This is a genomic window from Aeromicrobium duanguangcaii (genome assembly GCF_024508295.1).
Classification (GTDB): domain Bacteria; phylum Actinomycetota; class Actinomycetes; order Propionibacteriales; family Nocardioidaceae; genus Aeromicrobium; species Aeromicrobium duanguangcaii.
In genome coordinates this window covers 2,711,435-2,942,120 of sequence record NZ_CP101990.1, presented here as the reverse complement: position 1 = coordinate 2,942,120, position 230,686 = coordinate 2,711,435, and the positions used below count along the sequence as shown (strand labels likewise).

195 protein-coding genes, 1 tRNA gene, 3 rRNA genes, 2 pseudogenes and 3 riboswitches (2 of these 204 cut by a window edge) are annotated in these 230,686 nt (G+C 70.3%); of the genes and pseudogenes, 138 read left to right on the top strand and 63 right to left on the bottom strand.

The window, feature by feature from the left end:
• The 4 genes and pseudogenes from NP095_RS14380 to NP095_RS14365 all read right to left on the bottom strand — a co-directional run.
• Positions 1-363: pseudogene (locus tag NP095_RS14380) on the bottom strand (DUF6994 family protein); its annotated part reaches 210 nt to the left of the window's first position; the annotation flags it as partial.
• A 50-nt stretch (positions 364-413) separates the two neighbouring features.
• Complete coding sequence (locus NP095_RS14375; RefSeq protein ID WP_232418527.1) at positions 414-1,304, bottom strand: GIY-YIG nuclease family protein; 891 nt, start codon at positions 1,302-1,304, stop codon at positions 414-416.
• A 297-nt stretch (positions 1,305-1,601) separates the two neighbouring features.
• Entirely contained in the window at positions 1,602-2,258 is a 657-nt protein-coding gene (locus tag NP095_RS14370) for a hypothetical protein (RefSeq protein WP_232418528.1), read from the bottom strand.
• A 166-nt stretch (positions 2,259-2,424) separates the two neighbouring features.
• A complete protein-coding gene (locus NP095_RS14365; protein ID WP_232418529.1) occupies positions 2,425-4,620 on the bottom strand; it encodes an ABC transporter permease in 2,196 nt (731 codons plus the stop codon).
• A 146-nt stretch (positions 4,621-4,766) separates the two neighbouring features.
• On the opposite strand from NP095_RS14365, the gene NP095_RS14360 reads away from it, so the two are divergent.
• The 9 genes from NP095_RS14360 to NP095_RS14320 all read left to right on the top strand — a co-directional run bounded on the left by NP095_RS14360 (position 4,767) and on the right by NP095_RS14320 (position 15,315).
• Positions 4,767-5,405 carry a TetR/AcrR family transcriptional regulator gene (locus tag NP095_RS14360; RefSeq protein WP_232418530.1) on the top strand — a complete coding sequence of 213 codons (639 nt, stop codon included), beginning with the start codon at positions 4,767-4,769 and terminating at the stop codon, positions 5,403-5,405.
• A 40-nt stretch (positions 5,406-5,445) separates the two neighbouring features.
• Entirely contained in the window at positions 5,446-5,751 is a 306-nt protein-coding gene (locus tag NP095_RS14355) for a hypothetical protein (RefSeq protein ID WP_232418531.1), read from the top strand.
• Between the two features lie 75 nt (positions 5,752-5,826).
• Complete coding sequence (locus NP095_RS14350) at positions 5,827-7,563, top strand: acyclic terpene utilization AtuA family protein (protein ID WP_232418532.1); 1,737 nt, start codon at positions 5,827-5,829, stop codon at positions 7,561-7,563.
• A complete protein-coding gene (locus NP095_RS14345; protein WP_232418533.1) occupies positions 7,560-8,711 on the top strand; it encodes an acyl-CoA dehydrogenase family protein in 1,152 nt (383 codons plus the stop codon). The genes NP095_RS14350 and NP095_RS14345 overlap by 4 nt, the downstream gene beginning before the upstream one ends.
• A 104-nt stretch (positions 8,712-8,815) precedes the next feature.
• Positions 8,816-9,859, top strand: a complete 1,044-nt coding sequence (locus tag NP095_RS14340) for a winged helix DNA-binding domain-containing protein (RefSeq protein ID WP_232418534.1) — start codon at positions 8,816-8,818, stop codon at positions 9,857-9,859.
• Positions 9,856-11,454, top strand: coding sequence for an acyl-CoA carboxylase subunit beta (locus NP095_RS14335; protein WP_232418535.1), 1,599 nt, complete (start codon positions 9,856-9,858; stop codon positions 11,452-11,454). Before NP095_RS14340 ends, NP095_RS14335 begins: the two co-directional genes overlap by 4 nt.
• Before the next feature lie 32 nt (positions 11,455-11,486).
• Positions 11,487-13,394: an acetyl/propionyl/methylcrotonyl-CoA carboxylase subunit alpha gene (locus NP095_RS14330; RefSeq protein WP_232418536.1), complete on the top strand. Its 1,908-nt coding sequence runs from the start codon at positions 11,487-11,489 to the stop codon at positions 13,392-13,394.
• Positions 13,391-14,554 carry an acyl-CoA dehydrogenase family protein gene (locus tag NP095_RS14325; protein ID WP_232418537.1) on the top strand — a complete coding sequence of 388 codons (1,164 nt, stop codon included), beginning with the start codon at positions 13,391-13,393 and terminating at the stop codon, positions 14,552-14,554. Before NP095_RS14330 ends, NP095_RS14325 begins: the two co-directional genes overlap by 4 nt.
• A 14-nt stretch (positions 14,555-14,568) precedes the next feature.
• Positions 14,569-15,315, top strand: coding sequence for an enoyl-CoA hydratase-related protein (locus NP095_RS14320; protein WP_232418538.1), 747 nt, complete (start codon positions 14,569-14,571; stop codon positions 15,313-15,315).
• Positions 15,316-15,387: 72 nt separating this feature from the next.
• Here the strand turns inward: NP095_RS14320 and NP095_RS14315 are convergent, their stop codons facing one another.
• Together NP095_RS14315 and NP095_RS14310 are read right to left on the bottom strand one after the other, a co-directional pair.
• Entirely contained in the window at positions 15,388-16,200 is an 813-nt protein-coding gene (locus NP095_RS14315) for a hypothetical protein (RefSeq protein ID WP_232418539.1), read from the bottom strand.
• Positions 16,201-16,358: 158 nt separating this feature from the next.
• Positions 16,359-16,580: a hypothetical protein gene (locus NP095_RS14310; protein ID WP_232418540.1), complete on the bottom strand. Its 222-nt coding sequence runs from the start codon at positions 16,578-16,580 to the stop codon at positions 16,359-16,361.
• 193 nt (positions 16,581-16,773) lie between these two features.
• Here NP095_RS14310 and NP095_RS14305 point away from each other — a divergent pair, with 193 nt between their 5' ends.
• From NP095_RS14305 to NP095_RS14280, 6 genes are all read left to right on the top strand, one after another.
• Complete coding sequence (locus NP095_RS14305; RefSeq protein ID WP_256766100.1) at positions 16,774-20,796, top strand: NHL repeat-containing protein; 4,023 nt, start codon at positions 16,774-16,776, stop codon at positions 20,794-20,796.
• A 193-nt stretch (positions 20,797-20,989) separates the two neighbouring features.
• A complete protein-coding gene (locus tag NP095_RS14300) occupies positions 20,990-23,401 on the top strand; it encodes an Ig-like domain-containing protein (protein ID WP_232419530.1) in 2,412 nt (803 codons plus the stop codon).
• A gap of 82 nt (positions 23,402-23,483) precedes the next feature.
• Positions 23,484-25,571 carry a HelD family protein gene (locus NP095_RS14295; RefSeq protein WP_232419531.1) on the top strand — a complete coding sequence of 696 codons (2,088 nt, stop codon included), beginning with the start codon at positions 23,484-23,486 and terminating at the stop codon, positions 25,569-25,571.
• The gene (locus NP095_RS14290) at positions 25,568-27,082 is read left to right on the top strand and encodes a metallophosphoesterase family protein (protein WP_232419532.1); all 1,515 of its coding nucleotides are present in this window, start codon (positions 25,568-25,570) and stop codon (positions 27,080-27,082) included. The genes NP095_RS14295 and NP095_RS14290 overlap by 4 nt, the downstream gene beginning before the upstream one ends.
• Before the next feature lie 38 nt (positions 27,083-27,120).
• On the top strand, positions 27,121-28,302 hold the full coding sequence (locus NP095_RS14285; RefSeq protein ID WP_232419533.1) for a hypothetical protein: 1,182 nt from the start codon (positions 27,121-27,123) through the stop codon (positions 28,300-28,302).
• A 159-nt stretch (positions 28,303-28,461) separates the two neighbouring features.
• A complete protein-coding gene (locus NP095_RS14280) occupies positions 28,462-30,333 on the top strand; it encodes an anthranilate synthase family protein (RefSeq protein WP_232419534.1) in 1,872 nt (623 codons plus the stop codon).
• Positions 30,334-30,335: 2 nt separating this feature from the next.
• Here NP095_RS14280 and tatC read toward each other — a convergent pair whose 3' ends face one another.
• On the bottom strand, positions 30,336-31,151 hold the full coding sequence (gene tatC, locus NP095_RS14275; protein WP_232419535.1) for a twin-arginine translocase subunit TatC: 816 nt from the start codon (positions 31,149-31,151) through the stop codon (positions 30,336-30,338).
• A gap of 4 nt (positions 31,152-31,155) precedes the next feature.
• Positions 31,156-31,389 carry a twin-arginine translocase TatA/TatE family subunit gene (tatA, locus tag NP095_RS14270; protein ID WP_232419536.1) on the bottom strand — a complete coding sequence of 78 codons (234 nt, stop codon included), beginning with the start codon at positions 31,387-31,389 and terminating at the stop codon, positions 31,156-31,158.
• 150 nt (positions 31,390-31,539) lie between these two features.
• Here tatA and NP095_RS14265 point away from each other — a divergent pair, with 150 nt between their 5' ends.
• From NP095_RS14265 to NP095_RS14255, 3 genes are all read left to right on the top strand, one after another.
• A complete protein-coding gene (locus NP095_RS14265; protein ID WP_232419537.1) occupies positions 31,540-31,773 on the top strand; it encodes a twin-arginine translocase TatA/TatE family subunit in 234 nt (77 codons plus the stop codon).
• A 362-nt stretch (positions 31,774-32,135) separates the two neighbouring features.
• Positions 32,136-33,728, top strand: a complete 1,593-nt coding sequence (locus tag NP095_RS14260) for a flavin monoamine oxidase family protein (RefSeq protein WP_232419538.1) — start codon at positions 32,136-32,138, stop codon at positions 33,726-33,728.
• A gap of 41 nt (positions 33,729-33,769) precedes the next feature.
• On the top strand, positions 33,770-34,474 hold the full coding sequence (locus NP095_RS14255) for a Rid family hydrolase (RefSeq protein WP_232419539.1): 705 nt from the start codon (positions 33,770-33,772) through the stop codon (positions 34,472-34,474).
• A 71-nt stretch (positions 34,475-34,545) separates the two neighbouring features.
• Here NP095_RS14255 and NP095_RS14250 read toward each other — a convergent pair whose 3' ends face one another.
• From NP095_RS14250 to NP095_RS14220, 7 genes are all read right to left on the bottom strand, one after another.
• Complete coding sequence (locus tag NP095_RS14250) at positions 34,546-35,982, bottom strand: S1C family serine protease (RefSeq protein WP_232419540.1); 1,437 nt, start codon at positions 35,980-35,982, stop codon at positions 34,546-34,548.
• A gap of 171 nt (positions 35,983-36,153) precedes the next feature.
• Positions 36,154-37,557, bottom strand: a complete 1,404-nt coding sequence (locus tag NP095_RS14245) for a sensor histidine kinase (protein WP_232419541.1) — start codon at positions 37,555-37,557, stop codon at positions 36,154-36,156.
• The gene (locus NP095_RS14240; protein ID WP_232419542.1) at positions 37,554-38,246 is read right to left on the bottom strand and encodes a response regulator transcription factor; all 693 of its coding nucleotides are present in this window, start codon (positions 38,244-38,246) and stop codon (positions 37,554-37,556) included. Before NP095_RS14240 ends, NP095_RS14245 begins: the two co-directional genes overlap by 4 nt.
• A gap of 15 nt (positions 38,247-38,261) precedes the next feature.
• The gene (locus tag NP095_RS14235; RefSeq protein WP_232419543.1) at positions 38,262-39,131 is read right to left on the bottom strand and encodes a fructosamine kinase family protein; all 870 of its coding nucleotides are present in this window, start codon (positions 39,129-39,131) and stop codon (positions 38,262-38,264) included.
• Between the two features lie 74 nt (positions 39,132-39,205).
• Positions 39,206-39,685 (bottom strand): low molecular weight protein-tyrosine-phosphatase, encoded by a 480-nt coding sequence (locus NP095_RS14230; protein WP_232419544.1) that lies wholly within the window; start codon positions 39,683-39,685, stop codon positions 39,206-39,208.
• Positions 39,686-39,694: 9 nt separating this feature from the next.
• Positions 39,695-40,075 carry a phage holin family protein gene (locus tag NP095_RS14225; RefSeq protein WP_232419545.1) on the bottom strand — a complete coding sequence of 127 codons (381 nt, stop codon included), beginning with the start codon at positions 40,073-40,075 and terminating at the stop codon, positions 39,695-39,697.
• Positions 40,076-40,085: 10 nt separating this feature from the next.
• Positions 40,086-41,042, bottom strand: coding sequence for an EamA family transporter (locus NP095_RS14220; RefSeq protein WP_232419546.1), 957 nt, complete (start codon positions 41,040-41,042; stop codon positions 40,086-40,088).
• A 63-nt stretch (positions 41,043-41,105) separates the two neighbouring features.
• On the opposite strand from NP095_RS14220, the gene NP095_RS14215 reads away from it, so the two are divergent.
• The 5 genes from NP095_RS14215 to NP095_RS14195 all read left to right on the top strand — a co-directional run bounded on the left by NP095_RS14215 (position 41,106) and on the right by NP095_RS14195 (position 46,779).
• Positions 41,106-42,167 (top strand): histidinol-phosphate transaminase, encoded by a 1,062-nt coding sequence (locus NP095_RS14215; protein WP_232419547.1) that lies wholly within the window; start codon positions 41,106-41,108, stop codon positions 42,165-42,167.
• 111 nt (positions 42,168-42,278) lie between these two features.
• On the top strand, positions 42,279-43,313 hold the full coding sequence (pdhA, locus tag NP095_RS14210) for a pyruvate dehydrogenase (acetyl-transferring) E1 component subunit alpha (protein WP_232419548.1): 1,035 nt from the start codon (positions 42,279-42,281) through the stop codon (positions 43,311-43,313).
• Positions 43,304-44,263: an alpha-ketoacid dehydrogenase subunit beta gene (locus NP095_RS14205; protein ID WP_232419549.1), complete on the top strand. Its 960-nt coding sequence runs from the start codon at positions 43,304-43,306 to the stop codon at positions 44,261-44,263. The genes pdhA and NP095_RS14205 overlap by 10 nt, the downstream gene beginning before the upstream one ends.
• Positions 44,263-45,465: a dihydrolipoamide acetyltransferase family protein gene (locus NP095_RS14200; protein WP_232419550.1), complete on the top strand. Its 1,203-nt coding sequence runs from the start codon at positions 44,263-44,265 to the stop codon at positions 45,463-45,465. The genes NP095_RS14205 and NP095_RS14200 overlap by 1 nt, the downstream gene beginning before the upstream one ends.
• A 42-nt stretch (positions 45,466-45,507) precedes the next feature.
• Positions 45,508-46,779: an MFS transporter gene (locus NP095_RS14195; protein WP_232419551.1), complete on the top strand. Its 1,272-nt coding sequence runs from the start codon at positions 45,508-45,510 to the stop codon at positions 46,777-46,779.
• Positions 46,780-46,869: 90 nt separating this feature from the next.
• Here the strand turns inward: NP095_RS14195 and NP095_RS14190 are convergent, their stop codons facing one another.
• From NP095_RS14190 to NP095_RS14175, 4 genes are all read right to left on the bottom strand, one after another.
• The gene (locus NP095_RS14190; protein WP_232419552.1) at positions 46,870-47,760 is read right to left on the bottom strand and encodes an oxidoreductase; all 891 of its coding nucleotides are present in this window, start codon (positions 47,758-47,760) and stop codon (positions 46,870-46,872) included.
• A gap of 99 nt (positions 47,761-47,859) precedes the next feature.
• The gene (locus NP095_RS14185; protein ID WP_232419553.1) at positions 47,860-48,627 is read right to left on the bottom strand and encodes a maleylpyruvate isomerase family mycothiol-dependent enzyme; all 768 of its coding nucleotides are present in this window, start codon (positions 48,625-48,627) and stop codon (positions 47,860-47,862) included.
• Positions 48,620-49,129 (bottom strand): hypothetical protein, encoded by a 510-nt coding sequence (locus tag NP095_RS14180; RefSeq protein ID WP_232419554.1) that lies wholly within the window; start codon positions 49,127-49,129, stop codon positions 48,620-48,622. The genes NP095_RS14185 and NP095_RS14180 overlap by 8 nt, the downstream gene beginning before the upstream one ends.
• 291 nt (positions 49,130-49,420) lie before the next feature.
• Positions 49,421-51,289, bottom strand: coding sequence for an acyl-CoA dehydrogenase (locus tag NP095_RS14175; protein WP_232419555.1), 1,869 nt, complete (start codon positions 51,287-51,289; stop codon positions 49,421-49,423).
• Positions 51,290-51,654: 365 nt separating this feature from the next.
• Between NP095_RS14175 and NP095_RS14170 the strand changes: the two genes are divergently transcribed.
• On the top strand, positions 51,655-52,575 hold the full coding sequence (locus NP095_RS14170) for a LysR family transcriptional regulator (RefSeq protein ID WP_232419556.1): 921 nt from the start codon (positions 51,655-51,657) through the stop codon (positions 52,573-52,575).
• Position 52,576: 1 nt separating this feature from the next.
• Here NP095_RS14170 and NP095_RS14165 read toward each other — a convergent pair whose 3' ends face one another.
• Positions 52,577-53,308: a sulfite exporter TauE/SafE family protein gene (locus tag NP095_RS14165; protein ID WP_232419557.1), complete on the bottom strand. Its 732-nt coding sequence runs from the start codon at positions 53,306-53,308 to the stop codon at positions 52,577-52,579.
• 118 nt (positions 53,309-53,426) lie between these two features.
• Positions 53,427-54,179 (bottom strand): enoyl-CoA hydratase, encoded by a 753-nt coding sequence (locus NP095_RS14160; RefSeq protein WP_232419558.1) that lies wholly within the window; start codon positions 54,177-54,179, stop codon positions 53,427-53,429.
• 23 nt (positions 54,180-54,202) lie between these two features.
• Between NP095_RS14160 and NP095_RS14155 the strand changes: the two genes are divergently transcribed.
• From NP095_RS14155 to NP095_RS15270, 3 genes are all read left to right on the top strand, one after another.
• Complete coding sequence (locus tag NP095_RS14155) at positions 54,203-55,093, top strand: alpha/beta fold hydrolase (RefSeq protein WP_232419559.1); 891 nt, start codon at positions 54,203-54,205, stop codon at positions 55,091-55,093.
• 37 nt (positions 55,094-55,130) lie between these two features.
• Positions 55,131-55,204 (top strand) — tRNA-Gly (locus NP095_RS14150).
• A 136-nt stretch (positions 55,205-55,340) separates the two neighbouring features.
• A complete protein-coding gene (locus tag NP095_RS15270) occupies positions 55,341-55,877 on the top strand; it encodes an acyltransferase (protein WP_304523561.1) in 537 nt (178 codons plus the stop codon).
• 282 nt (positions 55,878-56,159) lie between these two features.
• Here the strand turns inward: NP095_RS15270 and NP095_RS14140 are convergent, their stop codons facing one another.
• Positions 56,160-56,579 (bottom strand): universal stress protein, encoded by a 420-nt coding sequence (locus tag NP095_RS14140; RefSeq protein WP_232419560.1) that lies wholly within the window; start codon positions 56,577-56,579, stop codon positions 56,160-56,162.
• Positions 56,580-56,702: 123 nt separating this feature from the next.
• Between NP095_RS14140 and dcd the strand changes: the two genes are divergently transcribed.
• The 7 genes from dcd (at position 56,703) to NP095_RS14105 (ending at position 62,731) form a co-directional block, all read left to right on the top strand.
• Positions 56,703-57,281: a dCTP deaminase gene (gene dcd / locus NP095_RS14135; RefSeq protein WP_232419561.1), complete on the top strand. Its 579-nt coding sequence runs from the start codon at positions 56,703-56,705 to the stop codon at positions 57,279-57,281.
• A 4-nt stretch (positions 57,282-57,285) separates the two neighbouring features.
• Positions 57,286-58,095 (top strand): HAD family hydrolase, encoded by an 810-nt coding sequence (locus tag NP095_RS14130; protein ID WP_232419562.1) that lies wholly within the window; start codon positions 57,286-57,288, stop codon positions 58,093-58,095.
• A gap of 56 nt (positions 58,096-58,151) precedes the next feature.
• A complete protein-coding gene (locus tag NP095_RS14125; RefSeq protein ID WP_232419563.1) occupies positions 58,152-59,081 on the top strand; it encodes a hypothetical protein in 930 nt (309 codons plus the stop codon).
• Between the two features lie 74 nt (positions 59,082-59,155).
• On the top strand, positions 59,156-60,061 hold the full coding sequence (locus NP095_RS14120) for a pseudouridine-5'-phosphate glycosidase (protein WP_232419564.1): 906 nt from the start codon (positions 59,156-59,158) through the stop codon (positions 60,059-60,061).
• Entirely contained in the window at positions 60,058-60,927 is an 870-nt protein-coding gene (locus tag NP095_RS14115; RefSeq protein ID WP_232419565.1) for a carbohydrate kinase family protein, read from the top strand. The genes NP095_RS14120 and NP095_RS14115 overlap by 4 nt, the downstream gene beginning before the upstream one ends.
• A gap of 92 nt (positions 60,928-61,019) precedes the next feature.
• Positions 61,020-61,940 (top strand): ABC transporter ATP-binding protein, encoded by a 921-nt coding sequence (locus NP095_RS14110; RefSeq protein ID WP_232419566.1) that lies wholly within the window; start codon positions 61,020-61,022, stop codon positions 61,938-61,940.
• Positions 61,937-62,731, top strand: a complete 795-nt coding sequence (locus NP095_RS14105) for an ABC-2 transporter permease (protein WP_232419567.1) — start codon at positions 61,937-61,939, stop codon at positions 62,729-62,731. Before NP095_RS14110 ends, NP095_RS14105 begins: the two co-directional genes overlap by 4 nt.
• A 67-nt stretch (positions 62,732-62,798) precedes the next feature.
• On the opposite strand, the gene NP095_RS14100 is transcribed toward NP095_RS14105, so the two are convergent.
• The 3 genes from NP095_RS14100 to NP095_RS14090 all read right to left on the bottom strand — a co-directional run bounded on the left by NP095_RS14100 (position 62,799) and on the right by NP095_RS14090 (position 67,742).
• Positions 62,799-65,924, bottom strand: a complete 3,126-nt coding sequence (locus NP095_RS14100; protein ID WP_232419568.1) for a heterodisulfide reductase-related iron-sulfur binding cluster — start codon at positions 65,922-65,924, stop codon at positions 62,799-62,801.
• 94 nt (positions 65,925-66,018) lie between these two features.
• Positions 66,019-67,200: an MFS transporter gene (locus NP095_RS14095; RefSeq protein ID WP_232419569.1), complete on the bottom strand. Its 1,182-nt coding sequence runs from the start codon at positions 67,198-67,200 to the stop codon at positions 66,019-66,021.
• Positions 67,197-67,742, bottom strand: coding sequence for a DUF4916 domain-containing protein (locus NP095_RS14090; protein ID WP_232419570.1), 546 nt, complete (start codon positions 67,740-67,742; stop codon positions 67,197-67,199). Before NP095_RS14090 ends, NP095_RS14095 begins: the two co-directional genes overlap by 4 nt.
• Positions 67,743-67,898: 156 nt before the next feature.
• Here NP095_RS14090 and NP095_RS14085 point away from each other — a divergent pair, with 156 nt between their 5' ends.
• From NP095_RS14085 to NP095_RS14010, 16 genes are all read left to right on the top strand, one after another.
• On the top strand, positions 67,899-70,082 hold the full coding sequence (locus NP095_RS14085) for a PT domain-containing protein (protein WP_232419571.1): 2,184 nt from the start codon (positions 67,899-67,901) through the stop codon (positions 70,080-70,082).
• 76 nt (positions 70,083-70,158) lie between these two features.
• Positions 70,159-70,268, top strand: a riboswitch (TPP riboswitch).
• Positions 70,258-70,851: an ECF transporter S component gene (locus NP095_RS14080; protein ID WP_232419572.1), complete on the top strand. Its 594-nt coding sequence runs from the start codon at positions 70,258-70,260 to the stop codon at positions 70,849-70,851. (Overlaps the previous riboswitch by 11 nt.)
• The gene (locus tag NP095_RS14075) at positions 70,848-72,197 is read left to right on the top strand and encodes an ABC transporter ATP-binding protein (RefSeq protein WP_232419573.1); all 1,350 of its coding nucleotides are present in this window, start codon (positions 70,848-70,850) and stop codon (positions 72,195-72,197) included. Before NP095_RS14080 ends, NP095_RS14075 begins: the two co-directional genes overlap by 4 nt.
• Positions 72,194-72,868 (top strand): energy-coupling factor transporter transmembrane component T family protein, encoded by a 675-nt coding sequence (locus NP095_RS14070; RefSeq protein ID WP_232419574.1) that lies wholly within the window; start codon positions 72,194-72,196, stop codon positions 72,866-72,868. The genes NP095_RS14075 and NP095_RS14070 overlap by 4 nt, the downstream gene beginning before the upstream one ends.
• Before the next feature lie 121 nt (positions 72,869-72,989).
• Positions 72,990-73,991 (top strand): DUF6801 domain-containing protein, encoded by a 1,002-nt coding sequence (locus NP095_RS14065; protein ID WP_232419575.1) that lies wholly within the window; start codon positions 72,990-72,992, stop codon positions 73,989-73,991.
• 61 nt (positions 73,992-74,052) lie between these two features.
• On the top strand, positions 74,053-75,036 hold the full coding sequence (locus NP095_RS14060) for an ABC transporter ATP-binding protein (protein ID WP_232419576.1): 984 nt from the start codon (positions 74,053-74,055) through the stop codon (positions 75,034-75,036).
• A gap of 2 nt (positions 75,037-75,038) precedes the next feature.
• Entirely contained in the window at positions 75,039-75,812 is a 774-nt protein-coding gene (locus tag NP095_RS14055; protein WP_232419597.1) for an MlaE family ABC transporter permease, read from the top strand.
• A gap of 10 nt (positions 75,813-75,822) precedes the next feature.
• The gene (locus NP095_RS14050; RefSeq protein WP_232419577.1) at positions 75,823-76,641 is read left to right on the top strand and encodes an MlaE family ABC transporter permease; all 819 of its coding nucleotides are present in this window, start codon (positions 75,823-75,825) and stop codon (positions 76,639-76,641) included.
• Positions 76,641-77,957 carry an MCE family protein gene (locus tag NP095_RS14045; protein ID WP_232419578.1) on the top strand — a complete coding sequence of 439 codons (1,317 nt, stop codon included), beginning with the start codon at positions 76,641-76,643 and terminating at the stop codon, positions 77,955-77,957. The genes NP095_RS14050 and NP095_RS14045 overlap by 1 nt, the downstream gene beginning before the upstream one ends.
• On the top strand, positions 77,954-79,039 hold the full coding sequence (locus NP095_RS14040; protein WP_232419579.1) for an MCE family protein: 1,086 nt from the start codon (positions 77,954-77,956) through the stop codon (positions 79,037-79,039). Before NP095_RS14045 ends, NP095_RS14040 begins: the two co-directional genes overlap by 4 nt.
• Positions 79,030-80,016: an MCE family protein gene (locus tag NP095_RS14035; protein WP_232419580.1), complete on the top strand. Its 987-nt coding sequence runs from the start codon at positions 79,030-79,032 to the stop codon at positions 80,014-80,016. The genes NP095_RS14040 and NP095_RS14035 overlap by 10 nt, the downstream gene beginning before the upstream one ends.
• Positions 80,016-81,215, top strand: coding sequence for an MCE family protein (locus NP095_RS14030; RefSeq protein WP_232419581.1), 1,200 nt, complete (start codon positions 80,016-80,018; stop codon positions 81,213-81,215). Before NP095_RS14035 ends, NP095_RS14030 begins: the two co-directional genes overlap by 1 nt.
• Positions 81,215-82,321: an MCE family protein gene (locus NP095_RS14025; RefSeq protein ID WP_232419582.1), complete on the top strand. Its 1,107-nt coding sequence runs from the start codon at positions 81,215-81,217 to the stop codon at positions 82,319-82,321. Before NP095_RS14030 ends, NP095_RS14025 begins: the two co-directional genes overlap by 1 nt.
• Positions 82,318-83,586 carry an MCE family protein gene (locus NP095_RS14020; protein ID WP_232419583.1) on the top strand — a complete coding sequence of 423 codons (1,269 nt, stop codon included), beginning with the start codon at positions 82,318-82,320 and terminating at the stop codon, positions 83,584-83,586. The genes NP095_RS14025 and NP095_RS14020 overlap by 4 nt, the downstream gene beginning before the upstream one ends.
• On the top strand, positions 83,553-84,104 hold the full coding sequence (locus NP095_RS14015; protein ID WP_232419584.1) for a hypothetical protein: 552 nt from the start codon (positions 83,553-83,555) through the stop codon (positions 84,102-84,104). The genes NP095_RS14020 and NP095_RS14015 overlap by 34 nt, the downstream gene beginning before the upstream one ends.
• Positions 84,101-84,604, top strand: coding sequence for a hypothetical protein (locus tag NP095_RS14010; RefSeq protein WP_232419585.1), 504 nt, complete (start codon positions 84,101-84,103; stop codon positions 84,602-84,604). Before NP095_RS14015 ends, NP095_RS14010 begins: the two co-directional genes overlap by 4 nt.
• Before the next feature lie 10 nt (positions 84,605-84,614).
• Here NP095_RS14010 and NP095_RS14005 read toward each other — a convergent pair whose 3' ends face one another.
• Complete coding sequence (locus tag NP095_RS14005; RefSeq protein WP_232419586.1) at positions 84,615-85,328, bottom strand: class E sortase; 714 nt, start codon at positions 85,326-85,328, stop codon at positions 84,615-84,617.
• 133 nt (positions 85,329-85,461) lie between these two features.
• Here NP095_RS14005 and NP095_RS14000 point away from each other — a divergent pair, with 133 nt between their 5' ends.
• The 5 genes from NP095_RS14000 to map all read left to right on the top strand — a co-directional run bounded on the left by NP095_RS14000 (position 85,462) and on the right by map (position 90,692).
• Complete coding sequence (locus NP095_RS14000) at positions 85,462-85,920, top strand: MaoC family dehydratase (protein WP_232419587.1); 459 nt, start codon at positions 85,462-85,464, stop codon at positions 85,918-85,920.
• Between the two features lie 3 nt (positions 85,921-85,923).
• A complete protein-coding gene (locus NP095_RS13995) occupies positions 85,924-87,144 on the top strand; it encodes an acyl-CoA dehydrogenase family protein (RefSeq protein ID WP_232419588.1) in 1,221 nt (406 codons plus the stop codon).
• A complete protein-coding gene (locus tag NP095_RS13990; RefSeq protein ID WP_232419589.1) occupies positions 87,141-87,926 on the top strand; it encodes an SDR family oxidoreductase in 786 nt (261 codons plus the stop codon). Before NP095_RS13995 ends, NP095_RS13990 begins: the two co-directional genes overlap by 4 nt.
• A 74-nt stretch (positions 87,927-88,000) precedes the next feature.
• On the top strand, positions 88,001-89,899 hold the full coding sequence (locus tag NP095_RS13985; RefSeq protein ID WP_232419590.1) for a hypothetical protein: 1,899 nt from the start codon (positions 88,001-88,003) through the stop codon (positions 89,897-89,899).
• Positions 89,900-89,921: 22 nt separating this feature from the next.
• Positions 89,922-90,692 carry a type I methionyl aminopeptidase gene (gene map / locus NP095_RS13980; RefSeq protein ID WP_232419591.1) on the top strand — a complete coding sequence of 257 codons (771 nt, stop codon included), beginning with the start codon at positions 89,922-89,924 and terminating at the stop codon, positions 90,690-90,692.
• Here map and NP095_RS13975 read toward each other — a convergent pair.
• A complete protein-coding gene (locus tag NP095_RS13975) occupies positions 90,673-92,040 on the bottom strand; it encodes an amidase (RefSeq protein ID WP_232419592.1) in 1,368 nt (455 codons plus the stop codon). The two genes, map and NP095_RS13975, sit on opposite strands and share 20 nt — an antisense overlap.
• 120 nt (positions 92,041-92,160) lie before the next feature.
• Here NP095_RS13975 and NP095_RS13970 point away from each other — a divergent pair, with 120 nt between their 5' ends.
• Complete coding sequence (locus tag NP095_RS13970; RefSeq protein ID WP_232419593.1) at positions 92,161-92,745, top strand: DinB family protein; 585 nt, start codon at positions 92,161-92,163, stop codon at positions 92,743-92,745.
• Positions 92,742-93,344 (top strand): DinB family protein, encoded by a 603-nt coding sequence (locus NP095_RS13965; protein ID WP_232419594.1) that lies wholly within the window; start codon positions 92,742-92,744, stop codon positions 93,342-93,344. Before NP095_RS13970 ends, NP095_RS13965 begins: the two co-directional genes overlap by 4 nt.
• 13 nt (positions 93,345-93,357) lie before the next feature.
• Here the strand turns inward: NP095_RS13965 and NP095_RS13960 are convergent, their stop codons facing one another.
• Positions 93,358-94,308, bottom strand: coding sequence for an FKBP-type peptidyl-prolyl cis-trans isomerase (locus NP095_RS13960; protein WP_232419595.1), 951 nt, complete (start codon positions 94,306-94,308; stop codon positions 93,358-93,360).
• 31 nt (positions 94,309-94,339) lie between these two features.
• Between NP095_RS13960 and NP095_RS13955 the strand changes: the two are divergent.
• From NP095_RS13955 to NP095_RS13935, 5 genes and pseudogenes are all read left to right on the top strand, one after another.
• Positions 94,340-95,889: pseudogene (locus NP095_RS13955) on the top strand (NCS2 family permease).
• 599 nt (positions 95,890-96,488) lie between these two features.
• Positions 96,489-98,008, top strand: a 16S ribosomal RNA gene (locus NP095_RS13950).
• Between the two features lie 336 nt (positions 98,009-98,344).
• Positions 98,345-101,452: ribosomal RNA gene (locus tag NP095_RS13945) — 23S ribosomal RNA — on the top strand.
• Positions 101,453-101,548: 96 nt separating this feature from the next.
• Positions 101,549-101,665, top strand: a 5S ribosomal RNA gene (gene rrf, locus NP095_RS13940).
• Together the 16S, 23S and 5S rRNA genes form the textbook arrangement of a ribosomal RNA operon.
• A gap of 92 nt (positions 101,666-101,757) precedes the next feature.
• On the top strand, positions 101,758-102,795 hold the full coding sequence (locus NP095_RS13935; RefSeq protein ID WP_232419606.1) for a tetratricopeptide repeat protein: 1,038 nt from the start codon (positions 101,758-101,760) through the stop codon (positions 102,793-102,795).
• A 69-nt stretch (positions 102,796-102,864) separates the two neighbouring features.
• Here the strand turns inward: NP095_RS13935 and NP095_RS13930 are convergent, their stop codons facing one another.
• From NP095_RS13930 to NP095_RS13910, 5 genes are all read right to left on the bottom strand, one after another.
• On the bottom strand, positions 102,865-103,311 hold the full coding sequence (locus tag NP095_RS13930; protein WP_232419094.1) for a DUF3817 domain-containing protein: 447 nt from the start codon (positions 103,309-103,311) through the stop codon (positions 102,865-102,867).
• Between the two features lie 46 nt (positions 103,312-103,357).
• On the bottom strand, positions 103,358-109,228 hold the full coding sequence (locus NP095_RS13925) for a prealbumin-like fold domain-containing protein (RefSeq protein ID WP_232419095.1): 5,871 nt from the start codon (positions 109,226-109,228) through the stop codon (positions 103,358-103,360).
• Between the two features lie 117 nt (positions 109,229-109,345).
• Positions 109,346-109,933 (bottom strand): acetoacetate decarboxylase family protein, encoded by a 588-nt coding sequence (locus tag NP095_RS13920; RefSeq protein ID WP_232419096.1) that lies wholly within the window; start codon positions 109,931-109,933, stop codon positions 109,346-109,348.
• Positions 109,930-111,345, bottom strand: a complete 1,416-nt coding sequence (locus tag NP095_RS13915; RefSeq protein ID WP_232419097.1) for a flavin-containing monooxygenase — start codon at positions 111,343-111,345, stop codon at positions 109,930-109,932. The genes NP095_RS13920 and NP095_RS13915 overlap by 4 nt, the downstream gene beginning before the upstream one ends.
• Positions 111,342-111,923 carry a TetR/AcrR family transcriptional regulator gene (locus tag NP095_RS13910; protein ID WP_232419098.1) on the bottom strand — a complete coding sequence of 194 codons (582 nt, stop codon included), beginning with the start codon at positions 111,921-111,923 and terminating at the stop codon, positions 111,342-111,344. The genes NP095_RS13915 and NP095_RS13910 overlap by 4 nt, the downstream gene beginning before the upstream one ends.
• 58 nt (positions 111,924-111,981) lie before the next feature.
• Here NP095_RS13910 and NP095_RS13905 point away from each other — a divergent pair, with 58 nt between their 5' ends.
• Positions 111,982-113,652, top strand: a complete 1,671-nt coding sequence (locus tag NP095_RS13905; protein ID WP_232419099.1) for an FAD-dependent oxidoreductase — start codon at positions 111,982-111,984, stop codon at positions 113,650-113,652.
• Positions 113,653-113,715: 63 nt separating this feature from the next.
• On the opposite strand, the gene NP095_RS13900 is transcribed toward NP095_RS13905, so the two are convergent.
• The 4 genes from NP095_RS13900 to NP095_RS13885 form a co-directional block, all read right to left on the bottom strand.
• Positions 113,716-116,151: an ABC transporter permease gene (locus tag NP095_RS13900; RefSeq protein ID WP_232419100.1), complete on the bottom strand. Its 2,436-nt coding sequence runs from the start codon at positions 116,149-116,151 to the stop codon at positions 113,716-113,718.
• On the bottom strand, positions 116,148-116,924 hold the full coding sequence (locus NP095_RS13895) for an ABC transporter ATP-binding protein (RefSeq protein WP_232419101.1): 777 nt from the start codon (positions 116,922-116,924) through the stop codon (positions 116,148-116,150). Before NP095_RS13895 ends, NP095_RS13900 begins: the two co-directional genes overlap by 4 nt.
• 85 nt (positions 116,925-117,009) lie before the next feature.
• Positions 117,010-117,636, bottom strand: a complete 627-nt coding sequence (locus NP095_RS13890) for a response regulator (protein WP_232419520.1) — start codon at positions 117,634-117,636, stop codon at positions 117,010-117,012.
• 56 nt (positions 117,637-117,692) lie between these two features.
• A complete protein-coding gene (locus NP095_RS13885) occupies positions 117,693-118,886 on the bottom strand; it encodes a sensor histidine kinase (RefSeq protein ID WP_232419102.1) in 1,194 nt (397 codons plus the stop codon).
• Positions 118,887-119,082: 196 nt separating this feature from the next.
• Between NP095_RS13885 and dnaK the strand changes: the two genes are divergently transcribed.
• The 4 genes from dnaK (at position 119,083) to NP095_RS13865 (ending at position 123,079) form a co-directional block, all read left to right on the top strand.
• On the top strand, positions 119,083-120,921 hold the full coding sequence (dnaK, locus tag NP095_RS13880; RefSeq protein WP_232419103.1) for a molecular chaperone DnaK: 1,839 nt from the start codon (positions 119,083-119,085) through the stop codon (positions 120,919-120,921).
• Positions 120,918-121,496, top strand: coding sequence for a nucleotide exchange factor GrpE (locus NP095_RS13875; protein WP_232419104.1), 579 nt, complete (start codon positions 120,918-120,920; stop codon positions 121,494-121,496). The genes dnaK and NP095_RS13875 overlap by 4 nt, the downstream gene beginning before the upstream one ends.
• 84 nt (positions 121,497-121,580) lie before the next feature.
• Positions 121,581-122,711 carry a molecular chaperone DnaJ gene (gene dnaJ / locus NP095_RS13870; RefSeq protein WP_232419105.1) on the top strand — a complete coding sequence of 377 codons (1,131 nt, stop codon included), beginning with the start codon at positions 121,581-121,583 and terminating at the stop codon, positions 122,709-122,711.
• Positions 122,708-123,079, top strand: coding sequence for a heat shock protein transcriptional repressor HspR (locus tag NP095_RS13865; RefSeq protein WP_283251807.1), 372 nt, complete (start codon positions 122,708-122,710; stop codon positions 123,077-123,079). Before dnaJ ends, NP095_RS13865 begins: the two co-directional genes overlap by 4 nt.
• A gap of 6 nt (positions 123,080-123,085) precedes the next feature.
• Here the strand turns inward: NP095_RS13865 and NP095_RS13860 are convergent, their stop codons facing one another.
• Both NP095_RS13860 and NP095_RS13855 read right to left on the bottom strand, forming a co-directional pair.
• Positions 123,086-123,733: a hypothetical protein gene (locus NP095_RS13860; RefSeq protein ID WP_232419106.1), complete on the bottom strand. Its 648-nt coding sequence runs from the start codon at positions 123,731-123,733 to the stop codon at positions 123,086-123,088.
• A 53-nt stretch (positions 123,734-123,786) separates the two neighbouring features.
• On the bottom strand, positions 123,787-124,941 hold the full coding sequence (locus tag NP095_RS13855) for an MFS transporter (RefSeq protein ID WP_232419107.1): 1,155 nt from the start codon (positions 124,939-124,941) through the stop codon (positions 123,787-123,789).
• Positions 124,942-125,065: 124 nt separating this feature from the next.
• Here NP095_RS13855 and NP095_RS13850 point away from each other — a divergent pair, with 124 nt between their 5' ends.
• From NP095_RS13850 to NP095_RS13765, 18 genes are all read left to right on the top strand, one after another.
• On the top strand, positions 125,066-126,481 hold the full coding sequence (locus NP095_RS13850; protein ID WP_232419108.1) for an amidase: 1,416 nt from the start codon (positions 125,066-125,068) through the stop codon (positions 126,479-126,481).
• Positions 126,482-126,590: 109 nt separating this feature from the next.
• The gene (locus tag NP095_RS13845) at positions 126,591-127,844 is read left to right on the top strand and encodes an amino acid ABC transporter substrate-binding protein (RefSeq protein ID WP_232419109.1); all 1,254 of its coding nucleotides are present in this window, start codon (positions 126,591-126,593) and stop codon (positions 127,842-127,844) included.
• Positions 127,845-127,890: 46 nt separating this feature from the next.
• On the top strand, positions 127,891-128,769 hold the full coding sequence (locus NP095_RS13840; protein WP_232419110.1) for a branched-chain amino acid ABC transporter permease: 879 nt from the start codon (positions 127,891-127,893) through the stop codon (positions 128,767-128,769).
• Complete coding sequence (locus NP095_RS13835; RefSeq protein WP_232419111.1) at positions 128,769-129,908, top strand: branched-chain amino acid ABC transporter permease; 1,140 nt, start codon at positions 128,769-128,771, stop codon at positions 129,906-129,908. The genes NP095_RS13840 and NP095_RS13835 overlap by 1 nt, the downstream gene beginning before the upstream one ends.
• Complete coding sequence (locus NP095_RS13830) at positions 129,908-130,681, top strand: ABC transporter ATP-binding protein (RefSeq protein ID WP_232419112.1); 774 nt, start codon at positions 129,908-129,910, stop codon at positions 130,679-130,681. Before NP095_RS13835 ends, NP095_RS13830 begins: the two co-directional genes overlap by 1 nt.
• The gene (locus NP095_RS13825) at positions 130,662-131,444 is read left to right on the top strand and encodes an ABC transporter ATP-binding protein (protein WP_232419113.1); all 783 of its coding nucleotides are present in this window, start codon (positions 130,662-130,664) and stop codon (positions 131,442-131,444) included. The genes NP095_RS13830 and NP095_RS13825 overlap by 20 nt, the downstream gene beginning before the upstream one ends.
• Before the next feature lie 30 nt (positions 131,445-131,474).
• Complete coding sequence (locus NP095_RS13820) at positions 131,475-132,905, top strand: MmgE/PrpD family protein (protein WP_232419114.1); 1,431 nt, start codon at positions 131,475-131,477, stop codon at positions 132,903-132,905.
• Positions 132,906-132,980: 75 nt separating this feature from the next.
• Positions 132,981-133,754: a FadR/GntR family transcriptional regulator gene (locus NP095_RS13815; RefSeq protein ID WP_232419115.1), complete on the top strand. Its 774-nt coding sequence runs from the start codon at positions 132,981-132,983 to the stop codon at positions 133,752-133,754.
• A 201-nt stretch (positions 133,755-133,955) separates the two neighbouring features.
• The gene (locus NP095_RS13810) at positions 133,956-134,501 is read left to right on the top strand and encodes a MaoC family dehydratase (RefSeq protein WP_232419116.1); all 546 of its coding nucleotides are present in this window, start codon (positions 133,956-133,958) and stop codon (positions 134,499-134,501) included.
• Complete coding sequence (locus tag NP095_RS13805) at positions 134,498-135,754, top strand: CaiB/BaiF CoA transferase family protein (protein ID WP_232419117.1); 1,257 nt, start codon at positions 134,498-134,500, stop codon at positions 135,752-135,754. Before NP095_RS13810 ends, NP095_RS13805 begins: the two co-directional genes overlap by 4 nt.
• A gap of 20 nt (positions 135,755-135,774) precedes the next feature.
• Entirely contained in the window at positions 135,775-136,935 is a 1,161-nt protein-coding gene (locus NP095_RS13800) for an acyl-CoA dehydrogenase family protein (RefSeq protein ID WP_232419118.1), read from the top strand.
• A complete protein-coding gene (locus NP095_RS13795; protein WP_232419119.1) occupies positions 136,935-137,780 on the top strand; it encodes an HpcH/HpaI aldolase/citrate lyase family protein in 846 nt (281 codons plus the stop codon). The genes NP095_RS13800 and NP095_RS13795 overlap by 1 nt, the downstream gene beginning before the upstream one ends.
• Entirely contained in the window at positions 137,777-138,790 is a 1,014-nt protein-coding gene (locus tag NP095_RS13790; protein WP_232419120.1) for an LLM class flavin-dependent oxidoreductase, read from the top strand. Before NP095_RS13795 ends, NP095_RS13790 begins: the two co-directional genes overlap by 4 nt.
• Positions 138,791-138,827: 37 nt before the next feature.
• Complete coding sequence (locus NP095_RS13785) at positions 138,828-139,886, top strand: M4 family metallopeptidase (RefSeq protein WP_232419121.1); 1,059 nt, start codon at positions 138,828-138,830, stop codon at positions 139,884-139,886.
• On the top strand, positions 139,847-140,131 hold the full coding sequence (locus NP095_RS13780; RefSeq protein ID WP_232419122.1) for a protealysin inhibitor emfourin: 285 nt from the start codon (positions 139,847-139,849) through the stop codon (positions 140,129-140,131). Before NP095_RS13785 ends, NP095_RS13780 begins: the two co-directional genes overlap by 40 nt.
• An 81-nt stretch (positions 140,132-140,212) precedes the next feature.
• Complete coding sequence (gene ppc / locus NP095_RS13775) at positions 140,213-142,999, top strand: phosphoenolpyruvate carboxylase (protein ID WP_232419123.1); 2,787 nt, start codon at positions 140,213-140,215, stop codon at positions 142,997-142,999.
• Between the two features lie 115 nt (positions 143,000-143,114).
• On the top strand, positions 143,115-143,612 hold the full coding sequence (locus NP095_RS13770; RefSeq protein WP_232419124.1) for a hypothetical protein: 498 nt from the start codon (positions 143,115-143,117) through the stop codon (positions 143,610-143,612).
• Positions 143,606-144,547: a hypothetical protein gene (locus tag NP095_RS13765; RefSeq protein WP_232419125.1), complete on the top strand. Its 942-nt coding sequence runs from the start codon at positions 143,606-143,608 to the stop codon at positions 144,545-144,547. Before NP095_RS13770 ends, NP095_RS13765 begins: the two co-directional genes overlap by 7 nt.
• Here NP095_RS13765 and NP095_RS13760 read toward each other — a convergent pair.
• Entirely contained in the window at positions 144,540-146,105 is a 1,566-nt protein-coding gene (locus tag NP095_RS13760) for an AMP-binding protein (RefSeq protein ID WP_232419126.1), read from the bottom strand. The two genes, NP095_RS13765 and NP095_RS13760, sit on opposite strands and share 8 nt — an antisense overlap.
• Positions 146,106-146,206: 101 nt before the next feature.
• On the opposite strand from NP095_RS13760, the gene mmuM reads away from it, so the two are divergent.
• Together mmuM and NP095_RS13750 are read left to right on the top strand one after the other, a co-directional pair.
• Positions 146,207-147,064, top strand: a complete 858-nt coding sequence (mmuM, locus tag NP095_RS13755; RefSeq protein ID WP_232419127.1) for a homocysteine S-methyltransferase — start codon at positions 146,207-146,209, stop codon at positions 147,062-147,064.
• A gap of 10 nt (positions 147,065-147,074) precedes the next feature.
• Positions 147,075-147,695 carry a PaaI family thioesterase gene (locus NP095_RS13750; protein WP_232419128.1) on the top strand — a complete coding sequence of 207 codons (621 nt, stop codon included), beginning with the start codon at positions 147,075-147,077 and terminating at the stop codon, positions 147,693-147,695.
• A gap of 4 nt (positions 147,696-147,699) precedes the next feature.
• Here the strand turns inward: NP095_RS13750 and NP095_RS13745 are convergent, their stop codons facing one another.
• Positions 147,700-148,551, bottom strand: a complete 852-nt coding sequence (locus tag NP095_RS13745; protein WP_256766146.1) for a 3-hydroxybutyryl-CoA dehydrogenase — start codon at positions 148,549-148,551, stop codon at positions 147,700-147,702.
• 107 nt (positions 148,552-148,658) lie between these two features.
• Between NP095_RS13745 and NP095_RS13740 the strand changes: the two genes are divergently transcribed.
• The 3 genes from NP095_RS13740 (at position 148,659) to NP095_RS13730 (ending at position 155,394) form a co-directional block, all read left to right on the top strand.
• Positions 148,659-149,048: a hypothetical protein gene (locus tag NP095_RS13740; protein WP_232419129.1), complete on the top strand. Its 390-nt coding sequence runs from the start codon at positions 148,659-148,661 to the stop codon at positions 149,046-149,048.
• A 108-nt stretch (positions 149,049-149,156) separates the two neighbouring features.
• Positions 149,157-151,991, top strand: a complete 2,835-nt coding sequence (locus NP095_RS13735) for a 5'-nucleotidase C-terminal domain-containing protein (RefSeq protein ID WP_232419130.1) — start codon at positions 149,157-149,159, stop codon at positions 151,989-151,991.
• Between the two features lie 73 nt (positions 151,992-152,064).
• Positions 152,065-155,394, top strand: coding sequence for an ExeM/NucH family extracellular endonuclease (locus tag NP095_RS13730; RefSeq protein WP_232419131.1), 3,330 nt, complete (start codon positions 152,065-152,067; stop codon positions 155,392-155,394).
• 52 nt (positions 155,395-155,446) lie between these two features.
• Here the strand turns inward: NP095_RS13730 and NP095_RS13725 are convergent, their stop codons facing one another.
• Entirely contained in the window at positions 155,447-156,289 is an 843-nt protein-coding gene (locus NP095_RS13725) for a class I SAM-dependent methyltransferase (protein WP_232419132.1), read from the bottom strand.
• Between the two features lie 144 nt (positions 156,290-156,433).
• On the opposite strand from NP095_RS13725, the gene NP095_RS13720 reads away from it, so the two are divergent.
• On the top strand, positions 156,434-157,102 hold the full coding sequence (locus NP095_RS13720) for a winged helix-turn-helix transcriptional regulator (protein WP_232419133.1): 669 nt from the start codon (positions 156,434-156,436) through the stop codon (positions 157,100-157,102).
• Here NP095_RS13720 and NP095_RS13715 read toward each other — a convergent pair.
• Both NP095_RS13715 and NP095_RS13710 read right to left on the bottom strand, forming a co-directional pair.
• Positions 157,089-157,577 (bottom strand): SixA phosphatase family protein, encoded by a 489-nt coding sequence (locus tag NP095_RS13715; protein WP_232419134.1) that lies wholly within the window; start codon positions 157,575-157,577, stop codon positions 157,089-157,091. The genes NP095_RS13720 and NP095_RS13715 overlap by 14 nt on opposite strands.
• Before the next feature lie 56 nt (positions 157,578-157,633).
• Positions 157,634-159,001 (bottom strand): FAD-dependent oxidoreductase, encoded by a 1,368-nt coding sequence (locus NP095_RS13710; protein WP_232419135.1) that lies wholly within the window; start codon positions 158,999-159,001, stop codon positions 157,634-157,636.
• Between the two features lie 144 nt (positions 159,002-159,145).
• Between NP095_RS13710 and NP095_RS13705 the strand changes: the two genes are divergently transcribed.
• Entirely contained in the window at positions 159,146-159,610 is a 465-nt protein-coding gene (locus tag NP095_RS13705) for a VOC family protein (RefSeq protein ID WP_232419136.1), read from the top strand.
• A gap of 28 nt (positions 159,611-159,638) precedes the next feature.
• Here the strand turns inward: NP095_RS13705 and NP095_RS13700 are convergent, their stop codons facing one another.
• A complete protein-coding gene (locus tag NP095_RS13700; RefSeq protein ID WP_232419137.1) occupies positions 159,639-159,863 on the bottom strand; it encodes a hypothetical protein in 225 nt (74 codons plus the stop codon).
• A gap of 219 nt (positions 159,864-160,082) precedes the next feature.
• Between NP095_RS13700 and NP095_RS13695 the strand changes: the two genes are divergently transcribed.
• The 7 genes from NP095_RS13695 (at position 160,083) to NP095_RS13665 (ending at position 166,447) form a co-directional block, all read left to right on the top strand.
• Positions 160,083-160,559 carry an FMN-binding protein gene (locus NP095_RS13695; protein ID WP_232419138.1) on the top strand — a complete coding sequence of 159 codons (477 nt, stop codon included), beginning with the start codon at positions 160,083-160,085 and terminating at the stop codon, positions 160,557-160,559.
• A gap of 7 nt (positions 160,560-160,566) precedes the next feature.
• The gene (locus tag NP095_RS13690; RefSeq protein ID WP_232419139.1) at positions 160,567-161,400 is read left to right on the top strand and encodes an FAD:protein FMN transferase; all 834 of its coding nucleotides are present in this window, start codon (positions 160,567-160,569) and stop codon (positions 161,398-161,400) included.
• Positions 161,397-162,875 carry a ferredoxin--NADP reductase gene (locus NP095_RS13685; protein ID WP_232419140.1) on the top strand — a complete coding sequence of 493 codons (1,479 nt, stop codon included), beginning with the start codon at positions 161,397-161,399 and terminating at the stop codon, positions 162,873-162,875. Before NP095_RS13690 ends, NP095_RS13685 begins: the two co-directional genes overlap by 4 nt.
• 38 nt (positions 162,876-162,913) lie before the next feature.
• A complete protein-coding gene (locus NP095_RS13680; RefSeq protein ID WP_232419141.1) occupies positions 162,914-163,327 on the top strand; it encodes an OsmC family protein in 414 nt (137 codons plus the stop codon).
• 55 nt (positions 163,328-163,382) lie between these two features.
• Positions 163,383-164,633: a glycosyltransferase family 4 protein gene (locus NP095_RS13675; RefSeq protein ID WP_232419142.1), complete on the top strand. Its 1,251-nt coding sequence runs from the start codon at positions 163,383-163,385 to the stop codon at positions 164,631-164,633.
• Positions 164,620-165,333 carry a class I SAM-dependent methyltransferase gene (locus NP095_RS13670; protein WP_232419143.1) on the top strand — a complete coding sequence of 238 codons (714 nt, stop codon included), beginning with the start codon at positions 164,620-164,622 and terminating at the stop codon, positions 165,331-165,333. Before NP095_RS13675 ends, NP095_RS13670 begins: the two co-directional genes overlap by 14 nt.
• Before the next feature lie 133 nt (positions 165,334-165,466).
• On the top strand, positions 165,467-166,447 hold the full coding sequence (locus tag NP095_RS13665) for a prenyltransferase/squalene oxidase repeat-containing protein (RefSeq protein WP_232419144.1): 981 nt from the start codon (positions 165,467-165,469) through the stop codon (positions 166,445-166,447).
• Between the two features lie 84 nt (positions 166,448-166,531).
• Here the strand turns inward: NP095_RS13665 and NP095_RS13660 are convergent, their stop codons facing one another.
• Genes NP095_RS13660 through NP095_RS13650 form a run of 3 tightly spaced genes read right to left on the bottom strand, consistent with a single transcriptional unit; the run spans position 166,532 to position 170,844 of the window.
• Positions 166,532-167,680, bottom strand: coding sequence for a zinc-binding dehydrogenase (locus tag NP095_RS13660; protein ID WP_232419145.1), 1,149 nt, complete (start codon positions 167,678-167,680; stop codon positions 166,532-166,534).
• Positions 167,677-169,149: a flavin-containing monooxygenase gene (locus NP095_RS13655; RefSeq protein WP_232419146.1), complete on the bottom strand. Its 1,473-nt coding sequence runs from the start codon at positions 169,147-169,149 to the stop codon at positions 167,677-167,679. The genes NP095_RS13660 and NP095_RS13655 overlap by 4 nt, the downstream gene beginning before the upstream one ends.
• Before the next feature lie 54 nt (positions 169,150-169,203).
• Positions 169,204-170,844 carry a GDSL-type esterase/lipase family protein gene (locus NP095_RS13650; RefSeq protein WP_232419147.1) on the bottom strand — a complete coding sequence of 547 codons (1,641 nt, stop codon included), beginning with the start codon at positions 170,842-170,844 and terminating at the stop codon, positions 169,204-169,206.
• 76 nt (positions 170,845-170,920) lie between these two features.
• Here NP095_RS13650 and NP095_RS13645 point away from each other — a divergent pair, with 76 nt between their 5' ends.
• From NP095_RS13645 to NP095_RS13615, 7 genes are all read left to right on the top strand, one after another.
• The gene (locus tag NP095_RS13645) at positions 170,921-171,553 is read left to right on the top strand and encodes a class I SAM-dependent methyltransferase (RefSeq protein ID WP_232419148.1); all 633 of its coding nucleotides are present in this window, start codon (positions 170,921-170,923) and stop codon (positions 171,551-171,553) included.
• 121 nt (positions 171,554-171,674) lie between these two features.
• Complete coding sequence (locus tag NP095_RS13640; protein WP_232419149.1) at positions 171,675-172,142, top strand: PTS sugar transporter subunit IIA; 468 nt, start codon at positions 171,675-171,677, stop codon at positions 172,140-172,142.
• Entirely contained in the window at positions 172,139-172,411 is a 273-nt protein-coding gene (locus tag NP095_RS13635) for a PTS sugar transporter subunit IIB (RefSeq protein ID WP_232419150.1), read from the top strand. Before NP095_RS13640 ends, NP095_RS13635 begins: the two co-directional genes overlap by 4 nt.
• Before the next feature lie 32 nt (positions 172,412-172,443).
• The gene (locus tag NP095_RS13630; RefSeq protein ID WP_232419151.1) at positions 172,444-173,937 is read left to right on the top strand and encodes a PTS ascorbate transporter subunit IIC; all 1,494 of its coding nucleotides are present in this window, start codon (positions 172,444-172,446) and stop codon (positions 173,935-173,937) included.
• Positions 173,938-174,069: 132 nt separating this feature from the next.
• On the top strand, positions 174,070-176,658 hold the full coding sequence (gene clpB, locus NP095_RS13625; protein WP_232419152.1) for an ATP-dependent chaperone ClpB: 2,589 nt from the start codon (positions 174,070-174,072) through the stop codon (positions 176,656-176,658).
• Positions 176,659-176,780: 122 nt separating this feature from the next.
• Entirely contained in the window at positions 176,781-177,794 is a 1,014-nt protein-coding gene (locus tag NP095_RS13620) for a hypothetical protein (RefSeq protein WP_232419153.1), read from the top strand.
• Positions 177,795-177,856: 62 nt separating this feature from the next.
• A complete protein-coding gene (locus NP095_RS13615; protein ID WP_232419154.1) occupies positions 177,857-179,278 on the top strand; it encodes an NAD(P)/FAD-dependent oxidoreductase in 1,422 nt (473 codons plus the stop codon).
• 14 nt (positions 179,279-179,292) lie between these two features.
• Here NP095_RS13615 and NP095_RS13610 read toward each other — a convergent pair whose 3' ends face one another.
• Entirely contained in the window at positions 179,293-180,042 is a 750-nt protein-coding gene (locus tag NP095_RS13610; protein WP_232419155.1) for a helical backbone metal receptor, read from the bottom strand.
• Between the two features lie 25 nt (positions 180,043-180,067).
• Between NP095_RS13610 and menB the strand changes: the two genes are divergently transcribed.
• Together menB and NP095_RS13600 are read left to right on the top strand one after the other, a co-directional pair.
• A complete protein-coding gene (gene menB / locus NP095_RS13605; RefSeq protein ID WP_154596456.1) occupies positions 180,068-180,889 on the top strand; it encodes a 1,4-dihydroxy-2-naphthoyl-CoA synthase in 822 nt (273 codons plus the stop codon).
• A 163-nt stretch (positions 180,890-181,052) separates the two neighbouring features.
• Positions 181,053-184,283, top strand: a complete 3,231-nt coding sequence (locus tag NP095_RS13600; protein ID WP_232419156.1) for a M14 family metallopeptidase — start codon at positions 181,053-181,055, stop codon at positions 184,281-184,283.
• Between the two features lie 57 nt (positions 184,284-184,340).
• Here the strand turns inward: NP095_RS13600 and NP095_RS13595 are convergent, their stop codons facing one another.
• Genes NP095_RS13595 through NP095_RS13580 form a run of 4 tightly spaced genes read right to left on the bottom strand, consistent with a single transcriptional unit; the run spans position 184,341 to position 188,240 of the window.
• Complete coding sequence (locus tag NP095_RS13595; protein WP_232419157.1) at positions 184,341-185,138, bottom strand: ABC transporter ATP-binding protein; 798 nt, start codon at positions 185,136-185,138, stop codon at positions 184,341-184,343.
• The gene (locus NP095_RS13590; RefSeq protein WP_232419158.1) at positions 185,135-186,175 is read right to left on the bottom strand and encodes a FecCD family ABC transporter permease; all 1,041 of its coding nucleotides are present in this window, start codon (positions 186,173-186,175) and stop codon (positions 185,135-185,137) included. The genes NP095_RS13595 and NP095_RS13590 overlap by 4 nt, the downstream gene beginning before the upstream one ends.
• Entirely contained in the window at positions 186,172-187,203 is a 1,032-nt protein-coding gene (locus NP095_RS13585) for a FecCD family ABC transporter permease (RefSeq protein WP_232419159.1), read from the bottom strand. The genes NP095_RS13590 and NP095_RS13585 overlap by 4 nt, the downstream gene beginning before the upstream one ends.
• Positions 187,200-188,240 carry an iron-siderophore ABC transporter substrate-binding protein gene (locus NP095_RS13580; protein ID WP_256766098.1) on the bottom strand — a complete coding sequence of 347 codons (1,041 nt, stop codon included), beginning with the start codon at positions 188,238-188,240 and terminating at the stop codon, positions 187,200-187,202. Before NP095_RS13580 ends, NP095_RS13585 begins: the two co-directional genes overlap by 4 nt.
• A gap of 92 nt (positions 188,241-188,332) precedes the next feature.
• Here NP095_RS13580 and NP095_RS13575 point away from each other — a divergent pair, with 92 nt between their 5' ends.
• A complete protein-coding gene (locus NP095_RS13575) occupies positions 188,333-188,821 on the top strand; it encodes a MarR family winged helix-turn-helix transcriptional regulator (RefSeq protein WP_232419161.1) in 489 nt (162 codons plus the stop codon).
• A 71-nt stretch (positions 188,822-188,892) separates the two neighbouring features.
• Here NP095_RS13575 and NP095_RS13570 read toward each other — a convergent pair whose 3' ends face one another.
• Complete coding sequence (locus NP095_RS13570) at positions 188,893-189,651, bottom strand: hypothetical protein (RefSeq protein WP_232419162.1); 759 nt, start codon at positions 189,649-189,651, stop codon at positions 188,893-188,895.
• A gap of 104 nt (positions 189,652-189,755) precedes the next feature.
• Positions 189,756-191,648 carry an acyl-CoA dehydrogenase family protein gene (locus NP095_RS13565; RefSeq protein ID WP_232419163.1) on the bottom strand — a complete coding sequence of 631 codons (1,893 nt, stop codon included), beginning with the start codon at positions 191,646-191,648 and terminating at the stop codon, positions 189,756-189,758.
• Between the two features lie 59 nt (positions 191,649-191,707).
• On the opposite strand from NP095_RS13565, the gene NP095_RS13560 reads away from it, so the two are divergent.
• From NP095_RS13560 to NP095_RS13525, 8 genes are all read left to right on the top strand, one after another.
• Positions 191,708-192,481 (top strand): endo alpha-1,4 polygalactosaminidase, encoded by a 774-nt coding sequence (locus tag NP095_RS13560; protein WP_232419164.1) that lies wholly within the window; start codon positions 191,708-191,710, stop codon positions 192,479-192,481.
• Positions 192,482-192,496: 15 nt separating this feature from the next.
• Positions 192,497-192,616, top strand: a riboswitch (cobalamin riboswitch).
• A 70-nt stretch (positions 192,617-192,686) separates the two neighbouring features.
• The gene (locus tag NP095_RS13555; RefSeq protein WP_232419165.1) at positions 192,687-194,243 is read left to right on the top strand and encodes a prenyltransferase/squalene oxidase repeat-containing protein; all 1,557 of its coding nucleotides are present in this window, start codon (positions 192,687-192,689) and stop codon (positions 194,241-194,243) included.
• Positions 194,240-195,097: a hypothetical protein gene (locus NP095_RS13550; RefSeq protein WP_232419166.1), complete on the top strand. Its 858-nt coding sequence runs from the start codon at positions 194,240-194,242 to the stop codon at positions 195,095-195,097. The genes NP095_RS13555 and NP095_RS13550 overlap by 4 nt, the downstream gene beginning before the upstream one ends.
• Positions 195,098-195,136: 39 nt before the next feature.
• A riboswitch (cobalamin riboswitch) is annotated at positions 195,137-195,216 on the top strand.
• A gap of 92 nt (positions 195,217-195,308) precedes the next feature.
• Positions 195,309-196,454, top strand: a complete 1,146-nt coding sequence (locus NP095_RS13545) for an energy-coupling factor transporter transmembrane component T (RefSeq protein ID WP_232419167.1) — start codon at positions 195,309-195,311, stop codon at positions 196,452-196,454.
• Complete coding sequence (locus NP095_RS13540; RefSeq protein ID WP_232419168.1) at positions 196,451-198,052, top strand: ABC transporter ATP-binding protein; 1,602 nt, start codon at positions 196,451-196,453, stop codon at positions 198,050-198,052. The genes NP095_RS13545 and NP095_RS13540 overlap by 4 nt, the downstream gene beginning before the upstream one ends.
• Positions 198,049-198,864, top strand: a complete 816-nt coding sequence (locus NP095_RS13535) for an ECF transporter S component (protein ID WP_232419169.1) — start codon at positions 198,049-198,051, stop codon at positions 198,862-198,864. The genes NP095_RS13540 and NP095_RS13535 overlap by 4 nt, the downstream gene beginning before the upstream one ends.
• On the top strand, positions 198,861-199,496 hold the full coding sequence (locus tag NP095_RS13530) for a hypothetical protein (protein ID WP_232419170.1): 636 nt from the start codon (positions 198,861-198,863) through the stop codon (positions 199,494-199,496). Before NP095_RS13535 ends, NP095_RS13530 begins: the two co-directional genes overlap by 4 nt.
• A 52-nt stretch (positions 199,497-199,548) precedes the next feature.
• Positions 199,549-200,079 (top strand): bifunctional adenosylcobinamide kinase/adenosylcobinamide-phosphate guanylyltransferase, encoded by a 531-nt coding sequence (locus NP095_RS13525; protein ID WP_232419171.1) that lies wholly within the window; start codon positions 199,549-199,551, stop codon positions 200,077-200,079.
• Positions 200,080-200,088: 9 nt separating this feature from the next.
• On the opposite strand, the gene NP095_RS13520 is transcribed toward NP095_RS13525, so the two are convergent.
• From NP095_RS13520 to NP095_RS13505, 4 genes are all read right to left on the bottom strand, one after another.
• Positions 200,089-200,691 (bottom strand): DNA-3-methyladenine glycosylase I, encoded by a 603-nt coding sequence (locus NP095_RS13520; RefSeq protein WP_232419172.1) that lies wholly within the window; start codon positions 200,689-200,691, stop codon positions 200,089-200,091.
• Positions 200,688-201,467 carry an adenosylcobinamide-GDP ribazoletransferase gene (locus tag NP095_RS13515; RefSeq protein WP_232419173.1) on the bottom strand — a complete coding sequence of 260 codons (780 nt, stop codon included), beginning with the start codon at positions 201,465-201,467 and terminating at the stop codon, positions 200,688-200,690. Before NP095_RS13515 ends, NP095_RS13520 begins: the two co-directional genes overlap by 4 nt.
• Positions 201,464-202,483, bottom strand: a complete 1,020-nt coding sequence (gene cobT, locus NP095_RS13510) for a nicotinate-nucleotide--dimethylbenzimidazole phosphoribosyltransferase (protein WP_232419174.1) — start codon at positions 202,481-202,483, stop codon at positions 201,464-201,466. Before cobT ends, NP095_RS13515 begins: the two co-directional genes overlap by 4 nt.
• A 146-nt stretch (positions 202,484-202,629) precedes the next feature.
• A complete protein-coding gene (locus NP095_RS13505) occupies positions 202,630-203,457 on the bottom strand; it encodes an SCO6745 family protein (RefSeq protein WP_232419175.1) in 828 nt (275 codons plus the stop codon).
• A gap of 92 nt (positions 203,458-203,549) precedes the next feature.
• On the opposite strand from NP095_RS13505, the gene NP095_RS13500 reads away from it, so the two are divergent.
• The gene (locus tag NP095_RS13500; protein WP_232419176.1) at positions 203,550-204,167 is read left to right on the top strand and encodes a TetR/AcrR family transcriptional regulator; all 618 of its coding nucleotides are present in this window, start codon (positions 203,550-203,552) and stop codon (positions 204,165-204,167) included.
• A 97-nt stretch (positions 204,168-204,264) separates the two neighbouring features.
• Here NP095_RS13500 and NP095_RS13495 read toward each other — a convergent pair whose 3' ends face one another.
• Positions 204,265-204,852 (bottom strand): inorganic diphosphatase, encoded by a 588-nt coding sequence (locus NP095_RS13495; RefSeq protein ID WP_223111068.1) that lies wholly within the window; start codon positions 204,850-204,852, stop codon positions 204,265-204,267.
• Between NP095_RS13495 and dacB the strand changes: the two genes are divergently transcribed.
• The 13 genes from dacB to NP095_RS13430 all read left to right on the top strand — a co-directional run bounded on the left by dacB (position 204,807) and on the right by NP095_RS13430 (position 217,223).
• Positions 204,807-206,189 carry a D-alanyl-D-alanine carboxypeptidase/D-alanyl-D-alanine endopeptidase gene (gene dacB, locus NP095_RS13490; RefSeq protein ID WP_232419177.1) on the top strand — a complete coding sequence of 461 codons (1,383 nt, stop codon included), beginning with the start codon at positions 204,807-204,809 and terminating at the stop codon, positions 206,187-206,189. The two genes, NP095_RS13495 and dacB, sit on opposite strands and share 46 nt — an antisense overlap.
• 121 nt (positions 206,190-206,310) lie before the next feature.
• Positions 206,311-208,767 (top strand): DEAD/DEAH box helicase, encoded by a 2,457-nt coding sequence (locus NP095_RS13485; protein WP_232419522.1) that lies wholly within the window; start codon positions 206,311-206,313, stop codon positions 208,765-208,767.
• 48 nt (positions 208,768-208,815) lie between these two features.
• Positions 208,816-209,856: a zinc-dependent metalloprotease gene (locus NP095_RS13480; RefSeq protein ID WP_232419178.1), complete on the top strand. Its 1,041-nt coding sequence runs from the start codon at positions 208,816-208,818 to the stop codon at positions 209,854-209,856.
• Positions 209,832-210,800, top strand: coding sequence for a tRNA lysidine(34) synthetase TilS (gene tilS, locus NP095_RS13475; protein ID WP_232419179.1), 969 nt, complete (start codon positions 209,832-209,834; stop codon positions 210,798-210,800). The genes NP095_RS13480 and tilS overlap by 25 nt, the downstream gene beginning before the upstream one ends.
• Positions 210,801-210,930: 130 nt before the next feature.
• Entirely contained in the window at positions 210,931-211,485 is a 555-nt protein-coding gene (gene hpt / locus NP095_RS13470) for a hypoxanthine phosphoribosyltransferase (RefSeq protein ID WP_232419180.1), read from the top strand.
• A gap of 51 nt (positions 211,486-211,536) precedes the next feature.
• Positions 211,537-213,555 (top strand): ATP-dependent zinc metalloprotease FtsH, encoded by a 2,019-nt coding sequence (ftsH, locus tag NP095_RS13465; RefSeq protein WP_232419181.1) that lies wholly within the window; start codon positions 211,537-211,539, stop codon positions 213,553-213,555.
• A gap of 9 nt (positions 213,556-213,564) precedes the next feature.
• Positions 213,565-214,128 (top strand): GTP cyclohydrolase I FolE, encoded by a 564-nt coding sequence (folE, locus tag NP095_RS13460; RefSeq protein WP_232419182.1) that lies wholly within the window; start codon positions 213,565-213,567, stop codon positions 214,126-214,128.
• A 64-nt stretch (positions 214,129-214,192) separates the two neighbouring features.
• The gene (gene folP / locus NP095_RS13455; protein WP_232419523.1) at positions 214,193-214,996 is read left to right on the top strand and encodes a dihydropteroate synthase; all 804 of its coding nucleotides are present in this window, start codon (positions 214,193-214,195) and stop codon (positions 214,994-214,996) included.
• Positions 214,989-215,396: a nuclear transport factor 2 family protein gene (locus NP095_RS13450; RefSeq protein ID WP_232419183.1), complete on the top strand. Its 408-nt coding sequence runs from the start codon at positions 214,989-214,991 to the stop codon at positions 215,394-215,396. The genes folP and NP095_RS13450 overlap by 8 nt, the downstream gene beginning before the upstream one ends.
• The gene (gene folB / locus NP095_RS13445) at positions 215,393-215,770 is read left to right on the top strand and encodes a dihydroneopterin aldolase (protein WP_232419184.1); all 378 of its coding nucleotides are present in this window, start codon (positions 215,393-215,395) and stop codon (positions 215,768-215,770) included. The genes NP095_RS13450 and folB overlap by 4 nt, the downstream gene beginning before the upstream one ends.
• Positions 215,767-216,330: a 2-amino-4-hydroxy-6-hydroxymethyldihydropteridine diphosphokinase gene (folK, locus tag NP095_RS13440; RefSeq protein WP_232419185.1), complete on the top strand. Its 564-nt coding sequence runs from the start codon at positions 215,767-215,769 to the stop codon at positions 216,328-216,330. Before folB ends, folK begins: the two co-directional genes overlap by 4 nt.
• Positions 216,331-216,337: 7 nt before the next feature.
• Positions 216,338-216,832 (top strand): DUF3180 domain-containing protein, encoded by a 495-nt coding sequence (locus NP095_RS13435; RefSeq protein WP_232419186.1) that lies wholly within the window; start codon positions 216,338-216,340, stop codon positions 216,830-216,832.
• 85 nt (positions 216,833-216,917) lie between these two features.
• Complete coding sequence (locus tag NP095_RS13430; RefSeq protein WP_232419187.1) at positions 216,918-217,223, top strand: hypothetical protein; 306 nt, start codon at positions 216,918-216,920, stop codon at positions 217,221-217,223.
• A 3-nt stretch (positions 217,224-217,226) separates the two neighbouring features.
• Here the strand turns inward: NP095_RS13430 and NP095_RS13425 are convergent, their stop codons facing one another.
• Positions 217,227-218,930: a glycosyltransferase gene (locus NP095_RS13425; RefSeq protein WP_232419188.1), complete on the bottom strand. Its 1,704-nt coding sequence runs from the start codon at positions 218,928-218,930 to the stop codon at positions 217,227-217,229.
• Positions 218,931-218,986: 56 nt separating this feature from the next.
• On the opposite strand from NP095_RS13425, the gene NP095_RS13420 reads away from it, so the two are divergent.
• From NP095_RS13420 to NP095_RS13410, 3 genes are all read left to right on the top strand, one after another.
• Complete coding sequence (locus NP095_RS13420; RefSeq protein WP_232419189.1) at positions 218,987-221,218, top strand: CDP-glycerol glycerophosphotransferase family protein; 2,232 nt, start codon at positions 218,987-218,989, stop codon at positions 221,216-221,218.
• Positions 221,215-222,990, top strand: a complete 1,776-nt coding sequence (locus NP095_RS13415) for a glycosyltransferase (protein ID WP_232419190.1) — start codon at positions 221,215-221,217, stop codon at positions 222,988-222,990. Before NP095_RS13420 ends, NP095_RS13415 begins: the two co-directional genes overlap by 4 nt.
• Before the next feature lie 245 nt (positions 222,991-223,235).
• The gene (locus NP095_RS13410; protein WP_232419191.1) at positions 223,236-225,338 is read left to right on the top strand and encodes a CDP-glycerol glycerophosphotransferase family protein; all 2,103 of its coding nucleotides are present in this window, start codon (positions 223,236-223,238) and stop codon (positions 225,336-225,338) included.
• Here NP095_RS13410 and rfbA read toward each other — a convergent pair.
• Positions 225,315-226,178: a glucose-1-phosphate thymidylyltransferase RfbA gene (rfbA, locus tag NP095_RS13405; protein ID WP_232419192.1), complete on the bottom strand. Its 864-nt coding sequence runs from the start codon at positions 226,176-226,178 to the stop codon at positions 225,315-225,317. The two genes, NP095_RS13410 and rfbA, sit on opposite strands and share 24 nt — an antisense overlap.
• A gap of 61 nt (positions 226,179-226,239) precedes the next feature.
• Between rfbA and rfbB the strand changes: the two genes are divergently transcribed.
• Genes rfbB through NP095_RS13385 form a run of 4 tightly spaced genes read left to right on the top strand, consistent with a single transcriptional unit; the run spans position 226,240 to position 229,554 of the window.
• Complete coding sequence (gene rfbB / locus NP095_RS13400; RefSeq protein WP_232419193.1) at positions 226,240-227,235, top strand: dTDP-glucose 4,6-dehydratase; 996 nt, start codon at positions 226,240-226,242, stop codon at positions 227,233-227,235.
• Between the two features lie 10 nt (positions 227,236-227,245).
• The gene (locus NP095_RS13395) at positions 227,246-228,547 is read left to right on the top strand and encodes a sugar nucleotide-binding protein (RefSeq protein ID WP_232419194.1); all 1,302 of its coding nucleotides are present in this window, start codon (positions 227,246-227,248) and stop codon (positions 228,545-228,547) included.
• Positions 228,548-228,557: 10 nt separating this feature from the next.
• Positions 228,558-228,920, top strand: coding sequence for a sterol carrier family protein (locus NP095_RS13390; RefSeq protein WP_306173261.1), 363 nt, complete (start codon positions 228,558-228,560; stop codon positions 228,918-228,920).
• 10 nt (positions 228,921-228,930) lie between these two features.
• Positions 228,931-229,554: a peptidylprolyl isomerase gene (locus tag NP095_RS13385; RefSeq protein ID WP_232419195.1), complete on the top strand. Its 624-nt coding sequence runs from the start codon at positions 228,931-228,933 to the stop codon at positions 229,552-229,554.
• A 10-nt stretch (positions 229,555-229,564) separates the two neighbouring features.
• On the opposite strand, the gene NP095_RS13380 is transcribed toward NP095_RS13385, so the two are convergent.
• A protein-coding gene (locus tag NP095_RS13380; protein ID WP_232419196.1) for a long-chain-fatty-acid--CoA ligase crosses the window boundary here: on the bottom strand, positions 229,565-230,686 show its 3' portion. The gene runs 429 nt beyond the window's last position; the window shows 1,122 of its 1,551 coding nt (coding positions 430-1,551); the start codon falls outside the window, past its right edge; its stop codon occupies positions 229,565-229,567.

Sequence of the window (230,686 nt, the reverse complement as noted above, 5' to 3'; positions counted from 1 at the left end):
CTCGAAGAAGTCCGTGTATCGGTTTAACGTCTCCCCAAGTGGACTCGGCAGGCCGCAATAGTGACGGCGGATGCACTCGAGAGTTAGGTCCATGCGGTCCTTGATGTGCGGGTGGAATCCTCGCGCGCCGTTCAGTGTCTGCTTTCCGTCGACTCGCTGGCCGGGCCAGATGATGAAACCGCCGACCGTGTACGCGAGGTGGACAAAGCTCTCGATGCTCGCTGGGTCGGCACAGCCGATGATCGGCTGCATCGCTGCCTGCGTCGTGAACGTTGGGATGATCGAGTCGCTGGAGAGCCAGAAATCGCCCTTGTCGGATCGATGGTGCAGGTAAACGCCCGGCGTGTCGGTGTGGAGTTCGAACGTCGAGCCGCACGTCGAAGTCGGTGTCGATCGTCATGGCCGAGTGCCGATCAGTTCCGGTTCAAACCGAATTCGCGCGTCAGCAGGCTCTCCTTGAAGTGCGACTCTGCTGCGTTGACCTCGGACGCCGGCGTGCTCGGACCGAAAACTCGAAGGATGCTGAACACGAAGTGGCGAGCGTGCACGGTCTTCGCGACGTCACCACCCACACTCTCGTAGGCAAGTTCGCGCAAGCCGACGTTTCCGCCGTGCCCGTCCTTGGCGTAGGCCGTCCAGCGTCCGAGGATCCGCTCGGCGCCGTCAGCCTTGCCCACATACTGCTTACCGTTCGTCGAGTCGGTGATCAGGTAGATGCCCTGGACCTCCCGCAGCGCGGATCGCCAATCCTCATGCCGGTGGCTCTCAACCATTTCCTGTAGCTCGTGGAAGGTCAGGCGCACGCCGTCGAACCCGGGGAAGGGGACCTTGTCGCGGTCGGCGATCTCCAGCACGGGCAGCCTCGCGGCACTCGCTGCCCTGCGGTGCCAGTTACGTGGACTGTTCCACTCGACGACGAGTCGGCCCGCCAAGGGAGCGAGGAAATCGCTGGGGCCGAGGTCGAACGTTCGGTGCGTGTCGTCACGGAGCTCGGTTAACTCGCCTCGGTTCTCGAACGTGCCGAAAAGACGGGACCGCTTCTGCCCGTCAGCGATGAGGATCACCCAGTAGCGCGGGGGATCCGCCGGGAATCGCCTGGTCAGCACGCTCTGCTGACGCGTGTAGGCGAGGACGCGCTCCAGTCCCAGGTCCTCGGGACCCCGGAGTCCGTCGTGTGAACCGGGATTGAAGCTGTGCCGGATGACATGGATGTCCTCGAGCGCGATCGGCGGATCGTGTTCGCCGCCGAGGCCGACGAAGATGTGTCCAAGCTTCAATGAAGCGGGCTGCGAGGGCGTTGTCACGGAGGCCGTCGAGGCAGGGTGTAGCACGCCGTCAGGCTAAGCGGCGGAAGCTCCTCGGTGCGGAGGTTTTGATGCCTTTACGAGTAGAGCAACTACTTCGTTCTGGAGAGGATCTTGTCTCCGGCCACAGGACTACCTTCGAACGCGGCCGAGTCTGAGGTCCGCTCATGCTGACGGGAGGTTACCCGGGCAGTCGCCAGTTGGGTCGGAAGCGAATCCGCGCAACGTCTGTGACTCGACGAACTCGCCGCGAAGGCACGAAGCGCCCGGCAAGCCACCGTGCGCTTCGTGCTGGGGTCACTTCCGTGAGTACTTCACCCGCGGCGTGAACGTCTTCTTGTACGGCAGGTGATCGATGCGAGCCGGTGTGTACTCGTGGTAGCCGAACTCGTCGATCTGCCCGGACTGGATGGTCCGCACGTTCACCCGGACGTACTTCGGGTGGTACAGGCAGCCCTTCTTCGGCTTGACGTGAACGACGACCTTGCCGGCCTCGAGGTCGTACCGTTCGCGCACCGTCTTGCCGCACTTCCCGGCGAACGGGTAGGTCCGCCAGCTGGTGCGGTGCTTCTTCGACCCCGTGAGCGCGCGGAAGCCGCCGTCACCCGGGATGCCGACCTCTTCGGCGAACTCGGCACCGCGCGAGCGGTGGTTCGTGTCGAGCAGCAGGCGGAACTCGCCCACGGGGGTGGACTCCGACTCCCAGTCGACTGCCTTCATCTTCACGGTGATCCGCACGCCCTTGGCGTTGTTGACCACCTTGACCTGGTAGAGGTCGAGGGCGCTCGACCCGCCGCCGAGCGGATCGGTCGTGGCGCGCTCCTGTGCCTGGGCGGTCGGCGCCCCGGCGAGCAGGCCCACCGCGATCGCAAGCGAAAGCAGAAGGCTGCGGATGAATGGACGGTTCGTGCCTGAGGCGCGGTGGACGTTCGTGGTCGCTCGATAGCTGGGCATGGGATTCTCCATCTTCGTGAGCCGCTGGTGTCGTCGATGGAGAGACGGTCACGAGCGAATTCGTACGCCCTGCGGTGCGGACAACCGAAGGAGGACCCAGAAGATTGGGGAGGATCGCAGTCACTGAATGACCGCAATCCTCCCCAATGAGACTCGAGCCGACCGCTCAGTTCCGGCGGCGCGACCCCGGGCGGCGCGGTTCAGCGCCGGCGACGACGAGGTCGTCCTCGGTGTCGACGGGTGCCTTCGCCTTGCCCCGCTCGGGCATGTGGCGCGGGCCCAGGGGCGCCGGCGGGCGCGCCCCGTTCCGGTTAAGCCAGGGATCCACGACGAGGAAGTTCACCGCGAGGCCGACCAGGCCCCAGATCGCGATGACCATGACGTCGCGACCGATGCCGACTCCGTCCAGATAGACCGCCGAACGGGCGATGTCGACGGCTGCGGGCAACGGCAGGATGTCGGCGAGCGGACGGAAGAACTCCGGCACCATGTAGAGCGACAGGCCGCCGCCGGAGGCCGGCACGCCGGCCAGCATCACGACGATCATCACCGGGACCAGGCCACCCAGTCCGAAGACCCGGATCACCGCCGCGCTCGCCCAGGCGACGGCGAAGACCGTCAGGGCGCCGAAGCCGATCAGCTCGAGGGCGTGGCCGTTCACGGCGCCGATCAGGACGTCGTAGAGGAACCAGAGCCACACCGAGATCCCCACGGACCAGCCCGCCACTAGCGGCAACAGCTGGCGCGTGCGGGTCAGGTCCGGGGCGCCACCGCGCATCACGGCGAAGAACAGGAAGCCCGCCATGATCCAGCCCATGCCGACGTACAGGCTGTTGCTGCCGTTGACGTCGTCGTCGCTCAGCGGGGCGATGTCATCGTGCGCCAGCTCAGAACCCGACCCGGCGGCGACGGCGTCGAACATCTGCGTGACGGCCGACTGCTGACTGGAGCCCGCGCCACCGGCCGTGACCAGCGTCGGATCCTGACCGGCCGCCGACGGCAGCACGTAGGCCGCCACGATCTCCTGGCTGCGGACCAGGTCCTCGGCCTCGGCCGCGGAGTCCACGACCCGCAGGTCGACGAACTCGCCGAGCTGCGGCTCGACGCCGTCGACGAAGGCACCGGCCTGGGCGGCGGGGCCGACCACGGCGACGGGCATGTCGGCGACCTTGGCCTCGTGCATCGAGAAGCTCATCAAGGTGACGACCGTGATCATGATGGCCAGCGGGAACATCGCGACCGCCACCAAGCGCGTGCGGTAGGGCGCCACGGGACCTCCCGGCAGGGCGGCCAGCGGTGCGTCCGGCTCGGTGTAGAGCGGGCCGCCCACGACGAGGTGGCCGGAGCGGCGCTCCTTCACGATCGCCAGGGTGAGCGCGACGACCAGCCATGCGGCGAGCGTCAGCACGTGCCTGCCGAAGCCGTCGCCATCGAAGTAGATGACTGACCGGAGCGCCTCACCGGCGGCAGGCAGCGGCAGGATCTCGTGCAGCCACTGGAAGAACTCGGGCATGGTGTGGACCGACATCGCCAGGTTCGACGACGGGACGCCGAAGATCACCCACATCAGCATGCCCAGGAGGACGGCGAACGGTCCGAGCACCTTGGTGAACAGCAACTGCGAGACGCCCACCGCCGTCACCGCGAGCGTTCCGACGCCCAGGAACAGCGGGTAGTGCCCGTCCACCGCTCCGACGAGGGGTCCCAGGATGAGCCAGATCAGCGAGCTGGTCAGGGCGCCCCAGCCGACGGCGATCGGAAGGAAGCGCCGCACGCGCAGCAGGTTCGGCAGGCCGGCGAGGAGCGTGCTCAGCGGCACGTATCCGGCCAACATCATGCCCATCGCCGCGAACAGCACCATGGTGCCCGTGCCGTCGGACTCCGGCAGGGGCACGAGGTCGTTGGTCTCGACCTGCCACCCGTTGGCGACCGCTGCCGGCACGAGGAGCTTGTCGACGGTGGTGGCCTGCGAGGCACCGGAGGCCATGGCGTGGTGAACCTTCGCGACCGTGCCGGTCACCGGGATCTCGATCGCGCCGCCGATCTCCTGGTCACGGATCAGCTCCGCAGCCGCCGCGGCGTCATCGACGCGGCGAACGTCGAGGGCACCGTCGGAGTCGGCCTCGAGCTTGTCGGCGAACTGTTGCGCGACCTCGCCCTGACCGACGACGGCGACCGGAAGGTCGCGCGGGTGCGGGTTGTGCATCGTCCCCATGTACGTCGCGTACATCATCGTGACGATCAGGAACGGCATGACGAACAGCGCGATGAGGCGGCCCTTGCGCTCAGCCGGCGTCTCCGGCGGGGGCGGCGGGTACTTCTCGTGGGCGCGCGGCTCGGCCGTCGCTGGGGTTGCTGACACAGGTGACTCCTCGGATCGCGCGTGGGCGCGAAGGGTGAAAGGGGGACGGCCGGTGGAACGGCCACGTCCCAGCGTAAGGCACTTGGCTTAATTCGGCGGGGTCTCGCTAGGGTTGTCCTCGTCACCTCGGCTCGCGGAAGGAACTCATGGCGCGCCCCAACGCCCGGAATCTCCTGCTCGACGCCGCCGAGCGCCTGTTCGCCGAGCACGGCATTTCGACGGTCTCGGACCGTCAGATCGCCGACGCCGCCGGCAACACCAACCACTCGGCGGTGAGTTACTACTTCGGTGGTCGTCGCGGCCTGATCGAGGCCCTCCTCGAACGGCACCAAGCAGGTCTCGAGCCACGTCGTCGCGCGATGTTCGAGGAGTCGGACTCGTTGCTGGGCGACATCCGGTCAGCGGTGATCCCGCTGACGTCGGCCTTGGCGGAGCTGCCGACGCCATCCTGGCGCGCGCGCTTCCTCGACCAGGCGCTCCACGACCCGCCGACGGCCGAGCTGCTGCGGTCCGGGCCGTTGGGCAACCCGATGGCAGGCGCCGTCGCGCGCTCCGTCGTCCAGCGGCTGGCCCACCTCGACGCGAACGTGGTCCGGGCGCGGGCCCAACTGACGGCACAGATCATCAGCACCACGTGCGCGCAGATCGAGGAGCTCGCCGAGCAGTCCGGCCAACCGGCGCGCTGGGCCGAGGCGGGCACCTTCTTGTGTGACGCGCTCGCCGGACTGCTGCAGGCGCCCATCACCTCGGACATGGCGGCAGACAACTCACGGCCCGACGTGTGAGAGTGAACCCACTCGCGCCCCGTGTCGTCCAGGAGGATGCATGAGCTCTCGCAGCACCCTGACCCGAGCCGCTGCCGGCGCGCTGCTGGTGAACGCCGTGCCCCACGGCGTCGCGGGCCTGATCGGTCGGCCTTTCCCCACTCCCTTCGCCGACCCTCCCGGCAGAGGCCTGTCCGGGCGCGTGCCGAATCTGGCGTGGAGTGCAGCCAACCTGGCGCTCGGCGCGGCTCTGCTGCGTGGCCACGACGGATCGGCCCGCGAGAAGAAGGTCGTGGCGGTGAGTGGGGCTGCGACCGCCGTGGCGCTGACTGCCTACTTCGGGAGCCTGGACCTCGGTACGGACTGACGGTCGCCGGGAACGAAGCTGTGGAAACTAAAAAGCAGGCTTGACTGTTTCTTTGTGACGCGGGACACTCGTCCCGTGCGTACTCTTCGTGTCGGCAACTGCTCGGGCTTCTACGGCGATCGCTTCTCGGCGATGCGCGAGATGCTCGAGGGCGGCGAGCTCGACTACCTCACCGGCGACTACCTCGCCGAGCTGACGATGCTGATCCTGGGCCGCGACCGGATGAAGGACACCGATCTCGGGTACGCCAAGACGTTCCTCAAGCAGCTGACCGAGAACCTCGCGCTGGCGAAGGAGCGCGGCGTCAAGGTCGTCGCCAACGCCGGCGGCCTCAACCCGGCCGGCCTGGCCGACGCCATCCGCAAGGTCGCCGCCGAGCAGGGCGTCGAGGTCTCCGTTGCGCACGTCGAGGGCGACGACCTGGTGGCGCGCTCGGCCGAGTTCGGCTTCGGTGACGCGCTGACCGCCAACGCCTACCTCGGCGCGTTCGGCATCGCCGAGGCGCTGCAGGCCGGCGCCGACATCGTCGTCACCGGCCGCGTCACGGACGCCTCCGTCGTCGTCGGGCCCGCGATCGCCGAGTTCGGCTGGGGGCGCGAGGACTTCGACCGGCTCGCCGGCGCGGTCGTGGCAGGCCATGTCATCGAGTGCGGCGCGCAGGCGACGGGCGGCAACTTCAGCGGCTTCCTCGACATCGACACCACCCGGCCGCTCGGCTTCCCCATCGCCGAGATCAGCGAGACCGGCGACGTCGTCATCACCAAGCACGAAGGCACCGGCGGCGCGGTCACGGTCGACACCGTCACCGCGCAGCTCGTCTACGAGATCCAGGACCAGCGGTACCTGAACCCCGACGTCGTGGTCGACCTGACCAGCATCGACCTGGCCGCCGACGGCGACGATCGCGTGCGCATCTCCGGCGTCCGCGGCGGTGCGCCGCCGGCGACCACGAAGGTCTGCCTCAACGCGTTCGGCGGGTTCCGCAACAACGTGGAGTTCGTCCTGACCGGCCTCGACATCGAGGAGAAGGCCGCCTGGGTGCGCCGCCAGATCGAGACGGCCCTGGCTGGCAACCCGCCCGCCGAGATTGTCTGGGACCTCGCGCGCACCGACCACCGCGACCCGGCCTCCCAGCCCGAGGCCGCCGCGATCCTGCGCTGCCACGTCAAGGACGCCGACCTGAACTTGGTCGGCCGCGGCTTCAGCGGCGCCGCCGTCGAGGTCGCCCTCGCGTCGTACCCCGGCTTCACGATGACCGCGCCTCCCGGCCGCGGCGCCCCCTACGGGATCTACCGCGCGGCGTACGTGCCGCAGGCCGAGGTGCCCCACGTGGTCGTGCACGCCGACGGCTCGCGCACGGAGATCGCCCCGCCCGCCGTCACGGCCGACCCTGAGAGCCACTTTTGGAACCGGATCCACGCAAGTTCGGCAGAGAATGGTGGATCCGTTTCCAAAAGTGGCGAGGGGCGGCCGAGCGCGCTGGGCCGCCTGGTCCACGCGCGCTCGGGCGACAAGGGCGGCAACGCCAACGTCGGCGTCTGGATCCCCTCGAGCCACCCGCGCCGCGAGCAGGCCTACGCCTGGCTCGAGACCTTCCTGACCGAGGATCGCGTCCGCGAGCTGTTGCCCGAGGCGGCCGACCTGGCGATCGACGTCCACCCGCTGCCGAACCTGTCCGGCATCAACCTGATCCTGCACGGCCTGTTGGGGGAGGGCGTCGCCTCGTCGACGCGCTTCGACCCCCAGGCCAAGGCGCTCGGCGAATGGCTGCGCGCCCGCATCGTGACCATCCCCGAGGAGCTGCTCGCATGAACCCCTGGAACACCGACGAGCGGCAGGCGCTGCGCCAGGCCGTCGAGGCCTTCACCCGCGCCGAGATCGCGCCGCACCTCGCCCAGTGGGAGGACGACGGCGAGCTCCCGCGCGAGCTGCACCGCAAGACCGCCAAGGCGGGCTTCCTGGCCGTCGGGTTCCCCGAGGAGGTCGGCGGCGACGGTGGCGACATGATCGACGCCGGCATCGCCACCGAGGCGATGCTCGCCGCGGGCGGATCGACGGGCCTGCAGGCAAGCCTGTTCACCCACGCGATCGCAACGCCGCACATCATCGACTCGGGCAACGCCGACCTGATCGACCGGTACGTCCGCCCGACGCTCGCCGGCGAGATGATCGGCGCCCTCGGCGTCACCGAGCCCGGCGGCGGCTCCGACGTGGCCAACATCCGCACCCGCGCCGTCCGCGACGGCGACCACTACGTCGTCAACGGCGCCAAGACCTTCATCACCAGCGGCGTGCGCGCCGACTTCGTGACCACCGCCGTCCGCACGGGCGATGAGGGCCACGGCGGCATCAGCCTGCTGGTCATCGACAAGGACACGCCCGGCTTCACCGTCGGCCGCAGCCTGCGCAAGATGGGCTGGCACTGCTCCGACACCGCCGAGCTGTCCTTCGAGGACGTGCGCGTCCCCGTCGAGAACGTCGTCGGCGAGGAGAACAGCGGCTTCTACCTGATCGCCCAGCAGTTCGTCGGCGAGCGGATCAACCTCGCGACGCAGTCCTACGCCACCGCGCAGCGCGCCCTCGACCTCGCCGCCGCGTACGCCAAGGAGCGCGAGACGTTCGGCAAGCCGCTCATCGCCCGGCAGGTCATCCGCCACAAGCTGGTCGAGATGCACTCGCGCACGGCCGCCGCCCGCGCCCTGACCCGCGAGGTCGTCGAGCGCGCCGTCGACACCCCCAAGTCCGACCCGACCCTGATCCTCGACGCTGTCGTGGCCAAGAACCAGGCCGTCGCCTGCGCCGAATACGTCGTCCACGAGGCCGTCCAGATCTTCGGCGGCATGGGTTACATGCGCGAGTCCGAGATCGACCGCCACTACCGCGACGCCCGCATCCTGGGCATCGGCGGCGGCGCCACCGAGGTCATGAAGGACCTCGCCGCGAAGCTGCTGGGGTACTGAGTGACTCCCAACCGCCCACCCTCGAGCCACTTTTGGAAACGGATCCACGCGTTTTCGTCCGTGGACGGTGTCACCGTTTCCAAAAGTGGAGAGGGGTGGCGGACATGAGCCCAGCACAGGTCCGCGGAGAGCGGATGGCTCGGCAACGGTTGATCGGCGAGCCGTTCCCGGACCTCGCCACGTGCGTCGGAACCCTCGGCGCGGTGCAGTTCCAGGAGTTCGAGGACTCGCTGTGGTCGCTGGCCCGGCGCACGAAGGACAAGCCCTCACGTGAGGCGATCGCCACGGAGATCGCCGAGGGCTCGCTGGTGCGGCACCACGTGCTGCGCCCGACGTGGCACGTCGTCCGCGTCGAGGACCTCGGCTGGATGCTCGACCTGACGGCCGACCGGATCCGCGCGCAGTCGCGCCCGCAGCTGCGGTCCACCGGTCTGCTCGAGGACCGCGACCGGTTCGTCGCCGTGGTCGGCCAGATCGTCGAGGCCGCGGACGCCCCGCTGACCCGCAAGGAGATCGGAGCGGCCCTGGCCGAGCGCGGGGTCGAGCTCAAGGGCATGGCGCTCGGGCACGTCACGATGGGCGCCGAGCTGGACAAGGTCGTCACGACCGGCCCTCGCCGCGGCAGCTGGGACACCTTCGTTCCCTACGCCTCGCGCATCCCGGCCAGCGACCTCGACCGCGACGAGGCGCTCGTCCGTCTCGCGTCGATGTACCTGGCCGGCCACGCGCCCGCCACCGCCCGCGACTTCGCCTGGTGGGCCGGCCTGACCCTCACCGACGCGCGGCGCGCGTTCGAGCAGGTCGAGCCCGAGGCGTTCGACGCGCCCACCTCGGACGGCACCACGTTCCTGCTGAGCCTCTTCGACGAGCTCGTCATCGCCTACCAGGACCGCTCGCACTACGAGGTGCCCACGGCGCGCGACGGAGTCATCGACGTCTGGGGCGGCAACCTGGCCCTGATCGACGGCGTCGTCGCCGCGACCTGGCGTCGCCTCAAGCCCACGCGCAAGGCCGACCCGGTCCTGCTCGAGATCACCCCCGTGCGAGCCCTCTCGCCCACCGACCGCGAGCGCATCGAGTCCGATGCCGCCTCGCTCATCGACCACCTCGACACCACCGTCGACCTGCAGTGGAAGGACGCTTCATGAGTGCAGTCAGGACCGCCGTCGACCCGACGTCGGCCGCGTACGCCCAGAACCGGGAGGCGGCGCTCGAACGCGTCGCCGACCTCGCCGAGCAGCACGCCAAGGCGCTGGCCGGCGGCGGCGAGAAGTACGTGGACCGTCATCACAGCCGAGGCAAGCTGACCGCGCGCGAGCGCATCGAGCTGCTCGTCGACCCGGACGCGCCGTTCCTCGAACTGGGCGCGCTGGCCGGCTGGGGCACCGACTTCACCGTCGGCGGCTCGATCATCACCGGCATCGGTGTCGTCGAGGGCGTCGAGTGCATGATCATCGCCAACGACCCCACGGTGAAGGGCGGCTCGTCCAACCCGGTCACGGTCAAGAAGGGCTTCCGCGCCGCGCAGATCGCGGCCGAGAACCGGCTGCCCACGATCAACCTGGTCGAGTCCGGCGGCGCCGACCTGCCGACGCAGAAGGACATCTTCATCCCCGGCGGCGCCAGCTTCCGCAACATCACGCAGGCCAGTGAGGACCGCCGTCCCACCGTGGCGCTGGTGTTCGGCAACTCCACCGCCGGCGGCGCGTACGTGCCCGGCATGAGCGACTACGTCGTCATGGTCGACGGCGGCGCCAAGGTCTTCCTCGGCGGCCCGCCGCTGGTGAAGATGGCCACCGGCGAGGAGTCCGACGACGAGTCGCTCGGCGGCGCGCAGATGCACGCCAAGCAGTCCGGCCTGGCCGACTACCTGGCCGTCGACGAGCGCGATGCGATCCGACTCGGCCGCCAGATCATGCGTCGCATCAACTGGCGCAAGGCCGGCCCCGTCCCCGCCTCGGTCTACAGCGAGCCGCTGCTGGACCAGGAGGACCTGCTGGGCATCGTCCCGACCGACCTCAAGGTGCCGTTCGACCCGCGTGAGGTCATCGCGCGCCTGGTCGACGGCAGCGAGTTCGACGAGTTCAAGCCGCTCTACGGCCAGAGCCTCGTCACCGGGTTCGCCCAGCTGCACGGCCACCCGATCGGCATCCTGGCCAACGCCCAGGGCGTGCTGTTCAGCCAGGAGGCCCAGAAGGCCGCGCAGTTCATCCAGCTGGCCAACCAGATCGACACACCGCTGCTGTTCCTGCACAACACGACCGGCTACATGGTCGGCGCCGAGTACGAGCAGGGCGGCATCATCAAGCACGGCGCGCAGATGATCAACGCCGTCTCCAACAGCAAGGTCCCGCACATCTCGATCGTGATGGGCGCCTCGTACGGCGCCGGTCACTACGGGATGAGCGGCCGCGCCTACGACCCGCGCTTCATGTTCAGCTGGGTCGGCGCGAAGTCGGCAGTCATGGGCCCGGCGCAGCTGGCCGGCGTCATGGAGATCGTCGCCCGCCAGTCCTCGGAGTCCAAGGGCATCCCGTTCGACGCCGAGGGGTTCCAGGGCATCAAGGACCTCGTCGAGCAGCAGATCGAGGAGCAGTCGCTGGCGTACTTCACCAGCGGCCTGGGCTACGACGACGGCGTCATCGACCCGCGCGACACCCGCACCATCTTGGGCATCTGCCTGTCCGCCATCGCCAACGCGCCCGTCGAGGGCGCCCGCGGCTACGGGGTGTTCCGCCTGTGAGCGCCTCCACCGTCCAGCAAGGAGTCAACCCGGTGACCATCAGAAGAATCCTCGTCGCCAACCGTGGCGAGATCGCCCGCCGCGTGTTCCGCACGGCCCGTGACCTCGGCATCGAGACGGTCGCCGTGTTCTCCGACGCCGACGCCGACATGCCCTTCGTGGCCGAGGCGGACCTCGCGGTGCGCCTGCCCGGCAGCGCGCCCTCGGAGACCTACCTGCGCGGCGACCTCGTGATCGACGCGGCACGCCGCACCGGCGCCGACGCGATCCACCCCGGCTACGGCTTCCTGTCCGAGAACGCCGCCTTCGCCCGTGACGTCGAGGCGGCCGGGCTGGTCTGGATCGGCCCGAGCCCGGAGTCCATCGACGAGATGGGCAGCAAGATCCGCGCCAAGGAGATCATGGCCGCGGCAGACGTGCCGATCCTCTCGGTCGACGTCGCCTCGGCGACCGACGCCGACCTGCCGCTGCTGGTCAAGGCCAGCGCCGGCGGCGGTGGCCGCGGCATGCGCGTGGTCGAGCGCCTCGAGGACCTCGACGGCGAGCTTGCCAAGGCGCAGGCCGAGGCCCAGTCCGCGTTCGGCGACGGCACCGTCTTCGTCGAGCCGTACCTGCCGCGTGCCCGTCACGTCGAGGTGCAGATCCTGGCCGACACGCACGGCACCGTCTGGGCCGTCGGCGACCGTGACTGCTCGATCCAGCGCCGTCACCAGAAGGTCGTGGAGGAGGCGCCCGCGCCGAACCTGTCCGACACCGCACGCAAGACGCTGCACACCGCGGCCCGTGCGGCCGCCGAGGCCGTGAGCTACCGCGGCGCCGGCACGGTCGAGTTCCTCGTCGACGGCGACCGGGTCTTCTTCCTTGAGATGAACACCCGGCTGCAGGTCGAGCACCCCGTCACCGAGCAGGTGCACGGCATCGACCTCGTCGCCGCGCAGATCGCGATCGCCGAGGGCAAGCCGCTCGAGGGCGAGGTCTCCGCGCCGCAGGGCCACTCGATCGAGGTGCGCCTCTACGCCGAGGACCCGGCCGACGACTGGTCGCCGCAGACGGGCACGATCCGCACGTTCGACTTCCCCGAGACGGTCCGCGTCGACTCCGCGGTCGAGGTGGGCAGCGTCGTGGGCATCCACTACGACGCGATGATCGCGAAGGTCATCGCGCACGGCCCCGACCGCACCACCGCGCTGCGCATCCTGGTCGACGCCCTGCGTCGCTCGAGCGTGCACGGTGTCACGACGAACCGGTCGGCCCTGCGTCAGATCCTCGAGGCCCAGCCGGTGCAGGACGCCGACCTGTGGACCTCGATGCTGGAGGAGCACGCCGACGCGTGGATCACGACGGAGGCCGGCGATCCGCTGGTGCCCGTCGCGGCGGCGCTGGCCGAGGCCACGATCGCGGCCGCCTCCGGACGGGTGCTTTCGCGCATCCCCGCCGGGTTCCGCAACGTCCCGAGCCAGTCGCTCACCCGCGAGTACGAGGGCCACGAGCCCGTGCGGTACCGCAGCGCGGCCGGCCGGCTCACGGTCGACGGCGTCACCCTCGTCTCGATCGACACGTTCGGCTCCGCGGCCGAGGTGCTGCTCGAGGCCGACGGCGTCACCCGCCGCTACTGGGTAGAGACCGGCGAGAAGCACGTCGACGTCGACGGTCCGGAGGGTTCGACGAGCCTGACCCCCGTGCCGCGCTTCGTCGACCCGGCCGACGTCGTCGCCGAGGGCTCGCTGCTGGCGCCCATGCCGGCCGCGGTCACCGCGGTCCAGGTCGCCGACGGCGATCGCGTCTCGAAGGGCGACCCCGTCGTCGTCCTCGAGGCCATGAAGATGCAGCACACCATCACGGCGCCGTCCGACGGCGTCGTCAGCAACCTGGCGGTCACCGTCGGGCAGCAGGTCGAGGCCGGAGCCGTCCTCGCCGTCATCGAGGAGGAGCAAGAATGAGCAACTTCACCGAGTCCGAGGAGCGTCGTGAGCTGCGCAAGGCCGTCGCGGCCCTGGGCGCCAAGTATGGCGAGCACTACTTCTACGACGCCGCGAACTCCGGCCGCAAGACCACCGAGCTGTGGTCCGAGGCGGGCAAGCTGGGCTACCTCGGCGTCTCGATCCCCGAGGAGTTCGGTGGCGGTGGCGGCGACATCGGCGACCTCGCCGCAGTGTGCGAGGAGCTGGCGGTCGCCGGCTGCCCGCTGCTGTTGATGGTGGTCTCGCCGGCGATCGTCGGCACGGTCATCGCGCAGTACGGCACGCCCGAGCAGAAGCAGCGCTGGCTGCCCGGCCTGGCCGATGGCACCGAGACGTACGCGTTCAGCATCACCGAGCCGGACGCCGGGTCGAACTCGCACAACCTGGTCACCACGGCCACGAAGACCGAGGACGGCGGCTGGATCCTCAAGGGCGGCAAGACCTACATCTCCGGCGTCGACGAGGCCAGCCACGTGCTGGTCGTCGGTCGCACGGCCGACGCCAGGAGCGGCAAGCTCAAGCCCGCGTTGTTCATGGTGCCGACCGATGCCGAGGGCTTCAACGCCCAGGAGATCGAGATGGGCATCACGAGTCCCGAGAAGCAGTTCACCCTCTTCTTCGACGACATCCGCCTGCCGGCCGACGCGCTGGTCGGCAGCGAGGACGCCGGCCTGGAGCAGCTGTTCGCCGGTCTCAACCCCGAGCGCATCATGGCCGCCTCGATGGGCACGGGCACCGCGCGCTGGGCGCTCAACAAGGCCGTCGCCTACGCCAAGGAGCGCGACGTCTGGGGCAAGCCGATCGGCGCGCACCAGGCGATCGCCCACCCGCTGGCGCAGCTGCACATCGACATCGAGATGACGCGACTGCTGACCCAGAAGGCCGCGGCGCTCTACGCCGCGGGCGACCTGATGGGCGCCGGCGAGGCCGCCAACATGGCCAAGGTCGCCGCCGGTGACGCGGCCGCCCGGGCCGTCGACACGGCGATCCAGACCCACGGCGGCAACGGCCTGGCGAACGAGTACGGTCTCGTGCAGGCCCTGGCCGCGTCGCGCCTGTCGAACATTGCGCCGGTGAGCAAGCAGATGGCCCTCAACTTCGTGGCCCAGTTCTCGCTCGGCCTGCCGAAGTCCTACTGAGTCGGAGGAGCACCATGACCGAACTCGTCCACCTGGACGTCGCGGACGGCGTCGCGACGATCACCCTCGACAGTGAGCACAACCGCAATGCGCTGAGCCGTCAGCTCGTCACCGAGCTGGGGGCGCACCTCGAGGCCGCCGAGGCCGACGCAGACGCGAAGGTGATCGTGCTGCGCTCGGCTCACCGCGTGTTCTGCTCGGGCGCCGATCTGTCGGAGGCGGCGGAGGGCTCGATGCAGCAGGGCGCGGCAACGCTGATCGACCTGCAGCGCCGACTGGCCACGAGCGCGAAGCCGGTCGTGGTGGTCCTCGGCGGGCCGGTGCGCGCCGGCGGTCTGGGGCTGGTCGGCGCGGCCGACATCGTGCTGGCCACGCGGCCGGTCACGTTCGCGCTGACCGAGGTCCGGCTGGCGCTCGCGCCGGCGGTCATCAGTGCGTCGTTGCTGCCGCGGCTGTCCCCGCGTGCCGCGTCCGAGCTGTTCCTCACGGGGCGCAAGTTCGACGCGGCCGAGGCCGCCGAGATCGGCCTGGTCACCCGGGTCGTCGAGGACGGTGAGCTCGACGCGGCGCTGCAGAGCGTGCTGGCCGACCTCTCGCTGGGCTACCCGCAGGGATTCCGTGAGACGAAGGCACTGCTGAACCACGACCTCGTCGAGCGCATCGACCGGCTGGGCGACCAGCTGGCCGAGCAGTCGGCGCGGCTCTTCGGCAGCGACGAGGCCCGCGAGGCGATGCTGGCCTTCTTGTCCCGCAAGGGCTGAACCTGCTGAGACGACGAGCGCCCCTCCCCTGGTCGGGGAGGGGCGCTCGTCGTCTAGGGGTCGGGCGGAACCTCAGAGAGGCAGGACCGCCTGGGGCAGCGCGTTCACCGAGCAGTGCACTCGGGGCTTGATCAGGCCGGCACTCTGTGCGGCGTTGTCCGTGTTCTCGTCCACCATCATCGCGACGAGACTGCTCTGACGCTTGATCGGCCAGCGCGTCTCGACGACTCCGGAGTTGCCCGAGACCATCTTGACGGAGAAGCTCTCCGGGTCGTCGGTGATCGAACGCCCCTGGAACACGTAGACCATGGCCTGGTTGGCCGTCGGAGCCTCGACCGCGAGACCTGCGACGAGCGCATCGCATGAGCGGCCGGTGTCGATGAACAGGTAGCCGTCGTCATTGTGCTGGGTCGGGACGTAGGTCGGGGCGTGGACCTTGCCGTCGATGCGCAGCGAGCCGCGCGTCAGGCCGTCGGTGGCAGCGCTGGCGCCGGCATCGAGCCAGCGCCAGCCGACGAATCCGCGGGCGGTGCTCGACCCGGCGCGGGCCTTCTTCGACTTCGGCGCGACGACGCGCAGGTACTGCTGTCCGGCGGTGGTCACCGGGACGGTCGTGGCGTAACGACGCTTCGAGGTCGTGGTGATCTTTCGGACCGTCTTCCAAGCGCCGCCGCCGACCTTGCGCTGGACGAGCAGGCGCTTCTTCGCGGCCTTCGGGCCGGAGACCTTGCCCGAGATCGCGATGGTCTGACCGACGTCGGCAACGGAGCGGGAGGTGGAGATGCTCAGCTTGAAGGTGGGCTTCTTGGCGGCGTGGGCAGTGGCGGGCGCCAGGGTGAGGACCAGTCCGGTCGTCACTGCGATGGCAAGGGCGCGGGTGCGCATCAAGGGGATCCTTCGGGTTGGGGAACACACAGCGGCGCCAGCCTTGCAGTGTTTCCCCTGTGGCGGGTGTGAAACACGGAGTTACGGGGAGGGTCACCTGACGAGGGACGCCCTCCCGGCTGGGAGAGGCGTCCCTCGGTCTCGCAGTGGTCAGGGACCTACTTCGCGGTGAGGCGGTTCACCGCGCAGTGCATGGCCGGGTTGACCGCCGTGACGACGCCCGCGCCGGCGTCCATGCCGAACCAGTAGCCGCCCTTGATCGTGTACCGCAGGTTCTTGGCCGGAGCGTTCGCCGCCACGGCGTGCTCGGTGCCGTTGCCCCAGCCCGGAGTCGAGTGGAAGGTCGTGACGGACGCGTCCTCGTTGATGCCGTCCTTCACGCCGAAGCCGCCCTTGAAGACGTCGCACCTGTCGTTGGTGGTGAAGGTGGCGCGTCCACCGGACGTGAGTGTTCAATAAAACTATCCCGGGAGAAACATGCGCCACAGCAGAAACGGAGATCTCTCTCCACTTTGTGAAGAGAGATACGGGAAAACGCTCTCGGGGGCATCACTCGCCCCGTAGGTTCATCGGGTGCTCTCTTCGCCCACGCGCCCCGTGAGTCCCCGCGCGTCACGCCGCGGCTCGCGTCCGCTCGCTCTCCTGCTCGTCCTGCTCACGGTTCTCGCCGGTATGGTCTCGACCTCCGCGCCGGCGCAGGCCGCGAGCGGGCCGATCTCGATGGGTTCCTTCGGCTCCTCAGGTTCCGGTGCGGGCCAGTTCTCCGGCGCGAATGACCTGGCCGTGGGGCCCAACGGCCACGTCTACGTCGCCGACGCCGCCAACCAACGCATCCAGGAGTTCACGTCCGAGGGCGCGTTCGTCCGCAGCTCGGTGCGCAGCTACTTCGTGAGTGCAGTGACGGTCGGCTACGACGGCCAGGTCTACGCAGTGGACTCCATGGGCTCGGTCTTGAAGTACGCCTCGGGCCTGCAGAGCTACACCGAGATCCGCAGGTCGGGCGGCGCCTTCGGCATCGCGGTGGACCGCGCCGGCAACCTCTACGTCACCGACACGGGCGCCTCACGCATCGAGAAACTCGATTCCAGTGGGCGGCTGTTGGCCACGTGGAGCAAGGCCACGGGCGACTCCCGATCCTTCTCCAGTCCCTATGGCATCGCCGTGGACGGCGCAGGCTCCGTCCATGTCGCCGACTACGGGAACGCGAGAGTGGTGAAGCTCGACGCCAGCGGCGCCTTCGTGTCCGAGATGACCCAGGTCGGTGGCGGCTCGCTCGCCGGGCCGTACCGGGTGGCGGCGGATGGACAGGGGCGCATCGCGGTGACGGACATCGCCCGCGCCCGCGACAGCGTGTCGGTGTTCTCCGCCGACGGTGCGCTGGAAGCGACCTGGGACCCGTCGGGGCCGACATACGGGGTGCCGTACGGAGTGGCATTCGGCTCTGACGGAACGATCTACGTGCTCAACTTCTACATCGACGCGGTGCAGATGTTCCGCCTGTCCCCTGCCTTCGGCGCGTTCACGCCCCAGATCGCGGGTTCGGGTCGGGTCGGTGACACGTTGACGGTGTCTGCGTCGACGACGCCGGAGCCGGCCTCGTGGGCCTACGCATGGACGGTCGCGGGCAGTGCCGACGTGCGCTCGAACACGACCACGTTCACGCCCACCGCGGCCGACCAGGGCAAGACGGTCACGGTCTCGGTGACGGCGAAGGGCGCCGGCGGCGATCCGGAGGATCGAACCGAGACGGCCACGAAGGCGATCACGGGCAAGGTGATGGACACGACGGTGACCATCGTCGACTCCACGCCGGATTCGGCGCCCACGTCCGGCGACGTGCTGACCGTGAAGGCCGACGAGTCCACGCTTCCCGCAGGCGCGACCGAATCGGTCCGCTGGGGACGCCTGGCTGGCCAGGACTGTGTCGTGGCAGGCGCCGCCGCCGACGAGTACACCGTCGTCGCCGGGGACGCGGGAGCGACGCTCTGCGCCGAGGTGACCTATGGGGCGGCCGGCCACGAGTCGTTCACGAAGACCGCGACGGCGAGCTCCACCGCGGTCGGCGCGTTCACCATGGCGTCCTCGGCGATCGACGCGAAGGCGCCGGTCGTGGGCCAGTCGGTCACCGCGTCGATCGATCTGGCTGACGCACCCGCGGGCGCGAAGGTCACGTCCTGGCAGTGGGGTGTCGTCGCTGGCGGCGACTGCGTGGCCATCGCCGGTGCGGACGAACGGACCTTCGCCGCGGACGTGTCCGACTTCGAGAAGGTGCTGTGCCTGACGGCGACTGTGAGTGCGCCGCACCACCTCGACGCGCAGGTGACCGTGACCGTGGGTGCGGTGGGTGCCGGCACGTTCGGGCAGGCACCGACGGTCACCCTCTCGGACTGGGCCCAGGTCGGTGTGGAGCTGTCCGCCGAGGTGACCGGCGGCGACCCCGCCGGCGCCGATCGCGCGTACCAGTGGAACCTGGATGGTGACCCGATCGACGGTGCGACGCAGGCGGCCTTCACGCCGCGTGCCTCCGACGAGGGCCACGATCTGTCCGTGACGGTCACCTCGACCGTTCGCGGATACGTCGCTGACGTGACCACGTCGAACCAGGTGAAGATCGCGGCAGGTCGCCTGAGCGTGCCGGAGCCGACCTTCGACACCGCGCACCCGAGGGTGGGCACGGCGGTGTCGCTGCCGGTCGACCTCGCCGAGGCGCCCGAGGGCGCCGAGGCGCACTGGCAGTGGGGCACCCGCGACGGTGCCGAATGCGTCGCGATCGGCGGTGCCGAGGGTGACACGTTCACGCCGACCTCTGCTCAGGTCGGTGAGCCCCTGTGCGTGGTGGTCAGCGTCACGGCGCCGGGCTACGAGCCGATGGAGGCGATCTTCACGGTCGAGAACGCGGTGGTGCGAGGCACGTTGCCCGCGATGAGTGCTGTGTTGAGCTCGACGTCCCCGAAGGCTGGCGCGACGTTGACGGCGTCGCTGCTGGCCGGCGAACTGCCGGCGGGCGCGACGACGCGGGTCACATGGGGTCATGCGTCGACCGCGGAGGATTGCCGGCCCGACGAGGTCGCCGCGTCGTTCGAGGTCACTGGTGCGATGGCTGGCGGTGTGGTGTGTGCGCTGGTGGAGGTGACGGCCCCCGGTTATGCCGAGTGGTCGACGGTGTTGAGTGCCGAGGTGGAGAAGGGCCTGCTGCAGATCGCGGCGCCGGTGCTGAGCACCGACCGTCCGGCGGTGGGTGTGGCCGTGTCGCTGCCGGTGGATCTGTCCGAGGCGCCTGAGGGTGCTGAGCTGGTTCGGCAGTGGGGCGTGGTCGATGGCACGGAGTGCGTCGCGATCTCCGGTGCGACGGGTGAGTCGTTCACCCCGACCGCGGACCAGGTCGGGCAGGTGCTGTGCGCTGATGTGTCCGTGACCGCTGCGAGGCACTTCGCGTTCGAGATGACTGTGATCGCCGAGAACGCGGTGGTGCGAGGCACGTTGCCCGCGATCCGTGCGGCACTGAGTTCGACGTCCCCGAAGGCTGGCGCGACGTTGACGGCGTCGCTGCTGGCCGGCGAACTGCCGGCGGGCGCGACGACGCGGGTCACATGGGGTCATGCGTCGACCGCGGAGGATTGCCGGCCCGACGAGGTCGCCGCGTCGTTCGAGGTCACTGGTGCGATGGCTGGCGGTGTGGTGTGTGCGCTGGTGGAGGTGACGGCCCCCGGTTATGCCGAGTGGTCGACGGTGTTGAGTGCCGAGGTGGAGAAGGGCCGGCTCGAGGTCGCGGCGCCGGTGCTGAGCACCGATCGTCCGGCGGTGGGTGTGGCCGTGTCGCTGCCGGTGGATCTGTCCGAGGCGCCTGAGGGTGCTGAGTTGGTTCGGCAGTGGGGCGTGGTCGATGGCACGGAGTGCGTCGCGATCTCCGGTGCGACGAGTGAGTCGTTCACCCCGACCGCGGACCAGGTCGGGCAGGTGCTGTGCGCTGATGTGTCCGTGACCGCTGCGAGGCACTTCGCGTTCGAGACGACCGTGGTCGCCGAGAACGCGGTGGTGCGAGGCACGCTGCCCGCAATCCGTGCGGTGGTCAGCCCGATGGCGCCGAAGGTCGGCACGAAGCTGACGGCGTCGACGTTCTCGACGGCTCTGCCGGCCGGCGCGAAGACGACCGTCTCGTGGGGTTACGCCGTGCAGGGCGCGACGTGCCGCCCGGCGAAGGCTGCGGTGTCGTTCTCGGTGACGAAGGCGATGGCCGGGCGCACGGTGTGTGCGCTGGTGACGGTGACGGCTCCCGGCTACGCCGACTGGTCGACGGTCGTGAAGACGGGACTGGTCAAGGAGACCGCGAAGGTCACGGTGTCGCCGAAGAAGGTGCGGGGTGCGGCGAAGTTCACGATCCGTGCCCAGGGGCTGGCTCCGGGCCAGCGTTACCGCATCTCGCTGCGGACCAAGAAGGTCACCGGCAAGGCCGACTCCCACGGCCGGATCGTGCGCAAGATCCGGTACAAGGCCGGTCTGGTCTCCAAGAAGCGTGTCATCACGGTCCGCGGGTACGACTCGCGCGGCAAGGTCGACTACGTGAAGAAGGTCAAGGTCGTCCACCGCGCGAAGTGACCCTCCGCGAGGCGCCCCGCGAGCCCAGCCGTCCCCCCTCGGCGGCCGGGCGCTCGCGGGGCGCCGTCGTTGGTGAGACCCCCCGTCCGCCCCTGATACATCGGGGTGGTCACCCGGGCCGAATGTGAGTACGGTCACATGTAAACATCAGTGACAGGCTGGCCTCGGGAGCCTGCGGGAGCCAGGAGTCGTCGTGTCGCCAGTCAAGTCCTTCATCGCCGCCGTTGTACCCGCGGCCACCGTCGCCGCCACGCTGACAGCGGTCCTCGGCGGTTCCCAGGCGCAAGCTGCTGCCGGCGACCTGCCGGTCGGTCCGGGCGAGTTGGCGACGAACCTGCTCTACGACTGCCACGTCGAGTCCGGCGGCCTGGACCTGGGAGTTCGCCCGGTCGTCGTGACCCCGTCGGTGACGTACCCCGAGACCGCCGCACCGGGTGACGTGCTCCCCGCCCGGGCGCTCGACATGTCCGTGGTGCTTCCCGACTTCATCAGGCAGGCCTCGTACGACCTGCTGGGTGCGAGGTCGTTCGAGGGAGAGGCCGACGGTGTCCAGTTCGCCATCGAGACCGCCGGCCGCTGGTCCGGTCTGCCGCCGACCTCGCTGACGATTGCGCGGGCCGACCTGCCTGCATCGGGGAGTTGGACGCTGGACGCCGAGGCCACGGTGCCGGCGATCACCGTGCCCGACGATGCTCGCGAGGCGCTCTGGCTGGGACTGCCGAGGACCTTCGCCATCGCCGGATCCTTCGTGTCGGCTGACGGCGGCAGCATCCCCACGTCGCTCACATGTGAGGCCCCGGAGGATCACACCATCGGCGGTATCCGCGTCGCAGGGGCGACCAACCCGACGCCCCCGACGGACCGTCCGACGGTCAACCCCACGACCGAGCCCGTGCCGTCCGATCCGACGACCGACCCGTCCCCGGACCCCACCGATCCCACCGACCCGCCGACTGACCCGACGGACCCGACCGATCCGCCGACCGACCCGGTGCCCGGGCCCGGAGGAGCGGTCCCGGTCGGACCCGGGACGTTGTCCCGAGCCGCTTCCTACCAGTGCGCGGTGACCGCGGCAGGTCTGAACTTGGGCACCCAGGCCTTCTCCCTCGCGGCCACGGCCGACTACCCCGAGACCGCGGCGCCCGGGGACGTGTTGGCGGCGCGTGAACTGACGGTCCGGTGGACGTCGAGCGAGCGGCTGCGGCAGTCCGTGGCGCTGTTGCTCGGGGCGACGGAGGCGGAGGGGACCGCTGCCGATGCGGCGCTGTCGGTCACCACTGCGGGCCGGACCACCGAGCTCGAGCCGACCGCGCTGGCATTCTCGCGGGCGTCCGTCTCCGAGACGGCCGACCCGCCGTGGACGATGCAGGGCACCGCCACGATCCCGGCGATCACCGTCCCGCAGGACGCCACCGGCGCGGTCTGGCTGGGGCTGCCGGACAACTTCACGATCACCCAGGTCTTGTACAAGGCGGACAACTCGACGTACCCGATGGTGGCGACGTGCGCCGCCGGTCAGGACCGCCTGCTCGGCGGCATCGCGCTGGCCGGTCAGACCGCCCCGGAGCCGCCCGTCCTCGATCTCCCGAGCCAGCCGACCGAGCCGACGCCGCCGACCGAGCCGACGCCGCCGACCGACCCCACCACGCCGCCGTTCCCCACGGACCCGCCCGGTGAGCCCGGCGGCGAGGTGCCCATGGGGTTGGGTCAGCTCTCACGGACGATCACGTACCGCTGCGAGACGATCGTCGGTGGCCTGGTGCTGGGCACCCAGGACGTCGCGGTCACGGCGACGACGGACTATGGGGCGTTCCAGGGCGACTCGCTGCCGGGAAGCCCCTTGTTCCTGCGTCTTCACATGCCGGAGCTGCTGCGTGGCGCCGTCACCGACATCGTGGGCGGACGCGAATCCTCAGGTTCGATCACCGGGATGCCCTTGACGGTGACGTTCAACGGGGCCCCGTTCGACGCTCCAATGCGACCCCTGCAGTTCCCCTTGAGTCCCGTGCCCCAGCAGGTGGGCGAGCCGTGGGTGTTGGCGGGACAGGGCGAGATCATGCCGATGACCCTGGGCGGTGTGGCCGGCGTGGTGACGTTCGGCCTGCCAGCCACGTTCCGTCTGGATCTCTCGCTGAACACGGCCAGCGATGAAGTCCCGTCGTCCGTGAGCTGCACGGGACCCAGTGACCGCCTGATCCGGGCCTTCGAGGTCGACGAACAGCCGACCGATGGACCCACGCCCGGGCCGACGACCGAACCGAGCACCGTGCCGACGACCGAGTTCACGGTCGAGCCGACCACCGAGCCGACCACGGCTCCGACCAGTGGTCCGGTCCTGCTGGCGCCGACGGTCAAGGTCGGCGCCCTGAGTCTGTGGCGCTCGGCGGTCTTCACCGTCGGGGTGTCGGCGAAGGGCACCGTCCCGACCGGCACCGTGACGGTCCGGCTCGGTGACAAGACGGTCGCGAAGGGCCGGGTCTTCCTGGGCGTGAGCATCCTGACGGCGAGCAACCTGCCGAAGGGTCAGCACTCGTTCTCCATCACCTACAGCGGCGACGCCAAGGTCGCGGAGAAGACGGTGACGAAGGTCCTGCGCATCAACTGAGCCCGAAGCGTGGCGATGGGGGCGACCGGCTGGCCTGCGGTGCCTAGAATGGAGAGTTCCCCCATGCCAGCGAAGGACGTTGATGAGCAACCCCTCACCCGATGAACGCGAGCTCGAGCACGAGCAGGCGTACGTCGACACGGTCTACCAGCGGCTGGAGGAGTCCACCAAGGTCGCCCAGTCGCTCGTCGTCGAGGGCCTGGCTCGGGGCCACATCGGCCACGAGGGCGGTCTGGTCGAGCGCGACGCGATGGTCTACCAGGCCTCGCGCCGGCTGAGCGCCCTGCACGCCGCCCACGACGGGCTCGTGTTCGGCCGCCTCGACCTGAACGGCGGCGACGCCCGGTACATCGGTCGCATCGGCGTGCGCGACGAGGACCGCGAGATCATCCTCGTCGACTGGCGTGCTCCGGCTGCCGCCGTGTTCTACCAGGCCACCGCCCAGGATCCGGCCGGCGTCGTCCGGCGTCGGGTGCTGCGCTGCCGCGGCGACCGCGTCGTCGGCATCGAGGACGAGCTGCTCGACGCCGAGGCGGCGCCCGACGACATGGTCGTGATCGGCGAGGGTGCCCTGCTGGCCAGCCTCAGCCGCGCTCGCGACAGCTCGATGCACTCGGTCGTGGCCACGATCCAGAAGGAGCAGGACGAGGCCATCCGCGCCCCTGCTCGCGGCGCCACGATCATCGGCGGCGGGCCCGGAACGGGCAAGACCGTCGTCGCGCTGCACCGCGCGGCCTACCTGCTCTACACGGACCGTCGTCGCTTCGAGTCCGGCGGCGTCCTGGTGGTCGGCCCGTCCGGCGTGTTCATGAACTACATCGAGCGCGTCCTGCCGAGCCTCGGCGAGACCAGCGTCGTCCTGCGGTCCATCGGCGAGGTCGTCGACGGCATCCGCGCGACCCGTCACGCCTCGCCCGAGATGGCGGCCCTGCTGGGGTTGGCCCGCATGGCGCAGGTGCTGTCCCGCGTCGCCCGGTCGCCGCAGGCCGGCGCCCCTCACCGCTTCGACCTGTTCTACCGCGACGACCGGCTCGTCCTCGAGGCCTCCGACCTGGCGCGCATCCGGCGCCGGCTGCTGTCGAACGGCCTGCCCAACACGACCCAGGCGGCCGCACGTGAGGAGCTCGTCAAGGCCCTGTGGGAGCGCGTCACCGGCGACCGCGGTCTCGATCGCGGCGAGGAGGCGTTCGCCGATCAGCTCGACGGCGACCTGACCTTCGAGACGTTCGTCGACGCCTGGTGGCCCGAGCTCGATCCGGTCGAGGTCTGGCGGTCGGTCCCATCGCGCCTGGGTGAGGTCGCGTCCGATCTCTTCACGTCCTTCGAGCAGCAGGTCCTGCGCCGCGAGTGGGCCGACCAGCCCACGATCGAGGACATCCCGCTGATCGACGAGCTGCGCCATCTCCTGGGCGAGGCTCCCGAGCGCGCTGAGGACGACTGGGCCACGCCGAAGCAGATGATGAGCTTCGAGGAGCGCGAGCGCGAGGACCGGGTCCAGGCCACCGGGAGCATCGACGACCTGGGCTACGCGCACGTGCTGGTCGACGAGGCGCAGGACCTCTCGCCGATGCAGTGGCGGATGCTCGGCCGCCGCGGCCGCACCGCCAGCTGGACGATCGTGGGCGACGAGGCGCAGTCGTCCTGGCCGGTCCCCGCCGAGTCGGCCGCCGCGCGCGACGAGGCGCTCGGCACGATGCCGGTCCACCGCTTCCGGCTGTCGACGAACTACCGCAACTCCGCCGAGATCTACGAGTTCGCCGCCCGGGTGGCGACCCACGCGATCGAGCGCCCCGACCTGGCCGAGGCCGTCCGTCGGACGGGCGTCGATCCGCGCCACGAGGTCGTCGCCGCCGGCGAGCTGCTCGCCCGCGTCGCCGCCGAGGCCGCCGAGATGCTCGCGCAGGTCGAGGGCACCGTCGCCGTCGTCGCCCCGGCGGGCCGTCTGGCCGAGGTCACGGCAGTCGTGCCGGCCGACGACCGGCTCCGCGTGCTGGAGCCGCTCGACACCAAGGGCCTGGAGTTCGACGGCGTCGTGCTGGTGGACGCCGATGGCGTCGTCGCCGAGGCCGCGTCGGGCTGGCGCACGCTCTACGTCGTGCTGACCCGCGCGACCCAGCGCCTCGTCACCGTGGGCACGTCCCGCCGGTGGCTGGACCGGGTGGCCGAGTGAGCCGTGCCCTCGCGGCGCTCGCCCTCGCGGTCGTCGGCCTGGTCGTGGCGGGGCCCGTCACCGCGGCGACGTTCCTCGACAGCGAGCGCGTCGTCACCATCGGCGCGCACAACGCGACGGCCAGCCCCACGTTCGACGGCCACGTGACGATCGTGGCCGGGCCGCTGCTGCCCGAGCTGCGCATGCTCTCGGACGCGCCGCTGGGGGTCGGCGCCGAGGTCGTGCTGCGCGACAGCCCCGACACCGACCTGCAGCGCGTGCTGGCGCAGGACGCCGCGATCGCCAGCCAGCCCGAGGGCGAGATCGCCGCCATGACGTCCGAGATGACGCAGATGGCCCTCGCGGCGCTCCGGCGCGGCGTCGCCGCCGGTGTCATCGCGATGGTCATCGCCGGCGGTGTCTGGTGGGCCCTGGGCCCGCGACGCCGGCGCGAGCTGCGCGAGGCGTGGCCGCCCGACCCCCGCCCCGCGCTGGTGCTGGGCGTGCTGGGATTCGTCGTGCTGGGCGCGGCGCTGGCCTATGCGCAGGACCCCGACACCGAGCGCGAGGTGGCCTGGGTCCCGATCCGCCAGGAGTTCCCCGAGCTGCCCGACGAGCCACGCCTGGACCGGGTCGAGATCTCGCGCGGGGCGGCCACCGCCACCAGCAAGGCCATCGTCCAGGGCGCGCTCGACACCTACCAGGCGTCGCTGTCGTTCTACTCCGACCTGACCGAGAAGACGCGGGGCATCGCCGTCCGCGCCCCCGAGGACGGGCAGACCACCGCACTGGTCGTCACCGACCGCCACAACAACGTCGGCATGGACCCGGTGGCCCGTGAGGTCGCCGACGCCGCGAACGCGTCCTTCGTGATCGACCTCGGCGACGACACCTCGAACGGGGCCTCGTGGGAGGCCTTCAGCATCAAGTCGCTGCGCCAGACGTTCGCCGACCTGCCGATCGTCGCCGTGGCGGGCAACCATGACACCGGCGACCACGTGCTGGACGAGATGGAGCGCCGCGACTTCATCGTGCTCGACGGCGAGCCCGTCGAGGTCGAGGGCGTGCGCATGCTCGGCGAGAGCGACCCGCGCAGCTCGGGCCTGACCGCCGGCTACAACGGCAACGAGGACGACAACATCGCCGCCATCCGCGACCAGAACACGGCGCTGGCCGAGACGGCGTGCGAGGACGGTGATGTCAGTCTGCTGCTCACCCACAGCGCAGCCTCGGCGAAGGCGGCCGTCGCTCAGGGCTGCGTCGACCTGGCGATCAGCGGCCACCTGCACCGCCAGGAGGGACCCGTCAGCACCGAGGGGCCCAACGGCACGTCGACCCGGCTGACGATCGGCTCCACCGGCGGCGCGGTGTACGCGTTCGCGCTCGGCACGAAGCTGCGCCGCGACGCGCAGGTGGCCGTGCTGACCTTCGAGGACAGCCGGGTCGTCGGACTGCAGGTCGTCACGTTCAAGCCCGGCGGCGTGATCGACGTGGGCGACTACACGACACTGCCGGTGGCGGCCACTCCCTGATGGGCGGCGCCACCGCGCCAGGGATACCTTCGATTGACGTGACCCTCCGTTCGAGCTTCCACTTCCCGCCTGGTGCGCGGGTGCTGCACATCGGCCCGCACAAGACGGGGACGACCTCGGTCCAGCGGTCCCTGCACGACGCGCGCGACGAGGTGGCGGCCCAGGGGTTGCACTACGCCGGCGCGACCAGCCAGCCGATCGACGAGGTCCTGTCGATGCTCGCGCGCGAGAACCCCCGGCCGCCGTTCGATGCCCCGTCCACCGACCGGCCGTGGCGCCGCCTGGTCAAGGAGGTCAACGCGCAGCAGGACCGGACCGTGCTGGTCAGCAGCGAGTTCTTCGCGGACGCCCGCGAGTCCGCCGTCCGCCGCGCCGTGGCCGAGCTCGGCGGGGACGACCCCTATGTCCTGGTGACCCTGCGGCCGTTGCCGCGGATCATGCCGTCGCAGTGGCAGCAGTACGTCCAGAACGGCATGAAGACCGGCTACGGCAAGTGGCTCAAGGCGATGCTGCGCGAGCCCGAGACCACGACGCTGACGCCGTCGTTCTGGTGGCGCCACCGGCACGACCGGCTCGTCGCCCGCTGGGCCGAGGTCGTCGGGCCGGACCGGGTCGTCGTCGTGGTGCTCGACGAGTCCGATCCCGAGCAGCTGCTGCGCGACGTCGAAGGGCTCTTCTCGTTGCGGGCCGGGACCCTGCCCACTCCGGTCGTGGACAACCGCTCCCTGACCTGGCCCGAGATCGAGCTGCTGCGCGAGTTCAACCGCCAGTTCGCGAAGTCGGGCCTGCCCCGCACGGTGCACCACCACGCCATCCGGTTCGGCGTTGCGCGGTACCTCCAACAGCGCACCCCCGCGCCGGACGAGCCGCGCCTGCTGACGCCGCGCTGGGCCGCGCGCGAGGCGGCCGAGCTGGGCGGCCGGATGGGTGAGTGGATCGCCGCGAGCGGAGTCCAGGTCGTCGGGGACCCCTCGACCTTGGGCGCCATGCCGACGTCCGGTCTGCGGCCCAAGGGCGCCCGGACGCCCGACCCGATCCTGCCGCCGGAGCTGGGCGCCGCGGCGCTGATGGGCCTGGTCCACGCCAGCGGTCTGCCCGAGGTCGTCGGACGCGGCAAGGTTCCCGAGGCGATGCTCGGCGCCCAGCCGGTGCCGACCGCCGGGTTCGCACGCGCCACGTGGCGCCGCGCCCGCGATCGGGTGCGTCGTCTCGTCGACTGACTCCGCCCGCGAGCGCCCCGCCGGGACGGGTACGCTGACGCCATGTCGACGTCCAGCAGCTGGTGGCACCTCCGCTAGGAGGACTGTCGACGTACCCACGCCCAGACCCCCACATGGCGGTCTGGGCGTTGTTCGTCCGACCGCGGGAAGAAGACCACGATGACGCACCAGATCCTTGACGACCTGCTGGCCCAGCCCGCGTTCGCCCTGATCCGTGGGCGCGAGAACGACCGGGTCACCCTCATCGGTGGCCCGCGCCTCGACGTCGAGAAGTTGGCCGAGGTGCCGCTGGCCCAGGGTGCCGGCCCGGCGTGGGACCACCTGGTGCTGGTGCCCTTCGCGCAGGTCGCCGAGCGCGGGTTCGAGGCGCACCAGGACGGCACCCCGCTGTCGGTGATCGAGGCGCGCCTCAACGAGGACGTCGCCCTCGCGGATCTCCTCGAGGTGCTGCCGTCGGGCGAGATCGAGCTGGCCGACCGCGGCGGGTTCGAGACCTCGGACGAGGAGTACGCGGCGATGGCCCGCCGCATCATCGACGACGAGATCGGCCAGGGCGAGGGCGCCAACCTCGTCATCGGACGCCGCTATCGCGCCACCGTCGCCGACTGGGGTCACGCGGCGGCGCTGTCGGTGTTCCGCCGGCTGCTGGAGCGCGAGCGGGGCGCGTTCTGGACCTTCTGCATCTTCACCGGCGACCGCTACCTGATCGGCGCCAGCCCCGAGCGGCACGTCAGCCTCGACGCCGGCCAGCTGCGCATGAACCCGATCAGTGGCACGTTCCGCATGCGCGGTCTCGAGACCCATGCCGAGCGCAAGCGTGAGCTGCTGAAGTTCCTGTCCGACGAGAAGGAGATCTACGAGCTCTTCATGGTCGTCGACGAGGAGCTCAAGATGATGTGCGACCTGTGCCACGAGGGCGGCCTCGTGCTCGGTCCGTATCTCAAGCCGATGAGCCACCTCGTGCACACCGAGTACCTGCTGGCCGGCCGCACCGACCGCGACCCGCGCGACATCCTGCGCGACTCGATGTTCGCCGCCACGGTCACGGGCAGCCCGGTCGAGAACGCCTGCCGCCTGATCAAGCAGTACGAGCCGCAGGGCCGCGGCTACTACGCCAGCGTCGCGGCGCTGATCGGCCGTGACGAGCAGGGCGCCCCTCGCCTCGACGCCCCGATCCTGATCCGGACCGCCGACGTCGACCTCGACGGGAACCTCACCGTCGCCGCCGGAGCGACCCTCGTGCGCGACTCGGACGCCGAGTACGAGACGAAGGAGACCTGGGCGAAGGCATCCGGTGTCCTGAGCGCCTTCGGCCTGGTCGAGTCCGCGCCCGAGCCGGTCGAGGGCTTCGACGCCTTCACCCGCGAGGACGACGTGCTGATCGCGCTCGGGTCGCGCAACCAGCGACTCAGCCAGTTCTGGCTCAGTGACCAGTCCGGCACGCCCCGGGTGCCGTCGCTGTCCGGCAAGCGGGTCGTCGTGCTCGACGGCGAGGACGACTTCGTCAACATGCTGTCGCACGTCTTCGGCGTCATGGGGATGACGACCGACATCGTCCGCCACGACGAGTGGACCGAGAGCGCGCTCGACGACCACGACCTCGTGGTGATCGGTCCCGGCCCCGGCGACCCACGCGATGGGGACGACCCCAAGATCTCCGTGCTGCGACGGGCCACCCGCCGGCTCCTGGACCGCGGCCAGCCGTTCCTCGCGATCTGTCTGGGGCACCAGACGCTCTGCGACGCGCTCGGGCTGGACCTGGTCTACAAGGACATCGTCTTCCAGGGCACGCAGAGCGCCCTGCCGGTGCTGGGCCGCACCGAGACGGTGGGCTTCTACAACACCTTTGTGGGCCGCGTCCCGGAGTCGGGACTGCCGCAAGGCGTCACGGTCGAGAGTGATCCCGAGTCAGGGGACATCCACCTCGTCGCTGGCCCGCACTATCGCGGCATCCAGTTCCACGCCGAGTCGATCCTGACGCAGAACGGCTACGGCATCCTGCGCGAGCTGACCGAGGCGCTGCTGGGCTGAGCTCAGAGCGTGGCGTCCGTGGCCACCGCGCCACGCCGCTCGCGCACCCGGACGATCACCTCGGCGACGCCGTACAGCACGACCATCGGCATGGCGAGCATCGCCATCGTCACCGGGTCGACCGTGGGGGTGGCGATTCCGGAGAACGCGAAGATGCCGGTGATGATCCACGGCCGGGCATGCACCAGCTGCGGCGCGGTGATCAGGCCGAGCTGGTGCAGCATCACGATGACGACCGGCAGCTGCGCCGCGACGGCGAACACCAGCATGATGCGCAGCGAGAAGTCCAGGTAGTCCGCGCCGGTGAGCAGGGACTCGGCGTTCTGGGGGACGAATCCCACGAGGAACTCGATGGCGCGCGGCAGCAGCAGGTAGCCGAACCAGGCGCCGCCGAGGAACAGCGGCGCGCAGATGACGCTGAGCTTGAGCGCCGCGCGCTTCTCGCCGTGGTGCAGCGCGGGCACCACGTAGGCCCAGACCTGCCAGATCCACCATGGGCTCGCCAGCACGAACCCGGCGACGAGCGACACCTTCAGCTGGAACTGGAACGCCCCGCCGATCCCGGTGAAGACGAGGCTCGTGTCGATGCCCTGCGCGGCGAGGACGGGCTTCACGTCGGAGTACGGGGCCACGAGCCAGGTGAAGATCGGCTCGTACGCGAGCCATGCCACGACGGTGCCCAGGGCCATCGCGATGACGGCCCTGACCGAGCGGCGGCGCAACTCGCGCAGGTGGTCGGTGAAGGTCATCGCCGCGCCGGGCTGTTCCGTGGCCGAACGGCGACGGAACGTGGCCCGGAGCGTGTCGACGGCGGACAAGGGTTCAGGAACGCTGGGTGGTGGGTTCGACGACCACGTCGGCCGTGATCGGATCGACGTCCGTGGCCGACCGGGTGTCGGCCTTCGCCGGCAGCTCGTCCGGCTGGGTGACCTCGGACTTGAAGATGCGCAGGGCCTGTCCGGTACCGCGGGCCAGCTCGGGCAGCTTGCGACCGCCGAAGAGCAGGACCACGACGCCGACGATGATGAGCAGTTCGGTGGGGCCGAGGTGAGGCATGGAATCTCCATCCGTGGTGGGTGTGCCCTAGCCACGCTAACCAGCGCCCCGGACAGCGGGTTTCATCGTCGAGACGATCGCGTGAATCCTGTGTTTCTCGGCCGTCTCGGCCTTGCGGATGCAGTAGCGGACCGTGTTAGCGTCACTCGCATGTTCGGACTCGGCCCGCTGGAGCTCGCGTTGCTCGCCTTCGTGGCTCTCGTGGTGTTCGGCCCTGAGCGGCTACCGCACATGGCTCGCACGGCCGGCCGCACGATCCGTGACCTCCGTGAGCATTCGCAGCGGCTGCGCGACGACTTGGAATCCCAGATCGATCTGGATCTGAAGGCCGATCTCGACCTCGACGAGTACTTCTCGACCGACGAGGACGCCCGGCGACGCTGACCGTCCCGGCCCGCAGTCCCGCCCGGCCGCGCCTTCGCGGTCCGGTCGTCCCTCCCGCCACCTGGCGACGTGGTCCGTCGCTGCCCACGGACGTGCCCGCCGCGTGCCCCGCGTGACGTTCATGTTTCCTCGGCGGACCCGCCCGAGACGGTCACCAGGTGACCACGCCTCGACGTTTCCCGTGGAATCCGAGTCGATCTCGTGTCTCGCTGACGGCCTGCGCCAGGGTAAGCGACTGTTTACCCGCGCGGCATCTGGGAGTGCGGCGGGCGAAACGGCGCCTCCATAACTTCCTGTTCGTCCGGGTGGATGTTCTCGGGCGACCTTTCGCGCAGTCAAGGACTCGGTCCAGGAGGAAACACATGCAACAGACACGGAGAGACTTTCTCCAGAAGGTCGGCGTCGCCGGTGGCGCCGGCGTCATGCTCCACACGATGGGCTCGTTGGGCATGACCTCGGCGGCCCAAGCCACCACCCCGCCGTTCAACCCACTCAAGCCGGGTTCGCTGGGGCGCCATGGTCGCAAGAGCGTGGTGATCCTCGGCGCTGGCGTCGCGGGCCTCACTGCCGCATACGAACTGCTCAAGGGCGGCTATGACGTCACGGTGTTGGAGGCCAAGGAGCGGCCCGGTGGCCGCGCCTGGACCGTCCAGGGTGGCGACAAGGCGACGGACACCCTCGGTCAGACCCAGCGCGCCGGATTCAGCCGGGGCCAGTGGATGAACGCCGGTGCGGGGCGTCTGCCACAGCACCACATCACGGTCGACTACTGCCGCGAACTGGGGGTCGAGCTCGAAACGTTCGTCAACCAGAACGCCCACGCCTACCTGTGGCGCTCGGGGGATCACAGGTTGTCGGGACAGGCGATTCGGCACCGCGAGGCCAAGGCCGACACGTACGGCTACGTGGCCGAGCTGCTGGCCAAGGCGACCGACCAGGGTGCGCTCGACCAGTACGTGACGGCCGAGGACAAGGAACGCATCATCTCCTTCGCCCAGAGTTTCGGATCGATCGGCCCCAAGGTTCCCGGCGATCCAGCCGCGAGCTTCAAGTACACCGGCAGCGGCCGTCGCGGCTACTCGGTCGAGCCCGGTGTCACTGCCGGTACGCCGACCGCTCCGTTCAGTCTCACCGACGTGTTCGCCAGCGGCATCGGCAACTACTTCTCCTTCGAGAGCGGCTGGGACCAGGCGATGCAGATGCTCCACCCCAAGGGTGGCATGCAGGCGATCTCCGACGCGTTCGTCCGTGCCATCGGCCGGCACCGGGTGAAGTTCAGCGCGGTGGCCACGTCGCTCAAGAACACGCCCACGGGCGTCGAGGTCGTCTACCAGCAGGGTCAGTTCCAGCGCAAGATCGCGGCGGACTTCGCGATCTGCGCCGTCCCGCCGCAGATCGCCGCGAAGATCCCCAGCAACCTGCCGACGGAGGTCATCACCGCGCTCCAGGCGCCGACGATCACCAACGCGGGCAAGATCGGCATCGAGTACTCCCGCCGGTGGTGGGAGCTCGACCACCAGATCTACGGCGGCATCACCAACGCGAACAACGAGCTCGGGAACATGTGGTACCCGAGCGGGGGCTTCCAGAGCAAGCGCGGCGTGATGATCGGCTACTACAACACCGGTTCGAGCGCCAACACCTACGGCGCGCTCACGCCGAAGCAGCGGTTGGCCAAAGCGCTCGAACAGGGCGCGGAGATCCACGGCGATGCCTACCGGCAGAACGTCGCCTCGGCGTTCAGCGTCAACTGGTCGACCGTCAAGCACATCGAAGGCGCCTGGGTCGGCTGGCGGTCGCGCACCGACGGCAACTACGACCGCCTGGTCGCCCCGACGAAGAACGTCTACTTCGCCGGTGACTGGCTCTCGCACACCATCGCCTGGCAGCACGGCGGCATCGTGTCGGCGCGCGCAGTCGTCGAGCAGATCCATCAACGGGTCACGGCCCGATGACGCCGCCTCGTCCGTTCCGGTCCACCACTCAGAGGAGATCCATGTCCACACGCAAGATCGGGTTCATCGCCGCCGTGATGGCGCTCGTGCTCGTCCCGGGCACCGCCGTTGTCGCCGCATCGGTCAAGCCCGACCCGCCGAAGCCCGGAACGACGTCCTCCGTCCTGCCGGAGGGCAACGACAACCCGCAGATCTCCAATGGCGTCGCGATCGGCAAGGACACGCCGACCTACAAGACCAGTGGGCTGGGTCCGTCCGGCCTGAACTCGGCGGCACCTGCCGGTACTCCGGAGCGCTACGTCGACACCGAGGTGTTCCCCGGCGGGGTGCTGCCGGAGGGAGTCACGGTCACCGAGGCGCAGGCGATCAACGTCATGCGGCGCATCGGTGAGAATCTGCAGGCCCAGGGCCTGGACTTCGACGACGTCTACGCGATGCGCGTGTTCGTCGCGTCGCCCGACGGCACGACGGCGGACTTCAACGGATTCAACCGCGGCTACCGTCAGTACTTCGCGAACACCTCGGTGTCGACCGGCAAGCCGATCGACGTGCGTCTGGGCACCGCGCCGGCCGCCCCGCCCTTCGTCGCGACGTCGGCACGTCCGTCGCGGTTCATGGTCCAGGTCGCGAACCTGCCGGTCGCGGGCTGGCTGGTCGAGGTCGAGGTGGATGCCGCCTACCCGAAGGAGGTGAAGCGCAAGCCTCGGTTCAAGCGTCACGGGCACTGGTGGGGTCGTTGGTGGTGATCCACCCGTCCTGACCTGAAACGGGCCCCTTCACCGATCGGTGAAGGGGCCCGTCTCGTGCCGCTGGTCGCTCAGTCCTGAGCCTTGGCGGCCGCGCCGTTGTCGCTGCCGAGCTTGACCTTGATGTTGCGGGTCTTGCCGTCGCGCAGCACGGTCAGGTCGATCGTGTCGCCCGGCTTGTAGCCGCGGACCGTGGCGACCAGGGCGCCGTTGCTCGAGATCGGGTTGCCGTCGACCTTGGTGACGACGTCCCCGGCCTTGAGGCCGGCCTTCTCGCCCGCGCTGCCGGCGGTGACCTCGCTGATCTCGGCGCCGGTCGTCGTCACCTGGTCCTCGCTGGTGGCGTTGCTGACCTGGACGCCGATCTGGGCGTGCTCGACGGTCTTGCCGTCGAGGATCTGCGAGGCGACGCTGTTGACGAGGTTGATCGGGATCGCGAAGCCCAGGCCGACGGAGCCGTTGCCGTTGCCGCCGGTGTTGATGGCCGAGTTGATGCCGATGACGTTGCCCTGGATGTCGACGAGCGGGCCGCCGGAGTTGCCGGGGTTGATCGCCGCGTCGGTCTGGATCGCCGGGAACGTCGTGGTCGTGCCGCCCGAGCCCGAGCCGTCGCCGGGCGAGACCGGTCGGTTGAGGGCCGAGACGATGCCGGTGGTGACGGTGGACTCCAGGCCGAACGGCGAGCCGATGGCCACCACCGTCTGGCCGACCTTGACCTCCTGGGAGTTGCCCAGGGTCGCGGTGGGCAGGTCGTCGACGTCCTCAGCCTGGATGACGGCCACGTCGGTCGCGACGTCGCGGCCTACGATGCGGGCCTTGGCGTTGGTGCCGTCGTTGAAGGAGACGGTGATGGAGCCGCCGTCGGCAGCCGCCTCGATGACGTGGTTGTTCGTCAGGATGGTGCCGTCCTTGCTGATGACGACGCCGGTTCCGGTGCCGGACTCGCCACTGCCGGTGACGTTGATCTTGACCGTGGCGGGCAGGACGGCCTCGGCGGCGGCCATGACGTCGCTGGTGGTCTGGGACGACGAGACCGGCTTGTCGAGGGTCGTGCCCGTGTTGCTGGTCGTGGAGGTGTCGTCCTCCATCGCGGCGTAGATCGCGGCGCCGCCGGCGGCGGAGGCGCCGGCCAGGAGCACGACACCGGTGGCGGCGGCGACCAGGCGGCCGGCACGGCGCTTGCGGCGCGGCTGCGGTGCCACGGGAGCGGTGCCGGTGCCGGGGTCCTGAGGGCCGCCGGGGCCCTGGGGTCCGCCGCCGAAGGCGACGGTCGGCTCGTTCACGGGCGCGGTCGGCTCGTTCATGGCGACGGTGGGCTCGTTCATGGCGACGGTGGGCTCGTGGTCGGGAGTCGGCTGGTCGGGGGTCGAGGTATCGCCGGCGGGAGCGTCCTGCGCACGCGGCTCGGAGAAGGGCCAGCCACCGGACGCGCCGGTGGGCTGCGACTCCTGCGGTGCCGTCGGCGGGACGTACGGACGGTCGGCGTACGGATCACGCTGGTCTGTCATGGTTACGCCTTCCTGCGATGACCTGAGAATCAGTTGTGAACACGCTGGGGGCCATCTCTGAAGGCGGGCGCGGGGCGCGGAGGCGGGGCAGCAGTGGGCTCCCGTCCATTGCCTCATGGGGCCGGGACGCGAGCAACCGCAGGGATCGGCGGCTCGCGGTCGTCGCGACGCTCACTCCTCGTCCAACGGCACGCTGAAGGTGAAGGTGGCGCCGTGCCCGAACTCGGAGGTGACGTCGACCGATCCGCCGTGGCGATCGGCGGCGCGCTTGACGATCGCCAGCCCCAGTCCCGAGCCGGGGAGCGTCCGGGCCTCGGTGGAGCGGTAGAAGCGGTCGAACACGTGCGGCAGGTCCTCGGCGGAGATGCCCGGCCCCTGGTCGCTCACCGTGACGGTGCCCCGGCTCATGCGGACCGTGACGGTGCCGCCCGGCGGGCTCCACTTCACGGCGTTGTCCAGCAGGTTCGTGATGGCGCGCTCCAGCAGTCGGCTGTCGCCCAGGATCCACGAGGAGTCCAGCAGCACGTCGAACGTGACGGAGCTGGCCCGCAGCTGCACGCGGTCGACGGCACGCTGGACGACCTCGGCCAGGTCGAGGGGCTCGGGGTCGCGGTGCAGCGGCTCGTCGCGCGCCAGCTCGGTCAGATCGCTGACGAGTGTGGTCAGCTCGTCGAGCTGGGCTCCGATGTCGTCGAGCAGCTCACGATGGGCGGTGGCGTCCAGCTGCCGCTCGGACTGTCCGCTGGCCTGGCGCAGCAGGTCCACATTGGTCCGCAGGCTGGTCAGCGGCGTGCGCAGCTCGTGGCCTGCGTCGGCGATGAGCTGTCGCTCACGGCGCTGAGTGTCGTCCAGGGCCAGCAGCATGGCGTTGAACGAGCGGGTCAGCCGCGCCAGCTCGTCCTCCGTTCCGCCGACGTCGATCGGCGTGAGGTCGCGCGTGGCCGCGACGCGCTCCGTGGCCGCCGTCAGCCGTCGGACGGGGCGCAGTCCGTTGCCGGCCACGGCCCACCCGGCGACACCGGCCAGGATCATGCCCGAGAGCGTCGAGAGGATCAGGACGACCTGCAGGCGATCGAGCGCCCGCCGGGTCGACTCCATCGACTGGGCCAGCACGAAGGCCCGGCCGGGGCCCGCCTGCACGGCCACGACGCGGTAGGTGACGCCGTCGACGTGCGCGGTGCGGGCGGAGTGGTTCACGAGGCCGAGGGCCACCTCGCGCTCGCGGTTGTCGTAGGGGAACGCGTCGGCCGAGTGGACGAGGAACTCGCCGCCTCCGCTGCGGATGGTCAGCAGTTGGATGCCGGCGATGGCCAGCAGGTTCGCCTCGTTGGTCGTCAGATTGCGCGGGGTGTACCCGGCCTCGACCGCCTGGTTGGCGCGCTTGAGCATCGAGTCGTCCAGGGCGCCGATGATCTCCTGGCGCACCAGGACGAAGACGCTGATGCTGATGATCGTGAGGACGGCGGCCACGGCGGCGGTCGTCAGCAACGCGACGCGGCCGGCCAGCGACAGGCGGGTGGTGATCGGCTCGAACAGCGTGTGTGCCCGCTCGTGGACACGCTCCAGCACGTTCACGGCGGGGTCTCGCGCAGGACGTAGCCGACGCCGCGCACGGTGTGCAGCAGCCGGGACTCACCCTCGGCCTCGAGCTTGCGGCGGACGTATCCGACGTAGACCTCGAGGGAGTTGGCGGTGGTGGGGAAGTCGAATCCCCACACCTCCTCGAGGATGAACGACCGTTCCAGCACCCGCTTGGGCCGCTGCATGAACAGCTCCAGCAGGGCGAACTCCGTCCGGGTCAGCGAGATCGGTCGCTCGCCGCGGCGCACCTCGCGGGTGACCGGGTCGAGCGTCAGGTCGGCGAAGGTCAGCGCGGGCTCGTCGTCGAGCTCCTCGCGCGACCGGCCGACGCGGCGCAACAGGGCGCGGACCCGAGCCAGCAGCTCCTCCAGCGCGAACGGCTTGCTGAGGTAGTCGTCGGCGCCGGCGTCCAGGCCGTCGACCCGATCACTGACGGCGTCGCGGGCCGTCAGCACGAGGATCGGCACGTCGTTGCCCGCGGCGCGCAGGGCACGGGTGGCGTCCAGCCCGCCGAGCCGGGGCATCATCACGTCCATGACGATCGCGTCGGGAGCGGACTGGGCGACCTTCGCCAGCGCCTCGGCCCCGTCGGAGGCCACGTCCACGGCATAGCCGTTGAACTCCAACGAGCGCCGCAGCGAGTCACGCACGGCGCGGTCGTCGTCGACGATGAGAATCCGCATGCTCCGCCTCCGCTCCTACGACTTGCCGTCGAGCAGGCTCTGGGCCGCAGCGGCGGCACGGGGACCGTAGGCCCCACCGAACATGACGGCGTGGACGAGCAGCGGATGCAGCTGGTGCAGCGGCACGCGATCCATCCAGCCCTCCTGCAGGGGCGCGGCCTCGTTGTAGGCGTCGAGGATCCGCTGCAGGTGAGGGGCGCCGAACAGGGCCAGCATCGCCAGATCGGTCTCGCGGTGTCCGCCGTGGACGGCCGGGTCGATGAGACGGACTCCGTCGGCGGACCAGACCAGGTTGCCCGACCAGAGGTCGCCGTGCAGCAGCGCCGGCGGCTCCGGATCGGCGGTGAGGGACGGCAGCTGCTTCATCACGCGCTCGATGACCGCGGCCTGTTCCAGTGACAGGGCGCCACGATCGACGGCGGCCTTCACGTACGGCATGACGCGGCGGCTGGCGTAGAACTCCTCCCACGTCGGCAGCGGGCGGTTCGGCAGCGGCGCCAGCCCCACGTAGCCGTCGTGCTCGGCGCCGAAGCTGCTGGCGCCGGCGCCGTGCGTGGCGGCGAGTCCTCGGCCCAGGCCCTCGGCCAGGTCGGCGGACGGCTTGGCCGGCTCGATCCAGTCCAGGATGATGCACTCGTCGTTGGCCGCGAGGACCTCGGGGACGGGCACACCGCCGGCGACGCCCAGCCGGCGCAGGCCCTCGGCCTCGGTCGTGAAGAAGCGGGGCGGCGCCTGGGGCCGGGTCTTGATGACGGCGCTGCGTCCGTCCGTCAGCCGCAACCGCGTCGTCGTGCAGATGTCACCGCCGGCCACGGAGGTCGTCGAGACCACCGCGACGTCCAACAGCGACTCCGCCAGTGCAGCGGTTCCAGCCATACGTGCCATGCCTGAAACCTACCGGCTCGGCGCCAGCGGCGAGGTCACAGTGGTCACTGCCGCCCCGCACCGCAGGAGGCTCCCTACCGGGACTCGGCCAGGTACCGGACGATCCCGTCGGTGGTGCGCTCAACCATCTTCAGCACCTCGTCGAAGCCCTCGGGGCCGCCGTACCAGGGGTCGGGGACCTCGGCGTCCGGCGTCTTCGCCTCGGGGTCGAACGAGCGGTACATCCGGACCTTGGCACGGTCCTCGTCGCTGCGGGCGAGGGCCAGGACGTCGGCATGGTTGCTGGCGTCCATCGTCAGGATGAGGTCCTGCTCGCCGAACCAGTCCGGGGTGAAGTTCCGCGCTCGGTGCCGCGTGGCGTCGTACCCGGCGGCGGTCAGGGTGGTGGCGGCCCGCTCGTCCATCGGCTGTCCGACGTGCCAGTCGCCGGTGCCCGAGGACGAGACGACGACGTCGTCGATCCCGGCCTCGGCCAGGCGATGCTCGAGGACGACGTCGGCCATGGGGGAGCGGCAGATGTTGCCCAGGCAGACCAGTGCGACGCGGCGGGTCATGGGCTCCACTCAGTCCGAGATGATCGCGGACAGGATCGACTGGCAGATCGACACCACGATCGCCGCCAGGACCGCCCACCAGAAGCCGTCGAGAACGAACTCGACGCCGAACTGCGAGGTGATCCACTCGGTCAGCAGCAACAGCAGCGCGTTGATGACGACCAGCAGCAGGCCCAGGGTCAGCACGATGAACGGCAGCGAGATCAGCTTGACGACCGTGCCGACGAGCTCGTGGACGATCGTGAAGATGAGGCCGACGGCGGCCAGGGCGAGGACGCGGTTCAGCGTCGTCTCACCGTCCTCGCCGATGCTCATGTGGCTGCCGAGGATGAGGGCGGACAGCCCGAGCGCGAGGCTGCTGACGAACCAGGTGGACAGGAAGCGTTCCATGCCCCTCACCCTAGAGCGTCGGAGGCAGTTCGTCGTCCGGCGTGTGACGGGCGGTCTGGGCCAGCACGATGCCGCCGATCACGGCGGCGACGCCTGCCGTCTGGACCGGGGACAGCGACTCGGCGAACCAGACCCAGCCCACGATGACCGCTACGACCGGCTCGAGCATCGCGATGACGGACGCCTTCGCGCTGGACAGGTCGCGCAGGGAGGCGAGGTAGAGGAAGAACGGGACGACCGTGCCCGTCACGACCACCGACGTCATCGCCAGCCACGCGGGGACGGTCAGGTGGTCGAGCCGGCCCAGCATGGACGCCGTCGTGCCCAGTGCGCTCGTGCCCTCCCAGCCGCCGAGCACGTTCATGACGATGGCGCCGATCCCGAAGGACCACACGACGGTCTGCAGGGCCGAGAGCGGCTCGGCGGACGTGGCGGTCAACTCCTCACCGATCAGGAAGTAGGCCGCGAAGCACACCGCCGCGGTCAGCGCCACGAGCACGCCGATCCCGTCCAGCTCGAGGCCGCCCCAGACCTGCCCGACGAGGGCGAGCCCGACCAGCGCCAGGGCGATCGCCGGCCACACCCGGGGGTGGACCCGCTCGTGCCGCACGAACCGCGCCCACAGCACGACCAGGACCGGCGCGAGGTACTCCAGCAGCAGGGCCACGCCGATGGGCAGGCGGACGATGGCGATGTTGTAGGTCCATTGCACGAAGGCGACGCCGACGACGCCCAGCGCCAGCACCAGCAGGAAGTCGCGTCCGCGCGGCCGGCGCAGCGCCGAGCGGTCGAAGGCCACGGCGATCGCGAAGAACACCAGCCAGGCGAAGGTGACGCGGATCGTCGTGTAGGTCGCCACCGGCAGGCCCGCCTCGATCGGGATGCGGGTGACCCCGGCATTGATCCCGAAGAAGACCGCGGCGGTGACGACGAGGGCGAGCCCACGGCGCGGGTGGGGCTGTGACACCTGTCAAGTGTGGCACCGGACTGCGGCGGACACGCAGTGACTCCACGGTCGTACGCTCGGGGTATGTCCGAGCCCCGTCCCCGACCGGTCCTGGCCACGATCCCGGCGTATCGTGCCGGGCTGCCCTCGACGAACGAAGAGCACAAGCTCTCCAGCAACGAGAACCCCTTCCCGCCGCTGCCCGGGGTCATCGAGGCCGCCGCCGTCGAGCTGGGCCGGATGAACCGATACCCCGATCCGGGCGTGACGGCTCTCGGCGAGGTCCTGGCCGAGCGCACGGGGCTGACCCCCGACCACTTCGCCTTCGGCACCGGCTCGGTGTCCGTGCTGTTCGCGCTCCTCGACGCCTGGTGCGGACCCGGCGACGAGGTCGTCTACCCGTGGCGCTCGTTCGAGGCCTACCCGATCGCGGTCGACCTGCCCGGCGCCACCTCCGTCCGGGTTCCGTTGACCGCCGACCACCGGCACGACCTGCCGGCCATGGCCGCTGCGATCACCGACCGCACCAAGGTCGTGCTCGTGTGCACGCCCAACAACCCGACCGGCACGGCGGTCGGCGCCGAGGAGTTCGACGCCTTCATGGCGCAGGTGCCCGGGCACGTCGTCGTGGTCGTGGACGAGGCCTACCTGGAGTTCGTCCGCGATGCCGAGGCGATCGCCGGCGCCGACGCGCTCGTGCAGTACCCCAACGTGGTCGTCCTGCGGACGTTCTCCAAGGCGTACGGCCTGTCCGGCCTGCGCGTCGGCTACTCGATCGCCGACCCGGTGATCACCGAGTCGATCCGCAAGGCTCTGCCGCCGTTCGGGGTCAGTGACGTGGCCCAGGCCGCCGCGCTCGCCTCGATCACGGCCGAGGCCGAGCTCGCCGTGCGGGTCACGTCCGTCGTCGACGAGCGCACCCGCGTCCTCGCGGGACTGCGCGAGCAGGGCTGGGACGTGCCCGACTCGCACGCCAACTTCGTGTGGCTGCCCCTGGGCGACCGCTCGGCCGACTTCGCCGAGCACGTCCGGCCGATCGCGGTGCGCCCGTTCCCCGAGGGAGTGCGCGTGTCGATCGGCACGCCGGAGATCAACACGACCTTCCTCGAGCGCGCCGCGACATTCCTGCGGGAGACGCCTGCCTGATAGCCTCGGAGCAGATGTGATGCCTGTCACATCAGTGCCCCACGACTCACCACCTCGAGTCAGGGGCACGTCCACAGGGCGGCGATCCCGCCCTCGGCACAGGAGGCAGTCATGGGCCTACCCATCTCCCAGACCCTGGCGCCCGACGGCGAGCTCGTCGCAGCGCACGACTTCACGACCGACGACCTGCGCGCGTTCCATCGCGACCTCGTCCTCGCCCGGCGCATCGACACCGAGGCGTTCGCACTGCAGCGGCACGGCGAGCTGGGCCTGTGGCCCCCGATGCTCGGCCAGGAGGCCGCCCAGATCGGCAGCGGCCGCGCTCTCGCCCCCGACGACTTCGTCTTCCCGTCCTACCGCGAGCACGCCGTCGCGTGGTGCCGTGGTCTCGACCCGGCCCTGTTGCTGGCCATCTTCCGCGGCACGAGCCTGGGTGGCTGGGACCCGGCCGACCACAACATCGCCCTGCCGGCGATCATCATCGGCGCCCAGACGCTGCATGCCGTCGGCTACGGCATCGGCCTGACGCTCGAGGGCAAGGAGGACGCCGTCGTCGCGTACTTCGGCGACGGGGCCACCAGCCAGGGCGACACCAACGAGGCGTTCGCGTGGGCCGCGTCCTACAACGCCCCGGTCGTCTTCTTCTGCCAGAACAACCACTACGCGATCAGCGTCCCGCTCGAGCGGCAGACCCGGGTGCCGATCGCCCAGCGTGCCGACGGCTTCGGCTTCGAGGGCGTCCGCGTCGACGGCAACGACGTGCTCGCCGTTCACCAGGTCACCTCCGAGGCGCTGGCGAAGGCTCGCGCCGGTGGGGGTCCGACCCTCATCGAGGCGATCACCTACCGGATGGGAGCGCACACGACCTCCGACGACCCGAGCCGCTACCGCGACGCGCACGAGGCCGAGTCGTGGGCCGAGCGCGATCCACTCCTGCGGCTGCGGTCGCTGCTCGAGCGGACGGACCCCGGTTTCGCCGACTTCGACGCCGAGGTCCAGGCCGAGGCCGAGGAGCTCGGTGAGCACCTGCGCCAGGTCTGCGGCGAGCTGCCCGATCCCGATCTGGCCGAGCTCTTCGAGCACGTCTACGACCAGATCCCACCCGAGCTCGTCGCCCAGCGTGAGGAGGTCCGGTCATGGAGCTGAGCATCGGCAAGGCCCTCAACGCGGGCCTGCGCGCAGCGATGGAGAACGACCCCAAGGTCCTGCTGCTCGGTGAGGACATCGGCCGGCTCGGTGGCGTCTTCCGCGTCACCGACGGTCTGCAGAAGGACTTCGGCGACCAGCGCGTCATGGACACGCCGCTGGCGGAGTCGGCGATCGTCGGCGCTTCGGTGGGACTGGCGTACCGCGGGTTCAGGCCCGTGGTCGAGATCCAGTTCGACGGCTTCGTCTACCCGGCCTACGACCAGATCGTCAGCCAGGTCGCCCGGCTGCGCTTCCGCAGCGAGGGCGCGGTCGCGATGCCGATCGTCATCCGCATCCCGTACGGCGGCGGCATCGGCGCGGTCGAGCACCACTCCGAGAGCCCGGAGGCGCAGTTCGTCATGACGCCGGGCCTGACCGTCGTCTCGCCGTCGAACCCGCACGACGCCTTCTGGATGATCCAGCAGGCGATCGCGTCGGACGATCCGGTCGTCTTCCTGGAGCCCAAGCAGCGCTACTGGGACACCGGCGAGGTGGGTGACGAGCCCGGCCTCGGCCTGCACGAGAGTCGCGTCGTCCGCGACGGTGACGGCGTGACGGTCGTCGGCTACGGACCGGTCGTGAAGACCTGCCTGGCGGCCGCCGACGAGTCCGACGTCCCGCTGGAGGTCGTCGACCTGCGGTCGCTGTCGCCGCTGGACCTCGGCCCGGTGTACGAGTCGGTGCGCCGCACCGGTCGCGTCGTGGTGGTGCACGAGGCGGCTCGCACGCTGGGCCTGGGCGCCGAGCTCGCGACCCGGATCACCCAGGAGTGCTTCTACTCGCTGGAGGCACCCGTCCAACGCGTCACCGGCTACGACCTGCCGTACCCGCCGTGCCGGGTCGAGCACGACCACCTGCCCAGCGTCGAGCGGATCCTCGACGCCGTGGCCGTCACGGGGGAGTTCTGATGAGCGACAGCCCGCAGGTGTTCCGCCTGCCCGACGTGGGGGAGGGCCTCACCGAGGCCGAGATCGTGACGTGGCACGTCGCGGTGGGCGACGAGGTCAAGGTCAACGCCCCTCTGGTGGACATCGAGACCGCGAAGTCGATCGTCGAGCTGCCCAGCCCGTTCGCCGGGACCATCGGCGCGCTGCTCGTGCAGGAGGGCGAGACGGTCCAGGTCGGCACGGCGATCGTGCACATCGGCGGCGGCGGGGTGCCCCTGGCGGAGCCGCTCGTCGAGGCCCCGGCTGCGGAGGAGAGGCGCGAGGTCCTCGTCGGCTACGGCCCCAGCTCGGGCCGGCGCCGCACCCGCAACCGCGTCCGGAACGGCACCGTCGGATTGTCACTGCGCGTGCTCGCCAAGCCGCCGGTGCGCAAGCTGGCCAAGGACCTCGGCATCGACCTGTCGAAGGTGCCGTCCCGTGGTGATGCGGTGACCCGCGCCGAGGTCGAGGAGTTCGCGCGGCTGATGTCCGGGGCGGCCACGACGGCGGCTCCGGTCTCGGGCGTCCGTCGGGCGACCGCCGAGGCGATGATCGCGTCCGTCCAGGTGCCCCAGGCCACCGAGTGGGTGACGGTCGACGTCTCCGCGACGGTGGAGCTCCTGGTCCGGCTCAAGGCCGACCGCCGCTTCGATGGCGTCAAGGTCACCTCGACGCTGCTCACGGCCCGCGCGGTCTGCCTCGCGCTGGCGCGCACGCCGGACCTGCACGCGCGCTGGAACGAGTCCACCATCGAGCACCCGGCGTCGATCGGCCTCGGCATCGCCGCCGCGACCGATCGAGGACTGGTCGTCCCCGTGGTCCGCGAGGCCGAGCGCCTGCCGCTGGTCGACCTCGGTCGGGCCATCGACGAGCTCGTCGCGACCGCTCGTGCCGGACGGATCCAGCCGGACCAGATGTCGGGCGGCACCTTCACCCTCACGAACGTCGGGGTCTTCGGCGTCGACGGCGGCACGCCGATCCTGCCGCCGGGCCAGTCGGGGATCCTCGCGCTCGGGCAGGTGGCGCGTCGTCCCTGGGTCGTCGAGGAGCAGGTCGTCCCGCGGTGGGTCACGACGCTAGCCGTCACGTTCGACCACCGTGTCGCCGACGGCGAGCAGGCCTCGCGGTTCCTGGCCGATGTTGCGACGATCCTGGCCGACCCGGCGATGGCGCTCGCCTACTGATCCCACGCGACGTGCCCTGCGGCACGAACCTAGGATGGGCGGGTGAGTGTCCAGGAGCAGAATCACCGGGGCGCCTACCTCGTCTGGCTGGTCGGCCTGGCCGCCTACCTGGTCGCCGTCTTCCACCGCTCGTCCCTCGCGGTCGCCGGTCTGGTCGCCTCCGAGCGCTTCGACATCAGCGCCGCCCAGCTCTCGACCTTCGTCATGCTGCAGCTGCTGGTCTATGCCGGCATGCAGATCCCCGTGGGTCTGGCGGTCGACCGGTTCGGCCCGCGCGCGGTGATGCTGGCCGGCGCCGTCGTGCTGACCCTGTCGCAGGCGGCGTTCGCGTTCTCGGAGTCCTACGCGACCGCGCTGGCGGCGCGCTTCTTCGTCGGCATGGGCGACGCCATGACCTTCGTCTGCCTGCTGCGCCTGGTGAACGCCTGGTTCTCGCCGGGGAAGGTTCCGCAGATCACGCTGCTGACCGGTCCGATCGGCCAGCTCGGTGCGATCATCGCGGCCGTCCCGATGACCTGGGCCCTGAGCCAGCTGGGCTGGACGAAGGCCTATCTGCTCGCCGCGGGCTTCGGTCTGGTCATCACGGTCGCCGTGCTCGCGTTCGTCCGCGATGAGCCGAAGGCGCGCTCGGTGCGCGGCGCCGCGCTGTCATGGACCAACATCCGCACGTCCCTCGGCGCCTCGTGGGAGCACCCGGGCACCCGGCTGGGCTTCTGGATGCACTTCGTCACCCAGTTCAGCTCGACCGTGCTGGGGTTGCTGTGGGGCTACCCGTTCTTCGTGCGCGGTGAGCACACCTCCGAGACGTTCGCCGGCACGCTGCTGACCCTCATGGTCGTCGCGGTCATGATTGCCGGGCCCGTGCTGGGCCGGCTCATCGGCAACTACCCGTGGCACCGGTCGACGATCGTCCTGACGATCGTCTCGGCGATCGTGGTGGTCTGGACGGCCGTGCTGGCCTGGCCCGGTGACGCCCCCGGCTGGCTTCTCGTCGTGATGGTGATCGTCGTGGGCGTCGGCGGACCCGCCTCGATGATCGGCTTCGACCTCGTGCGCACGTCCAACCCGATCGACCGGCTGTCGACCGCGACGGGCATCGTCAACCAGGCGGGCTTCCTCGCCAGCCTCATCACGGTCATCGCCGTCGGCGTGATCCTCGACCTCACGGGCCAGAACTTCAAGGCCGCGATGAGCTTCCAGTACGTGCTCTGGGCGCTCGGGCTGCTCCAGGTGTGGCGCTACCGCGTGAAGACCCGCGCCCGCATGGTGCGCGACGACCCGGGCCGCTGGGCCCGGTACACCAGGATCGGCTGACCCTCCCGTCCCCAGATTTGCTCCCCTTCCGACCTTTGAGAGGGGCCCAAAGGTGGAATTCGGAGCAAATCTCGGGGGTGGGGGAGGGTGTCAGGCGACCTTGAAGACGACGCCGGTCGCGGTCTCGCTGGCGGACCACACCTCGGCCGCCAGCTCGGGGTCGCGTGCGGCGGGGGTCATGCCGACGAGCCGGGGGCGGCCGCGGGTCTGGCGGAAGCCGTCGGGACCCAGGTACTCGCCGCCGGTGAGCGACGGGTCGGTGGCCGCGCGCAGCGAGGGCCACGCGCCGGCGCGGGCCGGCTGCAGGAAGGCCGTCGCGAGGCTGTGAATCGCGATGCCGCTCGGCTTGGTCAGGTTGGTCGAGCTCAGGCCCGGGTGCGCGGCCACGGACACGACGTCGAGGCCGGCCGCCTTCACCCGGCGATCGAGCTCCTTCATGAACAGCAGGTTGGCCAGTTTGGACTCCGCGTACGAGCGCCACTTCTTGTAGCGGCGCGGATCACCGTTCGGCTCCAGCGAGCGCAGGTCGAGCTCCTTCGTCATGGAGTGCGCCAGGGACGAGACCGTCACGATGCGGGTGGAGCCCTCGCGCAGGAGCGGCCACAGCGTGGCCGTCCACGCGAAGTGCCCGAGGTGGTTGGTCGCCATCTGCAGCTCGAAGCCGTCCATCGTGCGCGTGAACGGCGGGATCATCACGCCGGCGTTGTTCACGACGATGTCGAAGCCGCGACCGGCGTCGACGACGCCCTGGGCGGCGGCGATCGTGCCGGGCAGGTCCGCGAGGTCGAGGCTCACGACCTCGATGTCGCCGAGCTGGGCGACGGTGGCCGCGGCCTTACGGTCGTCGCGGGCGGTGATGACGACCTCGGCGCCGTGGCGCAGCAGCTCGCGCGCCGTCTCGGTGCCGATTCCGCTCGTGGCCCCGGTGATCAGGGCGCGGCGGCCCGTCAGGTCACCGATCGCGGACGTGTCCCAACCCATGTTCTCTCCGATCTCGTCGGGGCAACGCCGCGAGCCGCGGCGCCGTCCTCCCGCCGGGCCCGAACCTACCGGCGGCTGACTCGTCGCGCTCGGCGTCGGTCAGGTGGTGACGGCCATCGCGCCCAGGACGCGCGCGGCCAGCTCCGGGTCGCCGTCGACCTCGACCGTGACGTCGTCGGGACCGCGGCGGCCGCCGCCCAGCACCGTGAAGGCCTCGGTGTCCATCGTCAGGGTCGTGGTCGGATCGGCGCCGCTCCGGCGGGCGCGGCCGTCCTCGCCGACCTCGACGGTGGCGTCCACCGGGACCGGGCCGGTGACGATCCAGCGGACGACGCTGCCGATGGGCGCCTTCGCACGGCGACCCAGGATGTACGGCAGCGCGGCGGCGAACGTCGCCGTCGTGACGTGGGCGCCGATGTCGTCGAGGCCGCCCGGGATGCCGACGGCGCGGCGGATGTCCTGCTCGTGGGTCCACAGGTCGATGGCGCGGTTGCGCAGCGCCACCTCCCAGGTCCACTCGACACCGGCCGGGGTGTTGACCGCCATCGCCTGTGGATCGGGCAGTTCCGCCAGGGTCTCGGCCCGCCGCTCGACCAGGTCGGTGAGGTCCTTCTTCAGCTGCTCGACAGGGACGTCGCGCAGGGCGGCGACCCCGGCGTCGGTGTAGTCGCCCGGCACGGCCGCGCCGCCGACGGGCGTGGTCTCGCCCTCGACCATGACCCGCTCGAGGTGCACCAAGTGCGCCAGCACGTCCTTCGCGGTCCAGCCGGGCAGGTCCGTCGGGACGTCCCAGTTATCGGGCTCGAGCGCCAGGACGGCGGCGACGGACTGACGCCAGGCGTCGAGGTAGGGGGACAGATCAGTCATGGGCTAACGTCCTGCGCGTCCGAGCGGTCAGGGTGGCGCCGGCCAACCCCAGTCCCGCGATGAAACCGGTCCAGGCGATCGCCTGTCCGGTGCCGACCCGGCTCGAGAGATCCACCACGGCGGTGCCGTAGCGAGCGGTGTCGGTCTGACCGTCCTTGGGCTTGCAGACGATCCGGGTCTGGTCGGGGGCGTCGGACAGCACGCCCAGCAGGTGCCAGCGGCTGCCGTCGCTGTCGACCACGATGTCGACGGTGGCCGCGGGTACCGGAATGCGCTTCTTGCCGGACCGGGCGACGCAGCGGATGTCGCGTTCGGCCTGCGGCAGGTCGGTCAGGACGGCGAGGTCGTCGTCACCGGCGGACTGAATCGGCTGGCCGACCGGAACGACCTCGGCGTCGCGCAGAGGATCCCACGCCGATGCGGCGAACGCGGTCCCGGCGACCCAGGCGAGCGCCGCGATCAGCGCCGCGACGAGGTACCAGCGTCGTCGGGTCAGGTGCACCTCGTCAGCCTAGAGGGCCGCCGCCGCGATCTCGTTGAGGCTGGGTCGGGAACGCCGCGCTTGGTACGTCGCGCCCATGAGTCGCCTACGTCGGCCTCGCGACGCACTGTTGAGCCCGCCGGCCTGACCGTCGCTCGTCCCCTCCCTCGCCACTTTTGGAACTGGATCCACGTTCCACGGGCCGATCGACGTGGATCCGGTTCCAAAAGTGGAGTCGGGGTGAGGAACGTCCCCCCAACGCACGAGCGGCGCGCACCCATCGGGTGCGCGCCGCTCGAGTGAGTCAGTGGCTCAGAAGGCCGCTTCGTCCAGCTCCATGACGTCGAGGTCGACGGCCTCGGCCATCGCGCGCTCGGCGGCCAGGCGGGGCAGGACGGTCTTGGCGAAGAAGGACGCCGCGGCGACCTTGCCCTCGTAGAACGACTTGTCCGCACCGGTGGCGCCGGCGTCGAGCTTGTTCTGGGCGACCTCGGCGCCGCGCAGCAGCAGCCAGGACACGACCAGGTCACCCAGGACGTAGACGAGGCGCGTCGTGTTCAGCGCGACCTTGTAGACGTTGCGGGCGTCGCCGTTCTCGTCGGCCGGGTTCGAGGCCATGAGGTCGTTGAACATCGCCGTGATGACGGCGGTGGTGTCCTCGAGGCCCTTGGCCAGCAGGTCGCGCTCGACCTTGAGGCGGCCGTTGCCCGACTCGCTGTCGATGAACGACTTGATCTGGTCGGACAGGTAGCCCAGCGCGCGGCCCTGGTCCTTCACGATCTTGCGGAAGAACAGGTCCTGGCCCTGGATCGCCGTGGTGCCCTCGTAGAGGGTGTCGATCTTGGCGTCGCGGACGTACTGCTCGAGCGGGTACTCCTGCAGGAAGCCCGAGCCACCGAAGGTCTGCAGCGACTCGGTGCCCAGCAGGACCCAGGAGCGCTCGGAGCCGTAGCCCTTGACGATCGGCAGCAGCAGGTCGTTGACTGAGTGCTCGAGGCTCGCGTCCTCGCCCGACTCCTTCTTGACCATGACCTCGTCCTGGAAGGACGCGGTGTAGATCATCAGCGAGCGCAGGCCCTCGGCGAACGCCTTCTGCGTGAGCAGCGAGCGACGCACGTCGGGGTGGTGCGTGATCGTGACGCGGGGGGCGTCCTTGGCCGGGTTCAGCATGTCGGCGCCCTGGACGCGCTCCTTGGCGTACTCGAGCGCGTTGAGGTAGCCGGTCGACAGCGTCGCGATGGCCTTGGAGCCGACCATCATGCGGGCGTTCTCGATGACGCGGAACATCTGGTTGATGCCGTCGTGCACCTCGCCGAGCAGCCAGCCGGTGGCCGGGCCGCCGAGCTGGGGATCACCGAAGGTGACCTCGCACGTGGCCGAGACCTTGATGCCCATCTTCTTCTCGACGTTGGTGACGTAGACGCCGTTGCGCTCGCCGGTCAGCTCGCCGGTCTCGAGGTCGAAGTGGTGCTCGGGGACCAGGAACAGCGACAGGCCCTTGGTGCCCGGGCCGCCGGCGCCCTCGACGCCGACGGGACGCGCCAGCACCATGTGCATCGTGTTCTCACCCAGATCGCTCACGGCGGAGGTGATGAAGCGCTTGACGCCCTCGATGCGCCACGTGCCGTCCTCGTTCGGGAAGGCCTTGGTGCGGCCGGCGCCGACGTCGGAGCCGGCATCGGGCTCGGTGAGGACCATCGTGGTGAGCCACTTGCGGTCGATCATCGTCTGCGCGATCTTCTGGTCGCGCTCGTTGCCGTTCTCCCACACGACGCGGCTGAAGGCCGGGCCGGCGCCGTACATCCAGATGGCGGGGTTGGCGCCGAGGACGAACTCGCCCATGGCCCACACGAGGGAGGAGGGGGCGGGCTGGCCACCGAGCTCGGTCGGCAACTGCAGGCGCCACCACTCGGCGTCCATCCAGGCCTGGTAGCTCTTGGCGAACTCGGGGTTCTGCTTGAGCGTGTGGGTGGCCGGGTCGAAGACCGGCGGGTTGCGGTCGGCGTCGACGAACGACGCGGCGAGGTCCTCGCGCGACAGGCGCTCGACCTCGGCGAGGATGCTCTTCGCCGTGTCGACGTCGACCTCATCGAAGGGGCCGGTGCCGAGGACGGACTGGCGGTCGAACAACTCGAAGAGGTTGAACTCGACGTCGCGCAGATTGCTCTTGTAGTGGCTCATGGGCCGTGGACCTCCGGGAAGATGAAGCTGCCAGTGTTACTGGCGGGTGCTACTGGCCAGTAACTAGATGGTACTCCAGCGTCGTACCAGTGCGAAAGGCGATCCCGGAAAAGAAAAACGACCCGTCTCCGCGAGGAGATCGGGTCGGTTCTGGGAGGTGTGTCGTCAGGCGCGGCGCGTGGGGACGCGGGTGAGGCCGTCGGTGGCGACGAGGTACGCCGTGTGGATGGTGCCGGCGGTCAGGGCGACGACAGCGGCGAGGGCGAGGAAGGTCATGGATGCTCCTTTCGTTCTCCCTCCATTCTGCGACGTTCAACTGTCAAGGACAATCCAACAGAACTTCACCGAAGATGTAGTTTGTCTACATGGATGCGCGACGCCTTGCGATGCTGCGGGAACTGGCCGAGCGGGGCACCGTCGGGGCGGTCGCCGATGAGATGGACGTCACACCGTCGGCCGTGTCACAGCAGCTGAAGATCCTCGAAGCGGAGGCCGGAGTGCCACTGCTGGAGCCCGCGGGCCGGGGTGTGCGGCTGACCGCCGCGGGCCGGGCGCTGGCCGAGACGGCGACCGAGGTGGCCGTTGCGCTGGAGCGGGCCGAGGCCAAGTGGCGCGAGTACCTCGGCGGCCCCGCCGGCGACGTCACCTTGACGGTGTTCCCGACCGGCGGCGAGATGCTCCTGCCGGGACTGCTGAGCCGGGTGGTCGCCGAGCCGGCGGTCAACCTGATCTGCTCGGACCGCGACCCGACCCAGCGGTTCGAGGTCCTCGACATGGTCGCTCACTTCGACATCGTGGTCGCGGACTCGCCGTCGGCCACCGAGGAGTGGCACGACCGCGGTCTGCAGCTGGTCCCGCTGATGCGCGAGCCGCTCGACGTGGCCCTGCCCGAGGACCACCGGCTCGCGGACCGGCCGAGCCTCTCGCCCAAGGACGTCGTCGGTGAGACGTGGATCGGCGCTCCGCGCGACTTCCCGTACGACCGCGTGCTCCAGCACCTGGTGACGGTGACGGGCGAGTCCGTGCGCATCGCCCAGCGGTTCGACGACAACGGCGTGGTGGAGGCCGTCGTGGCGGCCGGTCACGGGATCGCGATCCTGCCGCGCTTCACGACCCGGACCCGTGACAACGGGCTCGTCACGCGTCCGCTGGTCGGCATCCGCGCCAAGCGCGACATCACCGCGGTGCTGCGACCCGACCGCTTCGAGCGCCCCAGCGTGCGGTTCGTGGTCCAGGCGCTGCGCGAGGAGGCCCGTGCCGTGGCCGATCGGCACGGAGCGGTCTGAGTCACCGGGCGGCGTCGACCAGTAGCCAGAGGGCGACGACGGTGATGGCCAGGAGGTAGAGCCGGTCGAACCGCCGCTCGGGCATCCGGTCGAGGACGCGACTGCCCAGCCAGGTGCCGGCGATGACACCGGCGATGCCGGCGGCGGCCGCGGGCGCCTGGGAGGCGGGCAACAGTCCGACCACGCCGAACAGCACCAGCTTGGCGAGGTGCCCGGACACCTGGGTGGCGGCGAAGGTGCCGACGAAACCCAGCCGGTCGCTGGTGCCGGCGCGGAAGAAGGGGGCGGCCAGCGGGCCGGTCGCGCCGACCACGGGGTTCAGCGCGCCGATGACGCCACCCAGACCGATCCAGCCGGCGGTGCCGGGCGGATGGAAGGGCCGCGAGAGCCACACGGGCAGCCAGGTCGCGGCGAGGACGGCCACGGCGATCAGCGCCTGCAGTGCCGCCTCGGGCGCCTGGCGCGCGAGGGGAAGCGTCAGCGCCCCGGCCGGCAGGAGCAGCAGCGACGTCTTCCACACGATGGACCAGTCGACGTCCCGGTGCCGGACGATGGTGCGCGTGCCGTTGGAGACCACCTGGATGGCCGCGTGCAACGGGATGGCCACGAGGGGATCGACGAAGGCGACCAGCACCGCGAGTAGCACGATCCCGCCGCCGAAGCCGAGCACCGCGGTGAGCGCCGAGGTGGCGACGGCGCACACGCCGACGAGCACCACGGTCTCCAGGCCCACGGGACGTGTCTACCGTCTCCAGGCCCGCAGCGCCGGGCGGCGCGTCAGGCGCCCGGGTCGGCCGGGTCCCTCGAGACCGTCTCGTGCGGATCGGGCCGGAGCGGCCCGGCCCGAGGGTTCAGCGCGAGGCGAACTTCGCGGCGAAGGCCGCGAACTCCTCGCTGCTGAGCGACTCGGCCTGCGCCCACGACTCGAAGTTCAACGACTCGTGCAGGTCGGACCGTGCCGCGACGCCGACGGACTTCTTGATGTCGGCCATCAGCTTGGGGTTGCGCTTGGCCCAGCTCTGGGCGAGGACCGCCGCACGGGCCTTCGGGTCCTTGTCGATCTCCTGGGCGATGCCCAGGCGCAGCCCGGTCTCGGCGTCGATGATGTCGCCGTTGAACAACGCCGCTGCCGTGTTGGCCGAGCCGATCCGCTGGGTCAGCATCCAGGTGCAGCCGCCGCCGGGGTGCAGGCCGATGCGGCTGAACGTGGGGCCGAAGCCTGCCTGCGGGCCGGCGATGATCACGTCGCAGGCCAGCGCGATGTTGAGGCCGGCGCCGACCGCAGCACCCTGCACGGCGGCGATCGTGGGGATCGAGAGGTTCCGGATGCCCAGGAACGAGGAGTACACGTTCATCAGGTGCTCGCGCAGGACGTCGGCCGGGCGGCTGGTGTCGCCGAAGAGGCTCTCGAGGTTCGCTCCGGAGCAGAACGCCTTGCCCGCGCCGGTCACCACGAGCGCGCGGGCCTCGTCGTCGGCGGCCACGGATTCGACGGCGGCACGCAGCTCCTGCAGCAGCGGCCAGTCGAGCGCATTGAGGCGGTCGGGAGCGTTCAGGGTGATCGTGCGGACAGTGTCTTCGCGGCGGAGTTCGACGAGAGGCATGTGATCCACCTTACGATCGAGGTATGACCTCACCGACTCTGCCGGTCGTTCCCGGCGTGGAACACCGATGGATCGATGTCGACGGGGTTCGTCTGCACGTCGCCGAGGCGGGCCGCGCCCACCAGTCCGTCGACCGCCCGTCCGTGCTGCTCGTGCACGGCTGGCCCCAGCACTGGTTCTGCTGGCGGCACGTGATGCCGGCGCTGGCCGAGACGCATCACGTGGTCGCCGTCGACCTGCGCGGCTCGGGCTGGAGTGACGTGCCGGAGGGTGAGGGCGCCTACGACAAGCGGGTGATGGCCGACGAGATCGCGCGCGCCATCGAGGAGCTCGGACTCGATCGCCCGGTCGTCGTCGGGCACGACTGGGGTGCGTGGATCTCGCTGCTGGTCGCCAGCCGCCACGAGGGCCTGACCCGCGGCGTCGTCGCCGCGGCGATCGTCGCACCGTGGGCCGACCTGCCGCTGCACGAGATGTGGCGCTTCGCCTACCAGCCGATCGTGGGCGGGCCGGGCGGCGCCTTCCTCCAGCGCGCCGGCGGGCAGGTCGTGCTCAAGACACTCTTCAAGCTGGGGGCAGGACCGGGCTACCGCTGGCAGCGCTCGGACCGCGAGGAGTACCTCGCGCGCTTCCGCGAGCCGGCCCGCGCCCGCGCCGGGCGAGAGCTGTATCGCACGTTCATGCTCAAGGAGATCCCGAAGGTCGGGAAAGGCTACGCGCGCCGGGTCGAGGAGATCCCGCTGCTGTTCCTGCCCGGGACGGCCGACACGGTCCTCGCGCCCAGCCTGGTGCGCCGAGCCGAGGGACCGCCGAACGTCACGGTGACCCCGATCTCCGGCAGCGGCCACTGGATCCCCGAGGAGAAGCCCGCCGAACTGGTGGGCCAGATCCGCGACTTCCTGCGCCAGTTCTGACCCCGGTCGCCGGTGCTTGTACGATCAACGCAGCACCGCCGGTGTAGCTCAATGGCAGAGCGCTTGCTTCCCAAGCAAGATACGCGGGTTCGATTCCCGTCACCGGCTCCAAGGATTCCAGGGAGACGCGTTTCAATCGCGTTCGGTACACCACTGGCACGTGCGAAGGCTCGCGTCGTCAGTGGCGGCGGGGGACGTTGTTCTGTTTCTGGCGACGGCGCCAGCATTCGATGTCTACAGTCATTTCATGTTGCAGCGTTTACGTCACCCCAAGCGACTCGTCCGCCGCCTGATGGGCAGGGTGCGAGCTCGACGACGAGGACTTCGGGGCGCGTACGTGCAGAGGGGCGTCAAACTGACGGGCCCCGGCGAATACGACCTGGCTCCCGAGTCCACGATCTGTCAGGACGCCCAAGTGTGGGTTGGTCCGGGTGCTGTGTTGTCGTTGGCTCCGACGTCGAAGATCGGCATCCGTAACGTCGTGAACGTGGAGTCGGGCCTGTCGGTTGGTGAGGGTACGGGGATCTCGTGGGATGTGCAGATCAGCGACACGGACTTCCATGACATTACGCACGGGGATGGGGTGTCGCGTGCCCGGTCGGCGCCGATCGTGATCGGTGAGCACGTGCTGATCGGTGCGCGGTCGATGATCCTGAAGGGCGTGAAGATCGGGGATGGAGCCGTGGTCGGTGCGGGCTCCGTGGTGACGTCGGATGTGCCGGCAGGCGCGATTGTGGCGGGGAACCCTGCGCAGATTGTTGGTCACGCGGAGTCGTGGACCTGATCCGGGCGCTGCTCGTGCTGGCCCCGAAGCCGATCGGCGGCATCGGGTCGCGCCGGCGCATCGAACGCTCGACCAGTCCCCAGCGGATCCGCGCGACCACGGCGGTGACGACGGCCAAAATCAGCAGGGTCATCGCGATGGCGTCCTGCGACCTCTGGGAGATCGACAGGTCGACCACGTCGAGCGCGACTCACGCCGCCAGCAGCGCGAGCGCCGTCGGACCCAGGTCAGGAAGGTGCGCTCGCCCGAGTCCGCGGGGACGGCTCGGTCAGAAGGCTCCGCTCAGACCGTCTTGACGATGTAGACGTCGCAGGGCGCGTGATGGGCGACGTCGGTGGCGACGCTGCCCAGCAGGCGGCTGATTCCCTGCACGCGGCGGTTGCCCACGACGATGAGGTCGGCGTCGATCTCCTTGGCGACCTGCACCAGGGCGTCGGCGGGCTTGCCGGGTGCGGGGCTCGCCTGCACCGTTCCCTCGTAGGACAGGCTCTCGGCGACCTGACGGGCGATGGCCTCCGCGCGCTCGCCGGGGCTGAGCGGGTGCATGCCCTCGGGGAGGTCGGAGGGCGCGCCGGCCTTCTCGTCGACCGCGGTCACGATGTGCAGGGTGGCGCCGGTGGCCGAGGCCAGTCCGGCGGCGACCTCGGCGGCGCGCTGGGCGCTGTCGCTGCCGTCCACGCCGACCAGGATGTTCTTGTACACGTGCTGCTCCTCACGGTTGCTTTCTCGCACCATGGCACACGTGGGGGTCATGTGCGTGGTGTGACGACCAGTTTCGGCTCTGGCCGCGGGATCGGAGCGCCACGCGTGCGTTAGGTTCTCCTTGTGCTGCTTTCGGACCGCGACATCCTCGCCGAGATCGACGCCGGACGGGTCGCGCTCGACCCCTACGAGCCCTCGATGATCCAGCCGTCGAGCATCGACGTGCGCCTCGACAAGTTCTTCCGGGTCTTCGACAACCACAAGTACCCCCACATCGACCCGGCGCAGGACCAGTCCGACCTGACGCGCGAGGTCGAGGTCAACGGCGACGACGCGTTCATCCTGCACCCCGGTGAGTTCGTGCTGGGCTCGACGTACGAGTACGTGACGCTGCCCGACGACGTCGCCGCGCGGCTCGAGGGCAAGTCCTCACTCGGCCGCCTCGGCCTCATGACGCACTCCACGGCCGGCTTCATCGACCCCGGGTTCCAGGGCCACATCACCCTCGAGCTCGCCAACGTCGCCACCCTGCCGATCAAGCTCTACCCCGGCATGAAGATCGGTCAGCTGTGCTTCTTCCGGCTGACCTCGCCGACCGAGAACCCCTACGGCTCGGCCAAGTACGGGTCCCGTTATCAGGGCCAGCGCGGACCGACGGCCTCACGGTCCCACGCGAACTTCCACCGGAGTGTGATCGACTGAGGGCATGACCGCGCCCGACATCCGACTCGTCGTGGCCGACCTCGACGGCACCCTGCTCGATGAGCACAAGCAGCTGCCGGCCGGGACGATCGACCTCATCCGCGACCTGCAGGCGGCGGGCGTGGCCTTCGCCCCCGCGAGCGGTCGCCAGTGGGCCACCCTGGCCTCGATGTTCGAGCCGGTCTCCGACGGCCTGGTGATCATCGCCGAGAACGGCGCCTATGTCACCGACCGCGGCCGCGAGGTCGCCGTCCACCCGTTCGACGGCGCGTGGATCTCCGGGATCGTCGAGCGCACCCAGGCGCTGACCGACGACGGCGTCGACCTCGGCATCGTCGTGTGTGGCGTCCGGTCCGCGTGGATCACCCGCACCGACCGCCGCTTCCTCGACCAGGTCGAGCCGTACTACCGGCGCCTCGAGGTGACCGACGACCTCACCTCGATCGACGACACGATCATCAAGCTCGCGGTCCACGACTTCGGCGACCTCGAGGCCGTCACGGCGCCCTTCCTGCGCGAGATCTGCGAGCCCAACCCCGTCGCCGTCTCGGGCGCCCACTGGGTCGACGTGATGGCCGAGGGCGTCGACAAGGGCCTCGCCGTCCGTGAGCTGCAGAAGGCGATGAGTATCGACGCCACCCAGACGATGGCCTTCGGCGACTACCTCAACGACTACGAGATGCTCCAGGCCGCGGACTGGTCGTTCGCCATGGGCAACGCCCATCCCGACATCATCGACGTGGCCAACTACACCGCCCCGCCGAACTACGAGGACGGCGTGATCACCACCGTCCGGACGATCCTGGGCATCTGACGATCCCGGGTGTGGAGAACCGGCCGGCCGTCCTCGGCTGACGTCATCGTGGCCGGATGCTCCCACCACACCAGGACGGCGTGATCTCGAGGTCGCAACTGCTGGCCGACGGGCGGACGCCGAACGACGTCCGCCGACTCCTGCGGCGCCGTGAGCTCCGTGCGGTCGCACCCGGCGTCTACGTCGATCACACCGGCCCGCTGACCTGGCGGCAACGCGCGTGGGCCGCCGTCCTGTGGGCGTGGCCGGCGGCCCTGTGCGCCGAGTCCGCGCTCGAGGCGGCGCACGGTTCCGCGGAGCGCGAGAACGGCCCGATCCACGTGGCGGTCGACCACTCCCGGCGGCTGACGGCGCCGCCGGCGGGGATCACCGTCATCAGGATGCGGGACTTCGAGCCGCGAGTGCACTGGCACCTCTCGCCGCCCCGACTGGCCTACGACGAGGCCGTGCTGGACGTGGCCTGCGGCGCGACTCGTCTGGTCGACCAGGTGGCCGTCCTGGCCGCAGCGGTGGGCGAACGCCGCACGACGGCCGCCCGGTTGCGTGGACGTCTCGACGCTCGCTCGCGGGTGGCGGACCGACGCCGGATCGAGCGGTTGCTCGCGGACATCGAGCTGGGCACCCACTCGGTGCTGGAGCACGGGTACCTCGTCCGCGTGGAGCGGCCGCACGGACTGCCGACGGGTGAGCGCCAGGCCCGGCACGCCTCCGGTGGCCAGATCCTCTATCGCGACCTGGAGGTCGTGGGTCGAGTCGTGATCGAGCTCGACGGCCGTCTGCACCACGACTCGCCCCGCGGTCGCGACCGGGACCTGGACCGCGATCTCGACGCTGCGCTGGCCGACCGCCAGACGATTCGCCTGGGGTGGGGGCAGGTCTTCGACCGTCCCTGCCGGACGGCAGCCGTACTGTCGGCGCTCTTCGCCTCCGCCGGGTGGAGGGGGACCGCGGTGCCGTGTGGACCCGCCTGTCCCGTCGGCTCCTGATCGGGGAGCGCTGAGGTCAGCACACGACTCGCGGACTCCCCGATCTCGACGTTCTCGGCGGCTAGAGTCGCGGGGTGAAGGTTCAGCCGTCCCCCGAAGTCGCCGCCGCGCTGTCCGAGGGGCGCGCCGTCGTCGCCCTCGAGTCCACGATCATCAGCCACGGTCTGCCGCGTCCGGACAACATCGCCGCGGCGCAGGAGTTCGAGGAGATTCTGCGGAGCCAGGGCGTCACGCCGGCCACGATCGCGGTGCTCGACGGTGAGCTGAAAGCCGGCCTGACCGCCGACGAGCTCGCCCGCATCGCCAACGAGGACATCCCCAAGCTCACGGTGCGCGACCTGCCCGTCGTGCTGGCCATGGCGGGCAGCGGCGCCACGACCGTCGCGGCGACCTCGTGGATCGCCGACCGTGCGGGCATCCGCGTCTTCGCCACCGGCGGCCTCGGCGGCGTGCACCGCGGCGCCTCGGAGACCTTCGACGAGTCCGCCGACCTGACGGTCCTGGGGCAGGTGCCGATCACGGTGGTCTCGGCGGGCGTGAAGTCGATCCTCGACATCCCCGCCACGCTCGAACGCCTCGAGACCCTGGGCGTCATCGTGCTCGGGTTCGGCACGAAGGACTTTCCGAGTTTCTGGCTCACGTCGTCGGGCCACGAGCTCGACTGGCGGGCAGAGGACGCGTTCGCCGTCGCCGCCGTCATGCGCAGCCGCGACAAGATGGGACTGACGTCGGGCATCGTCGTCGCCAACCCCCTGCCCGAGGAGAAGCAGCTCGACCCCGTCGTCCACGACGAGGCCCTCGAGCGGGCCTTGGCCGAGGCCGACGCGCAGGGGCTGTCGGGCAAGGAGGTCACGCCCTTCCTGCTGAAGCGGATCGTCGAGCTGACCGGCGGCGACAGCCTCGCGGTCAACCTCGACATCGCGCGCAACAACATCGCGGTCGCGGCACGCATCGCAAAGGCGGCGGTGGAGCAGTCGTGATCCTCGTGGTGGGCGACGTCGTGGACGACATCGGCGTCCTGCCCCTCGAACCCGTGGCGCCGCGCAGCGACACCCGCTCCCAGATCCGGATGACTCCCGGAGGGTCGGCGGCGAACACCGCCGCGTGGCTGGGCTTCCTCGGCACGGACACCCGCTTCTTCGGCAAGGTCGGCAACGACGGCATCGAGCGACATGGGGGAGCGCTGCGAGAGCACCAGGTCGACCCGCGCCTGGTCGCCGACCCGCTGCTGCCGACGGCCACCATCGTGCTGACCCTCGACGACGAGGCCGACCGCACGATGTACGTCGACCGCGCTGCCAATGGCACCCTCACGGTCGACGAGATCCCCGACGACCTCGTGGCGGACGTCGACTGGCTGCACCTCACCGGCTACACGTTCTTCGATCCGCAGACCCGCGACGCTGCCATCGAGCTGATCGCTCGCGCGAAGCAGCGGGGAGCCGGCGTCAGCGTCGATCCCAGCACGACGGCGTTCCTGCGCGAGGTCACGCCCGAGGCGTTCGTCGAGTGGACCAGCGGGGCCGACCTCGTGCTGCCGAACCTCGACGAGGCCCGCCTCCTGATCGGCGCGACCGGTCCGTTCGTGGACTTCGACGCCCTCACCCGGATGTACCCGCACGTGGTCGTCACGCTGGGCTCCATGGGCGCGGCCTACGTCGCCGGTGACGTCCGCGAGCAGGTCGCCTCGCCGCGCATCCAGGTGGTCGACACGACCGGTGCCGGCGACGCGTTCACGGCAGGCTTCCTCGCGTTCTGGGTGTCACAGCGCGATCCGCGGACCGCCCTGCAGGGCGGCATCGGCGCCGCCAGTCGCTGCGTCCAGCAGCGCGGCGCCCGACCCTGAGTCCCGACCGGGGTCGACCTCGGGGTCGGGTCCGGGCCGATCGGGGGAGTCGCCCGATGTGCTGAGAGTGCCCGCGGGCTGACGCTGAACGCATGATCGAAGCACACGCCCTGACGAAGCACTACGACGACGCCGTCGCCGTGGACGGGATCGACCTCATGGTCCGGCCGGGACACGTCACCGGCTTCCTCGGACCCAATGGCGCCGGGAAGTCCACCACGATGCGCATGGTCCTCGGCCTCGACCGTCCGACCTCCGGGACCGTCACGGTGAACGGCCGGTCCTACACCGAACTCGCCGCGCCGCTGAGGGAGGTCGGCGCCCTCCTCGAGGCGAACGCCCTGCACCCCGGGCGGTCGGCCCGTCAGCACCTGCGCCAGCTGGCCACCAGCAACCGGCTCCCGGCGTCGCGCGTCGACGAGGTCCTGGACCTGGTCGGACTGAGTGATGTCGCCCATCGCCGCGCCGGCACGTTCAGCCTCGGCATGGGCCAGCGACTCGGGATCGCCGGAGCCCTCATCGGTGACCCGGCCGTCGTGGTCCTGGACGAGCCGGTCAACGGCCTCGATCCCGAGGGCATCCGCTGGGTGCGATCCCTGGCCCGCCGGCTGGCAGACGAGGGCCGAACGGTCTTCATCTCCAGTCACCTCATGAGTGAGATGGCACTGATGGCCGATCACCTCGTGGTGGTCGGCCGCGGCCGGATCCTGGCCGACTGCTCGATGGAGCAGTTCATGCAGGACCACGCCACCTCGGCGGTCCGGGTGAGGACGCCGGACCCGGCGGCCGCGGCGCACGCGCTGCCGCGGGCCGAGCTCGAGCGCACGGGCGACGATCTCGTCGTGCGCGGGATGGCGGCGGCCGCGATCGGCGACGCCCTCTTCGACGCGGGCGTGCGGGTCCACGAGCTCGCGACCCAGCGGTCCTCGCTCGAGGACGCCTTCATGACCCTGACCGCCGACTCGGTGCAGTTCCAGACCGCCACCCAGACCCCAGAGGACGTGCCCGCATGACCACCCGGACCGCTCCCGCCACGGCGGGACCCACCTGGCTCGACACCGTTCGGGCGGAACGACAGAAGATGTTCAGCGTCCGATCCACGTGGTGGACCCTCGCCGCGATCGTGGTGCTGGGCGCCGGCCTCACGACGATCATCTGCGCGGCCAGCGCGGAGTGGCTCGCCAGCGGTGACGCCGACGAGGCCGTCGGCTCCTTCATCACCTGGGGCATGATGATCGCCCAGGTCGGCGCCGTGGCGCTGGGCGCTCTGATCATCACGACCGAGTACGGATCGGGCCAGATCCGGTCGACGTTCGCGGCGACGCCGTTCCGCGGCCGGGTGCTGGCGGCCAAGGCGCTCGTCGTGACGGCGGTGCTCTTCGTGGTCGGCACCGTCACGGCGCTGCTCGGCTACGCCGGCGGGAACTGGTTCCTCGACCGCGAGGGCATCGGGCTGGCGCTCGAGGGGGATGTCCTGCGCTCGATGTACGGATCCGGGCTGTACCTGGCCGGGCTGGGGCTCATGTCCCTGGGCGTGGGTTTCATCCTGCGGCACACCGCCGGGGTGATCTCCCTGATGCTGGCGCTGGTGTTCGTCGTCTCCGGCATGGCGCCGCTGATCCCCGGCACGGTGGGGGACTGGATCGAGAAGCTCGTGCCCGGCAGCGCGGGCGCCTCGATCGCCACTCCGGTGACCTTCGACCCGAACCTGCTCGAGCCGTGGGTGGGCTACGGAGTCTTCCTGGCGGAGGTCGCCGCGGTGCTGGCCATCGCCTGGGTCCTGGTGAAGCGCCGCGACGCCTGACCCGGGACAGAAAGAACGCCGCGCCGGCACCCTCGGGGGGTGCCGGCGCGGCGCCGGGTGAGGACCGTCAGGCCTTCGTGTCGTCGTCCTCGTCGTTCGACGCGTCCGTCGCCGATCCGCTCAGGTCCTGACCCGAGGGGTTCGCGTCGCTCAGCGGCGCGGCATCCTCGGAGACCGGATCGGGCGCCGGGGCATCCTCGACCGGGGTGATGGCCGCCAGCTCCTCCTCTTCGGAGGTGGGCTCGGCGTGCTTCTCGGCCGGGATCTCGGGACGGGGGTCGTCGTAGACGACGCCCTCCGCATCGGGGTTCGTGACGTCGCCGCTCTCCGGGTGCGGCTCGGGCTTCGGCTCGTCCTCGATGGCCGTGTGGTGCTTGGGCTCGTCCTCGATCGAGTCGAGCAACGACGGCTGCTCGGGCTCGGTCGCGGGCGCGGCCTCGGTCTTCGGCTCGGGGTCGGGCGTCGACTCAGCCGCCGGCTTCGCGTCCGCCTCGGGCGTCGGCTCCTCGGTGGGCTCGGCCTCGGCCTTCACGGCGTCGGCGTCGGGCTGACCCAGACCTTCCTGCTTCTCGGTCTGCGCCGGTCCCTGCTCGTCCGTCGAGTCGAACTCCGGCTGCGACACCGCGTTGTCGACGGCCTCGGGCTCGGGGTCGGACTGGGCCGGCTCGTCCTCGGGCTCGGTGGCCACGGAGACGGGCTTGGTGCCCTCGGCATCGGCAGCGCCCTCGGGCGTCGCGTCGCCGGACTCGAAGATGCCGCCCGCGGTGCCCTTGTCGTCGACCGCGATGTTGTGCTTCGCGGCCACCTCGGCGTCGGCCTCGCGGCTGGCGCTGTCGGGATCGTCCAGGTCGTCGCCGCCGTCGGCGTCGCCGGACTCGTGGGCGTCGGCTGCGGCGCCCACCTCCTCGGTGTCGGTCAGGGTGCCGGCGTCGGCCTTCGCCTCCGGGCCGGGCTCGGCGTCCTCGGGCTCGTCACCGGCGTGCGACTCCTCGGCCGCGATGATCAGGGCCTCGGCCTCGGCCACCACGTCCTCCTCGGAACGCTTGACGGCCTCCAGCAGCAGCTGCGCGACGTCGAGCACCTCGACGTTCACCAGCGACTCGTCGTCTGCCTGCTTGGCGGTGAGGCCGTCGGCCAGCATGACGCGGCAGAACGGGCAGCCCACGGCGATCTTGTCCGCGCCCGTGCCGATGGCCTCTTCGGTGCGGTTGATGTTGATGCGGGAGCCGATCTTCTCCTCCATCCACATGCGGGCGCCGCCGGCGCCACAGCAGAAGGAGGTCTCCTTGCTCCGGTCCATCTCGACGTAGTCCGCACCGGTGGCGCCGATCAGCTCGCGCGGCGGCGAGTAGACCTGGTTGTGGCGGCCCAGGAAGCACGGGTCGTGATAGGTGACCTTGGCGGCGGGAGCGGCGGGCGCGACCGGCTTGAGCTTCTTCTCGCGCACGAGGCGGTTGAGCAGCTGCGTGTGGTGCACGACCTCGAGCTCGATGCCGAGCTCCTTGTACTCGTTCTTCAGCGTGTTGAAGCAGTGCGCGCAGGTCGAGACGACCTTCTTGACCTTCGTCTCCTGGAAGGTCGCGACGTTCTCCATCGCGAGCTGCTTGAAGACGATCTCGTTGCCCGCGCGGCGAGCGGAGTCGCCCGAGCAGGTCTCGCCGTCACCGAGGACGGCGAAGGTGACGCCCGCGATGTCGAGCAGCTCGGCGACCGCCTGCGTGGTCTTCTTCGCGCGGTCCTCGAACGCACCGGCGCAGCCGACCCAGAACAGCCACTCGACCTCGTCGAGGGACTCGACGTCGACGCCGACCTGCTTGACCTCGAAGTCGAGATCCTCGGCCCACTTCATGCGGTCGCGCGGGTTCATGCCCCACGGGTTCCCCTTGCGCTCCAGGCCCTTGAAGATGTTGTTGAGCTCGGTGGGGAAGTTCGACTCGACGAGCACCTGGTAGCGGCGCATGTTGTCGATGTGGTCGACGTGCTCGATGTCGACCGGGCACTGCTGGACGCAGGCGCCGCAGTTGGTGCACGACCACAGGACGTCGGGATCGATGACGCCGAAGAGGTCCTCGCTGCCGATGAGCGGACGCTCGAGCTCGCGCTGCTGCTCCTCGGTGAGCGTCTCGGGATCGGCGCCCAGCAGGGGGACCTTGGCGTAGGCGTGCTCGCGCAGGCCCATCATCAGCAGCTTGGGCGACAGCGGCTTCTCGGTGTTCCACGCGGGGCACTGGCTCTGGCAGCGACCGCACTCGGTGCAGGTGGAGAAGTCCAGGATGCTCTTCCAGGAGAAGTCCTCGACCTTGCCGACGCCGAGCTTCTCGAACTCCTCCTCCTCCATGTCCTCCATGGTCTCGAGGTCGAGCGGCTTGCCGCCGACGTAGAGGGGGACGAGGGCGCCCAGCGCGGTGGAGCCGTCGGCCTCGCGCTTGAAGTAGATGTTGAACCAGGCCAGGAAGCGGTGCCAGGCGACGCCCATCGTGAGGTTCTTGCCGATGACCATCAGCCAGACGGTGGCCGAGACGACCTTGACCACGGCGATGATCGAGATGGCGGCCTCGAGACCGGTGACGGACATGCCCGACCACAGGGTCTCGCCGATCCAGCCCGTCAGGGGGAAGTGGAAGGCGCTGGCATGGCTGTCGCCCTCGATCTTCATCAGCTGGTACTCGGCGCCGCGGATGAGGATGCCGGCGCCGCACTCGAGCGCGACCATGGCCTCGACGAAGTACGCCTGGCCGAAGCGCGAGCCGAAGAAGCGGCTCTTGCGGCCGAGGTTGCGCGGGTGGTTGCGCTGGCGGATCACGATGAGGGCCGCGATGCCGATCAGGCCGAGCCAGGCGATGGCCTCGCTGACCCACTCGAAGAGGAAGAAGTGGCCGATCAGCGGCAGCACCAGGTGCGGGTTCCACACCTGCAGGTACGCGGTGGCGACCGCGGTGCTGAGGATCAGGAAGCTGAAGAAGACCGCCCAGTGCAGGATGCCCACCCAGTGCCACTGGAGCATGCGGGTGTGACCGAGAGTCTCGATCAGCATGTTCTTCGTGCGGCTCTTCGGGTTGTCGGTGCGTCCGTACGCAGGCGTGCCGGCGCGGATGACTCCGAGCATCCGCTTGATGCCGGGTGCCAGGTAGTACACCGCCAACGCCGTCGAGACCACAGTGATCACGCCGGCGATGATGTTGATCGGTTCCATGCCGATTCCTCTCGCGGTTCAAGCAGTTTGTGCTGACCCTAATGTGCCGCGATCAGCGTTGCTGAGTTAGGCCTGCCAAAGCCCTGCCCAGATGTTACCTGCGAGTAGCAACCGGTACGAGCGCGACCGCCACGAGCGGGAAGACCGCGGTGCCGGCGAACGCCCAGCCGTACCCCGCGTGCTGGATGACCGCGCCCACGACCGGAGGGACGGCGGCGGCGGTGAGGTACTGGCCGGTGTTCTGGATCCCGAAGGCGCGTCCGGACCAGCGGGGGCCGGCGATCTCGGCGACGGCGGTGAACGCGAGGCCGTTGGGCGCGACGGTGACGACGGCCGCGAGGACCATGACGGCGATGGCCAGGGGAGTGGCGTCGAAGAGCGCGAGAGCGACCATCGAGACGGTCGCGGCCGCCGCGACCCGGCGCATCGGCCCGAGACGGTCGCCGACCCGGTCGGACCACCAGCCGGCGCCGATGCGCCCGGCCGCGCCCAGCAGCTGCGAACCGGCGTAGAGCGCTCCCGCGGCGGCGGCGCTCCAGCCGTGCCGGTCGATCAGCCACAGCAGCATGAAGCTCCAGACGACGTACTGGGGAATCACCAGCAGGGCCGAGGCACTGTGGATGCGCACCAGTCGCACGTCGCCGCGGTACGGGTTCGCCGCCGCGTCCGCGCCGGAGCTCGCGGGACGGGGCGGGTCGACGACCGTCAGCCCGACGAAGACGGTGGTGAGGACGGCCAGGCCCACACACAGGCCCACGACCGAGGCCACGCCGCGCTCGTCCACCCAGGCCGGGACGACGAGGGCGGCCAGCCCGACTCCCAGGGGCAGGCCGGTCTGGCGGATGCCCATGGCCAGCCCTCGCCGGTGCGCCGGGAACCAGCCGACGACGAGACGTCCGCTGGCGGAGTTGGAGCTGCTCGCTCCCACGCCGCACAGCGCGAACCCGGCAGCGAGCACCACGGTGTCGTCGGAGCGGGCGCCGGCCAGGGCGAGAGCGCTGCCGGCCACGAGGATCACGAGGCCGGCGGTCAGGGAGATGCGCTCGCCCACGCGATCGACGACCGCTCCCCAGGCCACGAGGGTCAGGAGCGTGCCGACGGTCGGCGCGGCGGCGAGTCCGCCGCTCGCGACGAGCGACAAGCCTTGGTCGAGGTGGAGGTACGGGATCAGCAGCAGGGGCGCGGAGACGATCGCGGTGGCCGTCACCTGAGCGGCCATCGCGGCCACGAGCATCAGCCAGGGACTGGGCTGGCGCGCGGGTGCCCGTCGGGTCACGCCAAGGCGCCGAGGTGCGCCATCGCCTGCTGCAGCAGGATTCCGCGACCACCCTCGAGCTCGTCGAGGATCGCGGGGGACAGCGCCTCCTGCGGCGTCAGCCAGCTCAGCTCGAGAGCATCCTGGCGAGGATCGCACTCGCCGGTGACGGCGACGACGTAGGCCAGCGCGACCGCGTGCTGACGGGCGTCGTGCAACGGGGTGATCCCGGGCAGCGGGAAGTACTCGGCCACGGTGAACGGGACGATGTTCGCCGGCAGCTGGGGGAACGCCGTGGGGCCGAGGTCCTTCTCGAGGTTGCGCATGAGCGCCGAGCGGATGGGCTCGCCGTGGAGCACCCGGCCCGACACGAACGACCGGGCCAGCGTCCCCGTGGTGGCCGAGCCACGCAGCAGGATGCCGACCTGCTCGACCTGGCCGAGGCTGTCGAGGCGGACGGGAACGGCCTCGACGTACAGGATCGGGACGCGGGAGCGGGTCTCCTCCAGCTGGAATTCCGAGAGCCAGCCGGGGTTCGGGTCAGGGGTGCGCACGGAGGGCATGGGCCCCATTGTGGTCGATCCATGGACAACGGCAGGGCGAGACGGGTCCGGACAACGGTTGTCACTGCCAGTTACAGCGCTTATGGTGAGGTGGATCACACGCCGTAGTTCGGCCTCGTCCTCTGTCGCGCAGGCCGCCGATGAGGGGATTCATCTGTGACATTGCTCCAACCGTCCCGCCGCGTCAGCGCCGCTGCCGCCGCCTTCGCCGTGGCACTCGCCGGCGCCGTCGGCGTGGGTGTCTTCAGTCCCGCCAGCGCCGACACCCCGCTCGACAAGAGCTTCGACTACATGTGTGTCGTCAAGGCCGGTGGCCTCAACCTCGGCAACCGTCCCGTGGGCGTGCGCGCCCAGACGACGGTGCCCGAGACCGTCAGCCCCGGTGACACGATCGCGCCGACCCCGGTCACCATCACCCTCGCGATGCCCGAGATCCTGCGTTCTTCGACGGCGGACCTCGTGGGTGGCGTCGCGGCCAGCGGTGGGTCGACCGACTCGGTCGTGACTCTCACGACCGGCGGCCAGAGCACCTCCGTGGCGATCCCCAACCTCTCCTCGCCGCGGCGCGACATCCCGCAGGAAGTGGATGCGCCCTGGACGATCCCCGCAGCCGGCACCGTGCCCGAGATCACCGTGCCCGACTACGCGGTGGACAAGGTCGACATCGGCCTGCCGGCGGCGTTCAACGTCGTCGCGACGATCTACACGGCTGCTCCCGCGCCCGATGACCAGGTACCCGCGACCCTCGCCTGCACCGCGGTCGCCAACCAGGACCTGACGCTGGGTTCGATCGGCGTCACGCCGGTTGAGGAGCCGACGACGGAGCCGACGACGGAGCCGACGACGGAGCCGACGACGGAGCCGACGACGGAGCCGACGACGGAGCCCACGACGGAGCCGACGACGGAGCCGACCACGGAGCCGACGACGGAGCCCACGACGGAGCCGACCACGGAGCCGACCACGGAGCCGACGACGGAGCCGACGACGGAGCCGACGACGGAGCCGACGACGGAGCCGACCACGGAGCCGACGACCGAGCCGACCACGGAGCCGACCACGGAGCCGACGACCGAGCCGACCACGGAGCCGACGACCGAGCCGACCACCGAGCCGACCACGGAGCCGACGACCGAGCCGACCACCGAGCCGACAACGGAGCCGACGACGGAGCCGACCACCGAGCCGACCACGGAGCCGACTGACCCGCCGCCCGCCGATCCGGTGGACCTGTCCAAGAGCTTCAACTACGAGTGCAAGGTGACGGCCGGCGGCCTCAACCTCGGCAACCACCAGTTGGGTGTCCTGGCCGAGACGACCGTGCCGGGGTCGGTGCGTCCGGGCGAGGTCATCTCCTCGCGCCCGGTCGGCATCACGCTGACGATGCCCGAGCAGCTGCGCGGGTCCACGGTGGACCTGCTCGGTGGCGTCGCGGCCGAGGGCGCCTCGACGGACTCGTCCATCACGCTCACCACGGGCGGCCAGACGTCGACCGTGGTGATCCCGCGACTGGCAGCGCCGCGCACCGCCATCCCGCAGACGGCCGGTGCGCCGTGGCTGATTCCCGCGTCCGGCACGGTCCCGGCGATCACCACGCCCGCCTCGGCGTCCGGCACGGTCCAGCTGGGCATGCCCCAGGCCTTCACGGTCCAGGCGACGATCTTCCCCGCGGAGGGCGAGAACATCTCCTCGGAGCTGACCTGCACCGGACCGGCGGACCTCGACCTCGGCAGCATCCCGGTCAACGGTGACCCGGTCACCGACCCGACGAGCCAGCCGACCTCGGAGCCCACGTCCGAGCCGACCAGCGAGCCGACCTCGGAGCCGACCTCGGAGCCGACCAGCGAGCCGACGTCCGAGCCGACCAGCGAGCCGACCTCGGAGCCGACCAGCGAGCCGACGGACGGAACCGGGAGCCAGGAGCCGGAGCTCATCAGCTCCGACGTCGTCTCGCCCGGTGACGTGCTCACCTTCTCCTTCGGGCAGAACTGGGTGGGTCGCAAGATCGCGTTCGAGCTGCACTCGGACCCGATCGCCATGGGCACGCGGACCGTGGACGTCTCGGGCCATGCGTCCGTGCGCGTTCCCGAGAACGCACCGCTCGGCCAGCACACGGTCGAGCTGGTGAACAACGACCGCACCATCGCCTCCGTGCCGATCGAGATCGTCGCGGCCGATGCGGGCGGCGAGGACGACTGGTCCAACGACGACGCGTACGACGACTCCGGCTGGCTCGCCTCGACCGGCGGCCCGAGTGCCGGTCTGGCCGCCCTCGGCGGGGCGTTGGTCCTCGCCGGCGCGGGTGTCGTGCTGATGCGCCGCAGGGCACGTCGGGACTGAGTCCGTAGGACCGAGGCGGGGGCGGATCTTCGGATCCGCCCCCGCTGACGTCTGCGCCCGGAACGGTTAGGCTGGCCGCACACGACAGGGGAGCGCCATGCAGAGGGCGCTGAGAGTGCGGAACAGCCGCAGACCCTTGAACCTGCTCCGGTTAGCACCGGCGAAGGGAGTCACGATGACATCTGCCATCCGTTCCACCTCCATCCGATACCGGACCCTCGACCTCGTCACGATCGCCATGCTCGGCGTCGCGTTCGGGGTCGTCTTCTGGGGATGGGGCAAGTTCTACGACGTGATCGACCTGGGGGCGGCGGTGGGCTTCAAGCCCGCGGCGGGCCTGCTCGCCGGGATGTGGCTGATCGCCGGAGTGGTGGGCGGGCTCGTCGTCCGCCGGCCCGGCGCGGCCTTCGCCACCGAGATGGTGGCCGCCATGGTCTCGATGTTCGTGCTGGGCGGCACCGCCTGGGGCGGCACCGTGCTGCTGTCTGGCATCGTCCAGGGGCTGGGCGCCGAGCTGATCTTCGCGCTGTTCCTCTACCGGCGGTTCGACGTGGTGGCCGCCATGCTCGCCGGTGCTCTCGCGGCCGTCTTCGCCTGTTTCTACGAGTGGTATTACTACTGGCCGGACTGGGACCTGCAGTGGCGGCTGGCCTACCTCGGCTTTTTCACCGTCTCCGGCATCGTGATCGCAGGGCTCGGCGGTTGGTTGCTGGTCCGCCGGCTGGCACAGGCGGGAGCGCTCGACTCGTTCCCTGCCGGCCGGCCGTGACGATCGCGTTCCGCGACTACTCCTGGACGCCGCTGCACGCGCCTCGGCCGATGATCGACCGGCTCGACCTGGTTGTCGAACCGGGCGAGCGGGTCCTGCTGGTGGGGCCGAGCGGCTCGGGCAAGTCCACCGCGCTGCATGCGGCGGCCGGAGCACTGGGCGCGACGCTCGTCGGCGAGTCCAGCGGTTCGGTCGAGGTCTCGGGCCGCATCGGCATGGTCACCCAGAACCCGTCCTCGTCGATCGTCGCGGACCGGATCGGGCGGGACGTCGCCTTCGGGCCCGAGAACCTGGGGCTGCCGCGCGACGAGATCTGGCGGCGGGTCCGGTCGGCCCTCGAGTCGGTGGGCCTGCACCACGAGCTGGATCGGTTCACCCACGCGCTCTCGGGCGGTGAGCGTCATCGCCTGGCCCTGGCGGGGGCGCTGGCGACCCGCCCCGACGTGCTGTTGCTGGACGAGCCGACGTCGATGCTCGACCCGGACCTCGCGGCGGAGGTGAGGGACTCGGTGCTGCGCGTCGTCGGCGACCGGACCCTGGTCGTCGTCGAGCACCGCTTCGAGCCCTGGCTCGACCACGTCGATCGGGTGGTCGTGCTCGAGGCCGGCCGGATCATCCTCGACGGCACGGTGGCGGAGTTCCTGGGCGCGGCCGTGCCGGACGCACTGTGGATGCCCGGGCGTCCCGCGCCGGTGCCGGCGACGATCCCGGCGGAGCTGGTCCGGCCGGTCGCGGAGGCGACGGTCGAGATTCGTGACCTCGTGATCGATCAGGTCACCCGCACGCTGCGCGGCACGGAGCGCACGCGCGCGGTCGACGCGATGACGCTGACCCTCTCGCCGGGCACGACCACGGCCCTCGTCGGGCCCAGCGGCGCCGGCAAGTCCAGCGCGCTGCTGGGCCTGGGCGGACTGCTGAAGCCGGTCTCGGGGCAGTGGACCGGGCCGGACGAGATGGGCTGGTGCCCGCAGGACCCCGAGGTCGGCTTCGTCGCACGATCGGTGCGCCTGGAGCTGGAGGCCACGCCTCGTGCGCTCGACCGCCCGGTCGACGTGGACGCGCTGCTCGAGGTGATCGGCCTGGCCGGTCGCGGGGACGATCATCCGTACCGGCTCTCCGGAGGCGAGCAGCGTCGGCTCGCGCTCGCCGCAGCGGTGGCACACCGGCCCGGCCTGGTGCTCGCGGATGAGCCCACGGTCGGGCAGGACCGAGTCACCTGGGCCGTCGTCGCCGGCTGGCTGGACACCGCCGCCGGGTGCGGCGCGACGGTGGCGGTGTCGACCCACGACGCCGATCTGCCGCGCGATCGCGACATCGTCCTCAAGGGCGGGGCGGTCGTCGGATGACCGGGCTGATCACGCGCTTCAACCCGGTCGTGCTGGTGGCGATCGCGCTCACGGCGGCGCTGGGGTCCCCGGCGATCCGGACGATGCCCGTCGCCCTGGTGTGCGTCGCGGTGTATGTCGTGACGTTGACGCTGCTCGTGCCGTCGTGGCGCTACCCGGCGCTGTGCCTGGCGCTCGTCGCGCTGCCCATCGCCAGCATCATGTGGTCCACCTGGCTCCTGGGCGGACGTGACCTCGAGGTCGCGGTGGTCGCGGGCCTGCGCACCTTCGTGATGACGTGGCCCGGGGCGGTGGCGGTCGGCTACGTCGATGTCGCGCGCCTGGGCGACTATCTCGCCCAGACGCTGAGGGTGCCGGGCCGGTTCGCGGCCGCGCTCTCGGCGGCGCTGCAGCGGGTCACCGGGGTCTGGCAGACCTGGCACGAGCTCGAGCGGGTGCGGCGATCGCGCGGCCTGCCGCGCCGGCCGGGCGCCATGGCGTTCACCCTGCTCGTGCACACCATGCGCGAGGCGACCGGCACGTCGATCGCGATGGACGCCCGAGGTTTCGCGTCCGCGGGTCGACGGACCTGGGCCGAACCCGCGGTGTGGACGCGGCTCGACGTCGCGGTGCTCGCGGCAGCGGTGGCCCTGGGCGCGCTTCCCGTGGCACTTCGCCTCATCGGCACCTGAGGTCACACCTCGGCACAGTGGCTTGCGTCACAATGCAACTTGGGGTTACAGTCGGTCGACGTTACCTGGCTCACAGTCGAGATCGCCGGGTGGCGACTTTGTTCTGGAGCGAGGAGACCCGATGCGCACGAGCGCCTCAGCAGTACGTGGCGGACTTCGGTTCACCATCGCCGCCGGCGTGGTCGCCGCGGGCCTGGTGCAGTTGGCACCCGCAGCCACCGCGGCCGACGCCAAGGTCGAGCGGGTCGGGTACACCTGCAAGGCCGAGAACGCCGTCATCAACACCTCGCTGCAGGGCCCCCAGCAGTTCTACGTCACCGCCGAGACCACGCTGCCCGAGAGCGTGCAGCCCGGTCAGACCGTCGCGGCCACGAAGGCCAAGCTGACGCTGTTCCTCCCGCCCAAGCTGGTCAACCGGCTGTACGGCCCGATGAAGGTCCGCCAGGTCAAGGGCGGCTCCGTCTCCGACACGATCCTGCAGGCCGTGGCGCCCGGCGTCGGCCTCGTCGAGACGCGCAACGAGCCGGTCCGCAACCTCCTGGTCAAGAACTGGGTGGACCTCAAGCCCGACCAGGAGGTCGCGATCGTCGCCGAGGGCGACGTCAGCGCCGTGCCCGTGCCCCAGGTCGACGGTGGCAACGGCCTGATCTACGTCCAGATGCCCCCGTCGTTCGTGCTGAACTCCGAGATGACCCCGCCGGTCATCGACGCGATCGACAAGGCCGACCTCAACTGCATCCGCGACAAGAGCGACGCCGCCTCGCGTGTGATCGGCACCATCAAGATCGGCGCCGGCTGCAGCGAGGCCGAGTGCCCGCTGCCGGCCGCCGACGCGCCCCCGCGTGGCGGTGGTGGCGGTGGCACCCCCGGCGACGGCAGTGGCACCGACCCCGACGTGATCGAGCCCGGTGCTCCGGCGCCCGTCACGGCCATCGACGGGTACAACGACGACAACTACGGCGTCAGCCCCGCCGACGCGGCCCGCGCCGGCAACGCCTCGTACCGGACCACCGAGCTCCCGGCCACCGGGTCGCCCTTCGGTCCGGTCCTGATCGGTGCGTTCGGCGCACTCGCCCTGGCGCGGATCGCGCTCGTCATCCGATCGCGTCGCCGCCGCGTCTGACGAATCGGTTCGGTGGGCCGCCCGGCAGGCGGTTCAGTTCCCCCCTTGGTAAGGAGCCCTGATGGGTGTCGAAGTTCGAGTTGAAGGATTGACGAAGGCCTTCGGCAAGCAGACCATCTGGCGCGACGTCTCGTTGAGCCTGCCGGCCGGCCAGATCAGCGTCATGCTCGGACCCTCCGGCACTGGCAAGTCGGTGTTCCTCAAGACCCTCATCGGCCTGATCAAGCCCGACGAGGGGCACATCTTCATCGAGGGCGTCGACATCGCGACCTGCAGCGAGAAGGACCTCTACGAGATCCGCAAGCTGTTCGGCGTGCTGTTCCAGGACGGCGCGATGTTCGGCTCGATGACGCTCTTCGACAACGTCGCGTTCCCGCTGCGCGAGCACACCCGCAAGTCCGAGTCCGAGATCAGCGACATCGTCATGGAGAAGATGACGATGGTCGGCCTGGTGGGCGCGGAGGACAAGCTCCCCGGTGAGATCTCCGGCGGCATGCGCAAGCGCGCCGGTCTGGCGCGCGCCCTGGTGCTCGAGCCCGAGATCATCTTGTTCGACGAGCCGGACTCGGGCCTCGACCCGGTGCGCACCGCGTTCATCAACCAGCTGATGGTCGACCTCAACGCCCAGACCGAGGCGACGTTCCTCATCGTCACGCACGACATCAACACCGCGCGGACGGTGCCGGACAACATCGGCCTGCTCTACCACCGGCACCTGTCGATGTTCGGCCCGCGCGAGATGCTCCTGTCCAGCGAGGAGCCGGCGGTGCGCCAGTTCCTCAACGCGCAGACCGTCGGCCCGATCGGCATGAGCGAGGAGAAGGACGCCGACGAGCTGGCCGCCGAGGACCACAGCACCCTGCCTCCGCTGCCGCCCATCCCGCTGCAGCTGTTCCCGTCCGACGGTCGCCCGCGCGCGACGCAGGCCGAGCCGGGCGCGTGGTGCGCCGCCAACGGCGTCGTGCCGCCGGAAGGCTCGTTCCTCGACGACGGCTCCAGCTTCACCGTGCCGCCCCAGACGTCGCTGCCCGGCGGTGCCCGGTGAGCATGATCAGGGTCGTGACGGGCCCGCTCGCCACCGCGGGCAAGCTGTTCGCCTTCGGCGCCGACGTGCTGCTCGCCGTGTTCAAGCGGCCCTTCCAGTTCCGTGAGTTCGTCCAGCAGGCGTGGTTCATCGCCTCGGTCACGATCATCCCGATCGCGTTGGTCGCGATCCCCTTCGGTGCCGTCGTGGCGTTGCAGACCGGCAGCCTGGTCCAGCAGTTCGGCGCCCAGTCGTTCGTCGGCTCCGCCGCGGTGCTGGCGGTCCTGCGCGAGGCGGCGCCCATCGCGACCGCCCTGCTGGTGGCCGGCGCCGGCGGCTCCGCGATCGCGGCCGACCTCGGTGCGCGCAAGATCCGCGAGGAGCTCGACGCGATGATGGTGCTGGGCATCGACCCCATCCAGCGGCTCGTCGTGCCGCGGGTGCTGGCCTGCATGCTGGTGGCGGTCTTCCTTAACGGACTGGTCAGCGTCGTCGGCGTGCTGGGCGGCTACATCTTCAACGTCGTCCTCCAGGGCGGCACGCCCGGCGCCTACCTGGCCTCCTTCACGGCGCTGGCCCAGACGCCCGACCTCTACCAGGGGATGGCCAAGGCGCTCGTGTTCGGCCTGATCGCCGCGATCGTCTCCACCTACATGGGCATGCACGCCGACGGCGGCCCGCAGGGCGTCGGCCAGGCGGTCATGGAGTCGGTCGTCATCACCTTCCTGCTGCTGTTCATGGCCAACTTCGTCATGAGCGCCCTGTACTTCCAGCTCATCCCGGCGAAGGCGTTGTGACGTGGTCGACGTGACACGTGTGTACGGCGCACCGCTGAGCGCCCTCGACAACCTGGGCCTCCAGCTGGCCTTCTACCTGCGCACGATCGCGTGGATGCCGCGCGTCATCACGCGCTACCCGCGCGAGATCATGCGGCTGCTGTCGGAGGTCACGTTCGGCCGCGGCTCCCTGGCGGTCATCGGCGGCACGGTCGGCGTCATCACCGCGATGTCGTTCTTCACCGGCGTCGAGGTGGGCATGCAGGGCCACAGCGCCCTCGAGCAACTGGGCACCAGCGCCTTCGCGGGCTTCTTCTCGGCGTACTTCAACACCCGCGAGATCGCCCCGCTCGTGGCGGGCATCGCCCTGGCCGCCACGGTCGGCTGTGGCTTCACCGCACAGCTCGGCGCGATGCGGATCTCCGAGGAGGTCGACGCGCTCGAGACGATGGCGATCCCGTCGCTGCCGTACCTGGTCACCACCCGCGTGCTGGCCGGCATGATCGCGATCATCCCGCTGTACATGCTCGGTCTGCTGTCGTCCTACTTCGCCACCCGGATCACCATCACCGCGATCTACGGGCAGAGCTCTGGCACCTACGACCACTACTTCAGCCTCTTCCTGCCACCGGAGGACGTGCTCTGGTCGTTCTTCAAGGTGCTGGTGTTCGCGGCGCTGGTCATCTTGATCCACTGCTACTACGGCTACTACGCCAGCGGCGGCCCGGTCGGCGTCGGCGTGGCCGTGGGCCGCGCGGTGCGCACCTCCATCGTGGTCATCAACGTCGCCGACCTGCTGATGTCGATGGCGATCTGGGGCACCACCACGACCGTGAGGCTGGCCGGCTGATGGCGCGCGTCCCCACCCTCGAGAAGCCGGCCGTCGTCCGCAGCCTGGGCGTCGTGATGATCGGCCTGATCGTCGCCTGCCTGTTCCTGACGTACGCGATGTTCACCAAGCTGTTCGCGGACGAGGTCCCGGTCACGATCCGCAGCAACGGGGTCGGCCTGCAGCTCAACCGCAACGCCGACGTCAAGCTGCGCGGCGTGATCGTCGGCCGCGTCGAGCGCATCACCTCCGAGAAGGGCGAGGCGGTGATCCACCTCAGGCTCGATCCCGACCAGCAGGGCGTGATCCCGTCGGACGTCCAGGCGTTCGTCACCCCCAAGACGCTGTTCGGCGAGAAGTTCATCGATCTGCAGCCCGTCGCCCAGTCCTCGGGCACCCCGATCCGCGCCGGCGACGAGATCGTCCAGGCCGCCCTGCCCACCGAGGTCGAGAAGCTGCTCTCCGACCTCGATCCGCTGCTGACGGCGCTGAACCCGACCGACCTGTCGTTCGTGCTCACGGCGCTCTCGGACGCGCTGTCCGGTGAGGGCGAGTCCGTCGGCCGGACCCTCGAGACGCTGTCGGCGTACATGCAGAAGATGACCCCGCTGGCCGACGACATCGTCAAGGACATCACCCTGCTCGGTGAGACGGCCGAGACCTACGCCGACGCGATGCCCGAGATCGGTGAGACGCTGCGCAACGCGGTCGTCACCGGCAACACCCTGACCGCGCGCCGCGCCCAGCTGCAGACGCTGTTCACCCAGACCGCGGCCTTCGCGACGTCGGCCGAGCAGCTCGTCGACCGCTCGGGCCAGGACTTCATCACCCTGTCGCGCGACTCCCTGCCCACGCTCGACCTGCTCGCCCGTTACTCGCCGACGATCGAGTGCGTTCTCAAGGGCATCGACCGTCTCAAGCCGGCGATCGACAACACCTTCCGCGACAAGCGCGCGCACGTCTCGATCGAGTTCGCGGCCCGCTCCCCGCGGACGTACGCCGACGGCGACTCGCCGCGCGTGCCCGCGGCCACCGGCGGGCCCAGCTCCGTCCAGCCCAGCTGCGCCACGCTGCCCAAGACCCCGTACTCGGGCAAGCGGCCGTCGCCGGGCATGAGCGACGGGCTGATGGGCCAGCTCGGTGTCGGTGACGACCTCGGCAAGACGTCGCCCCTGTCCGCCCCCACTGCCGCCGGCCCCGTGGGCAGCGAGACCGAGCGCCAGCAGATCCAGGCCATCGTGGCCTCGGCGACGGGCGTCGAGCCCGGCGACGTGCCCGACATCGCCCAGCCCCTGTTCGGTCCGGTGCTGCGCGGCGCGGAGGTGAGCCTCGGATGAGCAGGACGGGATTCGACCGCCGCACCACGATCGCCTTCACGAAGCTGATGGCGTTCCTCGTGATCACCGGCCTCATGACGGCTCTGCTGGCGGCCGTCATCGGCAACGCCTCGTTCGACCGGACGAACGAGTACAAGGCCGTCTTCACCGACGTGACGAGCCTCGTCGAGGGTGACGACGTCCGCATCGCCGGCGTTCGGGTCGGCAACGTCGCCGACGTCCGCGTGCGCTCGGGCTCGACCGCCGAGGTGACGTTCCGGGTCGACTCCGACATCACGCTGACCCAGAGCACCGAGGCGACGCTGCGCTACCGCAACATGATCGGCCAGCGCTACCTCGCGCTGGCCGAGGGCACCGACGGACCCGCCGGTCGGCTGAAGCCCGGTGAGACGGTCGACCTCGACCGGACGACGCCGGCGCTCGACCTGACCGACCTGTTCGGCGGCTTCCAGCCGCTGTTCGAGGCGCTGTCGCCGGAGGACACCAACCAGCTCGCCTACGAGCTGATCCAGGTCTTCCAGGGCGAGAGCGGAACCGTCGAGAGCCTGCTGTCGCACACCGCGTCGTTGACCGGCACCCTCGCCGAGCGCGACGAGCTCATCGGCTCGGTGATCGACAACCTCACCGTCGTCCTGACCTCGTTCAACGAGCGCGACGACGAGCTGTCGACGGCGATCTCGACCTTGCAGCAGCTCATCACCGGACTGAAGGACGACCGCGGCGTGCTCACAGGATCACTCGACGACATCGCGACCCTGACCGGCGAGACCGCCGGCCTGCTGCAGGAGTCGCGCCCGGCCCTGACGGCCGACATCAGGAACCTGCGCCGCGTGACCGACAAGGTCGGGACGAAGCGGGCGCTGCGCGACCTCGACAACACGCTGGGCGTCCTGCCGATCAAGATCGATCGGATCGGCCGCACGGGCGAGTACGGATCGTTCTTCAGCTTCTTCGTGTGCGACGTGGGCGTGAACGGCGAGCTGCCGTCGCTGAGCGGCGTCCCGGGCTGGGAGAAGAACCGTCCCTTCAAGACGACGAAGCGCGTCACCGTGACCGGGCCGGGGGTGAGTCGATGCCGCTGACCATGAAGCCGTTCCGCGACCGGAACGCGGTCGCCGTCGGCGCCGTCGCGCTGCTGTTGATCGCCCTGGTGCTCGCCCTCGCCAGCCAGGCCTCGAGCCTGCCTGTCATCGGCGGGGGAGCGAAGTACGCCGCCGAGTTCACCGAGGTGGGCGGCCTGAAGAAGGGCGACGACGTCCGCCTGGCCGGCGTCCGCGTCGGCGAGGTCTCGGGACTGGAGCTGCACGGCGACAAGGTGCGCGTGACCTTCCGGATGAAGAAGGACCGCGACCGGCTCGGCAGCCAGACCGGCGCTTCGGTCCGGATCAAGTCCCTGCTCGGCACGATGTACGTCAGCCTCGAGCCGGACGGACCCGGCACCCTCGAGAAGGGCGCGGTCATCCCCGCCTCGCGCACGAAGGCGCCGTACGACATCGTCCAGGCGTTCTCGGGGCTCACCGAGACGACGCAGGAGATCGACCAGGACCAGCTCGCCCAGGCGTTGAAGACCGTCAGCGACGTGGCCGCCAAGACGCCCGAGGAGTTCCGCGAGGCGGTCACCAACGTGACGGCCCTGTCCAACAACCTCGCCAAGCGCGACGAGGAGATCGCGTCGCTGCTCAAGAACATCGACGGCATCTCCGGTGTGCTGGCTGACCGGAACGCCGAGTTCGTCAAGCTCTTCGAGGACGGGTCGGTGCTGTTCGACGCGCTGACGGCGCGCCGCGACGCGATTCACCAGGTGCTGGTCAGCGTCACGGCGATGTCGGACGAGATCGACAAGCTCGTCGTCGACACCCGCGACGACCTCAAGCCCGCGCTGGACCGCCTGACCGGCGTCGTGCGCGTGCTGCGCCAGAACGAGGCCAACATCGAGGCCGCGATCCAGCAGCTGCCCGCGTACTACGCGATGGTCGCCAACAACGGCGCCAACGGCCCGTGGCTGGACGCCTACGTCTACAACCTGCTGAGCATCCTCGGCGTCGAGGGAGGTCTGTGATGGCCACCGTCCTGAGTCGGCTCTCCAGCAGGACCGTCGCCATCGTGGCGGCGGCCGTGTGCCTGGCCCTCGTCGCCGTGGCGGCGTTCGTGGTCCTGTCGCGCTCGGACGAGAACGTCGTCACCGTCGACTTCGACCGCACCGTCTCGCTGTACGAGGGGTCCAGCGTCCGCATCCTGGGCGTCACCGTCGGCACGGTCGAGAAGCTCACGCCGCGCGGCCAGAACGTCCGGGCGCGCATCGCCTGGGACGCGGACTACGAGGTGCCGGCCGACGTCCAGGCCGTCATCGTGTCGCCCTCGGTGGTCGGTGACCGCTTCGTCCAGCTGACGCCCGCGTACACCGGTGGCGCCAAGCTCGAGGACGGCGCGCACCTCGACCAGTCGCGGACAGCGACTCCCACCGAGCTTGACGACACCTACGCCGCCCTCGACCGCGTCGCCACGACGCTGGGTCCGAAGGGGATCAACAAGGACGGCACGCTCAGCGACCTCGTGGCCAACTCGGCCGACAACCTCGACGGCAAGGGCGCCGAGATCCGCGAGAGCATCGCGGCGCTGGCGAAGCTGACCAAGACGGTCGACGGCAACAAGACCGAGCTCTTCACCTCCGTCGAGAAGATCGAGCGCTTCGTCTCGGCGCTGGAGGCCAACGACCAGAGTGTCCGCGACTTCAACAGCAGCCTCGCCGGGGTCTCGGGTGTCCTGGCCGACGAGGGCGACGACCTGCAGCTGGCCGTCGCCGAGCTGGCGACCGCGCTGCAGCAGGTCCAGTCCTACGTGTCCGAGAACCGCACGGCCCTGCGCAAGAACGTCAAGGGCCTGTCGCGCGTCACCGGATCGCTGGCCAAGCAGCGCAAGGATCTGCAGAAGATCCTCGACCAGGGCCCGAAGGCGCTCTCCAACCTGGCGCTGGCCTACAACCCCACGACCGGCACGCTCGACTCGCGCGCCTCGATCAAGGGCTCCAAGAGCGGCGCGTTCTCCGTGTTGACCGAGGCCGAGTTCATCAGCGGCTACTGCGGGCTGGCGAGCCGGCAGAACGAGAAGTACGAGGACGCCTGCTACGCGCTGACGAACGTCCTGCGCTGGCTCGCCGAGAGTGCGCCGGGGGCGAAGCCCGCACCGGGCCAGCCGGCGGCGCAGCAGGCCGACCCGGTCTCGACCGATCCGCTGGCCGAAGTGATGGGGGTGTCGTGATGACCGCACTGCGAGCCAGGCACGCTCTGGTGGCCGTCGTGGCGCCCATCGCCCTGGTCTCGGGCTGCGTCTCGAGCGTGGGCGACCTGCCGCTGCCCGGTGGCGCCGACCTCGGCGACGACCCGTACACCGTCGTGATCGAGTTCCAGGACGTCCTCGACCTCGTGCCCCAGAGCGCCGTCAAGGTCAACGACGTCTCCGTCGGCCGGGTCACCAAGGTCGAGCTCGACGGGTGGCGCGCGAAGGTCACCGTCAAGGTCAACGGCGACGTCGACCTGCCCGACCAGTCGGTGGCGTCGATCCGCCAGACGTCGATCCTGGGCGAGAAGTTCGTCTCGCTCGCCCCGCCCGAGGAGGGTGGCGGCACCACGGGTCGGCTCGAGGACGGCGACGTGATCCCGCTGGCTCGCTCGGGCAACGCACCCGAGATCGAGCAGGTCCTCGCCGCCATGTCGCTGGTCCTCAACGGAGGCGCGCTCGGCAAGGCCCAGGTCATCAGCCGCGAGCTGAACACGGCCCTGTCCGGCCGTGAGGCCGACACGCGCACGCTCGTGCGCCGGCTGGACGAGTTCATCGGCGTCGCCGAGGCGTCCAAGGGCGACATCGTCACCGCGATCGAGCAGATCGACCGCCTGGCCAAGAACACCAACGACCAGAAGCAGGCCATCGACGCCGCCCTGGACGACCTGCCGGCAGCTCTGCGGACGGTCAACGAGCAGCGCGCCAATCTGGTCAAGATGCTCGAGGCCCTGTCCAAGCTAGGCGCCGTCGGGTCGGACGTCATCGTCAAGAGCAAGGAAGCCGTCGTGGCCGACCTCAAGGCCCTCGCGCCGATCCTGGACTCCCTCGGGTCGGCGGGCGACGCGTTGGTCAGCTCCCTCGAGGTGCTGCCCACCTTCCCGTTCCCGGACGCGCTCGTCGGCCGGACGCCCGAGGAGGCGAACGCCTACCAGATGGGCGACTACCTGAACGTGTCGATGGACTTCTCGACCGACTTCTCCACGACGATCGGCCTGATGACCGAGGCGGAGCGGGCGGCGCTCAAGCAGGCGCTGCGCGAGGACTCGGTGGCGGGCGTCATGGCCGGGACGGTGGTGGCCCCGTGATCACCCAGCGCGTCAAGGTCCAGCTGGCGATCTTCCTCGTCGGCACGCTCGTCGTGATGACCTACATCGGCATCAACTACGCCCACGTCGACCGCCTCTTCGGCAGCGGATACACCGTGACGGTCCAGATGGCCGAGCCCGGCGGCATCTTCACCACGGCCGACGTCACCTACCGCGGCGTCAGCGTCGGCCGCGTCACGGACATGTGGCTCGACGGCGACGGCGTGAAGGTCGAGGTGCGGGTCGACCCCGGCGCTCCGGACATCCCCGCCGACACCGACGTCGTCATCGCGAGCCGGTCCGCGGTCGGCGAGCAGTTCCTGGACTTCCAGCCGCGCACCGACAAGGGACCGTTCCTCGACGACGACTCGGTCATCGCCCGCGAGCGCACGCAGGTGCCCGTCGACACGCGCACGCTGCTGTCGAACGTCAGCGACCTGCTGGGGTCGGTGGACAACGAGGACCTCAGCACCGTGATCACCGAGCTGGGCACCGCGTTCGAGGGATCGTCACAGGACCTGAAGACGATCATCGACTCGTCCAACTCCTTCATCACCGAGGCCGACCAGAAGTACGAGGTCACGGCGGCGCTGATCAAGAGCTCGACGACCGTCCTGCAGACGCAGGTGGACTCCCAGAACGACATCCGCGCCTTCGCCGCGAACCTGCGATCGCTGTCGAAGGCCGTGCGCGATTCCGACCAGGACCTGCGGAAGGTGATCGACTCCGGTGCGCCGACGGCCACGACGCTGCGGGCGGTCATCGACGAGAACGCCGAGGACATCGCGGCGCTGCTCGACGACGCCATCACCGTGAACTCGGTGGTCCGTGCCAATCTGCCCGGCGTCCGCGGCGTGCTGGTCATCGCGCCCTACGGCGTCGAGAGCGCCTTCTCGATCATCGCGAAGGACTCGCGTACCGGGCAGTTCGCCGCCCGCATGAGCCTGTCCCTGCAGCCCGAGAACTCGCCGTGCCTGAAGGGCTACCAGCCCGAGTCCAAGCAGCGCACCCCGTACGACCGCACGGTCGAGCGGTGGGATCGCTCGTTCACGTGTGCGCAGAAGTTGGAGCGCGGGGCGCGTACCCCCGGCGCGACTGCGTCGTCCGCGTCCGGCGAAGCCGGTGGCGGTGTGGTCCTGGGCACGTACGATGTGGCGACGAAGCAGCTGGTGCAGGGCGACGAGACCTCGACGATCCCCCCGGCGCTCGATCTCGGCGAGGAGTCGTGGAAGTGGATGATGCTCGGTCCCGCGGTGGCGCGGTGATTCGCGGTCGGTCGATCGTCGTCGGACTCGTGGTGGTCACGCTGGTCGCCCTGGCGGCCGGTGTGGCGCTGCTGGTCCGCGGTCCGCAGATCCCGGCCTCCGCGGACTCCGCGAGCCGCCAGGACGTGCGCGCGGCGACCGAGCGGTTCGCGACGGCGATCAACTCCTACGACGTCACCGACCTCGACGAGTACGTCGAGCGGGTCGAGCCGTTGCTCACCGACGAGCTGGCCGAGCAGTTCAAGGCGTCCACGCGCGATCTGCTGGCGAAGTTCGAGGCGGCGAAGATCGTCTCGAAGGGCAAGGTCGGCCAGGTCGCCGTCGACAGCATCGATCGCGACAGCGCCGAGGCGATCGCCGCGATCACGATCAGCACCGAGCCCGAAGACGTCCAGTACGGCCAGCCCCGACTGCGGTGGCGTGTCTCGCTGGTCAAGAAGGACGGCGACTGGCTCGTCGAGAACTTCTCCAACGTCACCGTCGCCACCACTGCTCCGGAAGAGGGTGACGCCCCGTGAGGCTCGTTCGTTCCCGCCGCGACCTGGTGCTGCTGGCGCTGGCCCTGTGCGCCGTCGTGTTCGCCCTCGTGTCGCTCCTGGTCGTGCAACGCGCCGAGGCGTCGGCGCAGGACCAGGTCGATGCCCAGGACGACGCCGTGGCCGCCGCCTCGAAGGCGCTGCCCGAGATGCTCGGCTACAAGCACGCCACCGTGGCGCAGGATCTCGACGACGCGACGAAGGTCATGACCGAGAAGTTCGCGAAGAAGTACTCCGAGCTCGCTCCGCAGCTGGTCGCCACCGCCGGCCAGCGCAAGATCGACGTCGTCGCCACGGTGCGCACCATCGCGCCGCTGGAGTGCGGCCAGGAGTGCTCCACCTCGAAGGTCCGAGTGCTGGCGTTCGTCGACCAGAACCGCACCATCGCCGGCAAGCCGGGGTCGCCCGCGCCGCTCTCGGTCGTGGTCGAGATGAACCGGGTCGACGGCGACTGGCTGGTGAACGACCTCACCACCAGCTGAGGCCGGCTGCTCAGACGTGCTTGGCGTCGACCAGGGTGCCGAACACGGCCGAGCGGTTGTCGGTGTGAAAGATCTCCGAGCAGGTCGTCAGCGTCAGCAGGGCCTCGCTGGGCTTGGCGCCCGAGCGCTGGTCCTTCGCCTTCCGCGCCTTCTCGGGCACGGGCTGGACGACCCAGATGTCGGTGAAGTCGACGATGGTGTCCGTGCCGGAGTTCTGCAGCTCGTACGTGTAGACGTGGGTGCGGGTCTCGACCTCGACCAGGTCGCCGGCGCGCAGGTCGGGGAAGTCCTTGAACGGCTGACCGTTGGTGACGCGGTGACCCGCGACCGCGAAGTTGCCGATCTGGCCGGGGCGCTGGGTGTCGGGGAACCAGCCGACGCCCGAGGTCAGCGCCGTGTCGTCGACCCCGGCCACGACGGGCACCTCGAAGTCATCGCCGAAGCGGGGCACCCGCAGCACGGCGAAGACCTGCCCGATCCGCAGCTTGTCGGTCGCGGCGTCGCCCTGGCGATTGCCCTTCCAGTCGTCGGCGAGCGCGACGGCCATCTCGCCCTGGCGCTGCTTGGCCACGATGTTCGTGCCCACGTACTTCCAGCCGGCCCAGCCTGCGCCGATCAGCAGGGCCACCGTCAGCGCGGAGGCCAGCAGCCGCATCGGCCGCAGTTGCGGGGTCGGCTTCAGTTCGGGGCGCTCGCGGCGCGGTGGGCCGACGTCGGGGGTCACGGTAACGAGTGTCACACCTGCGTGGCGCCGGGACAATCGTCCCGGGGGAGTGCGACGCGCAGGTCGTTGCTCGTGACGACCATCACGCGGTACGGTGAGCGCTAAGCAAGCGCTTAGTCAGGAGACCCGCGACATGACCCGTGAATTCGACACCATCGCCGACCTCAAGGCCGCCGTCGGCCAAGAGCTCGGCACCAGCGACTGGGTGACCGTCACCCAGGACAGGATCAACCTCTTCGCGGACGCCACCGGCGACCACCAGTGGATCCACGTCGATCCCGAGGCCGCCGCCCAGGGCCCGTTCGGCAAGACGATCGCCCACGGGTACCTCACGCTGAGCCTGCTGCCGGTCTTCACCCAGCAGATCTACTCCGTCAAGAGCGCCGTGATGGGCGTCAACTACGGGGCCAACAAGGTGCGCTTCCCACACCCGGTGCCGGTCGACTCGCGGGTGCGCGGCACGGCCACCCTCAAGGAGACGCAGGACATCGCGATCGGCACGCAGGTCGTGCTCACGGTCGTCGTCGAGATCGACGGCGTCGAGAAGCCGGCCTGCATCGCCGACGTCGTCTACGTCATCGCGGAGGGCTGATCCATGGACTTTGCCTTCGACGAGTTGACCCAGGACCTCATCGCGCGCATGCAGTCCTTCATGGACGAGGTCGTTCACCCGGCCGAGCCGCTCGCGCACGAGCAGATCCAGGCCAACTACGCGAACGACGTGTGGGACATCCCGGCGGTGATCGAGGACCTGAAGGTCGAGGCGAAGCAGCGAGGTCTGTGGAACCTGTTCCTGCCCGGCGAGGGCGGCGCCGGTCTGACGAACCTGCAGTACGCGCCGCTGGCCGAGATCCAGGGCCGCAGCATCCAGCTGGCGCCGCCGGCGACGAACTGCGCCGCCCCGGACACCGGCAACATGGAGGTGCTCAACCAGTTCGGCACCGAGGAGCAGAAGAAGCGCTGGCTCGAGCCGCTGCTGGCCGGCGAGATCCGGTCGGCCTTCGCCATGACCGAGCCCGACGTCGCGTCCAGCGACGCCACCAACATCGAGACCTCGATCGTGCGCGACGGTGACGAGTACGTCATCAACGGCCGCAAGTGGTGGATCACCGGCGCGATGAACCCGAAGGCCGAGGTCTTCATCGTCATGGGCAAGACCGATCCGACGGCCGCGCGGCACCGCCAGCAGTCGCAGATCCTGGTCCCGCGGGACACCCCCGGCCTGGAGATCGTCCGCGGCATGCACGTGTTCGGCTACCACGATCGCGATCACGGCGGCCACGCCGAGCTGCGGTTCACCGACGTGCGCGTGCCCGTCACGAACCTCATCGCCGGCGAGGGCGACGGCTTCGCGATCGCCCAGGCTCGCCTCGGGCCGGGCCGCATCCACCACTGCATGCGGTCGATCGGCATCGCCGAGCGCGCGATCGAGCTCATGTGCCAGCGGGCGCAGAGTCGCACCGCGTTCGGCAAGCCGCTCGCCGACCAGGGCGTCATCCGGGACTGGATCGCCGAGTCGCGCGTGCGGATCGAGCAGCTGCGTCTGCTCGTCCTCAAGACCGCGTGGCTGATGGACACCGTCGGCAACCGCGGCGCCCACACCGAGATCCAGGCGATCAAGATCGCCACGCCGCGGACCGTGGAGTGGATCCTCGACAAGGCGATCCAGACCCACGGCGGCGGCGGCCTGAGCCAGGACTTCCCGTTGGCCGAGATGTACGCCGGCATCCGCACGCTGCGGTTCGCCGACGGCCCCGACGAGGTGCACAAGAACTCGTTGGCCAAGGCGGAGCTGAAGCGGCAGGGCCTGCGATGAGCCGGCGCTGCGTCGTCACAGGAGCCGCGGGCGGCATCGGCCTGGCCATCGCGGAGGCGCTCGTCGAGCGCGGCGACCGGGTGCTGCTCGCGGACCTCGACGAGCAGCGCCTGGCAGAGGCGGGGGAGCGGCTCGGCCAGCCCTGGATCGCCGGTGACGTCGCCGCCGAGCCCGGCATCGCGGCACTCATCGAGACGGCCGACGCCGAGTTCGGTGGGATCGACCTCTACGTCGCGAACGCCGGGGTCTTCCGCGGCTTCGGGCTCGCGGCCGACGAGTTCGACTGGTCGCTGTCGTGGGACGTGAACGTCATGGCTCACGTCCGTGCCGCGCGAGCGCTGGTCCCGCGGTGGAGCGTCGAGAACCCGGGCGTCTTCGCCGTCACCGCCTCGGCGGCCGGCCTGCTGACGCAGCTCGGATCGCCCACCTACGCCGTGACCAAGCGCGCCGCCGTCGGCTTCGCGGAGTGGCTCGCCGCGACGTACGGCGACCGGGGCGTCCAGGTCGCCGCGCTGTGCCCGATGGGCGTCGCCACCCCGATGGCCGAGGCCGGCGAGACCGTCACCGATCCGCAGGGCCGGCTGGCGCACGCCTCCGTCACGGCGGCCGGTGAGACGCTCACGCCGCAGGAGGCCGCCCGGGTGCTGCTCGAGGCGATCGACGAGGGCCGGCTGCTGGCTCTGCCGCACGAGTCCGTGGGGACGATGTACGCCCGCAAGGCGCAGGACACCGACCACTGGGTGACCGGGATGCAGCGGTTCAGATCGTCCCTCGGCGACTGATTGGCGTATCAGCCCCACGGGCCGCTCCTCCCTCGATACGATCAGCCGATCTGTTCTGACTACGGGGGTCCCCGATGAACCGCACGTCCCTGCGCTTGCTTGCCGGCGCCGTCCTCGCGGGCGTGGCCGCGACCACGCTGGTCGCACCGGCAGCGCAGGCGGCCCCGGAGCCCGCGGCGTTCTGCTCCGACGGCACCCAGCCGATGGTCCCCAAGGCCGAGACGGAGGCGTTCGACGACTCGACGACCGTCCGCGGACTGACCGTGGTCAAGGGCACGACGCCCGTCGAGTTCACCGGCACGTTCGTCGGCGCGATCGACAACGCGCTCGGAACGTCCGAGGGCGGCACCGACATGCTGCTGTTCTCCCTGCGTGGCGCGGGCATCGACCGGGCCTCGACGGCAACGGACGGCACCCCCGCCGGGATCTGGGCCGGCATGTCCGGCTCGCCCGTGTACCTGCCGGACGGCCGGCTGATCGGCGCCGTGGCGTACGGCCTCAGCCCCGACAACGTCCCGATCGCGGGCATCACGCCCGCGTACGCCATGAAGCGCCTGGGTGCGGACAAGCTGCGCGCCCCGGCCAAGCTCACGATCAAGCGCAGCGCGCTGCAGGGCGCCTCGGCCCGGACCGCGGCGACGCTCGCGGGACAGTCGGCCCGCCAGCTCAAGGCCGTCCGCGTCGTCTCCGGCGGAGCCGCCGCCAACGACCTGGCCAACCGCACGCTGGCGCGCGTCCCGGCGGTCTCCGCGTCGGCGCGCTCCGCCCGGGCGGGCGGGTTCGGCGCCGTCGCGGCGCCCTCGGGACTCGACCAGCCGCTCGTCCCCGGCGGCAACATCGCCGTCGGCTACACGACCGGAGACCTCTTCGCCGGCGGTGTCGGCACGGTGACCGCCATCTGCGGCTCCACGGTGTGGGCCTTCGGCCACCCGCTGGACTTCGCCGGCCCGACCTCGCTGTCGATCCACAACGCCTCGGCCGCCCTCGTGATGCCGGACTCGACGGGCCTGATCGGCTCGTACAAGCAGGTCGGGAAGGTGGGCCAGCAGATCGGCACGATCACGACGGACGGCTACGCCGGCATCAAGGGCCAGGTCGGCCTGATCCGCGGCTTCCCCGTCGTGACGCACGTCCGCAACGCCCGGGGCGCGGCGCTCGCGACCTATCGCGGCACCGTGGTCGACCCGGCGATGGCCGCGTTCGGGGCCGGGTACGGTCCGGCCTTCGCGGTGCAGGACGTCCTGGACAACCTCGGCATCGGCACCGCCAAGCTCTCGTGGCGGATCGACTACCGCCTGAGCAACGGGCGCACCGGCAGCCTGTCGAACTCCCAGATCTACGCCGACGCGGGCGGTGAGCTCGCCGACGTCGTCGCGAGCGACATCGCCGGCGACGTCAGCGCGATCGCCTCCACGGACCTCGCGGACGTGACCGTCACGGGTGTGTCGTCCACGATGACCCTGATCAGCAACGCGGCGATCGATCACCGCTTCGCGAGCGCCCAGCGCTGGACCGGCAAGAAGTGGGTCACGCTGCGCGGCTCCTCGGTCAAGGCCGGCCGGACGATGAAGGTGCGCCCCGTGTACCGCCAGTACGTCAACGGCCGTCCGAAGGGCACCTCGGCCGGTCCGGCCAAGGCGTTCAAGATCGGCAAGAACGCGAAGGGCCGGGCCTCGGTCACCTTCAGCGCCCGCGCGGGCGCCGGCGGGGACGAGGGTGAGGACGAGTGCATCAAGCTCGACGACGGACAGGTCATCTGCCCCGACTTCGACAGCGAGGGCGGCGGAGCGCGCACGTTCGAGGACCTGGTGGCCGGTCTCGATGGTCTCGTCCGCGCCGATCGCGCCGATGTGGCGGCGCAGTGGAAGTGGAAGCTGCGCAAGTCCAAGGGCGTCTCGCAGCGACGGGCCGGTGTGGTCGCTCCGGGCAGGATCAGCGGCTCCTACGCCGCGACCTTCCGGGTCCGCCGCTGACCTCGGTCCGTAGGCTGGTGTCATGGCGATCGAGCTGCTGACCCCTGCCCAGATCGACGAGATGCGGCCCGCCGGCCGCTTCGTCGCCGATGTCCTGACCACCTTGGTCGAGACCGCGGACGTGGGGACGGACCTGATCGAGCTCGACGCCCTGGCCCACCGGATGATCCGGGAACGCGGCGCCGAGTCCTGCTACATCGACTACGCGCCGTCGTTCGGCCGCGGGCCGTTCGGCTACGTGCTGTGCACCAGCGTGAACGACGCCGTGCTGCACGGGCTGCCGCACCGCTACAAGCTGCGCGACGGCGACCTGGTCAGCTTCGACTTCGCGGTCAGTGTCGACGGCTGGGTCTGCGATTCCGCGGTCAGCAAGGTCGTCGGCACGCCCCGCGACGAGGACCTGCGCCTGATCGAGGCCACCGAGGTGGCGCTGGCGCGCGCGATCGAGGTCGCTCGTCCCGGCAAGAAGGTCGGCGACATCAGCGCGGTCATCGGCGAGACGGCCCGCGAGTACGGCTACCCGGTCAACACCCAGTTCGGCGGTCACGGCGTGGGCCGCACGATGCACGGCGACCCGCACATCTCGAACGACGGCAAGGCCGGCCGGGGCTTCCCGCTCAAGCCGGGCCTCGTCATCGCGATCGAGCCGTGGTTCCTCGCGTCCACCGACGAGATCCGGATGGACGACGACGGCTGGACGATCCGCAGCGCCGACGGGTCCCGCGGCGCGCACAGCGAGCACACGATCGCGATCACCGAGGGTGACCCGATCATCATGACCGCGCGCGGCTGACCAGCTGGTCGGCGACCTGCAGGACGAGCGCGTCGGCCCCGACGTGGCCGGCGAGCATCACGCCGACCGGCAGGCCCTCGTGCACGTGGCCCGGCACGCTGACCGCGGGCTGGCCGCTCATGTTCATCAGCGCGGTGTACGGGGTGAACAGCAGCTCGCGCCGGTGGTCCTCGGCCGGATCGCCCGACTCGGTGAACCAGGCGTGCGGCTGTGGCGGAAGCGCGAGCGTCGGCGTCAGGAACAGGTCCACGTCCGCCAGTGAGGCGTTGACGGCCGCCGTGGTGAGCTCGAGGTACGTCATCGCTGCCGCCAGCTGGGGAGCCGACGCCCGGCCGCCGCGCTCGTGCCAGTAGCGGGTCGTGGGCCGCAGTTGCGCGATCGCCTCGTCCGGCAGGGGGACCGAGGCCATGCCGGCGGACCAGACCACGTTGAACTGCTGCTCCAGCTCCGCGGGCCAGGGATTCGCGACCTCGACGATCTCGTGGCCCAGCGCGGCGAGAGAGTCGCGCGCCGCCTCGACGGCGGCGACGGAGCCGGGGGAGGCCGTGGCGAAGTCGAGGTAGGGGTCGGTCCACGTCGCGATCCGCAGGCGTCCGGGGTCGCGGGTCGCCGCCTCGGCGAACGGGGTCGCCGGCGCCGGCCAGACCCGGGACGACCCCGGCACCGGCCGCGCGAGGAGGTCGAGCACCGCGGCCACGTCGCGCACCGAGCGCGCCAGGACGCCGTCGGTCGCGAGTCCGCTCCACGTCGGCGAGTCCGGACCGGCGCCGATCCGTCCGCGCGACGGCTTGAACCCGATGACCCCGCAGCACGACGCGGGGATGCGGATGGAGCCACCCCCGTCGCTGCCCGGGGCCCACGGCAGCAGGTGCGATCCGACGGCCGCGGCCGCACCACCGCTCGAGCCGCCGGCGTTCAGCCGGGGATCGGCCGGGCAGCATGCCGGCCCGACGACGTCGTTGTCGGTGTACGAGCTGAGGCCGAACTCGGGGGTGTTCGACTTGCCGAGGCTGACGAAGCCGGCCGCCTCGACGAGATCCACGACGTGCGCGTTGTGGTCGGGTACCCGTCCGGCCATCAGCCGCGACCCCATCGAGGTCGGCACGCCGGCCGTCATCGTCAGGTCCTTGAACGCGGTCGGGACACCGGCGAAGGCCGGCCGGTCGGTCATCGCATCGAGCTCGGCGGCACGAGTGAGGGCACGGTCGGACGTGACGGTGACGAATGCGCCCAGCTCGTCGGCCTCGACCCGCTCGAGGAAGTGTCGGGTCACCTCGACGCAGGAGACGTCGCCCCGCGCGATCGTGGCGGCCAGGTCGTGCGCGTCCAGTTCGTGCAGTTCGGTCACGTCGCCACCGTCTCGTGCGGCGGCGGTGAGGATCAAGCGGCGCGGCCGTGTCGCCTGCGCTCGCCTTGACGCGCGGCCTTCCGGGCGGTCGACTGGTCCCAGTCGTCGGAGGAGGACGAGATGCCCGCACCGCAGGACGCCTCACCCGGTCACGCAGCGGCCGGTCGCCATCGCCGGGTCGCCGAGGGCTTCGGGACCGTGGTCGGGCAGGTCGCCGACTGGGACGCTCCCACGCCCGTCTCCTCGTGGCAGGCACGCGACGTCGTCCTGCACCTGGTGACCTGGTCGCAGGGCTTCCTCGCGTCCGGCGGGATCGATCTCGCTCGTCCTGTCGACGCCGACGACCCACTCGGCACGTGGCGCACCCACGCCGCCGAGATCCAGGGCCTGCTCGACTCGTCCGCCGCGACCGACGACTTCACGCATCCGCAGCTGGGCACCGACCGGCTCGGCGCGGTGATCGACCGGTTCTACTCGACGGACGTGCTGATGCACACCTGGGACCTCGCCGAGGCGGCCGCTGTCCCCTCCGGCCTGGACCCGGTCGAGTGCGAGCAGCTCCTCGAGGGCATGCGCTCGCACGACCAGATGCTGCGGGACTCCGGCCAGTACGGCCCGGCTGTCCCGGTGTCCCCCGAACGAGATGCGGTGGTGCGGCTCATGGGCTTCATCGGCCGCGACCCCGAGTGGAGGCAGAGCAGATGATCGATCGCCAGACCTGTCTGGAGTACCTGCGCCGGAACCGCCGCGCCGTCCTGCGGGCCGTGCACGGCGTGCCCGAGTACGACGCCCGCCGGCCGTTGACCCGGTCGGGGACGAACCTGTTGGGGGTGGTCAAGCACCTGGCGCTCGTCGAGCTCGAGTACGTCTCGGACTGCGCCGGGTTCCCGTGCGACCTGGGGTCGCCCTGGAAGGAGGCGGACGAGGCGATCAACGGCGACCTGTGGCTGACCGCCGACGAGAGCGCGGAGTCGGTGATCGCCCTCTACGTCGCCGCGGGGGAGCACACCGAGCGTGCCGCCGCGACGCTGCCGATCGACTCGCCGGCCACCGTGCCGTGGTGGTCGAAGGGCGACACCACCTTCGACCGGCTGCTGGTGCACCTGGTCTCCGAGACCGCGCAGCACGCCGGCCACCTCGACATCCTGCGCGAGGGGATCGACGGCCAGGGCGACACGTGGGACGAGACCCGCACCTATCGCGACGACGCCTGGTGGTCGGCGCTGTTGAGCCGGATCGCTGCGGCGGCGGAGCCGTTCCGCGGGTCCGACTCGCGGGTCGCGGCGCCAGAAGGGACCTTCTGACGCCGCGCCCGGGTCAGGAGTTGATCGAGACGATCTCGACGACGAACAGCACCGACTTGCCGGCGAGCGGGTTCTGCTCGGAGGGCTCGGTGCCGAAGCCGTACTCGGGCGGCATCGTGACGATCACCGTCGAGCCGACCTTCTGCCCGATCACGCCGGCCGCGAAGCCCTGCACGACCTCGGTGGTGCTCATCTGCGCCGGCTGGCCGTCCTTGCCGAAGGTCTGCTGGAAGATCTTGCCGCCGTCCTCCCAGGTGCGCCCCTGGTAGTTGACGGTCAGGGAGTCGCCGGCCTTCACCGTCTTGCCGTCACCCTCCTTCAGCACCTTGACCAGGACATCCTTCGGGGGATCGGTCTTGGGCAGGGTGACCTTCGGCTCCTCGCCCGTCAGCGAGACCTTCGGGACGTCCTTCTTCCACTCCTTGGCCTTGATCTCCTCGCGCACGTCGACGACGTCGGTCACGACGACAAGGGCGTCATCGGCCTTGATGTCGAGCTCGGGATAGCCCTGGTCGCCATAGACATCGGAGGCCACGACCGTGGTCACGACCCGCGAGCCCGTGGGCACGCACTCGATGCTGGCCCGGAACGCCTCGAACGTCTTGTCGTCGCCGACGGTCAGCGTGGCCGGCTCGCTCAGGGCCTGCTTGCCCGTGCGGCCGTTGAAGACGGTGATGACGGCCTCGACCTGCTCGCCCTTGGCGGTGTCGTCGCCCTTGCCCTCGTCGACGACGGTGCGCTGCAGATCGTCCGCCTTGACCGTGAGCGGAGCCTTGAAGGTCGCCTTCGGGCCACGCTGGCCGAACTCGCCGCTGACCTTCACCGCGTCACTGGACGATCCGGACTGGTAGTCGGCGCAGTCCGCCTTCTTCGCGTCGTCCTTGTCGTCGTCGTTCGAGCCGCAGGCGGCCAGTGGGGCCGCGGCGAGCAACAGGACGACGGGGAGTGCCTTCAGGTTCCGCATGGGTGGGGTTCTCGTTTCCTCTAGATGGCGTATGCCGAACAGTCTGGCGAGCGTACCTGTCCGTTCGCCGAAGGCCGCCGTAGAAATCCCTGAGAACCCCGATGTGCCGCGGAATTCCAAGGGTTGGCACAATACTGAGACGTGTTGACTACTCTCGATCGCTACTTCAAGATCTCCCAGCGCGGTTCATCGTTCGGCCAGGAGGTTCGCGGCGGAGTCGTGACCTTCCTCACGATGGCCTACATCATCGTCCTCAACCCGATCATCCTCAGCGGTGTCGCGGACGCGGACGGCAAATTCCTCGGAGGAGGCACCGAGCCAGGCTCGGGATTCGCCACGATCGCAGCGTGTACGGCGCTCGTCGCCGGACTGTTGACGATCCTGATGGGAGTCGTCGCGAACTTCCCCCTCGCTCTGGCCACCGGCCTGGGCCTCAACGCCTTCGTCGCCTACTCGGTCGCCACGCAGATGACGTGGGCCGACGCGATGGGTCTGGTCATCCTCGAGGGCGTCGTGATCCTCGTACTGGTGCTGACCGGCTTCCGCAAGGCCGTGTTCGACGCGGTGCCTGCGCAGCTGAAGACGGCCATCGCCGTCGGCATCGGTCTGTTCCTGACGCTGATCGCTCTGATCGACGCCGGCTTCGTGCGCACCACGGGCAACGCGTCCCCGCCGGTCGGCATGGGCATCGGCGGCGAGCTGACCGGCTGGCCGGTCCTGGTGTTCTGCTTCGGCCTGCTGCTGATGATCAGCCTGCACGCCCGGCGCGTGCCCGGAGCCATCCTGATCGGCATCGCCGTCACGACCGTCGTCGCGATCATCGTCCAGATGATCACCGACATCCCCGGCGCCAACGGCGACCCGACCTCCAAGGGCTGGAACCTCAACGTCCCGGCGTGGCCCGACAAGCTGGTCTCGAAGCCGGACCTGTCCCTGCTGGGTGACTTCAACCTGTTCGGCTCGTTCGAGCGGGTGGGCGCCATCGCCGCGATCCTCCTGGTCTTCACCCTGATGCTGGCGGACTTCTTCGACACGATGGGCACGATGACCGCCGTCGGCGCCGAGGCCGGTCTGAACGACAAGGACGGCGCTCCCGAGGGAACGCAGAAGATCCTGATCGTCGACTCCGTCGCTGCCGCCGTGGGCGGCGCTGCGGGGATCTCGAGCAACACGTCGTACGTCGAGTCGACCGCTGGTGTGGCCGACGGTGCCCGGACGGGCCTGGCGAGCGTCGTCACCGGCCTGTGCTTCCTGCTGGCGACCATCTTCACGCCGATCGTGCAGATCATCCCGAACGAGGCGGCTGTGGCGGCTCTCGTCCTGGTGGGCTTCCTGATGATGACCCAGGTGACGGGGATCGATTGGACCGATGTCGAGATCGCGATCCCCGCGTTCCTGACGATCGCCGTCATGCCGTTCACGTACTCGATCACCGCAGGCATCGGCGCCGGCTTCCTGTCGTACGTCGTCCTCAAGCTCGCGATGGGCAAGGCGCGTCAGGTGCACCTGCTGCTGTGGCTGATCGCGGCGCTCTTCGTGGCCTACTTCGCGATCGAACCGATCACCCGCGCGCTCACCTGATCCCACCACCCGTCAACGGCGGTCGGCAGTCGGTCTTTTTTCAGACCGGGGGCCGGCCGCCGTTTGTCGTCCCTGCGGTTGTCACAGGCGTCTCAGGGGTCTCAGTGGGGCCGAAATGGGCTGGTATTTCAGGTGTGACGCAGGACACCGGGGACCCGATTTGCCATGGCTGGAAACGTCTGTGTAATGTTCTTCTTGTTGCACCGAACGGCGCAGCGAAGCGCAGACCGAAGCGGTTAACGCCAGGCACTCGTGAGAGGGCCGGAGACTGGCCGCGGAAAACGTAGCGCACATCGTGACCGACCCGGGTTTGACCTGGTGACAACGGCGATGTAAATTAGACGAGTTGCCCTGCGGGCTTGCCGGAGACGGTTGAGCTGGTGGTGTGCGTCTGATCCTTGAGAACTCAACAGTGTGCCAAAAGTCGACGAATTATTATCAGTACCCCGGCGGCTGCGAAGGATGATCTGGTCTTAAGTGATCTGGTTGTCGCGCGGAGCCGCAGGGACAATTCCGACAACTAATGACTGTCAGCAGTCATAACTTGTCAGGAATCAAATTTTCTAGATGTTGACCATGCCTTCGGGTGTGGGAGATTTTCAACGGAGAGTTTGATCCTGGCTCAGGACGAACGCTGGCGGCGTGCTTAACACATGCAAGTCGAGCGGTAAGGCTCCTTCGGGAGTACACGAGCGGCGAACGGGTGAGTAACACGTGAGTAACCTGCCCCATTCATCGGAATAACCAGTGGAAACGCTGGCTAATGCCGAATACGACCACCGAAGGCATCTTCTGGTGGTGGAAAGCTCCGGCGGAATGGGATGGACTCGCGGCCTATCAGCTTGTTGGTGAGGTAATGGCTCACCAAGGCGACGACGGGTAGCCGGCCTGAGAGGGTGACCGGCCACACTGGGACTGAGACACGGCCCAGACTCCTACGGGAGGCAGCAGTGGGGAATATTGGACAATGGGCGAAAGCCTGATCCAGCAACGCCGCGTGAGGGATGACGGCCTTCGGGTTGTAAACCTCTTTCAGCAGGGACGAAGCGAAAGTGACGGTACCTGCAGAAGAAGGACCGGCCAACTACGTGCCAGCAGCCGCGGTAATACGTAGGGTCCGAGCGTTGTCCGGAATTATTGGGCGTAAAGGGCTCGTAGGCGGTTTGTCACGTCGGAAGTGAAAACTCAGGGCTCAACCCTGAGCGTGCTTACGATACGGGCAAACTAGAGGTATGCAGGGGAGAACGGAATTCCTGGTGTAGCGGTGGAATGCGCAGATATCAGGAGGAACACCGGTGGCGAAGGCGGTTCTCTGGGCATTACCTGACGCTGAGGAGCGAAAGCATGGGGAGCGAACAGGATTAGATACCCTGGTAGTCCATGCCGTAAACGTTGGGCGCTAGGTGTGGGGACCTTCCACGGTCTCCGTGCCGCAGCTAACGCATTAAGCGCCCCGCCTGGGGAGTACGGCCGCAAGGCTAAAACTCAAAGGAATTGACGGGGGCCCGCACAAGCGGCGGAGCATGCTGATTAATTCGATGCAACGCGAAGAACCTTACCTGGGTTTGACATATGCCGGAAAGCCGTAGAGATACGGCCCCCCTTGTGGTCGGTATACAGGTGGTGCATGGCTGTCGTCAGCTCGTGTCGTGAGATGTTGGGTTAAGTCCCGCAACGAGCGCAACCCTCGTCCTATGTTGCCAGCACGTAATGGTGGGGACTCATAGGAGACTGCCGGGGTCAACTCGGAGGAAGGTGGGGATGACGTCAAGTCTTCATGCCCCTTATGTCCAGGGCTTCAAGCATGCTACAATGGCCGGTACAATGGGCTGCGAAACCGCGAGGTGGAGCGAATCCCAAAAAGCCGGTCTCAGTTCGGATTGGGGTCTGCAACTCGACCCCATGAAGTCGGAGTCGCTAGTAATCGCAGATCAGCAACGCTGCGGTGAATACGTTCCCGGGCCTTGTACACACCGCCCGTCACGTCATGAAAGTCGGCAACACCCGAAGCCAGTGGCCCAACCGTTTACGGAGGGAGCTGTCGAAGGTGGGGCTGGCGATTGGGACGAAGTCGTAACAAGGTAGCCGTACCGGAAGGTGCGGCTGGATCACCTCCTTTCTAAGGAGCATCTGGCTCTCTTTGTAGAGTCCAGGCGGACTCGTTCGTCAGCGAATGTCTGACGCGGTCCAGCTCACTAGTGGACGTCGACTATTTGGCTTGTCGCCGGCGGAACATCGTCAGTACTGCCCTTCTGGGGCGTGGAAATTCGGTGGGACGCAGCGACAACTCAGGCACACTGTTGGGTCCTGAGGGATCAGCATCTAATGCTGGATTCCTCGGACCGTACACCCCCGCGAACCGCATGATTCTTCGGAATGATGTAGGCGTGGAAATTTGTACGGGACCGATCGTATTTTGAGAACTTCACAGTGGACGCGAGCATCTTTGTAGTAATAACAAGCTACTAAGTGCACATGGTGGATGCCTTGGCATCGAGAGCCGATGAAGGACGTTGGAGTCTGCGAAAAGCCCCGGGGAGTTGACAACCGAGCTGTGATCCGGGGGTGTCCGAATGGGGAAACCCACTCAGAGGAAAGTCTGAGTACCTGCGCCTGAACACATAGGGCGTTTGGAGGGAACGTGGGGAAGTGAAACATCTCAGTACCCACAGGAAGAGAAAACAATAGTGATTCCGGTAGTAGTGGCGAGCGAAACCGGACCTAGGCTAAACCTTGGGTGTGTGATAGCCGGCAGGCGTTGCATCCAGGGGGTTGTGGGACCGCACAGATTGTTCTGCCGAGCAGTCAAAGAGTCATAAACCATGAGTGAAGGTGAAACCGACTGGAAAGTCGTGACATAGAGGGTGAGATCCCCGTAACCGTAAGCTCATGGCTCTTGTGCGTCATCCCGAGTAACACCGAACCCCTGAAATTCGGTGTGAATCTGGCGGGACCACCCGCTAAGCCTAAATACTCCTCGATGACCGATAGCGGACTAGTACCGTGAGGGAAAGGTGAAAAGTACCCCGGGAGGGGAGTGAAATAGTACCTGAAACCGTGTGCATACAATCCGTTGGAGCTGTTCCTTAGGGAATTGTGACAGCGTGCCTTTTGAAGAATGAGCCTGCGAGTTAGCGTTGTGTAGCAAGGTTAAGGCGAGTGCCGTAGCCGTAGCGAAAGCGAGTCCGAATAGGGCGCTTGAGTTGCACGATCTAGACCCGAAGCGGAGTGATCTATCCATGGCCAGGTTGAAGCGCGGGTAAGACCGCGTGGAGGACCGAACCCACCTAGGTTAAAAACTGGGGGGATGAGCTGTGGATAGGGGTGAAAGGCCAATCAAACTCCGTGATAGCTGGTTCTCCCCGAAATGCATTTAGGTGCAGCGTCACGCGTTTCTTACCGGAGGTAGAGCACTGGATGGGCTAGGGGGCCTACAAGCTTACTGAACTCAACCAAACTCCGAATGCCGGTAAGTGAGAGCGTGGCAGTGAGACAGTGGGGGATAAGCTCCATTGTCGAGAGGGAAACAGCCCAGACCATCAGCTAAGGTCCCAAAGCGATTGCTAAGTGGAAAAGGATGTGGAGTCGCAGAGACAACCAGGAGGTTGGCTTAGAAGCAGCCATCCTTGAAAGAGTGCGTAATAGCTCACTGGTCAAGTAATTCCGCGCCGACAATTTAGCGGGGCTCAAGCAATCCACCGAAGCTATGGGATTCACACATGAGGTAGGCCTTCGTGGTCCAGCCGTGTGGATCGGTAGGGGAGCGTCGTGTCGCGAGCGAAGCGGCGGGGTAACCCAGCCGTGGATGCGACACGAGTGAGAATGCAGGCATGAGTAGCGAATGAAGAGTGAGAAACTCTTCCACCGAATGACCAAGGGTTCCAGGGTCAAGCTAATCTTCCCTGGGTAAGTCGGGACCTAAGGCGAGGCCGACAGGCGTAGTCGATGGACAACGGGTTGATATTCCCGTACCGGCATTGAATCGCCCATGCTGAATCCAGTGATGCTAAGTGCCCGAAACCGCACCTACCGTCTCTTCGGAGACAATGGTGCGGCAGAGCGCATGACCCGATCTGGTAGTAGGCAAGCAATGGTGTGACGCAGGAAGGTAGCTCATCCGTGGCGATGGTAGTCCACGGGTAAGGTCGTAGGACGAGTGATAGGCAAATCCGTCACTCATATGTCTGAGAGCCGATGCCACCCGCTTAGCGGAGTGTGAGTGATCCTATGCTGCCGAGAAAAGCATCTAGCGAGATTCAGAGCCGCCCGTACCCCAAACCGACTCAGGTGGTCAAGTAGAGAATACTAAGGTGATCGAGAGAATCATGGTTAAGGAACTCGGCAAAATGCCCCCGTAACTTCGGGAGAAGGGGGGCCGGATGCGTTATCAGACTTGCTCTGAGAAGCGTTGAAGGCCGCAGAGACCAGGCCCAAGCGACTGTTTACTAAAAACACAGGTCCATGCTAAGTCGAAAGACGCCGTATATGGACTGACTCCTGCCCGGTGCTGGAAGGTTAAGGGGACGTGTTAGCGCAAGCGAAGCACAGAACTTAAGCCCCAGTAAACGGCGGTGGTAACTATAACCATCCTAAGGTAGCGAAATTCCTTGTCGGGTAAGTTCCGACCTGCACGAATGGAGTAACGACTTGGGCGCTGTCTCAACCATGAACTCGGCGAAATTGCACTACGAGTAAAGATGCTCGTTACGCGCGGCAGGACGGAAAGACCCCGGGACCTTTACTATAGTTTGGTATTGGTGTTTGGTTCGACTTGTGTAGGATAGGTGGGAGACTGTGAAGCTTGGACGCCAGTTCAGGTGGAGTCAACGTTGAAATACCACTCTGGTCGTACTAGATATCTAACCTAGGTCCGTTATCCGGATCAGGGACAGTGCCTGATGGGTAGTTTAACTGGGGCGGTTGCCTCCTAAAATGTAACGGAGGCGCTCAAAGGTTCCCTCAGCCTGGTTGGCAATCAGGTTTCGAGTGTAAGTGCACAAGGGAGCTTGACTGTGAGAGTGACAGCTCGAGCAGGGACGAAAGTCGGAACTAGTGATCCGGCGCTGGCATGTGGAAGCGGCGTCGCTCAACGGATAAAAGGTACCCCGGGGATAACAGGCTGATCTTCCCCAAGAGTCCATATCGACGGGATGGTTTGGCACCTCGATGTCGGCTCGTCGCATCCTGGGGCCGTAGCAGGTCCCAAGGGTTGGGCTGTTCGCCCATTAAAGCGGCACGCGAGCTGGGTTTAGAACGTCGTGAGACAGTTCGGTCCCTATCCGCCGCGCGCGTAGGAAACTTGAGAAAGGCTGCCCCTAGTACGAGAGGACCGGGGTGGACGAACCTCTGGTGTGCCAGTTGTTCTGCCAAGAGCACGGCTGGTTGGCTACGTTCGGAAGTGATAACCGCTGAAAGCATCTAAGCGGGAAGCATGTTTCAAGATGAGGTTTCCCACTGGTTAACCAGGTAAGGCCCCCAGCAGACCACTGGGTTGATAGGCCGGAAGTAGAAGTGCAGCAATGCATGGAGCTGACCGGTACTAATAGGCCGAGGGCTTGTTTCTTACAAAGTTTGACCGCGTCCACTGTGAGGTTCCCGAGATATGATCGGGAGCCAGACTCGAAAGAGTCACCAAGGCTTGTTGATATCTCTATAGAGTTTCGGCGACCATGGCGAAGGGGAAATACCCGGTAACATTCCGAACCCGGAAGTCAAGCCCTTCAGCGCCGATGGTACTGCACTGGAGACGGTGTGGGAGAGTAGGACGTCGCCGGACAATCATTAGCGCGAGGCCGCTCCCTTTGGGAGCGGCCTTGCTGCATTTGTGCCCCTATCGTGAGGGCACACCTCGCGGAAGGACCCGAGAACATGGCTGAATCACGCAATCCCGCCGGCCGAGGCCGAAACAACAACAACAGCGGCGGATCCCGCGGCGGCAGCAGCCGCCCCAACAACAGCGGCGGATCCCGCAGCGCCGGCTCGCGCCCCTCCAGCGGCTCCAAGCCCACCGGCTCCGGCTCGCGCCCCTCCAGCGGCGGCAGCTCGCGCCCCTCCAGCGGCTCCAAGCCCACCGGCGGCCCCCGCACCCCCGGCTCCGGCGCCCGCCGCAACTCCGACCGACCCGGCGCCCCCCGCTCCAGCGGTGGCCCGCGCTCGGCGAGCGGCAACCGCCCCACCACCAGCGGCCCGAACCGCGATCGGCGCGCCTCCGGCCCCGACCGCTCCGACGCGCAGAAGACCTACGACGGCCCCCCGATCCCCGACGACGTGTCGGCCAAGGACCTCGACAAGTTCGCCCGCCAAGAGCTCCAGGGCCTGCCCGACAAGCTCGCCGACAAAGTCGCCCGACACCTCGTCATGGCCGGCATCCTGCTCCACGAAGACCCCGAACTCGCCCACAAACACGCCCTCGCCGCCCGCGCCCGCGCCATGCGCGTCGGCCTGGTCCGCGAAGCCACCGGCGAAACCGCCTACGCCCTGGGCAACTGGGCCGAAGCCCTCGCCGAGTTCCGCGCCGCCAAACGCATGACCGGCCGCGGCATCTACGCCCCCATGATGGCCGACGCCGAACGCGCCCTCGGCCGCCCCGAAAAAGCCCTCGAATACGACACCCCCACCATCCGCGCCGCCCTCGACGAAGCCGGCAACACCGAACTCACCATCGTCATCGCCGGCGCCCGCCGCGACCTCGGCCAAACCGACGCCGCCCTCCAACTCCTCGAATCCGAACCCCTCAACACCAAAAGCCGCCACGACTGGATCACCCGCCTCCGCTACGCCTACGCCGACACCCTCGCCGCAGCCGGACGCACCGACGAAGCCATCACCTGGTTCCACCGCGTCGCCGGCACCGACGCCAACGGACTCACCGACGCCCAAGACCGCATCAACCAACTCGAAAACTAGGCGTCCAACGACAAGGACCCTGCATCCCGCCCTCTGGGGCTCGGATGCAGGGTCCTTCGTCGTTGAGGATCAGCTGGTGGGCGGTCCGACGAGCAGGGCGGCACCGGTCAGGACGGCGACGGCCACGAGGCCGACGGCCACGCCCTGGACGGGCTTGCGGACGAGCCAGGCGACGATCCGATCGAGCGCGCCGGTGGGCTGGTCGGTGGTGAGCCGCCAGCGCTCGGGCAGGACACCGTGGCGCTCGCTGACGACGTCGAACCAGATGGTGAAGAACGGCGGGATCGCGGCCAGCAGACCCAGCGCGGTGCGCTTGAGGCTCCATCGCGCGTCGATCGCCACGACGACCGTGGTCACGACGTAGGCGACAAAGACGACACCGTGGATCATGCCGCCGATGCGCACCCCCAGCTCGGTGGTGTCGGTGACGTACTTGAGGAACATGCCGGTCAGCAGCAGGGCCCAGGTGATGGCCTCGGCGATGGCGACCGTGCGGAACAGACGACGGGGGGACATGTCTCCATTGTCCCCGGGTGGGACAAGCCCGATGGACGCGCCGTCGTCAGTTCCCAGGTCCCTCGTCCTCGCTGCGACGCCGTGCGATCAGGTACGCGCCGGCAGCGAGGAGCAGGAGTGCCACCGCGGTGATCCAACCGGCAGGACCACCGGCCGAGGGGAGGTTCCCGTACCACGGGCCGGCCGGGTTGGTGTCCCCGTCAGGACTGATGGGACCGGGCGGAGTGGGGGGAGTGGGAGTGGGCGGAGTGGGCGTCGCGCGGTCGTCATTGGTGATCGTGCAGGTGATGTTCGCGCCGTTGGGCACGGTGAGCAGCGGGCCCTCGGGCGAACGAACCCCCGTGCAGACCCAGTCACCGGCGTCGTAACCGGTCGGTCCGTCGGCCTCCGTGAGGTCGTACGCTCCGGCGTCCACCGTTGCGTCGGTCACGGCCTCGGTGCCGGTCGCACCGCTGATCGGCGTCGGCCCATCAGCAGACAGCGTCCAGTCGCCGGGCGATGCGGTACCGCCGTCGTCGTTCACGACCTCCTTGATCAGCGTGAGCGAGGCGGGCTGGTCGTTGTTGGTGATCGTGCATGTGGCCGTCTCTCCGTTGGCCAAGATCAGCGAGGACCCCTGCGACGTTTCCCCGGCCCATTCACAGGTCCAGGCGCCAGCGTCGTAGCCGGCCGGACCGTCGGCCTCCGAGAGGTCGTACGCTCCGGCGTCCACCGACGCGCGGGTCACGGCCTCGGTCCCGGTCGCACCCGTGATCGTCGTCGGACCCTCGGCAGACAGCGTCCACTCGGTCGCCTCGGCCGTGCCGCCGTTGTCGTTCACGACTTCCTTGAGCAGTGTGAGCGTGGCGGCCTGGTCGTCGTTGGTGATCGTGCAGGTCACGTCCTGACCAAGGCTCACCGACACCGACACCGAACCGTCCGCCAGCGGCACCTCAGTGAGTGGAGTGCGGCAGGTCCAGTCCGAGGCGGTGTAGCCGGACGGCCCGTTCACCTCGGACAGGTCGTAGTCTCCGGGGCTCACTGTTGCGCCGGTCACGGCCTCGGAACCCGTGGCGCCCTCAATCGGCGTGGGACCGACGGCGGACAGCGTCCACTCCGTTGCCTCGGCCGTGCCGCCGTTGTCGTTGATGACCTCCTTGACCAGGGTGAGGGTGGTGGGTCGGTCGTCGTTGGTGATCGTGCAGGTCACGTCAGCACCGTTGGCGACCGTGACGGTCGTCCCCGCGACCGTCGCGCCCGGGCAGGCCCAGTCCGAGGCGTCGTAGCCGTCCGGACCGTCGGCCTCCGACAAGTCGGACTCTCCAGCGTCGACCTCCACGGCGGTCACGGCGTCCTCGCCGGTCCTGCCAGTGATCGGCGTCGGACCATCAGCAGACAGCGTCCAGTCGGTCGCCTCGGCCGTGCCGCCGTTGTCGTTGACGACCTCCTTGACCAGCGTGAGCTTGCCGGGCTGGTCGTCATTGGTGATCGTGCAGGTCACGTCAGCACCGTTCGGGACCGTGACGGTGATGCCCTCGAGGTCTCCGCCCCTACAGCTCCAGCCACTGGGGAGGTAGCCGGCCGGACCGCCGGCCTCGGTGAGGTCGTACGCTCCGGCGTCCACCGACGCGCCGGTCACCGCCTCGGAACCGGTCGTGCCGGTGATGAGCGTCGGCCCCTCGGCGGTCAGCGTCCAGGCGTCCGCCTCGACCGTGCCGCCGTTGTCGTTGACGACCTCCTTGACCAGCGTGAGCGTGGCGGGCTGGTCATCGTTGGTGATCGTGCAGCTCACGTCGGCACCGTTCGCGACCGTGACGGTCGTGCCCTCGAGGGTCGCGCCCGTGCAGGTCCAGTCCAAGGCGGTGTAGCCGGCCGGTCCGTCGGCCTCCGACAGGTCGTACGCTCCAGCGTCGACCGCCGCGCCGGTCACCGTCTCGGAACCGGTCGCACCACTGATCGGCGTCGGGCCATCAGCAGACAGCGTCCACTCGGTCGGCTCGGCCGTGCCGCCGTTGTCGTTCACGACCTCCTTGACCAGGGTGAGGGTGGCGGGCCGGTCGTCGTTGGTGATCGTGCAGGTCACGTCAGCCCCGTTCGGGACCGCCACGGTGATGCCTTCGAGCGTCGCGCCGGTACAGCTCCAGTCGCCGGGGACGTACCCGCCCTGAAGGCCGGCCTCGGTGAGGTCGTACGCTCCGGCGTCGACCGTCGCGCCGGTCACCGCCTCGGAACCGGTCGTGCCGCTGATGAGCGTCGGCCCCTCGGCGGTCAGGGTCCAGTCGGTCGGCACGGCCGTGCCGCCGTTGTCGTTGACGACCTCCTTGACCAGGGTGAGGGTGGCGGGCTGGTCGTCGTTGGTGATCGTGCAGGTCGCGTCCGCGCCGTTGGCGACCGTGACGGTCGTGCCCTCGAGGGTGGCGCCCGTGCAGGTCCAGTCCGAGGCGGTGTAACCGCCGGGCCCGGCCTCCGACAGGTCGTACGTTCCGGCCTCCACGGTCGCGCCGGTCACGGCCTCGGAACCTGTGGCGCCGCTGATCGACGTGGGACCGTCAGCAGTCAGCGTCCACTCCGTCGCCTCGGCCGTGCCGCCGTTGTCGTTCACGACTTCCTTGACCAACGTCAACTCCGCCGGTGCATCGTCATTGGTGATCGTGCACGTCAGGTCCTGGCCCAGACCCACCGACACCGAACCGTCCACGACCGGGACAGGACCATCTGGACTGATACAGACCCAGTCCGAAGCCCCGTAACCCGCGGGCCCGCCCGACTCGGACAGAGCGTACGACCCGACCTCGACGGCACGGCCGGTCACCGCGTCGGTGCCGGTCGTACCGCTGAGTGGCGTCGGACCGTCAGCGGACAGCGTCCAGTCGGTCGGCTCCGCAGTCCCGCCAGCGTTGTTCACCACGTCCTTCACCAACGTCAAGGTGGGCTGCTGTGCCGTGTTCGTGATCGTGCACGTGACGTCGGCGCCATTGGCCAACGTCAGCGACGTCCCCTCCAGCGTCCCCCCGTCCCCTTCGCAGGTCCAGTCTCCTGCGTCGTAGCCGGCCGGTCCGTCCTCGCTCAGGTCGTAGGTTCCCGAGATCACGGCCTCGTCGGTCACGCCGTTCTCACCGTTGCCGCTGACCGGGTCCTGGCCGGTGATCTCGTCCGGTGTCGCGGTCAGGGTCCAGTCCGCGGGCGCGTCGGTGGCACCGGTCGTTCCGGTCTCCACCTGCTTGCGCAACGTCAGTTGGGCCGGATCGTCGTCGTTCACGAAGGTGCACACCACCGTCTCCCCGGCACCGACCGTCACGGTCCGCAGGTCGCTGGACTCGCCATCGGATTCGCAGTTCACCGCGACCAACGTGTATCCGGGGACCCCGGTCTCACTCAACTCGTACGGGTGGCCGGGTCGCACCTCGTACGTCGTGCCGTCGGTGCTCCCGGGCCCCGAATAGGTCTCGAGACCTTCGACCGGCGGGTCGTCGCCGGGAGTCGCGCTCAGCGTGAAGTCGCCGGGCTCGGCGGTCCCGCTGCCGTCGTTCACGACCTCCTTGATGAGCCGGAGGCGGCCGGTCTGGTTCGTGGCGGTGCACTGCACCCGCTCACCGAACGGCACGGTGACGGCGCCGTTGAGGCCGTCGCCGAAGCCCGCGACCTGCTCGCCGTCGGCATCGATGCGGATGCACGCCCAGGAGCCCGTCGACAACGGATAGGTGTCGGTGGACCGGACGTCGTTCTGGACGTACGTCGGGGGTCCCCCTGCCTCGGCCAGCTGGTACGGAACCAGTGCCGTGACGACCTGATCAGTGACGGCCTCGCTCCCCGCCGTGCCGCTCGGGCCGGGCAGTTGGCCGGCCGGTTCGTCCGGCGCAGGCAGTGCCGAGAGGTTCCACGACGTCGGGGGCTCGGTCCCGACCACGTTCTTGGCGAGTGTCAGCCGGGACTCGCAGTCGACGGTGTTGCGGATGGTCAAGGTGTTGGCACCAGCCGTCAGTGTCCGGTCGGACCCGTCCGGGATCGGGATCGGCGCGACCTCGGCACCGTTGACCTCGACGATCGCGGGCTCGCTGATCGTGCACAGGTCGGGGTCGATGGTCGACTCTGCGATGACGACGTCCTCGTCCACGGTGACGGTGTCACCCTGGCTGTAGCCGGGGCGTGTGACACCCCAGTCCTGGTCGGAGGCAGGCGCGCCGTCGGGGCCGGTCAGGGTCAGTTGAGCGGTGAGTCCGCCGGGCTGGTTGCCGTCCGGGACGGGGGCAGCACCGTTGATGACCCATTCCTTGTCGACGGTGATCGAGGCGGGCGCGACGGCCTGGTTGTAGACGATGCAGCTCACGGGGGCAGAGCTCGGCACATCGACGGTGAAACCGGTCGCGCCCGAGTTCGTGACCGGGATGGCCTCATCGGTGGCGAGGTTGCGACAGACGCCGTTGAACCCGTCGACGGGGAACAGCGACTCGCCCTCCTGCTCGGTCTCGTTCACCGTGATCGCACCCGTGGTCACGCCACCGCCGAAGGTGATCGGGAAGTTGACGCCGCTGGTGGCATCGGTCGTGGCGCTGGTGGTCGGCAGGGTCACGCCCGGCGTGGTGGTCGCGGCGTCGAACGTCCATCCTGCTCCGCCCGGCGTCGCGTTCGTGATGTCGCCGTCCGGACCGACGATCTGTTTGATCACCGACAGCGTGTCCTCGCAGTCGCCGAGGGCGAGCTGGCGAAGCGCGGCTCCGACGGCGTCGTAGTTCGCGACCTGGAAATAGTCGGCCGTATCGGCGTTGCTGCCGTCGTACGCCGTCGGACCGGAGATCGCTCGAAGGTTCTGTGCGGTGGCGGGGTTGCTCACGCCGGCGCCGACGCCGACCGCCAGGACGCGCGTGTCCTGGGCCTTCAGTGCGTTGGCGGAGAAGACGCCGTTCTCCATCTCGCGGATCCGGCTGAAGTTGCCCGGCCCTTGCTGGGGCTGCGAGTAGAAGGTCGGGTTACCGTCGGTGATCACGACCACGAGGTCATAGTTGGGGGCGGCCTCTGCCGCAGCTGCGAGCCCTCGGTCCCAGTTCGTTCCGCCGCCGGAGGTCCAGGACTGGTAGCGCGCCTTGAACGCGTCCGCGCCCTGCTGCGTGGCGACCGAGGTGAGTCCGGGGTAGTTCTGCGTCGCCCCGGAGGCCGGCGACACGTTGGAGAACGAGAACAGAGCCAGCCGCGACGGCGTGCCGACGAGAGAGTCGGCGAAGGTGTCCGTCGCCGCCTTGAGGTCCTCGAGTTGCGCCGACGTCACCGAGCCCGACAGGTCCTGGACGACCGCCACGTCGAGGCCACAGCTCTGGGCCGGGGCCGGATTGATCCGGGACTGCTGCCACACTCCGCCGGAGGCGCTACGGTTCGAGTTGCCCGTCGCGATCATGAAGTCCGACGTCGAGCTGTAGGTGTTCCCGGCACGGAGCGTCGACCCGGTCCGGAACTCGTACGCCGTGGTCTGCGAGCCCGTCCCGTCGCCGTTGCCCGTCCGGAACGAGGAGTTGACCGAGAATCCCTCCGGCGCGCCGACCTGCACCACCCAGAAACGGCGATCGCAGTTGGCTCCGGAGGTGATGCCGGTACACGTGTTGATGGCGCTCGTCTGGGTGTTCGGGACGACGAAGCTGCAGTCGCCGTCCGCGTCCGATACGCAGGTCGCCCACGCGTCGGTGACGGGGGTCGTGGGGGCCGTGGTCCCGTTGTAGAGCCGCAGGGTCACGCCGGCCAGGTTCGACACACCGTTCGTCCCCACGCGGTCGGCGCCGACCTTGACGTTGATGACCGCGTTGTTGCCCGTCGCCGGCGGGACGTCCGCAGCCACGACTCTCGGCACGGCGGCCGTGGACGCCGCGCCGAGGACACCTATCAGCAGCAGCGCCGCTGCCGACGCCACGATGCGGCCTGTTCGGCTGGTCCAGATTCCCCTGTTGGCCATGTGGATCCCCCGATCCGGACATGCGCGCTCACGCACGTACGAGATCCATGCTGCCCCAGATCGGACGAATGAGCACGGGACAGCCGAACCGGCGGCCAGAAGATGGCCCCCGCCAGGTCAGCGGTCGGCGGGGCCGAAGACGAGGTGGAAACGTCGGATCACGAGGTGCGCGAGCGGGCGCAGACCGGCGAGGTGGGCCAGCGGACCCGTCGGCTCGAACGTCCATCCGACCCGGGCGGGCGACACGGCGGCCGAGCCGCGGACCGGTGTGACCAGCGCGCGGCCGTCGCGCTCCTGGGCCACCCGGAATCCGGCGGGTGCCTTGAGCGTCCCGCGGATGCGACGCAGGCGGGCCGAGGCGATCCCGACGGCCCGGAGCCCGTGGTCCTCGAAGTCGGCGAGCTCCTTCGGGATGGCCCACAGGGCCCGCCCGCCGGCACGCGAGGCGGGACTGTCGACCCAGATGTCGGGGATGTGCACGAAGAGCCGCAGGCCACGGCGGACGAGGACCGCCGCCATGAGCTCGTGATAGGTCAACGGGCTCGGCGCGGTGTACTGCAGCAACACGGCCCCCATGATCGCCCGTCCCTTGATCGTCACCAGCTTCGTGCCGGAAGGGGCGCTCAGGCCCTGCGCCGGCAACAGCCCGACGGTGACCAGGCCGTGGCCGTACAGGTCCCACGGCTCGCTGGGAAAGCTCGTCACGTCCACAGGAACTCCTCGTCGTGCACGTCGGCGACGGCCGCTTCGTAGGTGTGCGTCCCGCCGGGCCAGTTCGACGTGATCCGGCCGGTCTCGGGGTGGTGGTACCAGCTCGTGCACGACGCCCAGGCCGAGTGGGCCAGATCGTGCTGGACGCGGTCGTCCCAGCGCTGCTCGGCCTCCGCGCGGGCCTGCACGCGGCGTGCTCCGTGATGATCCATCCGGTCCAGTGTGGCGCGGATGTGGCGGGCCTGGGCCTCGAGCATCGTGATGATCGAGCCGCCGCCGAGATTGGTGTTCGGCCCGTAGGCCAGGAAGAGGTTCGGGAACCCGGGCACGTGGATGCCCAGGTGGGCTCGCGCCCCGGCGCTCCACGCCTCGTGAAGGTCGCCCCCGGGCCCCGTCACCTCGATGCCGTGCAGGAAGTCCTGGGTGTCGAAGCCGGTGGCGAAGCAGATCGCGTCCACCTCGTGCCACTGTCCGTCCGCCGTCCGGATCGCGTCCGCTCGCACCTCGGCGAGAGCGTGGGGCACGAGCCGGACGTGGTCCCGGGTCAGGGTCGGGTAGTAGTCGTTGGAGAACAGGATGCGCTTGCAGCCGACCTGGTGACGCGGCGTGAGGTGCCGGCGCAGCTCCTCGTCCCGGACGCGCAGGCGCAGGTGCGCCGAGGCGAGTCGCTCGATCACGGTGGCCACGGTCGAGTCCGGGTCCAGCCCGCGGGAGAACTGCTGCGTCACCCAGTCGATCGGGCGCCGCTCGCGCTGGGCGCGGTCGCGGTACCAGCCCGGATAGGCGCCGTCCGGCTTGGGCAGGATGTGGTTGGCCGAGCGTTGCAGCACCACGAGCTCGCGGGCGACCTCGGCCAGCCGCGGCACGATCTGCACCGCGGAGGCACCGGTGCCCACGACCGCCACCCGCCGACCGCTCAGGTCCACGGAGTCGTCCCAGCTGCCGGCGTGCAGCACCGAGCCGGCGAAGGATTCCCACCCCTCGACGTCCGGCGCGCTCGGCTCGGAGAGCTGGCCGACCGCGCTGATCAGGACGTCGACGGTCTCGGTCGTGCCGTCGTCGAAGCCGACGTGCCAGGCGTCCTGGTCCCACAGGGCCGAGACGACGCGCGCGCCGAAGCGCGTCCGTCGAGTGACGCCGTAGCGGTCCGCGACCCGCCCCAGGTAGTCGAGGATCTCGGCCTGGGCGGGGTAGCGTCGGGACCAGTCGCCGTTCGGGGCGAACGAGAACGAGTACAGGGGCCCGGGGACGTCGCAGGCCGCCCCCGGGTAGGTGTTGTCGCGCCAGACGCCGCCGACGGTGTCGGCGCGCTCCCACAGTCGCACGTCGTCATACCCGTGGGTGACCAGCTCGGCGGCCGTGCCGATGCCGCCGAAGCCGGTGCCGATGATGCCGATCGAGGTCATGGTGCCTCCGTCCCGGTGACGGTCAGGACGGCGGAGCAGACGTCGGCGTGCACGGTCTCGCGGTCGAGCGTCTCCTGCACGAGCCACTCGCGGCACAGCGCCTTGACGTAGGCGGCCACCGGGCGGAGCCGGGCCCGCAGCGCCGCGTCATCGGGCAGGGCGAGCGCGTCGAGCACGAGTCGCGCGGCCCGGTCGTCGGCCTCGTCGACGATGACCTGGACGTCGGAGTCGCCGTGCAGGTTCGCCGCACCGGAGGCGGCGACCCAGGCCTGGCCGTAGGTGGTGGCCGCGTCCAGGATCCAGTCGATCGTGTGGGACACCCGCTCGGGCAACGGCAGGGCCGAGAGGTCGGGCAGTGCCGCGTCGGGCATCATCACCGACTCGCGCATGACGGCCAGGAACAGCTCGCGCTTGCTGCCGAAGTAGTGGTGGACCAGGCCGCGGGTCACGCCGGCGGCGCTGGCGAGCTCGGTGGTGGAGACCTGGTCGTAGGGGCGGGTCGCGTAGAGCACCGCGGCGGCGTCGAGGATCGACCGTCGCCGGGAGTCGGGCGCGAGTCGGGTGCGGGCCGGGGGCATGGGAGCAGTCTCGTAAGCCTATTGGCAGATTGTCAATAGGGCTCTACTGTGAGGTCGCGTGAAGGACTTCGACTATGACGTGGCGATCGTCGGCTCGGGTTTCGGCGGCAGCGTGACGGCCCTGCGCCTCGTGGAGAAGGGCTACCGCGTGGTGGTCCTCGAGGCCGGCCGGCGCTTCGCGGACGACGAGTTCGCCAAGACGTCGTGGGACGTGCGCCGGTACCTGTGGGCGCCGTGGGCGCGGTGCTTCGGCCTGCTGCGGGTCACTCCGCTGCGCGACGTCCTCATCGCGAGCGGCGCCGGGGTGGGCGGCGGATCGCTGGTCTACGCCAACACGCTCTACCAGCCCGGGGACGAGTACTTCGAGGATCCGCGCTGGGCACACATCACCGACTGGCGTGACGAGCTGGCCCCGCACTACGACCAGGCTCGTCGGATGCTCGGGGTCGTCACGTACCCCGGGATGACCGAGCCCGACCGGTGGATGGCCGACATCGCCGCCGAGATGGGCGTCTCCGACACGGTGCACCCGGCCGACGTCGGCGTCCTGTTCGGGGACCGTCCCGGGTTGCCGCTGGCCGACCCGTTCTTCGGCGGGCGCGGACCCGAACGCACGACGTGCACCGAGTGCGGCGCCTGCATGACCGGGTGCCGGGTGGGGGCGAAGAACACCCTCGTGAAGAACTACCTGTACCTGGCCGAACAGGCCGGCGTCGAGGTCCGACCCCTGACGACCGTCGTGGACGTGAAGCCCCACCGCGGCGGCTACCGCGTGTCGACGCGGGGAACGGGAACGCCGTGGAAGAGGGGCCGCCTGACCGCCGAGCAGGTCGTGTTCGCGGGCAACTCGCTCAACACCCAGAACCTGCTGCACCGGCTCAAGCGGCGCTCGCTGCCGCGGATCTCGCCGATGCTCGGCAAGCTCGCGCGGACCAACTCCGAGTCCGTCCTGACGGCGCGCGACACCCGCCGCAAGGCCGACCACACCCGGGGTCTCGCGATCACCTCGTCGTTCCACCCCGACGCCCAGACCCACGTCGAGCCGGTCCGGTACGGGCCGGGCTCCGGCGTGATCGGGCTGCTCAACGCGCACCTCGTCGACCCGGTCGAAGGGCTGCCGCGGTGGCGGGCGGCGATCCGGACCTATCGCAAGCTCGGGATCCGGGCTGCGTTGCGGCTGCACGATCCGCGCCGCTGGTCCGAGCAGTCGCTCGTGATCCTGACGATGCAGACGCTGGACAACTCCGTGACGACGTTCCTCAAGCGGCGGCCGTGGGGTCTGAGCATGACGACGCGGCAGGGCGAGGGCGATCCGAACCCGGAGTGGATCCCGGTGTCCCACCAGATCGCACGCCGGTTGTCCGAGCGGCTCGGTGGCGTGGCCGGCGGCTCGATGGCGGACCTCGTCGGTGTGCCCCTGACAGCACACTTCATCGGCGGCTGCGTCATCGGCGACTCCCCCGAGCACGGGGTGATCGACCCGTATCACCGGATGTTCGGTCACCCGGGCCTGCACGTGATCGACGGCTCGACGATCAGCGCGAACCTCGGCGTGAACCCCTCGCTGACGATCACCGCCCAGGCCGAGCGAGCCGTGGCGATGTGGCCGAACCGCGGTGACGCCGACGAGCGCCCGCCGCTCGGCGAGCCCTATCGCCGGGTGCCGCTGGTGTCGCCGAAGGACCCGCAGGTCCCGGTCGGTGCGCCGGCCGAGCTGACCTGGGCGTGACCCACGACCGAGGCCTCCGGAGCCGACTCCCCGACGGAGCGGTCCCGGAGGCCTCGGCGTGCCTCAGTCGAGGGTGAGCCCTTCTGCGGGAGTGATCCGCGCACCGCGCCGCGCCGGCAGCGTCGACGCCAGCAGGCCGGACAGTGCGGCCACCACCAGCACCGCCGCCAGCTGGGCCCACGGCACGACCAGCTGCGCACCCTCCATGACGGGCTCCACGACCGTCCGCATGCCGAACCAGGCGTAGAGGACCCCCAGACCCGTGCCCAGCACGGCCGCGACGAGAGCCAGCAGCATCCCCTCCGCGGCGAGCATCCGTCGCAGCCCGCGCCGGGTGAGGCCGAGCGCCCGCAGCAGCGCGTGCTCGCGGGACCGCTCCAGGATCGAGAGCCCGACCGTGTTCGCGATGCCGACCAGGGCGATCAGGACACCCACGCCCAACAGGCCGAGCACGGCCCACACCAGGACGTCGAGCTGTGTGGCCACCCACTGCTTGTCCTCGAGGTTGTTGGTGACCTCGAGTCCGGTGCTCCGCGTGGCCGTCCGGAGCGCCTCGCCCAGCTGGTCCCCGTCCGCCTTGTCGTCGGCCAGGATCCAGAGCGCCTGCGTGGTGGGTTCCATCGTGAGCTGCTCCAGCACGGCGGGCGAGACGATCGCGGCGACGCCCGAGCCCAGGGCTTCGAGCCTGGCGTCCACCGTGACGGTGCCTGCCTGCGTGCGCAGGGTCAGCCGCTCCGGCACGCCCTCGTCGAACGTGGACAGCAGCGCGTGGGGCACGATGACCTCGGCGTCGTGGGCCCGCGTGCTCCCGGCGTCGAAGGTCCGAGCGCGCGCGGCGTCGGACGGCGCGATGACGGGCAGCCGACCCATCTCGGTCTTCACGACCGTCCCGGCGACGGGCAGGACCTCGTCGACGCCCCGGAGTCCGCGCACGCGCTCGATCGTCTCGGTGGCGATCGGACCGCCGCCCGCGAGCGCGTAGTCGACGGGGTACTCGGCGTTCATGTCCTGGTCGACGACCTGACGCGAGCTGGTCATGCCGGTCAGCACGGCCGTGGCGAGGGTGACGCCCACCAACAGCGACGCGGTCGTGGCCGCACTGCGCCGGGGGTTGCGCACGGCGTTCGCGGCGGCGACCCGGAACGGTCCACCTGCCCGGCCGCCGGCCCGGCCCACCAGCCGCAGCATCGCCGGGACCAGGACCGGTCCCAGCAGCAGGATGCCGACGAAGGACGTCATGCCGGCGACCAGCATGAGCTCCATCGACGTGACCGTGGCCGCGATGACCAGACCCGCGGTGCTCGCGGCCGTGACGAGCAGGCCCAGGGCGATCCGCACGCGACCGGAGGTCGTGCGTGCCGTCGGCTGCTCGGCCGGCCGCAGCGCGGCCAGCGGGCTGACCCGCAGCACGGAGCGTGTGGGGAACCAGGCCGCGACGACGGTGGTCAGCAGACCGCCGACGAAGGCCGCACCCATCCAGACCGGCGAGAACGAGACGGCGCCGAAGTTCTCCTCGCCCGCGAAGGAGCGGACGAGAGCGCCGAGTCCCGTTCCCCCGGCGATTCCCGCGACGACGCCGATGGTCGCGGCCAGCAGGGCGAGCACGAACGCCTCGACCCGGACCGAGCGCAGGACCTGGCGGCGGGTCGCGCCGACGCAGCGCAGCAGCGCGAAGTCGCGGCTGCGCTGGGCGAACAGGATCGTGAAGGTGTTCGCGATGACCAGCACGGCGACGAACCCGGCGACGGCGGCGAAGAGCAGCAGCAGCATCGCCAGGATGTCGACGCCGTTGTTCATCGCGACGATGCGCTCGGCGACGTAGTCGTCGCGGCTCTGCACCTGCGATTCCACGGCCTCGGACAGAGCCTGCTGGGCAGCCGCGACGTCCCCGCTGCGAACGTCGTACGCGACGGACTCGGCCATCGCGTCGGTCGCCGCCTGCAGGGCGGGCCAGGGCACGTCGACATCGCCACCGGCGGGCGACGAGGGACCACTGAAGCCGACGACGGTGAGCTCCTGCGCCAGGTCGCCGCTGCCCACGGTGATGCGGTCACCGAGCCCGATCTCATGGGCGGTGGCCATGCTGCGGGTCATCAGCGCCTCGTCGTCGGCCCGCGGGGCGCGGCCCTCGGCGATCTGCTGCGAGCGCAGGCCGGAGTCGGTCGAGACGGTACCGAGGCGCACGTCGTCACCCAGGGACCCGGACGGCCCGTCGACCTGCCCCTGGGTCGTGGCCAGGACCGACGCGCGGTCGCCGCGCTCGCGGGCGACGGCCAGCGTCCGGGCGACGTCCTCGTCCTGGGCCATCCAGTATCCGTCGCTGACGATGAGCTCGGCGTCCGGATAGGCCTTCTCGACGGTGACCGCGACGGCGTTGCGCGCGCCCGACCCGAGGGCGTCGATCACCACGACGAAGGCGACCGCGATCGTGACCGCGAGCAGCGCGGCGACGTACCGGCGGGTGTAGGTCCGCAGGGACGCGAGCAGGACGGTCCTCATCGGACACCGGCCTCGAGCGTGGCGGCGACCTGCTCGCGCGAGGGCGCGACCAGGTGCTCGCGGATCCTGCCGTCGGCCAGGACGACGACGTCGTCGGCGTACGCGGCGGCGTCGAGCTCGTGGGTCACCATGATCACCGTGTGGCCGAGATCGGTCACGCTGCGGCGCAGGAACGAGAGCACCTCACCGGAGGCCGTGCTGTCGAGGTTGCCCGTCGGCTCGTCGGCGAACACGACGTCGGCGTCCGCGGCCAGGGCGCGGGCGATCGCCACGCGCTGCTGCTGGCCGCCGGAGAGCTCGCCGGGGCGGTGGTCGAGGCGGTCACGCAGTCCGAGGACGTCGATGACCTGCTCGATCCGCTCGGTCGCGCCCGGTTCGAGGCGCCGGCCCGCCAGCTCGAACGGCAGCATGATGTTCTGCCGGGCCGTCAGCATCGGCAGCAGGTTGAACGCCTGGAAGACGAAGCCCAGGCGGTCGCGCCGGAAGTGGGTCAGCTGGTCGTCGCCGAGCGAGGTCAGCTCGACGCCCCCGATCGCGACCGTGCCCTCGGTCGGGCGGTCCAGGCCGGCGAGGCAGTGCATCAGCGTGGACTTGCCGGAGCCCGACGGGCCCATGATCGCGGTGAAGCGGCCGGGCGCGAGATCGAGGTCCACCGACCGCAGCGCGTGCACGGTGGTGTCGCCGTGGCCGTAGGTCTTGGACAGGCCGCGCACGGTCGCCGCGGGCGGCGCGTCGTGGGCCGGGAGCGGGTGGGAGAAGGAGGTCGAGATCATGGCTCGACGCTAGGTGCGCGGACGGGTCCGAGGCGTCGCCGTACGGACGGATCTTCGGGTCAGACCACGGTATGACCCAGACGCCTCAGTCGGTCAGTCCGGCCTCGAACGCCAGCAGGACCAGGTGCACCCGGTCGCGCGAGTCCGTCTTGGCCAGCAGGCGCCCGATGTGGGTCTTGACGGTGGCCTCGGACAGGAACAGCTCGGCGGCGATCTCGGGGTTGCTCAGGCCGCGGGCGATGAGGACCAGCACCTCGCGCTCGCGGTCGGTCACGGCGGCGAGTCGCCGCTCGGCGGCGTCGTCGGTGCGGCGAACGGGCCCGGGATCGGCCAGGAAGTGGTCCAGCAGGCGGCGGGTGGTCGACGGCGCCACGACGGCGTCACCGGCGTGGACGGCCCGGATCGCGGCCAGCAGGTCCGGTGGCGCCGCGTCCTTGAGCAGGAACGCCGAGGCGCCGGCCCGCAAGGCGGCGAAGGCGTACTCGTCGAGGTCGAAGGTCGTCAGGACGATGACGCGCGGGCCGGTGTCGCCGGGAGCGAGCCGCCGCGTCGTCTCGACGCCGTCGAGTCGCGGCATGCGGACGTCCATCAGCACGACGTCGGCCTCGACCTCGGACAGCAGCCGCAGGGCCTCCTCGCCGTCGCCGGCCTCGCCCACGACCACGAGGTCGTCCTGGCTCTCGACGAGCATGCGGAAGCCGGCCCGCACCATCTGCTGGTCGTCGACGAGGACGACGCGGATCGGTCCGGCCGCGGTGTACGGATCGCTCACGTCGGGATCCTCGCACGCACGGCCCAGCCGCCACCGGGGGCCGGCCCGACGTCCAGCGTGCCGTCGTGGACCTCGACCCGCTCACGCATGCCGAGCAGGCCGAGTCCACCGGAGCCAGCGGCCGAGGCGCCGTGGCCGTCGTCGACCACCTCGACCTCGAGGGCGCCCGGCAGGGTGCGCAGTCGCACCCTCGCGCGGGCGTTCGGACCGGCGTGCTTGCGGACGTTGGTGAGCGACTCCTGGACGAGCCGGAAGACGGTCAGTGCCACGCCGTCGGGGACCTCGGGCAGAGGGTCGGGCAGCTCGAGGTCGACGCGGTCGTCCGCCGTGACGAGCGAGGGGAGGTCGGCGAGCCCGGGCTGGGGTGCCAGCGCAGGATCCCCGGTGCCCCGCAGCAGGCCCAACAGCCGGCGCATCTCGGTGAGTCCCTCACGTCCGACCTTCGCCACGGTCTCGAGGGTGCGGACGGCCACGTCGGGGTCCTTGGCGGCGGCGTACCGGGCGCCGTCGGCCTGGACGATCATCACGGACAGGCCGTGGGCGACGACGTCGTGCATCTCCCGCGCGATCCGGGTGCGCTCCTGGGCGGCGGCCAGCACGGCCCGCTGCTCGGCCTCGACCGCGAGCTGGCGACCACGCTCGACGAGCCCGGCCTCGTAGGCGCGGCGGATACGTGCCTGCGAGCCCAGGGCCCAGGCCGCCAGGACGATCGCCGTGATCGACAGCAGGTACGGCAGGAGGTCCTCCAGCCCCATGTCGTAGTCGATGTACTCCTGGCCCGGCGGATAGGCGGCGAACTGGGCCGTCGTCCACACCCACGAGGCGACGACGGCACCGCACAGGCCCACGAACAGGCCGATGAGCGCGGAGCGGCCCGAGCCGTAGCGCGCCAGCGCGTACAGGGCGGCCGGGAATCCGACCTGGCCCCAGACCGGCATGTCGTACGTGGCGGCCTGCAGCACGCTGGCGCCCGCGACGACGGCGAACACCGCGACCGGGTGCCTGCGCCGCCAGAACAGGGGAACGGTCTGCGCCAACGACAGCAGGGCCGGATAGGGCGACTGCCCGACCAGGAGCGTCAGCGGGAACGTGGGCAGGACGAGGGCCGAGGCGAGCAGGAAGTCGAACCATCGAGCCGCCCGGGGGCCGAGGCGCCACGGGCTCCGGGACACGTCGACCTGCTCCTTCATGCGCCCGAGCCTAGGGGCCCCGGTCCGCCCCGTCGTCAGACCGTGGTCTGGTCCTGCGTGGGGCGGATGTGACGCACGTCATGACTCCGAGGGAATGTCTGGGCCTCGGACGAAGTTGATAACGTATGACTCAAGTTGTTTGACCCACAGTTTTCAAGGCATCCGAGCAAGACCGCGAAGCACCACAGGAGGAACCATGGCCCGTGCAGTAGGCATCGACCTGGGCACGACGAACTCCGTCGTCGCCGTACTCGAAGGTGGCGAGCCCACCGTCATCGCGAACGCCGAGGGCGCTCGCACCACCCCGTCCGTCGTCGCATTCGCGAAGGACGGCGAGGTCCTGACCGGCGAGGTCGCCAAGCGTCAGGGCGTCACGAACGTCGACCGCACGATCCGCTCCGTCAAGCGCTACATGGGCACTGACTGGACGACCGAGATCGACGGCAAGACCTTCAACCCCCAGCAGATCAGCGCGTTCGTGCTGCAGAAGCTCAAGCGAGACGCCGAGGCCTACCTGGGCGAGCCGGTCACCGACGCGGTCATCACCGTGCCGGCGTACTTCAACGACCACCAGCGCCAGGCCACCAAGGAGGCCGGCGAGATCGCGGGCCTGAACGTCAGCCGCATCATCAACGAGCCCACCGCGGCCGCCCTGGCCTACGGCCTGGACAAGGCCGACGACCAGACGATCCTCGTCTTCGACCTCGGTGGCGGCACGTTCGACGTGTCCCTGCTCGAGATCGGCGACGGCGTCATCGAGGTCAAGGCCACCAGCGGTGACAACCACCTCGGTGGTGACGACTGGGACAACGCGGTCGTCGACTGGCTGGTCAACAAGTTCAAGGCCCAGACCGGTGTCGACCTGACCAAGGACAAGATGGCCATGCCCCGCATCCGCGAGGCCGCCGAGCGCGCGAAGATCGAGCTGTCCAGCTCGTCCTCGACGTCGATCAACCTGCCCTACATCACGGTCGTCGACGGCAACCCCGTGTTCCTCGACGAGACGCTGACCCGCGCCGAGTTCGAGAAGATCACGGCCGACCTGCTCGAGCGCACCAAGGCGCCGTTCAACAACGTCATCCGTGACGCGGGCGTGACCGTCAAGGACATCGACCACGTCGTGCTGGTCGGCGGCTCGACCCGTATGCCGGCCGTCTCCGAGCTGGTCAAGAGCCTCACCGGCGGCAAGGAGCCCAACAAGGGCGTCAACCCCGACGAGGTCGTCGCGATCGGCGCCAGCCTGCAGGCCGGCGTGCTCAAGGGCGAGGTCAAGGACGTCCTGCTGCTCGACGTGACCCCGCTGTCGCTGGGCATCGAGACCAAGGGCGGCGTCATGACGAAGCTCATCGAGCGGAACACGACGATCCCGACCAAGCGGTCCGAGGTCTTCACGACCGCCGACGACAACCAGCCCTCCGTGGCGATCCAGGTGTACCAGGGCGAGCGCGAGATGGCCGCCGGCAACCAGCTGCTGGCCACCTTCGAGCTGACCGGCCTGCCGCCGGCGCCGCGCGGTGTGCCGCAGATCGAGGTCACGTTCGACATCGACGCCAACGGCATCGTGAACGTGTCCGCGAAGGACCGGGGCACCGGCAAGGAGCAGTCGATGACGATCACCGGCGGGTCCGCCCTGTCGAAGGACGACATCGACAAGATGGTCAAGGACGCCGAGCAGTACGCCGAGGAGGACCGCAAGCGCCGCGAGGCCGTCGAGGTCCGCAACCAGGCCGAGACGCTCGTCCACTCGACCGAGAAGTTCCTGGCCGAGAACGGCGACAAGGTCGGCGAGGACGTCAAGTCCGAGGTCCAGATCGACCTCGACGCCGTGAAGTCCTCGCTCGAGACGGACGACACGGACCTCGTCAAGGAGGCCATCGCGAAGCTGGGCGCCTCCAGCTCCAAGATGGGCGAGGCGATGTACGCCGCCGCGGCCGCCGATGCGCAGGCCACCGACGCCCCGACCGGCGACGCCCCCGCCGATGACGACGATGTCGTCGAGGCCGAGATCGTCGATGACGAGGGTGAGCAGAAGTGACCGAGCAGCCGTTCGACGAGGCGACCTCCCCCCAGGGGGAGGCGCCCGCCGGCGGCGAGCCGTCGGCGGAGGAGCCCACGGAGGTCGTGGAGCCTGAACCCCAGGGACCGAGCCTGCAGGACCAGCTGGCGGAGCGCACCGGCGATCTCCAGCGGGTGCAGGCGGAGTTCATCAACTACAAGCGCCGGGTCGAGGACGCTCGCGTCCAGGCGATCGAGACGGGCAAGCAGAAGGTCCTGACCGAGTTGCTGACCGTGCTCGACGACGTGTCCCGCGCGCAGGAGCACGGCGAGCTGACCGGCGGCTTCAAGGCCGTCGCCGACCAGCTGCGCAGCACGCTGGCGAAGTTCGGCCTGGAGCCGTTCGGCGAGACGGGCGAGCCCTTCGACCCGAACCTGCACGAGGCCGTGTTCCACGCCGGCGAGGACCCGAACGTCGCGGTCCAGAGCATCGCCCAGGTGATGCGCACGGGTTACCGTGTCGGCGATCGCGTGCTGCGGCCCGCGGTGGTCGGCGTGGTCGACCCGGGAGTCGCGGCCGAGGCCACCGAAGAGCCGGTGACGTCGGAGGAATGACGCATGGTCCGGTACGCCGCTCGTTCCTTCGGGAGCGGGCGGCGTACCGCGGCCCACGAGAACGAACGAGAGGAGGGGTGAACGATGAGCGCACCGACTGACTGGGCCACCAAGGACTTCTACAAGGTCCTGGGCGTCAAGAAGGACGCCTCGGCGGACGAGATCAAGAAGGCCTACCGCAAGCTGGCCCGCGACAACCACCCCGACTCCAACCCCGGCAATGCGCAGGCCGAGGAGCGGTTCAAGGCGATCTCCGAGGCCTACGGGGTCATCGGCAACGCCGAGAAGCGCAAGCAGTACGACGAGCAGCGCTCCCTGTTCGGGCAGTTCAAGGGCGGCTTCCCGCCCGGCGGCGCGGGCGGTCCCGGCGGTGCCACGTACGGCGGTGGAGTCGACTTCGACCTCAGCGATCTGCTGGGTGGGATCTTCGGCGGCGGCGGTGGACGCGGCGGCGGCGCAGGTCGTCGCCGGCAGGCCCAGCCGCGCCGGGGCGACGACCTCGAGACCGAGGCCACGATCAGCTTCCGTCAGGCCGTCGAGGGCGCGACCGTGCCCCTGCGGCTGACCAGTGACGAGGCGTGCTCGATCTGCCACGGCACGGGCGCCAAGCCCGGCACCGTACCGAAGGTGTGCAGCAACTGCCAGGGCAGCGGCATGCAGACCAGCGCCTCCGGTGGCGTGTTCGCCATGACCGAGCCGTGCTCGGTGTGCCGCGGGCGCGGCCTCATCGTCGAGCACCCGTGCGATCTGTGCGGTGGCTCCGGCCGCGCGCCGTCGAGCCGCACGATCAACGTCAAGATCCCGGCCGGCGTGAAGGACGGCCAGCGGATCAAGATCCGTGGCAAGGGCGCGAAGGGTGACGCGGGTGCGCCGGCGGGCGACCTGTTCCTGATCGTCCACGTCCAGGGCGACGAGCGCTTCGGTCGCAAGGGCGACGACCTGACCGTCACGGTGCCGCTGCCGTTCGACGACGCGGTGCTGGGCGGCGAGGTGTCGGCCCCGACGATCGACGGGCCCACCGTCACGCTCAAGGTTCCGGCGGGCACGCCGAACGGTCGCACCTTCCGGGCGCGTGGCAAGGGCGGCACCCGTCGCGACGGCTCGCGCGGTGACCTCCTGGTCACCGTCGAGGTCCAGGTGCCCTCGTCGACGTCGGACGAGATGCGCGCTGCGGTGGAGGCCTACCGAAAGGCGAGGACAGGAGCGACGTCATGAACGAGTTCGTCCCCCCGGGCCCCGAGGCCAAGGTGTTCGTGATCAGCGTCGCCGCCGAGCTCTCCGGCCTGCACCCGCAGACGCTGCGGACCTACGACCGGATCGGTCTGGTCGAGGCGGGCCGCACCTCCGGCGGCGGCCGGCGCTACTCGCTGCGCGACATCGAGCAGTTGCGCATGGTGGCCCAGCTCACGGCCGAGGGACTCGGCCTCGAAGGGGTCAAGCGCGTCATCGCGCTCGAGAATCAGGTGGTGGCGCTGCAGGCCAAGGTGGCCGAGCTCCAGGCCGAGCTGGTCCAGACCCGGACGCCGCGCAACCTCCCGGCGCTCTACGGAGAGACGCAGCTCGCTCGCTGGCGCCGGCGCTGACTTCGGTCAGTGGCCGGCGGGCGGCGGAGCGTCCCGTCGCCGGCTGAGCTTCTTGCGGCGGTCGATCTCGGCCGCCGTGAGGCCGATGGCCACGACGACGCCCAGCACGATCTTGAGCCAGCCCAGGTCCCAGTCCGGCCACCACGCGAAGAGCGGCGGGACCCAGCCGAACAGGTCAGGCACCCATCCGAACAGGTTCCAGTCGGGCAGGTCGATCTCGGGGTTGGGTACCCACGACCAGTCGATCGAGGGCCGGAACCGCGCCAGCAGCGCCGACAGCAGGGCGCCGAGGCCCAGCAGTCCGGCGCCCGAGCTGACGATGTGGCGGGCGGCGAACACGTAGGGGTGCGCCTCCTGCAGGTCGTACAGCCGGCGCTGCCGGCTGCCCTCGGGCGGCACGAAGCCGATCGTCGTGGGCAGTTCGCCGTCACCGGACTCGACGAGGGCCACCGTCCGCAGCTGTCCGCGCAGACCGCGCTCGACCCGGATCTTCTGGTGTCGCCCGGCGAGGCGGTCGAGCTCGAACTCGTGGTCGCCCCTGCGCCCGATCGTCGACTCGGCGACATCGGTCCCGTCCAGGGACACGCGGACCGTTCCGTCGTCGTCACGCACCGCGAACTCACGGCCGTGGTCTCGCAGCGTCCACTCGATCATCGGGATCCATCCTGCCGTCCCGTGGCCTTGGGCCGGCAGCGGCACACCGCCGCTCAGTGAGTCATGGGCCGGCGGATGAGGTCGGTGACGAAAATGCGGCGGGCCAGGAACAGCAGGCTCGCGGCGACGATCAGGCCGACCACGGCGGCCCACCAGGCCGTGTCATACCCCCGTGCCTCCACGAGCAGGCCGAAGGTCAGCGGGCCGACGGCCCCACCGATGAAGGCGCCGGTCTGGATCGCTCCGGACGCGCGGCCGGGACTGTCGCGGGCGACCCTCACGACGGCGAACAACAGAAGGCCGGGCCAGGACCACCCGAGTCCGAAGGCGAGGAAGGCGCCCACGATCAGGGGTGCAGGTGCCCCGGTGGAGATCAGTGCGATGCCCACCGCGCCCGCGATCAGATGCACGCTGACGACGGGCAGGTTCCGCCCGCGACGGCGATCGGCGGCGATCCCGGCCAGGACCCGTCCCGCGATGGACGTGGCACTCGCCGCCGCCACGAGCAGGCCCGCCCGGCCGGGCTCCCAGCCGTTCTCGTGGCACCACGCGGGCAGGAAGGCGCCGAGCGAGTTCACGGCTGAGCTGGCCAGTGCCATGGTCACCGTCGTCAGGATCAGCGCACCCGTCGGGGGCGCCTCGCGCGCGGCGGGTCGCGCCGTGGACGCCGAGCTGCGCGCCGGAGTCAGCCGCAGGCCCACGCCTGCCGTGATCACCGCGAGGAAGGCCGCGATCATGAACGGCGCCCGCCAGCCGAGCTCGTGGCCCACGGTCGGCACGGCGAGACCGCCGATGAGGATCGCCGCGGGGATCGCGGACTGCTTCATCCCGAAGGCCAGCCCCTGGCTCGACGCCGGGATGGAGTGAGCGAGCGAAAGGTTCGAGGTGGTCTGGAGCGCCGCGTTGGCCACCCCGCCGACGATCACCCAAGCCACGAGCTGGCCGTATGAGGACGCGAAGAACGCGATGCCCAGACAGCTGACGACACTGAGCGTCGCGGACGCCACCGTGCTGATCCGGCCGCCGAGTCGTTCGGCCAGCACTCCGGTGCCGAAGGACGAGACAGCGGCGGCCGCGAAGAAGATGCTCGCGGCCAGGCCCAGCCGGGCGGCGCCGAAGTGCAGGTCGGCGCTCACGAAGGCCACCTGGGCCGTCAGCAGGAAGACCGGGAGGGCTCCCACGGTGGTCATCGCGCTGGCGGTGAGCATCGTCCGCATCATGCGAAACCCCCGAATCCGGCTGCCCTTGACAGCGCGAAGTAAACATCAGACATTTATCGGAACGTAGTGCATCGTAACGCACATCACATTCGATCCGAAGGAATGATGTCCGATGACCCACGCAGCCGACGACGGGGCCGTGACGAGCGTCGAGGCGGTGCGCCGGGCGATCGAGGCGACCGAGCGACACGACCCGACTCTGTGTGCCGTCATCACGCGGCTGGACGACGAGGCTCTGGCTCAGGCCGCCCGGTGCGACGAGGCAGCCGGTCGCGGCGAGTCCCTGGGGGCGCTGCACGGCTGGACCGTCGCGATCAAAGACAACATCGACACCGCGGGGATCCGGACGACGTCCGGCTCGCGGTTCTTCGCCGATCACGTGCCGACGGCCGACGCGTTCGTCGTCGAGCGGCTCAAGGAGGCCGGGGCAGTGATGACGTCCAAGGTCAACCTGGCGGAGTTCGCACTGGGCGCCACGACCGACAACGACCACTACGGCACGTGCCGCAATGCCTGGGACCCCGCCCGGATTCCGGGGGGATCCAGCGGAGGCTCGGCGGTCGCGGTGGCTGCCGGCATGGCGCGGGTGAGCCTCGGGACGGACACCGGGGGATCGGTGCGGCTGCCGGCCGCCGTCAATGGTCTGGTGGGAATGCGTCCGACGCTGGGCCGGATCTCGAACCGCGGTGTGACGCCCGTCAGCGGTGTCTTCGACACGGTGGGACCGGTGGCTCGCACGGCGGCCGAGGTGGCTGCAGTGATGGAGGCGATTGACGGGTACGACCGGCACGATCCGACGTCGGTCGAGCGCGAGCGGCGGTCGATGATCGCCGATCTGAACCTGCCGCTGGAGGGTCTCAGGGTCGGTGTCGCCGGCGGTTTCTTCCGCGAGGACGTCGACCCTGACGTCGATCGCGCCCTCGAGGAGTTCGTCCGGGTCCTGACGGACCTGGGTGCCACGGCGATGACCGTGGACCTTCCGGGGGCAGAGGAGGCACAGCGCCGCATGTTCGACATCCTCTATCCCGACGCCGCCGCCTTCCATGCCGAGCGGATGCGGACACAGCCGGAGCTCTACGGCAGCCAGGTGCTGGACCGGCTGCGGCTGGGCGAGGGGGTGGATGCCCGCACGATGTCTGCCGCCCAGACCTGGCGGCGCGCGTGGCAACGCCGGGTCGAGAACGTCCTGGACGGGGTCGACGTCATCGTGACCCCGGCGATGCCCACCGACGTCCCGCGGATCGGCGTACGCGGGATGATCGCCACGACGCACGACATCACCCGGTTCACCTATCCGTGGGCGATGTTCTCGGGGCCCTCGCTGGCCGTGCCGTGTGGCTTCGACGAGGTGTCCGGCATGCCGATCGCGGCGCACCTGACAGCCCGTCCGTGGCACGACCACACCGTCCTTCGCGTCGCGCACCAGTACCAGCAGGTGACGTCCGTGCACCTGGCCCGGCCGGGCTGGATGCCCGCCGACGGCGCCCCGGGCGCGGTCGAAAAAAGTTCGGCACGGGGTCTTGCGTGACAAATGTCAGACGTTTAGTGTGGCGGACATCACGTTCGTGAGACCAGCGGACGAGAACCCCGTCACGCCAGGGGAGGGCCCCCGGCGGCAGCCAAGGAAAGGTGCAGTCATGAACCGGATCTCACTGGGAGCGGCCGGAGTGCTTCTCGCCACGAGTCTCACGGCCTGCATGCCCAGCTCGGACTCGGGCTCGGACTCCGGTGACGACTCCGGACCGATCAAGCTCGGCGCCGCCGTTTCGCAGTCGGGGGCATACGCCGTGGAGGGCAAGTCCACCAAGGAGGGCTACGAGCTCTGGGCGAAGGCGGTCAACGACGCCGGCGGCATCGACGTGGACGGCACGAAGCGCAAGGTCGAGGTCGTCTACTACGACGACCAGTCCAAGCCCGAGACGGCCATCAAGCTGACACAGCGCCTGATCAGCGAGGACAAGGTCGACTTCCTGCTCGGCCCGTACTCCTCGGGGATGACGATCGCGACGTCCGCCATCGCGGCGCAGTACAAGAAGATCATGTTCGCCGGCGGCGCCGCCGCCAGCTCGGTCTTCGAGCAGGACAACGAGTACGTGTTCAGTCCGCTGGCGCTCACGAGCGAGTACACGGTCTCGGGTCTGGATGCGCTCAAGGCGGCCGGCGCCAAGTCGGTGGGCATCCTGCACTCCGACGACGCGCCGATGACCGACGTCAAGGACGCGACCGTCGCCCACGCCAAGAAGATCGGGCTGAAGGTCACGTCGACCCAGGCCGTGCCCGTGGACGCCACCGACATCAAGGGCGCCCTCGGCCAGTTGGAGGCTTCCGACCCCGACGTCCTGGTCGAGGCGGGCACCTCGGTCCTGGGCATCTTGACGATGAGGACCCTGCGCACGCTGGGCTGGGCGCCGGAGGTGCTCATGATCCAGGCGCCGACGGAGCAGCAGTTCGTCGAGGAGCTCGGCGTGAAGAACACCCGTGGAGTGCTCGCCCCGACGCAGTGGGTCGGCTCGGCGGCCTTCGAGGGCGAGGACGTCTTCGGCACGGCCAAGGCCTACCGCGATCTCTACGTCGACACCTACGGCCACGAGCCGTCGTACCTGCCGGCCAGCGCGTCGGCGGCGGCACTGGCGCTCCAGCTCGCCATCGAGAAGGCCGGGTCGACCGACACGGAGGACGTCCGCAAGGCGCTCGTCGACCTCGAGGTGGACACCTTCTACGGGCCGATCAACTTCACCGAGCCGGGCCACGACAGCGGCCTCACCGGCGCGAACATCGACCGCAAGATGCTGACGATCCAGCTCGACGCCAAGGGCAAGCAGGTCGTGGTCGCCCCGGCCGAGGCCGCCACGACGAAGGTCGTCCCCTTCGAGCCGTGGAGCAAGCGGTGACCGGAACCCGCGCTGACCGGGCCCACCCGACCGGAGGAACGCACCCATGAACATCCTGCTCCAGGCCATCGCCGACGGGCTCATCCTGGGCGGCTTCTACGCCCTGATGGCCCAAGGCCTGTCCCTGATCTTCGGCATCATGCGCATCGTCAACCTGGCGCACGGTGAGCTGCTCATCGTGGGCGCCTACCTGGCCTGGGCCCTGCAGTCCAACCTGGGGATCGGCGTCCTGTGGGGCCTGCCGATCATCGCCCTGGTCGGCTTCGGCGGTGGATGGCTGCTGTCGCGGACGTTGATCCTGCGCGTCGTCGACCGGCCCCAGCTGATGCCACTGCTGCTGACCTTCGGACTGGCCTCGGTGGTGCAGGGACTGCTCGTGTGGTCCTTCGCGACGACGCCGCGCATCACGACCGCCTCGTACTCCGGCTCGGTGGTGGACGTGTTCGGCATCCGGGTCTCGATGGCTCAGTTCGTGATGCTGGTGCTGAGCCTGGTGCTGCTGGGAGCGCTGACCGTGTTCCTGCAGCGCACCAAGATGGGCCGGGCGATGACCGCAGCAGCCCAGAACCGCGAGGCTGCACGCATCGTGGGCATCGACATCGGCCGCATCTACAGTGCCGCCTTCGGGCTCGGCATCGCGATCGTGTTCGTGGCGGGCGCGCTGTTCAGCGTCACGCAGGCGTTCCACCCCTTCATGGGCGCGGTCCTGACCCTCAAGGCCTTCGTGATCGTGGTCCTGGGCGGCGCCGGCCGCGTGGGCGGCACGCTCATGGCGGCGATGGTGGTCGGCCTGGCCGAGGCGTTCGTGAGTGCGTACGTCCCGGGGATCGGCACCGGCCTCGGAGCCGCGACCGCGTTCATCCTCGTGGTCCTTGTCCTGGCGATCCGCCCCGAGGGCATCTCGCGAGCCAAGGCGGTGGCGTGATGACCGGCGTCCCGACCGTCCGCGGCGGTGAAGACACCCCGACCAGCAAGGAGCGAGGAAGTGCCATGCTGAGCAGCGAGCAGACCAGTTCGGCCCCGGCCGACACGTCGGTGAACACCGGCTCGAAGCGTCCCTCCCGGCGTCCGCGCCGCAAGCAGATCGTGGTGCTGGGGATCGCCGTCGCCCTGTTCGCGGGGCTCTACGCCTACCCGTTCACCGGTGCGAACGACAGCATCGTGCTGACGATGAGCACGATCTTCATGTGGATCATCCTCAGCACGAGCTGGAACCTGATCTCGGGGTTCGCCGGCTATGTCGACTTCGGCCACGCCGTGCACTTCGGCATCGGCGGCTACGTCGCCGGCATCCTCATGGTCAAGCAGGACCTGGGGTTCCTGGCGACATTGCCCGTCGTGGTGCTCGTGTGCGGACTGTTCGCGGCGGTGATCGGGTATCCGCTGCTGCGACTGCGTGGCGTCTACTTCTCGATCGCCATGCTGGGTGCGTTCCTGGCAATCCGTGAGATCGCGCTGATCGCGACCCCGCTGACCGGCGGCGCGCGCGGACTGGTGCTGCCGCCGATGGTCAACCGCGTCTGGTTCTACTACGTCTTCCTCGTGGGCGCGGCGATCATGGTCGCGGCGGCCTTCTGGATCCGCCGCTCCCAGTACGGCGGGGCACTGCTGGCGATCCGCGACGACGAGGACGGCGCGGAGGCTCGCGGCATCAGCACCACCGCGCTCAAGCTGTTCACCTTCGTGCTGGCCGCGTGCATCACCGGGACGGTGGGCGCGTTCTGGGCGTACCAGGCGACCTTCATCGACCCGGAGATCATGTTCCGCGACGACTTCCTGATCGCGGTCGCCCTGATGGCCACCCTCGGCGGCCTCGGCACGGCCTGGGGTCCGCCGGTCGGCGCGGTCATCTACCTGGTGATCCAGGACTACGTGTGGGCCAACGACACCAGCAACTCGTTCCTCGTGGTCTTCGGAGCCCTGCTGATCGTCCTGGTCCTGGTGATGCCCGAGGGCATCGCCGGCACGGTCGAGCGCGGTGACAGGACGGTCCTGGGTCGCAAGATCCAGCAGTTCAAGGCGCGTCGGACGCGCGACGAATCGACGACGGAAGGGGCACGCTGATGGCGACACCGGTGATCCAAGGGAGCGGGACGACGACGGCCCTGCTGACCGCGACCGGAATCGAGAAGCGCTTCGGCGGGGTGCGCGCCCTGCAGGACGTGGACTTCCGGGTCGAACCCGGCGAGATCGTGGGACTGGTCGGGCCGAACGGCTCGGGCAAGTCCACCCTGTTGGCATGCCTGTCGCGGGCGCACGACGTCGACGCGGGCACGATCCGCTTCGACGACCGGGACATCACGCGCACCCGCGCCAAGGTGATGGCCCGACGTGGCATGACGCGCACGTTCCAGAACGTCAAGGTGTTCCCCGAGCTGACGGTCCGCGAGAACGCGCTGCTGGCCCGGCAATGGGACGGTGTGAAGCCCTGGCAGCTGCTGGCCGCCGCGGACCCCGCGACAGGCGAGCGCGTCGACCACCTTCTGGAGCTCACCGAGATGACACGGCTGGCCGGAGAGTTCGCCGGCAACCTGTCCGGTGGACAGAAGCGCCTGTTGGAGCTGGTCATGGCGCTGGTCTCGAAGCCACGTCTGGTCCTGCTCGACGAGGCCTCGTCCGGGGTCAACCCGACGCTCATCGAGTCGCTCAAGGGTTACATCCGCCTGCTGCACGAGCAGGAGGGCGTCTCCTTCGTCATCGTCGAGCACAACATCGGCTTCATCTTCTCGCTGGCCAGCCGCATCGTCGTGCTGGACGGCGGCCGGGTCCTGGCCGATGGGAGCCCGGACGACATTCGCCACAATCAGGAGGTCATCGATGCCTACCTTGGAGCATGAAGCGCCCCGCAACCTGTCCCCGGGGGCCGTGCGTCCCGACGAGGGGCAGCCGCCGATGCTCCGCCTGGACTCGGTGACGGCCGGGTACGGCGGGTTCAACATCCTGCACGGCGTCAGCCTCGAGGTCCGTCGATCCGAGATCGTCTCGGTCCTGGGCCCCAACGGTTCGGGCAAGTCGACCGTCTTCAAGGCCGTCTACGGGTTGATCCCGGTGCGGTCCGGCGAGGTGCGGCTGGGCGACGCCGACATCTCGAAGTCTGGCCCCCAGGAGTTGCTGCGCGACGGCGTCGCCATGGTGCCGCAGCTCTCGACGGTCTTCCCCGAGATGAGCGTTCGCGACAACCTCGAGCTCGGCATGTACCTGGTGCGGGACCGCAAGCTGGTGAAGCAGCGAGTCGATGACGTGTTCGACCTGTTCCCGCGGTTGTCGGAGCGACGGAACCAGCACGCCGGACTGCTCTCGGGTGGCGAGCGCCGCGCCCTGGAGATCGGTCGCTCGCTCATGCTTGATCCGAAGCTGGTGCTGATGGACGAGCCTTCGGTCGGCCTGTCGCCGATCCTGGTGAAAGAGGTCTTCGAGCAGTTGCGCGAGCTGCGCGACAACGCCGGCATCACCTTCCTGCTCATCGAGCAGAACGCCCGCTCGGCCCTGTCGATGTCCGACTGGGGCTACGTCATCGAGCGTGGGCGCGTCACCTTCAGCGGCACCGGCCAGGACTTGTTGGGCGACGAGGAGGTCCGCCGGGCCTTCCTCGGCGACTGACCCACACGAACTCACGAGAAGAGGACCCACATGTCGATCGACACCCATGAGCCCGCCGTCAGCGGAGGACTCGACGCCGACGCGCCGATCTCGAGCCGGATCGGGCACTTCGCGCACTCGTTGACCTTCGAGGACATCCCGGCCGACGTGGTCGAGGCGGCCAAGCTTCTCGTCCTGGACTCGATTGGCATCGCGTTCGCCTCGGGTACGTTCGACTTCGCCGCCCAGGCGCGGGCCGCCGTGGACGAGCTGTCCGAGGGCGAGTCCGGCCCCGCCACGGTGATCGGGGCGGCGCAGGGCCATTCGCTGCGGGACGCGGTGTTGCTGAACGGCCTGCTCGTACACGGGCTCGACTTCGACGACACCCATCCCGAGGGCGTCATCCACGCCTCGGCCAGTGCTCTGCCGACCGCGCTAGGCCTGACCGAGCGGCTGCACCTGTCGGGTCGGGACCTGCTCACCGCGTACATCGCGGGGCTCGAGGTGGACGCCCGGCTCGGCATGGCCGCACGGGGTGGCTTCCACCAGGTGGGCTTCCACCCGACCGGCCTAATCGGCGCCTTCGGCGCCGCCGTGGTGGCCGGCAGGCTGCGGGGGCTCTCGGCCGAGCAGATCGCCCAGGCGCAGGGGTTCGTGGGCAGTCTCGCCTCGGGCTCGCTGGAGTTCCTGGAGACGGGCGCCTGGACCAAGCGCGTCCACCCCGGCTGGGCCGGCGTCGCCGGTCTCACGGCCGCGAGCTTCGCCCGCCAGGGCTTCGTCAGCCCGCCGCGGATCTACGAGGGCCGGTTTGGCCTCTACGCCAGTCACCTCGGCACGGCCGACCCCGACGACCTGGTCGAGTGCACGCGAGACCTCGGGCAGACCTGGGAGACCACCCGGGTCGCCGTCAAGCCGTTCCCTGCGTGCCACTTCACGCATGCCTTCGCCGACGCGGTCATCGCGTTGCGTACCGAGCACGGCCTCACGGCGCAGGACGTCGAGTCGATCCACTGCCTCATCGCGGAGGGCGAGATCAAGACGGTCTGCGAGCCGATCGAGAACAAGCGCGCGCCCCAGTCGGCGTACGACGCCCAGTTCTCCGTGCCCTACGTCACCGCGGCCGCCCTGGTCACGGGCGACTTCACGCTGCGCGAGCTGGAGCCGCAGGCACTCGCGGACCCCGAGGTGCTGGCGCTGGCGCAGAAGGTCACCTACGAGGTTGATCCGAAGAGCGGGTTCCCGGCCCTGTTCTCCGGCGAGGTCATCATCCGGACCACCGACGGCCGCGAGCTGCGTCACCGCGAGCAGGTCAACCGCGGCGCCGACTCCCGGCCGCTCTCGCGCGCGGACATCGAGGCCAAGTTCGCCGTGACGGCGGGGCTCGGATGCGCTCCGGGGCAGGCGGAGCAGATCGCGGCGGCCGTGGACGCACTCGACACGGCGACCGATGTGGCGGATCTGGCTGCCCTGCTGCGAGCCTGAGGGGGAACGGCGGCCCACAGGAGATGATGGGGCCGACCGTTGACGCTCTCGGGGCACGATCTAGGAGACCTGACCATGAGTGACGCACGCGAGGTGGAGGATGTGGCCGTGACTCCACGCACGTCCGGCGCGGGGTTGCCGGTGCAGAAGGTCCTGCCTGCGTACCAGCAGGTGGCGAACCAGCTTCGCACGTTGATCCTGCAGGGCGACCTCGCGCCGGGGGACCGGCTGCCCAATGAGGCGGAGCTGTCGGTCCGCTTCGGGGTCAGCCGCAGCACCGTCCGCGAGGCGTTGCGTGTGTTGGCCTCGAGGGATCTGGTCGAGACGTCGCGCGGGGTGAACGGCGGCACCTTCGTCGCGCGCATCCAGGCCTCGAAGGTGCGCGACTACCTCGAGACGAGCCTGGGGCTCATGACGGGAGCCCACGACGTCTCGGCACGCGAGATGCTGGAGGCCCGCGAGGTCCTCGAGGTCCCGGCCGCTCGGCTCGCCGCCGCGCACGCCCGTGACTCCGACATCGAGGCCCTGCGGCGCTCGGTCGAGCGGGAGAAGGGCAGCACCGGCAGGGAGCGCAAGTTCGAGGAGCACCGGACGTTCCACCTGCTGGTCGTCGACGCTGCTCGTAACCAGTTGCTCTCGGTGATGAACGAGCCGGTGTTCGTCGTCCTGCGGGCGCGGTTCCTGCGTCCCGACATCGAGCCCGAGTTCTGGGCGAAGGTCGACGACGACCACGAGGAGATCCTCGAGCGGATTGCCGCTGGCGACGCGGCCGGAGCGGGCACCGCGATGCGTGAGCACCTGCGGCGGCTGCGGCCGGCGTATGAGGGCACGACCGAGGAGATGCCCTAAGGGTAAAAGTCAGACATTTTGGCCACGGGCTCCCTCTGTGCTGCGGAGGGAGCCCGCTGTCGCGCGCCCGGAAGGCGGGATCAGTTGACACTGCGACCCGCGAAGGTGGTGACTCCGGTCACAAAAACCGCCCTCAGAGGGTTGACCCGGTAAATGTCTGAGGTTTACTCTCGGGGAGTGATTTCCCCTGAAGGAGGACCGATGAACGTGCGAACGGGCTGGACCGGCCGGTTCTTCGAAGACTTCGCGGTCGGCGACATCTACCAGCACCCACTGGGCCGCACCGTCAGCGAGACGGACAACGCCTGGTTCGCGCTGTTGACGATGAACACCAACCAGATGCACTTCAACGACCAGTACGCCGAGCGGTCGGAGTTCAAGAAGCCCATCGTCGTGTCGACGTTGACCGTCGCGATCGCTGTCGGTCAGAGCGTGACGGACCTGACGCAGAACGCGTTCGCCAACCTCGGGTGGGACGACATCAAGATGACGCACCCGGTCTTCGCGGGCGACACCCTGTGGAGCGAGTCGCTCGTGCTCGAGAAGCGCGAGTCGGCGAGCCGGCCCCACGCCGGGATCGTCTCGGTCCGTACGCGCACCCTGAACCAGGACGGCGTCGAGGTGTGCTCCTTCATCCGGACCTTCTACGTCTACAAGCAGGGCGCGGCCCAGCTGGAGGACATCTTCCCGACCGGTCCACAGTGGCCCGCGGTGCCCGGTCTCGAGCCCGAGGCAGGCGCGTCGTGAAGCCCCTCGAGGACGTCCGCATCATCGCGGTCGAGCAGTACGGCGCCGGCCCGTTCGGGAGCCTGCACCTGGCCGACCTGGGCGCCGAGGTCATCAAGATCGAGGACCCGCGCGTGGGCGGCGACGTCGGCCGCTACGTGCCGCCCTACGGCGAGGACGAGGACTCGCTGTTCTTCGAGAGCTTCAACCGCAACAAGAAGAGCCTCTCGCTGGACCTCTCGACGCCGGCCGGACGCGAGGTGTTCGAGCGGCTCGTCGCGAACGCCGACGTCGTTTACTCGAACCTGCGCGGCGACGTGCCGGCGAAGATCGGGATCACGTACGACGACCTCAAGCACCTCAACCCGGCGATCGTCTGCTGCTCCCTGACCGGGTTCGGCATGACGGGTCCGCGCCAGAAGCAGCCCGGCTACGACTACGTGCTGCAGGGCCTCGCCGGCTGGATGGATCTGACCGGAGAGCCCGACGGCCCGCCGACCAAGTCGGGTCTGTCGCTCGTGGACTACTCCGGTGGCCTCGTCGCCGCGATCGCCCTGCTGGCGGGCCTGCACGCGGCCCGCCGCGACGGGATCGGGATGGACTGCGACGTCAGCCTGTACGACACCGCGATGGGCATGCTGACCTATCCGGCCACGTGGCACCTCAATGAGGGCTTCACTCCCGAGCGCACGCGCCACTCGGCGCACCCCTCGCTCGTCCCATTCCAGGCCTTCGAGTCCGCGGACGGCTGGCTCGTCGTCGGCTGTGCCAAGGAGAAGTTCTGGACGCGACTGGTCGAGGTGTTCGGCTCGCCGGGATGGGCCCAGGACGACCGCTTCGCCGACTTCGCGTCACGCAACCAGCACAAGGACGTGCTGCTGCCCATGCTGGAGAAGGAGTTCATGACCCGCACCAGTGCGGAGTGGCTCGCGATGCTCGAGCCCGCCGGCATTCCGTGTGCGCCGATCAACGACGTTGCCAGTGCGTTGCAGGACGAGCACACCACCGCGCGCGGACTGGTGGTCGAGACGGAGCACCCGCGGTTCGGCACCGTCCAGCAGGTGGCCTCCCCGGTCCGGGTCGGCAGCCAGAAGCCCGAATACCGCCGCGCGCCTCTGCGCAACGAACACTTCGAACAGGTCGTCACCGAGGTCGCCGGGCTCGGGCCCGATGAGATCGAACGCCTGCGCGCCGACGGCGCCTTCGGCGACGTGCCCGCGGCGGAAAGGGCCGGACACCCCGACGTCTTCGAGGCCGAGGCCGCAACCAAGTAAACGAGAGCCGGGAGAGACAAGTGGACTTCACGTTCAACGAGGATCAGCAAGAGTTCAAGGCGCTGCTGCGCGCCTTCGTCGACAAGGAGGTCATCCCGGTCGCTCGCGAGTGGGAGCAGGCCGGCCGCTACCCGACCGAGATCGTCGAGGGCATGGCCCAGATGGGTCTGTTCGGCATCACGGTGCCGGAGGAGTACGGCGGCCTCGACCTCGACCCGGTCTCGTTCGCCCTGGTCTTCGAGGAGCTCTCGCGCGGCTGGATGGGCATCGCGGGCATCCTGGGCAGCCACTCGCTGTCGTGTCGGATGATCGCGATGCACGGCACGGAGGAGCAGAAGAAGAAGTACCTGCCCGGTCTCGCGACCGGTGAGCGCCGCACGGGATTGGGCCTGACCGAGCCCGACGCGGGCACGGACATGCAGGGGATCCGCACGACGGCTCGTCTCGACGGCGACCACTACGTCGTCAACGGCTCGAAGATGTGGATCACCAACGCCCGCTTCGCCGATCCGCTGCCGGTCGTCGTCAAGACCGATCCCACGGCCTCGCCCGCGCACCGCGGCATGAGCGTTCTGCTGATCGAGCAGGGCACCCCGGGATTCGAGGTGCTCAAGGACATTCCGAAGATGGGCTACAAGGGCACCGAGTCGTGCGAGATCCTGCTCGACAACGTGCGTGTCCCCGTCGAGAACCTCGTGGGAGGGGTCGAGGGCAAGGGCATGCAACAGACGCTCTCGGCGCTGGAGTGGGGCCGCGTGAACATCGCCGCCCGCTCGCTCGGAGTGGCGCAGCGCGCCTTCGACGAGGCGCTGGCCTATTCGCAGCAGCGGCACGCGTTCGGCCAGCAGATCTCGGACTTCCAGGCCATCCAGCTCAAACTCGCGACGATGGCGACGAACCTGCAGGCGTCCCGCCTCATGACGTACTGGGCTGCCAGCGAGGTCGCGGCAGGGCGAGCCGACGGCGAGACCGGCATGGCCAAGATCTTCTGCTCGGAGGCGGTCCTCGAGGCGGTCATCGACTCGATGAAGGTTCACGGCGGGTACGGGTTCTCAAGTGAGTACGAGATCGAGCGCCTGTACCGCGACGCCCCGCTCATGAGCATCGGCGAGGGCACCAACGACGTGCTGCGCACGGTCGTGGCGAAGTCCCTCATCTCGGGCAAGACGAAAGTCGGCTGATGGGCCGCATGCCGCGGTCCTACCTCTACGTTCCGGGCATCGATACACGACGGATGGCGAAGGTCCTGGACACCGGGACCGACGCCGTCATCGTCGACCTAGAGGACGCCGTCCCGGCAGACCGCAAGGACGAGGCGCGCGACATCGTGCGGGCGTGGACGGAGGGTCTCGGGGCCGTCGTCCCGGACGTGTGGATCAGGGCGAACTCGGGCGAACGCGGCCTGCAGGACGTGGCGTCGCTGCGTGACTGCGCGGGGATCGCCGGTTTCGTGTTGGCGAAGGCCGACCTCGGTCAGGTTCAGCGGGCGACCGAGGTGTTGGAGGGGTCCGGGCTGGCGGTCGTGCCGCTGCTCGAGACCGCGGGCGCCATCCTGGCGGCGACGCAGATTGCGGCCGCCGGGGTGCAGCACCTGCAGATCGGCGAGTACGACCTGTGCGCCGACGTCGGGTTGGCGCCGGGACCGGACGAGACCGAGACGGCGTGGGCGCGTGCGCAGGTGGTCTTCGCCAGCTCGGCCGCGGGCCTGATGCCGCCGGTGGCACCGGTGTCGGTTGAGATCCGCGACACCGAACTCTTCGCGGCCTCCACCCGGCTCGCGGCACGTCAGGGATTCGTCGGTAGGACCTGCATCCATCCTGCGCAGGTGACCGTCGTGAACGAGGTCTTCACCCCGACCTCGGGGGAGGTGGAGGCGGCGCGGGAAATCCTCGGCCGCTTTGCCGCCCTCGACGGTAGTGCGGTGATGGTCGACGACGCCGGCCGGCTCGTCGACGAGGCGACGCTGCGCTCGGCGCGGCGCACCCTGGCCCTGGCCGGGGAGGAGACGAAGGAGCACGTCGCATGAAGGTCGGCATCTTCCTGACCAACCAGCAGCAGGTCGGCGCCGACCAGGTGGTCGCCCTCGACGAGCAGATCGACATGCTTCACGCCGCGCGTGACGCCGGCTGGGATTCTGTGCACGCGGGCCAGCACTACCTCAGCACGACCATGTCGCACATCCAGCCGCTGCCGTACCTGGGCCGCCTGGCCGCCGAGGCCGGAGACATGCAGGTCGGGATCGGGATCCTGCTGCTGCCCCTGCAGAACCCGGTCGACGTCGCTGAGAACTTCGCGTCGCTCGACGTCGTGACGCGCGGACGGCTGATCTTCGGGGTGGGCATGGGCTACCGCGAGCCGGAGTACGAGGCGTTCGGGGTGGATCCCTCGACGAAGGTCCGCCGGTTCACCGAGAACCTCGACATCATCCTGCGGCTCTGGGCCGGCGAGGAGGTCACGACCGACCTGCCGTGGTGCCGGCTCGATGGGGCGAGGCTGAACCTGCCGCCCGTCCAGCAGCCCCGACCGCCGGTGTGGATGGCCGCGAACGGGGACGTGGCCGTGCGGCGGGCTGCCCGGCTGGCCGACGCGTGGATGATCAACCCGCACGCTGCGCTGCCCACCGTGAGCCGCCAGGTCGATCTGTATCGCCAGGAGCAGCGGGACGCGGGACGCGACGACACCCAGTCGCTGCCCCTCATGCGGGAGATATTCTGCGCCAAGGACCGCCGCACCGCGGTCGAGCGGGCAGCGCCCTACATCTCCCAGAAGTATCGGGCGTACGCCCAGTGGGGGCAGGACCAGATGATGCCCGAGAAGGAGTCCTTCGCGATCCCGTACGAGGAGCTGGCGGCCGAGCGGTTCATCGTCGGCTCACCCGAGGACTGCATCGAGGCGCTGCGCCCCTGGTGCCGGCTGGGTGTCGACCACCTCGTGCTGCGGACGCACTGGGCCGGACTGCCGGTCGAGGACGCGCTCGAGTCGATCCGCCTGCTGGCGACCGAGGTCATCCCGGCGCTTGAGAGCGAGTCGCGCTAGACCCCCGAATGTCCGCGCCAGCGCCTACCGTCGGTGCATGACAGCTCATCGGGGGATACACGTTCGGGGGATCGTCCCGCCTCACCTGCTCCGTCGCATCGCCTCGCTCGAGGACGAGCGCTTCTCGGTCGCGGTCGCGGCCGCCCGCAGTGCCTTGGCCGAGCGGACCGAGCACCACCACCACCCGAACGTGGTCCGGCCCGCGCCCGCCGGACCCGGGCTGCACCGTCGCGTCCACGACGCCCAGAACGCAGCCAGCCTTCCCGGCCGGCTCGTGCGGTCCGAGGGCGACCCGGCCACCGGCGACGTCGCGGTCGACGAGGCCTACGACGGGTTCGGCGCCACCGATGCGCTGTTCCGCGGTGTGTACGGGCGCCGGTCGATCGACGACGCCGACCTGCCGCTGGTGGGCACGGTCCACTACGGACGGGCCTACGACAACGCGTTCTGGGACGGCTCCCAGATGGTGTTCGGCGACGGTGACGGCGAGATCTTCGGCCGCTTCACCGCGTCCCTCTCGGTCATCGGGCATGAGCTCACGCACGGCCTGATCGAGTTCACGGCGGGTCTGGACTACCGCGACCAGTCGGGCGCGCTCAACGAGTCGATCGCCGACGTCTTCGGCGTCCTGGTCGAGCAGCATGCCGCCGACCAGACGGCGGACGAGGCGTCGTGGCTCATCGGCCAGGGGTTGTTCACCGATCAGGTCGAGGGTGACGCCCTGCGCTCGATGTCGGCTCCGGGCACCGCCTACGACGACGACGTGCTCGGCAAGGACCCCCAGCCCGCCCACGTGGACGACTACGTCGAGACCACCGAGGACAGCGGGGGAGTGCACCTCAACTCCGGCATCCCCAACAAGGCCTTCCACCTCGTCGCCACGACGCTGGGTGGCCGGGCGTGGGAGGTCGCCGGCCGGATCTGGTTCGAGACGCTGCTGGGTGGCGACCTGTCCCGACAGGCCACGTTCGAGGAGTTCGCCCGGGCCACGGTCGCGGTCGCCGAGCAGTACGACGCGGCTGACGTGGTCACGAACGCGTGGCAGGCTGTGGGGGTATGGACCACATCGACCAGCCCCTCCTCGTCGTACGGGTGATCCGCACCGGCGGCTTCGCCGGCCTGCGCCGCCAGTGGGAGGTCGAGGCCACGTCTGAGGACGAGGCGCAGGCCTGGTGGCCGCTGGTCGAGGCCTGCCCGTGGGACGACACCCCCGACGGCGGCCATCCCGACGGATTCGTCTACGAGCTGCACGCCAACGAGCGCGCGGCCACCTTGCCCGAGCAGCAGGTGGACGGCCCGTGGCGCGACCTGGTCGAGGCCGTCGTCCACCGCGCGTCCTGAGCCCTGCCGCCCTGCCGTCGCGTGACTAGGGTGGGAGGCAGGCAACGGCGCCACCCATGTCCGCCTGCCGAGGGGAGCCCCATGACCGCCTCCGAGTTCGATGCCGTCGCCCACTCCAAGGACCGGGCACTGCGTGCCGACGTCCGCCGGGTCGGAGACCTGCTGGGCGAGACGCTGCGGCGCCTCGAGGGCCAGGAGTTCCTCGATCTGGTCGAGCGGGTGCGCGCCGAGGGCCGCATCCTCGAGGAGTCCGAGGACCCGGCCCAGCGCCGCCAGGCCGGCACCACGATCCGCGAGATCCTGGCCGGACTCGACCTGCCCACCGTGGGCAAGCTCGTCCGGGCCTTCGGCGTCTACTTCAACCTCGCGAACATGGCCGAGCAGGTCGCCCGGGTGCGCGCGATCGAGGCCCGTCCCGAGGACCAGGGCTGGCTCGCCAGCACCATCAGCGAGATCGTCGCCGAGCAGGGGCCCGAAGGCCTGGCCGCCGGCATCGACCGGCTCGACACCCGGGCGATCTTCACCGCTCACCCCACCGAGGTCAGCCGCCGCACCGTCCTGACCAAGCTGCGGAAGATCGCCGACCTGCTGGCGTCGTCGGCCGAGCCGGGCACCCGCCGGCGCGCCGCCCAGGACATGGACCTGGCCCAGCTGATCGACCTGATCTGGCAGACGGACGCCGTCCGGCGCACCAGGCCCTCCCCGGTCGACGAGGCGCGCCACCTGGTGTTCTTCCTGCAGCAGATCCTCGAGGAGGCCCTGCCCGACGTGTCGGCCGACCTCGCCGACCTGCTCGCCGAGCACGGCATCCGGCTCGATCCGACCCGCCGCCCGCTCTCGTTCGGCACCTGGATCGGGGGCGACCGTGACGGCAACCCCAACGTCACGCCCGAGGTCACGCTGAGCATCCTGCAACTGCAGAACCGGATCGCCACGCGGATCATCGACACGAACCTCGACCTGCTGATCCGCGAGCTGTCGTCGTCGGCCGAGCTGGTCGACATCAGCGTGGAACTGGCGGAGTCGCTGGCGGCCGACATCGATGCGCTGCCCGACCTCGATCCCCGCCTGCTTTCGGTGAACGCCCACGAGCCGTACCGGCTCAAGCTGTCGTGCATGAAGCTCAAGGTCGCGAACTCGGCCGAGCGCGTCGCCACGGGCGCACCGCACGTCCCCGGGCGCGACTACGCCGACCGCGCCGAGCTGCTGGCAGACCTGGCGATCGTCGAGGCCTCGCTGCGTGCGAACGGTGGCGAGCTGGTGGCCGACCGCATGCTGGCCCGCGCGATCCGCACGATCGCCGCCGTCGGGCTGAACCTGGCCACCATGGACATCCGCGAGCACGCCGACGCCCACCACCACGCCCTGGGGCTGCTCTTCGACCGGCTGGGCGAGTCCGATCGGCCGTACGCCGACCTGAGCCGCGAGGAGCGCTTCGCGCTGCTGTCCGACGAGCTGGTCCGGCCGCGCCCGCTCGCCCTCGACCCGCCGCCGCTGGACGAATGGGGTGAGCGCACCTACGGCGTGTTCACCGCCGTGCGCCAGCTGAAGCACACCTTCGGCGACGACGTGATCGAGTCCTACATCGTCTCGATGACGCTCGACGGCGACGACCTGCTGGCGCCGATCGTGCTGGCCCGCCAGGCCGGCCTGGTCGACCTCGTCGGGGGCGAGGGCCATGAGCCCTACGCGCGCCTGGACTTCGTCCCCCTGCTGGAGACGATCGAGGAGATCCGCCGTGCCGGCCCCGTGCTCGACCAGCTGCTGTCCGACCCGAACTACCGGCGGCTGGTGTCCCTGCGCGGTGACGTGCAGGAGGTCATGCTCGGCTACTCCGACTCGAACAAGGCCGGCGGCATCACGACGTCGCAGTGGGAGCTGCACCGGGCCCAGCGAGCCCTGCGCGACGTGGCGCAACGGCACGGGGTGCGGCTGCGGCTGTTCCACGGCCGCGGGGGAACCGTCGGCCGCGGCGGCGGACCCACCTACGACGCGATCCTCGCCCAGCCCTACGGCGTGCTGACCGGCGACATCAAGTTCACCGAGCAGGGCGAGGTCATCAGCGACAAGTACTCGCTGCCGCGCCTGGGCCACGAGAACCTCGAGCTGTCGCTGGCCGCCGTGCTGGAGGCCTCGACGCTGCACCTCGAGGCGCGCACGCCTCCCGAGACCATGCAGCAGTGGGACGACACGATGACGCGCGTCAGCGACGCGGCCTACGCGGCCTACCGTCGGCTCATCGACGCCCCGGGCCTGTTCGACTACTTCCTGGCGTCGACCCCCGTCGACCAGTTGGGCGGGCTGAACATCGGCTCCCGGCCGGCCCGGCGACCCGACGCCGGCGGCGGCATCGAGTCCCTGCGCGCCATCCCATGGGTGTTCGGGTGGACCCAGAGTCGCCAGATCGTGCCCGGCTGGTTCGGCGTCGGCAGCGGCCTGCGGGCGGCGCGCCTGGCCGGCGACGAGAAGGTGCTGAAGGCGATGCTCGAGCAGTGGCACTTCTTCCGGACCTTCATCTCCAACGTCGAGATGACGCTGGCGAAGACCGACCTCGACGACGCCGCCCACTACGTCGAGACGCTGGTCCCGGTCGACCTGCGGCCGATCTTCGACCAGATCCGCGCCGAGCACGCGGTCACCGTCGAGGAGGTCCTGCGCGTCACGGGCGAGAAGCACCTCCTCGACGACCAGCCCGCCCTGAAGCGCACGCTGGACATCCGCGACGTCTACCTGCAGCCGATCTCGTTCGCCCAGGTCGACCTGCTGGCCAGGTACCGCGAGGACCCGGACGCGGTCGACGAGGACATGCGCGCCGCCCTGCTGCAGACGGTCAACGCCATCGCCAACGGGATGCGGAACACCGGTTGAGACAACCCGCTCCGCCTGCGGACGATTGCCCCTAGGGTGGTGCCCGTTCAGCCGAGGGCGAGGGGGCACCGTGGCGGCGAGATCCGTGCGATTCGTGGGTTTTTTGGGGGCGCTGATGCTGGCGTTCCCCCTGTTGTCCGCCTGCGGGACCGACGACCCCGACCCGGTCCAGGCGACCGCCTCGGCGCCGCCGCCGGTCGACGCGGACGGCTACACCGCCGAGCAGCGTGAGGCCATCGATCTCGTCGAGGGTTTTCTCGGTGCGGTGTACGGCCGGGGCACGAAGCCCATCGCCCAGACCTCGCGAGGCCTGGTCACCGACGAGTACGGCGCCGAGCTGATCAAGACCAGCAAGGCGCAGGTCGAGGACCAGGGCAAGAAGTGGCTCGGCCCCTACGCGTTCGACCCGGCCAAGGTCACCATCGAGGGAGACGCCGCGTGGGTCGATGGCTGCCTCGACCTCACGTCGATGTTCCTGGTTCCGCGCAGTGACGGCGCGGCCGGCGCGGACTCCACGAGCATCGGCAAGGTGCTCCCCGCCAAGTACCGCCTGGCGAAGGTCGGCGACACGTGGCTGGTCGACGGGTACGAAGAGGCGGAGACGACATGCTGAGCCGCTCGCGTCACCTGATCGCGGTGATCTCCGGTCTCGCGGTGTTCTTCGCCGCCACGCTGGTGGCGCTGTCCGCGACCGCCGCCCGGGCCGACGACGACTGCGACCCGCCGGCGGTGCTGGACATGCAGCCCGACGGGACCTTCAGCTGCACGATCCCCGGGGGCACGGGGAACCCCGGCAGTGAGACCCCCGGCGGCGAGGGCCCGGGCGCCCCGCAGCCGAGCTGCGACCTCGCTGCCGCCCCGGCGCCGACCGGCCAGGTCGCCGAGAGCATCATCGACGGTCCGTACTGCGTCGGGGAGCGCTTCTGCGTGACGACCTCGGTGTTCGTGCCCATGGCCAATCCCCCGGGTGAGCCTCCGAACGAAGACTCCGAGGGCAGGCTCCGGTTCTGCTCGAGCGGCCTGGAATACCAGTGGGAGTCGGCATGGTGGACCGGCGAGGAAGAGCCGCCCACGCTGCTCGAGCGAGCCCGGACGGCCATCGGCCAGATCGACCTGGCCACCCCCACCCTGAGGACGAGCCCCAGTGGCCGGACGCTGGTTCGCGTCGACACCTGGTTCTGGGCGACCGGTGCCTCCACGTCCGAGAGCGGGTCGGCCTTCGACCTCGTCGCCACCGCCACCTTCGCGTCGATGAGCGTCGATCCCGGCGACGGCTCCGGCGCGTTCTCGTGCCCGTTGACCACCACCAGCGACGCGGCGGCGAGCGACTGCCTGCACCGGTACCGGCGGGCGTCGCTGGGCGGAGGCGCCACGGTCGACGGCCGACCGGCGTACAGAGCCTCGGTCCGGCTCGTGTACGACCTGTCGTTCACCGTCGGCGGCACGCCCGTCGTCGTGCCCGGTGCGCCCACGACCCTCGAGGCGCCGGTGGCAACGGCGGCGATCCGGGTCGACGAGGTGCAGTCGATCGTGACGGGGGTCAGTTGACCAGCCGGTCGCGGCCCTCCCAGTACTCGGCGCGCAGCTTGAACTTCTGCAGCTTGCCGGTGGCGGTGCGGGCCAGCTCCTCGCGGAACTCGACCCGCTTGGGCACCTTGTACCCGGCGAGGAGCTCGCGGGCGTGGCTGCGCAGCTCGTCCTCGGAGACGTCGCCGTCGACGACGACCAGCGCCATCACCAGCTCGCCCCACTTGTCGTCGGGCACGCCGATGACGGCGACCTCGCGCACGGCCGGGTGCGACGCCAGGGCGTCCTCGACCTCGATCGACGACACGTTCTCGCCGCCCGAGACGATGACGTCCTTCTTGCGGTCGGCGATCGTGACGTACCCGTCCTCGTAGGTGCCGCCGTCGCCGGTGTGGAACCAGCCGCCGGCCAGCGCCTCCTGCGTGGCCTCGGGGTTCTCCCAGTACGACTCGAGCACGGTGTTGCTGCGGGCCAGGATCTCGCCGTGGTCGTCGACCATGATCCGCGTGCCGATCGTGGGGGCGCCGGCGCGCGACAGCAGGCGGGCCTGCTCCTGCGGCTCGTAGTCCTCCCACTCCTCGCGCATGCGGCTCATCGTCAGCAGCGGCGAGGTCTCGGTGAGGCCGTAGATCTGGATGAACTCCCAGCCCAGCTCGTCGCGAACACGCTGGATCGTGCGGGTCGGCGGCGGGGCGCCCGCGACGATGCAGCGCACGCGGTCGCGGCCGGTGTCGCCGGTCCAGTCCGGCAGCGCGTCGAGCACCGCGGTGAGGACGGCCGGCGCGCAAGCCAGAACGGTGACGCCGTGCTCCTCGATGCGGCGCAGGATCTCGGCCCCGTCGATCTGACGCTGCACGACCTGCTTGGCGCCGACGCCGGTGGCCGCGTAGATCAGGCCCCAGCCGTCGCAGTGGAACATCGGCAGCGTGTGCAGGTAGACGTCGCGGTCGGTCAGCGTGGCGTGCCAGCCGAACGTCGTGGCGTTGACCCAGCGGGCGCGGTGGGTCTGCTGGACGCCCTTGGGCCGTGCGGTCGTGCCGGAGGTGTAGTTGATCGTGGCGGTCGCGTTCTCGTCGGGCTCCCACTCGGCCGGCTCGGCCCGCGAGGCCCAGATCTTGTCGTCGTCACGGCCCAGCACGAACACGTGCTTGGCCGTCGAGCAGGACGCGGCGAGGTGCTCCAGCTCGGGGTCGAGCATGACGACCTCGGCGCCGCAGTGCTCGACGATGTAGGCGACCTCGGCCGGCGCCAGCCGGAAGTTGACCGGGACGAAGATGCGGCCCCAGTTGGCGACGCCGTAGAAGGACGCCAGCAGCCGCGCCGCGTTGTGCGAGATCATCGCGACGCGCGCGCCCTGGGGCACGCCCAGCTCGTCGAGCGTCGCCGCCTGACTGCGCGCCCGCATGTACAGCTGGGCGTAGGTGACCTCACCCCACGAGTCGGCCACCTGGTTCGGCTCGTCGACCACGGCGACGCGATCGGGGTAGACGGTGCGGGCGCGGTCGAGGAAGTCGCGCAGGGTCAGCGGGACGATCATGGGGCCTCCGGCGTGCGGTGTCTGCGTGAGCGTGTGGGTCACGTCACGGTGCCATTGTGGCGACTCCGCGGGGCGACGCGCACCTCGGGCCCGAGCGCGTCGGTGAGCGGTGGACGCCACCGGTCGAACGGCATACTGGCCGGGTGCACACCCTCGACGGAGGCCTCTCGAACGCGCTCGAGGAGCGCGGTCACGACCTGTCCGGCGGCGAGTGGACGGCCCGCGTGCTGCGCCATGAGCCCGACGCGATCGTCGCCGTGCACCGGGAGTACTTCGCCGCCGGCGCGGACGTCGCGACGACGGCCAGCTACCAGAGCCGTGACCCCGGACTGATCCGGTTGAGTGTCGACCTGGCCCGCGAGGCAGCCGATGGAGTCCCCGGCCGACTGGTCGCCGGCTCGGTGGGCCCGTTCGGGGCGCTGCTCGCGGACGGCTCGGAGTACCGGGGCCGGTACGGCGTGACGGCGGCGGCGATCGAGTACTTCCACCGGCCGCGGATCGAGGCCCTGCTCGCGGCCGAGCCCGACCTGCTGGCGGTCGAGACCATCCCGGACACCGACGAGGCCGAGGTGCTGTGCCGGCTGCTGGCCGAGTACGACCACCCCGCGTGGCTGTCGTACTCGATCGACGGCGACCGCACGTGCGCCGGCCAGCGGCTGGAGGACGCCTTCGCGATCCCCGCGCAGGTCGACGCGATCGTCGCCATCGGCGTCAACTGCTGCGCGCCGGCCGAGGTGCTGCCGGCCCTGAGGCTGGTCGCCGCCACCGGCAAGGCGGGCGTCGCCTACCCGAATGCCGGCGAGGTGTGGGACGCCGAGGCGCAGCAGTGGCTGGGCACGACCACGTACGACGTCGCCCACGTGCCGCAGTGGATCGAGGCCGGTGCCGAGTGGATCGGCGGGTGCTGCCGCGTGGGGCCCGCGGCGATCGGCCGGGTCGCCGAGCAGATCCGCTCGGCTCGGGAGACGGGTGGCGCCGGGGCCGAGGGCACTGCTCGGTAGCCTCGGCCCGGTGAGCTGGGAAGAGATGTTCAAGGGCGACTTCGCCGCCGACGACGTGCGCGCCTACGGCGAGCTGATCGAGAACCTGCACGGCGTGCAGAACGCCCTCGCCGCGTTGAGCATGGACCGCGAGGCGATCGACGACCTCTCGGCCGATCTCGCCCGGTGGTGCGAGCGCCTGGAGAAGAGCACCACCGACGAGCAGCACCAGGTCAACGGCCGGGTCGCCGAGCTCCCGGTGCGCGGGCACGCGATGCTGCCCGACCTGCACGTCACCTCGCGCACGACCGAGCGCGTCGAGGGCACGGTCCGCTTCGGCCGCTGGTTCATGGGCGGCGGCATGGCCGTGCACGGCGGCGCGGTCAGCCTGCTGTTCGACGAGGTGCTGGGCATCCTCGCGTCCCTGGCGGCCGGCGGCATCACCCGCACGGCGTACCTGCACACCGACTACCGGGCGCTGACCCCGATCGACACCGAGCTGCAGGCCGCCGCCTGGATCGACCGCGTCGAGGGTCGCAAGTGGTTCGTCCGCGGCGAGATCCGCCACGGCGACACCGTGTGCGCCGAGGGCGAGGGCCTGTTCCTGCGGCTGCTTCCCGAGCAGGGGCTCGGGAAGCGCACCACGGACTAGGGACTCAGGGGTAGGGGTAGAAGCCCTGCCCGGACTTCTTGCCCATCAGGCCGGCGTCGACCATGCGGTCGAGCAGCGGCGGCGGGGAGTAGAGCGGCTCCTTGAACTCCTCGTACATCGACTCGCCGATGGCCTTGATCGTGTCGAGGCCGATGAGGTCGGCCAGCGCGAGCGGTCCCATGGGGTGGCCGCAGCCGAGCACCATGCCGTTGTCGATGTCCTTCGCCGAGGCGTAGCCCGCCTCGTACATCCGGATGGCCGACAGCAGGTAGGGCACCAGCAGCGAGTTGACGATGAAGCCGGCGCGGTCGGTGGCGTCGATGGGCTGCTTGCCCAGGGTCTCGGAGACGTAGGACCGCATCCGGTCGAGCGTCTTGTCCGACGTGGTCAGCGAGGGGATCAGCTCGACCAGCTTCATGACGGGCGCGGGGTTGAAGAAGTGGACGCCCATGACGCGGTCGGCGCGCCCGGAGGCGGCGCCGAGCTTCACGATCGGGATGGACGAGGTGTTGGAGGCCAAGATGGCGTCCGGGTCCTGCAGGATCTTGCCGATCTTCGTGAAGAGGTCGAGCTTGATCGACTCCTTCTCGCTGGCCGCCTCGACGACGAGCTGGCGGTCGGCCAGGTCGTCCAGGTCGGTCGACACGACGATGGCGTCCAGCGCTGCGTCACGGTCCTGCTCGGAGAGCTTGCCCCGGTCGACGGCACGCTGCAGCGAGGCGCGGATGCGATCTCGCGCCGCAGCGGCGGCGTCCTCGGACACCTCGATCAGGACGACCGAGATGCCGGCGCGGGCATTGACCTCGGCGATGCCGGAGCCCATGAGACCGCCGCCGACGACTCCGATGCGTTCGATGGTCACGCGACCTCCCATAAAAAGATGATGGATTCCTCATTTTCGATGTTATCGGCCGCCGGGTGAGCCTCCGCGGGCGGCATCGGCGGGCGTGATGGGATGGCCACATGCGTGCGTGGATCTCGGTGTTGCTCGTCCTGGCCGTCGCTGGGTGTGGCGGAAGTGACGATGCGCCGACCCCGCAGACCGGCTCGTCGGTGACCAGCGCGTCCGGTGTCCCGTCGCAGGCGTCCGGCTCGATCGACCCGCTGGCGATCACGTCCTTCACCTGCCGCAAGCTCGCCGACGGCAGCTGGCGGGTCAAGGGGACGCTGCAGAACTCCGGCCAGAAGGTGCGCGACTACCGGCTGACGGTGTTCATCGGCCAGCAGACCGGGCCGGCGCGGACGGTCGACCTGGACAAGATCAAGGCCGGGTCGAAGGCGCCGTTCACCCTCGACCCGATCGTGGCCGCGCCCGACGGGCCGTGCCGCATGCAGGCCGCCGTCGTGCACTGAGCCGGTCGTTTCCCGGACCTTAATCGAACTGTCATCGCAGGCCGATGTGCTCAGGGGTTTCTCAGGGTTACCGTGTGCGCACCGGTTCTCCTGCGAAGCAAAGGACAGATGATCTTGAAGTCCCGCCGTTCCCTCTCGGCCGTCGCGGTCGGCGCGCTGTTGAGCGCCCCGATCCTGGTGGCACCCTCGGCCCAGGCGGCCGATCCCGTCGACATCACGCTCGTCGACATCAACGACTTCCACGGTCGTATCGACACGAACACCACCAAGTTCGCCACGACCCTCGAGCAGATCCGCCAGAGCGCGGGTGAGGCCAACACGCTGTTCCTGTCCGTCGGCGACAACATCGGCGCCTCGCCGTTCGCCTCGGCGACGCAGCAGGACGCGCCGACGATCGACGTGCTGAACGCGCTCGACCTCGACGTCTCGGCCGTCGGCAACCACGAGTTCGACCGCGGCTTCGCCGACCTGACCGGTCGCGTCGCGGACCGGGCCGACTTCTCGTACCTGGGCGCGAACGTGCGGCTGAAGTCCGACGGCTCCGCCGCGCTGCCCGCGTCCGAGACCTTCACGGTGGGCGGCCTCAAGCTCGCGGTCATCGGGGCCGTCACGCAGGAGACGCCGACCCTCGTCACGCCGACGGGCATCAGCACCCTGACGTTCACCGATCCCGTCGACGCCGTCAACGACGAGGTGGATCGCCTCGAGGCGCTTCCCGAGGCCGACCGGCCCGACGTGATCGTCGCGGCGTACCACGAGGGCGCCGGGGCGGGCACGCCCGACGGCTCCTCGCTCGCGCAGGAGCTGGCCCACGGCGGCGCGTTCGCCGACATCGTCAACAACACCGACGCCTCGGTCGATGCGATCTTCACCGGGCACACCCACAAGACCTACGCCTGGGACGCGCAGATCCCCGGCCAGTCCGGCACGCGTCCGGTGATCCAGACCGGCAGCTACGGCGAGAACATCGGCAAGGTCACCCTGTCGGTCGACCCCGACACGGGTGCCGTCGCCTCGAGCACCGTCGCGAACGTCCCGCGCGTGGACACGGCCAACGAGTCGCTGCCCCGCGTCGCCGCCGTGAAGAAGGTCGTGGACGACGCGCTCGCGCACGCCACCGCCATCGGCAACGAGAAGGTCGGCGACATCACCGGCGACATCACCCGCGCCTTCAGCGGCGGCAGCTACGTCGACGGCAAGTACACCGGCGGGACGACGGACGACCGCGCCAGCGAGTCGACCCTCGGCAACCTCGTGCCCGACGCGATGCTCGCCCAGTCCAAGGCCACCAATGCGCCGGCCGACCTGGCGATCAACAACCCCGGCGGCCTGCGCAACTCCGAGCTGTTCTACGCCGGCAACACGACCACGGGCGGGCCGAACAACACCGACGGTGTCGTCACGTTCGCCGAGGCGAACTCGATCCTGCCGTTCACGAACAACCTCTACACGGTCACGCTCACGGGCGCCTCGCTGAAGAAGGTCTTCGAGCAGCAGTGGCAGCGCAACGCCGACGGCAGCGTTCCCAGCCGCCCGTACCTGCAGCTGGGCGTCTCGGACAACGTCCGCTACACCTACGACGCCACCCGGCCCGAGGGCCAGCGCGTCACGAGCCTGTGGATCGACGACCAGCCGGTCGCCCCGGCGAAGTCCTACCGGGTCATCGCCCCGTCGTTCCTGGCCACCGGTGGCGACAACTTCAGCGCCCTCACCGAGGGCAGCTGGGTCGACACGGGCGTCGTCGACTACGAGGGCTGGATCGAGTACCTGGGCGCCAACTCCCCGGTCTCGCCGGACTTCGGCCGCCGCGCCGTGGCCGTCACGGGTCTGGCCGACTCCTACGAAGCGGGCCAGACGGTCACCTTCTCGCTGCCGAAGCTCAACCTGACCTCGCTGGGCTCCCCGGCGAACACGTCGGTCGCCGCCACGCTCGAGTACGGCGACGGCCAGACGCTCGACCTGGGCACGCAGGTCGTCACCAACGGCGCATCCGGCCAGTTCAGTTTCGCCGTCCCCGCCGGTGCGATCGGAGGCGGCACGATCCGCGCCGTCGCCGCACCCAGCGGCACGGTGGCCACCATCCCGCTCGCGGTCGAGAAGGCCGCGTCGACCGTCCGGGCCACGGCTCCCACGAAGGTCGCCAAGGGCGAGACGTTCGACGTCTCGGTCGACGTCACCGCCGCGGCGGGCGTGGACGTGGCCGGCGAGGTCGTCGTTCGCAACGGCGACAGCCCGGTCGGCACCGCCACGGTCGTCGACGGGTCCGCCACGGTGAAGGTCGCCGCCGACGACCTGCGGCTGGGTCTGCGGACGCTGACGGTGGCCTTCCGGGGCTCCGACTCCGTCGCGGCCTCGCAGGACACCGTCACGGTCGACGTCGTGCGCGGTGAGACCACCTTCACGGCCGCCGGCTCGTCGACGCAGTACGGCACGGCGCCGCGGATCACGCTGACGGCTGCTCCCGGCACGACCGGCATCGTCTACGTCGCCAACCAGCTGGGCATGACGGTCGGCACGGCGTTCCTGTCCGACGGCAAGGGCACCTTCCGCTTCGGCGGCACGGCGCTCAAGCCGGGCACGTACCGCTACGGCCTGTTCTTCAACGGCAGCAGCTCGTACGAGCCGGCCGACGCCACGGCGACCGTCACGGTCGCCAAGGCCGACGTCAAGCTCCGTGCGGCCGCGGCCAAGAAGATCACGGTCGGCAAGCGCGCGACCCTGACCGCCCGCGTCACCGCCACGGGCTTCAAGCCCGGTGGCACGGTCATCGTCAAGCGCGGCTCGAAGGTCGTCGGCAAGGCCACCGTCAAGAACGGTGTCGCTCGCGTCAAGCTGGCCAAGCTCAAGCGCGGGAAGACCACGCTGACGGTCCACTACAAGGGCGGCTCCGTCGCCAAGGACGCCAAGACCTCCGTGAAGACCACGGTCGTCAAGAAGAAGTGAGAGTGACCGGGGCGGCCTGCATGCAGGCCGCCCCGGGTCCGCTCCGGCAGCATCCACTCTGAGGGGAACACCGATGTCTCGTCCTGTCCTGCGTGGTCTGACCGCGCTCGCTCTCGCCGCCGGCACCGCCGCGGCGGTGCCGACCACCGCGACCGCCGCGCCTGACGGGTCCGGACTCGTCATCAACGAGGTCTACCTGAACGGCGGCTCGAACGGCGCCACCTACAAGAACAAGTTCGTGGAGCTGTACAACCCCACGGACGAGGACATCAGCGTCCAGGGCTGGTCCGTCCAGTACCGGGCGTACAACCAGACGGCCAACTTCTCGGCCACGATCGCGCTGGGCGATCGCCACGTCGAGCCCGGCGGCACCCTCCTGGTCAGCGGCAACGCCAACTCCACGGCCGGCGCCGACCTGCCGACGCCGGACGTGACCAGCACCGTCGCCTTCTCCGGCAACTCCAACGGCGGGACGATCGCCCTGGTCAAGGCCGAGACGCCGCTCACCGGCGATCTGGCGGCCGTCCGCGCGAACGCCGCGCTGGTCGACCTGATCGGCTACGGCTCCTCGAACACCTTCGAGGGCGCGGTCAAGGCCGACGGCTACAACGTGACGGCATCGGTCACCCGTGCCGCCGGCGCCGACACCGACGTCAACGCCAACGACTTCACGACTGCGGCCCCCTCACCGGTCCCGTGCGGCGCCGCGTGCGACGGCCCCGGCGACGGCGGTCCCCAGGAGCCCGAGCCTTCCCCGACGGTCACGATCGCCGACATCCAGGGCACCGGCGCCACCAGCGCGCGCGTGGGCCAGACGGTCACCACGACGGGTGTCGTCACGGCGCTGTACTCCGCGGGCGGCTTCAACGGCGCGTACCTGCAGACCCCGGGCACCGGCGGCTCGGCGGGACCGGCCTCCCACGGCCTGTTCGTCTACGGCTCGACGTTCGCCGCGGCCGTCGAGCTCGGCGACACGGTCGAGGTCACCGGCGCCGTGTCGGAGTTCAACGGACTGACCCAGCTGACCGCCGCGTCCTGGCAGGACGCGGCCACGCCGGGCACGGTCACGCCGACCCCGGTCCGGTTCCCCCTGGCCGAGGCGCAGCGCGAGGCGCTCGAGGGCATGCTCGTCGACGCGACCGGCGGCACCTACACGCTGACGAACAACTTCGGGACGAACACCTACGGCGAGCTCGGCCTGGCCGCGGGTGACACGGTCCTGTCGCAGCCCACCAACGAAGTCCGGCCGCGCACGAGTGCCTACGACGCGCTCGTCGCGAGCAACGCCGCACGGCTCATCACGCTCGACGACGGCAAGAGCATCAACTTCACCTCGGGCGCGAACCGCGCCGTCCCCGTTCCGTGGCTGACCGCGGGCAACGAGGTGCGCACCGGCGCGTCGGTCACGATCGACGACGTGCTGGTCATGGACTACCGCAACAACACGTGGAAGCTGCAGCCGACCGAGCCGTTCGCGGCCGGTGACGAGTCCGCCACGATCGAGCCGACCAGCACGCGGGACGCGCAGCCGAAGGACGTCGGGGGAGCGGTCACGCTGGCCTCGTTCAACGTCCTGAACTACTTCACGACCACCGGCGAGGACTGGGTGTCCTCGTCCCGCGGCACGTGCACCTGGTACACCGACCGCGCCGGTGAGCGCATCACGGTGAACAGCTGCACGAACAACGGTCCGCGAGGCGCCGCGAACGACGCGAGCCTGGCACGGCAGCAGACCAAGATCGTCCAGGCGATCACGACCCTCGACGCTGACGTGGTCTCGCTCGAGGAGATCGAGGACACCGGCTCGCTCGGCGGCGCCGACCGCGACGAGGCGCTCAAGACCCTCGTCGCGGCCCTGAACGCCGAGGCCGGCACCGACCGGTGGGCCCCGGTGCTGTCGCCGGCAACCATCCCCACGTCGGGGCGCGACGTCATCCGCACGGCGTTCATCTACCAGCGCGACGTCGTCCAGCCGGTCGGGCCGTCGGTGATCCTCGACTCTCCGGCCTTCGCGAACGCTCGCGCCCCGCTGGCGCAGGAGTTCCGCCCGGTCGACGGTGACGCGGGCCAGGACTTCCTGGCGATCGTCAACCACTTCAAGTCCAAGGGCTCGGGCGACGGCGCGGACGCCGACCAGGGCGACGGTCAGGGCGCGTCGAACCGTGCCCGCGTGCGCCAGGCGGAGGCGCTCGTCGACTTCGTGGGCTCGTTGGAGCAGCAGACCGACACCGATCGGGTGTTCCTGCTGGGCGACTTCAACTCGTACGCCAAGGAGGATCCGCTGGCGATCATCGAGGATGCCGGGTTCGTCAACGTCGAGCAGAGCCTGACGGACGAGGAGACCTACCAGTTCGACGGGATGCACGGCTCGCTCGACCACGTCTTCGCCTCGAAGGCCGCCTTCGGCCGAGTCACGGGCGCCGACGTCTGGACGATCAACGCGCCGGAGTCCATCGCCCGCGAGTACAGCCGGTACAACAACAACGTCACGGACCTGCTCGACGCGTCGTCGCCGTTCCGGGCCAGTGACCACGACCCGGTGATCGTCGGCTTCGATCCCGGCCAGGCGACCGAGGTCGCCACGACCACGACCGCGCGCGTGCCCTCCGTGGTGTGGGCGGACGAGGCGTTCGACGTCGCCGTCACGGTCGGCTCGGCCACGGGCTCGCCTCGCGGCACGGTCACCGTGTCGTCGGGCGGCAAGGTCCTCGGCTCGGCCGCCGTCGCCGACGGCAGCGCCACGGTCAGGATCCCGGCGGACTCGCTGCGCGCGGGTCGTCGGGTGCTCGACCTGGCGTTCGCGGGCCAGGGTCGCTACCTGGACTCCGTCGGGTCGGTCGCCGTCGAGGTTCACGCCGAGTCCACGCTGAGCGCCCAGGCGGCCCGCGGCACGTACGGGAAGCCGACCACCATCACGGTGACGGGCGTTCCCGGCGCGAGTGGGCCGACCTACGCCACCGCCGGCGGGCGCCACATCGCCTCGGCGCTGATGATCGACGGCCGTGCGATCCTGCGCATCCCCGGAACCGCCCTGCGGCCGGGCAGCACGCCGGTCACCGTCTTCTACGGCGGTGGCCGTGGGGTCGACCCGAGCCACACGACCGTCCGGGTCACCGTCGCGAAGGCCAAGGCCTCCCTGACGGCGAAGGTTCTGAACGGCAAGGTCACGCCCAAGACCCGCGCCAAGGTGCGGGTCGTGGTCCGGACGCCGGGCTTCACGGAGTCCTCCGGCAAGGTCAGGATCTACCGGGGCAAGAAGCTGCTCGGGACGGCCACGGTCAGGAACGGCAAGGCCACGGTCACGCTGCCGCGCCAGAAGTCCTCGGCGCGACTGAAGGCGAAGTTCAGCGGCACGTCGCTGACGGCGCCGGCGAACCGGGCGTTCAGGCTGCGCGTGCGCTGATCCAACGACGAAGGCCGGCCCCCGGATCGCGGGGGCCGGCCTTCGTTCGTGCTCAGACGACCTCGCCGGTCATCAGCAGGTACTCCCACCGCATCGCGAAGCCGTCCGGCCCCACGGACCCCTCGCGATCGCCGAGAGCGGCCAGGTCACGGTCCAGGTCTGCGGTCCGCTCCGGGTCGCCGGAGTGCGTCGCGTAGGCCGCGATCGTGGGCCCGTAGTGGGCCGCGAAGTAGTCGCGGAACCCGGCGCCGTCCTCGAAGTGGGTGACCGGCAGCCAGCGACGTTCCACCCGCCATCCGCGGACCCGGTCGCCGAACAGCTCGCGCACGTGGTCCTCATTCCCCCACAGCGGGGGCGGCGAGGCACCCGGCGGTGGGGCGGGCACGTAGGGCCTCATGGTCGCGAAGAGCTGCCCGATGGTCCCCGCGGGCGTCCAGGACGCGATGCCGATCCGCCCTCCCGGTCGGCAGGCGCGGACCAGCTCGTCCGCCGCCTGCTGGTGGTGGGGCGCGAACATGACTCCGATCGCCGACAACACCACGTCGAAGGCGGAGTCCGCATAGGGCAGCGCCTCGGCGTCCGCGACGTCCCAGGTCAGGTCGACGTCCGGGTGGTCGGCACGACCCGCCTCGAGCAGCTCGGGGGTGAGGTCCGAGGCGGTGACGACCGCGCCGTGATGAGCCGCCCGGAGGGCGGCGTTGCCCGTGCCGGCGGCGACGTCGAGAACGCGTTCGCCCTCGGTCACGTCGAGCGCGTCGACGAGCACCCCGCCGAGGGGTGACACGATCTCGCGGGCGACGCGCGGGTAGTCGCCCAGGGCCCACATGCGGCGGTGCCGGGCCTTCAGGTCGTCGAGCGGCGCCGGGTCGGCGCCCGTGGTGTCGGTGGTGCTCATGGATCGTCCTCCGTGTCTGGTTCCTGCTCTTCAGACTCGGCGCGGACCGGTCGCCGGACCAGTTCTGTTTCTGTACCACCCGGTCGGGCGGTGGCGCCCGTCGTGGAGGCAGGCGCACGATGGTCGGAACGAAGGAGGCCGATCATGGCGACGTCCTACGGCCAGTTCTGTCCTCTCGCGAAGGCGATGGAGATCCTCGACGAGCGCTGGACGATCCTGATCGTCCGTGAGCTCCTGCTGGGCAGCACGCGCTTCAACGAGCTGCGCCGTGGTGTCCCGCGCATGTCCCCGGCGCTGCTGTCGAAGCGGCTGCAGGCGCTGGAGCGGCACGGGATCGTCGACCACGAGGACGGCGCCTACCGGCTGACGGAGTGCGGACGCGACCTGCACGTCGCGGTGATGAGCCTGGGCGTCTGGGGACTGCGGTGGATCGAGGACTTCGGTGACGAGGACCTCGACCCGCACCTGCTGATGTGGGACGTCCGGCGCACGATCGGAGCGCAGTGGCCCGCCGGGCGCACCTGCGTGGCGATCGAGTTCACGGATCTGCGGCGGGCCGGTCGCTGGTGGCTCGTGGTGACCGACGGGTCGGTCGACGTCTGCGACTACGACCCTGGCTTCGAGGTGGCCGCGACGGTGCGGACCACCTTGCGGACGATGACGCGGCTCTGGCGTGGCGACATCGCGTGGGACCGGGCGATCCGGTCGGCTCACGTCGAGATCGACGCTCCCCGTGGCGTCCGTGGCGAGGTTCCGGCCTGGTTCGGCCGCTCGGTGCTCGCCGATGCGCTGGGCGAGGTCAGTGCGAGGTGATGACGTCGATCAGTCGGGCCGTGCCCTCGGCCAGGTCGGACCAGGGCCCGTCGACCTCCAGCACGGCGATGGCCGCGGTCGGGAACCCCGTGTTCAGACGATCGACCGCGTCCTGGTCGGAGTCGTCGCTCGCCAGGCCGGTGGCCAGGTCCGGGGTGCCGGGGGCGTGACCGAGCAGCAGCACGGTCTCGGCGTCGTCGACCGACCGGATGGCTTCGAGCAGGTCCCCGGTCTCCGCCTCGTAGATCTCGTCGAGGAAGCGGGTCGGAGCCAGCAGGCCGGTGGCGTCGAGCGTCTCTCGGGTGCGCGTGGAGGTCGAGCACAGCACGGTGTCGACGTCGCCGACGTGCTCGCGGATCCAGTCACCCGCCTGGGCGGCCTCCTGGCGACCCGCGTCGGCCAGCGGTCGCTCGAAGTCCTCGAGTCCGTTGGCGAAACCGGCCATGCCATGGCGCATCAGCAGCAATCGGCTCATGACGTGAGTCTAGGAGCCTGACGCGCCGTCGGCCGATCGACCGACGGCGTGGACCGTCAACTGCGCGCGATGGCGACCATCTCGTCGCGGGGGACGACCTTCTTGCGCTCGCGCGGGTGGGCGTCGCTCGCGCCGAGGGACTCCTCGTGGGCGTCGAGCTTCTCCCAGCCCTGCCACGTCGTGTACTCCACGCCGAGGCTGTCGAGGTGACGGTCGAACGCCTCGCGCTCGGAGGACTCCGGAGCGGGCAGGCTCGGCAGGTCCTCGACGAGCATCTTGATCGTCTGGGCCGCGTCCGACTTCGTGTGGCCGATCAGGCCGACCGGGCCGCGCTTGATCCAGCCGGTCGCGTAGACGCCCTCGATCGGGCTGCCGTCGATGTCGAGCACGTGGCCGCCGTCGTTGGGCAGCACGCCGGTGTTGGAGTCGAACGGCAGGCCCGGCAGGTTGTCGGAGTAGTAGCCGATCGCCCGGTAGACGGCCTGGACGGGCCAGTCCTTGAACTGACCGGTGCCGCGGACGTTGCCGGTGCCGTCGAGCTCGGTGATCTCGGTGCGCAGGCCCACGACCTTGCCGTCCTCGCCGAGGATCTCGACGGGGTTCTGGCAGAAGTGGATGTGGATGCGGTGCGGGGCGCCCGTGGGCTCCTTGGCGAGGTAGTCGCCCAGGACCTTGACCACGAGCTTCTGGCTCTTCGCGGCGGCGAGCGCCTCCATCGAGCCGTGGTCGAACTCGTAGCCCTCGGGGTGCACGACGACGTCGATCGTGGGGGAGTGGCTGAGCTCGCGCAGCTCCATCGGGGTGAACTTGACCTGGGCCGGGCCGCGGCGCGCGAACACGTGCACGTCGGTCGTGGCGTTCTTCTTCAGGCCCTCGTACACGTTGTCGGGGATCTCGGTGACGAGCAGCTCGTCGGCGGTCTTGGCCAGGATGCGGGCCACGTCCAGGCCGACGTTGCCGACGCCGAGGACGGCGACCTCCTTGGCGTGGGGCTGGAAGTCCCACTCGCGCGGAGCGTCCGGGTGGCCGTCGTACCAGTAGACGAAGTCGGCGGCGCCGTACGAGCCGTCGAGGTCGACGCCGGGGATCTGCAGATCGCGGTCACGGCGCGCGCCCGTGGCGAACACGACGGCGTCGTAGAACCCCTTGAGGTCCTCGAGCTTGATGTCGGTGCCGAAGTTGACGTTGCCGAAGAAGCGGATGTCGTCGTTGGCCATCACGCGCTTGAGCGCCTTGATGATCTCCTTGATCCGCGGGTGGTCAGGCGCCACGCCGTAGCGGATCAGGCCGAACGGGGTCGGGTCGCGATCGAGGATGTCGACGGTGACATCGAGGTCCTCGGTCTTCGTGAGGATGTCGGCCGCGTACACGCCAGCGGGGCCGGCGCCGACGACGGCGACGCGCACCTTCCTGTCCACAGTCATGAGGCAAGCCTAAGACTCTCGGCCCAACGGTCAGGCACCCGACCGGCATCTGGACGTGGCGCACCGTGGGCTAGGGCCGCGGCGGTGGCGGGGGAGTGCTGGGCGGGTGCAGGGTGGAGGCAGGTCCCACGAGCGGAGTCCCTCATGAGCCTCGACGTCCAGATCACCTTCGACGCCCACGACGCCCCGGCGCTGGCCGACTTCTGGGCGGCCGCCCTGGACTACGTCGTGCCGGGCCCGCCCGGGGTCGCGCTCGAGCCCGGCGCCGACCCGTGGCTGGCCTGGGACGTCTTCCTGGAGCGGGTCGGGGTCCCGGTCGAGCAGCGGCGGTCCAAGGCCGCGATCGAGGACCCGCAGGGCCGCGGGCCGCGCGTGTTCTTCCAGCAGGTGCCCGAGGAGAAGATGGCCAAGAACCGCGTCCACCTCGACGTGCGATCGGCGGCGCCCGACCTGGCCGGCGACGCCCGGATGGAGGCGCTCGAGGCGGCGGCCGAGCGCCTCGTCGCGCGGGGCGCGACCCGGCGGGAGCGGTTCGAGCCCGATCCTCCGCTCGAGACGGGATTCCTGGTCATGCAGGACCCCGAGGGCAACGAGTTCTGCCTCACCTGACTGCCCGCGTCGTGTTCGGGAAGGAGCGTCAGCTCCGGCGGCGGCGCAGCGGCGGTACGACGAGTTCCGCAATGGCACGCAAGATGAACTTGTCAAAGTGAGGAACGGTGAAAGCGGCGTATCCGTGCTCGGGCGTATAGAGAAGGCCCATGTTGATGAGTTCTGCGCGAGTGGGTGCCAGGTTCTGGGAGGTCCTTCCCATGACTTCAGCGACATCGGCTGCCTTCTGAGGTTCTGGGCCGTGTTCGGCCATCTCTCGCAGATTGGCGCGCTGCAGCTAGCGTCTTGAGGTCGATTTATGTGAAATGGATAAACCGCCCTAAAACTCATAAACGTGTTGTTCGGCTCTGCCTGAGAAGTCGCTGTGCGTCCACCGGGAGGCGGGGGCGCGCCTCGAAATCGGCGAGCCGGTCGCCTACCTTGGGCGCAGACGGTTGAACCAGAAACCATCCGATCCCGATCGAGGAGCCGCATGACCCCGACGAAGCGCCGCGCCTACGCCGCACTCGCCGCATCGACCGCCCTGCTGACGCTCGCCGCCTGTGGCGACGACGACGGCGGCGAGCAGGACGCGGCAACGAGCGCGACCCCGCCGGCGACGTCGGCAACCCCGTCGGCGCCCGCCGAGTCCGCGCCCGCCGGCGGCGCCTTCCGCCCCGGTGAGTACGAGGCGACGGGCACCTACACGACGCCCGACGGGCGGACCCAGTCGATCGAGGTCGAGGTCGACCTGACCGCCGACGGCACCATCACGGAGCTCGACGCCGACGGGCAGGCCGAGAGCGGCAACTCCGAGCAGTACCAGAAGAAGTTCGAGAGCGGCATCGACGCACAGGTCGTCGGTCGCAAGATCACCGAGCTCGACGTCGACAAGGTCTCCGGCTCCTCGCTGACCAGCGGCGGCTTCAACGACGCCATCGAGCAGATCATCAGCCAGGCCAAGGCCTGAGCCGACCATGACCTCCGAGTGGCGCTTCGACGCCATCGGAACCCCGTGGTCGATCGGGACCCCCGACCCGATCGTCCCCGCACTGCGAACCGCGATCACGGACCGGATCGAGGCATTCGACCGGACGTGGTCGCGGTTCCGCGCTGATGCGACCATTCAGCGCCTGCGCACCGAGCGTGCGGTCGATCTCGGTCCGGACGCGCCGTCGATCCTGGCGATCTATGACCGGCTGTACGCCCTCACGGCAGGCGCCGTCAGCCCGCTGGTCGGCGGTGCGCTCGAACAGCTCGGCTACGGAGCGGGGTACCGGCTGACGCCGCAGGGCGAGCCGGTGCGCGTCCCCGCGTGGTCGGACTGCGAGCTCGACGGCACGGTCCTGCGCGTGCCCGAGCCCGTCGTCCTGGACATCGGCGCCGTCGGCAAGGGCTGGCTCGCCGGAGAGGTCGCGGCCATGGTCGACCAGCCGTGCGTCGTGGACGCCAGCGGCGATCTGGTCAACCGCTCCGGGCGCACCCTGCGGGTCGCCCTCGAGGACCCCGACGACCCCGAGCTGGCGGTCGCCGTGGCCGAGGTCCCCGACGGTCAGGCGATCTGCGGCTCCGCCAGCAATCGGCGGCGCTGGTCGGACGACCTGCACCACGTCCTGGACGCGCGATCGGGCCGGCCCACGCGCGACGTCATCGCCGCCTGGGCGGGTGGTCCGGACGCGGGCTGGTCCGACGGGCTGGCCAGCGCGGCCTTCTTCGTCCCGGACCTGGCCGTTGCGGGACACTGGTGGGCCGCGCTCGACCGCGACCACCGGCTGGTGGCGCGGGGACTCCCCGGAGAGGTCTTCGCATGACGTTCCTGGATCGCCAGCTCGGCCGGTTCACGATGTACCGGCTGGTCACGGTGGTGCTGCTGGCGCTGGCCGCCGTCGCGGTCGTCCAGGCCGCGCTCGGGGTGCTGGACACCACGATCTTCAGCGTCGGCGCGATGCTGCTGACCCTCGCCGTGATGGTGGCGTCCTCGGTGGTCGCCAACATCGTGTTCGGGCGGTCCGTCGGCGCCCATCCACACCTCGAGTCCTCGGTCGTGACCGCGCTCATCCTGTGGTTCCTGTTCCTGCCGACCACCGACGGTGAGCAGCTGGGATGGCTGGCCCTCGTCGCCGCGCTGGCGCAGGCCTCGAAGTACGCGTTCGCGTGGCGTGGCCGGCACGTCGTGAACCCGGCGGCGGCCGGCGTGGTGCTGACGCTCGCGCTCGGCTGGGCGACCGGGTGGCCCGTGCCCTTCACGGGCTGGTGGGTCGGCAGCGAGTCACTGTTCTGGTTCGTCCTCGTCGGCGCCGTCGTGGTGCTGTACCGCACGCGTCGCCTCGCGCTCGGCGCGATCTTCACGGTCATCGCCGCCGCGATCTCGATCTGGTGGCAGCTGGGCATCGGCACGGACCTCGGGGACGCGGTGCGCTTCACCGCGTACTCGACGCCGATCGTCTTCTTCGCCGGCTTCATGCTCAGCGAGCCGCTCACCCTGCCGCCGCGTCAGCGCCAGCAGTGGAGCGTCGCCGCCCTGGCCGCCGTGCTGTTCACGTGGCCGCTGCTGACGTCGCGGCTGTTCGGTGAGCCGTGGACGGTCGAGCCGTTCGGCAGCACCTACGAGCTCACCCTCGTGGTGACGGGACTGGTCGCCCTCGCGCTGCGACAGGGGTCGCGCTCGCTCGTCCTGCGGGAGCGCCGGCCCTTGTCCGGAGACGTCGTCGAGTACGTCTTCGACGCCGATCGCCCGTTGCAGTTCGCGCCGGGTCAGTACGTCGAGGTCGACGTGCCGCACCGCGCGGACACCCGCGGTCGCCGGCGCATGTTCAGCGTCATGTCGGCCCCCGGGCCCGAGGTCGTCCTGTCGACGCGCCACCCCGAGCCGGGCTCGTCCTACAAGCGCGCCCTCGCCGCGCTCGAGCCGGGCGACAGCGTGCGGGTCACGTCGGTCCACGGCGACTTCGTGTGGCCCGACTCCGGGCCGGTCCTGCTGGTCGGCGCCGGCATCGGGGTCACGCCCTTCCTGAGCCAGCTGGCCGCGCACCCGGACCGCGACGTCGTCGTCGTCCTGGGCGAGCGGGACGACCAGCCGTACGTCGCCGAGCTCGAGGCCACCGGCGCCCGGGTCGTCCGGCTGCCCGTCGACCGGGTCGACGGGCCGACGATCGCGGAGCACGTCCCCGACCTGGCCGACCGCACGGCCTTCGTCTCGGGCCGCCCCGACTTCGTCGACGCGGTCGCCCGCCAGCTGCGGGGCCGCGCCAAGCAGGTCCGGCGCGACGCCTTCCTCGGGTACTGACCCTTGCCGTCGAGCGCGCGGCGGAGGACGCTCGACGGATGAGGATCACCGCGACGGTCGAGAACGCGCCGGGCTCGCACGAGGTGACGGTGACGACGGATGAGTGGTCGACTCCGCTCGCCATCGGCGCTCGGGACGAGGGCGGCTCGGCCGTCAACGGCGGGGAGCTGCTCGCGGCCGCCCTCGCGACCTGCTTCGTCAACGACCTGTACCGCGAGGCGGCCTCCCGCGGCCTGCGGATCGACGGCGTCCGCGTGACGGTCGACTCGGACTGGGACGGACCGGGCGAGCCAGCGCGGCGGATCGCGTACGCCGTCCACGTCGACTCTCCCGAGGATCCCGAGGTCGTCGACGCCCTCGCGCGTGAGACCGATGGGCTCGCGGAAGTGCACGGCACCGTCCGAGGCGGCATGGTCGTGGAGTTGGCCGACGTCCAGGTCGGCTCCCGCTGATGCTGTCGGAGTGACGACCGGCACAATGGTTACCGACGAGTATCGAGGAGGCCGCGTGCGGATTGCACTGTTGTCGTACCGCAGCAAGCAGCACAGCGGCGGCCAAGGCGTCTACGTGCGCAATCTCAGCGCCGGACTGGCGGACCTGGGGCACGAGGTCACGATCTTCTCGGGCCAGCCGTACCCCGAGGACCTGCACCCGGACGTGCGCCTGGAGAAGGTGCCGAGCCTGGACCTGTACCGCGACGAGGATCCGTTCCGGACCCCGAAGCTGCGGGAGTTCCGCGACTGGATCGACGTCCTGGAGTACCTGCAGATGCTCACGGCGGCGTTCCCCGAGCCGCTGACCTTCAGCCTGCGCGCGCGTCGCCTCGACCTCTCGGGCTTCGACGTCGTGCACGACAACCAGTCGCTGGGATTCGGACTGCTGCCGATCAACCGCCGCCAGCCCTTCCTCGCCACGATCCACCACCCGATCAGCCGCGACCGCGCGCTCGACATCGCCGCCGCCCCGCTGCGCAAGCAGGTGACGACGCGACGCTGGTACGCGTTCGTGCGGATGCAGGCGTTCGTGGCGCGCCGGATCCGCACGATCCTGGGCGTCTCGACCGCGTCGGCCGCCGACACGGTCGCCGACTTCGGGCTGCGCCCCGAGCAGATGACCGTCGTGCCGCTCGGCGTCGACACGGACCTGTTCAGCCCGCCGGCCGAGCGGGTGCCCGGGCGTCTCGTCGTGGTGGCCAGCGCCGACTCGCCGCTCAAGGGCCTCGCGCACTTCCTCGACGCCGCGGCCAAGCTCAGCACCGATCGCCCGATCGACGTCCAGTTGGTGTCGAACCTCGACCCCGAGGGCCCGGCGCACCAGCGCATCCACCACGGCGACCTGGCCGGCATCGTCACCGTGCACAGCGGGATCTCCGACGAGGAGCTGGCGTCGCTGATCTCGTCCGCCGAGATCATGGTCGTCCCGTCGCTCTACGAGGGCTTCAGCCTGCCCGCCGTCGAGGCGATGTCCTGCGGGACGCCGCTGGTCGCCAGCGCCGCCGGCGCCCTGCCCGAGGTCGTGGGCGACGCGGGGGTGCTGGTCGAGCCGGGCGACGTCGAGCAGCTCGTGACCGAGATCGGCCGGCTGCTGGACGATCCGGCCGAGCGCGAGCGCCTGTCGGGGGTCGCGCGGCAGCGCGCGCTCGACCGCTTCAGCTGGATCGCCGTGGCCCGAGCCACCGCGCAGACCTATGAGAAAGTGATCGCCGATCACCGAGCTCGCCAGTACCGGGACGGAAGGAACCCCCATGCTGACCGTTGACTTCGACCGACTCCGAGTGGGGCGCGGCACGCGCTTCATCGACGTCGGCGCCGGTGCGGGCCGTCACTCGTACGAGGCGCTGCGCCGCGGGGCCCACGTCACCGCCTTCGACCTCGACGAGGTCGAGCTGAAGGGCGTCGAGAACATGTTCGGCGCGATGGAGCTCGAAGGCGAGGTCCCCCCGGGCGGCAGCGGTCAGGTCAAGGTCGGCAACATCCTCGAGATGCCCTACGAGGACGGCTCGTTCGACGTCGTGCTGGCGTCCGAGATCCTCGAGCACGTCCCCGAGGACGTCCAGGCGATCAGCGAGCTCGAGCGCATCCTCGCGCCCGGCGGCGTCCTGGCCGTCACGGTGCCGCGCTGGCTGCCCGAGCGGATCTGCTGGGCGCTCTCGGACGAGTACCACGCCAACGAGGGCGGCCACATCCGCATCTACAAGGCCGACGAGCTGCGCGCCAAGCTGGAGGCCACGGGCCTGCAGTTCCGCCACCAGCACCACGCCCACGCGCTGCACGCCCCGTACTGGTGGATCAAGTGCGCCGTCGGCGTCGGCCGTGACCAGCACCCGCTCGTCCGTGGCTACCACCAGCTGCTGGTGTGGGACATGATGAAGGCGCCCCGCACGACCCGGTGGGCCGAGCAGGCGCTGAACCCACTGATCGGCAAGAGCGTGGCCCTGTACTTCCAGAAGCCGTTCTGATGCCGCTCCTCGGTCGCCCCGCCTCCCTTCGTCGCGCCCCTCGTCGCCCCCCTTCCCACTTTTGGAACTCGTTCCACCTTCTTGGGCCGCTGGAACGTGGATCCGTTTCCAAAAGTGGCGAGAGGCCGGCGCGGTGACGCCCACCGAGGCCGCCACCACGGCGAAGTGGATCGCGTCCGTCCAGCTGTCCACCGGAGCGATCCCGTGGTTCGAGGGCGGTCACCTCGACCCCTGGGACCACGTGCAGGCCGCGATGGGTCTGGCCACCGAGGGCTTCGTCGACGAGGCCGTCGCGGCGTACGACTGGCTGCGGCACGCCCAGCGTCCCGACGGGTCGTGGGGCCGCAAGTACTGGCCCGGGGCGAATGACGACGGCGTCGAGGAGCCCGAGACCGACGCGAACTACTGCGCCTACGTCGCCACCGGGCTGTGGCACCTCGAACTGCTCGGGGTCGACGCCCGCTCGTTCTTCGAGATGCTCGAGCGAGCCGTCGACGTCGTGCTGGAACTCCAGGTCGGCGACGGACCGATCGCCTGGGCGCGCGGGGTCGACGGCAAGGTGGCCGACGAGTGTCTCGTCACCGGCAACGCCAGCATCGTCTTCAGCCTGCGCTGCGCCGCCCGGCTGGCCGAGCGCTGGGGCCACCCCCGGCCGCACTGGCAGCACGCGGCCGACGCGATCGCCGCCGCCCTGACGCACCGACCCGAACTGTTCACGCCCAAGCCGCGCTTCTCGATGGACTGGTACTACCCGGTCATGACGGGCGTCCTCGAGGGCGACGCGGCCGCCGCGCGCCTCGACGAGCGCTGGGACGAGTTCGTGGTCCCCGGCTTCGGCACGCGCTGCGTCACGGTCAACCCGTGGGTCACCGGCGGCGAGACGCTCGAGCTGGTCCTCGCGCTGGTGCGCGCCGGCCGCACCGACGCGGCCGCCTCGCTCTACGCCGACATCGCGCACCTCCGGGATCCGGACGGCGCCTGGTGGACCGGCCTGGTCTACAACGACGACAAGCGCTGGCCCGTCGAGCAGTCCACCTGGACCGCCGGCACCGCCCTGCTGGCCCGCGACGCCCTCACCGGCGCCACCCCGGCGGCCGGGTTCATGGGTCGCTGAGCGAGGCGTCGGTTTACCACGGTCCCGTGGTAAACCGACGCCTCCCGAGGGAAGTTTCCCCAAGGAGGCGCCAACTTGCCTCGGTCAGCGGGACGGATCGATGAGGATCTTCGCGTGCTGCTCGGGGTCGGCGAGGTCGTCGAAGGCCTGCGCGACGCCGTCGAGGCCCACGACACCGGTGACCAGCGGTGAGGGGTCGACCTTGCCGGAGGCGACCAGGTGCAAGGTCTCGCGGAACTCGGCGGGGTCGTAGCAGAACGAGAAGATCAGATCGATCTCCTTGTTGCTGGCCATCGTCGGCCGGAAGGTGTCGGGCTCCATGCACACGCCCACCACGACCACGCGCGAGCGGAACGGCGCGTGGGTGACGATGTCCTCGATGACGCCCGGGACGCCGACGCACTCGAACACGACGGGTCCCCGGGGCACGGCGCCGGCCTTCTCGGCGGCGCGCATGACGCGCCACCAGGGCAGACGGGGCACCTTCTGCAGCAGGTGCATCGCGTCGATCGCCTCGCCGAACAGGCCGGTGGCCGTGGTGTGGTGCTTCTTTGGGCGGTCGTAGGCCTCCCACGGCGACTGCTCGGCCGGGTCGACGACGATCGTGGCGCCGCAGCGGCGGGCCAGGTCGCGACGGCCCGCGGAGTAGTCGCTCGCCACGATGGTGCGCACGCCGGCCGCCTTCAGCATGCAGATGACCGCGAGCCCGATGGGGCCGCAGCCGATCACGATGGCGACCTCCCTGCGGCCGACGCGACCGCGGCGCACCGCGTGATGAGCGACGGCGAGCGGCTCGGTCAGCGCCGCGAGGTCGATGTCCATCCCTTCCGGGACCGGCATCGTCACGTCCTCGGCCGCGATGACGTACTCGGCGAAGCCGCCGGGCGCGAGCTCGGACAGGCCGGTCATGTGCACCTGGTCGCCGTGCCGCAGGACCGGCAGGGTCACGACGAGGTCGCCGGTGTCCCAGCGGCGACGCGTCTTCGGTCCGTAGGACACGACCTCGCCGACGAACTCGTGACCCATGACGACGTGGTGGTCCTGGCGCATGAAGTGGTCGTAGCCGACCTCGCGAGCCACGTCGGCGCTGGCGTCGCTGTGGTGCCGCGCATGCAGGTCCGAGCCGCAGATGCCGCAGCGGACGACCCGCAGCAGCACCTGGCCGGGCCCGGGCACGGGCTGGGGGAGGTCGACGACGTCGAGCACGCCCCGGTGCGAGCTGACGGCCCTCATGCGTCGACCCCCGCCCGCGCCGGAGCGGTGGTCCACGACAGCCCGTCGTCGAGATCGGCTCGGTTGGTCGACCAGGAGTCGACCAGGAAGTTCTGCTTGAACGACCAGGGGTACGAGCTGGTGGCGCGAGGCATGAGGTGCGCGCCGCGCTGCAGGTAGCCCGACTCCATGTCCATCAGCGGTGTCGACTCCGAGGCGCCGGGGAAGACCGGCACGACCGACGTGGCCCCGGAGTCGATCAGTCGCCGCAGCACCCGGGCGACCAGGCGCGACGTCAGGTCCGAGCGCATCGTCCACGACAGGTTGATGTAGCCGACGCAGAAGGCGAAGTTGGGCAGGCCGGTGAGCATCGCGCCGTGGAACGCGAAGGACTCGGCGGGGTCGCGCAGCGCTCCGTCGACGGTCAGCCTCGCGCCGCCGAGGATCTTGATCGACAGGCCGGTCGCCGTCACGACGACGTCAGCGGGGACGACGGTGCCGTCCTCGAGCCGCACGCCCTCCTCGACGAAGCGGTCGATCCGGCCGGTCACGACCGAGGCGTCGCCGGACTTGATCGAGGCGAAGATGTCACCTTGCGGCGTGACGCACAGGCGCTGGTCCCACGGGTCGTACGGCGGGTTGAAGTGCTGCTCGGCGATCTCGGCCGAGCCCGTGCCGTGGGCGACGCCCTTGAGCAGGACCTTGCGCATCGTCCGAGGGGCGCGCTGACAGGCCTGGAACAGGGTCCACTGCAGCAGCATGTTCTTGGTGCGGACGACGTGGTGCGCCACGCGCGGCGGTGCCACCTTGCGGACGACGTCGGCGATCGGGTCGCCCTTCGGCTGGGCCAGCAGATAGCTCGGCGTGCGCTGGAGCATCGTCACGTGCTCGGCCCGCTCCGCCATCGCGGGCACGATCGTCACGGCGGTCGCTCCACTGCCGATCACCACCACCTGCTTGCCCGCGTAGTCGAGGTCCTCGGGCCAGAACTGCGGGTGCACGACGGTGCCGCCGAAGTCCTCCAGGCCGACGAATCCGGGATCGTACGGCTCGTCGTAGTCGTAGTAGCCCGTGCAGGCGATCAGGAAGCGCGTCGTCCACGTCTCGGGTCCGTCCGGTCCGTCGATCTCGACGGTCCAGCGGCCCTGCTCCGACGACCAGTCCGCCGCGTCGACGCGGCGCCCGAAGCTGATGTGCCGGTCGATGCCGGACTCTCGCGCCGTGTCGTCGAGGTATTCCAGGATCTGGTCGCCGTCCACGATGGAGTCCTTGCCACGCCACGGGCGGAACGGGAACGCCAGGGTGAAGAAGTCGGAGTCCGAGCGGACGCCGGGGTACCGGAACAGGTCCCAGGTGCCGCCGATCCGCTCGCGTCGCTCGACGATCGCGTAGGACAGCTCGGGGCAGGCCTCCTGGATGCGGTGGGCCATGTTGATGCCGGACAGGCCGGCACCGACGATCAGGACGTCGACGTCACGCTGCGCATTCATGCACCGATTGTGGCCTGCGTCACTCTCGCGGTCGCGGAGGCCCCGCCGCAGGACTCAGGCGATGGCGACGCGGCGGGTCGCCAGGGCCACGTTCTTGCCGCGGCTGTTCGGCGCGTTGAGCGCCTTCACCTTCACCGTGGCGGGGCCCCGTCGCAGGCCCGGCAGCGCGATGCGGTGCGAGAACGCGAACCGGGTCGCCTTCGCCGTGCGCGTCCAGGTGCGCCCGGACTGGGTGACGGTCACGCGAATCCGGGTGCCGCGACGCTCGGCGTCGGTGTCGACCGCCCGGCCGCTGACGACGACCGCGCGACGGTTGGCGGTGACCGAGCCGACGACGCCACGAGGGCTGCCGTCGGTGTGCTTGAAGCGCAGGAACCCGCGAGGCCGCGAGGCGCCGCTGTACCGGACCGAGCGGAAGCGGCCGGTGCTGGTGACCTCGCTGACGTCCACGACGGTGTTGTCGGCCGAGACGCGCTGGACGAGGCCCACGTGTCCCTGGGCCGAGGGCGCCACGCCGGCCGGCGCGGTGGGCCACCAGGCGATGTCGCCGGGCTTGGGGTGCGCGGTCTGGACGGCGCTGCGCGACTGCACGGCGTCCGAGCGCCAGGCCTTCGCCGTGGCGGCATTCAGGACCGGAGCCGTGCGACCGCGGCTGGTCAGCGCGTGCGCGACGAAGTGGCGCGGGCTCGGCCCGGCGACGCCCCAGACCCGCTTCGGGGCCTTGGCGTAGGTGAACGTCCGGACGCCGGCGGCCTTGCACGCCTTCAGGGACTGGCAGCGGACGCGGCCCTGGGTCGCGACCGAGCCCGAGCGCTTGCCGCGCGAGGCGATGGCGACGGCCAGGTCGGAGGCCTTCAGAGCGCCCGTGCCCAGCGACCGCGCGCCGCGGGCGTTGGGGTGCACTCCGTCGGAGGTCTGGTTCTTGGGCAGGGCGGCCAGCGGCACCCAGGAGAATCCCTGGCTGCGCACGAGGCCCTCGTAGAGCGCGGTGACCGCGACGTGTTGGTTGCTCTGCGACGAGCCCCACGCCGTGAGGACGTAGACCTTCGAGCGGGGGACGCCGTGGCGGTCGGCCTCCTGGGCGAGCCGGGCGAAGTACGAGGTGGCCAGTCGCTGGCGCTTCTTCGGATCGACCGCGACGCGACGGGTGCCGACGCAGTCCCAGATGTCGTTGCGGCCGACCTCGACCACGATCACGTCGGGCCTGGTCAGCGCCACCTTGCCGAGGCGGTCGCCAAACGTCGAGCCGGAGCAGACCCGACCGTGGCCGCCACCACCGCGGGCGACGATGCCGGAGCCCGCCTCTGCGCTGACCATGACGTCCCGCGGATCCAGCCCGGCGCCGTCGGCGACCCATGCCCACCAGGCCTTGACCCGGTTGGTCGTCGCCGCGGCGCGGTAGCGGCCCGGGGCCGAGATCGAGTCCCCGAACACCAGGACCCGAGGATCGGAGGGGCCCGGTGCGTTCGGGTCGGGCACGACCACGTCGCCCCCGCCCCCGCCGGTGCCCCCGTCGACCGGGGTCGGGACGGTCGGAGCCGTGGTCGGAGCGGACGTGGGCGTGGTGATGGGTGCCGTGCCGTCCCCGGCGGACGGGTCGAGCTCGTCGGCGGTCGCCGAGGCGACGCCGGGGGCCAGCATCAAAGAGGCCACCACGGCGAGCGTGGCGGCCCACGTCATCACGCGTCGACTCACCGGACGATCGTACGCGACACAGGAGTCACACCCGTCCCAAACGAGGTTTTCTCCCGGCACCCGTAGAGTGCGCCGGGTGAATGCACTCCCCGAGGACCTTGCCCGCATCGCCGCCGACGTGCGCGGATTCCTGCCCGACGTCGAGGCACAGGCCCTGAGGGACGCCGCCGCCGAGCACGCGACGGCCGGGGGAGTGATCGTCGAGATCGGCACCTACTGCGGCAAGTCCACGGTCCATCTGGGCCACGTCGCGCGCCAGAGCGGGGCCACACTGGTCACGATCGATCACCACCGCGGGTCCGAGGAGCACCAGGTCGGCTGGGAGTACCACGACGCCTCGCTGGTCGACCCCGAGACGGGCGCCTTCGACACCCTGCCGGTGCTGCGCCGAACCCTGTGGCACGCCGGGCTCGAGGACGTCGTCGTCCCGATGGTCGGGCGCTCGTCGACGATCTCGTCGTGGTGGCGCACTCCGGCCGATCTCGTCTTCATCGACGGCGGCCACACCGAGGAGGCCGCCCAGGCCGACTACGCCGGGTGGGCGCCGTGGGTGCGCCCCGGCGGCGCGCTGGCGATCCACGACGTGTTCCCCGATCCGAACGACGGGGGACAGGCGCCGTTCCACATCTACGAGCGGGCGCTGAGCGACGGCTTCGTCGAGATCGGACGCACCGAGAGCCTGCGGGTGCTGCGCCGCCCGACCGCCTAGAGCCCTCGGCGCCGGGGTCGGCGCGCCGCTCCGGTTGTATATGCCTACTGTTAGGCAAAAGAGAAACGGAGCGCGTTACGCTCCGAACACCCGCCAGCGGCGGCGACCCGAGGGGCGATCCATGACACTCTCCGATGAACTCACCCAGGACGCGATCTCGGTCGGCGCCCATGCCGAGGACTGGCGCGACGCCGTCCGGCAGGCCGGAGATCTGCTCACCGCCACGGGCGTCGCGACCGACGACTACACCGACGAGATGATCGCCACCGTCGAGAAGCTCGGTCCGTACATCGTGCTCGCGCCGGGTGTCGCGCTCGCGCACTCGCGCCCGTCCCCGGCCGTGCAGCGGGCCGGCATCGGCTGGCTGCAGCTGGCCGAGCCGGTCGAGTTCGGGCACGAGAAGAACGACCCCGTCTGGCTCGTCGTCGCGCTCGCCGCGCTCGACCACGACGGCCACCTCGGTCTCATGTCGTCCTTGGCCGCCGTGCTGGGCGACACCGACCTCCTCGCCTCCTTGCGCGACGCCGATTCGCCGGCGCGCGTCCTCGAGATCCTGACAACAACCGGCAACGAAGGGCCAGCGTCATGAAGATCGTCGCAGTGTGCGGAATGGGCATCGGAACCTCCGTGCTCCTGAAGATGAACGCCGAGAAGGCGCTGCGCGCGCTGGGCAAGGACGCCGACGTGGAGGCTGCCGACATCGGCACCGCCCGTGGCGCGGCCCGATCGGCCGAGATCGTGCTGACCTCGGCGGAGCTGGCTCCCGAGATCGGTGAGGTGCCGGCCAAGGTCATCGTCATCGACAACTTCATGGACGTCGCCGAGATCACCGAGAAGCTCACGCCGTTCCTCTCCTGACGGAACGTACGACGTAAGAGAAAGAGAAGAACATGGACTGGTTCGTCGATGTACTCGACTTCATCGGGCAGCAAATCCTCAATGTGCCGGCATACCTGATCGGCATCATCACCGCGGTCGGCCTCATCGCCCTCAAGCGGTCCAGCGGACAGGTGATCGGCGGCGGCCTCAAGGCGGCTCTCGGCTTCCTGATCCTGGGTGCCGGCGCGGACGTCGTCACCGGGTCGCTGACGCCGCTGGGCGAGATCATCCTCGACGTCACGGGCGCGCAGGGCGTGATCCCGACGAACGAGGTCATCACCGCGGTCGCGTCGGAGAAGTACGGCGCCCAGAGTGCGTACGTGCTGGTGCTCGGCTTCCTCGTGATGCTGGCGCTGGCCCGCTTCACGCCGCTGCGCTACATCTTCCTGACCGGCCACCACATGGTGTTCATGGCGCTCATGCTGACGGTCGTGCTGTCGGTGGGCCTCGACGACAAGAGCGACTGGCTCGTCGTCCTCGTCGGCGCGTTCCTGCTCGGCGTGATCATGGTCGTCATGCCGGCGTTCACCCAGCCGTGGACGCGCAAGATCACCGGCGACGACTCCCTGGCGATCGGCCACTTCGGCAGCCTGGGCTACATCGCCGCCGGTGCCGCCGGCCAGCTGGTGGGCAAGAAGAGCCACTCCACGGAGAAGATCGACTTCCCGCAGAACCTGAAGTTCCTGCGCGACTCGATGGTCGCCACCGCGCTGTCGATGGTGCTGATCTACGAGGTCTTCGTCGTCTGGGGCCTGATCTCCAGCCCGGACACCACCAAGGAGCTGCTCAACTCGCCCGACGCGGGTGCCGCCGTCATGGCCGGTCTCTCGCTCGCGCTGCAGTTCGGCGTCGGCGTCGCGATCATCCTCTACGGTGTCCGCACCGTCCTGGGTGAGCTCGTCCCCGCCTTCCAGGGCATCGCGGACAAGATCGTCCCCGGGGCCAAGCCGGCGCTGGACATCCCGATCGTGTTCCCGTTCGGCGCCAACGCCGTGCTGATCGGCTTCCTGTCCTCGTTCGTCGGCGGTCTGGTGATGCTCGGCGTCCTGGCGCTCTGGCTCGAGCCGGCCTTCGGGCTGGCGCTGATCCTGCCCGGCATGGTGCCGCACTTCTTCACCGGTGGTGGTGCGGGCGTCTACGGCAACGCGACCGGTGGTCGCCTCGGCGCCATCGTGGGCGGCTTCGTCAACGGCCTGCTGATCACGATCCTGCCGGCGCTGCTGCTGAAGGTGTTCGGCGAGTTCGGGCTGTCCAACTCGACCTTCGGCGACGCCGACTTCGGCTGGTTCGGCACGCTGCTCGGCACGAGCCTGCAGATCGGCCCGATGATCGGTCTCATCCTGTGCGTCGTGATCGGCGTGGTGCTCGTGGTGGCCGCGTCGGTGTTCCAGGTCAAGGTCGTCAACACGGGCTGGATCCCCGGCGCCGCGCGCGACGAGTACCTCGCGAAGGAGGAGGCCGCTGCTGCGGCCGCCGACGCCAAGGAGACTCCCGCCAAGGAGTGATCCGCGGTTCCACGAAGGCCCGTCCCGTCAAGGGGCGGGCCTTCGTGCCGTTCGGCGGCTGTGGTCCGCGCGTGGATGAAAAATCTCGGACTTGAGTGGAATGGACTCAACTTTGGCCGCGTTGACATTGATATGGACCTGAACCACTTCACCACGCGTAGTCAGCAGGCTCTCGCTGCCGCCATGCAGCAGGCTGCTGCCGCCGGCAATCCCGCTGTGGAGCCGGCTCACCTCCTTTCCGCACTCATCACCCAGCAGGGCGGCACGGCCGCTCCGCTGCTGTCCGCCGCCGGCGCCGACCCCGCGGCCGTCGAGGCCGAGCTCGAGGCCGTCATCGGCCGTCTGCCCAGTGCCAGCGGCTCCACCGTCGGCAACCCGCAGCTCGCCCGCGCCTCGCACGAGGTGCTGCAGCGCGCGATCGACCTCGCCTCCGAGCTCGGTGACGAGTTCGTCTCGAGCGAGCACCTGGTGGTCGGCATCGCGACCGTCACCGGCCCGGCCCAGCAGGTGCTGGCGTCGCACGGTGCCACACCCGACACCCTGAAGGCCGCCTTCGAGTCCGTCCGCGGCGGGGCTCGCGCCACCAGCCAGGACGCCGAGGACCAGTACCAGTCCCTCGAGAAGTACGGCATCGACCTGACCGCGCTCGCCCGCGAGGGCAAGCTCGACCCGGTCATCGGCCGCGACTCCGAGATCCGGCGCGTCGTGCAGGTGCTGAGCCGCCGCACCAAGAACAACCCCGTGCTGATCGGCGAGCCCGGCGTCGGCAAGACCGCCGTCGTCGAGGGCCTCGCCCAGCGCATCATCGACGGCGACGTCCCCGAGTCGCTGCGCGGCCGCCGGTTGGTCAGCCTCGACCTCGGCGCGATGGTCGCCGGCGCGAAGTACCGCGGCGAGTTCGAGGAGCGCCTCAAGGCGGTGCTCTCCGAGATCAAGGAGAGCAACGGCCAGATCGTCACGTTCATCGACGAGCTGCACACCGTCGTCGGCGCCGGCGCCACGGGCGACTCCGCCATGGACGCGGGCAACATGCTCAAGCCGATGCTGGCCCGCGGCGAGCTGCGCATGATCGGCGCGACGACCCTCGACGAGTACCGCGAGTCGATCGAGAAGGACGCCGCCCTGGAGCGCCGCTTCCAGCAGGTCTTCGTGGGCGAGCCCAGCGTCGAGGACACGATCGCGATCCTGCGTGGCCTCAAGGAGAAGTACGAGGCGCACCACAAGGTCGAGATCGCCGACGCGGCCCTCGTCGCCGCCGCGACCCTGTCGCACCGCTACATCCCGGGCCGTCAGCTGCCCGACAAGGCCATCGACCTGATCGACGAGGCCTCCAGCCGGCTGCGCATGGAGATCGACTCGAGCCCCGTCGAGATCGACGAGCTCCGTCGCTCCGTGGACCGGCTCAAGATGGAGGAGCTGCACCTGCAGAACGAGAAGGACGAGGCCAGCCAGGAGCGGCTCGTCGCCCTGCGCCAGGAGCTGGCCGACCAGGAGGAGAACCTGCGCTCGCTCGAGCACCGGTGGGAGGCCGAGAAGGAGAGCCTCAACGCCGTCGGCCGGATCAAGCAGGGCATCGACGAGGCCCGCATCGCCGCCGAGCGCGCCCAGCGCGAGGGTGACATGGACACGGCCAGCCGCCTCCTCTACGGCGAGATCCCCGCGATGGAGCGCCAGCTCGCCGATGCGCAGGCTGCCGAGGAGTCGGCGTCCGTCGACCGCATGGTGCACGAGGAGGTCGGCCCCGACGACATCGCCGAGGTCGTGGCCGCGTGGACCGGCATCCCGACGGGCCGCCTGCTCGAGGGCGAGACCGAGAAGCTCCTGCACATGGAGGACGAGCTCGGCAAGCGCCTGATCGGCCAGAAGCCGGCCGTGCGCGCCGTCTCCGACGCCGTGCGGCGGGCCCGCGCGGGCGTGTCCGACCCGGATCGCCCCACCGGCTCGTTCCTGTTCCTCGGCCCCACGGGCGTGGGCAAGACCGAGTTGGCCAAGTCGCTGGCGGACTTCCTGTTCGACGACGAGCGCGCGATCGTGCGCATCGACATGAGCGAGTACTCCGAGAAGCACTCGGTCGCTCGCCTGGTCGGCGCGCCTCCGGGCTACGTCGGGTACGACGAGGGCGGCCAGCTGACCGAGGCCGTGCGTCGGCGCCCGTACTCGGTCGTGCTGCTCGACGAGGTCGAGAAGGCCCACCCGGAGGTCTTCGACATCCTGCTGCAGGTGCTCGACGACGGTCGCCTGACCGACGGTCAGGGCCGCACGGTCGACTTCCGCAACGTCATCTTGATCCTGACGTCGAACCTCGGCTCGCAGTTCCTGGTCGATCCGGCCCTGGACGACCAGGCGAAGCGCGACAAGGTGATGGAGGTCGTGCGGATGGCCTTCAAGCCGGAGTTCCTCAACCGGCTCGACGAGGTCGTCATGTTCGACGCGCTCGGCGTGGAGGACCTGACGCGCATCGTCGACCTGCAGCTGAACGCCTTGGCCAAGCGGCTCGCCCCGCGCCGGATCACGCTCGACGTGACCCTGGCCGCGAAGGAGTGGCTGGCGCTCACCGGCTGGGATCCGGCCTACGGCGCCCGTCCGCTGCGCCGGTTGGTGCAGCAGGCGATCGGCGACCGGCTGGCGCGTGAGCTGCTCGCGGGCCAGGTCCGCGACGGCGACACGGTGCTGGTCGACCGCGAGCCCGACGCCGACGAGCTGGTCGTGCGTCGCGCCTGATCGACGCCGCGTGGTGAAACCGACGCCTCCCCGGGGAAAGTTCCCGGGGAGGCGTCGGCGCTTCCGGGGGAGTGGACAAACCGCATCGGGCGGCTCAGGAGCGGTCTGGTTGGATTTGAGTCATGTCCACCCCCAGGCCCCGGTCCGTCACCCTCGCCTGCGTGTACGGCGGGCTCGGCGGCATCGTGGCCGCCTTCTCGCTGTACGGGACGCTCCAGAACTGGGGCTCCATCGAGATCCAGGAGTCGCTGCGCTCGAGTCTCGAGCCGGTCGGCGCGGACGCCGATGCGCTGCTGCCGATCCTGCGCTGGATCTGCATGGGCCTGCTCGTCGCCGCCATCGCGGCGACCGTCTTCTCGTTCTACGCCTCTCGTGGGCACCAGGCCTCGCGGATCGGTCTGACCATCTTGGCCGGGCTCGCCGCGCTGGGCTTCCTGCTCACCGGAGTGGGCGGGTTGCTGCCCGCGATCCTGGGCATCCTGGTGGTCTACCTGCTGTGGACGGCCCAGGCACGTGAGTGGTTCGCGGTGGTCAACGGGCGCACCCCGCTGTCCCTGGGCACCACGCCCTCGGTTCCCGCCGCGGGAGCCGCTCCGGCGTCGTCCGCGCCCGACGGACCCCAGCCGCCCCCGTACGACCCGGCCCAGTACGCGCAGCACCCGCAGCAGGCCGCGTACTCCCAGCAGGTCGCCGCGCCCGTGACGGGCGCGCGTCCCAAGCCGGTCACCGTGGCGCTGCTGGTCGCGGGCATCGGCTCGCTGATCGGCGCGATGGTCTCCGGGCTGGTGCTGCTGGCCCTGGTCGCGATGCGCGACGAGGTCGTGAAGCAGTACCAGCAGAACGACCTGCTGCGCGACCAGCTCGAGTCCGCCGGCGTCTCGGCCAGTCAGATGGTCTCCATCGGCAGCTGGCTGTTCGGCTCGTGGCTCGTGGTCTCGCTGCTGGGCCTGGTCGCGACCGTGTGGGCGGCCAGCGGGCACCGGCTCGGCTGGTGGGCGCTCGTCGTGGCGAGCATTCTCACGGCGGGATCCGCGGCCCTCGGCCTGCCCATCGGCATCGTCTGGATGCTCGGCGCGATCGTCGTGATCTTCCAGCTGTCGCGGCCCGAGGCGAAGGCGTGGTTCCACCGCGCGTGACGGGCGTCATACCCCTGTTCCCCCGCGTGGAAGTCACGAAAACCCTCGATAGACTGGGCGGTATGTCTCATGTCCGCGCGTCCTATCGTCCGCACGTCGTCGTCGTCGGAGGCGGCTTCGGGGGACTCGCGCTGGTGCGCAAGCTGGCGCGCACCGACGTCGACATCACCCTGATCGACCGTCACACCTACAACACCTTCCAGCCGCTGCTCTACCAGGTGGCGACCGCCAGCCTGAACCCCGGTGACATCACCTGGTTCCTGCGCGCCGTGCGCGCCAAGCAGGACAACGTGCGCTTCCTCAAGGGCACCGTCTCGCAGGTCGACCACGACTCCAAGGCGGTCATCCTCGAGGGCAACATCACGGTCAAGTACGACTACCTCGTCCTGGCCAACGGCGTCACGGCCAACTACTTCGGCATCCCCGGTGCCGAGGAGTTCGCGATGCCGCTCTACCGCCGCTCGCAGGCGCTCGCGCTGCGCGACCTGATCTTCGCCAACCTCGAGAACGCGGCGGTCAACGGTCAGGACCGCGATCTGCGCGTCGTCGTCGTCGGTGGTGGCGCGACCGGCGTCGAGACCGCCGGCGCGCTCGCCGAGATGCGCAACCTCGACATGCCCACGACCTACCCCGAGCTCGACAAGCGCCGGATCCACATCTCCCTGGTCGAGATGGGCGAGCACGTGCTGGCTCCGTTCCACCCGAACCTGCGTGACTACGCCAAGAATGAACTGATCAAGCGCGGCATCGACCTGCGCCTCAAGACCGCCGTGAAGGAGGTCCGCCGCGACGGCGTCCTCATCGAGAACGACGGCAACCAGGAGTTCCTCCCGGCCGGCATCGTGGTCTGGGCGTCCGGCGTCGCGGCGCACGGCGTCGTCAAGGACTGGGGCGTGCCGCAGGGCCGCGGCGGCCGCATCGAGGTCGACGAGCACCAGCAGGTGCGCGGCATCCCGGGCGTCTTCGCCATCGGCGACATCTCGGTCAACCCCGACTCGCCGCTGCCGCAGCTGGGCCAGCCGGCGATCCAGGCCGGCAAGCACGTCGCCAAGGTCATCCACGCGCAGGTCTCCAACGGCCGGATGCCGAAGCCGTTCAAGTACTTCGACAAGGGCACGATGGCCACGATCGGCCGCGCTTCGGCGATCGCCCAGGTCCGTGGCCTGCCGCGCCTGAAGGGCTTCCCGGCCTGGTTCATCTGGGTCACCGTCCACGTCGCGCTGCTGCTGGGCAACCGCAACCGCTTCGCGACCATGACGAACCTGTCGCTGAAGTACCTGCTGTGGCGCAGCCACAACGCGATCGTCGGCGAGACCCCGTACGTCATCGCCAACGAGCCGAAGATCGTCTCGGGCACCGACATCGAGTCGGTCCCGGCGAAGAAGGCCGCGCGCGCGAGCCGCAAGTCGATCTCGAAGAAGGCCCAGGTCCGCAAGGCCGCGGCCCAGCAGACGATCGACGAGATCGACGAGCCCCGCTCCTGATCAGCTGGTCCTGATCAGGCCAGCGCGGCGGCGAGGTCGTCGCGCGCGGTCAGCAGCGACGGCCCGTACCAGGTGAGGGCGCGGCCGCTGCACAAGGCGGTCGGCACGCGCGCGAACGCCTCGGGCCCGTCGCCGGCCGTGAACACGTAGGGCTCGTCGGGCAGCAGGACCAGATCCAGATCGCCCGCGTCCAGGTCGGCGAGGTCGATGTGGGGGTACCGGTCCGAGGCGTCCGCGAACGCGTGCACCACGCCGAGCCGGCCCAGCAGGTCTCCGGTGAAGGTGTCGCGTCCGACGACCATCCACGGGTCCCGCCAGATCGCGACCGCCACGCGTCGTCCGCTCTCTCGGACGGGCTCGGCCCAGCGGCGCTCCGCCTCGACCAGCCAGGCGGGCACGCCCCAGCCCAGGGCCTCGTCGAACAGGCGCCGCATCGAGGAGAAGGCCCGGTCGAGCGTCTCGATGTCCGTCACCCAGACCGGGACGCCCGCCTCGCGCAGCCGGCGCACGTCCAGCTCGCGGTTCTCCTCCTTGTTCGCGATCACCACGTCGGGGGAGAGCGCGAGGATCGCGGAGCGGTCGGGGTTCTTGGTCCCGCGCACGCGGGCGACCTCGAGACCGGCCGGGTGGGTGCACCAGTCGGTCGCGCCGACGAGCGACCCCGGGCGGGTCGCGGCGATCGCCCCGGTCAGGGACGGGACGAGGCTGACGACGCGCCGCACCGGCTGGGACAGGGCGACGTGGAAGCCGAGGTCATCGTGCATCGGCGCCCAGCCTAGGGTGGAAACCATGACTGAGTGGACTGCCTCCGGCGACTGGACCGACATCCGTTACGAGACGACGCAGGACGGGATCGCCAAGATCACGATCTGTCGCCCCGAGGTCCACAACGCCTTCCGCCCGCAGACGATCCAGGAGATCTCGCGTGCCCTGTCGATCGCGCGCGACGACGAGTCGGTGGGCGCCATCATCCTGACCGGCGAGGGCGAGAAGGCCTTCTGCTCCGGCGGCGACCAGCGCGTGCGCGGCGACTCGGGCTACAAGTCCGACGAGGGTGCCACGGGTCGCTTCGACGTCACCGACCTGCACGTGCAGATCCGCCGCACGCCCAAGCCGATCGTCGCCATGGTGGCCGGTTGGGCCATCGGCGGCGGCCACGTCCTGCACCTGGTCTGCGACCTGACGATCGCGGCCGACAACGCGCGCTTCGGCCAGGTCGGACCCCGCGTCGGCTCGTTCGACGGCGGCTACGGCGCCAGCATCCTGTCCGATCTCGTGGGCCCGAAGAAGGCCAAGGAGATCTGGTTCCTGTGCCGCCAGTACGACGCGCAGGAGGCCCTGGACATGGGTCTGGTCAACACCGTCGTGCCGCTCGCCGAGCTCGAGGCCGAGACGGTGAAGTGGTGCCGCGAGATGCTCGCGCTCTCGCCGTGGGCGCTGCGCCTGTCGAAGATGAGCTTCCACGCGCACGAGGACGGGTACGCCGGAATCCAGCAGCTGGCGCACGACGCGAACCTGCTGTTCTACGGCCAGGCTGAGGCCCAGGAGGGGCGCGACGCCTACAAGGAGAAGCGCACCCCGGACTTCACGCAGTTCCCGCGCCGCTCCTGACTCGCGTCGTCGCACGGGTTTCGTGAGCGTTTCCTGCGTCAATTCCCGGTGACAAATCGTCCTGGACGGAAATCTTCTCTTCCCTCGCGGGCGTAACACGGGTCACAATCGGGTCATCGTCCCGGCTGCGCTCGTGGCCGGAGTACCCGAAGGGAACCTCTCCGTGCGCACGTCACGCCTGATGACCGTGGCCGCGAGCGTCTCGCTCGTGGCCACGGTCGCGTGGTCGAACCCGGCCACCGCCCAAGACCCGAAGCCCGCCCCGCCCGTCGTCCGCTCGGCTCCTGAGCCGACGAACACCGGCTCCCTCACCGCGAAGGCGGCCCGTGCCGCAGCGGCCGAGGACGCGCCCGACGGCGCGTTGTCGATGCCGTCCTCGTACCCGGTGCAGCCGAAGTTGAAGGTCTACCCCGACGCCACCCCCGACGCGGCCGACACCGGCAACCTGATCGGCTACGACGACATCGCTCCGCGGCTGCAGGCCGTCATGCGCAAGTCCGACCGCGTGTCGACGCAGATCGTCGGCGAGTCCACGCAGGGGCGGCAGCTGTACCTGGTCACGGTGACGGCCCCCGAGGACGAGGACCAGACGGCAGAGCAGACGGCGTGGCGCAAGCAGATCCGTCAGAACCCCGAGGCGGCGAAGACGAACGATGCCCTGAAGAAGGGCTACAAGACGCCGATCTGGATCAGCTCGAACATCCACGGCAACGAGTGGGAGGGCACCGACGCCTCCCTGGACTACATCGAGGAGCTCGCCACCGCGCCGTGGAACGAGGTGAAGTCGCTGCTGCGTGGCCACCGCATGTACTTCAGCGTCGTGCTGAACCCCGACGGCCGCACGATCGGCCAGCGGCCCACGGCGCTCAACCTCGACGCCAACCGTGACATGATCACCAACACGACGCCGGAGTCGACGTCGTTCGTGCGCACCGCGCACGCCGTGCAGGCGCTCTACGCGGCCGACTTCCACGGCTACACGAGCGTCCTGCAGATCGAGCCCTGCGGCCCGCCGCACGGTGACGACTACGAGTACGACCTGTTCATCCCGCACGCGTACTCCGCGGCGCTGAAGGTCGAGCGCGACGTGGTGGACGCCGCGATCCCCGGCAACACGTACTACAACGTGAAGACCGGCCAGGTCGTGAGCCAGAACACCAGCGAGGACACGTCCCACATCAAGATCCCCTACCGCGACACCCCCACGGGCTGGGACGACTTCCCGCCGATCTTCACGGCGCAGTACGCCGCCTTCGCGGGCGCGGTCAGCAACACGGTCGAGCTGCCGAAGAGCCGCCCGAACGGCAGCTCCCAGACGCCCGCGAGCGCCACGATCAACGTGGCCGTCGCCAAGCAGACGATGAAGAGCATCGTCGACTACGTGGCCGACAACGACGACGCGATGCTCGCCGACCAGGTGGAGTTCTTCCGGCGCGCGAACGCCGGCGCCGAGCGGGTCGCGCTCACGCAGGCGAACATCGACGCGGTCCCCGGGCCGGCCGAGTGGAAGCCGCTGTGGAACGACTCCGACGACCAGACGCCCGTGAAGTACCCGCGCGCGTTCGTCATCCCGGTCGGTGACGGCCAGCGCTCGATCTCCGACGCCCGCAGCCTCGTGTCGAGCCTGTTGATGCACAACATCGGGGTCCGGCGTCTCGACGCCGCCGCGACGCTGGACGGCACGTCCTATCCGGCCGGTTCCTACGTGATCGACATGAGCCAGCCGAATCGCAACCTGGCGCACGCGTTGCTGGCGCCGGGATCGGACATCTCGAACAAGCCCGGCATCCTCAGCATGTACGACGTGTCGGCCTGGAGTTGGGGCCATCTGTGGGGCGTCGACGTCGACGCCGTGGGCACGACCGGTGAGGGCTCGCTGCCGGCCAGCACCAAGGTCGTCAGCGGCAACGCCGACGGGAAGGTCGCGTCCGGTGGCTCGTACCTCACGTTCGAGCTGGCCGGGGTCAACGACTTCCGCACCCTGAACACGCTGCTCGAGGACGGCGTCGCGGTGTCGGTGCTGGCTGACGGCTCCGCGATCGTCGCGGCCGACGAGGCGCGCGACGCGCTCGAGGACGCCGCGAAGGATCTCGACGTCGATGTCGACCGGGCGACGGCCGCCGAGATCGCTCAGCTCTCCGCCGGGACCGCGCGAGGGCTGAAGGACCTGAAGATCGCGTACACCGGCAACCAGGACGACCTGCTCTCGCTGACCCAGCTGGGCTTCGACGATCTCCAGGTCGTCACCGCTGCGACGATCACGGCGACCCCGGAGCTCCTCAACGGCATCGACGTGCTGTGGCTGGGCTCGGCGCTGAGCTTCAACGACAGTCAGGCCGTCGGCCGCGCTGCGGTGCAGGCGTTCGTCGACGCGGGCGGCAGCATCGTCGGCCGCGCGGCAGGTGCCTTCAACACGGCGAAGACGTTCGGCCTCATCGCCGACGGCACCGCGGTCACCGGCAACACGTCGGGCAACGGCATCGTCACGATCGACACCGCCGCCGCGGGTGTCCTGGCGCCGTACGCGCAGAAGTTCGCCTTCGTCTACCCGGCCACGTGGTTCACGGGTCTGCCGGAGTCGGTCAAGGTCGAGCAGCGGTACGCCACCGGCAACCCGCTGCTGTCGGGCCATTGGCGCGACACGAACGGGTCCAACGGCCCGCTGAACGCCGCGGGTCAGGCAGCCGCCGTCTCGGCGTCGGCTCCGTCCGGCGCCAAGGCGTTCGTGTTCGGCACGGCGCCCGTCTACCGCACCCACACCAAGGGTGGTCAGAGCCAGGCGGCTCGGGCCTTGTTCTGGGCGGCGCCCGAAGGTGAGGGCGTGGATGCGCCCGATCCCGAGGTCGCGACCACGACGACGCTGCGGGTCCCGGCGAAGGCGACCTACGGCAAGGCGTTCAACGCCTCGGTCACGGTCAAGGCGTCCGGCACGGAGAAGCCCCGCGGCACGGTCCAGGTGCGTGAGGGCTCCAAGGTCCTCGGCACCCGGTCGATCGCGGCGAACGGCACCGCCACGGTGAAGGTCTCGGGCCTCAAGCCCGGCACGCGCCGGCTGACCGCGCGCTTCGTCCCGTCCGGCTCGGGCTTCCTCGGGTCGACCTCGGCGGTGGCCACGGTCAAGGTCGCCAAGGCGACGTCGCGGACGACGGTCAAGGCCAAGGCGCTCGGCCAGGGCAAGGTCCGCGTCTCGGTCACGGTGAAGTCCGGCGCGGGTAAGCCCACCGGCACCGTCCGGGTCAAGGTCGGGTCGAAGACCCGCGTGGTCAAGCTCAAGAACGGCAAGGCCACGATCACCATCAAGGCCGCCAAGGGCAAGCGCTCGGTGACGGCCCGCTACGCCGGCTCGAGCCTGTTCAAGGCCAGCGCGAAGGGCGTGACGGTCCGGTTGCGCTGAGCGGTTGACGGATTCCCCGGTCGCGTGGTCGAACCACGTGACCGGGGAATCGTCGTCTCAGGCGCGCACGTGGTGGCGCCCCAGCGGCAGCACCATGGGACGGCCGCTGGTGGGGTCCTGGACGACGCGGGCGTCGAGGCCGAAGACGATCTTGACCGTCTCTTCGGTGAGGACCTCCTCGGCGGTGCCCTGGGCGTGGACCTCGCCGTCGCGCACGGCGACGAGATGGTCGGCGTAGCGCGCGGCGAGGTTGAGGTCGTGCAGCACCATGGCGATCGTCGTGCCGCGCGTGCGGTTGAGGTCGGTCAGCAGGTCCAGCACCTCGACCTGGTGGCAGACGTCGAGGAACGTCGTCGGCTCGTCCAGCAGCAGCACCTCGGTCTGCTGGGCGAGAGCGAGCGCGATCCAGACGCGCTGACGCTGGCCGCCGGAGAGCTCGTCGACGAGCCGGTCGGCCAGGTCGAGCACGCCCGTGGCCTCGAGGGCGTCGGCGACGATCTCGTCCTCGGCGGCTGTCCAGCGCGCGAAGGTGCGACGGTGCGGGTGACGGCCCTGGGCCACGAGCTCGGTCACCGTGATGCCCTCGGGGGCGATCGGCGACTGGGGGAGCAGGCCCAGATGGCGGGCGACCTCCTTGGTCGCCATCGTGTGGATGTCCTCCCCGTCGAGCAGGACGCGGCCGTGCTCGGGCTTCAGCAGCCGCGCCATCCCGCGCAGCAGGGTCGACTTGCCGCACGCGTTGGCGCCGACGATCGTCGTGATGCGTCCGGCCGGCAGCGCCAGGCTCAGATCGGAGACGATCGTGCGGTCGCCGTACGCCAGCGTCAGGTCCTCGGTCGTCAAGGTGGTGGTCACAGGGAGCCTCCCGTGCGCTGGGTGCGGATGAGCAGGTAGATCAGGAACGGCGCGCCGAGCGCACCGGTGATGACGCCGACGGGATAGCGCGCGTCGAAGGCGAACTGGCCGATCAGGTCGGCGGCCAGGACGAGGGCCGCCCCGACCAGGGCCGACGGCGCCATGAGGGAGCCCCGGTGGCCGACGAGTCGTGTCGCGATCGGTCCGGCCATGAACGCGACGAACAGGATCGGGCCGGTCGCGGCCGTCGCGAACGCGGCCAGGGCCACGGCGACCAGGACCAGCAGCCGGCGGGTGGTCTCGACCGGCACGCCCAGTCCGGCGGCGAGGTCCTCGCCCAGGCGCAGCAGCATCAGCCGCCGACCGAGCAGCAGCAGGATCGGGGTCAATACGACGAACGGCACCGCGACCAGGGCCACGGTGCCCCAGTCGGCCAGGTTGAGGCTGCCGTTGAGCCAGCGCATCGCACGACTCAGGTCCCACTCGTTCGCGTAGACCAGCAGGTAGGCGGTGGCGCTGTTGAGCATCGCCGCGATGCCGATGCCCACGAGGATCAGTCGAGCACCGACAGCCGCGCCGCTGGCCGCGAGCGCGTAGATGACCGCGGCGGTCGCCACGGCCGCGACCACGGCGCCGAGTGAGACGGCCGGGCCGCTCAGGCCCAGGACGACGATCGCGAACAGGGCGGCGGCGTTGGCGCCGTTCGTGATGCCGATGATGTCGGGGCTGGCCAACGGGTTGCGCAGCATGGTCTGGAAGGTGACGCCCGCCAGGCCGAAGCAGGCGCCGGCGACGACGGCCAGCGCGGCCCGGGGCAGGCGCAGCTCGCCGACGATGAAGGACGCACCCGGGACGAACTGTCCGGTCAGCACCTTCCACACGTCGCCCAGCGGGTAGACCGGATCTCCCAGCGACAGCGCGGCGATGAAGAGGGCGCCCAGCAGTACCGCCAGGGTGCCGATCGCGGCACGGGCGCGGCGTGCGCCGTGCATGCGGACGGCGCGGACGGTGGCGCTCGAGGCGCGGTTGGCGGTCATGCCCGGGCTCCCGGGCGACGCAGGACGACCCACAGGAAGACGGGGCCGCCGATCAGGGCCGTCACGACGCCGACGTCGATCTCGTCGGGGCGGCCCAGCACACGTCCGGCGACGTCGGCGAGGGTGAGCAGGGTGGCGCCGGCGACGGCGCAGACCGGCAGCAGCCAGCGGTGGTCGGCACCGACGAGCTGGCGCACCAGGTGGGGCACGATCAGGCCGATGAAGCCGATCGGGCCGGCCAGGGCGGTCGCGCCACCGCACAGGATGATCGCGCCGGCGGCGGCGCCGATGCGGGTGCGGGTGACGTGGACGCCGAGCCCGGCAGCCGCCTCGTCGCCGAGGGCGAGGATGTTGAGTGAGCGGGCGGCGAGCAGGCACACGGCGGCGCCCACGAGCAGGATCGGCAGGACCATCAGGGTGTCGTGGTTCTCGGCCCGGCCCACGCTGCCGACCTGCCAGAAGCGGAACACCCGCATGACGTCGATGCGCGGCAGCAAGATGGCGCTCGAGAGGGACGTGAAGGCGGCGGTGGTGATGGCGCCGGCGAGCGCGAGCTTCAGTGGCGTCGGTCCGCCGATGCCCAGAGAGCCCACCGAGTAGACGAAGACGGCGGCGAGTGCGGCGCCGGCCAGCGCGAAGACGATGTAGAGCGGCATGGTGGCCGCCCCGAAGAAGGCGATGGCGATCACGACGAGCAGCGAGGCGCCCGAGTTGATCCCCAGGATGAACGGATCGGCCAGGGGGTTGCGGGTGACCGCCTGCAGCACGGCGCCGGCCACGGCCAGTGCCGCCCCGACCACGATCGCGAGGATGGTGCGCGGGACCCGCGAGCGGACGGCGGCCGACGTGACGTCGTCGGAGTCGGTCGTCAGGGCGGTCCAGACCTCGCCGAGGCTGACCACCCGCGCACCGAACGCGACCGAGAGGAAGACGGCCACCGCCAGCGCGATCAGGCTGACCAGCAACCACCACGGGGGACGCCGCGTCCTGGCGGCGTCCCCCACGGTCGGTTCGATCGTTGCGGTCACTTCACCTTCGCAGCGGCGTCCGCGAGCAGCGCGACGTAGTCGTCGAGCATCCACGGGATCGAGAGGGCCGAGGGCGAGACGGCCGCGGCCAGCGGGGTGTTGTCCTTCAGCAGGGCGACCGATCCACGCTCGATGGCGGGGATCTTGCCGACCAGCGAGTCGGCCTGGGCCTTCTTGAGGGCGGCGGCGTCGCCGTAGCCCACGAAGACATCGGCGCCGCCGAGCTCGTCGGCCTTCTCGGCGCTGACCTCGAGGAAGAACTGGTCGGACGTCTGCGAGGCCTTCGTGACGAAGTCCGGCGTCGAGAAGCCGAGGTCGTTGAGGAACGCCGCGCGGGTGTCGAAGGCGGTGTAGTAGCCCACCTTGCTCAGGTCCGTCGGGTCGATCCAGCTCATGACGGCGGACTTGCCCTTGATCTCGGGGTGCTTCGCGACCGCGTCGGCCATCTGCTGCTCGAGGTCGGCGATCAGCGTCGTCGCCTGGTCGCTCTTGCCGAGCGCCTGGCCGGTCAGCTTGATGGCGTCGCGCCACGTCGTGCCCCACGCCTCGTCGGGGTAGGCGACGGTCGGCGCGATCTTGGAGAGCGTCTCGTACTCCTCCTTCGTCAGGCCGGAGTTGGGCGCGAGGATCAGGTCGGGGCTGGTCTGGGCGACGGCCGCGGCGTCGATGCCGTCGGTCTCGTCGAACAGGACCGGCGTCTCGCCGTCGAGCTCGTCGATCTTGTCCTTGACCCACGGGTGCAGTCCGTCGGTGTCGTCGTCGCCGTACGTGGCCTTGGGCATGCCCACCGGCACGACGCCCAGGGCCAGGGCGGTGTCCTGGTTCGACCAGGCGACGGTGGCGACCCGCTTCGGCTCACTCGTGATCTCGGTCTTGCCGAGCGCGTGCTCGATCGTGACCGGGAAGTTCTCGCCCGAAGCCCCCGAGGCCTCGTTCGAGTCATCGGAGGAAGAGCCGCAGGCGGCGAGGCTGAGCGCGAGAGTCGCGGCGGTCAGCAGAGGTGCGAGACGCAAGGGAGTGCCTTTCGTGAAGAGCATGACTAGGTAAGGCTACGCTAATCTCCTTCCCGGACGAACGTGCGGTGGGCCACAATGTGGGCGGCATCCGGACCGCTCGCTACGGTGGGGCCATGGCCGGACTGGACTTCGACCCCATCGAGCGTGCGGCGCAGCTGTGGGACGACCGGATCGGCGACGCCACGTCGATGCGTCTGGCCACGTCGATCATGCGGGTGCACCAGCTCGTGCTGGCCCGGCTCGACGGGGCGCTGAAGCCGTTCGGCATCACCTTCGCGCGGTACGAGGTGCTGCGACTGCTGTCGTTCAGCTCCTCGGGATCCCTGCCGTTGTCCAAGATCGGCGAGCGCCTCATGGTGCACCCGACCTCGGTCACCAACGTGATCGACCGGCTCGTCGCCGACGGCCTCGTCGATCGCCGCGTCGACCCGAGCGACCGGCGACGCGCGCTGGCCTCGCTGACCGACGCGGGTCGGAAGGTGCTGGACGACGCGACCGCGGCCTTGGTCGCCATGGACTTCGGTCTCGACGAGATCAGCCCGGGGGACCAGACCACGATCCACCGGCTGCTCACGCCGTTGCGCCGCGGCGACTGGGCCTGAGACCCCGGGAACGGCGAAGCGCCGGCCCACCCGCAGGTGGACCGGCGCCTCGACTCGGGCTCAGATCGAGATCAGATCTTGATGGCGCCCGTCTTCGCGCCCTGGATCGTGTTGGTCGTCTTGATGACCAGACGGTACTTGCGCTTGCCCTTCTTCTTGATCGAGAAGTTCTTGTTGCCCTTCTTGTTCAGCTTGACGTTCTTGAGCTTCTTCCACTTCTTGCCCTTCTTGACCTGCACCGTGGCCGTCTTGACGCGGACGTACTTGGTGCCGGTGAAGCTGCGGACCTTCTGGACCTTGAACGTCAGCTTCGAGCCCTTGCGCACGATGCGCAGGCCGCCGCCGGAGTACAGGCCCTGGCGGACGCGGAAGTTGACCGCGTTGGGGGCCACGTGGACGCGCGGGTTGGCGTCGTAGGACTTGAACGTGATGGTGTCGAGCCGGTAGACGCCGGCGCCCCAGGCGCTGGGGATCTTGACGTAGTTGCCGTCGTACAGGGTCTCGACCTTGGCCTTGCGGTTGGCCGAGAGGCGCGCCGTCGGGCCGAAGCTCCAGCCGGAGGGGACGTTGTAGTCGATCCGGGCGGGAACGTACGTGTTGCCCGTGGACGTCAGGACGCCCGCGTTCACGGTCAGGCGGGTCACGGACGGCGTGTCGGCCGGGTTGCGGGTGAGGCCGGAGGGCGCGGCGTTGGAGCTGACCGCGGTCGGCTGGCCCAGCGTGGCGGACACGGACGACGACTCGTCGGCCTGCGCGGCGACCGGGCTGGCCAGCGAGATGGTCATGGCGGCGGCAGCGAGCAGCGCGCCCTTGGTGAAGCGTCGGTTCATTTTTCTCCCCGAGACGAAAGTGAATGGTGCAGGCGTCATTGTGGCACGGTGCGGACGCCCCCGCAGGCGTAGTGGACGGTCGTGTTCGGACGTCTTCGGACGCCTCAGTCGAGCATCGTCGCGCCGAGGCTCGACTGAGGAACGCCGAGCCCTTCGATGAGTGCCAAGGTGTGCGGCCGCAGTCGATCCAGCAGCGCGTTGACCTCGGTCGTGACGGCCTTGGCGCGGGTGTCGCTGATGCGGTTGTGCTCCATGAACCACGCCTTGTCCCGCTCGATCACGGTCAGCGCGTAGAGCGAGCAGACGTCGCGCAGCAGGTCTGCCGCCTCGTCGTCCTCGCAGCGGGCGATGCCGGCGGTGAAGGCCTCCAGCACGATGCGGTCGATGTGCACCTGGCCGATCTTCACGACGTGGTCCTGGGCGGCGTTGAACGCCGAGAACGCTTCGCCCTGGTCCTTGCCGGCACGACGCAGGCGGCGCGCGGCCGTCTCGATGACGTGCTGCTCGCGATCCTCGAACAGGTTCAGCTGGGTGCCGCGATCGAGCAGGTTGTGCTCGTCGTCGTTCGAGCGGGCGTCGATCAGGCGCTGGATCAGCTGGCTCGCGGCCGTGCGCTCCTTGACCGTCTCGGCCACCGTGCTGGCGGCGAACCGCACCATGCCGACGGGGTCGAGGCCGCTCACCTCCTTGGCGTAGGCGGTGAGCAGCTCCTTGGCCACGAGCTGCAGCAGCACCACGTTGTCGCCCTCGAACGTCGTGAAGACGTCGCTGTCGGCGCGCAGGGTCGTGAGCCGGTTCTCGGCCAGGTAGCCGGCGCCGCCGCACGCCTCGCGGCACTCCTGGATGGCCCGGCTCGCGAACGAGGTCTGCGCGGCCTTCAGGCCGGCGGCGCGTCCCTCGAGCTCGCGCTGGGCGTGTGCGTCGGGGTCGGCCTCGGTCTGCAGTCGGTTCATGCGCGCGACGAGCTGGTTGTGCGCGAACCGGAAGGCGTACGCCTCGGCGATCAGCGGCAGCAGCCGGCGCTGGTGCATCCGGTAGTCCATCAGCACCGTCTCCTCACCGGGGACGCCCTCGAACTGACGGCGCTCCAGGGCGTAGCGGCCGGCGATGCTGAGGGCCACCTCGGCGGCGGCGCGGGCCGACCCGCCGACGCTGACGCGGCCACGGATCAGCGTGCCGATCATCGTGAAGAAGCGCGCGTTGCCGCTCTCGATGGGCGAGGAGTAGACGCCGCCCTCGTCGACGTTGCCGTAGCGGTTCAGCAGGTTGTCGCGGGGGATGCGGACCTGGTCGAACATGATGCGGCCGTTGTCGACGCCGCCGAGCCCGCCCTTGTATCCGCAGTCGCTGGTCGTGACGCCGGGCAGGTCGTCGCCGGCCTCGTCGCGGATCGGCACCACGAAGCAGTGCACGCCGTGGTCCTCGCCGAGGGTGATCAGGCGGGCGAACACCGCGGCGACCCGGGCGTGCTTGGCCGCGCCGCCGATGTAGTCCTTGCGGGCCGACGGCGTGGGGGAGTGGATCACGAACTCCCGCGTCGCCGGGTCGTAGGTGGCCGTGGTCTCGAGGCTCTGGACGTCGCTGCCGTGGCCGGTCTCGGTCATCGCGAAGCAGCCCAGCAGGTCGAGGTTGATGAGCGCCGGGATGTACGCCTCGTGGTGGCGCTCGGTGCCGAGGTTCTCGATCGCCCCGCCGAACAGGCCCCACTGGACGCCGGCCTTGACCATGAGCGACAGGTCGAACTGGGCCAGCATCTCGATGCCGGTGACGGCCATGCCCGGGTCGCCGGTGCCGCCGTTCTCGGTGCGGAAACCGGCCGCGGGGATGCCCGTGGGCACGAGCTGCTTCATCTGGTCGAGCACCCGCTCGCGAGCCTCGTCCAGGCTCAGGGAGTGGTCGTACGCCAGGTCCAGCGCCGCCAGCTCCACCCGGCTCTGCTCGCGCACGTGGCGCCACTTGCCGTCGATCGACCGTCGAAGTTCCTCACCGAGACTCATGGCCACAGGCTAGTAGCGGACGCCCACCACGACACGGTGAAGAGTGGTACTCCTGAGGCATGACGTTCGTGGTCTCGCTGGTGCTGGCCGTGGTCACCGCGGTCACGCCGATCGCGCTGCCCCCGGCGGGAGGAACGGCCGACTACCAGCTCGGCGGGGCCTACCGCCCGGCCGCGAGCGTTGACATCGTGGTCCGCGATCGCACCGCGAAACCGGCCTCCGGCGTCTACTCGGTCTGTTACGTGAACGCCTTCCAGACGCAGCCGGGCCGGCTGTCGTGGTGGCGGAAGAAGCACCCCGGACTGCTGCTGCGCGACGGCAAGGGCCGCCTCGTGCGGGACCGCGACTGGCCCGGTGAGGTGTTGCTGGACCTGCGCACGGCGAAGAAGCGCGCGGCTGCGGCCAGGATCGCCCGGCGGTGGTTCGCCGGCTGCGCCGAGCGCGGTTTCCGCGCCGTCGAGCCGGACAACCTCGACTCGTGGACCCGCTCGAAGAAGCTGCTGAAACGCTCGCACGCCCGGGCCCACGCCAGGCTCCTGGTCCGCGCCGCGCACGCCGAGCGACTGGCGATCGCCCAGAAGAACACAGCCGGGCTGAACGGCCGGAAGCTGGGCTTCGACTTCGCCGTCGCCGAGGAGTGCGAGGTGTACCGCGAGTGCGGCCGGTACACCCGGATGTACGGGCGACGCGTGATCGAGGTCGAGTACACCGACAACGGCCGCAAGGCGTTCGACCGGGCGTGCCGGGCACGGGGCAGCAAGATCTCGGTGGTGCTGCGTGACCGAGATCTCGTGGCGCGCGGGCGGCCCGGGCACGTCTTCCGCACGTGCTAGCGTGCTCGCCACAACCACACACACCTTCCGCAGTGTCAGGGGAAGCCGGTGAGAATCCGGCGCTGACCCGCAACCGTGAGATCGACCCTTCCCGGGTCGGCGAGCCGGAGCACCTGCCTGACGGAACCGACCGATTCGCTGTCGAGGAATACAGCGGGTGGTGCCCTTCGCGGGCTCCTCCCGTTCTGCAGCGGGAAGGAACCCCATGAAGTCACCCGTGCGCCAGCGCGCCCTGATCGCCGTCGCCTCCGGCGCGATCGCCCTCTCGACGGCCGTCGCCGTCGCTCCCGCCGCCACCGCGGCGCCGAACAGCTACGCGTACTCCGCGGCGCGATGGCTCGAGGACCAGCTCACCGGCGGTCTCGTCCACAACCCGAACTACGGCGGCTTCGACGACTACGGGCTGTCACTCGACGTGTTCTTCGCGTTGAACCAGCTCGACACGCGGGCCGCGACGCAGGCCCGCATCGTCCAGGCCGTCAGCGCGGACGTCGCGACCTACACCACCTACGACGACGGCTCGAAGGTCACGTTCTACCCGGGGTCGGGCGGCAAGCTCGCGGTCGCCGTCGAGGCGGCGGGCGGCGACGCCTCGGACGTGAACGGCGCCGACCTGATCGGCCAGATCGAGAAGCTCACCGACGACGCCACCGGAGCGATCGACCCGGGCCTGACCTACGGCGGCGTCGGCCAGACCTGGGCCACCCGCGCCCTGGTCGCCGCGGGCAGCGACGAGGCCGACGAGTCCGTGGCGTTCCTGCTGTCGAAGCAGTGCCCGAACGGCTCGTTCCTGCAGGACTACGCCGCCGCGTGCGGCTCGACGGTCGAGGTCGACTCCACGGCGTTCGCCGTGATCGCCCTCGCCGAGGCGCGGGAGGCCGGTCACGACGGCCTCGCCGACGAGCTCGCGGCGGCGGCGAAGGCCCTCGCGTCGGCCCAGGCTGCGGACGGCTCCTTCGTCGGGAACGGCACCCCGAACACGAACTCGACCGGTCTGGCGGCGTCGGCGCTGCGCCTGGCCGGCCAGGACGGGGCCGCCGGGTCCGCGGCGGCGTGGATCGTGAGGCACCAGGTCACCGACGCCAGGGCCGAGGACACGGCGCTGGCCAACGAGATCGGTGCGGTCGCCTACGACGGCGCCGCGATGAAGACCGGCATGGACGAGGGCATCACGGACGAGAGCCGTGACCAGTGGATCCGCGCCACCTCGCAGGCGGCGGCCGGGGTTCAGGCCCAGCTGTCGTCGACGAAGGTCGCGGTGACCCGCTCAGGGACGTTCGTCGCTGCCGGTCGCGCCGCCTCCGTGCGGGCCACGGGCCTGCGCCCGGGTGAGAAGTACACGGCCTCCGTCGTCGGCGGCGGCACGGCGCGCGGCACCGTCCCGGCGAACGGTGTCGTGGCGGCCTCCGTCACGACCCCGGCCGGCACGGCCACCCGGACCGTCACCGTCACGGGGTCGCGCGGCAACCGCGCCGGCTCCACGTCGGTCACCGTCCTGGGCCCGCGCAAGCTGACCGTCGCCAAGGCACGCACGAAGGTCAAGCGCGCCAAGGTGCAGAAGATCGTCGCGCGCGGACTCGTCGCCGGCGAGCCGGTGCGGATCCAGTACCGCGGCAAGGTCGTCAAGCGCGGCGTCGCCTCGTCGAAGGGCACGTTCACGTACCGGTTCAAGGTCGGCCGCAAGACCGGCACGGCCAAGGTGGTCGTGCGCGGCGCGTTCGCCGGTCGTCAGGGCGCGACCTCCTTCAAGGTCGTGAAGTGAGCACACGTCTCGTCCGTGCGCTGGCGGCGGTCCTGCTCGGGGCCGCCGCCGGCGCGGTGGGGGCGGCCGCACCCGCCCACGCTGCGGCCTGCCCGGCCGGCACGGGGGTCACGGTCGTCGTCAACGGCTCGGTCGGGTGCGACCGCGACGGCGGTGGCCGGGCGTCCGACAACTTCTCGGCCGCGGGCCACGCCCTGAAGTACGCCGCGCGTGCCCCGGGCTTCGTGTGCCGGGTCGACGGCGCACCCGCCGGCGACCCCTGCGTCGAGGCGTCGCCCAGTGACGCCTACTGGGGACTGTTCTGGTCCGACGGGAAGTCCGGCTCCTGGGTGTACTCCAGCCTGGGCGTCACCTCGCTCAAGGTGCCGGCCGGGGGCTCGGTCGCGTTCGTCTTCCAGGGCTCGCAGCAGCGGACCCCGCCGTCGGTCGCGCCTCCGGTCGCGCCGAAGAAGGAACCGACCCGGCCCGCCGCGTCGGGCGACACCGCCGCGAAGAAGACCTCGCGTCCATCGGGTGAGGGCGCCTCGTCGAAGGACGCCCCGGTCGCCCGGTCCCAGCCGTCGGCGACGACTGCTCCGGGCTCGGTCGCGCCCAGCACCCGGCCGACAGGAACCCCGGCGACACCCAGCCCGACGGCCTCCGCGACGACGCAACCGACGACCGCCACGCCTCCTCCCGGGCACGCGGTCGGGACGGCAGGTGACGGCGACGGCTCGGTCCAGCCGCTGGCTGCCGAGTCCGACGCGTCGGGCACCAGCGCGCCGGTGATCGCCGCCGGACTCGTCCTCGTGGTCGTGCTGGGCGCCGCGGCCGGCGTCGTCTGGCGGCGACGCCGTGAATCTGATCCGGCATGAGGGATAGACTCGGCCCCGTTGAACCCAGGTCCGGCCCAGGGGAAACCGGTGTGAATCCGGTGCTGTGCCGCAACCGTGAGTTCCGTTGCGCTCGGGCGCGCGGGGCGAGTCGGGAACCCGTGTCGGACCGCCACCACATGTTGTCGCGCAACAACCGGTGGGCGCCGACCCTTCGGGGTCCCCGCCCCCGTGCCGCGGGGAAGGGGACGAGATGACCACGCTCGCCGACCCCAGCGCACCCACCACGCGCCGGTCCGCCGGCCGGTCGCGACGCGAGCTGCACCCCGGTGCCTGGTGGCTCTGGGCGCTCGGCCTCGCAGCCGGGGCGTCCTTCACGCTGAACCCCTTCCTCCTGCTGGCGACAGTCGCGATCGCGGGACTGGTCGTGGCGGCGTGCCGCGGCGACGCGCCGTGGGCACTGTCCTTCCGCTACTACCTGTACTTCGGCCTGCTCATCGTGGTGATGCGGGTCGTCTTCCGCATCGTGCTCGGCGGCGGATCGACCCCGGCCGACCCGGTGCTGTTCCACCTGCCCGAGATCCCGCTGCCCGAGGCGGCGCGGGGGATCCAGCTGCTGGGCGACGTCACCGTCAACGAGGTGCTGGTCGGCGCGTACGACGGGATGCGGCTGGCGGCGCTGATCATCTGCGTCGGCGCCGCGAACTCGCTGGCCAACCCCAAGCGGCTGCTCGCCTCGGCCCCGCCGGCGCTCTACGAGGTCGGCGCCGCCCTGGTCGTGGCCGTCTCGGTGTTCCCGCAGTTGGCCGAGAGCGTCCGCCGGGTCAACCGCGCCCGCAAGCTGCGCGGCGACGCCAGCCGGGGCACGGGTGCGATGCACCGCGTCGTGATCCCCGTGCTCGAGGACGCGCTCGACCGCTCGATGACGCTCGCGGCGGGGATGGACGCGCGCGGCTACGGCCGCAGTGGCTCCGTCGCCCCGCGCGAGCGGTTCGTCACCGGCGTGCTGATGCTGCTCGGCCTGTTCGGACTGAGCGTGGGCACGTACGGCTATCTCGACGGCGCGGCGCCGAAGGTGCTGACCTACCCGATGCTCGTCGCCGGACTCGTCTTCGCGGTGCTGGCGCTGAGGTCGGCGGGCCGCCGGGTCCACCGCACCCGTTACCGGCCGATGCGCTGGCTCGCGGCCGAGTACCTCACCGCCGGATCGGGCATCGCGGTCGCCATCGGGTTCAAGCTGCTGTCCACCGAGCAGGTGGCCGTGCTCTATCCCGACGTGCCGGGCTGGCCGCCGCTGAGCGTGGCCTCGCTGCTGGTCGTCGCCCTCGCGATCGCGCCGGTCTTCGTGGCCCCGCAGGCCCCCGTCTCCCACGACGAGGTCGGAGGTGAGCGCGCATGATCTCCTTCGACGACGTCACCTTCTGGTACGACGGGGCCGACGTGCCGACGCTGGCCGGGGTCGACCTCGAGATCGACGAGGGCGAGCTGGTGCTGGTCTCCGGCCGCACCGGGTCGGGCAAGTCGACCCTGCTCGCCATGGTGAACGGACTCGTGCCGCACTTCACCGGCGGCACGCTCGCCGGTGACATCCGCATCGACGGCGCCTCCATCGTGGGCCGTCCGCCGCGCGAGCTGGCGCACCTCGTGGGCTACGTGGCCCAGGACCCCCTCTCGGGATTCGTCGCCGACGTGGTCGAGGACGAGCTGGCCTACGGCATGGAGCACCTCGGTCTCGACCCGCAGACGATGCGCCGCCGGGTCGAGGAGACGCTCGACCTGCTCGGGATCGCCGACCTGCGACGACGCTCCGTGCGGTCCCTGTCCGGCGGCCAGCAGCAGCGCGTGGCCATCGGATCGGTCCTGACGATGCACCCGCGCGTGCTCGTGCTCGACGAGCCCACCTCCGCGCTCGACCCCACCGCGGCCGAGGACGTCCTGGCGACCATCGCCCGCCTCGTCGACGACCTCGCGCTCACCGTGATCGTCGCGGAGCACCGGATGGAGCGAGTGGTTCCCTTCGCCGACCGGCTGGTGCTGGTCGAGGACGGCCGGGTCCGCATCGGCGATCCGGCCGAGCTCCTCGTCGATGCCCCGGTCGCGCCCCCGCTCGTGCAGCTGGGACGGCTGGCTGATTGGCGGCCGCTGCCGCTGTCGGTGCGCGAGGCCCGGCGTCGGGTCAAGCCGCTGGCCGCGCGGCTCGGACCGCCGCCCGTGCCGCCCACCCCCGAGCGTCGACCGGCGTTGCAGGCGCGAGGCATCACGGTGCGCTACGGGCACTTCACCGCCGTCGACGGCGTCGACCTGCGGGTCGGGCACGGCGAGGTGGTGGCCCTCATGGGTCGCAACGGCTCGGGCAAGAGCTCGCTGCTGTGGGCGGTGCAGGGCACCGGCGACCGCACCACCGGCGTCGTCGACGTGGACGGAGTCGACCCCGGTGACGTGCGGCCGGCCGAGGCGCGGATGCTCGTCGGTCTCGTGCCGCAGACGGCCGCCGACCTGCTCTACCTCGAGACGGTCGACCGCGAGTGCGCCGCCGCCGACGACCAGGCCGGCGTCGCCCCGGGAACCTGCCGGGCCCTGCTGGAGCGGTTGGCGCCGGGCATCGTGGGACGGCGTCACCCGCGCGACCTGTCCGAGGGCCAGAAGCTGGCGCTCGTCCTGGCCGTCGTGCTGACCGCCCAGCCCGCGGTGGTGGCGCTCGACGAGCCCACGCGCGGCCTGGACTATCCCGGCAAGGCGGAGCTGGCGCGCATCCTGCACGACCTGGCCGCCGACGGGCACGGCATCGTCGTGTCCAGTCACGACGTCGAGTTCGTCGCCGCGGTGGCCGACACGGTCGTCGTCCTCGCGGACGGCGAGGTCGTCTCGTCCGGCCCGGTGCGCGAGGTGCTGGCCGAGTCGCCGGCGTTCGCGCCGCAGGTCTCCAAGGTGCTCGGTCCCGACTGGCTCACGGTCGACGAGGTGGCCGCCGCGCTGCCGTCGGAGGTCGTCCGATGAGCGCGTCCCGGACCCGGGTCGCCGTCCCGGTGACCCTGCGCTCGGCGCTGGTCCTGACCGCCGCCAGCATCGCCGGCCTGGTCATGCTGCTGTGGCCGTTGATCATCTCGCCGACGCCCGGCGAGACGCGCGTCGACCAGCCGTTCCTGTTCATGGCCCTCATGCCCGTCGTGGTCCTGGTCGTGATCGCCGAGCTCTCCGAGGGCGGCCTGGACTCCAAGGCGCTGGCGATGCTGGGCGTGCTGAGCGCGATCAACGCGGCCGTGCGGCCGCTCGGCGCGGGCGTGGCGGGGGTCGAGCTGGTCTTCTTCCTGCTGATCCTCGGCGGGCGCGTCTTCGGGGCCGGGTTCGGCTTCGTCCTGGGCTGCACGAGCCTCTTCGCGTCGGCGTTGCTGACCTCGGGGGTGGGGCCCTGGCTGCCGTTCCAGATGCTGTGCGCCGCATGGGTGGGGATGGGCGCCGGCCTGTTGCCGCGCCGGGTCACCGGCCGAGCCGAGATCGTGATGCTCGCCGGGTACGCGATCGTCGCGGCGTACGGGTTCGGCCTGCTGATGAACCTCTCGTCGTGGCCGTTCACGCTCGGCATCGCGATCCCCGGCGCCGAGGACTCGCTGTCGATGGTCCCCGGCGACCCGGTGCTCGACAACCTGCACCGGTTCCTCGTGTTCACCCTGCTGACCTCGTTCTGGGGCTGGGACCTGGGGCGAGCGATCACGAACGTGCTGCTGATCGTGACGCTGGGCCCGGCCGTCCTGGCCACCCTGAGGCGTGCCGCCCGGCGCGCCCGCTACCTCCCGAAGGAGACGTCATGAAGTCCTTGTCCGCCCGTCTCGCAGCGCTCCTGCTGCTCGCCGCGGCCGTCACGGTCCTGCCGACCGCGGCGACCGCGCACGAGTCGTGTGAGTCCGACCAGGACGTGCCGATCGTCCTGGAGTTCGGCGCGCTCGACGGCAAGGACCGGATCCTGTGCGCCCAGCACGCCGTGGGCCAGACCGGTGAGCAGGCGTTGGCCGACGCCGGGGTCGAGACCCAGGAGACGTCCGCCTCGCCGGGGATGCTGTGCCGCATCGACGGTCAGCCCACGCCCACGCAGGAGAAGTGCGGCACCGCGCTCGACGGGCCGGGCTACTGGGCGTTCATGGTGGCGAAGGAGGGTCAGGACTGGGACTACGCCTCGGTCGGCCTGCATGAGTACGAACTGGCCGCCGGCGACTTCATCGCGCTGAAGTACCAGCAGATGTCCGACGGTGAGAACGTCGAGGTGAACGCCGCGGCCGACGCGCAGACCCGTGAGGACGCCGTCGTCGCCGGCCACGACGAGAAGGCGTCCGACGAGGACGACGAGTCGTCCACCGCCACGACGACCGTGCTGCCGATCGCGATCGGCGCGGCGTTTCTGGTGGCGGTCGCCGCCTTCATCGTCGCCCGCCGCAAGCGCCAGTGAGCCCGGCGCGCGGATCGGGACGAGCGGTGTCGGTCAGGGCTAGGCTGCGGTGATGAGGACCCTGATCACCGGTGGTGTGCGCTCCGGCAAGTCGTTCCAGGCCGAGTCGTTGGTCGTCGGCGCGCCCGACGTCACGTACATCGCCCCCGGTCCGCCGCCGGACCCCGAGTTCGACCCCGACTGGGCGGCCCGGGTCCGGGCCCATCGCGAGCGTCGTCCCGAGCACTGGAAGACGATCGAGACCAGCGATCTGGAGCAGGCGATCGCCATGGCCGACACCCCGGTCATCATCGACTGCCTCGGCACATGGGTCACCTCGCTGATCGACGAGCTCGACGGGTGGGACCAGACCCTCGACGAGTGGGAGCCGCTGCTGTGGAAGCGGGTCGAGGACGCCATCTCGGCGATGACCGCTCACGCCGAGGACGTCGTCGTGGTGACCAACGAGGTCGGGTGGGGCGTCGTTCCCGAGACGCGCTCGGGCCGGCTGTTCCGCGACCTGCTCGGCACGGTCAACCAGCGGTTCGCCGACGACTGCGACGAGGTCCTGCTGGTCGTCTCGGGCCGCGTGCTGCGGCTCTGACCGTCCCGCTCAGGACGGGCGGACGAACGCGGCGCGGGCCGTGTCGACCTGCGCCCGCACGACGCAGTCGTGCGTGTGGTCGTTGATCAGCCCCATCGCCTCCATGAACGAGAAGACGGTCGTGGGGCCGACGAACTTCCAACCCCGCTTCTTGAGGTCCTTCGACATCGCGGTGGCGGTCGGCGAGGTGGTCAGCGACTGGGGGACGGGCACCTCGGCGGGGTCGGGCTCGTGCCGCCAGACGTACGCCGCCAGGGAACCCTCTGTCTCGATCAGCTCGAGGGCGCGCGCGGCGTTGTTGATGGTGGCCTCGATCTTGCCGCGGTGCCGGACGATGCCCGCGTCCTGCAGGAGACTAGCGACGTCGGACTCGTCGTAGCCGGCGACCGTCTCGAGGTCGAACCCGGCGAACGCGGCGCGGAAGTTCTCGCGCTTGTCCAGGATCGTGCGCCACGACAGGCCGGACTGGAATCCCTCGAGGCAGAACTTCTCGAACAGGCGCACGTCGTCGGAGACGGGGAAGCCCCACTCGGTGTCGTGGTACTCGACGAACCCGGGGGCGCCGCCGGCCCAGTCGCAGCGTGGTGCGCCGTCGGGTCCGATGAAGGTCATGCGACGACCGCCGCGAACCCGATCAGCAGGACCGCGAGCGCGATCTCGACGCTGGCGCCTACGGCGTCGCCGATGATGCCGCCGAGGCGACGCACGACGTGGGCGACGACCGCGAACATGACCAGCAGCGTAGCCACGGCGGTGACGAGGCCCTGCGCGATCGAGGCGCCGGTGAGGCCGGTGACGGCCACGGCGGCTGCCGCCACGAGGAGCCAGACGGCGACGAGGGCCACGACCGGCACGCTGCCCGCGAAGGTCGCGCCCATGCCGTCCTGCCGGGCGGCCGGGACGCCGCGGCGCAGCCCCACCGTGGCGCCGGCGCGGGCCAGACACCACAGGATGCCGACCGCTGCGGGTCCCCACGACCAGTACGTGGCCACCGCGCCGGCGGAGGCCGCCTGGACGAGCAGGACCAGGACGAGCGTGGCCGCGCCGGCCGGTCCGACGTCGCCGGTGCGGGCGACCGTCAGTGCTCGCTCGCGGTCGTAGGACGACGCCAACGCGTCCGCGGTGTCGGCCAGGCCGTCGAGATGGAACCCCCGCGTGGCCCAGGCGCCGACACCGATGGCGAGCGCTCCGACCACGATCTGTGCCAGCCCCAGCTCACGGGCTCCCCACGCGACGGCGGCGACGAGCAGGCCGACCGGCAGGACGGCCAATGGGGCGATCGCGACGGCGATGCCGGCCGTCTCGCGATCGACGCGCCGGGGCGCCGGGACCGGGACGGCGCTGAAGGTGCCGGTCGACAGCCGGACCGCGTCGGAGAACCGGCTCACATCAACTCGTCCAGGAGCGCCATCTGCGACAGCAGCAGCGCGGCCGACCGGACGATGGGCACCGCCGTGACGGCGCCCGATCCCTCACCCAGTCGCATGTCGAGATCCAGCAGCGGCTCCAGGCCGAGCGCGTCCAGCGCGCGCCACTGGGCCTGCTCGGTGGAGCGGTGACCGGCGGCGAGCCAGGGCGCCACCCCGGGGGTGAGGCGTTCGGCGACGATCGCGGCGGCCACGGAGATCACGCCGTCCAGCAACACCGGCACACCCGCCTGCGCGGCGGTCGAGATGAACGACGCCTGCGCGGCGAGGTCGGGGCTACCGAGAGCGGCGAGCAGCTCGACCGGATCGGCCACGCGGTCGCCCGCCCGCTTCAGGGCCGTCGCGACGACGTCGGTCTTGAGGGCGAGCCCGGCGTCGTCGATCCCGGTGCCGCGCCCGACGACGTCCTCGGCCGCCAGGCCCAGGGCGCCGGCGATCAGCGCGACCGCCGGGGTCGTGTTCCCGATGCCCATGTCGCCACCGATCAGCAGGTCGGCGCCGGCCGCGATCTCCTGCTCGGCGATCCGGCGGCCGGCGTCGATGGCCTGCCGGGTCTCGTTGGCGGTCATCGCGTCGGTCAGGTGGATCGGCTCGGTCCCGCGGCGCACCTTGAACTCGCCCAGGGCGGGGTCGAGGTCGGGGAAGTCACCGTCGACGCCCAGGTCCAGCACCCGCAGCGTGACGTCGTGCTGACGGGCCAGCACCGAGACGCCCGCGACGCCGCTGACGAACGCGCGCACCATGGCGCCGGTGATGGCCGACGGGTAGGCCGAGACGCCGTGGGAGGCGACCCCGTGGTCGCCGGCGAACACCACGGCCCGCACGTGCGACGGGGGAGCGGGGGTCGTCTCGCCGCGCACGGAGGACCACCACACCGCGACCTCCCCGAGTCGGCCGAGGGCCCCGGCGGGGATGGCGAGGGCGGAGAGTCGGTCGCGAGCGGCGTCCCGAACGGTCGGGGAGGGCGGGGTGATCATTCGGTCATTGTCCCGCGATGCGGCAGGGGCCCTGGCGCTGGGTCGACCCCCGGGACGGCCACTGTCCGACCCTGGTGAGCGGGGTGAACGGGCCTGGCCGATCGGGCGTCCTTCGGGGCGGACGAGACGTGCGTCGCCCCGCGACCTCAGTGGCCGTGGGAGGCGCGGCTCGGCGCGAGCGCCGGGTGTGCCTCGGCCCAGGCGTCGGCCATGGCCACGAGATCGGCCTCGAGGGTCACCAGTCGCGAGGTCGCCTCGCGGTCGAGCCCGGCGGCCACGACGCGATCGGTCGCGTCTTCCAGCTGGTTGCGCGCCGCCCGGCCCGTCTCGGTGGCCGTGCCGTCGGCGCTCAGCCAGCCGCGCGTCGCGAGGTCGGAGATGGCGGCCGCCCATTCGTCCTCGGTCCAGCCGCGCATCGTGCGCTGGTCGGCGAACCAGCCCCACCCGGTCGCCGCGGCCAGTACGTTCGCGGCGGCGCCACCGAGCCCCGCGGCGGTGAGGACGGCCACGTGGCAGTCGCCGCGGTACTCACGCAAGGCGGTGACGGACTGCCAGAAGTCGATGAGCGGGTCCTCCGAGCGAGGCAGGTCGGCGTGGGCGGCGGCCAGCGGCTTGCCGGCCCAGTCGACGCCGTCCAGCACCGGGCGCACCCGCGGCGCCAGCGACGTCGCGGCGTCGGCCACCGGCGCGAGCAGGTCGCGGGCGAGCGAGTACCGCGCCTCCAGCACGCTCTCGGGGTCGGAGAGGTGCCAGGCGTCCGGCACGGCCCGGGCGACCATCCGGGGCGCGAAGCTGTGGAAGGTGGCCAGCACCAGCGCCGGTCCCGGCCGCCCCAGCGCCGCCGAGCGGCTGGCGAAGTAGCCCATCCAGTAGCCCTTGAGCCCGGCCGCCTCGTACCGGGCCTTGGAGTCGGGCGCGAAGTAGACGCCTGCGTGCAAGGTCTCGATCGCGTTCCACATCGCCCGTGAAGTCATGGCCCGACCCTAACCGGGCAATAAATCCCGGAAGGGTGGAGACTGTCCCCCGGACTCAGATACCATCGGTATGCGAGAAGGAGGAGTCGATCGTGCCGGAAACGAAGGTGAGCCGGGCGGAGCGTCAGCGCCAGACGCGCGAACGCCTGATCGAGGTCGCGGCGCAGATGTTCCTCGCCGTCGGCTATGCCGGAACCTCGCTGGACAAGGTCGCCGTCGAGGCGGGCTTCTCCAAGGGCGCCGTCTACTCCAACTTCGCCGGCAAGGAAGAGCTCTGCATGGCAGTGCTCGACACGATCCATGCCGAGAAGATCCGCCTCGTCCAGGCGGTCTTCGCCGAGGACACGTCGCTCGAGTCGCGCCTCAAGAGCTTCGTCGAGTGGTCACGAACGGGCCTGGGCGAGCCGCAGTGGACGGCCCTCGAGGTCGAGTTCGCCGCAGTCGCTCGGAACAACCCGTGGGTCGCGTCCGAGCTGGTCAAGCGCCACCGCGAGATCCGCCGGCTGATCGGTCAGCTGATCTCGGCCACGATCGAGGAGGCCGACCTCGAGACGACGATCCCCGTCGAGCACGTCGCGACGGCCCTGCTGGCGCTGGGCGCCGGCCTGGGCGGCCTGCGTGCGCTCGACCCGAAGATCGACCCGGACGTGTTCGGAGTGGTGCTGGCCGGACTGGTCCGTCCCCGGCGCGAGGTGCGCGGGGACGCCTGACCCCAGCCCCGCGTCCCGAGATGTGCTCCGGGTTCTACCTTTCAAGACCTCTGAAAGGTAGAACCCGGAGCAAATCTGGCGTGGGAGCGGGTGCGGCTCAGTAGCCGCCGTTGTCCTCGAAGCGCTTGAAGCTGGCGTGGATCTCGGCCTCGGCCTCTTCGCGGCCGACCCACTCGGAGCCTTCCTCGACGGACTTGCCGGGCTCGAGGTCCTTGTAGGTCTCGAAGAAGTGCTGGATCTCACCGAGATCGAAGTCGGACACGTCGCCGACGTCCTGCAGGTGCTCGTGGCGCGGGTCGCCCGCGGGGACGCAGAGGATCTTGTCGTCGCCGCCGGCCTCGTCGGTCATCTTGAACATGCCGATCGCGCGGCACTCGATGACGCAGCCGGGGAACGTCGGGAACGGCAGGATGACGAGCGCGTCGAGCGGGTCACCGTCGTTGCCGAGGGTGTTGTCGATGAAGCCGTAGTCGGCCGGGTACTGCATCGACGTGAACAGCGTGCGGTCGAGTCGGATGCGGTGCGTCTTGTGGTCGAGCTCGTACTTGTTGCGCTCGCCCTTGGGGATCTCCACGGTGACGTCGAAAAACACGGTTCCTCCGGCTTGGCTGGGAATGGCTGTCACATAGTCTGACGCACGTGACAGCCCGTGGCGCCCGCAGGGGGCGAAGAACGCCTGCCGCATGGGTGCTGCCGTTGCTCGTGCTGGTCACCCTCGCGTCGATCGCGGCGCTCTATGTGCGAGGTGACCTGAACCCCATCTTGTGCGACGGCCCGTGTGGCCCGCAATACGTGACGCCGCCGGAGGGTCTGGCCACGCAGTCGCCCGATCCCGACGAGGCGGCTGCGGTCGGTTCGGGTCCGATCGACGGACGCGAGTTGGCCGCGGCTGTTGCCGGCCCGTTGCGGTCCGAGGCGCTCGGCGGCCGGACGAGTCTCGTGGCGGTCGATGCCCGCGACGGCAAGGTCCTCGTCGACGAGGGCGACGGGGCGCAGATCCCGGCCTCGACGACGAAGCTGCTGACCGCGGTCGCGGTCCTGGACGCCTGGGGACCGGACGCCCGGTTCACGACCTCGGTCGTGCGCGACGGCGGGCGTCTCGTCCTCGTGGGCGGCGGCGATCCGTATCTGACGGACGCGAAGTCGAAGGGCTCCTCGGTCGAGCGGGCCGACCTGGCGACCCTGGCCGGGGCCACGGCGAAGAAGGTCGGGCGCGGCCCGGTCACGCTGGGCTACGACGTCTCCCTGTTCGAGGGTCCGGAGGTCAGCCCCGCGTGGGAGGACGGCTATGTCGGCAGCGTCGTCGCGCCGGTCAGCCCGCTGTGGATCGACCGTGGCCGCGTGGGCGCGGGCCGCTCGACCGATCCGGCCGCCGACGCGGCCCGCCGATTCGCCGAGTTGTTGCGGGCGCGCGGCGTCGAGGTCACCGGCGAGCCGACCGAGACGAGGGCCTCGGGCGCGACGATCGCCACGGTGCGCAGTGCGCCGCTGTCGCGGATCGTCGAGCAGTTCCTCGCCGACTCCGACAACGAGGTCGCCGAGGTGCTGCTGCGGCAGGCCGCGATCAAGGCGGGCCAGCCGGGCTCGTTCGCCGGTGGCGCCAAGGTCGTCTCGCAGGTCCTGTCCGAGGCGGGCGTGGACACCGCCGGGCTCGTGATCAACGACGGCAGCGGGCTGTCGCGCAAGAACCGGATCTCCGCGCGGACGCTCGCCGAGACGATGGCCGAGGTCTCCTCGAGGCCACGGCTCGGATCGATCCTCAGCGGCCTGCCGGTCGGCGGGTTCAGCGGCACGCTCGAGGACCGGTACGTCCGGTCGGGGCAGGCGCGCGGTCTGGTCCGGGCCAAGACGGGCACCCTCACGGGTGTCCACGCGCTGTCGGGCGTGGTGACACTCTCGGGCGGCCGGCCGGTCGCGTTCGCGCTGATGTCCGACGACACGAAGGACGTCAACCCGTTCGTCACGCAGGCGGCCCTCGACCGGGTCGTGGCCGCGATGGCCGACTGCGCCTGCGGGGCCTAGAACGGCCGTCGCCGCAGGGCTCCGTGGGCGCGACGCCTAGGCTGCACGGGTGGCATCACGACTGGTCGACCTGCTTCCGCCGGAGCCGACCGAGGACGTCGACGTCATCCACGAGGCGATCATGGGCTGGGTCGAGGACCGCGGTCTGACTCTGTACCCCGCCCAGGACGAGGCGATTCTCGAGTGCGTCTCCGGCTCCAACGTGGTCCTCGCGACCCCGACCGGCTCGGGCAAGAGCCTGGTCGCCACCGCCGCGATGGGCGCCACCCTCGCGCGCGGCGGCTGCAGCGTCTACACCGCGCCGATCAAGGCCCTCGTCAGTGAGAAGTTCTTCGACCTGTGCGAGATCTTCGGCGCCGAGAACGTCGGCATGGTCACCGGTGACGCGGCGGTCAACGCCGACGCTCCGATCATCGCCGCGACGGCCGAGATCCTGGCGAACATGGCGCTGCGCGAGGGCGCGGCGGCCGACATCGCGACGGTCGTCATGGACGAGTTCCACTACTACGCCGATCCCGACCGTGGCTGGGCCTGGCAGGTGCCGCTGATCGAGCTGCCCCGCGCCCAGTTCCTGCTCATGTCGGCCACGCTCGGCGACACGACGAAGCTCGAGGCCGACCTGGCCCGCCGAACCGGACGCGAGACCGTCGCCGTCACGTCCGTCGAGCGGCCGGTGCCGCTGGTCAGCGAGTACGTCACGACCCCGATCCACGAGACGCTCGAGCAACTCGTCGAGACCCACCAGACCCCGGTCTACGTCGTGCACTTCTCGCAGGCCGCCGCGCTGGAGCGCGCCCAGGCGCTGACCAGCGCCAAGGTGGCCACGCGAGCCGAGCGCGACGCCATCGCCGAGGCGCTGGGCGACTTCCGGTTCACGTCGGCGTTCGGCAAGACCCTCTCGCGGCTGATCCGGATGGGCATCGGCGTGCACCACGCCGGCATGCTGCCGCGCTACCGGCGCCTGGTCGAGACGCTCACCCAGCAGGGCCTGCTCAAGGTCGTGTGCGGCACCGACACCCTCGGCGTCGGCATCAACGTCCCGATCCGCACGGTGCTGTTCAGCGGCCTGTCCAAGTACGACGGCACGCGCCAGCGGCACCTGCAGGTGCGCGAGTTCCAGCAGATCGCCGGCCGCGCGGGTCGCGCCGGCTACGACACGGTGGGCCACGTCGTGGTCGAGGCGCCCGACCACGAGGTCGAGAACGCCCGCCTCGTGCGCAAGGCCGGCGACGACCCGAAGAAGCTCAAGCGGATCCAGCGCAAGAAACCGCCGGAGGGCTTCGTGTCGTGGGGTCACGGCACGTTCGAGCGCCTCGTGAACGGCACGCCCGAGCCGCTCGTCTCGCGGATGCGGGTCAGCCACGCGATGGTGCTAGACGTCATCACCCGCCCCGGCGACGCCCGCGCCGCCCTGGAGCACCTCATCCGCGAGAGCGGCGAGACGCCCGAGTCGCAGGACCGGCTGCTCGAGCAGGTCGACAACATCATCGAGGCGCTCGTCGCCGGCGAGGTCGTCGAGCAGCTCGACCCGCCCGACGAGCAGGGCCGCACGCTGCGCCTCACCGTCGACCTGCAGGCGAACTTCGCGCTGAACCAGCCGCTGTCGCCCTTCGCGGTCGCCGCGTTCGACCTGCTCGACCGCGAGTCGCCCACCTACGCCCTGGACGTGGTCTCCGTGGTCGAGTCGACGCTCGACGATCCGCGCCCGATCATCAACGCCCAGCGCTTCCGGGCGCGGGGCGAGGCTGTCGCCGAGATGAAGATGGACGGCATCGAGTACGACGAGCGCATGGAGCTGCTCGAGGACGTCGAGCACCCCAAGCCGCTCGAGGAGCTGCTGACCGCGGCCTACGAGATGTACCGCCAGGGCCAGCCGTGGATCGCCGACTACGAGCTCAAGCCGAAGTCGGTCGTGCGCGAGATGTGGGAGCGGGCCATGACGTTCTCCGAGGTCATCTCGGACTACCAGTTGGCGCGCACCGAGGGCCTCGTCCTGCGCTACCTCTCGGACGTCTACAAGACCCTCGTCCGCACGGTGCCGCAGGCGGTGCGCAACGACGAGCTGACCGACCTGACCGAGTGGCTCGGCGAGCTGGTGCGCCAGGTCGACTCCAGCCTGCTCGACGAGTGGGAGGAGCTCATCGCTCCCGGCCAGGACCCCACCGAGGTCCGGGCCCAGGCGACCGGGGCCGACACGCCCCGCCCGCTCACGGCCAACGCCCGGGCGTTCCGCGTGCTGGTGCGCAACGCGATGTTCCGGCGCGTCGAGCTGGCCGCGTTCGGCCGCTGGACCGCGCTCGGCGAGCTCGATGCCGAGGCCGGTTGGAACGCCGAGTCCTGGCGGGAGGCGATCGCCCTCTACCGCGAGGAGTACGACGAGCTCGGCACCGGTCCGGCCGCGCGCGGCCCGCAGCTGTTCATGGTCGAGGACGAGACCAGCCGGCTGTGGCGGGTCCGGCAGGTCTTCGACGACCCCGAGGGCGACCGTGACTGGGGCATCGCCGCCGAGGTCGACCTCGACGCGTCGGACGAGGCCGGCGAGCCGGTCGTCCGGGTCATCGACGTCGGCCCGCGCTGAGCGCATCGTCCCGCGACGGACGAGGGGCCAGGCCGTAGGTTGGGCGCCATGATCGACTGGAACGTCGCGCAGTCCACCTCCCGGCGCCTGATGCGTCCGGGGCCGGAGCTCAGCCAGGCCGAGGTCGGTGAGGTCGTCGCCGAGCTGCGCGAGGCCTCGCTCGTCGCCGAGGGACCCGTGCGCGAGTTCACGGGCCTCGTGCCCACCTACCCGACGCCGGTGCTCGTGGTCGACCGGCCGCGCTGGGCCGAGGCGAACCTGGCGACTTTCCGCCTGCTGATGTCGCCCCTGGACGAGAAGCTGGCCGAGGCCGGCACGCTGCCGACGGGTCTGCCCCGCGCCGTCGGAGGTCGCGTCACCGGCGTCGAGCTGGGCGCGATCGTGGCGTTCCTGGGCGGCAAGGTGCTGGGCCAGTTCGATCCGTTCGCCGAGGGTGAACACGGCCCCGGCCGCCTGTTGCTGGTGGCGCCGAACATCGTCCACGTCGAGCGCGAGCTGGACGTCGACCCGTCGGACTTCCGCCGCTGGGTGTGCCTGCACGAGGAGACCCACCGCGCGCAGTTCACCGCCGTGCCGTGGATGCGCGACCACATGATGAGCAAGGTCGAGCAGCTGATGGACGCCACCGACGTGGGCGGCGGCGCCGTGACCGACATGGTCTCCGAGGCGTTGCCCGAGCTGGTGCGCATCGTCCGGGGCGAGTCCGACAAGTCCCTGTCCGACCTGTTCCAGAACGAGCAGCAGCGGGCCGTGGTCGACGGACTCACCGGCCTCATGTCGCTGCTCGAGGGGCACGCCGACGTCGTGATGGACGACATCGGCCCCGAGGTCGTCCCCAGCGTCGCCGAGATCCGTCGCAAGTTCACGAAGCGCCGTGGCTCCGGCTCCGCGCTGCAGAAGGTTGTGCGCCGGCTGCTCGGCTACGAGGCCAAGATGCGCCAGTACAGCGACGGCGCCACGTTCGTGCGCCGGGTCATGGACCAGGTCGGCAAGGACGGCTTCGACGCCGTCTGGGCCGACCCGGCGCACCTGCCGAGCCGCGCCGAGATCATCGATCCGAAGTCGTGGGTCGCCCGCGTCCACGGCTGATGGCCCGGCTCGACCCGCTGGTCGCGCGGGCCCGGAACCTGGTCGAGCCGTGCCTGGCCCCGGGCGCCGTCGTCGCGGTGTCCGGTGGAGCCGATTCGCTCGCCCTGGCGGCGGCCGTCTCGTTCTTCGTGCAGCGGCGAGGGTTCGAGGCGCGTGCCGTCGTGGTCGATCACGGCCTGCAGGCCGGCTCGGCCGAGGTGGCCGCCCGCGCGGCGGAGCAGTGCGAGGGCCTCGGCCTGCCCGCGTCGGTTCGTGCGGTCGAGGTGCGTGACGTGGGCACCGGCCCCGAGGACGCCGCCCGGGTGGCCCGCTACCTCGTCCTGCACGAGGAGGCCGGGGATGCGCCGATCCTGCTGGCCCACACGCTGGACGACCAGGCCGAGACGGTCCTGCTGGGACTCGGGCGGGGCTCCGGGCCGCGAGCGATCCAAGGGATGCGGGCGACCAACGGGCACCTGCATCGTCCCTTTCTGGCCCTGCGCCGGGCCGACACCGAGCGGATCTGCGCCCTGCACGACCTCGACTGGTGGGACGACCCGCACAACGAGGACCCGGCCTACCGCCGCGTGCGGGTGCGCCGCGAGCTGCTGCCGCTCATGGAGGACGTACTCGGTGGGGGAGTGGCCGAGGCGCTGGCGCGCACCGCCGACCTGGTCCGGATGGACGCCGATGCGGTCGACGCCCTGGCGATCACGGCGATGCCGAGGTCGGGCGCGATCGAGGACCTGTGGACCTTCGCCGACCTCGACACCCCGGTGCGGCAGCGCATCTGGCGCCGTCTCGCCATCGACGCCGGCGCCTCCCGGGGCGAGCTGTCGCATGCGCACACGCTCGCCCTCGACGGGCTCCTGCAGGCCCGCGGCGGCACCCGCATCGAGCTCCCCGGCGGGGTCACGGCGGTCAGGACCAGGGACCGCGTGGACTTCGTCCCCCGAGATCTGTAGCGCTACACACCTCAAAGTGGCCTCGGAGACCCGAATCGGGTGGATACCGCTACACATCCGGAGCGGCGGAGCCGGTAGCGATTCGCGACCGGCTGCCGTGGGAAATGGTGCGCTGTGGCACGCTGGCACTGTGGACATCTCGCACGTCGAAGCCGATCTCGACCTGACCAAGACGCTCTTCACGCAGGAGCAGATCCAGACCCGGCTGGCCGAGATGGCACGCCAGATCGAGGCCGACTACGAGGGACGCGACGTCCTCCTCGTGGGCGTCCTCAAGGGCGCGGTCATGGTGATGGCCGATCTCTCGCGCGAGCTGAACCGCCACGTCGAGATCGACTGGATGGCCGTGTCCTCCTACGCGGGCACCAAGTCCTCCGGCGTCGTCCGCATCCTCAAGGACCTCGACACCGACCTCGACGGGCGCCACGTGCTCATCGTCGAGGACATCATCGACACCGGCTTGACGCTCTCGTGGCTCGTCGCGAACCTCAAGTCGCGCGGCCCGGCCTCGGTCGAGATCGCCACGCTGCTGCGCAAGCCCGAGGCCATCTCGATGCCGGTCGACGTCAAGTACGTCGGCTTCGACATTCCGAACGCGTTCGTCGTGGGCTACGGCCTGGACTACGACGAGAAGTACCGCAATTTGCGCAGCATCGGCACACTGGCTGAGCACATGTACTCCTGAGAATCACCGAGCACCCGGACGGAATCCGAACTGCATGAACGACGAGGCGGCATGAACATCAAGAGCGTGTTCAAGGGACCGTGGGTGTGGATCATCCTCATCGCGGCCGTGGTCATCGGCGTGCTGTCCTTCTCAGGTTCGGCCGACGGGTACCGCGAGGTCAAGACCGCCACGATGGTCGGCTACTTCGACGACGCCAAGGTCAACGACGTCACCTTCGTCGACGGCGACCAGGAGGTCCGCGCGACGCTCAAGGGCGACGGGGACAAGAAAGTCAAGGCCACCTGGCTCGGTCAGGAGCAGGGCGCACAGCTCGTCGAGAAGGCCCAGAAGCTCGTCGACGACGACAAGATGAACGCCTACAACGTCAAGATGCCGCCGAAGAACACGCTGCTCTCGGTGCTGCTCAGCTTCCTGCCGTTCGTCATCTTCATCCTGATCTTCCTGTGGCTGATGAACTCGATGCAGGGCGGCGGCGGCCGGGTCATGCAGTTCGCCAAGTCCAAGGCGAAGCTCATGACCAAGGACACCCCGCAGACCACGTTCGCCGACGTCGCCGGCTGCGACGAGGCCATCGAGGAGCTCGGCGAGATCAAGGAGTTCCTCCAGGAGCCGGCCAAGTTCCAGGCCGTCGGCGCCAAGATCCCCAAGGGCGTCCTGCTCTACGGTCCTCCCGGCACCGGCAAGACCCTGCTCGCGCGCGCCGTCGCCGGCGAGGCGGGCGTCCCGTTCTACTCGATCTCGGGCTCGGACTTCGTCGAGATGTTCGTCGGCGTCGGCGCCAGCCGTGTCCGCGACCTGTTCGAGCAGGCCAAGGAGAACGCCCCGGCGATCGTCTTCATCGACGAGATCGACGCCGTCGGCCGTCACCGCGGCACCGGCATGGGCGGCGGACACGACGAGCGCGAGCAGACCCTGAACCAGCTGCTCGTCGAGATGGACGGCTTCGACGTCCGCGGCGGCGTCATCCTGATCGCCGCGACGAACCGTCCCGACGTCCTCGACCCGGCGCTGCTGCGCCCGGGCCGCTTCGACCGCCAGATCGCCGTCGAGGCGCCCGACCTGGCCGGCCGCACCCAGATCCTCAAGGTCCACGCCCGCGGCAAGCCGCTGGCCCCCGACGTCGACCTCGAGGCCGTCGCCCGTCGCACCCCCGGGTTCAGCGGCGCCGACCTGGCCAACGTCCTCAACGAGGCCGCGCTGCTCACCGCGCGCGGCGCCGCCAAGACGATCGACGACGCCGCTCTCGACGAGGCGATCGACCGCGTGATCTCCGGACCGCAGAAGCGCTCGCGCCTCATGAACGAGCACGAGCGACTGGTCACGGCGTATCACGAGGGCGGTCACGCGCTCGTCGCCGCTGCGCTGCCGCAGAGCGACCCCGTGCACAAGATCACGATCCTGCCGCGCGGCCGGGCGCTGGGCTACACGATGGTCCTGCCCGACGAGGACAAGTACAGCCAGACGCGGGCCGAGCTGCTCGACAAGCTGGCCTACATGCTCGGTGGCCGCGCCGCCGAGGAGCTCGTCTTCCACGACCCGACCACGGGCGCCGGCAACGACATCGAGAAGGCCACCAACCTGGCCCGCGCGATGGTCACGCAGTACGGGATGAGCGAGCGCATCGGCGCCGTCCGGTTCGGCGAGGACAACGGCCAGCCGTTCCTCGGCCGCGACATCGGCCACTCGCGCAACTACTCCGAGGACGTCGCCGCCGCGATCGACGACGAGATCTCCCGGCTCATCAAGCACGCCCACCAGGAGGCCTTCGACATCCTCGTCGAGAACCGCCACGTGCTCGACCAGCTGGTGCTGGAGCTGATGGAGAAGGAGACCCTCGACAAGGCCGAGGTCGCCCGCATCTTCGAGGCGCTCAACCGCCGCGACGTCCGCCCGGCGTGGACCGGCTCGGAGACCCGTCGCCCGTCGTCGGAGCCTCCGATCACCGTGCCGCACCGCAACGGCGCCACCTCCGACGGCCCGCAGGAGGGCATCGTCGTGGGCCCGGACTCCGGATCGGACGCCCCGCCCACCGACCAGCCCCAGCCGGGCGAGTCCCCGACCGCCTGAGGAGCCCCCGTGCCCGTCGACCACCCCCGCGCCGAGGCGGCCGTCCGAGAGCTGCTCGCGGCCATCGGTGAGGATCCTGACCGTGACGGCCTGCAGGACACTCCGGCGCGCGTTGCGCGGTCCTACGCCGAGCTGCTCGGCGGCTACGACCAGGACGCCCGCGAGGTCCTCTCGGCGGTGTTCGAGGTCGGCCACCGCGAGCTCGTGCTGGTCCGCGACATCGAGGTCTGGAGCATGTGCGAGCACCACATGGTGCCGTTCTTCGGCGTGGCCCACGTCGGCTACATCCCCGGCGAGACGGGCCACGTCACCGGCCTGTCGAAGCTGGCCCGCCTCGTCGACGTGTACGCGCGCCGGCTCCAGGTGCAGGAGCGCCTGACGACGCAGATCGCCGAGGCGATGGTCGAGGTGCTCGATCCGCAGGGCGTCATCGTGGTCATCGAGGCCGAGCACCTGTGCATGACGATGCGCGGTGTCGCCAAGGCGGGCGCCCGCACGATCACCAGTGCGGTCCGTGGCCAGCTGCTCGACCCGGCGACCCGGGCCGAGGCGATGCAGCTCATCTCCAAGTGAGCGGCCGGGAGCTGTCGTGGTGACGCTGCCACTGCCCGGGCTGGCGCAGGACCGCTGCGTCGTCATGGGCGTCGTCAACGTCACGCCCGACTCCTTCTCCGACGGCGGCCGCTGGTTCGACCCCGGCGCCGCCGCCGAGCACGGCTTCGAGCTGGTTCGCCACGGAGCCGACCTGGTCGACGTCGGCGGCGAGTCCACGCGCCCCGGCGCCCTGCCGGTCGACCGCGAGGAGGAGCTGCGCCGCGTCGTGCCGGTGGTGCGCCGCCTCGCCGACGCGGGCGTCCTGGTCTCGGTCGACACCATGTGGGCCGAGACGGCCGAGCAGGCGATCGACGCCGGTGCCGTCCTGGTCAACGACGTCTCGGGCGGCCGCGCCGACCCGGCGATGGTGCCGCTCGTGGCCCGCACGGGTGTCCCGTTCGTGGTGATGCACTGGCGCGCCCACTCCGAGCAGATGCAGCAGCACACCGAGTACCGCGACGTGGTCGAGGACGTGCTGGCCGAGCTCTGGGAGCAGTTCGACGCGGTGTGTGACGCGGGCGTCGACCCGGACCGGATCGTGCTCGACCCCGGCCTGGGCTTCAGCAAGACCGGCGACCAGAACTGGACCCTGCTGGCGCACCTCGACCGGTTCACGAGCCTGGGCCGGCCACTGCTGGTCGCCGCGAGCCGCAAGGGCTTCCTGGGGGCCCTGCTGGCCGACGAGGTGGGTCCGCGCCCGGTGGAGGAGCGCGAGGACGCCACGGCGGCGATCAGCACCCTCTCGGCCCTGGCCGGCGCGTGGGGCGTGCGCGTCCACGAGCCCCGGCGCAGCGCGGACGCCGTGCGCGTCGTCGCACGGCTGCGGGCGGAGCGACCCGGTGAGTGACGTCCTGGCCGCGCACCGCGCCTTCTACGACGCGGTCGAGACCGGCGACGCCGACCTGATGGCGGCCCTGTGGGTCGACGATCCGGGCACGACCTGCGTCCACCCGGGGGCGCCGCCGCTGCAGGGCACGGCGCCGATCCTGCGCTCGTGGACCGTGCTGATGGCCGGGGTCGGCTACATCCAGTTCTTCCTGACGGACGTCGAGGTGTCGCTGCTGCCGGCGAAGGACCCGACCACGGCGATCGTCGTGTGCACCGAGAACATCCTGTCCGACGGCGGGTCGGTCGAGTCCTTCAACGGCGGTCGCGCCGTCGCCACGAGCATCCTCGTGCGCGATGGTGGACGATGGCGGTTCTGGGCGCGGCACGCGTCGCCGTTGATCGATCCGGAGGACGTATGAGCGACCAGCACCCGGGCGACCGCATCGAGCTGCGGGGCCTGTCCGCCGTGGGTTTCCACGGCGTTTTCGACCACGAGCGCAGGGACGGTCAGACCTTCGTCGTCGACATCGTGCTGTCGGTCGACCTGGAGCCCGCGGCGACGACGGGGGACCTGTCCCGGACCGTGCACTACGGCGAGCTGGCCGAGCAGGTGCACGCGATCATCACGGGGGACCCCGTGGACCTGATCGAGACATTGGCCCTCCGTATAGTGAGCGTATGTCTGGGCCATGAGCCCGTCCGCTGGGCTAGCGTGACGGTGCACAAGCCCGAGGCGCCGATCGAGGTGGCATTCTCCGATGTCACCGTGACGATGGAGCGGAGCAAGCTGTGACCGAAGCACCCACCCCGTACGAACTCGACGCGGACACGATGACCGGAGGCATGCGCCCCATTCGTCAAGCCGTGCTGTCGATCGGTTCGAACCTCGGCGACCGGGCCGGCCGTCTGCAGGGTGCGGTCTCCGCGCTGGAGGACACTCCGGAGGTCACCGTCGTGGCGATCTCCTCGGTCTACGAGACCGAGCCCGTCGGGGCTCCCGAGGGCTCGGGGCCGTTCCTCAACGCCGTCGTCCTGCTCGACACCACGCTGACCGTGCACACGCTGCTCGACCGCGCGATGGCGATCGAGGACGCGTTCGAGCGCGAGCGCAGCGAGCCGGGCGCCCCGCGCACCCTCGACGTCGACATCATCGTCGTCGGTGACCGCGTGGCCCAGGACGACACCCTGACGCTGCCGCACCCCCGCGCCCACGAGCGCGCGTTCGTTCTCGTGCCGTGGCTCGAGATCGATCCCGAGGGCGAGATCCCCGGACACGGGTTCGTCGCGGACCTGATCTCGGGCGTCGACGCCTCCGGGGTGACCAAGCGCGAGGACGTCGAGATCATCCTGTGACCCACCGATGAGGCAGGTTCGGCGCAGTTCTCCGCTCTACGTCGTCGCGCTGGTCGCGACGGGGTTGATCGTCGGTCGACTGCTGCCGCCCCTCATCGTCCGGTTCGACGGGGCGTCCCCGCCGGTCCCCGGCTGGGCAGCCGCGATCGTGATGCTCTGCGGAGCGATCGCGATCGGTGCATTGGCCTGGGGCACCTGGCAGAACCTGCATCGTCGGCAGCGCTGGTTCGCCGCCGAGCACGGCATCCGGCTGTTGGCGCTGGCCAAGGCCGCCGTCATGGTCGGCGGGGTCTTCACCGGCGGCTACGCCGGTTACGCGCTGGCCTATCTGGGCTCCTCGACCGAGATGGGCGAGATGAGGCTCTGGCGCTCGGCCGCCGCGGCCGGCGCCGCCCTGCTGCTGCTCATCGCCGCACTGATCCTCGAGTGGGCCTGCCGGCTGCCCACCGATGACGACGAGGAGAAGGCCAGCTCGTCCGACGCCGATCCCTCGCCGGCCTGAGCGCGGTATCCACATCCTCGACGCACACTGCGGTGGGTGTCAGCGAGGTCTGGCATCGTCGTCCTCCAGTCGTCATGATGGGGGAGTGAGCGAGTTGAACGAGCCGCAGGTGTGGACGCTGATGGGGGTCTTCGGTGCATCCATCTTCGCGATGATGGGTCTGGTGACCGGCACGTTCACCCGAGTCCTGCGCGCCGAGTTGGCTGGTCTGAGGGGTGATCTCGCGGGAGAGATCGGCGGACTGCGGGGCGAGGTCAACGGTCTCCGTGGCGAGATGAACGCCCGCTTCGAGCGGGTCGACGCCCAGTTCGCTCGCGTCGACACGCGGCTCGACCACCTCGACCGTGACGTGCAGGCTCTGACTCGCAAGGTCTTCGACCGGCCCGAGTGAGCCTCAGCCGCGGCGCCACCAGCGCCGGCGCGGCACGTCCTGCTGCCACGAGGCGTTCTGCCACGTCAGCAGCAGCCGCTCGCGAGCGCCGCGGGGCGCCCGGCCGGCGCGCACCGTGAACGTTGCGCCGTCGCGGTCCAGCGAGGTGGTCAGATCGGTCGGGCCGGCGTCACCGGGCTGCCACGCCTGCCAGCGCAGCCGGACATCGTCGAGGTCTCCGGTGCCCTCGACGTGGACGCGGGCCTCACGCCCACGGAGGTCGACGCGGACGTCGTCCAGACGCACGCGCGTCGGCTTGCGGTCGAGTGCCTCGCGCGCGACCTGTGCCCAGTCCGCCAGGAAGGACTCGTGGCCGTGGGCGATCGCCCCGGCGCGTGCGCGGCCGCGCATCGACTCGAGACGCTCGCGGTCGGCCAGCAGGTCGAGCGTCGCGTGCGCCAGGCGTGCGGCGTCGCCCGCCGGCACCAGCACCCCGTCGACGCCCGACTCGATCTGCTCGGCAGGCCCGTACGGCACGTCGAACGCCAGGACCGGGCACTCACGCATGCGGGCCTCGAGGATGAACAGGCCGTAGCCCTCGAACCGGCTGGTCAGCCACGCCAGGTCGGCCTCCCACAGTCGGTCCGCCGCGTCCGGGACGTGGCCGTGGAAGACGACGCGGTCGGCGACGCCGCGCTCGGCGGCGCGGTCCCGCAGCTTCTGCTCCTCGTCGCCGTCGCCGTAGATCTCCAGCGTCGCGGTCGGGTGACGCGGCGCGACGAGCGCGAAGGCGTCGATCGCCCGGTCGAGCTGCTTCTGGGGGTGCAGGCGAGCGATGACGACGATGCGGCCCGGTATGCGCGCCGGCGGGGGAGAGGGCGGCTCGACGGCCTCCACCGGATTGGCCAGCACGTGGAACTGCGGCAGGTCGCCGAAGCGCAGGCGCAGGTCGTGCCGCTGGCGCTCGGTCAAGGTGTTCAGGGCGTCGAACCGATCCACGTGCTCCAGTGACGACGCGTACGACGGCTCGATCGGGGAGTCCCAGCGGCGATCGCCGCGCAGGTGGGGGTTGTGCATCTGGTGCATCAGCACGAAGCGCGGATCGTCCAGCAGACCCAGCTCCTCGGCGACGAACCGGCTGTCGCTCACGAGGAACACCGGCCCGGCCGCGGGAGCCAGCTGCCGGGTCCACCAGCGCCACAGGTCGCCGAGTCCGTCGCCGGCCAGCACCACGCGCCCGTCACGGTCGAGCACGCGCGTGTCGCCGGCCATGTCGTCCGCTGGCGTGAACGCGTACGTCGTGCCGTCGGGGCGCAGGTACTCCCAGGTGGTCTCGGCGCCGTCGGCGCCCACGTGGCGGCGCCGCCACGTGTAGCCGTCCTCGACGTCGTCCAGCGTCCGGTCCGGGCGGGGGACGGGCGGGACGTCGACGGAGGGGAGCGCGGCCAGGTCGCGCTCACGCAGGTCCTCGTGGAGGTTGATGAGCCGGCTCTGTGGCAGCAGGAGACCTTCGGCCAGCAGGCCCGCGCGGATCGGCTCGTACGAGGGCACGGGGTTGTAGGTCAGGATCGGGAAGTCGAGCCCTGCGGCGACGAACAGCCGATGACGGAGCAGGACCATCCGAGTCTGGCCACCGGCGCCGAGCCGGACGTTCCCGACGACGGAGAACCAGGCTCCGGCGGGAAAGGGTGTGGCCGGCTCGCCCGGTGCTGCAGCAGAAGGCGACACGCGGCGAGCGTATAGCATCGACGCCGTCCGGGATGTTCGGCGAAGGCGTAGGTGACATGGGCAAGCTGCGGTCGCTCACGCGGCGGGTGCGGGACCTCGCGACGGGTCCGGCGAAGCCCCTCGACGTCCTGGCGCGCGAGTTCCCCCCGTTGGTCCGCAAGCTGCCGAAGGATCTCGACGGCAGCGTCGAGGCCCAGCTGCGCGAGCGGCTGCCCGACTGGCTGCGCGAGGTCGATCGCGCCGCGCTGGTGCGCCGCATCCCGTCCTGGGCCAAGGTCGCCCTGCACCACCTCGAGAACGACGACCCCGACGCCCTCCACGCCGCGCTCGACCACGGCCTGCTCGACGTGCGCCAGTTCGCCGCCGGGCTGCACGAGGGCGAGCCGGTCGTGCACCTGCCGGGCTGGGACGACCCGTCCATTCCGCGCGAGACGTTCGTCCTGGCCACCTCCGAGACTCGCTTCGCCGGCGAGGTCGTCCGGGCTCGCGTGGTCGAGGACCGGTTCGAGGCGGTCATCCGGGCGGGCTTCGCGCACATCGACGCCGACGGCGCCGTGCCCGAGCTGATCGTCATCACTCCCGGCGTGCGGGCGGAGTGGATCGGCGAGACCTCCGGCCACCGCGGCGGCGGCGCGATGTGGCGCGAGACGTACGACCGCAGCACCTGGGCGATCGAGCTGCCGATCTCGCGGCTGGGTCCCGAGCAGGCGCTCGACCTCGAGATCGAGGTGCGCCTCGCGGGACGCACCGCCGGCGGACGCCTCGACCTCCTCGTGCCCGCCGATCCGATCGGGCCGGCGATCGACGGCATCGACCTCGAGCGCGACACGATCGTGGTCCGCGGCCGGGGCCTGACCACTGCGCCGACGCTGGAGTCGGCGTCCGTCACCGTGAAGGCCATCGAGTTCAGCCGGCTGGGCTCCAGCTTCCGCGCCGTCTTCCCGGCCACCGCCGACCGCTGGGGCCGCGGCCCGCTGCCGCTCCCGGTGGGGGACTACGCCGTGACCGCGGACGGGCAGTCGGTGCCGCTGGCCGCCGAGCTCGTCGACTGGCCCACCGACCTCGCCGACGGTCCGCTCGTGGGCCACACCACGCACGACGGGCTGCGGCTGATCAAGCCGCGGCTGCCCGACGAGAACACGATGTACGGCCAGCGCTACCTGCGCGAGGCGTACGAGGCCTACGAGGCCCCCGTCGATCCGCGCGCGGTGATGTTCCAGTGCTACTGGGCCGAGGTCGCCACCGACAGCCAGGCGGCGATCCACCGCGAGCTGCGCCGTCGCGATCCGCGCCTGCGCCTCTACTGGGGCGCCGTCGACCACTCGGTCGCGCTGCCCGAGGGCGCCAAGCGCGTCATCGCCGGCACGCGTGAGTGGTACTCGGCGCTGGCGACGGCGAAGTACATCGTCAAGAACACCGAGGTGGGCGCCTACACGCGGCTGCGCCCGGGCCAGGTGTACCTGCAGACCTTCCATGGCCAGCCGTTCAAGCGCATGGGCCGGCCCGACTTCGTGCGGCGGATGGCGCCGTGGCGCGCCGAGTACGAGGCCACCACACGTCGCTCGGCGTACTGGGATGTCATCTGCCTGCCCTATCCCGAGGCCGCCGAGTTCTACCGCGAGGCCTACGACTGGGACGGACCGGCGTTCGATCACGGACTGCCGCGCACCGACTCCCTGCTGGCCGACGACGCCGCCGAGGTGCGCCGCAGGACGCGTCGCCTGCTCGGCATTCGCGACGACCAGACGGCCGTCCTGCACGCCACCACGTGGCGTGAGGACCTGTCGCGCGGTGACAACACCTCGGCCGACCCCGGACTCCTCGACGTCAAGGCCCTGGCCGAGCAGCTCGGTGACGACGTGGTCGTGCTGCAGCGCAGTCACCACTCCGTCGCCCGGTCCGACCAGCGCCACGGCAGTGGGGGAGGGGTCGTCGACGTCACCGACCACCCCGAGATCAACGACCTCGTGCTGGCCGCCGACCTGGCGATCCTGGACTACACGTCGCTGCGGTTCGACTTCGCGATCACCGGCAAGCCGATGATCTTCTTCGTGCCCGACCTGGAGAAGTACGAGCAGGAGCTGCGCGGCTTCCTGTTCCCGTTCGAGGAGTCCGCGCCCGGCCCCGTCGTCCGCGACTCCGGCGAGCTGGCGGCGCTCGTCCGTGACACCTCGTGGGCTGCCGAGCACGCGGATGCGTACGCCGCCTTCAACGAGCGGTTCAACCGCTTCCACGACGGGCACGCCGCCGAGCGGGTCGTCGACGGCCTGCTCGGGTGGGACACGTGAGGCTGTTCCGCCGGGCGGCTCCCGAGCCGCTGCTGAGCGTCGTCGTGCCGGTGTACGACGTCGAGCAGTACCTGGCGGACTGCCTGGACTCGATCCTGGCCCAGACCGACGCGCCCCTCGAGGTGATCGTCGTGGACGACGGCTCGACCGATCGCAGTGCGAAGATCGCGCGCAGGCACGCCCGGCGCGATCCGCGGGTGCACGTCGTGACGCGGCAGAACGGCGGCCTGAGCGCCGCGAGGACGACCGGGATCGAGCACGCCACCGCGCCGTACCTGACCTTCGTGGACTCCGACGACCTCGTGTCCGCCGAGGGCCTCTCCGCGGCCGTCGAGATGCTCGAGCGCAGCGGCTCGGACTATGCGCTGCTGCCGTACGCGCAGTTCCGCGATGCGGACGCCCCCAGCCCCGCGCCGCCCTGGGTCGCCGACCTCTACGAGCCGCAGGCGCGGACGGTCACGGCCCACGAGAACCCCGAGGTGTTGGCCCAGGCGACGGCGTGGTCGAAGGTCTACCGCCGCTCGTTCTGGGATCGCGCCGCGCTCGAGTTCCGTCCCGGCGTCCTCTACGAGGACCAGGAGGTCACGGCGCGAGCCTTCGCGGCGGCGGACCGGATCGACCTCGTGCCGTTCCCGACCTACCTGTGGCGCATCCGCCCCGGCTCGATCACCCGCGAGGCCACCGAGCGGTCCATCGGCGCCTTCTTCGACGCCATCGCGCTGAGCCTCGATGCTCTCGACGCAGTGCCGGGAGCGCGTGCCGCCCGGGCTTCGCAGGTGCTCTCGAACGACGTGCCGCGGTACCTGCGGACCCTCGCGAAGGTCGCCGATGCGGGCTACCGCGAGCGGCTGTTCAGGGGAGCACTCAAACTGCTCGCCGAACCCGACCTCGACCTGTCGCAGGCCCCGGCGGAGGCGCGGGTCGTCTACGCGCTGCTGCGGGCGGGACGGGCCCACGACGTCACGACCTTCGTCGAACAGGGCGGCTTCGACCTGCCGTCACTGCGGTCGGACGATGTGGACGGCCGGCCCGCGCTGGTCTTCCCCTTCGCGGGTGATCCCGACGTCCCCGACGAGGCACGGGTCTTGTCCGAGCGGCAGACCCCGCTCGACGCGACGGTCCTGCGCGCGCACCTCGACGAGTCCGGCTTGCGCCTGACCATCGCGGGCTGGCTGCGTCACGTCGACGGTGATCGTCCGACGTGTCGGGCGTGGCTGCGCGACATCACGGGCTGGGAACGCGAGTTCACGGTGACCCCGGCCGACGAGTTCATCGGTCACCGGGTTCGCACGACGCGTCGCAGCAACGAGGACAGCGTCTGGGACCTCTCGGTCGCACTGCCGGACCCCGACGACGTCGACGTGTCCGAGCTCGTCGTCGAGGTCACGCACCACGGCCGCACCCGGCGCGCGGTGGCGACGCGCATCGACCCGCTCGGCTCGGCCGCGATCCGCCAGGACGCCGGCGGTCCCACGCTCTCGGGGGAGGAGCCGTGGCTGCTCGACCGCCGCGACGTGGCGGTGTGGAAGGGCGAGCTGACCGATCCCGAGGACATCGAGATCCCCACCGAGGTGGGTGAGCACGAGGTCCACGGGCTCGTCGACCAGGTGCTGGCGTTGCGCCTGCCGTGGGACTTCGAGCTGGAGGACCGGCAGGGCTACCTCGCCCTGGCCGGCCCGCGCCGCCTGAAGGTTGTCGTGCAGCCGAAGGTCCCGCGCGAGCAGCTCACCTTCTGGTGGCAGCGCGACCACGCTGCTGATCCTCGCGCGTGATTCAGCCAGACTGGGACACGAGTTGTCGGCCGACTGGACGGTGAGGAGTACCTCGGGTCCCGCACGGGAGAAGGTCCAGAAGTAGACCCCGGGTACACGCCGACACTCCGGGGGAGAACGTCGTCGCGTTCGACGCCGGAACGGCGAGCAGGTGCTCACGCCGGTAGGTTGACGCCGTGGACCTCGTGCGCAGAGCGCTTCAACGGTTGCGCCGGCACGGCGGCGATGGGCCGTCCCCTGCGGCGATGGCCAAGCGTGTCCGCACCGCCTTCCGCCTGGACGAGCCCGGCTGGCGCGCGCTCGTCGATGAGGTGGCCGCGGCCGCTCACGGCTGGTCACGCGAGGACTGGCTGAACCTGCCCGTGCGCGATCGCGTGGCCCTGTACAGCGCCTCGATCGACCACCGCGACGTCGTCGACCTGCTGGCCGAGTCGCGCACCGTCCACGGCCCGTCCTTCCTGGTCGAGCGCGGCACCCACCGGATCCGGCTGGGCGAGCCGGTCGACGCACCCGACTGGATGTTCGTCGCGCAGGAGCACGACCTCGTGGCCCGGGTCGCCGTCGAGGTGGCGGGCTCGTCGCCGGTCTACGTGGCGGGCACGTCGTTCATCTCCGGCATCACCTTCGACCCGACCGCCGACAGCGTCTCGGTCGAGGCGACCACGAGTCGCGGCACCGTCGTGCCCGAGGTGACGATGCGACCCGACGCGGTTGCCGATGCCGAGAGCGGCGAGCGGTGGGCCGACCAGACCGAGGCCTCCTGGTGGGTCCGGCTCGAGCTCGACCGCAGCGAGCCGATCACCCTCGCGATCACCGTGACCGTCGACGGCGTCGTCCGTCGCACCGAGATCACCATCCCGGTGCTTCACGATCGGGTCCGGCCCGTCGGCGTGCTCGCCACGGACGCCGGAGTGCGGCTCACGGCCGACGGCCTGGACCTGCGCGTCGCGGCGCCGACCCAGGAGTGGGGCAGCGGGACATCGCCCCTGAGCCTGGACGCGGTCGCCGAGCGCTTCGGCGCCGTCGCCACGATTCCCTCCGGCCGCTACGCGGTCACCGCCGACGTGCCCCTGGACCTCGAGGACCCCGAGGCGCTCTGCCGGTCGCTGGCCGACCGGGCGATCGACTTCGTCGACCTGCTGGTCACCGCACGCGCCTGGTCACCGGGCGAGGCCGACGTCTCGCTCGTGGTGCGCAATCCCATCCCGGTCGAGGACCGGGGCCGCCGTCGGCAGCGGCTGCTGCTCGACGAGATCCGCGAGCACGCCGGGCCGTTGCGCGAGCGCGCCCTCGTCATGTGCTTCAGCGGCACCGGCGCCGGTGACAGCGTCGCCCCGATCGCTCGTGGCCTGGTCGAGCGCGGCATCCCGGTCGACTGGGTCGTCACCGACCACTCCGTCGCCGTGCCCGAGGGCATGCGCCCGGTGCTGCTGCACTCGCGCGAGTGGCACGACGCCTTCACCCACGCGCGGTACCTCGTGAACAACGCCGAGTTCCCGCACTACGTCCGGTTCCGCGAGGGCCAGCGCTACCTGCAGACGTGGCACGGCACGCCGCTCAAGCGGGTCGGCCACGACATCGAGAACGCGCGCCTGACGGCCGGCTACACCGCCGCGATGGAGCGTGAGTCCAAGGCGTGGGAGGCCCTGCTCGCGCAGAACGCCTACGCCGCGGGCGTGCTGCCCCGGGCGCTGGCGTCCACGGGGCGCACGATCGTCGAGGGCTACCCCCGCAACGACGCGCTCGCCCTGGACGGCGACGGGGCGCTGCGTCACCGGACCCGCGAGGCGCTCGGACTCGGCGACGAGCTCGTCGTGCTCTACGCCCCCACCTGGCGCGACTCCGCCCGCGACGCCGGCGGGCGGCGCGCCTTCGTGTCGCACCTCGACGCGGCACGGGTCCACGAGCGCACCGGCGCCACCGTGCTGCTGCGCAGCCACAGCAACGCGGCCGCGGGACGAGGGCTGCTCGCCTCGCCGGGGGTCGTGGACGTGACGGGCCACCCGGACATCACGGCGTTGCTCGCGGCGGCCGACGTGCTGGTGACCGACTACTCGTCGGTGATGTTCGACTTCGCCGTCACCGAGCGGCTCCAGATCCTGCTCGTGCCCGACGCCGACGAGTACCGCGACGAGCGCGGCTTCTACCTCGACCTGCGCGAGATGCCGCCGGGTCCCGTCGTCACGTCGACGGACGAGGTGATCGAGGTGCTGCTGAACGGGGACACGTCCGGCGCCGACCGCACGGCCTTCCGCCAGCGGTTCGCCCCGTTGGACGACGGCGAGGCCACCGCCCGGGTGCTCGACGCCTGGCTCGGCCCCGTCTCAGGACTGCAGCAGGCCGAGTAGGTAGTCGCCGTAGCCGCTCTTGACCAGCGGGCGGGCGATCGTCGCCAGCTCGTCGTCGGTCAGCCAGCCCTGACGCCAGGCGATCTCCTCGGGGCACGAGACCTTGAGTCCCTGCCGCTTCTCGATCGTGCGCACGAAGGCGCCGGCGTCGGCGAGGTCGTCGAACGTCCCGGTGTCGAGCCATGCCGTGCCGCGGGGGAGCACCTCGACCTGCAGCGTGCCCTCGTCGAGGTACGTGCGGTTGAGGTCGGTGATCTCGAGCTCGCCGCGGGCCGACGGCTTGAGCACGCGGGCGCGCTCGATGACCGAGTTGTCGTAGAAGTACAGCCCGGGCACCGCGTAGTTGCTGCGCGGCTTCTCGGGCTTCTCCTCCATCGAGATCGCGCGGCCGGACTCGTCGAACTCGACGACGCCATACGCCCTCGGGTCGGCGACGTGGTAGCCGAAGACGGCCGCGCCGACGGTGTGGTCGAAGCGGTGCAGGCTCGTGCCGACGCCCGCGCCGTAGAAGATGTTGTCGCCCAGCACGAGCGCCGCGCCCTCGTCGCCGACGTGGTCCGCGCCGATGATGAACGCCTGCGCCAGGCCGTCGGGCGAGGGCTGCTGGGCGTACGTCAGGTTCACGCCGAAGCGGGAGCCGTCGCCCAGGAGGCGCTCGAACGCCTCGGCGTCGTGGGGCGTCGTGATGATCAGGATGTCCTGGATTCCCGTCGCCATGAGGGTCGACAGCGGGTAGTAGATCATCGGCTTGTCGTAGACGGGGACGAGCTGCTTGCTGACGCCGAGGGTGATCGGGTGCAGTCGCGAGCCGGTTCCCCCGGCCAGGATGATGCCACGCATGGGTTGCAGCCTATTCGATCGGCGGGCCCCGGGGGTTCCGACGGACGGTACGCTCGTGCGCATGCGATTGCTGGTCACCGGCGGTGCCGGGTTCATCGGGTCCAACTTCGTCCGACAGGTGGTGGAGCGCACGGACGACCGCGTCACCGTCCTGGACAAGCTGACCTACGCCGGAAGCCGTGAGTCCCTCGCCGGTCTGCCCGAGGACCGTGTGTCGCTCGTCGTCGGGGACGTCGCCGACTCCGAGCTGGTCGACTCGCTGGTCGCCGAGCACGACGCGGTCGTGCACTTCGCGGCCGAGTCGCACAATGACAACTCGCTCGTGGGGCCGCGTCCGTTCCTCGACACCAACATCATCGGCACGTTCGCGCTGCTCGAGGCCGTGCGCAAGCACGACGTGCGCTACCACCACATCTCGACCGACGAGGTCTACGGCGACCTCGAACTGGACGACCCGCAGCGGTTCACCGAGTCGACGCCGTACAACCCGTCGAGCCCCTACTCGTCCACGAAGGCCGGCTCCGACCTGCTGGTCCGGGCCTGGGTGCGCTCCTTCGGCGTCCGCGCGACGATCTCGAACTGCTCCAACAACTACGGGCCGTTCCAGCATGTCGAGAAGTTCATCCCCCGCCAGATCACCGGCCTGATCGACGGCATCCGCCCGCGGCTGTACGGCGAGGGCCTCAACGTCCGCGACTGGATCCACGTCGACGACCACAACTCGGCCGTCCTGACGATCCTCGAGTCGGGACGCATCGGCGAGACCTACCTGATCGGCGCCGACGGCGAGAAGTCCAACCGCGAGGTCGTCGAGGCGCTGCTGCAGCTCTTCGGCCGCGCGCCCGACGACTTCGAGCACGTGACCGACCGTCCCGGACACGACCTGCGCTACGCGATCGACGCCACGAAGCTGCGCACCGAGCTGGGCTGGACCCCGCAGTTCTCGGACTTCTCGGCCGGCCTCGAGGACACGGTGCGCTGGTACCGCGAGAACGAGGACTGGTGGCGCCCCGCGAAGGCGGCCACCGAGGCCAAGTACGCCGCAGCGGGACAGTGAGGGAGCGCCGATGAAGATCGAGACCACTCCCGTCCCGGGCCTGCTCGTCGTCCATCTGGATGTCCACGGCGACAACCGCGGCTGGTTCAAGGAGAACTGGCAGCGCGAGAAGATGGTCGAGGCCGGGCTTCCCGACTTCGGGCCCGTCCAGCAGAACATCTCCTTCAACGGCACTGCGGGAACGATCCGCGGCATCCACGCCGAGCCCTGGGACAAGTACGTCTCGGTCGCGGCCGGCAGCGCCTTCGGCGCCTGGGTCGATCTGCGTGAGGGCGAGTCGTTCGGCGCCACGTTCTGGATCGAGCTGAACCCGCAGACCGCGGTGTTCGTGCCGCGCGGGGTCGCCAACTCGTTCCAGGTGCTCGAGGACGGCACCGCCTACACGTACCTGGTCAACGACCACTGGAGCGCCGACGCCGTCTACGCGAACGTCAACCTGCTCGACCCCGAGCTGGCGATCCCGTGGCCGCTGCCCATCGCCGAGATGTCCGACAAGGACAAGGCGCATCCGATGCTGGCCGATGTCGAGCCGATGGCGCCGCGTCGCACCGTCGTGATCGGTGCCGGCGGACAGCTCGGCAAGGCGCTGCAGGAGATCCTGCCCGACGCCGAGTTCCACGACTTCCCGGAGATCGACCTCTCGAGGCCCGAGACCCTCGACACGATCGACTGGAACGGCGTCGGCACCCTGATCAACGCCGCCGCGTACACGAACGTCGACGGCGCCGAGACGCCCGAGGGCCGCACCCTGTGCTGGGCCATCAACGTCACGGGCGTGGCGGCGATGGCGCGGATCGCGATCGCCCACGGGCTCACCTTCGTCAACGTCTCGAGCGACTACGTGTTCGACGGCACCGTCGAGGAGCACGAGGTCGACGAGGCCGTGTCGCCGCTGGGCGTCTACGGCCAGACGAAGGCGGCCACCGAGGCCGTGACCTCGGTCGTGCCGAAGAACTACCTCGTCCGCACCAGCTGGGTCGTCGGGGAGGGTGCCAACTTCGTCGACACGATGCGCCGGCTCGCCCGCAACGGCGTCTCGCCGTCGGTGGTCGACGACCAGTTCGGCCGCCTCACGCCCGCCTCCGTGCTGGCCGAGGGCATCGTCGACCTGGTCCGCTCGGGCGCCCCGTACGGCATCCACCACGTCACCGGTCGTGGCCCGGTCGAGACGTGGGCCGACATCGCCCGTCGCGTCTTCGCCGAGGAGGGCCGCGACCCCGCGGACGTCACCGGCGTCACGACCGAGGAGTACCTGGCCGGCAAGGCCGCCGCGCCCCGCCCGCGCCACTCCGCCCTGCGGCTGCCGGACTGACGGTTTCCCGATGGCCCGCATGCTGACCCCGCTCCCTGCGGCCGAGTTCGCGCAGATCTGCGAGCGGATCGACGCCGGGACGGCCGAGCGCGCCGATCTGAAGGCCGCGACCAAGCACCTGCTGGCGGTCCTGCAGCGCAAGGCGCCCGGCCACAGCGTCGAGGTCCGGATCCCGCCGTTCGCGGCGATCCAGTGCATCGAGGGGGCCAGCCACACGCGGGGAACCCCGCCGGCGGTGGTCGAGACCGATCCCGAGACCTGGATCGCTCTGGGCCGTGGTCGGCTCGCGTGGGCCGACGCGACGGTGCGCGCCAGCGGTGAGCGGTCCGACCTCACACCACTGCTCCCGCTCGATCCGGCGCCGGGTCGGTAGTATCCGGCGCATGCGTCTACGACTCCTGGCCCTGCTGATCCTCGCCGTGCCCGTGCTCGCCGCCTGCGGAGGCGACGACGACGGTGACTCGGGTGATACCGCTGCCGGGACGTGCACGTACGTCAAGGACGGCTCGGCCTCGAAGGAGGCCAAGATGCCGCCCGCCGAGCCGAAGGCTGCCGACACGCTCACGGTCGCCACGAACCGCGGGGACATGAAGCTGACACTGACGCCCGACGCGGCGCCCTGCACGGTCAGCTCCTTCGTCTCTCTCGCGGAGCAGGGCTACTTCGACGGCACGAAGTGCCACCGCCTCGTCCCCGGATTCGTGCTGCAGTGCGGCGATCCCTCCGCGACGGGCACCGGAGGACCGGGCTACCGCTTCGACGACGAGCTCAGCGGCGACGAGACCTACCCGGCCGGCACGCTGGCGATGGCCAACACCGGGCAGCCCGCCACGAACGGCTCGCAGTTCTTCATCGTGCTGGCCGACGCCGATCTCCCCCCGCAGTACACGGTCTTCGGCAAGGTCGACGCCGCCGGCCTGAAGGTCGCGCAGGCCATCGAGAAGGACGGCAACGGCCCGGACGGCGTCGCCCCCGCCAAGGACGTCGTCATCGAGTCGGTCTCCTGACCGCGACGGCTCAGACCTGGCGGCCACCGGCCCAGTAGGGCTTGCGCAGGTCGCGCTTGAGGATCTTGCCCGAGGGGTTGCGGGGCAGCATCTCGACGACGTCGATCGTGCGCGGCACCTTGTAGTGCGCGAGGTGCTCGCGCGCCCAGGCGATGATCTCCGCCTCGGTCGCGTGGGCGCCCTCACGCAGCGCCACCACGGCCTTGACCGACTCACCCCAGGTCTCGTCCGGGACGCCGATGATGGCGACCTCGAGCAGGTCGGGGTGCTCGGACAGGACGCGCTCGACCTCCGGCGAGTAGACGTTCTCGCCGCCGGTGATGATCATGTCCTTGATCCGGTCCTCGACGTAGACGTAGCCGTCGGCGTCGATCCGGCCGATGTCGCCGGTGCGGACCCAGCCGTCGCCGGCGTAGAGCTCGGCCGTGGCGTCCGGCCGGCCGTGGTAGCCGGGGGTGGCCTGCGCGGTGCGGAACCACAGCTCGCCGGCCTCGCCGGGAGCCGCGTCCTGCAGGGTGGCCGGGTCGACGACGCGTGCCTCGACGCCCGGGATGGGCTTGCCGGCCGAGAGCAGTCGCTCGGGGTGCTCGAGGTCGCGGTGCTCGTCGTCGTGCAGCATCGTCACCACGCCGCAGAACTCGGTCAGGCCGTACACCTGGTAGAACGCCGTCTCGGGCCAGTGCTGCTGCGCGCCGCGCAGGATCGTCTGGGGCATCGGGGCCGCGCCGTAGGAGAAGGCACGCAACCCGCTGAACAGCTTCATCGCATCGTCGCCGGCCTGCAGCAGCATCGCCACGACGGCGGGCACGAGGAACGCGTGGGTGACGCCGGACATCATCGCGCCGGCGAGTGCCGTCGGCTCGACATCGCGGATGATGTATCCCGGCACGCGGTTCTTGATCCCGAACATGGCGTAGGACGTGCCGCCGACGTGGAACATCGGCATCGCCACGAGCATCTTCGAGCCCTCGGGGTACTCGACGCCGGCGTCGGCGTTCTCGGTGTGGGCGACGAGGTTGCGCTGCGTCAGCAGGACGCCCTTGGGCCGCCCGGTCGTGCCGGAGCTGTACATGACGACGACGGGATCGTCGGCGCTCGTTCCGGGCGCCTGGTCGAGCGGCTCGCCGGCGGC

What these genes read in the sequence shown, in the direction of transcription:
- NP095_RS14370 (WP_232418528.1), bottom strand. Translation starts at nt 2,258, where the DNA reads ATGCCCAGCTATCGAGCGACCACGAACGTCCACCGCGCCTCAGGCACG.
- NP095_RS14360 (WP_232418530.1), top strand. Translation starts at nt 4,767, where the DNA reads ATGGCGCGCCCCAACGCCCGGAATCTCCTGCTCGACGCCGCCGAGCGC.
- NP095_RS14355 (WP_232418531.1), top strand. Translation starts at nt 5,446, where the DNA reads ATGAGCTCTCGCAGCACCCTGACCCGAGCCGCTGCCGGCGCGCTGCTG.
- NP095_RS14345 (WP_232418533.1), top strand. Translation starts at nt 7,560, where the DNA reads ATGAACCCCTGGAACACCGACGAGCGGCAGGCGCTGCGCCAGGCCGTC.
- NP095_RS14340 (WP_232418534.1), top strand. Translation starts at nt 8,816, where the DNA reads ATGAGCCCAGCACAGGTCCGCGGAGAGCGGATGGCTCGGCAACGGTTG.
- NP095_RS14335 (WP_232418535.1), top strand. Translation starts at nt 9,856, where the DNA reads ATGAGTGCAGTCAGGACCGCCGTCGACCCGACGTCGGCCGCGTACGCC.
- NP095_RS14325 (WP_232418537.1), top strand. Translation starts at nt 13,391, where the DNA reads ATGAGCAACTTCACCGAGTCCGAGGAGCGTCGTGAGCTGCGCAAGGCC.
- NP095_RS14320 (WP_232418538.1), top strand. Translation starts at nt 14,569, where the DNA reads ATGACCGAACTCGTCCACCTGGACGTCGCGGACGGCGTCGCGACGATC.
- NP095_RS14315 (WP_232418539.1), bottom strand. Translation starts at nt 16,200, where the DNA reads ATGCGCACCCGCGCCCTTGCCATCGCAGTGACGACCGGACTGGTCCTC.
- NP095_RS14295 (WP_232419531.1), top strand. Translation starts at nt 23,484, where the DNA reads ATGAGCAACCCCTCACCCGATGAACGCGAGCTCGAGCACGAGCAGGCG.
- NP095_RS14280 (WP_232419534.1), top strand. Translation starts at nt 28,462, where the DNA reads ATGACGCACCAGATCCTTGACGACCTGCTGGCCCAGCCCGCGTTCGCC.
- tatA (WP_232419536.1), bottom strand. Translation starts at nt 31,389, where the DNA reads ATGCCTCACCTCGGCCCCACCGAACTGCTCATCATCGTCGGCGTCGTG.
- NP095_RS14265 (WP_232419537.1), top strand. Translation starts at nt 31,540, where the DNA reads ATGTTCGGACTCGGCCCGCTGGAGCTCGCGTTGCTCGCCTTCGTGGCT.
- NP095_RS14260 (WP_232419538.1), top strand. Translation starts at nt 32,136, where the DNA reads ATGCAACAGACACGGAGAGACTTTCTCCAGAAGGTCGGCGTCGCCGGT.
- NP095_RS14255 (WP_232419539.1), top strand. Translation starts at nt 33,770, where the DNA reads ATGTCCACACGCAAGATCGGGTTCATCGCCGCCGTGATGGCGCTCGTG.
- NP095_RS14250 (WP_232419540.1), bottom strand. Translation starts at nt 35,982, where the DNA reads ATGACAGACCAGCGTGATCCGTACGCCGACCGTCCGTACGTCCCGCCG.
- NP095_RS14240 (WP_232419542.1), bottom strand. Translation starts at nt 38,246, where the DNA reads ATGCGGATTCTCATCGTCGACGACGACCGCGCCGTGCGTGACTCGCTG.
- NP095_RS14235 (WP_232419543.1), bottom strand. Translation starts at nt 39,131, where the DNA reads ATGGCACGTATGGCTGGAACCGCTGCACTGGCGGAGTCGCTGTTGGAC.
- NP095_RS14230 (WP_232419544.1), bottom strand. Translation starts at nt 39,685, where the DNA reads ATGACCCGCCGCGTCGCACTGGTCTGCCTGGGCAACATCTGCCGCTCC.
- NP095_RS14225 (WP_232419545.1), bottom strand. Translation starts at nt 40,075, where the DNA reads ATGGAACGCTTCCTGTCCACCTGGTTCGTCAGCAGCCTCGCGCTCGGG.
- NP095_RS14215 (WP_232419547.1), top strand. Translation starts at nt 41,106, where the DNA reads ATGTCCGAGCCCCGTCCCCGACCGGTCCTGGCCACGATCCCGGCGTAT.
- pdhA (WP_232419548.1), top strand. Translation starts at nt 42,279, where the DNA reads ATGGGCCTACCCATCTCCCAGACCCTGGCGCCCGACGGCGAGCTCGTC.
- NP095_RS14205 (WP_232419549.1), top strand. Translation starts at nt 43,304, where the DNA reads ATGGAGCTGAGCATCGGCAAGGCCCTCAACGCGGGCCTGCGCGCAGCG.
- NP095_RS14200 (WP_232419550.1), top strand. Translation starts at nt 44,263, where the DNA reads ATGAGCGACAGCCCGCAGGTGTTCCGCCTGCCCGACGTGGGGGAGGGC.
- NP095_RS14190 (WP_232419552.1), bottom strand. Translation starts at nt 47,760, where the DNA reads ATGGGTTGGGACACGTCCGCGATCGGTGACCTGACGGGCCGCCGCGCC.
- NP095_RS14185 (WP_232419553.1), bottom strand. Translation starts at nt 48,627, where the DNA reads ATGACTGATCTGTCCCCCTACCTCGACGCCTGGCGTCAGTCCGTCGCC.
- NP095_RS14175 (WP_232419555.1), bottom strand. Translation starts at nt 51,289, where the DNA reads ATGAGCCACTACAAGAGCAATCTGCGCGACGTCGAGTTCAACCTCTTC.
- NP095_RS14170 (WP_232419556.1), top strand. Translation starts at nt 51,655, where the DNA reads ATGGATGCGCGACGCCTTGCGATGCTGCGGGAACTGGCCGAGCGGGGC.
- NP095_RS14160 (WP_232419558.1), bottom strand. Translation starts at nt 54,179, where the DNA reads ATGCCTCTCGTCGAACTCCGCCGCGAAGACACTGTCCGCACGATCACC.
- NP095_RS14155 (WP_232419559.1), top strand. Translation starts at nt 54,203, where the DNA reads ATGACCTCACCGACTCTGCCGGTCGTTCCCGGCGTGGAACACCGATGG.
- NP095_RS15270 (WP_304523561.1), top strand. Translation starts at nt 55,341, where the DNA reads ATGTTGCAGCGTTTACGTCACCCCAAGCGACTCGTCCGCCGCCTGATG.
- NP095_RS14130 (WP_232419562.1), top strand. Translation starts at nt 57,286, where the DNA reads ATGACCGCGCCCGACATCCGACTCGTCGTGGCCGACCTCGACGGCACC.
- NP095_RS14125 (WP_232419563.1), top strand. Translation starts at nt 58,152, where the DNA reads ATGCTCCCACCACACCAGGACGGCGTGATCTCGAGGTCGCAACTGCTG.
- NP095_RS14110 (WP_232419566.1), top strand. Translation starts at nt 61,020, where the DNA reads ATGATCGAAGCACACGCCCTGACGAAGCACTACGACGACGCCGTCGCC.
- NP095_RS14105 (WP_232419567.1), top strand. Translation starts at nt 61,937, where the DNA reads ATGACCACCCGGACCGCTCCCGCCACGGCGGGACCCACCTGGCTCGAC.
- NP095_RS14100 (WP_232419568.1), bottom strand. Translation starts at nt 65,924, where the DNA reads ATGGAACCGATCAACATCATCGCCGGCGTGATCACTGTGGTCTCGACG.
- NP095_RS14090 (WP_232419570.1), bottom strand. Translation starts at nt 67,742, where the DNA reads ATGCCCTCCGTGCGCACCCCTGACCCGAACCCCGGCTGGCTCTCGGAA.
- NP095_RS14080 (WP_232419572.1), top strand. Translation starts at nt 70,258, where the DNA reads ATGACATCTGCCATCCGTTCCACCTCCATCCGATACCGGACCCTCGAC.
- NP095_RS14070 (WP_232419574.1), top strand. Translation starts at nt 72,194, where the DNA reads ATGACCGGGCTGATCACGCGCTTCAACCCGGTCGTGCTGGTGGCGATC.
- NP095_RS14065 (WP_232419575.1), top strand. Translation starts at nt 72,990, where the DNA reads ATGCGCACGAGCGCCTCAGCAGTACGTGGCGGACTTCGGTTCACCATC.
- NP095_RS14060 (WP_232419576.1), top strand. Translation starts at nt 74,053, where the DNA reads ATGGGTGTCGAAGTTCGAGTTGAAGGATTGACGAAGGCCTTCGGCAAG.
- NP095_RS14055 (WP_232419597.1), top strand. Translation starts at nt 75,039, where the DNA reads ATGATCAGGGTCGTGACGGGCCCGCTCGCCACCGCGGGCAAGCTGTTC.
- NP095_RS14045 (WP_232419578.1), top strand. Translation starts at nt 76,641, where the DNA reads ATGGCGCGCGTCCCCACCCTCGAGAAGCCGGCCGTCGTCCGCAGCCTG.
- NP095_RS14040 (WP_232419579.1), top strand. Translation starts at nt 77,954, where the DNA reads ATGAGCAGGACGGGATTCGACCGCCGCACCACGATCGCCTTCACGAAG.
- NP095_RS14035 (WP_232419580.1), top strand. Translation starts at nt 79,030, where the DNA reads ATGCCGCTGACCATGAAGCCGTTCCGCGACCGGAACGCGGTCGCCGTC.
- NP095_RS14030 (WP_232419581.1), top strand. Translation starts at nt 80,016, where the DNA reads ATGGCCACCGTCCTGAGTCGGCTCTCCAGCAGGACCGTCGCCATCGTG.
- NP095_RS14025 (WP_232419582.1), top strand. Translation starts at nt 81,215, where the DNA reads ATGACCGCACTGCGAGCCAGGCACGCTCTGGTGGCCGTCGTGGCGCCC.
- NP095_RS14000 (WP_232419587.1), top strand. Translation starts at nt 85,462, where the DNA reads ATGACCCGTGAATTCGACACCATCGCCGACCTCAAGGCCGCCGTCGGC.
- NP095_RS13995 (WP_232419588.1), top strand. Translation starts at nt 85,924, where the DNA reads ATGGACTTTGCCTTCGACGAGTTGACCCAGGACCTCATCGCGCGCATG.
- NP095_RS13990 (WP_232419589.1), top strand. Translation starts at nt 87,141, where the DNA reads ATGAGCCGGCGCTGCGTCGTCACAGGAGCCGCGGGCGGCATCGGCCTG.
- NP095_RS13985 (WP_232419590.1), top strand. Translation starts at nt 88,001, where the DNA reads ATGAACCGCACGTCCCTGCGCTTGCTTGCCGGCGCCGTCCTCGCGGGC.
- map (WP_232419591.1), top strand. Translation starts at nt 89,922, where the DNA reads ATGGCGATCGAGCTGCTGACCCCTGCCCAGATCGACGAGATGCGGCCC.
- NP095_RS13970 (WP_232419593.1), top strand. Translation starts at nt 92,161, where the DNA reads ATGCCCGCACCGCAGGACGCCTCACCCGGTCACGCAGCGGCCGGTCGC.
- NP095_RS13965 (WP_232419594.1), top strand. Translation starts at nt 92,742, where the DNA reads ATGATCGATCGCCAGACCTGTCTGGAGTACCTGCGCCGGAACCGCCGC.
- NP095_RS13960 (WP_232419595.1), bottom strand. Translation starts at nt 94,308, where the DNA reads ATGCGGAACCTGAAGGCACTCCCCGTCGTCCTGTTGCTCGCCGCGGCC.
- NP095_RS13935 (WP_232419606.1), top strand. Translation starts at nt 101,758, where the DNA reads ATGGCTGAATCACGCAATCCCGCCGGCCGAGGCCGAAACAACAACAAC.
- NP095_RS13930 (WP_232419094.1), bottom strand. Translation starts at nt 103,311, where the DNA reads ATGTCCCCCCGTCGTCTGTTCCGCACGGTCGCCATCGCCGAGGCCATC.
- NP095_RS13925 (WP_232419095.1), bottom strand. Translation starts at nt 109,228, where the DNA reads ATGGCCAACAGGGGAATCTGGACCAGCCGAACAGGCCGCATCGTGGCG.
- NP095_RS13915 (WP_232419097.1), bottom strand. Translation starts at nt 111,345, where the DNA reads ATGACCTCGATCGGCATCATCGGCACCGGCTTCGGCGGCATCGGCACG.
- NP095_RS13910 (WP_232419098.1), bottom strand. Translation starts at nt 111,923, where the DNA reads ATGCCCCCGGCCCGCACCCGACTCGCGCCCGACTCCCGGCGACGGTCG.
- NP095_RS13900 (WP_232419100.1), bottom strand. Translation starts at nt 116,151, where the DNA reads ATGAGGACCGTCCTGCTCGCGTCCCTGCGGACCTACACCCGCCGGTAC.
- NP095_RS13895 (WP_232419101.1), bottom strand. Translation starts at nt 116,924, where the DNA reads ATGATCTCGACCTCCTTCTCCCACCCGCTCCCGGCCCACGACGCGCCG.
- NP095_RS13890 (WP_232419520.1), bottom strand. Translation starts at nt 117,636, where the DNA reads ATGGTGCGGGCCGGCTTCCGCATGCTCGTCGAGAGCCAGGACGACCTC.
- NP095_RS13885 (WP_232419102.1), bottom strand. Translation starts at nt 118,886, where the DNA reads ATGAAGGAGCAGGTCGACGTGTCCCGGAGCCCGTGGCGCCTCGGCCCC.
- dnaK (WP_232419103.1), top strand. Translation starts at nt 119,083, where the DNA reads ATGGCCCGTGCAGTAGGCATCGACCTGGGCACGACGAACTCCGTCGTC.
- dnaJ (WP_232419105.1), top strand. Translation starts at nt 121,581, where the DNA reads ATGAGCGCACCGACTGACTGGGCCACCAAGGACTTCTACAAGGTCCTG.
- NP095_RS13865 (WP_283251807.1), top strand. Translation starts at nt 122,708, where the DNA reads ATGAACGAGTTCGTCCCCCCGGGCCCCGAGGCCAAGGTGTTCGTGATC.
- NP095_RS13860 (WP_232419106.1), bottom strand. Translation starts at nt 123,733, where the DNA reads ATGATCGAGTGGACGCTGCGAGACCACGGCCGTGAGTTCGCGGTGCGT.
- NP095_RS13855 (WP_232419107.1), bottom strand. Translation starts at nt 124,941, where the DNA reads ATGCTCACCGCCAGCGCGATGACCACCGTGGGAGCCCTCCCGGTCTTC.
- NP095_RS13850 (WP_232419108.1), top strand. Translation starts at nt 125,066, where the DNA reads ATGACCCACGCAGCCGACGACGGGGCCGTGACGAGCGTCGAGGCGGTG.
- NP095_RS13845 (WP_232419109.1), top strand. Translation starts at nt 126,591, where the DNA reads ATGAACCGGATCTCACTGGGAGCGGCCGGAGTGCTTCTCGCCACGAGT.
- NP095_RS13840 (WP_232419110.1), top strand. Translation starts at nt 127,891, where the DNA reads ATGAACATCCTGCTCCAGGCCATCGCCGACGGGCTCATCCTGGGCGGC.
- NP095_RS13835 (WP_232419111.1), top strand. Translation starts at nt 128,769, where the DNA reads ATGACCGGCGTCCCGACCGTCCGCGGCGGTGAAGACACCCCGACCAGC.
- NP095_RS13830 (WP_232419112.1), top strand. Translation starts at nt 129,908, where the DNA reads ATGGCGACACCGGTGATCCAAGGGAGCGGGACGACGACGGCCCTGCTG.
- NP095_RS13825 (WP_232419113.1), top strand. Translation starts at nt 130,662, where the DNA reads ATGCCTACCTTGGAGCATGAAGCGCCCCGCAACCTGTCCCCGGGGGCC.
- NP095_RS13820 (WP_232419114.1), top strand. Translation starts at nt 131,475, where the DNA reads ATGTCGATCGACACCCATGAGCCCGCCGTCAGCGGAGGACTCGACGCC.
- NP095_RS13815 (WP_232419115.1), top strand. Translation starts at nt 132,981, where the DNA reads ATGAGTGACGCACGCGAGGTGGAGGATGTGGCCGTGACTCCACGCACG.
- NP095_RS13810 (WP_232419116.1), top strand. Translation starts at nt 133,956, where the DNA reads ATGAACGTGCGAACGGGCTGGACCGGCCGGTTCTTCGAAGACTTCGCG.
- NP095_RS13795 (WP_232419119.1), top strand. Translation starts at nt 136,935, where the DNA reads ATGGGCCGCATGCCGCGGTCCTACCTCTACGTTCCGGGCATCGATACA.
- NP095_RS13790 (WP_232419120.1), top strand. Translation starts at nt 137,777, where the DNA reads ATGAAGGTCGGCATCTTCCTGACCAACCAGCAGCAGGTCGGCGCCGAC.
- NP095_RS13785 (WP_232419121.1), top strand. Translation starts at nt 138,828, where the DNA reads ATGACAGCTCATCGGGGGATACACGTTCGGGGGATCGTCCCGCCTCAC.
- NP095_RS13780 (WP_232419122.1), top strand. Translation starts at nt 139,847, where the DNA reads ATGGACCACATCGACCAGCCCCTCCTCGTCGTACGGGTGATCCGCACC.
- ppc (WP_232419123.1), top strand. Translation starts at nt 140,213, where the DNA reads ATGACCGCCTCCGAGTTCGATGCCGTCGCCCACTCCAAGGACCGGGCA.
- NP095_RS13770 (WP_232419124.1), top strand. Translation starts at nt 143,115, where the DNA reads ATGCTGGCGTTCCCCCTGTTGTCCGCCTGCGGGACCGACGACCCCGAC.
- NP095_RS13765 (WP_232419125.1), top strand. Translation starts at nt 143,606, where the DNA reads ATGCTGAGCCGCTCGCGTCACCTGATCGCGGTGATCTCCGGTCTCGCG.
- NP095_RS13740 (WP_232419129.1), top strand. Translation starts at nt 148,659, where the DNA reads ATGCGTGCGTGGATCTCGGTGTTGCTCGTCCTGGCCGTCGCTGGGTGT.
- NP095_RS13735 (WP_232419130.1), top strand. Translation starts at nt 149,157, where the DNA reads ATGATCTTGAAGTCCCGCCGTTCCCTCTCGGCCGTCGCGGTCGGCGCG.
- NP095_RS13730 (WP_232419131.1), top strand. Translation starts at nt 152,065, where the DNA reads ATGTCTCGTCCTGTCCTGCGTGGTCTGACCGCGCTCGCTCTCGCCGCC.
- NP095_RS13725 (WP_232419132.1), bottom strand. Translation starts at nt 156,289, where the DNA reads ATGAGCACCACCGACACCACGGGCGCCGACCCGGCGCCGCTCGACGAC.
- NP095_RS13720 (WP_232419133.1), top strand. Translation starts at nt 156,434, where the DNA reads ATGGCGACGTCCTACGGCCAGTTCTGTCCTCTCGCGAAGGCGATGGAG.
- NP095_RS13715 (WP_232419134.1), bottom strand. Translation starts at nt 157,577, where the DNA reads ATGAGCCGATTGCTGCTGATGCGCCATGGCATGGCCGGTTTCGCCAAC.
- NP095_RS13710 (WP_232419135.1), bottom strand. Translation starts at nt 159,001, where the DNA reads ATGACTGTGGACAGGAAGGTGCGCGTCGCCGTCGTCGGCGCCGGCCCC.
- NP095_RS13705 (WP_232419136.1), top strand. Translation starts at nt 159,146, where the DNA reads ATGAGCCTCGACGTCCAGATCACCTTCGACGCCCACGACGCCCCGGCG.
- NP095_RS13700 (WP_232419137.1), bottom strand. Translation starts at nt 159,863, where the DNA reads ATGGCCGAACACGGCCCAGAACCTCAGAAGGCAGCCGATGTCGCTGAA.
- NP095_RS13695 (WP_232419138.1), top strand. Translation starts at nt 160,083, where the DNA reads ATGACCCCGACGAAGCGCCGCGCCTACGCCGCACTCGCCGCATCGACC.
- NP095_RS13690 (WP_232419139.1), top strand. Translation starts at nt 160,567, where the DNA reads ATGACCTCCGAGTGGCGCTTCGACGCCATCGGAACCCCGTGGTCGATC.
- NP095_RS13685 (WP_232419140.1), top strand. Translation starts at nt 161,397, where the DNA reads ATGACGTTCCTGGATCGCCAGCTCGGCCGGTTCACGATGTACCGGCTG.
- NP095_RS13680 (WP_232419141.1), top strand. Translation starts at nt 162,914, where the DNA reads ATGAGGATCACCGCGACGGTCGAGAACGCGCCGGGCTCGCACGAGGTG.
- NP095_RS13670 (WP_232419143.1), top strand. Translation starts at nt 164,620, where the DNA reads ATGCTGACCGTTGACTTCGACCGACTCCGAGTGGGGCGCGGCACGCGC.
- NP095_RS13660 (WP_232419145.1), bottom strand. Translation starts at nt 167,680, where the DNA reads ATGAGGGCCGTCAGCTCGCACCGGGGCGTGCTCGACGTCGTCGACCTC.
- NP095_RS13655 (WP_232419146.1), bottom strand. Translation starts at nt 169,149, where the DNA reads ATGAATGCGCAGCGTGACGTCGACGTCCTGATCGTCGGTGCCGGCCTG.
- NP095_RS13640 (WP_232419149.1), top strand. Translation starts at nt 171,675, where the DNA reads ATGACACTCTCCGATGAACTCACCCAGGACGCGATCTCGGTCGGCGCC.
- NP095_RS13635 (WP_232419150.1), top strand. Translation starts at nt 172,139, where the DNA reads ATGAAGATCGTCGCAGTGTGCGGAATGGGCATCGGAACCTCCGTGCTC.
- NP095_RS13630 (WP_232419151.1), top strand. Translation starts at nt 172,444, where the DNA reads ATGGACTGGTTCGTCGATGTACTCGACTTCATCGGGCAGCAAATCCTC.
- clpB (WP_232419152.1), top strand. Translation starts at nt 174,070, where the DNA reads ATGGACCTGAACCACTTCACCACGCGTAGTCAGCAGGCTCTCGCTGCC.
- NP095_RS13620 (WP_232419153.1), top strand. Translation starts at nt 176,781, where the DNA reads ATGTCCACCCCCAGGCCCCGGTCCGTCACCCTCGCCTGCGTGTACGGC.
- NP095_RS13615 (WP_232419154.1), top strand. Translation starts at nt 177,857, where the DNA reads ATGTCTCATGTCCGCGCGTCCTATCGTCCGCACGTCGTCGTCGTCGGA.
- NP095_RS13610 (WP_232419155.1), bottom strand. Translation starts at nt 180,042, where the DNA reads ATGCACGATGACCTCGGCTTCCACGTCGCCCTGTCCCAGCCGGTGCGG.
- menB (WP_154596456.1), top strand. Translation starts at nt 180,068, where the DNA reads ATGACTGAGTGGACTGCCTCCGGCGACTGGACCGACATCCGTTACGAG.
- NP095_RS13590 (WP_232419158.1), bottom strand. Translation starts at nt 186,175, where the DNA reads ATGACCGCCAACCGCGCCTCGAGCGCCACCGTCCGCGCCGTCCGCATG.
- NP095_RS13580 (WP_256766098.1), bottom strand. Translation starts at nt 188,240, where the DNA reads ATGCTCTTCACGAAAGGCACTCCCTTGCGTCTCGCACCTCTGCTGACC.
- NP095_RS13575 (WP_232419161.1), top strand. Translation starts at nt 188,333, where the DNA reads ATGGCCGGACTGGACTTCGACCCCATCGAGCGTGCGGCGCAGCTGTGG.
- NP095_RS13570 (WP_232419162.1), bottom strand. Translation starts at nt 189,651, where the DNA reads ATGAACCGACGCTTCACCAAGGGCGCGCTGCTCGCTGCCGCCGCCATG.
- NP095_RS13565 (WP_232419163.1), bottom strand. Translation starts at nt 191,648, where the DNA reads ATGAGTCTCGGTGAGGAACTTCGACGGTCGATCGACGGCAAGTGGCGC.
- NP095_RS13560 (WP_232419164.1), top strand. Translation starts at nt 191,708, where the DNA reads ATGACGTTCGTGGTCTCGCTGGTGCTGGCCGTGGTCACCGCGGTCACG.
- NP095_RS13555 (WP_232419165.1), top strand. Translation starts at nt 192,687, where the DNA reads ATGAAGTCACCCGTGCGCCAGCGCGCCCTGATCGCCGTCGCCTCCGGC.
- NP095_RS13545 (WP_232419167.1), top strand. Translation starts at nt 195,309, where the DNA reads ATGACCACGCTCGCCGACCCCAGCGCACCCACCACGCGCCGGTCCGCC.
- NP095_RS13540 (WP_232419168.1), top strand. Translation starts at nt 196,451, where the DNA reads ATGATCTCCTTCGACGACGTCACCTTCTGGTACGACGGGGCCGACGTG.
- NP095_RS13535 (WP_232419169.1), top strand. Translation starts at nt 198,049, where the DNA reads ATGAGCGCGTCCCGGACCCGGGTCGCCGTCCCGGTGACCCTGCGCTCG.
- NP095_RS13530 (WP_232419170.1), top strand. Translation starts at nt 198,861, where the DNA reads ATGAAGTCCTTGTCCGCCCGTCTCGCAGCGCTCCTGCTGCTCGCCGCG.
- NP095_RS13525 (WP_232419171.1), top strand. Translation starts at nt 199,549, where the DNA reads ATGAGGACCCTGATCACCGGTGGTGTGCGCTCCGGCAAGTCGTTCCAG.
- NP095_RS13520 (WP_232419172.1), bottom strand. Translation starts at nt 200,691, where the DNA reads ATGACCTTCATCGGACCCGACGGCGCACCACGCTGCGACTGGGCCGGC.
- cobT (WP_232419174.1), bottom strand. Translation starts at nt 202,483, where the DNA reads ATGATCACCCCGCCCTCCCCGACCGTTCGGGACGCCGCTCGCGACCGA.
- NP095_RS13505 (WP_232419175.1), bottom strand. Translation starts at nt 203,457, where the DNA reads ATGACTTCACGGGCGATGTGGAACGCGATCGAGACCTTGCACGCAGGC.
- NP095_RS13495 (WP_223111068.1), bottom strand. Translation starts at nt 204,852, where the DNA reads ATGCGGCAGGCGTTCTTCGCCCCCTGCGGGCGCCACGGGCTGTCACGT.
- NP095_RS13485 (WP_232419522.1), top strand. Translation starts at nt 206,311, where the DNA reads ATGGGCTGGGTCGAGGACCGCGGTCTGACTCTGTACCCCGCCCAGGAC.
- NP095_RS13480 (WP_232419178.1), top strand. Translation starts at nt 208,816, where the DNA reads ATGATCGACTGGAACGTCGCGCAGTCCACCTCCCGGCGCCTGATGCGT.
- ftsH (WP_232419181.1), top strand. Translation starts at nt 211,537, where the DNA reads ATGAACATCAAGAGCGTGTTCAAGGGACCGTGGGTGTGGATCATCCTC.
- folP (WP_232419523.1), top strand. Translation starts at nt 214,193, where the DNA reads ATGGGCGTCGTCAACGTCACGCCCGACTCCTTCTCCGACGGCGGCCGC.
- folB (WP_232419184.1), top strand. Translation starts at nt 215,393, where the DNA reads ATGAGCGACCAGCACCCGGGCGACCGCATCGAGCTGCGGGGCCTGTCC.
- NP095_RS13435 (WP_232419186.1), top strand. Translation starts at nt 216,338, where the DNA reads ATGAGGCAGGTTCGGCGCAGTTCTCCGCTCTACGTCGTCGCGCTGGTC.
- NP095_RS13420 (WP_232419189.1), top strand. Translation starts at nt 218,987, where the DNA reads ATGGGCAAGCTGCGGTCGCTCACGCGGCGGGTGCGGGACCTCGCGACG.
- NP095_RS13410 (WP_232419191.1), top strand. Translation starts at nt 223,236, where the DNA reads ATGGCCAAGCGTGTCCGCACCGCCTTCCGCCTGGACGAGCCCGGCTGG.
- rfbA (WP_232419192.1), bottom strand. Translation starts at nt 226,178, where the DNA reads ATGCGTGGCATCATCCTGGCCGGGGGAACCGGCTCGCGACTGCACCCG.
- rfbB (WP_232419193.1), top strand. Translation starts at nt 226,240, where the DNA reads ATGCGATTGCTGGTCACCGGCGGTGCCGGGTTCATCGGGTCCAACTTC.
- NP095_RS13395 (WP_232419194.1), top strand. Translation starts at nt 227,246, where the DNA reads ATGAAGATCGAGACCACTCCCGTCCCGGGCCTGCTCGTCGTCCATCTG.
- NP095_RS13390 (WP_306173261.1), top strand. Translation starts at nt 228,558, where the DNA reads ATGGCCCGCATGCTGACCCCGCTCCCTGCGGCCGAGTTCGCGCAGATC.
- NP095_RS13385 (WP_232419195.1), top strand. Translation starts at nt 228,931, where the DNA reads ATGCGTCTACGACTCCTGGCCCTGCTGATCCTCGCCGTGCCCGTGCTC.